Annotated in this window: 186 protein-coding genes, 4 tRNA genes and 2 pseudogenes (2 of these 192 only partly in view); 81 read left to right on the forward strand and 111 right to left on the reverse strand. The window is 52.3% G+C overall.

What is annotated here, in order from left to right; all coding sequences use genetic code 11:
- On the forward strand, window positions 1-711 hold the 3' portion of the coding sequence (gene lipA, locus EZJ44_RS00540) for a lipoyl synthase (RefSeq protein WP_131279070.1). 312 nt of this gene lie to the left of the window's left edge; 711 of the gene's 1023 nt are visible here — the last part of the coding sequence; the start codon falls outside the window, past its left edge; the stop codon is at window positions 709-711.
- An 87-nt stretch (window positions 712-798) separates the two neighbouring features.
- On the opposite strand, the gene EZJ44_RS00545 is transcribed toward lipA, so the two are convergent.
- The 4 genes from EZJ44_RS00545 to EZJ44_RS00560 form a co-directional block, all read right to left on the reverse strand.
- Window positions 799-2574, reverse strand: a complete 1776-nt coding sequence (locus EZJ44_RS00545; RefSeq protein WP_131279072.1) for a class I adenylate-forming enzyme family protein — start codon at window positions 2572-2574, stop codon at window positions 799-801.
- A complete protein-coding gene (locus EZJ44_RS00550; RefSeq protein ID WP_131279074.1) occupies window positions 2567-3889 on the reverse strand; it encodes a M18 family aminopeptidase in 1323 nt (440 codons plus the stop codon). Before EZJ44_RS00550 ends, EZJ44_RS00545 begins: the two co-directional genes overlap by 8 nt.
- Before the next feature lie 46 nt (window positions 3890-3935).
- Window positions 3936-4706, reverse strand: a complete 771-nt coding sequence (locus tag EZJ44_RS00555) for an alpha/beta hydrolase family protein (protein WP_131279076.1) — start codon at window positions 4704-4706, stop codon at window positions 3936-3938.
- A gap of 349 nt (window positions 4707-5055) precedes the next feature.
- Complete coding sequence (locus EZJ44_RS00560; protein WP_165496051.1) at window positions 5056-5502, reverse strand: protein-tyrosine phosphatase family protein; 447 nt, start codon at window positions 5500-5502, stop codon at window positions 5056-5058.
- Between the two features lie 232 nt (window positions 5503-5734).
- Between EZJ44_RS00560 and EZJ44_RS00565 the strand changes: the two genes are divergently transcribed.
- Window positions 5735-7954, forward strand: a complete 2220-nt coding sequence (locus EZJ44_RS00565) for an NADP-dependent isocitrate dehydrogenase (RefSeq protein WP_131279080.1) — start codon at window positions 5735-5737, stop codon at window positions 7952-7954.
- A 112-nt stretch (window positions 7955-8066) separates the two neighbouring features.
- Here the strand turns inward: EZJ44_RS00565 and EZJ44_RS00570 are convergent, their stop codons facing one another.
- Window positions 8067-9122, reverse strand: coding sequence for an MDR family oxidoreductase (locus EZJ44_RS00570; RefSeq protein ID WP_131279082.1), 1056 nt, complete (start codon window positions 9120-9122; stop codon window positions 8067-8069).
- 189 nt (window positions 9123-9311) lie between these two features.
- Here EZJ44_RS00570 and EZJ44_RS00575 point away from each other — a divergent pair, with 189 nt between their 5' ends.
- Window positions 9312-10757 (forward strand): GuaB1 family IMP dehydrogenase-related protein, encoded by a 1446-nt coding sequence (locus EZJ44_RS00575; protein WP_131279084.1) that lies wholly within the window; start codon window positions 9312-9314, stop codon window positions 10755-10757.
- A gap of 214 nt (window positions 10758-10971) precedes the next feature.
- On the opposite strand, the gene EZJ44_RS00580 is transcribed toward EZJ44_RS00575, so the two are convergent.
- The 3 genes from EZJ44_RS00580 to EZJ44_RS00585 form a co-directional block, all read right to left on the reverse strand.
- Window positions 10972-12225, reverse strand: coding sequence for a lipase family protein (locus EZJ44_RS00580; protein WP_165496052.1), 1254 nt, complete (start codon window positions 12223-12225; stop codon window positions 10972-10974).
- 216 nt (window positions 12226-12441) lie between these two features.
- Window positions 12442-12570, reverse strand: coding sequence for a hypothetical protein (locus EZJ44_RS08935; RefSeq protein WP_277751381.1), 129 nt, complete (start codon window positions 12568-12570; stop codon window positions 12442-12444).
- Window positions 12571-12742: 172 nt separating this feature from the next.
- On the reverse strand, window positions 12743-14062 hold the full coding sequence (locus tag EZJ44_RS00585) for a lipase family protein (protein WP_206661821.1): 1320 nt from the start codon (window positions 14060-14062) through the stop codon (window positions 12743-12745).
- A 315-nt stretch (window positions 14063-14377) separates the two neighbouring features.
- Here EZJ44_RS00585 and EZJ44_RS00590 point away from each other — a divergent pair, with 315 nt between their 5' ends.
- A complete protein-coding gene (locus EZJ44_RS00590; RefSeq protein ID WP_131279088.1) occupies window positions 14378-14854 on the forward strand; it encodes a hypothetical protein in 477 nt (158 codons plus the stop codon).
- Between the two features lie 84 nt (window positions 14855-14938).
- Here EZJ44_RS00590 and EZJ44_RS00595 read toward each other — a convergent pair whose 3' ends face one another.
- From EZJ44_RS00595 to EZJ44_RS00610, 6 genes are all read right to left on the reverse strand, one after another.
- Window positions 14939-15544 carry a mismatch-specific DNA-glycosylase gene (locus tag EZJ44_RS00595; RefSeq protein WP_131279090.1) on the reverse strand — a complete coding sequence of 202 codons (606 nt, stop codon included), beginning with the start codon at window positions 15542-15544 and terminating at the stop codon, window positions 14939-14941.
- Between the two features lie 461 nt (window positions 15545-16005).
- Window positions 16006-17070, reverse strand: a complete 1065-nt coding sequence (locus tag EZJ44_RS00600) for an acyltransferase family protein (protein WP_165496053.1) — start codon at window positions 17068-17070, stop codon at window positions 16006-16008.
- A gap of 18 nt (window positions 17071-17088) precedes the next feature.
- Complete coding sequence (locus EZJ44_RS08660; protein ID WP_165496054.1) at window positions 17089-17256, reverse strand: hypothetical protein; 168 nt, start codon at window positions 17254-17256, stop codon at window positions 17089-17091.
- Window positions 17257-17422: 166 nt separating this feature from the next.
- Entirely contained in the window at window positions 17423-19189 is a 1767-nt protein-coding gene (locus tag EZJ44_RS00605; RefSeq protein WP_131279094.1) for an alpha/beta hydrolase, read from the reverse strand.
- Between the two features lie 10 nt (window positions 19190-19199).
- Window positions 19200-19352: a hypothetical protein gene (locus EZJ44_RS08810; protein WP_206661822.1), complete on the reverse strand. Its 153-nt coding sequence runs from the start codon at window positions 19350-19352 to the stop codon at window positions 19200-19202.
- Window positions 19336-19662: a GNAT family N-acetyltransferase gene (locus tag EZJ44_RS00610; protein ID WP_206661823.1), complete on the reverse strand. Its 327-nt coding sequence runs from the start codon at window positions 19660-19662 to the stop codon at window positions 19336-19338. Before EZJ44_RS00610 ends, EZJ44_RS08810 begins: the two co-directional genes overlap by 17 nt.
- A gap of 517 nt (window positions 19663-20179) precedes the next feature.
- Here EZJ44_RS00610 and EZJ44_RS00615 point away from each other — a divergent pair.
- From EZJ44_RS00615 to EZJ44_RS00630, 4 genes are all read left to right on the forward strand, one after another.
- Window positions 20180-20911, forward strand: a complete 732-nt coding sequence (locus EZJ44_RS00615) for a CPBP family intramembrane glutamic endopeptidase (protein WP_131279096.1) — start codon at window positions 20180-20182, stop codon at window positions 20909-20911.
- Entirely contained in the window at window positions 20905-22404 is a 1500-nt protein-coding gene (locus EZJ44_RS00620) for a tryptophan-rich sensory protein (RefSeq protein WP_131279098.1), read from the forward strand. The genes EZJ44_RS00615 and EZJ44_RS00620 overlap by 7 nt, the downstream gene beginning before the upstream one ends.
- 610 nt (window positions 22405-23014) lie before the next feature.
- The gene (locus EZJ44_RS00625) at window positions 23015-24646 is read left to right on the forward strand and encodes an FAD/NAD(P)-binding protein (RefSeq protein ID WP_131279100.1); all 1632 of its coding nucleotides are present in this window, start codon (window positions 23015-23017) and stop codon (window positions 24644-24646) included.
- A 67-nt stretch (window positions 24647-24713) separates the two neighbouring features.
- The gene (locus EZJ44_RS00630; RefSeq protein WP_131279102.1) at window positions 24714-25391 is read left to right on the forward strand and encodes a DUF6928 family protein; all 678 of its coding nucleotides are present in this window, start codon (window positions 24714-24716) and stop codon (window positions 25389-25391) included.
- A 119-nt stretch (window positions 25392-25510) separates the two neighbouring features.
- On the opposite strand, the gene EZJ44_RS00635 is transcribed toward EZJ44_RS00630, so the two are convergent.
- Window positions 25511-26047 carry a GNAT family N-acetyltransferase gene (locus EZJ44_RS00635; RefSeq protein ID WP_131279104.1) on the reverse strand — a complete coding sequence of 179 codons (537 nt, stop codon included), beginning with the start codon at window positions 26045-26047 and terminating at the stop codon, window positions 25511-25513.
- 185 nt (window positions 26048-26232) lie between these two features.
- On the opposite strand from EZJ44_RS00635, the gene EZJ44_RS00640 reads away from it, so the two are divergent.
- From EZJ44_RS00640 to EZJ44_RS00660, 5 genes are all read left to right on the forward strand, one after another.
- Window positions 26233-26514, forward strand: coding sequence for a hypothetical protein (locus EZJ44_RS00640; RefSeq protein WP_131279106.1), 282 nt, complete (start codon window positions 26233-26235; stop codon window positions 26512-26514).
- A gap of 109 nt (window positions 26515-26623) precedes the next feature.
- The gene (locus tag EZJ44_RS00645; protein ID WP_131279108.1) at window positions 26624-27655 is read left to right on the forward strand and encodes a hypothetical protein; all 1032 of its coding nucleotides are present in this window, start codon (window positions 26624-26626) and stop codon (window positions 27653-27655) included.
- Window positions 27656-27922: 267 nt separating this feature from the next.
- Window positions 27923-29032 (forward strand): CE1758 family FMN-dependent luciferase-like monooxygenase, encoded by a 1110-nt coding sequence (locus EZJ44_RS00650; RefSeq protein WP_131279110.1) that lies wholly within the window; start codon window positions 27923-27925, stop codon window positions 29030-29032.
- Window positions 29029-29652 (forward strand): CE1759 family FMN reductase, encoded by a 624-nt coding sequence (locus EZJ44_RS00655; protein WP_131279112.1) that lies wholly within the window; start codon window positions 29029-29031, stop codon window positions 29650-29652. The genes EZJ44_RS00650 and EZJ44_RS00655 overlap by 4 nt, the downstream gene beginning before the upstream one ends.
- 527 nt (window positions 29653-30179) lie before the next feature.
- The gene (locus tag EZJ44_RS00660; RefSeq protein ID WP_131279114.1) at window positions 30180-30575 is read left to right on the forward strand and encodes a VOC family protein; all 396 of its coding nucleotides are present in this window, start codon (window positions 30180-30182) and stop codon (window positions 30573-30575) included.
- Window positions 30576-30754: 179 nt separating this feature from the next.
- Here the strand turns inward: EZJ44_RS00660 and ychF are convergent, their stop codons facing one another.
- Window positions 30755-31834, reverse strand: coding sequence for a redox-regulated ATPase YchF (gene ychF / locus EZJ44_RS00665; protein WP_131279116.1), 1080 nt, complete (start codon window positions 31832-31834; stop codon window positions 30755-30757).
- 163 nt (window positions 31835-31997) lie between these two features.
- Between ychF and EZJ44_RS00670 the strand changes: the two genes are divergently transcribed.
- Entirely contained in the window at window positions 31998-33218 is a 1221-nt protein-coding gene (locus EZJ44_RS00670; RefSeq protein ID WP_131279118.1) for a DNA recombination protein RmuC, read from the forward strand.
- 99 nt (window positions 33219-33317) lie between these two features.
- On the opposite strand, the gene EZJ44_RS00675 is transcribed toward EZJ44_RS00670, so the two are convergent.
- Window positions 33318-34097, reverse strand: coding sequence for a DNA alkylation repair protein (locus EZJ44_RS00675; RefSeq protein WP_241658537.1), 780 nt, complete (start codon window positions 34095-34097; stop codon window positions 33318-33320).
- 7 nt (window positions 34098-34104) lie between these two features.
- Window positions 34105-35181 carry a 4-hydroxy-3-methylbut-2-enyl diphosphate reductase gene (locus EZJ44_RS00680; protein ID WP_191088397.1) on the reverse strand — a complete coding sequence of 359 codons (1077 nt, stop codon included), beginning with the start codon at window positions 35179-35181 and terminating at the stop codon, window positions 34105-34107.
- A gap of 501 nt (window positions 35182-35682) precedes the next feature.
- On the opposite strand from EZJ44_RS00680, the gene xseA reads away from it, so the two are divergent.
- From xseA to EZJ44_RS00695, 3 genes are read left to right on the forward strand one after another with little or no spacing between them, the layout of a single operon-like run.
- Window positions 35683-37020 carry an exodeoxyribonuclease VII large subunit gene (xseA, locus tag EZJ44_RS00685; RefSeq protein ID WP_131279120.1) on the forward strand — a complete coding sequence of 446 codons (1338 nt, stop codon included), beginning with the start codon at window positions 35683-35685 and terminating at the stop codon, window positions 37018-37020.
- Window positions 37017-37328, forward strand: coding sequence for an exodeoxyribonuclease VII small subunit (locus EZJ44_RS00690; protein ID WP_131279122.1), 312 nt, complete (start codon window positions 37017-37019; stop codon window positions 37326-37328). The genes xseA and EZJ44_RS00690 overlap by 4 nt, the downstream gene beginning before the upstream one ends.
- Window positions 37325-38293 carry a carbohydrate kinase family protein gene (locus EZJ44_RS00695; RefSeq protein WP_131279124.1) on the forward strand — a complete coding sequence of 323 codons (969 nt, stop codon included), beginning with the start codon at window positions 37325-37327 and terminating at the stop codon, window positions 38291-38293. Before EZJ44_RS00690 ends, EZJ44_RS00695 begins: the two co-directional genes overlap by 4 nt.
- A 59-nt stretch (window positions 38294-38352) precedes the next feature.
- On the opposite strand, the gene EZJ44_RS00700 is transcribed toward EZJ44_RS00695, so the two are convergent.
- Entirely contained in the window at window positions 38353-39114 is a 762-nt protein-coding gene (locus EZJ44_RS00700; protein ID WP_131279126.1) for an isoprenyl transferase, read from the reverse strand.
- Between the two features lie 142 nt (window positions 39115-39256).
- Here EZJ44_RS00700 and trhA point away from each other — a divergent pair, with 142 nt between their 5' ends.
- Together trhA and EZJ44_RS00710 are read left to right on the forward strand one after the other, a co-directional pair.
- Window positions 39257-39910, forward strand: coding sequence for a PAQR family membrane homeostasis protein TrhA (gene trhA, locus EZJ44_RS00705; RefSeq protein ID WP_131279128.1), 654 nt, complete (start codon window positions 39257-39259; stop codon window positions 39908-39910).
- 144 nt (window positions 39911-40054) lie between these two features.
- Entirely contained in the window at window positions 40055-41284 is a 1230-nt protein-coding gene (locus EZJ44_RS00710) for a PPK2 family polyphosphate kinase (protein WP_131279130.1), read from the forward strand.
- Window positions 41285-41367: 83 nt separating this feature from the next.
- On the opposite strand, the gene mca is transcribed toward EZJ44_RS00710, so the two are convergent.
- Window positions 41368-42249 carry a mycothiol conjugate amidase Mca gene (gene mca, locus EZJ44_RS00715; RefSeq protein WP_206661824.1) on the reverse strand — a complete coding sequence of 294 codons (882 nt, stop codon included), beginning with the start codon at window positions 42247-42249 and terminating at the stop codon, window positions 41368-41370.
- 196 nt (window positions 42250-42445) lie between these two features.
- On the opposite strand from mca, the gene greA reads away from it, so the two are divergent.
- The 3 genes from greA (at window position 42446) to EZJ44_RS00730 (ending at window position 44396) form a co-directional block, all read left to right on the forward strand.
- The gene (greA, locus tag EZJ44_RS00720; protein ID WP_131279132.1) at window positions 42446-42919 is read left to right on the forward strand and encodes a transcription elongation factor GreA; all 474 of its coding nucleotides are present in this window, start codon (window positions 42446-42448) and stop codon (window positions 42917-42919) included.
- A 234-nt stretch (window positions 42920-43153) separates the two neighbouring features.
- A complete protein-coding gene (msrA, locus tag EZJ44_RS00725) occupies window positions 43154-43897 on the forward strand; it encodes a peptide-methionine (S)-S-oxide reductase MsrA (RefSeq protein ID WP_376988869.1) in 744 nt (247 codons plus the stop codon).
- A 91-nt stretch (window positions 43898-43988) separates the two neighbouring features.
- Complete coding sequence (locus tag EZJ44_RS00730) at window positions 43989-44396, forward strand: FKBP-type peptidyl-prolyl cis-trans isomerase (protein WP_131279136.1); 408 nt, start codon at window positions 43989-43991, stop codon at window positions 44394-44396.
- 128 nt (window positions 44397-44524) lie between these two features.
- Here the strand turns inward: EZJ44_RS00730 and EZJ44_RS00735 are convergent, their stop codons facing one another.
- Window positions 44525-45373 (reverse strand): Bax inhibitor-1/YccA family protein, encoded by an 849-nt coding sequence (locus EZJ44_RS00735; protein WP_131279138.1) that lies wholly within the window; start codon window positions 45371-45373, stop codon window positions 44525-44527.
- Window positions 45374-45784: 411 nt separating this feature from the next.
- Here EZJ44_RS00735 and EZJ44_RS00740 point away from each other — a divergent pair, with 411 nt between their 5' ends.
- The 4 genes from EZJ44_RS00740 (at window position 45785) to EZJ44_RS00755 (ending at window position 49213) form a co-directional block, all read left to right on the forward strand.
- A complete protein-coding gene (locus EZJ44_RS00740) occupies window positions 45785-46855 on the forward strand; it encodes an ABC transporter ATP-binding protein (RefSeq protein ID WP_131279140.1) in 1071 nt (356 codons plus the stop codon).
- A gap of 2 nt (window positions 46856-46857) precedes the next feature.
- Window positions 46858-47646, forward strand: coding sequence for an ABC transporter permease subunit (locus EZJ44_RS00745; RefSeq protein WP_131279142.1), 789 nt, complete (start codon window positions 46858-46860; stop codon window positions 47644-47646).
- 259 nt (window positions 47647-47905) lie between these two features.
- Complete coding sequence (locus EZJ44_RS00750; protein WP_131279144.1) at window positions 47906-48406, forward strand: DUF456 domain-containing protein; 501 nt, start codon at window positions 47906-47908, stop codon at window positions 48404-48406.
- A gap of 108 nt (window positions 48407-48514) precedes the next feature.
- Complete coding sequence (locus EZJ44_RS00755; RefSeq protein WP_131279146.1) at window positions 48515-49213, forward strand: DUF4126 domain-containing protein; 699 nt, start codon at window positions 48515-48517, stop codon at window positions 49211-49213.
- A 55-nt stretch (window positions 49214-49268) separates the two neighbouring features.
- Here EZJ44_RS00755 and EZJ44_RS00760 read toward each other — a convergent pair.
- Window positions 49269-49342 (reverse strand) — tRNA-Leu (locus EZJ44_RS00760).
- Between the two features lie 232 nt (window positions 49343-49574).
- On the opposite strand from EZJ44_RS00760, the gene nhaA reads away from it, so the two are divergent.
- Entirely contained in the window at window positions 49575-50822 is a 1248-nt protein-coding gene (gene nhaA / locus EZJ44_RS00765; protein WP_241658538.1) for a Na+/H+ antiporter NhaA, read from the forward strand.
- 12 nt (window positions 50823-50834) lie between these two features.
- Here the strand turns inward: nhaA and EZJ44_RS00770 are convergent, their stop codons facing one another.
- The 11 genes from EZJ44_RS00770 to EZJ44_RS00820 form a co-directional block, all read right to left on the reverse strand.
- Window positions 50835-51821, reverse strand: coding sequence for a Ppx/GppA phosphatase family protein (locus EZJ44_RS00770; protein WP_131279148.1), 987 nt, complete (start codon window positions 51819-51821; stop codon window positions 50835-50837).
- 80 nt (window positions 51822-51901) lie between these two features.
- Window positions 51902-52465: a DUF501 domain-containing protein gene (locus tag EZJ44_RS00775; RefSeq protein ID WP_131279151.1), complete on the reverse strand. Its 564-nt coding sequence runs from the start codon at window positions 52463-52465 to the stop codon at window positions 51902-51904.
- A gap of 45 nt (window positions 52466-52510) precedes the next feature.
- On the reverse strand, window positions 52511-53497 hold the full coding sequence (locus EZJ44_RS00780) for a septum formation initiator family protein (RefSeq protein ID WP_131279153.1): 987 nt from the start codon (window positions 53495-53497) through the stop codon (window positions 52511-52513).
- Window positions 53498-53867: 370 nt separating this feature from the next.
- Entirely contained in the window at window positions 53868-55148 is a 1281-nt protein-coding gene (gene eno, locus EZJ44_RS00785; RefSeq protein WP_131279155.1) for a phosphopyruvate hydratase, read from the reverse strand.
- A gap of 176 nt (window positions 55149-55324) precedes the next feature.
- Entirely contained in the window at window positions 55325-58846 is a 3522-nt protein-coding gene (mfd, locus tag EZJ44_RS00790) for a transcription-repair coupling factor (protein WP_131279157.1), read from the reverse strand.
- 70 nt (window positions 58847-58916) lie between these two features.
- On the reverse strand, window positions 58917-59501 hold the full coding sequence (gene pth / locus EZJ44_RS00795) for an aminoacyl-tRNA hydrolase (protein WP_131279159.1): 585 nt from the start codon (window positions 59499-59501) through the stop codon (window positions 58917-58919).
- Window positions 59502-59652: 151 nt separating this feature from the next.
- Window positions 59653-60255 (reverse strand): 50S ribosomal protein L25/general stress protein Ctc, encoded by a 603-nt coding sequence (locus EZJ44_RS00800; protein ID WP_131279161.1) that lies wholly within the window; start codon window positions 60253-60255, stop codon window positions 59653-59655.
- Window positions 60256-60622: 367 nt separating this feature from the next.
- On the reverse strand, window positions 60623-60919 hold the full coding sequence (locus tag EZJ44_RS00805; protein ID WP_131279163.1) for a ferredoxin family protein: 297 nt from the start codon (window positions 60917-60919) through the stop codon (window positions 60623-60625).
- The gene (locus EZJ44_RS00810; protein WP_131279165.1) at window positions 60919-62217 is read right to left on the reverse strand and encodes an FAD-dependent oxidoreductase; all 1299 of its coding nucleotides are present in this window, start codon (window positions 62215-62217) and stop codon (window positions 60919-60921) included. Before EZJ44_RS00810 ends, EZJ44_RS00805 begins: the two co-directional genes overlap by 1 nt.
- Before the next feature lie 5 nt (window positions 62218-62222).
- Entirely contained in the window at window positions 62223-63092 is an 870-nt protein-coding gene (locus EZJ44_RS00815) for an electron transfer flavoprotein subunit alpha/FixB family protein (RefSeq protein ID WP_131279167.1), read from the reverse strand.
- Between the two features lie 18 nt (window positions 63093-63110).
- A complete protein-coding gene (locus EZJ44_RS00820) occupies window positions 63111-63872 on the reverse strand; it encodes an electron transfer flavoprotein subunit beta/FixA family protein (protein ID WP_131279170.1) in 762 nt (253 codons plus the stop codon).
- A gap of 158 nt (window positions 63873-64030) precedes the next feature.
- Between EZJ44_RS00820 and EZJ44_RS00825 the strand changes: the two genes are divergently transcribed.
- Window positions 64031-64672, forward strand: a complete 642-nt coding sequence (locus EZJ44_RS00825) for a TetR/AcrR family transcriptional regulator (RefSeq protein WP_131279172.1) — start codon at window positions 64031-64033, stop codon at window positions 64670-64672.
- A gap of 8 nt (window positions 64673-64680) precedes the next feature.
- On the opposite strand, the gene EZJ44_RS00830 is transcribed toward EZJ44_RS00825, so the two are convergent.
- The 11 genes and pseudogenes from EZJ44_RS00830 to EZJ44_RS00880 form a co-directional block, all read right to left on the reverse strand.
- Complete coding sequence (locus tag EZJ44_RS00830; protein ID WP_131279174.1) at window positions 64681-65379, reverse strand: MBL fold metallo-hydrolase; 699 nt, start codon at window positions 65377-65379, stop codon at window positions 64681-64683.
- Window positions 65380-65381: 2 nt separating this feature from the next.
- Window positions 65382-66725 (reverse strand): MFS transporter, encoded by a 1344-nt coding sequence (locus tag EZJ44_RS00835; RefSeq protein ID WP_131279176.1) that lies wholly within the window; start codon window positions 66723-66725, stop codon window positions 65382-65384.
- Between the two features lie 11 nt (window positions 66726-66736).
- Window positions 66737-67612 (reverse strand): MaoC/PaaZ C-terminal domain-containing protein, encoded by an 876-nt coding sequence (locus EZJ44_RS00840; protein WP_131279178.1) that lies wholly within the window; start codon window positions 67610-67612, stop codon window positions 66737-66739.
- 16 nt (window positions 67613-67628) lie between these two features.
- The gene (locus tag EZJ44_RS00845) at window positions 67629-69212 is read right to left on the reverse strand and encodes an AMP-binding protein (RefSeq protein WP_131279180.1); all 1584 of its coding nucleotides are present in this window, start codon (window positions 69210-69212) and stop codon (window positions 67629-67631) included.
- 17 nt (window positions 69213-69229) lie between these two features.
- A pseudogene (gene caiB / locus EZJ44_RS00850) lies at window positions 69230-70374 on the reverse strand (L-carnitine CoA-transferase).
- A gap of 76 nt (window positions 70375-70450) precedes the next feature.
- Window positions 70451-71584 (reverse strand): crotonobetainyl-CoA dehydrogenase, encoded by a 1134-nt coding sequence (gene caiA, locus EZJ44_RS00855; protein ID WP_131279182.1) that lies wholly within the window; start codon window positions 71582-71584, stop codon window positions 70451-70453.
- 39 nt (window positions 71585-71623) lie between these two features.
- Window positions 71624-72601 (reverse strand): alpha/beta hydrolase fold domain-containing protein, encoded by a 978-nt coding sequence (locus EZJ44_RS00860; protein WP_131279184.1) that lies wholly within the window; start codon window positions 72599-72601, stop codon window positions 71624-71626.
- Between the two features lie 5 nt (window positions 72602-72606).
- The gene (locus tag EZJ44_RS00865) at window positions 72607-73923 is read right to left on the reverse strand and encodes an MFS transporter (RefSeq protein ID WP_131279186.1); all 1317 of its coding nucleotides are present in this window, start codon (window positions 73921-73923) and stop codon (window positions 72607-72609) included.
- A 599-nt stretch (window positions 73924-74522) separates the two neighbouring features.
- Complete coding sequence (locus tag EZJ44_RS00870) at window positions 74523-75503, reverse strand: ribose-phosphate diphosphokinase (protein WP_131279188.1); 981 nt, start codon at window positions 75501-75503, stop codon at window positions 74523-74525.
- A gap of 75 nt (window positions 75504-75578) precedes the next feature.
- Window positions 75579-76649, reverse strand: coding sequence for an NTP transferase domain-containing protein (locus tag EZJ44_RS00875; protein WP_241658539.1), 1071 nt, complete (start codon window positions 76647-76649; stop codon window positions 75579-75581).
- 49 nt (window positions 76650-76698) lie between these two features.
- A tRNA-Gln gene (locus EZJ44_RS00880) sits at window positions 76699-76769 on the reverse strand.
- Window positions 76770-76952: 183 nt separating this feature from the next.
- Here EZJ44_RS00880 and EZJ44_RS00885 point away from each other — a divergent pair.
- A complete protein-coding gene (locus EZJ44_RS00885; protein ID WP_241658540.1) occupies window positions 76953-77918 on the forward strand; it encodes an ABC transporter ATP-binding protein in 966 nt (321 codons plus the stop codon).
- A 2-nt stretch (window positions 77919-77920) separates the two neighbouring features.
- Window positions 77921-79138: an ABC transporter permease gene (locus EZJ44_RS00890; protein ID WP_131279190.1), complete on the forward strand. Its 1218-nt coding sequence runs from the start codon at window positions 77921-77923 to the stop codon at window positions 79136-79138.
- A 125-nt stretch (window positions 79139-79263) separates the two neighbouring features.
- Here the strand turns inward: EZJ44_RS00890 and EZJ44_RS00895 are convergent, their stop codons facing one another.
- The 11 genes from EZJ44_RS00895 to metG all read right to left on the reverse strand — a co-directional run bounded on the left by EZJ44_RS00895 (window position 79264) and on the right by metG (window position 93398).
- Entirely contained in the window at window positions 79264-79494 is a 231-nt protein-coding gene (locus EZJ44_RS00895) for a hypothetical protein (protein WP_131279192.1), read from the reverse strand.
- 61 nt (window positions 79495-79555) lie between these two features.
- Window positions 79556-82480, reverse strand: a complete 2925-nt coding sequence (locus tag EZJ44_RS00900; RefSeq protein WP_131279194.1) for a DEAD/DEAH box helicase — start codon at window positions 82478-82480, stop codon at window positions 79556-79558.
- On the reverse strand, window positions 82480-82914 hold the full coding sequence (locus EZJ44_RS00905) for a (deoxy)nucleoside triphosphate pyrophosphohydrolase (RefSeq protein ID WP_131279196.1): 435 nt from the start codon (window positions 82912-82914) through the stop codon (window positions 82480-82482). The genes EZJ44_RS00900 and EZJ44_RS00905 overlap by 1 nt, the downstream gene beginning before the upstream one ends.
- A gap of 164 nt (window positions 82915-83078) precedes the next feature.
- Window positions 83079-83603, reverse strand: a complete 525-nt coding sequence (locus EZJ44_RS00910) for a MarR family winged helix-turn-helix transcriptional regulator (protein WP_131279198.1) — start codon at window positions 83601-83603, stop codon at window positions 83079-83081.
- A 20-nt stretch (window positions 83604-83623) separates the two neighbouring features.
- Entirely contained in the window at window positions 83624-85549 is a 1926-nt protein-coding gene (locus EZJ44_RS00915) for an ABC-F family ATP-binding cassette domain-containing protein (protein ID WP_131279200.1), read from the reverse strand.
- Window positions 85550-85562: 13 nt separating this feature from the next.
- Window positions 85563-86462 (reverse strand): 4-(cytidine 5'-diphospho)-2-C-methyl-D-erythritol kinase, encoded by a 900-nt coding sequence (locus EZJ44_RS00920; protein WP_131279202.1) that lies wholly within the window; start codon window positions 86460-86462, stop codon window positions 85563-85565.
- 10 nt (window positions 86463-86472) lie between these two features.
- Window positions 86473-87447, reverse strand: coding sequence for a 16S rRNA (adenine(1518)-N(6)/adenine(1519)-N(6))-dimethyltransferase RsmA (gene rsmA / locus EZJ44_RS00925; RefSeq protein WP_131279204.1), 975 nt, complete (start codon window positions 87445-87447; stop codon window positions 86473-86475).
- A 72-nt stretch (window positions 87448-87519) separates the two neighbouring features.
- Window positions 87520-88707: an aggregation-promoting factor C-terminal-like domain-containing protein gene (locus tag EZJ44_RS00930; protein ID WP_131279206.1), complete on the reverse strand. Its 1188-nt coding sequence runs from the start codon at window positions 88705-88707 to the stop codon at window positions 87520-87522.
- 318 nt (window positions 88708-89025) lie between these two features.
- Window positions 89026-90360 carry a hypothetical protein gene (locus EZJ44_RS00935; RefSeq protein ID WP_131279208.1) on the reverse strand — a complete coding sequence of 445 codons (1335 nt, stop codon included), beginning with the start codon at window positions 90358-90360 and terminating at the stop codon, window positions 89026-89028.
- A 133-nt stretch (window positions 90361-90493) separates the two neighbouring features.
- On the reverse strand, window positions 90494-91453 hold the full coding sequence (locus tag EZJ44_RS00940; protein ID WP_131279210.1) for a TatD family hydrolase: 960 nt from the start codon (window positions 91451-91453) through the stop codon (window positions 90494-90496).
- 139 nt (window positions 91454-91592) lie between these two features.
- Entirely contained in the window at window positions 91593-93398 is a 1806-nt protein-coding gene (gene metG, locus EZJ44_RS00945; RefSeq protein ID WP_131279212.1) for a methionine--tRNA ligase, read from the reverse strand.
- A gap of 302 nt (window positions 93399-93700) precedes the next feature.
- On the opposite strand from metG, the pseudogene EZJ44_RS08985 reads away from it, so the two are divergent.
- Window positions 93701-94282, forward strand: a pseudogene (locus tag EZJ44_RS08985) (isochorismatase family protein); the annotation flags it as partial.
- A gap of 546 nt (window positions 94283-94828) precedes the next feature.
- On the opposite strand, the gene EZJ44_RS00955 reads toward EZJ44_RS08985, so the two are convergent.
- From EZJ44_RS00955 to EZJ44_RS00985, 7 genes are all read right to left on the reverse strand, one after another.
- Window positions 94829-95794 (reverse strand): class C sortase, encoded by a 966-nt coding sequence (locus tag EZJ44_RS00955; protein ID WP_131279216.1) that lies wholly within the window; start codon window positions 95792-95794, stop codon window positions 94829-94831.
- A gap of 77 nt (window positions 95795-95871) precedes the next feature.
- Complete coding sequence (locus tag EZJ44_RS00960; RefSeq protein WP_131279218.1) at window positions 95872-97455, reverse strand: SpaH/EbpB family LPXTG-anchored major pilin; 1584 nt, start codon at window positions 97453-97455, stop codon at window positions 95872-95874.
- A gap of 110 nt (window positions 97456-97565) precedes the next feature.
- Window positions 97566-100442: an LPXTG cell wall anchor domain-containing protein gene (locus tag EZJ44_RS00965; protein WP_131279220.1), complete on the reverse strand. Its 2877-nt coding sequence runs from the start codon at window positions 100440-100442 to the stop codon at window positions 97566-97568.
- Between the two features lie 171 nt (window positions 100443-100613).
- A complete protein-coding gene (locus tag EZJ44_RS00970) occupies window positions 100614-102845 on the reverse strand; it encodes an MMPL family transporter (protein ID WP_206661825.1) in 2232 nt (743 codons plus the stop codon).
- A complete protein-coding gene (gene rsmI / locus EZJ44_RS00975; protein ID WP_131279222.1) occupies window positions 102838-103668 on the reverse strand; it encodes a 16S rRNA (cytidine(1402)-2'-O)-methyltransferase in 831 nt (276 codons plus the stop codon). The genes EZJ44_RS00970 and rsmI overlap by 8 nt, the downstream gene beginning before the upstream one ends.
- A 119-nt stretch (window positions 103669-103787) precedes the next feature.
- Window positions 103788-104636, reverse strand: a complete 849-nt coding sequence (locus tag EZJ44_RS00980) for an SDR family oxidoreductase (RefSeq protein ID WP_131279224.1) — start codon at window positions 104634-104636, stop codon at window positions 103788-103790.
- A 10-nt stretch (window positions 104637-104646) separates the two neighbouring features.
- Window positions 104647-106257, reverse strand: a complete 1611-nt coding sequence (locus EZJ44_RS00985) for a succinic semialdehyde dehydrogenase (RefSeq protein WP_131279227.1) — start codon at window positions 106255-106257, stop codon at window positions 104647-104649.
- A 199-nt stretch (window positions 106258-106456) separates the two neighbouring features.
- Here EZJ44_RS00985 and EZJ44_RS00990 point away from each other — a divergent pair, with 199 nt between their 5' ends.
- The 9 genes from EZJ44_RS00990 to EZJ44_RS01025 all read left to right on the forward strand — a co-directional run bounded on the left by EZJ44_RS00990 (window position 106457) and on the right by EZJ44_RS01025 (window position 117217).
- Window positions 106457-106801 carry a DsrE family protein gene (locus EZJ44_RS00990; protein ID WP_131279229.1) on the forward strand — a complete coding sequence of 115 codons (345 nt, stop codon included), beginning with the start codon at window positions 106457-106459 and terminating at the stop codon, window positions 106799-106801.
- Between the two features lie 63 nt (window positions 106802-106864).
- Window positions 106865-109525 (forward strand): DEAD/DEAH box helicase, encoded by a 2661-nt coding sequence (locus tag EZJ44_RS00995; RefSeq protein ID WP_131279231.1) that lies wholly within the window; start codon window positions 106865-106867, stop codon window positions 109523-109525.
- A gap of 199 nt (window positions 109526-109724) precedes the next feature.
- Window positions 109725-111134 (forward strand): L,D-transpeptidase family protein, encoded by a 1410-nt coding sequence (locus tag EZJ44_RS01000; RefSeq protein ID WP_131279233.1) that lies wholly within the window; start codon window positions 109725-109727, stop codon window positions 111132-111134.
- Window positions 111135-111258: 124 nt separating this feature from the next.
- Window positions 111259-112200, forward strand: a complete 942-nt coding sequence (locus tag EZJ44_RS01005) for an alpha/beta fold hydrolase (protein ID WP_131279235.1) — start codon at window positions 111259-111261, stop codon at window positions 112198-112200.
- Between the two features lie 45 nt (window positions 112201-112245).
- Complete coding sequence (gene rarD / locus EZJ44_RS01010) at window positions 112246-112938, forward strand: EamA family transporter RarD (RefSeq protein ID WP_241658541.1); 693 nt, start codon at window positions 112246-112248, stop codon at window positions 112936-112938.
- Entirely contained in the window at window positions 112922-113224 is a 303-nt protein-coding gene (locus tag EZJ44_RS08880) for an EamA family transporter (protein WP_241658542.1), read from the forward strand. The genes rarD and EZJ44_RS08880 overlap by 17 nt, the downstream gene beginning before the upstream one ends.
- An 81-nt stretch (window positions 113225-113305) precedes the next feature.
- Window positions 113306-114223: a Gfo/Idh/MocA family protein gene (locus EZJ44_RS01015; protein ID WP_131279237.1), complete on the forward strand. Its 918-nt coding sequence runs from the start codon at window positions 113306-113308 to the stop codon at window positions 114221-114223.
- A 182-nt stretch (window positions 114224-114405) separates the two neighbouring features.
- Complete coding sequence (locus EZJ44_RS01020; RefSeq protein ID WP_131279239.1) at window positions 114406-115674, forward strand: AGE family epimerase/isomerase; 1269 nt, start codon at window positions 114406-114408, stop codon at window positions 115672-115674.
- Between the two features lie 49 nt (window positions 115675-115723).
- Window positions 115724-117217 (forward strand): DUF1846 domain-containing protein, encoded by a 1494-nt coding sequence (locus tag EZJ44_RS01025; protein ID WP_206661826.1) that lies wholly within the window; start codon window positions 115724-115726, stop codon window positions 117215-117217.
- A 105-nt stretch (window positions 117218-117322) separates the two neighbouring features.
- Here EZJ44_RS01025 and EZJ44_RS01030 read toward each other — a convergent pair whose 3' ends face one another.
- Together EZJ44_RS01030 and EZJ44_RS01035 are read right to left on the reverse strand one after the other, a co-directional pair.
- A complete protein-coding gene (locus EZJ44_RS01030; protein WP_165496056.1) occupies window positions 117323-118510 on the reverse strand; it encodes a class I SAM-dependent methyltransferase in 1188 nt (395 codons plus the stop codon).
- 10 nt (window positions 118511-118520) lie between these two features.
- Window positions 118521-119597 (reverse strand): aldo/keto reductase, encoded by a 1077-nt coding sequence (locus tag EZJ44_RS01035; RefSeq protein WP_131279243.1) that lies wholly within the window; start codon window positions 119595-119597, stop codon window positions 118521-118523.
- 74 nt (window positions 119598-119671) lie between these two features.
- Between EZJ44_RS01035 and EZJ44_RS01040 the strand changes: the two genes are divergently transcribed.
- A complete protein-coding gene (locus EZJ44_RS01040) occupies window positions 119672-121150 on the forward strand; it encodes a Na+/H+ antiporter family protein (RefSeq protein WP_131279245.1) in 1479 nt (492 codons plus the stop codon).
- A gap of 137 nt (window positions 121151-121287) precedes the next feature.
- Here EZJ44_RS01040 and EZJ44_RS01045 read toward each other — a convergent pair whose 3' ends face one another.
- A complete protein-coding gene (locus EZJ44_RS01045) occupies window positions 121288-121722 on the reverse strand; it encodes a pyrimidine dimer DNA glycosylase/endonuclease V (RefSeq protein ID WP_131279247.1) in 435 nt (144 codons plus the stop codon).
- Window positions 121723-122150: 428 nt separating this feature from the next.
- On the opposite strand from EZJ44_RS01045, the gene EZJ44_RS01050 reads away from it, so the two are divergent.
- The 19 genes from EZJ44_RS01050 to EZJ44_RS01140 all read left to right on the forward strand — a co-directional run bounded on the left by EZJ44_RS01050 (window position 122151) and on the right by EZJ44_RS01140 (window position 143611).
- The gene (locus EZJ44_RS01050; protein ID WP_131279249.1) at window positions 122151-124166 is read left to right on the forward strand and encodes an OPT family oligopeptide transporter; all 2016 of its coding nucleotides are present in this window, start codon (window positions 122151-122153) and stop codon (window positions 124164-124166) included.
- Window positions 124167-124487: 321 nt separating this feature from the next.
- Complete coding sequence (locus EZJ44_RS01055) at window positions 124488-126851, forward strand: carbon starvation CstA family protein (protein WP_131279251.1); 2364 nt, start codon at window positions 124488-124490, stop codon at window positions 126849-126851.
- Window positions 126852-127067: 216 nt separating this feature from the next.
- Window positions 127068-127283: a YbdD/YjiX family protein gene (locus EZJ44_RS01060; RefSeq protein WP_131279253.1), complete on the forward strand. Its 216-nt coding sequence runs from the start codon at window positions 127068-127070 to the stop codon at window positions 127281-127283.
- Window positions 127284-127434: 151 nt separating this feature from the next.
- Complete coding sequence (locus EZJ44_RS01065) at window positions 127435-127761, forward strand: SemiSWEET family sugar transporter (RefSeq protein WP_131279255.1); 327 nt, start codon at window positions 127435-127437, stop codon at window positions 127759-127761.
- On the forward strand, window positions 127758-128816 hold the full coding sequence (locus EZJ44_RS01070; RefSeq protein ID WP_131279257.1) for an ABC transporter ATP-binding protein: 1059 nt from the start codon (window positions 127758-127760) through the stop codon (window positions 128814-128816). Before EZJ44_RS01065 ends, EZJ44_RS01070 begins: the two co-directional genes overlap by 4 nt.
- Window positions 128816-130399 carry an ABC transporter permease gene (locus tag EZJ44_RS01075; protein WP_131279259.1) on the forward strand — a complete coding sequence of 528 codons (1584 nt, stop codon included), beginning with the start codon at window positions 128816-128818 and terminating at the stop codon, window positions 130397-130399. Before EZJ44_RS01070 ends, EZJ44_RS01075 begins: the two co-directional genes overlap by 1 nt.
- Window positions 130400-130565: 166 nt before the next feature.
- Complete coding sequence (locus EZJ44_RS01080; protein ID WP_131279261.1) at window positions 130566-131030, forward strand: type III secretion system chaperone family protein; 465 nt, start codon at window positions 130566-130568, stop codon at window positions 131028-131030.
- Entirely contained in the window at window positions 131027-133015 is a 1989-nt protein-coding gene (locus EZJ44_RS01085; RefSeq protein WP_131279263.1) for an HSP90 family protein, read from the forward strand. Before EZJ44_RS01080 ends, EZJ44_RS01085 begins: the two co-directional genes overlap by 4 nt.
- A gap of 5 nt (window positions 133016-133020) precedes the next feature.
- The gene (locus EZJ44_RS01090; RefSeq protein ID WP_131279265.1) at window positions 133021-135297 is read left to right on the forward strand and encodes a hypothetical protein; all 2277 of its coding nucleotides are present in this window, start codon (window positions 133021-133023) and stop codon (window positions 135295-135297) included.
- A gap of 213 nt (window positions 135298-135510) precedes the next feature.
- Window positions 135511-136344 carry an ABC transporter ATP-binding protein gene (locus EZJ44_RS01095; protein ID WP_131279267.1) on the forward strand — a complete coding sequence of 278 codons (834 nt, stop codon included), beginning with the start codon at window positions 135511-135513 and terminating at the stop codon, window positions 136342-136344.
- The gene (locus tag EZJ44_RS01100) at window positions 136341-137096 is read left to right on the forward strand and encodes an ABC transporter permease (protein ID WP_131279269.1); all 756 of its coding nucleotides are present in this window, start codon (window positions 136341-136343) and stop codon (window positions 137094-137096) included. Before EZJ44_RS01095 ends, EZJ44_RS01100 begins: the two co-directional genes overlap by 4 nt.
- 9 nt (window positions 137097-137105) lie before the next feature.
- Complete coding sequence (locus EZJ44_RS01105; RefSeq protein WP_131279272.1) at window positions 137106-138560, forward strand: sensor histidine kinase; 1455 nt, start codon at window positions 137106-137108, stop codon at window positions 138558-138560.
- A 16-nt stretch (window positions 138561-138576) separates the two neighbouring features.
- Window positions 138577-139284, forward strand: a complete 708-nt coding sequence (locus EZJ44_RS01110) for a response regulator transcription factor (RefSeq protein ID WP_131279274.1) — start codon at window positions 138577-138579, stop codon at window positions 139282-139284.
- Between the two features lie 71 nt (window positions 139285-139355).
- Window positions 139356-139655, forward strand: coding sequence for an ArsR/SmtB family transcription factor (locus EZJ44_RS01115; protein ID WP_131279276.1), 300 nt, complete (start codon window positions 139356-139358; stop codon window positions 139653-139655).
- Entirely contained in the window at window positions 139648-139944 is a 297-nt protein-coding gene (locus tag EZJ44_RS01120) for a hypothetical protein (RefSeq protein ID WP_131279278.1), read from the forward strand. Before EZJ44_RS01115 ends, EZJ44_RS01120 begins: the two co-directional genes overlap by 8 nt.
- 537 nt (window positions 139945-140481) lie before the next feature.
- The gene (ahpC, locus tag EZJ44_RS01125) at window positions 140482-141045 is read left to right on the forward strand and encodes an alkyl hydroperoxide reductase subunit C (RefSeq protein ID WP_131279280.1); all 564 of its coding nucleotides are present in this window, start codon (window positions 140482-140484) and stop codon (window positions 141043-141045) included.
- A complete protein-coding gene (gene ahpF / locus EZJ44_RS01130) occupies window positions 141045-142589 on the forward strand; it encodes an alkyl hydroperoxide reductase subunit F (protein ID WP_131279282.1) in 1545 nt (514 codons plus the stop codon). Before ahpC ends, ahpF begins: the two co-directional genes overlap by 1 nt.
- A gap of 165 nt (window positions 142590-142754) precedes the next feature.
- Complete coding sequence (locus EZJ44_RS01135) at window positions 142755-143255, forward strand: TetR/AcrR family transcriptional regulator (protein WP_131279284.1); 501 nt, start codon at window positions 142755-142757, stop codon at window positions 143253-143255.
- Complete coding sequence (locus EZJ44_RS01140) at window positions 143252-143611, forward strand: hypothetical protein (RefSeq protein ID WP_131279286.1); 360 nt, start codon at window positions 143252-143254, stop codon at window positions 143609-143611. The genes EZJ44_RS01135 and EZJ44_RS01140 overlap by 4 nt, the downstream gene beginning before the upstream one ends.
- Window positions 143612-143764: 153 nt before the next feature.
- Here EZJ44_RS01140 and EZJ44_RS01145 read toward each other — a convergent pair whose 3' ends face one another.
- Window positions 143765-144007, reverse strand: coding sequence for an antitoxin (locus EZJ44_RS01145; RefSeq protein WP_338324609.1), 243 nt, complete (start codon window positions 144005-144007; stop codon window positions 143765-143767).
- A 211-nt stretch (window positions 144008-144218) separates the two neighbouring features.
- On the reverse strand, window positions 144219-145085 hold the full coding sequence (locus EZJ44_RS01150; RefSeq protein ID WP_165496057.1) for an Abi family protein: 867 nt from the start codon (window positions 145083-145085) through the stop codon (window positions 144219-144221).
- A gap of 371 nt (window positions 145086-145456) precedes the next feature.
- On the opposite strand from EZJ44_RS01150, the gene EZJ44_RS01155 reads away from it, so the two are divergent.
- Window positions 145457-145702, forward strand: coding sequence for a hypothetical protein (locus tag EZJ44_RS01155; RefSeq protein WP_131279290.1), 246 nt, complete (start codon window positions 145457-145459; stop codon window positions 145700-145702).
- 41 nt (window positions 145703-145743) lie between these two features.
- On the opposite strand, the gene EZJ44_RS01160 is transcribed toward EZJ44_RS01155, so the two are convergent.
- The 3 genes from EZJ44_RS01160 to EZJ44_RS01170 form a co-directional block, all read right to left on the reverse strand.
- Window positions 145744-146583, reverse strand: a complete 840-nt coding sequence (locus EZJ44_RS01160) for a helix-turn-helix transcriptional regulator (RefSeq protein ID WP_131279292.1) — start codon at window positions 146581-146583, stop codon at window positions 145744-145746.
- 233 nt (window positions 146584-146816) lie between these two features.
- Window positions 146817-147974, reverse strand: a complete 1158-nt coding sequence (locus tag EZJ44_RS01165) for an ADP-ribosylglycohydrolase family protein (protein WP_131279294.1) — start codon at window positions 147972-147974, stop codon at window positions 146817-146819.
- A 240-nt stretch (window positions 147975-148214) separates the two neighbouring features.
- Window positions 148215-148952, reverse strand: coding sequence for a hypothetical protein (locus EZJ44_RS01170; RefSeq protein WP_131279296.1), 738 nt, complete (start codon window positions 148950-148952; stop codon window positions 148215-148217).
- Window positions 148953-149269: 317 nt separating this feature from the next.
- Here EZJ44_RS01170 and EZJ44_RS01175 point away from each other — a divergent pair, with 317 nt between their 5' ends.
- The 7 genes from EZJ44_RS01175 to EZJ44_RS01205 all read left to right on the forward strand — a co-directional run bounded on the left by EZJ44_RS01175 (window position 149270) and on the right by EZJ44_RS01205 (window position 162387).
- Window positions 149270-152155 (forward strand): SNF2-related protein, encoded by a 2886-nt coding sequence (locus EZJ44_RS01175; protein ID WP_241658543.1) that lies wholly within the window; start codon window positions 149270-149272, stop codon window positions 152153-152155.
- A 41-nt stretch (window positions 152156-152196) separates the two neighbouring features.
- The gene (locus tag EZJ44_RS01180; protein ID WP_131279298.1) at window positions 152197-154188 is read left to right on the forward strand and encodes a site-specific DNA-methyltransferase; all 1992 of its coding nucleotides are present in this window, start codon (window positions 152197-152199) and stop codon (window positions 154186-154188) included.
- Window positions 154189-154196: 8 nt separating this feature from the next.
- Window positions 154197-157163, forward strand: a complete 2967-nt coding sequence (locus EZJ44_RS01185) for a restriction endonuclease (protein WP_131279300.1) — start codon at window positions 154197-154199, stop codon at window positions 157161-157163.
- A gap of 40 nt (window positions 157164-157203) precedes the next feature.
- Window positions 157204-158826, forward strand: a complete 1623-nt coding sequence (locus tag EZJ44_RS01190; RefSeq protein WP_131279302.1) for an RNA-directed DNA polymerase — start codon at window positions 157204-157206, stop codon at window positions 158824-158826.
- Between the two features lie 154 nt (window positions 158827-158980).
- Window positions 158981-160177: a hypothetical protein gene (locus EZJ44_RS01195; protein ID WP_131279304.1), complete on the forward strand. Its 1197-nt coding sequence runs from the start codon at window positions 158981-158983 to the stop codon at window positions 160175-160177.
- Window positions 160167-160610, forward strand: coding sequence for a hypothetical protein (locus EZJ44_RS01200; RefSeq protein WP_131279306.1), 444 nt, complete (start codon window positions 160167-160169; stop codon window positions 160608-160610). Before EZJ44_RS01195 ends, EZJ44_RS01200 begins: the two co-directional genes overlap by 11 nt.
- Before the next feature lie 862 nt (window positions 160611-161472).
- Window positions 161473-162387, forward strand: a complete 915-nt coding sequence (locus EZJ44_RS01205; protein ID WP_131279308.1) for a GIY-YIG nuclease family protein — start codon at window positions 161473-161475, stop codon at window positions 162385-162387.
- A gap of 115 nt (window positions 162388-162502) precedes the next feature.
- Here the strand turns inward: EZJ44_RS01205 and EZJ44_RS01210 are convergent, their stop codons facing one another.
- The 3 genes from EZJ44_RS01210 to EZJ44_RS01220 all read right to left on the reverse strand — a co-directional run bounded on the left by EZJ44_RS01210 (window position 162503) and on the right by EZJ44_RS01220 (window position 167687).
- Entirely contained in the window at window positions 162503-162844 is a 342-nt protein-coding gene (locus EZJ44_RS01210) for a hypothetical protein (RefSeq protein WP_131279310.1), read from the reverse strand.
- Window positions 162845-162996: 152 nt separating this feature from the next.
- On the reverse strand, window positions 162997-164595 hold the full coding sequence (locus EZJ44_RS01215) for an ATP-binding protein (protein WP_131279312.1): 1599 nt from the start codon (window positions 164593-164595) through the stop codon (window positions 162997-162999).
- A gap of 296 nt (window positions 164596-164891) precedes the next feature.
- Window positions 164892-167687 carry a TIGR03773 family transporter-associated surface protein gene (locus EZJ44_RS01220; RefSeq protein WP_165496058.1) on the reverse strand — a complete coding sequence of 932 codons (2796 nt, stop codon included), beginning with the start codon at window positions 167685-167687 and terminating at the stop codon, window positions 164892-164894.
- A gap of 184 nt (window positions 167688-167871) precedes the next feature.
- Between EZJ44_RS01220 and EZJ44_RS01225 the strand changes: the two genes are divergently transcribed.
- Window positions 167872-169107: a S66 family peptidase gene (locus EZJ44_RS01225; protein ID WP_131279316.1), complete on the forward strand. Its 1236-nt coding sequence runs from the start codon at window positions 167872-167874 to the stop codon at window positions 169105-169107.
- Between the two features lie 228 nt (window positions 169108-169335).
- On the opposite strand, the gene EZJ44_RS01230 is transcribed toward EZJ44_RS01225, so the two are convergent.
- From EZJ44_RS01230 to EZJ44_RS01265, 8 genes are all read right to left on the reverse strand, one after another.
- Window positions 169336-169884, reverse strand: coding sequence for a YagU family protein (locus tag EZJ44_RS01230; protein ID WP_376988819.1), 549 nt, complete (start codon window positions 169882-169884; stop codon window positions 169336-169338).
- A 150-nt stretch (window positions 169885-170034) separates the two neighbouring features.
- On the reverse strand, window positions 170035-170907 hold the full coding sequence (locus EZJ44_RS01235; protein WP_165496059.1) for a patatin-like phospholipase family protein: 873 nt from the start codon (window positions 170905-170907) through the stop codon (window positions 170035-170037).
- A 186-nt stretch (window positions 170908-171093) separates the two neighbouring features.
- Window positions 171094-176211 carry a DUF7507 domain-containing protein gene (locus EZJ44_RS01240; protein ID WP_131279323.1) on the reverse strand — a complete coding sequence of 1706 codons (5118 nt, stop codon included), beginning with the start codon at window positions 176209-176211 and terminating at the stop codon, window positions 171094-171096.
- A gap of 469 nt (window positions 176212-176680) precedes the next feature.
- On the reverse strand, window positions 176681-177157 hold the full coding sequence (locus tag EZJ44_RS01245; RefSeq protein ID WP_165496060.1) for a trypsin-like serine protease: 477 nt from the start codon (window positions 177155-177157) through the stop codon (window positions 176681-176683).
- Complete coding sequence (locus tag EZJ44_RS08945; protein ID WP_131279328.1) at window positions 177151-177420, reverse strand: trypsin-like serine protease; 270 nt, start codon at window positions 177418-177420, stop codon at window positions 177151-177153. The genes EZJ44_RS01245 and EZJ44_RS08945 overlap by 7 nt, the downstream gene beginning before the upstream one ends.
- Before the next feature lie 55 nt (window positions 177421-177475).
- Window positions 177476-178255, reverse strand: coding sequence for an N-acetylmuramoyl-L-alanine amidase (locus tag EZJ44_RS01255; RefSeq protein ID WP_131279330.1), 780 nt, complete (start codon window positions 178253-178255; stop codon window positions 177476-177478).
- Window positions 178256-178292: 37 nt separating this feature from the next.
- Window positions 178293-179615, reverse strand: coding sequence for an anaerobic C4-dicarboxylate transporter family protein (locus tag EZJ44_RS01260; protein ID WP_165496061.1), 1323 nt, complete (start codon window positions 179613-179615; stop codon window positions 178293-178295).
- Between the two features lie 470 nt (window positions 179616-180085).
- A complete protein-coding gene (locus EZJ44_RS01265) occupies window positions 180086-180577 on the reverse strand; it encodes a hypothetical protein (protein ID WP_131279334.1) in 492 nt (163 codons plus the stop codon).
- A gap of 130 nt (window positions 180578-180707) precedes the next feature.
- On the opposite strand from EZJ44_RS01265, the gene EZJ44_RS08665 reads away from it, so the two are divergent.
- Window positions 180708-180845: a hypothetical protein gene (locus EZJ44_RS08665; protein ID WP_165496062.1), complete on the forward strand. Its 138-nt coding sequence runs from the start codon at window positions 180708-180710 to the stop codon at window positions 180843-180845.
- Between the two features lie 245 nt (window positions 180846-181090).
- Here the strand turns inward: EZJ44_RS08665 and EZJ44_RS01275 are convergent, their stop codons facing one another.
- The 4 genes from EZJ44_RS01275 to EZJ44_RS01290 all read right to left on the reverse strand — a co-directional run bounded on the left by EZJ44_RS01275 (window position 181091) and on the right by EZJ44_RS01290 (window position 184981).
- A complete protein-coding gene (locus tag EZJ44_RS01275) occupies window positions 181091-181879 on the reverse strand; it encodes a hypothetical protein (RefSeq protein ID WP_131279336.1) in 789 nt (262 codons plus the stop codon).
- 284 nt (window positions 181880-182163) lie between these two features.
- Window positions 182164-182239, reverse strand: a tRNA-Ala gene (locus EZJ44_RS01280).
- Window positions 182240-182312: 73 nt separating this feature from the next.
- Window positions 182313-183584, reverse strand: a complete 1272-nt coding sequence (locus EZJ44_RS01285; protein ID WP_131279338.1) for a DUF6667 domain-containing protein — start codon at window positions 183582-183584, stop codon at window positions 182313-182315.
- A gap of 185 nt (window positions 183585-183769) precedes the next feature.
- Window positions 183770-184981 (reverse strand): molybdopterin molybdotransferase MoeA, encoded by a 1212-nt coding sequence (locus EZJ44_RS01290; protein ID WP_131279340.1) that lies wholly within the window; start codon window positions 184979-184981, stop codon window positions 183770-183772.
- 96 nt (window positions 184982-185077) lie between these two features.
- Here EZJ44_RS01290 and EZJ44_RS01295 point away from each other — a divergent pair, with 96 nt between their 5' ends.
- The 3 genes from EZJ44_RS01295 to mscL all read left to right on the forward strand — a co-directional run bounded on the left by EZJ44_RS01295 (window position 185078) and on the right by mscL (window position 187176).
- On the forward strand, window positions 185078-185707 hold the full coding sequence (locus tag EZJ44_RS01295; protein WP_131279342.1) for a 5-formyltetrahydrofolate cyclo-ligase: 630 nt from the start codon (window positions 185078-185080) through the stop codon (window positions 185705-185707).
- Window positions 185708-186089: 382 nt separating this feature from the next.
- Window positions 186090-186632, forward strand: coding sequence for an SAF domain-containing protein (locus EZJ44_RS01300; RefSeq protein WP_165496063.1), 543 nt, complete (start codon window positions 186090-186092; stop codon window positions 186630-186632).
- Window positions 186633-186768: 136 nt separating this feature from the next.
- On the forward strand, window positions 186769-187176 hold the full coding sequence (gene mscL, locus EZJ44_RS01305) for a large conductance mechanosensitive channel protein MscL (protein ID WP_131279346.1): 408 nt from the start codon (window positions 186769-186771) through the stop codon (window positions 187174-187176).
- A 55-nt stretch (window positions 187177-187231) separates the two neighbouring features.
- Here the strand turns inward: mscL and EZJ44_RS01310 are convergent, their stop codons facing one another.
- From EZJ44_RS01310 to EZJ44_RS01340, 7 genes are all read right to left on the reverse strand, one after another.
- The gene (locus tag EZJ44_RS01310; RefSeq protein WP_131279348.1) at window positions 187232-187462 is read right to left on the reverse strand and encodes a hypothetical protein; all 231 of its coding nucleotides are present in this window, start codon (window positions 187460-187462) and stop codon (window positions 187232-187234) included.
- Window positions 187463-187475: 13 nt separating this feature from the next.
- A complete protein-coding gene (locus tag EZJ44_RS01315; RefSeq protein WP_131279350.1) occupies window positions 187476-192176 on the reverse strand; it encodes a hypothetical protein in 4701 nt (1566 codons plus the stop codon).
- A 144-nt stretch (window positions 192177-192320) separates the two neighbouring features.
- Window positions 192321-193589: an ATP-binding protein gene (locus tag EZJ44_RS01320; RefSeq protein WP_131279352.1), complete on the reverse strand. Its 1269-nt coding sequence runs from the start codon at window positions 193587-193589 to the stop codon at window positions 192321-192323.
- Window positions 193590-193812: 223 nt separating this feature from the next.
- A tRNA-Arg gene (locus EZJ44_RS01325) sits at window positions 193813-193885 on the reverse strand.
- A 102-nt stretch (window positions 193886-193987) separates the two neighbouring features.
- Window positions 193988-194908 (reverse strand): universal stress protein, encoded by a 921-nt coding sequence (locus EZJ44_RS01330; RefSeq protein WP_131279354.1) that lies wholly within the window; start codon window positions 194906-194908, stop codon window positions 193988-193990.
- A 235-nt stretch (window positions 194909-195143) separates the two neighbouring features.
- Window positions 195144-195896, reverse strand: coding sequence for a C40 family peptidase (locus tag EZJ44_RS01335; protein ID WP_131279356.1), 753 nt, complete (start codon window positions 195894-195896; stop codon window positions 195144-195146).
- A 456-nt stretch (window positions 195897-196352) separates the two neighbouring features.
- Window positions 196353-197039: a metal-dependent transcriptional regulator gene (locus tag EZJ44_RS01340; protein ID WP_131279358.1), complete on the reverse strand. Its 687-nt coding sequence runs from the start codon at window positions 197037-197039 to the stop codon at window positions 196353-196355.
- A 242-nt stretch (window positions 197040-197281) separates the two neighbouring features.
- Here EZJ44_RS01340 and serC point away from each other — a divergent pair, with 242 nt between their 5' ends.
- A complete protein-coding gene (gene serC, locus EZJ44_RS01345) occupies window positions 197282-198382 on the forward strand; it encodes a phosphoserine transaminase (RefSeq protein WP_131279360.1) in 1101 nt (366 codons plus the stop codon).
- Between the two features lie 205 nt (window positions 198383-198587).
- On the opposite strand, the gene EZJ44_RS01350 is transcribed toward serC, so the two are convergent.
- From EZJ44_RS01350 to EZJ44_RS01365, 4 genes are all read right to left on the reverse strand, one after another.
- Window positions 198588-200081, reverse strand: coding sequence for an NCS2 family permease (locus EZJ44_RS01350; protein WP_131279362.1), 1494 nt, complete (start codon window positions 200079-200081; stop codon window positions 198588-198590).
- A 130-nt stretch (window positions 200082-200211) separates the two neighbouring features.
- Window positions 200212-201486 carry a mannose-6-phosphate isomerase, class I gene (gene manA / locus EZJ44_RS01355; RefSeq protein ID WP_131279364.1) on the reverse strand — a complete coding sequence of 425 codons (1275 nt, stop codon included), beginning with the start codon at window positions 201484-201486 and terminating at the stop codon, window positions 200212-200214.
- Between the two features lie 51 nt (window positions 201487-201537).
- On the reverse strand, window positions 201538-202329 hold the full coding sequence (locus tag EZJ44_RS01360; RefSeq protein ID WP_131279366.1) for a DUF3027 domain-containing protein: 792 nt from the start codon (window positions 202327-202329) through the stop codon (window positions 201538-201540).
- On the reverse strand, window positions 202322-202696 hold the full coding sequence (locus tag EZJ44_RS01365; RefSeq protein ID WP_165496064.1) for a cold-shock protein: 375 nt from the start codon (window positions 202694-202696) through the stop codon (window positions 202322-202324). The genes EZJ44_RS01360 and EZJ44_RS01365 overlap by 8 nt, the downstream gene beginning before the upstream one ends.
- 254 nt (window positions 202697-202950) lie before the next feature.
- Here EZJ44_RS01365 and EZJ44_RS08950 point away from each other — a divergent pair, with 254 nt between their 5' ends.
- From EZJ44_RS08950 to EZJ44_RS01390, 5 genes are all read left to right on the forward strand, one after another.
- Entirely contained in the window at window positions 202951-204921 is a 1971-nt protein-coding gene (locus tag EZJ44_RS08950; protein ID WP_131279370.1) for a TPM domain-containing protein, read from the forward strand.
- A 119-nt stretch (window positions 204922-205040) separates the two neighbouring features.
- A complete protein-coding gene (locus EZJ44_RS01375; RefSeq protein ID WP_131279372.1) occupies window positions 205041-205796 on the forward strand; it encodes a PspA/IM30 family protein in 756 nt (251 codons plus the stop codon).
- A gap of 82 nt (window positions 205797-205878) precedes the next feature.
- Complete coding sequence (locus EZJ44_RS09005) at window positions 205879-206688, forward strand: NYN domain-containing protein (protein ID WP_191088394.1); 810 nt, start codon at window positions 205879-205881, stop codon at window positions 206686-206688.
- A gap of 122 nt (window positions 206689-206810) precedes the next feature.
- On the forward strand, window positions 206811-207551 hold the full coding sequence (locus EZJ44_RS01385) for a response regulator transcription factor (RefSeq protein ID WP_131279374.1): 741 nt from the start codon (window positions 206811-206813) through the stop codon (window positions 207549-207551).
- 48 nt (window positions 207552-207599) lie between these two features.
- Window positions 207600-209072 (forward strand): sensor histidine kinase, encoded by a 1473-nt coding sequence (locus EZJ44_RS01390; protein ID WP_131279375.1) that lies wholly within the window; start codon window positions 207600-207602, stop codon window positions 209070-209072.
- A gap of 62 nt (window positions 209073-209134) precedes the next feature.
- Here EZJ44_RS01390 and EZJ44_RS01395 read toward each other — a convergent pair whose 3' ends face one another.
- The 5 genes from EZJ44_RS01395 to EZJ44_RS01415 all read right to left on the reverse strand — a co-directional run bounded on the left by EZJ44_RS01395 (window position 209135) and on the right by EZJ44_RS01415 (window position 213709).
- Entirely contained in the window at window positions 209135-209848 is a 714-nt protein-coding gene (locus EZJ44_RS01395) for a lysophospholipid acyltransferase family protein (protein WP_131279377.1), read from the reverse strand.
- The gene (locus tag EZJ44_RS01400; protein ID WP_131279379.1) at window positions 209845-210660 is read right to left on the reverse strand and encodes an SDR family NAD(P)-dependent oxidoreductase; all 816 of its coding nucleotides are present in this window, start codon (window positions 210658-210660) and stop codon (window positions 209845-209847) included. Before EZJ44_RS01400 ends, EZJ44_RS01395 begins: the two co-directional genes overlap by 4 nt.
- Before the next feature lie 136 nt (window positions 210661-210796).
- Window positions 210797-212422 (reverse strand): chaperonin GroEL, encoded by a 1626-nt coding sequence (gene groL, locus EZJ44_RS01405; RefSeq protein ID WP_131279381.1) that lies wholly within the window; start codon window positions 212420-212422, stop codon window positions 210797-210799.
- A gap of 263 nt (window positions 212423-212685) precedes the next feature.
- Window positions 212686-213357: a LytR C-terminal domain-containing protein gene (locus EZJ44_RS01410; RefSeq protein ID WP_131279383.1), complete on the reverse strand. Its 672-nt coding sequence runs from the start codon at window positions 213355-213357 to the stop codon at window positions 212686-212688.
- Window positions 213350-213709, reverse strand: a complete 360-nt coding sequence (locus EZJ44_RS01415; protein ID WP_131279385.1) for a DUF3263 domain-containing protein — start codon at window positions 213707-213709, stop codon at window positions 213350-213352. The genes EZJ44_RS01410 and EZJ44_RS01415 overlap by 8 nt, the downstream gene beginning before the upstream one ends.
- A gap of 59 nt (window positions 213710-213768) precedes the next feature.
- Between EZJ44_RS01415 and EZJ44_RS01420 the strand changes: the two genes are divergently transcribed.
- On the forward strand, window positions 213769-214443 hold the full coding sequence (locus tag EZJ44_RS01420; protein ID WP_131279387.1) for a uracil-DNA glycosylase: 675 nt from the start codon (window positions 213769-213771) through the stop codon (window positions 214441-214443).
- Between the two features lie 85 nt (window positions 214444-214528).
- On the opposite strand, the gene EZJ44_RS01425 is transcribed toward EZJ44_RS01420, so the two are convergent.
- Together EZJ44_RS01425 and EZJ44_RS01430 are read right to left on the reverse strand one after the other, a co-directional pair.
- On the reverse strand, window positions 214529-215968 hold the full coding sequence (locus EZJ44_RS01425; protein ID WP_131279389.1) for an alanine/glycine:cation symporter family protein: 1440 nt from the start codon (window positions 215966-215968) through the stop codon (window positions 214529-214531).
- Window positions 215969-216200: 232 nt separating this feature from the next.
- Complete coding sequence (locus EZJ44_RS01430; RefSeq protein WP_165496065.1) at window positions 216201-218645, reverse strand: YhgE/Pip domain-containing protein; 2445 nt, start codon at window positions 218643-218645, stop codon at window positions 216201-216203.
- A gap of 746 nt (window positions 218646-219391) precedes the next feature.
- Between EZJ44_RS01430 and EZJ44_RS01435 the strand changes: the two genes are divergently transcribed.
- A complete protein-coding gene (locus EZJ44_RS01435) occupies window positions 219392-220846 on the forward strand; it encodes a dicarboxylate/amino acid:cation symporter (RefSeq protein WP_131279393.1) in 1455 nt (484 codons plus the stop codon).
- Between the two features lie 11 nt (window positions 220847-220857).
- Here the strand turns inward: EZJ44_RS01435 and EZJ44_RS01440 are convergent, their stop codons facing one another.
- From EZJ44_RS01440 to EZJ44_RS01475, 8 genes are all read right to left on the reverse strand, one after another.
- Window positions 220858-221859, reverse strand: a complete 1002-nt coding sequence (locus EZJ44_RS01440; protein WP_131279395.1) for an alpha/beta hydrolase fold domain-containing protein — start codon at window positions 221857-221859, stop codon at window positions 220858-220860.
- 57 nt (window positions 221860-221916) lie between these two features.
- Window positions 221917-222666: an ABC transporter permease gene (locus tag EZJ44_RS01445; protein WP_131279397.1), complete on the reverse strand. Its 750-nt coding sequence runs from the start codon at window positions 222664-222666 to the stop codon at window positions 221917-221919.
- Between the two features lie 309 nt (window positions 222667-222975).
- The gene (locus EZJ44_RS01450) at window positions 222976-226074 is read right to left on the reverse strand and encodes a choice-of-anchor M domain-containing protein (RefSeq protein ID WP_131279399.1); all 3099 of its coding nucleotides are present in this window, start codon (window positions 226072-226074) and stop codon (window positions 222976-222978) included.
- On the reverse strand, window positions 226071-226949 hold the full coding sequence (locus tag EZJ44_RS01455) for an anchored repeat-type ABC transporter permease subunit (protein ID WP_131279401.1): 879 nt from the start codon (window positions 226947-226949) through the stop codon (window positions 226071-226073). Before EZJ44_RS01455 ends, EZJ44_RS01450 begins: the two co-directional genes overlap by 4 nt.
- Complete coding sequence (locus EZJ44_RS01460; protein WP_131279403.1) at window positions 226946-227683, reverse strand: anchored repeat-type ABC transporter ATP-binding subunit; 738 nt, start codon at window positions 227681-227683, stop codon at window positions 226946-226948. Before EZJ44_RS01460 ends, EZJ44_RS01455 begins: the two co-directional genes overlap by 4 nt.
- Complete coding sequence (locus EZJ44_RS01465; protein WP_131279405.1) at window positions 227680-228753, reverse strand: choice-of-anchor M domain-containing protein; 1074 nt, start codon at window positions 228751-228753, stop codon at window positions 227680-227682. The genes EZJ44_RS01460 and EZJ44_RS01465 overlap by 4 nt, the downstream gene beginning before the upstream one ends.
- Complete coding sequence (locus EZJ44_RS01470; RefSeq protein ID WP_241658544.1) at window positions 228750-230309, reverse strand: anchored repeat ABC transporter, substrate-binding protein; 1560 nt, start codon at window positions 230307-230309, stop codon at window positions 228750-228752. Before EZJ44_RS01470 ends, EZJ44_RS01465 begins: the two co-directional genes overlap by 4 nt.
- Window positions 230306-230686 carry the end of a choice-of-anchor M domain-containing protein gene (locus EZJ44_RS01475; RefSeq protein WP_206661827.1) on the reverse strand. It continues 1452 nt past the right edge of the window, so 381 of the gene's 1833 nt are visible here — the last part of the coding sequence; its start codon lies off the right edge, out of view; its stop codon occupies window positions 230306-230308. Before EZJ44_RS01475 ends, EZJ44_RS01470 begins: the two co-directional genes overlap by 4 nt.

Raw genomic sequence — 230686 nt, forward strand, 5'->3', positions numbered from 1 at the left:
GACGAACCGCGCCGGGTAGCCGAAAAAGTGCGCGAAATGGATCTGAACTACACCACGATCACTGGCGTGACGCGCGACGATCTCGAAGACGGCGCAGCCTGGCTTTACGCCGAAACGTGCCGTCTCATTCATGAAACTAGCCCTAATACCGGCGTTGAGCTGCTCATCGACGATATGCGTGGGGGCGCTCCTGCACTCAAGCAAGTTTTCGATTCTCGCCCGGAAGTGCTGGCACACAACCTCGAGACTGTGCCACGCATTTTCAAGAAGATTCGCCCGGCTTTCCGTTACGAGCGCTCACTTGATCTCATCACATTCGCATCGGAGAGCGGCTTGATTACGAAGTCGAATCTGATCTTGGGTATGGGCGAAACGCACGACGAAGTCTTAGAAACTATGCAAGATCTGCGCGATGCTGGCTGCGATATTCTTACGATCACACAGTATTTGCGGCCCTCGCCAGTGCATCACCCAATTGACCGTTGGGTCAAACCTCAAGAATTCGTGGAGCTGAGCAAGGCTGGATACGAAATGGGCTTTGCTGGAATTATGGCTGGTCCGCTGGTGCGCTCCTCATACCGTTCGGGTACTTTGTGGGCGCGGGCAATGCGCGCTAAAGGTTGGGAAATCCCAGCTAATTTGCGCGCAATCGGCAACGATGAGGCCACCCCACGCCAAGAGGCTAGCTCGGTGTTGGCAAGATTCCAATAAACTCTTGTCCCTAACTTAGGCGCTGGCTTAAGCATCGCGCTGTATACGCGCGATGAACAAAAGATCGCCTAAGTTAGGGCACAAAAATCAAGCAATCCCTGCCGATTTCAGCAATTCCACAAGTTTCGCGCGGTCCACTTTTCCATTTGCCGTGGTGGGGAAAGCGTCTACCACTAGCAAGTGTTTAGGCAGCTTGTATCGAGCAAGCTTGTGAGCAGCAAATTCCTGGATTTGCTCCAGTGTGGGAGCTTCCATCCCCTGCTTGATAATCACCGCTGCTGCAATAGCTTCGCCCCAAATTGGGTGCGAAACCCCCACAACAGCACAGTCTGAGATCGTCTCGTGCGCACCGACCACTGCCATCACTTCTTCGGGTGAAACTTTCTCCCCGCCGGTGTTGATCAAGTGATGCAAGCGGCCTTTGACCCACAAAAATCCATCGTCATCGCAGCTCACGAGGTCGCCAGTATGCAACCAGCCATCGCGAATTCCAGCTTCGGTAGCAGCGCTATCACACCAATATTCTTCAACCACATTCGGCCCGCGCAATACTAGCTCCCCCACAGTACCAGCATCGCAATCAGCACCTGATTCTGGATCAACGATGCGCGCTTCCACGTGCGCAAATGGCCGCCCAATAGACCCAGCCGCATGATCCAAGTGCTCAGCCGTAAGGCAACAACCCGAAGCAGACGTTTCCGTCATTCCCCACACGTTGAGCGCCGGCAAGCCGGCCTCCTGCATACGTCGCAGCAACGCCGGCGAACACACAGCTCCTCCGATGAGCGGCAAGCGGAAAGCGCTCAAATCTGTGTGCGCGAATCGCGGATGGTTCATGAGAGCTGCGTAGATAGTCGGCACGCCAAACATCATGGCTACTCGGTGCTTTTCAAGACGATACAGCACGTCAGCAGGATCAAATTCCCGCACAACTACCACAGTTCCACCATGGCTAAACAGATCTACCGTAGTTCCGTTGAACCCGCCAATATGAGTGAGCGGCGCAACCACCAGCTCAACATCGAGATTCGAGTACTCAAACCCCTCTCGGAAATTGCGCGAACCCCACCACAGATTTTCGTGGCTCAGGCCAACTGGCTTCGGCTTCCCCGTCGATCCTGACGTAAAAAGAATCGCTCCCAAACCTTCGAAGTAGCGCACAGAATTGAGCGCAGTATCTGTTTCGTTTTCGACGCCGGTGGTAAGGAAAGCGCCGTCATATTTCTTTGCGTCCGTGATCGCTTGGTATCCGCGCGGGAGGAACGGCTGGTGCCCCCGCGTATGGACTGGCTGAGAGTCGCGCGGAAGAATCCCTTGTTCTCCCTCTACACCGACGACGCCGGCCACAGTAGCTGGTAAACCAGCCTCGGCAGCTGACAAACCAGCATCGGAAGCTAACAAAGGAGCGTGCGGATCGTCGTCGATAACAAAATGCGCCATCGGCGTGCTCTCTGCCTTTTCGGAAAATCCTTCGGCTTGCCCAGACACTCTCTCTGCCTGCTCAAACACTCCTTCGGCAGCTGTTTCCGGATCGGCAACAACTACAACCGGCTTGGCAATTGCCAACAATTGCGCAAGCTCAGGCCGGGAAAGCCGATAGGAAATAGGCACGAATACTGCACCAATTCGGGCACATGCCACGTGAAGCAGCAGGTGATAGGGAGAATTTCGGGCAATGATACACACCCGATCCCCCTCTTTCACTCCCTGTGCCACCAAAAGTTGTGCGAGCTGACGCGTATATATTGCGGCTGCATGAACCGTATATTCCTGCTCGCCATAGTATAAGGAAACTCGGTTCGGATGCGCTTTCGCGGCGCGATCAAGGCTATGGGCAGGATTATAAAATGCTCGATTAGGCACCGCGGAAATATCCTTCCAAAACGAGCGAGAGATCAACCAAATCACGTGGGCAAGAAACTTCACGAATGGAATGCATAGACAGCAAAGGCACTCCTACGTCCACCGTGATAATTCCCAACCTTTGCGTGGTAAGCGGACCAATAGTGGTGCCACAAGGAACGTCGTTATTCGACACAAATTCTTGGCAAGCAACACCAGCATAATCGCAAGCTCGCAACCACAGCGCCGTACCCTCAGCTTCGGTGGCATAGCGCTGATTTCCATTAATTTTCAGCAGGGGACCACTACCCAGCACCGGATGATGGTCCGGATCGTGCTTTTCTGGCCGATTAGGGTTGATGGAGTGACCGGCATCCGCCGAAACGCAGGAAGAATTTGCCAGCATACGGTGGAAACCTTCGTCGCCTTGCGCAACGCCCTCGCCGAGCCCAGCATGAAGACGCCGCAACATAGCTTCCAAGAAAGGTCCACTTGCGCCGGTGAAGGTTGTAGAACCAACTTCTTCATGGTCGAATGCCACCATAATCTGCACATCTTCACAGCTAGAATCATCGGCGGCGAGGAAAGCTCGCAAAGAGGCATACACGGAGCTGAGGTTATCTTGACGACCGGCAGCAAAGAAATCGTCCCCCTCTCCTCCAAAGACGGCGGGAGCAGCGGCGTCGTAGGCATAAAGATCCATACCTGCGATGCGCTCAGGATCGACGCCCGCGCACTGAGCAATTTGCACGAAGATAGACGCTTCACCAATCGCCCAAATCGGATGATAATCACGCTGCGCCGAAAGCTCGAGATGTGTGTTCACCGAACGGTCAAGATGCGGGGCAAGCTGAGGAATCATCATGATGGGCGGAGTTTTTGCCAGATGTACGTCACCGTCAATCGTGACGACCTGCCCTGCGAGTCCTAAATCCCGATTCAACCATGAGTTGAGGAGTGGCCCGCCATATACTTCGACATTGACCTGCGAAAACCCGTGTTGGAACGAGTCCGGATTGGGCTTGACCTTAAACGACGGCGAATCGGTATGAGAACCCACAATTCGGAATCCGACGTCGGAGGATACGCTTTGGGGAAGGCGCCAGGCGAGAATTGCACCAGACCTACGTACGAAGCCACGCTGGTAGCTTTGCCAAGCCTCGTGTTCGTCTTGTTGCGTATAGCCTGCATCGCTCAAAACTCGCGCACATTCTTCGGCCGCGTGGTACGACGACGGTGAGTTGAGGATGAAGTCTGCGTAATCAGAAATATATGAATATACTGCTTGTTGGTTATCGGACGTGTGGGGATCGATGCCGTTCTCATTTTGCGCCATACTTCCAGTGTATTGCTCAGCGCAAAATTACCCAAGCTCACCGAGATTAACCAAGCGCTCCCAAGAGCAACAACCACGCATCGTGACCTGGGCGAATAACGTCATTATGGTTTGCTTCTGGCACGATGGCAATATTAAAAGGTTCACTGGCGAGATCTCGTGTGCGCTGCACCGGAATCGTGGCATCGTCGGCGCCGTGGATAATATCGAGGCGATATCCAGCACCGGTAAAGCCATCAGCACCGAGTTGTGCGTAGCGAACTGCCGGATCGAATTCTTTGTAAACGTCTGGGATTTCCGCTGGTGTTCCACCCAACCAATGAATCGTTGCGGCAGATGAGATACTGGGCGTTTCTTCGGCGTCGCGCCGCAGATCAAAAATTGGTGCCAGCACAACGCCGTGCGCAGGCTTTAAGTCGGTGTTAAAGAGAACATTGAGCACATTGAGCGATCCGGCTGAATGCCCGAGCCACGTTGCTTCGGCCAGTAGCGGGTGGCGAGCCAAAGTTGCCATATCTTCCAAGGACACAGCCGGATTACCAGGCACGCGCCTAAATTCAGGAAGTGCGATGCGATATCCTGCCTCACCGAGAGATAAGGCCGAGGGACGCAAATAACGCAAAGTCCCGTCCTCATGGAAAAATCCGCCGTGAATAAAGCAGATTACCTTTCCGTCTTCTGGACCGTACCATTCAATATATTGATCTGGATGAACGCCGTAGCGCTCGATTTCTTCGCTGGCAACATCAAGAGCAAGCAGGTTCTCAAGAACTTGCTTCTCTGGTGTTGTTTCCACCTCGGCAGCGAATGAATCCATAATCCTATTTTCTCTCGGTTACATATACAGCCGAAACTCAAAGCATCGGGCAATACATCCAAGGGCAAGCCTTGCGACCACCAGCCCCTTGCGAATATATCGCATATACTCCCAGCTCAGCATGCTCACAATGAAGCAATATTGCTTCCACAAGCACGCCGGTAAGTATAGCGACATTGCCTAGTGGACGCACCTAGCCACTGCCGCTGTTACCCTTTTGCAATCTTATTTACGCAGGTAGTCACAGTACTAATAGCCGATTTGCGAGAAGCACCACGAGTGTACGCAACGATTCAATAACAACTCAATAACAACAATACACCGAAAAATCAACGAAAAATGATGATTTTTATTCTTCGGTGTCGAAATCCCGCAAAAAGCCTCGCTGAGCATGTTCACTCACTGAGCCAGGATTGTATTTCTCCTGCACGAAGTCGATGGCATCGGCCGCCGTCATTCCTTCAAAAATTGCTAGAATCGCGAGCGCCGTTCCGGTACGGCCTACCCCACCCGAGCAGGTAATTTCGAGGAGTTCGTGCTCGGCACGTTCCCAGACCTCACGCAACACCTGAATCGCTTGCGCCGGACGCCGTGGCAGACGGTAGTCTGGCCAGTCAATAGTGATCGTTTCACCTGCGCCGATAATGCCATTATTGGAAAATTCTTTGCCAGAAGCGGTAGTTAAAACCACAGAAATATCAGCATCTTCACTTACTGATGCTCGCCAAGAACGACCACGTACCTGACGCCCGGATGGAAACTCCACCACGCCGTCGGTATCATGCCACTGTTTCATATTTCCGCCTAACCGTCTCTGGTTCATGCGATTCTAAACACGAGTGACCACTCCGGCACAAACAAAATATCTCTGATTGGCTATTTCTAGACAGATTTCACATTATTTGAGAACATTTTTACATAGGACGTATTTCCCATGAGAGAAATTTCGTCCATTGAGAGCGTTTCTGAACTATGCTGGTAACTAGGTAAGAAACAACCTATTACACAACCCGAGGGAGAGTTGAAACATGGCACGGATTATATATACACACACCGACGAAGCCCCTATGCTCGCAACCGCGTCATTCCTTCCCATTGTGAAGGCATTTGCTTCACAAGCAGGTGTGGCAGTAGAAGAACGTGACATTTCGCTATCAGGACGTATCCTTGCCGCATTGTCCGACTATCTCCCACAGTCACAGCGCACTTCTGACGCCCTCGCCGAGCTTGGCGAACTCGCCAAGACTCCCGAAGCTAATATCATCAAGCTGCCTAATATCTCAGCTTCGCTCCCCCAGCTCCTCGCGGCTATCAAGGAACTCCAAGCACACGGATACGAGTTGCCTGAGTATCCATCCGATCCTCGTACCGACCAAGAACGCGACATTCGCGCCCGTTACGACGCTGTGAAAGGTTCTGCCGTCAACCCGGTTCTGCGCGAAGGAAACTCCGACCGCCGCGCCCCACAAGCTGTGAAGAACTACGCCAAAGCTCATCCACACAAGATGGGCGCATGGGATCCAGAGTCGAAGACGACGGTGGCAACGATGCGTCACGGCGACTTCCGTTCCAACGAGCAGGCCGTCGTCATCGAAAAGGACGACGCCGTGTCGATCGTTCACATCGACGAAAACGGTAACGAAACGGTATTGCGAGCAGATATTCCTGTACTCGCTGGCGAGATCTTCGATTCGACCAAGATGGAAGCCCGCGCGCTCGACGCTTTCCTCACTGAGCAGGTACGTTTCGCGAAAAAGCAGGGGGTGCTCTTCTCGGCCCACCTCAAAGCCACCATGATGAAAGTATCTGATCCGGTTATTTTCGGTCATGTGGTGCGCGCATTCTTCCCAGAGACTTTTGCCCAGTATGGCGAGGTGCTTGAGGCGGCCGGCTTGCTCGCTTCGAATGGCTTGGGTTCCATTCTCGATGGCTTGCCAGCACTTAGCAACGGTGAGGAAATCCGCGCATCCTTTGAAGAAGAAATGGTCAATGGGCCGGCGCTTGCCATGGTCAATTCAGACAAGGGCATCACCAGCTTGCACGTACCGTCCGATGTAATTATTGATGCGTCGATGCCTGCCATGATCCGCAATTCGGGGCAAATGTGGGGAGCGGACGGCAGCCCCGCAGACACACTGGCAGTTATTCCTGATTCCACCTACGCAGGCGTTTATCGCGTGGTGGTAGAAGATTGCAAGAAGAATGGCGCTTTTGATCCAACAACGATGGGCACTGTACCGAACGTCGGATTGATGGCACAAAAGGCTGAAGAATACGGTTCGCACGATAAAACGTTTGTGATCGATGCCGATGGCACAGTGGAAGTGCGCTTGAGCGATGGACGCGTTGTGATGAAACAAAGCGTGAAAGTGGGCGATATTTACCGCAGCTGCCAGGCAAAAGATGCTCCTATCCGCGACTGGGTACAGTTGGCAGTACGCCGCGCACGCATCTCCGGCATGCCTGCCGTGTTCTGGCTTGATCCTGAGCGAGCTCATGACCGGGCACTGCGAGCTAAAGTCGAAGCTTATTTGGCAGATGAGGATACTCACGGGCTCGATATTCGCATTATGAGCCCTGCAGAGGCCACCCAGTTCTCGGTGGATCGTATTCGCCGCGGTGAGGACACGATTTCGGTAACCGGCAATGTGCTGCGCGATTACCTCACCGATTTGTTCCCGATCATGGAGTTGGGAACATCAGCAAAGATGTTGTCGGTGGTGCCGCTCATGGCTGGCGGCGGACTTTTTGAAACTGGCGCTGGCGGTTCGGCTCCAAAGCACGTGCAGCAGCTCATTGACGAAAATTACCTGCGTTGGGATTCTCTCGGCGAGTTCTTAGCTTTGGCTGAAAGTTTGCGCCAACTTGCTCGGTTTGCTGGCAATACGCAGGCGAGCGTACTTGCGGATGCACTCGACCGCGCCACCGAACGCCTCCTCAATGAAAATAAATCACCCTCGCGCCGTCTTGGTGGAATTGACAATCGCGGCTCGCATGCGTGGATCGCTATCTGGTGGGCCGATGAGCTTGCAAAACAGAACGACGACGCCGAGCTCGCCGCAGCGTTCGCACCATTCGCTGGCCGTTTGGCAAACGAAGCGCACGATATTGAGCGAGAACTCATTGACGCCCAAGGTACGAGCGTGGATATCGGTGGCTATTACCATCCAGATCGCTCGAAACTTGCCGACGCGATGCGCCCATCGGCCACCCTCAATGAGATTATTTCTGAGCTCGACAAAAACTAGTTTTCAGTAACTCAGGTATTCGGCAGTTAAGATATTCGGCTTCGTATGGCTGGGCGAGTGCCCGATCATACGAAGCCGAATATCTTATAACACTTAGCAGGCACCCTTTCGCTCAGCTTACATGCACCACAGTGCGACCAGTGCCATTACCAGCCAAAAGTTCGCGCGTAACCGACCGCACGTCGGCTAGCTCTACCTCGGAGGTGACGGCATCCAGAAGAGAAGTATCCAGAGCACGTCCAAGCAACTCCCAAGCGGCGAGGCGGCGCTCATAATCCACGAGCACTGAGTTCACACCGAGCAAATTAACGCCGCGCAAAATAAATGGCATTACGGTACATGAAAGCTGTGCTCCGCCTGCCAGACCGCAGGCTGCCACAGCACCGTTGTGTTCAATAGCTGCCAATACGCTCGCGAGGATGTCTCCACCAACGGTATCGACGGCACCAGCCCAGCGTTGCTTCACCAAAGGCTTCCCATTGGTATTCACTTCTTCGCGGGAGAGAATCTGGCTCGCACCGAGCATGGTGAGCTGCGGGGTTAGGGTCTCTTTCCGACCCGTCACCGCATGTACCTCATAACCGTGCCCTGCGAGGAGCGCAACCGCGATCGAACCCACGCCACCGCCTGCACCGGTAACGAGGATCGGGCCTTTGTCTTTATCTATTCCTGCATCTTGTAAAGCCATCACACACAAAGCAGCAGTGTAACCGGCTGTGCCGATAGCTGCTGCTTGCTTGGCAGAAAATACTTCTGGCAAGGCAATAAGCGCATCTGTGCTCACGCATGCCAGCTCAGATAGACCACCATGTTTTTCTTCGCCGATTCCCGCACCAGTGAGCACCACAGTCACACCTGGCTTCCAGTGCGAATCCGAAGATTCAACCACTTCACCTACGAGATCAATACCAGGAATCAATGGATACTGGCGAATAATTCCGGGTTTTCCTTCGAGAGCAAGAGCGTCCTTGTAGTTAATACTCGAGTATTTAACGCGTAGGACGACGCGCGGTTCCGTTCCTCCAAGCAGGCGCGATACGGCGTCGTCGCCCTTATTAACGCAAGGCGAGCCCGCGAGAAGGAAACTTTCATCGAAACTTTCGAACGAGGCTTGGGCGTGACCTGCATCTTTACGGACGATCCACGCTTTGAAAGTTGAGTGCTGCATACACGGCTCTTTCTTGTGAGGTTCCTTGTAACCAGTACGGTTAACACCTGCAATTATACTCTTTCGTTATCCAAACCGTGGCGAAGCGAGAGTCTGATCAAAAACACCTACAGTCCACATACTGATACAACAGGCATCACTATGATGAACACTCTTTCAATATTCAGTGAAATTCGCTAGGCTTTTCCAGTGAAATTCTTAAATGACCTTAAACCAATCATGGATCTGACCTACGACGACGTTTTCATGGTTCCTTCGCGTTCTGCAGTTGGCTCCCGAAACAGCGTTGATCTACGCACCTCGGACGGATCAGGTACAACGATTCCGCTCGTCGTCGCCAATATGACGGCAATTTCTGGAAAACGAATGGCGGAGACGGTAGCGCGCCGCGGCGGCATCGCAATCATTCCCCAAGATATTCCAGTTGACGTGGTGGTGGAAAATATTCGCGAAGTGAAGTCGCGCCACCTCGTTTATGACACTCCTGTGACCATCAAGCCTCACCACACCTGCGGATATGCGCTTGGCTTGTTGCCAAAGCGCTCACATCGCGCAGCAATCGTGGTAAATCCTGAAACCAATATTCCGGTGGGAATCGTTGAAGAATCAGACATAACGGGCGTTGATCGTTTCACTCAAGTGCGTGAAGTAATGAGTACCGAGCTGTTCACAATCAAAGAGGGGACCGACGCGCAAGAAGCGTTTGCCACGCTCAAAGCAGCGCATCATGATCTCGCTCCGGTAGTGAACGAATCGGGGGCGCTCGTCGGTATTCTCACTCGCTCTGGCGCCGTCCGCTCCACGATCTACCAGCCGGCAGTCGATGCCAACAACCAGCTGCGCATCGGTGCGGCAATCGGAATGAATGGCGATCCGGCAAGTAAAGCGGCGCAGCTGGTTGAAGCCGGAGTTGATATTATCGTGGTGGATACCGCTCATGGGCATCAAGAAAAGATGATCGACGCAGTCAAGGCAGTTCGTTCCGTAGTGCCGGACGGTTTCCCAGTGGTTGCCGGAAATGTGGTTGCCGCAGCCGGAGTGCGCGACTTGGTGGAGGCTGGCGCCTCTATCGTCAAAGTAGGTGTGGGACCAGGCGCAATGTGCACCACCCGAATGCAAACAGGCGTGGGGCGTCCGCAGTTTTCGGCCGTGCTTGAGTGCGCCACCGAAGCAGCAAAATATGGTGCTCATGTGTGGGCCGACGGCGGTGTGCGCCATCCACGCGACGTCGCCTTAGCTCTTGCCGCGGGTGCATCCAATGTGATGATCGGTTCATGGTTTGCTGGCACGTACGAATCACCTGGAGATTTGCATTATGACGCGAACGGACGTCCGTACAAGGAATCGTTCGGTATGGCATCAAAGCGAGCAGTGCGGCGTCGAACCGCGGGTGAGTCTGATTTCGATAGGGCACGAAAAGCATTATTTGAAGAGGGAATTTCTGTAGCGCGTATGTTTATCGATCCTGAACGACCAGGCGTGGAGGACTTGATCGACCAGATCATCTCCGGTGTACGTTCCTCGTTCACCTATGCAGGAGCCCGCACAATTGAGGAGTTCTACGAACGGGCGATTGTGGGGATTCAGTCGGCATCTGGCTATCGTGAGGGTGCTCCGGTGCCGCAGTCGTGGTGAGATTGATGGTGACCGTGGTTGATGCGGTGGTGGGTCGTTTGCTTTGCTGAGCTCGCCGTCATAGATACATCAACTCAGCGTAGCAGTGTGGGGAGCGCGAACGATTATCGCACTCCCCACACTATGTTTATCCAGCGGCCGGCGAAAGTCAACAAGCGATCACTCAGACAGAGTTCGCAGTTGCACCTGCTAGGCGGACAATATCACCGCTAGATTAGTGTCCAAACACCTTTTCAAACTGTTGAACAGCAATCCTCGCGTGAGTGATTGATCCGAATGCATGCGCACCGGAGGTATGCGGGACGAATGTGATATTTCCTCCACTAGCCGACCACTCTTTCGCCAGTTTTTCACCAACGTGGAATGGAATGACATCGTCGCCCTTGCTGTGAGTTAGGGTTACCGGCATAGACGGCGCGCGGTATCCGATATGTTGATCAGAAAGCATGCTCTTATATGGCTCTTTGTTGATGAACTGTTGCACTGTAGTTCCATCAATCGTGAGCTTTTCGAGTTTCTTCCCAATGAATGGAATCAAATCTTGCGTACACGCGTTGGCAGCACGTAGCATGACGTCTTTACCCTCTTTGTTAAGATCCGCAGTGAAATCAATTCCATAGCTGTGGCTGATTCCCATAAACGCGAACGCCTCAAATAGGAAGTACAAGGTTCCGTCAAGAGTCGGTGGAAGCAAAGTTAAATCAGCGGGAGCGGCGCCGATTGCGGCCACCTTGAATTTCAGCTCTGGAGCGTACTCGTCAGCCTGTTCAACTGCGCTCGCTGATGCTCCACCTCCTTGGGAATAACCGTCGATTCCCAGTGGATTATCGACACTTAGATCCCATCCGACAAGCTGACGAGCAGCACGAACACTGTCAAGAACTGCGTGTCCTTGCGACACGCGATCCATGTAGGTATGCATACCTGGTGTACCGAGGCCTTCATAGTCGGTTATGACTACGGCGTAGCCTTTCTTGAGTAAAGGTTCAAAGAACACTTGTTCGTAATCACCGATTCCGTCGGCGAGTTGCCGAGACGGTGCGCATTTATCGGCTACACCTTGTGTACCAGGCGCGAAAGCGATGAGTGGTCGTTTTCCATTACCTTTCCATGGCTCTTTTGATTCGATGACGATTCCGCTCACGGGTATCAGTTTTCCCGTGCGGTTTTTCGAAACATAGAGTATACGCGTTGCCTTGTATGGACCATTGTCTTTAAGTCCCAAAGGGTTTTGCGGATTGTTTACGTGTTCAGATCGGATCAAAGTGCCCGGATTTTTATCAGACAATGACGGAACGTCATAATAGAAAGGTCGATATTCATCGCCCTGAGGATTCAGTGTACCGTTGACTTGCATGTGAACAGAGGATTGTGGCTGGTTTACGTCCGCTGTTGCCGACGGCGCAAGACCGACGGACAACAAGGATGACAGAGCCAGGCACGAAAGTATCGTCGTATTTTTACGCACGATGAACTCCAATCGGTGAGAGTTGATAGTTGGATATGGCACGAGAAACCGCACCATAACCGGAAGATGTGTTGCTTGTGATCAACACGTTTCACAGATTATCGACACAATATATCCCAAAACAAGCGTTTTGCCTGATTTTTCCAATTTGTTCACTTTGTAGCAACCGCAATTTTTCCGGGCTGTCGATTTGATAACCCAACCACACCACAATAGTTACTGACCTGTAATACGGCTACCGGCTGAAACATCAGCAAATGCTGCACGAACCGTATAGGCATCCGATCTAAACTGCACAGCGTTAGTGCCGCAGCATACGGCAATACCTACCAGACCACGCGTCACAACAAAACCTAGAGCCAAATCAGCAAAAGCTAAAAATACAGCCTTATAAAGGGCTAATAAGGAGGGGTGGGAAGTGTGAACGATTATCGCACTTCCCACCCTTAGTTCACGTCAACAGGCAAATCTAGATTCAGATCAATGCCCAATTCTCAGTCGTACAAAATTCGAGAGTTTAACGCCCGAACACATTGGCAAGCTGTTGCATAGCGATCTTGAGATGAGCAACTGTGCCAGTTACATGCATTCCGGCACTCATTGGAACGAACGTTACATCCGCACCACGAGCACGCCATTGAGATACGAGCTTTTCGCCTACATAGTAAGGGATGATATCGTCCCCTCGACTGTGTGTAACCACTACCGGCATTGAGGGGGCATCATAACCGATGTGCTGTTCCTTGAGCATCGACTTGTAAGGCTCTGCGGCAACCAAATCCTGCACCGTGGAACCGTCAGTCGTGAGCTGATCCAGTTTGACTCCCACGAATGGCACGAAATCCGTGATACAGGAATTTGCTGCCAGAGTCATCATTTTCTTGCCTTTTTCGTTGAGTTTGCTCATGAAATCTACTCCATAGCTCTTGCCGAGGCCCAAAATCGCGTAGGCTTCAGCCAAGAAATACACTGTGCCATCGTATTGTTGGGGTATGAGGGAAATATCAGCGGGGACAGCTCCAGCAATTGCGATCTTGAAATGGAGTTCGGGAGCGTAGTCGTCGGCAAGTTCAGCAGCACTCGCCACAGCACCACCACCTTGGGAATACCCATTCATGGCAAGTGGCGTTTGTGCCGATAAATCCCAACCATCAAGGTTCAAGGCTGCACGAACACTATCGAGTACCGTATGCCCTTGAGATATCCGATCCATGTAGGTATGCATTCCTGGAGTGCCAAGTCCTTCATAGTCCGTCACCACTACTGCGTAGCCGCGCTTCAACATCGACGTGAAAAACCATTGTTCATAATCTCCCACGCCATCAGCTATTTTTCGCGATGGAGCACATTTGTCTCCGACGCCCTGCGTACCGGGAGCGAAAGCCACCAAAGGACGTGACCCTTTGCCTTTCCATGGTGCTTTTGGCTCTATCACCACACCGCTAACCGGAATTTTCTTGCCAGTGCGGTTGATTGAGGTATAGAGGATTCGCACGCCTTTATATGGGCCATTTTCGCTGATACCGAGTGTATTCCAAGGATTATTTACCTCTTGGGTGCGAATGATCGCACCCGGTCTCATCCCAGATATATCAGGAATGTCGTGATAAAAAGAAAGGTACTGATCACCTTCTGGATCAGTACCTTTGACGCCCTGCCAAGCACGGCGATGATCGCGTATTTGCCTAGAGTTCGTTTGATACAAAGAGGTTGACGGTGTAGATGCCATCACGTTTGATTTCTCGGAGAGTTTCGATGCCGACGCCGCCGACACACTTCCCACTGCTAGTACAGTTGAAAGAGCAACGCTCGTTAGCATTTTGAGTTTCTTGGACACAATTTTCTCCAATCGGTGAGAATTGAATTCTGGAAAATAGGCAACAATAGCCTATTACCAGCGAAAATACTGTTGCAGTTATAACTTGCTCCAGCACTTTTCAGCTTAGCCACACAGCAAGCTATTGCCAAGCGATTTGCGTGTTATTTCGGTTATGTACGATATTCACACAGATGTTCAGCACCATATTTCATCGGTTGCCATGAGTGCATAATTACACTAGTGGTGCGGGGAATAATCTGCGCCGCACCACTGTCGAGAGCTGCTTGACGAAACTGCTTTACAAGGAAGTCGCTCGGTCAATAGCATGGTTACATGAGTGGTCACGACGTTTTTTCATCGCAACGCAAAGACAACGCACCGGCGCGACGCACCTATACACGGGACAACCCAAAAATACTAGTGAGTGCCGGTGAAGGCTGGTTATACATAGTTTGGGCAGGAATAACAGCACTTCATTTCACGATGCTGTTGAACCGCACCGCAATACCCTATGGCGGGATTGTGCTGTGGGTATCAACTATGGTGTTCTTACTTGCTTGCGCTATTTTGTCGGCCAAGACTTCTCAGCGCCGAACCCCACGACCACGCGGATTTCACAAACGCCTCTATTATGCATTTGCATTGCCGTGCGGGTTTGCAGTTCTCGGAGTAATTCTTGAAGCAATGCACGCAACGCCTGAGCTTCCGTTGCCAATCGCTATGCTACTGGCAGCGCTAATCGTGATGCCAATGTTTTTCCTCGGAGTTTCCATCATCAGAGCAGCAGCCGAGCAAGGCAAGGACTTGTAACAAACACAAGGCCGCAAGGAATACGAGCTATACCTAGCAGCGCTCGATACTTTGGGGCGAAGCTTCGCCCATTAGGCGCTACGTCTAGCTGCGACGTCGTCTCGCAGCTACTTGTTGCCACCAATCCACCAACACCGGCATAGTGGCGTGGGCGTTGAGCCCACTCGGCTGCGGAAGCACCCACAATTCGCCATCTCCAAGCGAAACTGGACGATCGCCGTCATCGTATTGCCTCCCCAATTGCGCTTTTGGCTTCCCGAACGCCTCACGATACGCCGTGATACCGAGAATCGCAACGACGTCAGGCTGAAGCTCCTGCGCAAGGTGCGCCAAACGTCGTCCACCCGCTTCAAGCTCGTCTCGGCGAAGCTCAGCAGCTTTCGCCGTCGCCCGATTTACCAAGTTAGTGAGCGCGATCCCCCGCTCCTGCATCGCCAGTTCGTCCTCAGGCTTCAGACCAGCAGTAGCATCCACGAGATTCGGCAAAAGACCTGCATTGTAGAGGCTCGGCCAGAAGCGGTTCGATGGCGCGGCAAAAGGCGCGTTGACCGCCGCAGTCCACAGACCAGGGTTGATGCCGACGATGAGCAGCCACGGATGCGGGCAGAGGATGTCGTCGACTGTGCCGTTGACATATTGCGGCAGTTCCGAGCGGAGCGGACGGCGGTTGCCGAGCGGAGAAATACGCATGTGATCACCTGAATATCGAATAGTCTGCTTATATGCTACTGCTAAAGAAAGTGACGATTGGGAACTGGGTGTAAGTTGCGGAGCTAGTAAGTTTACGTTGCACAGTTAGTAGGCAAATACGGCAGATTGCGCACATGACGGGTATGTCAGCAACCTTGTCGCGGTTGTACCCGCCGGGATTTGGTGTGGATTTTGCATGATCTCGATATATGTGGAGATGTTTGCGAAATCGCACCAAAAAGTGCGGGGTAAAGGGGTTAAAGGCTCGATTGTGTGTCTGAATTGGGCGTGCCGGGGCCTTGTTTTAGCGTGTCAGGGCCTTGTTTGAGGGCTTGTAGTGTCCGGCTACCCGGCTATGTGGTCGCGGAACTGATGACTACACCAAAGCAGCTTTCAGCTTTCAGTGAGCGTTCGTCGCCTGCACGGGCGGAAGCCCTGGTGGCGTCGCTGTGTGAGCGTCATCAGTGAGCGTTCTTCGCGCACACGGCCGGAAGACCGTTTGTTTCATCCGTACCGATAGGCGCAATGAATCTATTAGTGGCTTTCGTCAGCGGAATCTCAATAAACCGATAGAACAGATGTGAAACAAACACGATGATCATCAGCGACAAAACCAGCGCGATCAACACACTCAGCTTATAGCTTCCCACTTGACCATAAACACCTTGGAAAATAGCGATCGTGACTGTACACAAGATAGGAATATGCAGCAAATAAAGTGAGTAGCTGAGGTCACCTAAAAAGAGGAATACTTTGTGCTCAAGTATTCGCTGTATCCATGCGAGTTTATGTATGCCATAAAGCAAAGCCACTGCGCCAAACACGTGCGCGCTCACAGCTTTGCCTGAGCCAAAATCGAGCACAGGCAGATAGTGATAAATATTGGTTGGGTGTTCCACGCCCGTCGGGTAACCGCCATACAATAAGCCGACTAGCACGATAGTTACGTTAAGCAAGGTTTGAGATCGCGAAGGCGCCTTGCCGTTGCGATTCTTTGACGTGGCAAAATAATAAGCTAATGCTGTTCCGAGCGGAAAACACGCTAAATAGGTTTGGTACTGCTTTAAACAGAGCAGGCCAACAGCCAGCGCAATCCACACCCACACAATCCTAGAATTCCTGCCCCACACCATCATGGCGCAAAACATTGCTAGGAAAGACCCGTAAAATGCAACGCTCAGCATCCAAAAAGCTGTTGAAAAGAAGTTGGTTCCAACAAACCACATCGAAATTAGCGACGTCGTGAGAAAATCTTTAACCGACGGCGCATCCCAGTTGTAGATATTGTGTAGCCACGAGGAGCCCGTTATGCCAGAAATTTCTTGATTTTTCAGAAGATCGAAAATCATCAAAACGTATACGAGTGCACAAACCACAACCGCAGGAGCAACTAAGCGAAAATACCTTTTTAATGCGATAGAGGAAAGCTTCGGAGCTGCCTTATCCGGATCGAATAAAGACCAAGACAGTACCAAACCAGATACAACAAGAAAGATACAAACAAAGAAATTTCCGTTCGTAATCACGCTCAGCGGCGATTGTGCTTACCAATCCTGCCAGCGAGTTACGCCGTGCGTTCCTTCATAAGATCCGAGATAAAATGCGAGCAAGAAATGGTGAACGAAGATCACAACGCATGCAATCCCCTTGAGCCCCGACAACCAATTGATCCTCGGCGCTCCGGCAGAAGTAGGCACCGCAACGTTAGTCATATCAAACCTTCACACTCATTAAATTTTATACTTATCCAGTTTACGGCGAAGTGTCTGCCCAGCAAAACCAGCAAAAAGATGGAAAATTGGCACCCGAATGAACCCGATCAACAATTTCAGCAGAAAACAGTCCCCAGCACGGCCTACTCAGCTCTACACCTTATTTTCATTGTGCCAAGATCCGGTGTTGAATAAAACGAGCGATATTGTGCTGATTTTGCTCCCAGATCACGCTTCCAGGAATCGACAGGCCACCGTGTACACTGCCGGCGCACATCCACAGCTCGGTCTCCACACCCGCGTCTGTTAAACGGGTGGCAAGGTTGATGCCTTCGTCGCGCAACGGATCAGCAGAATTGACGACGACGCACATCGGCGGCACCTCACAAGCCTCAGGCAACCGATAAACGCTGCGCTCCGCGACTTGCGAGTCTACCATTGGCACATCGGCGCTTTGTGCACTGCGAACGCTCAAAAAGTGCGCCCATGCTCCCTCGCTCGCTTGGCGATCCCACACTGGCCCGTTTCGATACGTCACCCACGAAAGCGAATTCATATACGGTTCAAGACACGGCTCCATCGCCACAAAACACTTCACGCGAGTGCGCACATCCACCGGAATATCTTGTGTGAACATCTGCAAACCGGTACCAGCGCCTGCCGAATCACCATAAACAATGAGCTGCGCATCTGGGTACTTTTGTGCCAGGTAAACCAGGGTCGCCGCGGCGTCTTGCGCATTAGCAGGATACGGATGCTCCGGGGCGAGCCGGTAATCGGGCGAAGCTATGAGCACTTTCGCAACGTGACCTGCGGCGTCGGGCCATTCCAGGTCGGAAACTAAACGCAACAAATCGACGTGACGCTCGTCGTCGAACTGCGGACGCCCTGAAACATAGCCGCCGCCATGCAAAGACAAAATGACGACGCGCGGTTCGTCACTATTGCTAACGATACGAACCTTTCGCCCTACAACGTCCGTTTCAGACAGATTTATGCCTTCCGGCCAGGCAATTGAGGAACTGAACATTGTGTCAGCGCGGGCGCGCAGTTTTAGCACATCACGCATATCTTGAGCAGGCGTATTAGCCACCACGTCGGCCATGTCTGGGCGAATATACGGCGTCGGTACCTGCGATTCAGCCGAGACTAGCCCATCGAGAAAATCCTCAACCGCCGCAAAGAACGTCTGTGGTTGGTCGCGGCGCACCGTGTGGCTCGCCTGCGCAATACGCACCATTTTCAGGTGCGGATTCGTCAAGGAATCCGTGCGGGCGGCATCGAGGAGGATGTCATCGCCGTCGCCCGAGACGACGAGGGCGGGCACAACAAGGCGATCAAGCGCAGCAATATCAGACAAACCCACAACTCCCGTTTCCACAAAGGAGCGATCTACCTGCGCTTTTGCCTGCGCCCACGCGGTACATTCTGGTTGCGTCCAGCGCGGATATTCGGCTCTGAGCTCAGCAATCGCTTTAGTTGGGTTCTCGCTTACGTATTGCGTTTGCTCAACGAGGTGTGGCGCGTTTTCTAAATAGCGTTGCTGCTGTTCAGGCGTCAGTAACGCCGGATCTTCAAGGACGACGCCGTGGAACCACTGCGGATGACGAACGGCCAGTTGCGTGGTGATCGCGCCGCCCATCGAGTGCCCAAGCGCAACCACTTTGTGATGCAAAGAACTTTCAAGGATATGGGAAACCGTGGCCTCAGCAGCTGCCACGGCGGCCGCAAAAGGATTAGAAAGCTCATCTTTTGTGAAACGAGGCGATATGCCGTGCCCAAGAGAGTCAATGAGCACGACGCGCCAGCGAGAACCGAAACGAGTGGCGATGTCTACAAGCGAAGCGGCATTATCCGTAACCCCGTGAAATGCAATAATCGTGCCGTTAACTTGATTGCCTGATTCGTAATAGGCGAGACGATGGTTAGGCATATGACGCTCCTTACTTAGCGACGCGATCAACTTTGAGTCGCGTATAGTAATGATCTTCCGTTTCGTGATGGATATAAGCACCCACGTTGAGCTGCACTTTTAGCGAGGAAGGATTCGACTTGTAGCAGGAGAAATAGATTTCATCGTCATTGAAATCCGGCATTTTCACTAGCTCTTGCACAGCGAGCTTGAGACCCGCCGTCGCGAAGAAAATCGGTGAGAAAGTGCCGCACCTTAAACAGGCCGGCGACGCGGTCGTCGTCCCACAAGAAAAAATAGGTGTCGGGCACGTAACCTTGCGGAAGATTTCTTCCCTTGGAGGCGTCGAGCCTGCTAGGAATGGCTTTCTGCACAAAATCCTCGTACGAATATTCCTCATAAGAATTCTCAAAGCCGTCGGCGCTCGGGCACGCGACGAGGAATTCGTACTGCTGGCGGGCGTCCGCAGCATTAAGGGGTTTGAGAGTGAGCATGGGCCTCCTCGCCGATTAGCAGAACTTCTGTTATCGAGTTTACGCAGGCGCGCGTGGAAGGTACGAATTTGCACGTAATTTTTACCTAATTTGCACCAAATTTGCTCTCGAATCGGGGGATCATCTAAATTCTCTTGTTGCTAATTCAGTGCGTTCCAGAGCCTAGCAACGCAATCGCTTAGAGATGATGGTCAGAGGTGCGGGCAGGCGTGGCTAGATGCCGAGAAGCTAATTCCCCAGACCACGCCCTAGTTAAAGCTATGCCGGTTGCCGAGATTGAACCGACTACACGAATCTTAGGAAACCTGCAGAAGCTTGATTCCAGCTACTTAATCAACAAGGCAGTCCTGTACCCGCTCAGGATCGGAGCATATAGTTTGTCGGTCATAGTACACCTCAGCGATAGTCCTCGATGATCACGTTCTTAGGACCAGCGTTACTTTCCAGTCACCCTCTCACTTTACGCTAGTGAGAGAAACCATTGACTCACTGAAACGGATGCGGAACACTTAGGGTTATGCAGATATTTGGCGAGATAGAGGCTTTCTTTCGAGCTGCGCTCGTCGATCCGGTCGCTACCGATCATGCTACAACCGCACTCCAATTACGCCAGCGCCGCATCGTCGTCATTATAACCATGATGCTCGGAACAGGAGCGCTCGGTTGGGCGCTCGCTATCAAACCTGGCAACCCAATTTTCTATCTCGCCACCCTCTCTGTTGCAGCAATCTGGGCTATTGGTTCCTTTATATCCGGTCCCCTGTATCTTGGACGCTCACATACCCGCAAAGGTGCCACCAACGGCCGGGCGATTCTCCAAGGTATCATCTTGGGCGGAGTTCTACTCATTATTTTCCTACTCGGCGCCATGGTAGCGGGTCAAGTCTCAGCACTGCGCCATCCTGTGGACGAACTTCTCGCCCACGCAATCATTGGCAGCCTAGCCCTAACCGCTGTTATCACTGCAGTCACTGGCATCTGCGAAGAGTTGTTTTTTCGCGGCGCTGTCTACGCCGCTCTACCTCGCCGTTGGGCAACCGTTGGCTCAGCACTCCTATATACCGGTTCAACAATACTTTCGGGAGTACTACTGCTCAGTTTTGCAGCTTTCATACTCGGCATCCTCACAGGTGCTCAACGCCGCGTTACTGGCGGTATCGCCGGACCTATTGCAGCCCATTTGACTTGGTCAATGGGTATGCTTTTCCTTTTACCGCACGCCCTAAACTTAGGAGATCTTCTATGGTAAACACACCCAAACTTGCCCTTGTCACCGGAGCTACTGGTTTCATCGGTTCCCAGCTCGTTCCTGCACTCTTAGATGCGGGCTGGTCTGTACGAGTCTTAGTGCGTAGTCCCGAAAAGCTGGATAAAGCCTGGGTTGACCGCGTGGAAGTTACGCAAGGCGATGCCACTAAGACATCGGACCTCGATGCGTCACTGACCGACGTTAATATTGCCTACTATCTGTTACATTCGATGGATGGCGACGGCGATTTCGTTGAACGCGACCGAAATATTGCCCGTAACTTTGCCGAGGCATCCAAGAAGGCCAAGATCAATCGCATCATATACATGTCTGGCCTGCATGACGACACCTCAGATATGGCGAACCATATGGGCTCGCGCGCCGAAGTCGGTAACATTCTGGAATCCAGCGGTATCCCCACCACAACGATGCAAGCCGGAATCGTGCTCGGTACTGGCTCGGCGTCATATCAAATGTTGCGCCATCTCACCGAACGTCTACCGATTGCGGTTGCCCCAAAATGGGTGGCTAACCACGTCCAACCCATCGATATCGACGACGCAATCCACTTCCTTGTACGCGCAGCCGATCTTCCTGCCAATGATTCCGGACCGCTCGATATGGGCATGGACGAAATCTTTAGCTATCGCGAAATGATGTACGAATACGCCAAGGTTACTGGCATCGGTCCGCGTTGGTTCGGCAAAGTTCCATTTCTCACGCCTCAACTAGCAAGCCATTGGGTCGGATTAGTGACTCCAGTTGGTGCAGGAATTGCGAAACCGCTTGTGGGAAGCCTAATTGACGACGCCGTAAAAGGCATGGGTAGCGCACGCGATGCTTCCAAGGTACTCGGGAATCCGAAAAATGGTTTGACGAATTTCGCTGAATCAATCCGTAAGCACTCCAAAGATTACGATCCAAAACTATTCGGGCGCGTGGCGCGACGTGTGGTTGCAAGTGTTGTGGCAACCGGCGTCGTAGGAGCGATTGGATCGCAGCCGTCGAGCGCTAGTTATCGCGCTTTGCGCAAGCCTTCGTGGCAGCCACCCAATATAGTATTTCCCGTGGTGTGGACGGCGCTGTATGCCCTAATTGCTGCTGGTTCAACTATGACTATCGCAGAGTTAGCTGAAGCGGACGCCAAGAAAGAAGGTAACGAGGATGGCTCCGGTAGTGCAGCAAGAGATTATGGTGCGGCATTGGCGGTAAATCTAGGTCTCAACGCGTTGTGGCCCTGGCTGGAATTCCGTGCAAATACAACCAAAACGAGCGCGGTAGGTGCCGGCTTATTGGCAATCTCGAGTGCCGACTTGGTACGGCGGGCGCGAATGACTCGCAAGGAAAATGCAGCACTACTCACTCCCTACGCAGCGTGGACGGCGTTCGCAACGATACTGAGCACCGAGATCGCACGCTTGAATCAGCCCAAAAACGGACTTCGTGGAGCGATTGCATATTCTGCAAAAAAGCTTGCGCGGAGGTTTAAGTAGTTTACGTGAGAGTGGATTCGTCACTACACGTGGCTATCGCCAGTCTAAAACCCGGGGCATGAGTGCCCGCCGGCTGCCTGACACCGTGTTATTAGAACGCATCAACAAGGTTCACGAAGGAAATTACGGATTTGATTCACCACTCGGATCACGGTTCGTAGTACGTCAGCATCGTCTACAACGAGAAACTTGCTGATTAAGGATTGCAGCGTCAACTGGATCTGTTAGCGATTCTTGAACAATGCGTTCGCAGAAAATGTAATTGGATCGTACAAAAATGAGCTCATTCATAATCGAACCTGGGCCGATATGGTGGAGAATGCCGAGGAACAAAACCCGGAGCACTTCAAAGCCCGCTCGGCTGAGGAAGCACCCACAGACCCCTGTACCTAGATGACGCAGCGAAATTCTGGAAATCACCTAAATAGTCTAAATCATTCCGTTTAGACTATTAGCGATGCAGAAGTCGCAAACACAAGTGCTGGAAAACGAAAGCGGCTGCTATGGACACAAGGAATCTGACGAATAGGGCCATAAGCCCAGCACAGAGTGAGCACTTCCAACTAGACTTATAGGTGTCTGGCAAAACTATTTACGTTAGAGGAATCAGATGCTTTCAATCGCAATCGTTGGTGCAGGTCCGCGCGGTACTGCTGCACTTTCGGCTTTAGCTGCAAAAGTGACGCAACCCGTCACCGTTCATTTGTTCGGGATTTTCAACGGCAACGGTGTCAACGTAGCTGGTCAAGGCACGCCCTTTGACGTAACACAACCCGAATACTCGCGGTTTAATGCGCGAACGGCGATCGTTGATCAGTTCGGGCCGTATCGTGCCAATCAAGTTCCTGTTTCAGACGCTAATCCCTCCAATGATCCAGCTGAATTTCATAAAAAGCTCGAAGATAGCGTCGCTTCACTTGACACCGCACCAGACTTTGACACGTGGGCAAAGAAAAACTATCCGCAGTACGTCAACGATTTCCCTCCTCGTAAGGTCATTGGCGAGTATCTGGTCTATTGCTATGAGTACGTGAAGAAGGCTCTGCCCAAGAATATTGAACTGGTTGAACACGGCTGGGCGTCGAAAGTATCGGGCATGCCCGGTTCTTGGCGCGTTACCACGGGAAAGCAAACTTTTACCGTTGATGAACTCTTGCTCACTGTTGGGCATTCGTTGAATCCTCCGAAACCCGTTTCGCTCGAGGATTTCGGTGGTAAAACAAGGGCTTATATTCCTTTCGCCTACCCACTTAGCATTTTGGATGACATCGACGCCGATGCCGTGGTAGCGGTGCGTGGTGCGGGACTGACGTTTATCGACATCGCCCTTGCACTAACCGAAGGGCGTGGCGGAAAGTTCTCTGAGGACGGAAGCCAGTACGTTTCAAGCAAAAAACAGGTGAAGAAGATTTTACCGCTCGGGCTAGAAGGAATCTTCCTGGACATCAAGCCAAACATTGACGTGGTAGCGGATCTCATTGGCAAGCGCACGCTCAATGCTACGAACAAGAAAATTCGAGAGTCTGAGTCGCTCTCTGAAATCTTGGATCTCATTCGAGGCTTGACGCTGGATGTGCTTAAAAAGCTTGATTACCCTTATCCGGAGGCGATTTTCGACGGCGTTGTGGCAGGCTCGGCACCGAGCGAAGGTAATTCGCGTGGCACACTTGCAGACTCGATTGCGGCGTACGACGGCAAACGAAAGCTCGGTGCGAAAGCCGTGTTCGCCGGCGTCTTCCTATTACTTGCAGATGCGATTTTAGACGTACTACCAGGGAAAGAATGGCCAAATGACGAGTGGGAAACTTTCCGTACGTGGAACTCGCTAGTGGATATTTATGGATTTGGTCCGCCGCCAATCAATGCACGCAAAATATTAACGCTCATCGATGCCGGAGTGATCGATACATCGTGGCTGGATAAGGGCGTTGATGCACTCGAGCTCCCCGAAGCGGTTGACGTGGTGGTTGATGGCGTACTTGCACCGGGAGGTTACTGGCCTGGCGCTTTCCCAGAGCTTGCCGAAATCGAAGATTACCTGCTCGTATGGAATGAAGATCGCAAGGGGGTAAGAATTAGTGCTGATGCTTCTGTTTTGGACAGTGATTTGAAGCCAGTTAAAGGTTTAGCGGCATTTGGTCGAATTACTGAAGAATGGGAACTTGGAATGGACACGCTCAATTCGAGTCTGCATGGGCAGTTGCCGCTGTGGGCTGAGCGTATTCAGAATGAGGGCGTTTAACGGCGGCAACTTTACTGGTTCTCAATCAAACCGCCCCTAGCTACAGATTATCTAGTATGATTTGCTCATGGGATTTAAATGCACAATGCTTTCATACTCGCCGACTATCCCGCGCGAGAACATCACTACCAAGCCAGAGGGCGGCGTTGAAGCCGCATCGGAGCAGATCACAAAGTATTTCGAAGGTGAATGGCGCTTTGACCGAACCGGCGATCTTGACGAGGCTTTCAACCCCACGGACGAAAGCCTCTGGGTAGGAACCTGGGGAGACACCGTCGTCTTTACCGGCGAAGAAACTTTAGGCTACCTCGTTGATGAGCCCGCCGATAATACGTGGTTCTTATTTACTCACAGCATGATGGATGCTTGCTCGTATCGGACGCCACCGAATCACCGTGGTCGCGTAGTAGATCTGGACGATTCTGCTACAGCTGAGGATAAAGTCGCAGCACTCGAGGGCGATCTGCTTCCCTTTGAGGAACCGTTTGCGCGTGGTGACCACAATTACGACGACGATCCAGAGTACGGGTATCATCCGCTTGAATTGGCGGAATCTGCCGTGTTGTGGATGTTTGGAACCGAAGGTGAAGGCGCCGCTGAAGACGACGTAAGTGCCACAATGACACCGATCGATCCGGGAGAAATAATTCTTCACAGGTTTGTTCCAGCTGGTACGCCGGAGCGTTCTGAATCTGAAGGCGATAAGGAGAAGGGTTTCTTTAGCCGATTGTTTGGTGGGAAGTAATCGTTCTTAATTGGTGGATGTGCGTCGGAGAAATCCGGCGCACATCTGTATGTTTGAAATCTTCACCTTTATACTGGAGTGGTTAACCAGTATAAGGCATCTTTCATCAATACAGATGATTATGGAACGACACTTAAATGCTTTAGCTGATCTACTTTTAGCCGAGTGTAGTAGTGGTCGTCAGTCTCGTGGTGGATATATGCGCCCACATTTAGCTGCACTTTAAGTGAGGCTGGATTCGACTTATAGCAGGCGAAATAGATTTCATCGTCGTCGAAATCAGGCAACTGCACCAATTCTTGCACCGCAAGCTTGAGACCTTCCGTAGCATATCCGCGCCCGCGAAAATCTGGATGGATTGCATAACCGATGTGCCCACCGCCGTCGCGAAGAAAATCGGTGAGAAAGTGCCTCACCTTAAATACGCCGACGACGCGATCGTCGTCCCACAGGAAAAAGTAGGTATCTGGTACGTAACCTTGCGGAAGATTCTGCCCCTCGGACGCATCAATCCTGCTAGGAATCGCCTCGCGGACAAACTCCTCGTAGGAATAATCCGCGTAAGGATTCTCAAATCCATGAGAACTCGGGCAGGCAGTGAGGAACTCATACTGCTGGCGGGCGTCCGCGGTGTTAAGCACTTTGAGGTAGAGCATCGGTCTCCTTCTCCTGCCTATTAGGGAAACTTTTGTTGTCGAGTCTACGCAGACGCGTGCGGAAGGTGCGAATTTGTTCTTAATTTGCAACAAATTTGAAACTAATTTGTACTTCGCTTGCGCATAACTTACACCTAGCTTGAACCAAATTTGCTCTCGAATCGGGGATCGTCTAAATTCTCTACATGAATTCATTTTCCTCGCGACGACGCGAGCGATTCATTGTGGGCGATGTTTCAATCCACGATGACCCTCCAGCTAGTTTGATGTATTTCTCCTATGGTCTCGCGCCTGTGGTGCTTTGTCTCTTGCCGGTAGCCGTCAGACTTTTCTGCGCGCCAGAAAACTATGTGCGCACCCTTATGATTCTCATCCCTGTACTGAGCTTCATGTTAAGTTTCGTCAATGCGATGCTCGCAGGTACATCACTACAATTCTTGCTCTATCCCGCAGTCGTTTTAAGGTGACCTGTTCATATTTTTATAGCGATCCATCTTGGATATATATGTTTGAAGTGCTCCTAGCAACAATCTTTGGAGACCTAGTATGTAACATCTTCGACGCAAGGAGATTACTGTGGAAATTTGGTCTCTGAAGCTACCTCCGATAGGGGCGATTCGGGTTGAGCACGGCTATGATCACGAATTCCAGCGCAAGTACTCGAATTGGCCGTTTCGGGAAAAGAAATCCGACAAGACGACACGCGTTGGTCAAGGGGATACGTTCAGCGACGGCGTCGATCGCCTGCTCAATCCGAGCGTCAAGAATTTCACCGTGGTAGATCGCTTTAGACGAGGCATGAAACGAGCCGATTCAAAGCTCAATATATATGTGGTTGGGAACCGAAATCACCTCGTCAATCGGGTTACATCTGGAACTTTCGCTTTAACTGACGAGTTCTTGAACAGCACCGATTCAACGGAATTTAAGTCAACAGTGTCCGGATCTCGCATGCGCTATATCCGCAATAAAGAACGAGAGGCCGAGCCATTGCTGCTTGAGATTAAGAAAAATTTGTTTAATGAGATCGTCTATGTTGCTGCCATTGATCCTGTAAATGGGCGTAGAGTATTCTTCACTCCGCAACCTCATAGTGCAAGCAGCAAGTACATATTGAACATATTCCACCATCGATTCCGCAGACTACTGCGGCCATTGGCAATGTCGTTTTTGACACTGCTTGCTGTCATCAGTCCGTTCATAGCTATGACCTATGCAGATGAGGGATTTGGCGATCCACATACTCAAGCTACGAGCGCTTCTGCTTTTAAGTTTGAGCTTCCTATTCCACCTTTTCTCGAAGACTTGGCCACGCAATTCGCTCCAAAGAAATCCCATAGTTCTGAGTCCGGCAGTCACAACGAAGGGAGAGCCTCCAACGACACGGACGCAGGTAGCACTTCCAATGACGGGAACGCGGCTAGCACTTCCAACCAAGATAATGAAGACGACGAAGACGTTTGGGACACTATCGGGCTGATCATCGGCTTAGGTGCAATTGCTTCTATAGTGATTATCCCTATGGTTAAACAGTACAACAGGGATAGAAAATTCCGACGCGATTTTCTTGCTTCCCAAGATTTCAAAATACGCCGTGGAATCTCTTAGGGGTGTTGGTTAGAGGCTCAATTGCAGCCAGCTGATCTGCAATGCGCCCCTGCGCCAGCTCAAGAGCATTGCAACTCTGTAAGTTGAGCCAGAATTGCCGTTCAACACCAAAATAACGCCCGAAGCGAAGCGCCATATCCACAGCGATCGCACGCTTACTATCACCAGCACGCTTACTATCGCACGCTTACCATGGGCGATCTCACTATTGGCACCGCCTCACCTTATGGTAAAATAGTTTAATATTCAACTACTTTAGGAGAAGTTATGGATTTTGGTATTTTTACAGTCGGCGATGTTACTACTGATCCCGTCAACGGAACGACGCCTAGCGAGCATGAACGCATCAAGAACACGGTAGCTATTGCCAAGCATGCCGAAGCAGCGGGTCTTGATGTTTTTGCTACTGGCCAGCATCACAATCCACCCTTTGCTGCGCCGGCAAATCCTCCAGTCCTTTTGGCATATCTAGCAGCACAAACATCAAAGATTAAACTCTCAACGTCAACCACTCTGATCACCACCACAGATCCTGTGCGCATTGCTGAAGATTACTCCTATCTTCAGCACCTAGCCGGCGGTCGTATCGATCTGATGATGGGTCGCGGCAACACTGGCCCCGTCTACCCGTGGTTTGGCAAAGACATCCGAAACGGCATAAACCTCGCCATCGAAAACTACAACCTCCTTCACCGTTTATGGCGTGAAGAGAACGTGGATTGGGAAGGAAAATTCCGCACTCCACTCCAAGGTTTTACAGCAACGCCGCGTCCGCTCGACGACGTCGCCCCGTTCGTATGGCACGGTTCAATTCGATCCCCCGAAATTGCGGAGCAAGCGGCATACTATGGGGACGGCTTCTTCCACAACAACATCTTCTGGCCAACTTCGCACACCAAGAGATTGGTTAATCTCTACCGCCAGCGGTACGAAAAATACGGGCACGGCAAAGCACACCAAGCATTCGTTGGCCTTGGCGGTCAGGTGTTCATTCGCAAAAATTCTCAAGATGCCATCAATGAATTCCGTCCATACTTCGACATCGCGCCGGTCTACGGCCACGGACCATCATTGGAAGAGTTCATGGAGCAAACGCCGCTAACCGTTGGATCTCCAGATCAAATTATTGAACGATACCTGTCGTTCCACGACTGGGCTGGTGACTATCAGCGGCAATTATTCCTCATCGATCACGCAGGTCTGCCGCTCAAAACGGTTTTGGAGCAGATCGATATTTTGGCTGAAGAAGTGGTTCCCGTTCTTCGTCGCGAATACGCTGCGCGCAAGTCGCCCGATGTGCCCGACGCACCGAACCACGAGTGGCTCCTCGAGCGCCACCGCGCTGGAAACGACCCAATACCTGGAGGACGCCAATGAAAATCGTTGCCGTATGGACGGGACTTAGCGAAGAATCAGCCACTACCCGCCTTGCCGAACGCATGATCAAGAGCGCTACTGAGCGTTTTACTGCAGCCGGTAAGGATGTGCAGGTAACGCGAATCAATGTTCGCGAAATTGCCGCTTCACTGACTAAAATGACGCTCGCACCAGCTCCATATCCCGATGTTGAAGCCGCTTTCGCCGCCGTCAAAGAAGCTGACGCAGTGATTACCGTAACGCCGATTTACAAGGCTGCTCCCGTAGCGCTCCACACCCTGTTCTGGCAGTTGATTGACGACGCCGCACTTGCCGGAACGCCTGTAGCTATCGGCGCAACGGGTGGCACCGCGCGTCATAGTCTTGCCGTGGATACGACCTTGCGCCCGATTCTTTCTTATCTCAAAGCAAGCGTTACGCCCACATCCATCTTTGCCGCAACCGCTGACTGGGGATCGACTGATTCGAATAGGCGACTTGCTGCGCGTATCGAATCGGTTATTGATGAACTTTTGCCGAATATGGCGCGCGTATCACGCCAAGAACGCCAGGCAGAACGGATAGCAGACGAATACGACCCCGACGGCGTCGTACCTTTTGCTCAACTGCTTGCTCAATAACGTGACCTTGGCGTTTACGAGACGCGGATACGTCAACCAAAGTCTCGTAAACTTAAGCCAAGTGCTCCCCACGAGTACCTCATTCGGCCGAACAGCACAATGAGTCCATTAAAATCTCGCCCGGATGGATCGGGGCGTAAAGTTTGTTAGTCATAGTGCACCTCAATGATAGTCCTCGATAATCACATTCTCAGGCCCAGCGTCGGTCCACTTTCACACCGTGTCACCGCTAGTGAAGCAGTTGATCACCTCTCCAATTTAACACACATGACGCAATGCGTTAATAACGCTACGCGTTAAACCTGAACTCGACCACATTTATGCACGCACATTCATGTGTGCAAGCACTTCTCGCTTTGCCACTTCTAAACCCAACAAATAATTCTAGACACCCAAAAACAAGGTAACTTGCGACCCGCATCGAAAATCATGAGTCCACACCAGGCAACAAGCTTGATCTTGACGCAGTTCATCAACATCAGCACGCCGCCAGTGCCCAAGAGACGCATCGGCGATAGACTCACAATATGAAAAATCCAGTTCACCACATTGAGCTGTGGACCAACGATCTTGAGACAACATCTGCGTCGTTCGACTGGCTTCTCCCCCTTCTCGGGTGGGAGGCACAGCATGATCCAAGCTGGCCACAGGGGCGAATCTGGCACCATTCAAGCGGATTATACATCGTGCTTGAGAAATCCCCTGCCGTGTCGGGTCTACAGGACCGTATGAGGGCTGGGCTCAATCATCTTGCGCTTCGCGCATCCGATCACGAGCAACTAGATCAGCTACGCGCCGACTGCGTCGCGTATGGCTGGACTGAATTGTTTGCGGATGACTATCCGTATGCGGGCGGTCCGGACCACACAGCACTGTACATCGAGAATGCTGAGGGTTTCGAGCTGGAGATTGTCGTCGATTGAACATCGAAAATAGCGCGAATCTCCCCGTTGCTTCGCGCGCCCGAGATCGCCTCACTACCTAACGAATACCTCAATAGCCATCCCGAAACACCTCAATGAGATCCCACACCGGGAAGAGAAAAGCGATCCATCGTCTCTATCGAAGATAGTGGATCGCTTTCCTAGAGTTTTAGTGAAAACTAAACGTTAAACCTAAACTCGACCACATCGCCGTCGTGCATGACGTAATCCTTGCCCTCCATACGCAACTTTCCGTGCGCACGTGCCTCGGCAATCGACCCAAACTCGACCAAATCCTCGAACGAAACAACCTCAGCTTTGATGAAGCCTCGCTCAAAATCGGTATGAATCACGCCCGCCGCCTGCGGCGCAGTCCAGCCCTTACGAATCGTCCACGCACGCGCTTCCTTCGGACCCGCCGTCAGATACGTCTGCAAGCCGAGCGTCTCGAAACCAACGCGAGCCAACTGATCGAGCCCAGATTCTTCCTGGCCCGACTCAAGGAGCATCGCACGCGCTTCGTCTTCCTCCAGCTCAACTAGCTCAGATTCAAACTTCGCATCCAAGAAAATCGCTTCCGCAGGCGCAACAAGCTCACGCAACTTCGCCTGCATGTCTTTGTCTGCCAGCCCGTCGTCGTCGGTATTAAAAACGTAAATGAAAGGCTTGGATGTCATGAGCTGGAACGACTTGAGAATGTCCTGGTCAAGCTCAGTACCAGCAGACGACAGCGTCTTACCCTGCTCGAGAATCGCGAGCGCCGCCTGCGCCGTCTCCACCACTTCCTTGTCGATCTTCTTGCCCGTAAGCTCCTTCTGCAAACGCGGGAGCTGCTTTTCGAGCGTCTGAATGTCGGCGAGCACGAGTTCCGTGGTGATCGTTTCGATGTCCGACGCCGGATCCACGCGTCCGTCCACGTGCGTCACGTCTGGATCGGCAAAAGCACGAGTGACCTGGCAAATCGCATCGGCTTCGCGGATATTGGCGAGGAACTGGTTTCCAAGACCTTCACCCTCCGAAGCTCCACGCACAATACCTGCAATATCAACGAAAGACACGGTTGCGGGAAGAATTTTCTGGCTGTTAAAGATCTCCGCCAGTTTGTTAAGACGCTCATCAGGGAGCGGAACAATTCCCACATTCGGCTCAATCGTGGCAAACGGATAGTTTGCTGCGAGCACGGTTGCGCGGGTAAGAGCGTTGAATAGTGTTGATTTGCCGACGTTGGGCAGTCCTGCGATTCCAATTGTTAAAGCCACACGAACAGTCTAGTTGGGATCGCGGCTTTCTGGGTAATTCAAAACGTGTCGATAAAATCGAAAAAATCGACACGTTTATACGACGTGTCGAAAGAATCGACATATCATCGACACATCCAACCGGACATCATTTTTGGCAGGAGGCACAAACTAGACTGAAACCATGACGATCAACATTCCTGTTCTTATGCTACTTTTACTGCTCACAGCTATAGCTGGCGGGCTCGGCGGATATAGCTTCGCGCACAGTCGGGCACGAAGTCGCGAGTCGGAGCTGTCCCAGCAGCTCTCGGCTTCACGCGAGCAACTCCTCATCACTTCCGGCAAGCTCGAGCGATTAGAAACCGAAAATACTGAACTCATCGAACGTTTTGGTGAAGATTCTTCGATCTTGCAGGTGCTCTCCCCTATCGTGAAGCAACTTGACGATGTAAACCAGCAAGTCCAGCGCCTAGATCAACGCACGATTGCGCACAACACACAAGTGCTCACTCATCTTCAGAACGACGCGCGGGTGCAAGCTGAGCTTTCACACACCACGGCTTCTCTCAATGCGGCTTTACGTTCAACGTCTGCCCGGGGAAACTGGGGCGAAGTGCAGCTAAAGCGGCTCGTTGAAGCTGCTGGAATGCTTGAACGCGTCGATTTTGACGTGCAGACCACCTCAGCGAAATTCGCTTTCCCTGCATCAAGCAGTGCAACTGCGGCTCCGGCAGAAAAATCTCGACTGCGCCCAGATGCCATCATTCATCTTCCTGGAGGTGGGCATATCGCTATCGACGCAAAAACGCCCATGGATGCGTTTTTACGCGCACAAGAAATCGATGCATCACAACTAGCAGGAGCACAAGAGCGCAATGAACTGCTCAAAAAGCACGCAAAGGCAGTGCAAAGTCATATACAAGCCCTGGTAAAACGCAATTATCCCGGCGATTTTCCCGATTCTCCGCAAATCACTGTCATGTTTTTACCATCCGAAGGTCTCCTGGCCGAAGCACTCGAAGCAGACGCAGCTTTGCTTGAATCTGCGCTGCGTACGGGTATCGTCCCCACCTCGCCTAGTTCACTACTGGCATTGCTCCGCGCTGTAGCTTCCGTGTGGTCATCCGCTGCGGCATCCGAAGAAGCACGTGAGATAGTCAATCTGGGCCGCACGCTCGTAGAACGACTCAATACCGTGGTCAAACACCTGGGATCACTTGGGAAGTCACTCGGAAGCTCGGTCGATAGCTACAACAAAGCTATAGCTTCACTCGAATCGCGCGTGCTGGTCACGGCTCGTAAATTCGATTCACTTGATACCCAAGCCCTTGAAATAGCGCCACCACCAGCACAATTAGCTACAAGTGAAACCACAATCCGCCTCCCGAAAGAGCTTGCGTGAATTACAAAAGCTTCCCAGCTCACGAACACCTTGCGAATCACAAAAGCTTTGCGGCTCACAAGATCTTTCGTGAATCACAAGTACAAGATCTTTCGTGAATCACAAGTACTTGCTCGCTTCGCGGCGCGTGAGCGCCGCGGCCGAGTGCTTATCTAAGAATGCAGCTACCCAGCTCGGATTAGTCTTGGAGTATTCGCGCAGCGACCAGCCGATTGCTTTTTGGATAAAGAACTCATCACCAAATTCTGTACCCGGCAAATTCTTCACCAAAATCTGTTCAAACAGTTCAGTATCGGTATCCTCCCGAAAATGCAGCTGGTGATCAATCGCAATTCGACGAGTCCAGAAATTCGAATCCTCAGCCCAAGCGAGCATTACGTCTTTGGCCTGCGCATCCTTGCGCACAATGTCACCAACAGTTCGATGCAAAGCATCAACAGTATCCCACCAGGATTTCGATTCAACCAGCGTCTTTATCCGTGGCAAATCAGCCAGCCCCAACAGATGCGACACCTGGCGCAAATAATCAGCAGCCACGTACTGGAATTCGCGTTGCGGCAAAGCCCAGCACATCGAAATAAAACTCCAGTCCGCATGAGGATCGCGCCGTGCCACTTTGAAAAATGGCTTCGAGATAGCCTTGCGCTCAGGAGTTTTCACACCAAGAAAAGCGAACTGGTCACGCATATATTTCTGCATACCAATCGCATTTTCACGATCTGCAGCAGCCATCAACTGCGCAACTAGAAGCGCACCGTCCATCGAGGTATCAAACGCCTCACCAGCGAAAACCGGATCAATCGGCGTCTGTGCCACCACGCCGTCTAGCGCATCAAGAGGTGAACTAAGCGCACCAGCACGCAAATCATCCATACTCATACCACCATCACATCGAGCGATTAGCTCGAGCATTCGAAATCTTTGCGTTCTTATCGCGCGCTTTGTGAGGGCGATCCACCTCAGCGCCAGTCGCTTTCAAATCAGCCCGCAGATTCTTCGGCAACGAGAAACGAACATCCTCCTGCGCAGTCGCTACATTTTCAACTTCAGTAAACCCAGCAGATTTCAACACGGCAACAACGTCACGCACCAAAATCTCCGGAACTGACGCCCCCGATGTCACCCCAACCGTCTTTGCATTCGCAAACCAATCGGCACACACTTCACTCGCCTTGTCAACGCGATAAGCAGCGCCAGCTCCAGCTTCCAAAGCAACTTCCACCAAGCGCACCGAATTCGAAGAATTCGCCGAACCCACCACAATCACCACATCAGACTGCGGCGCCATCGCTTTCACAGCCCCCTGCCGGTTCTGCGTCGCGTAACAAATATCGTCCGAGGGTGGATCGATCAGATTCGGGAAACGCTCACGAAGCAACTCCACAGTTTTCAGCGTCTCGTCCACCGAAAGCGTCGTCTGTGAAATCCACACCACACGATTCGGATCACGCACCTGAACTGCAGCAACGTCCTCCGGTCCGTTTACTACCTGGATATGCTCAGGAGCTTCGCCCTGAGTTCCCTCAACTTCCTCGTGTCCCTCATGCCCAATGAGCAAAATGTCGAAATCTTCATCAGCAAAACGCACCGCCTGCTTGTGAACCTTTGTAACGAGTGGGCACGTAGCATCAATCGTGATAAGCGAGCGCTGAGCAGCCTGTTCATGTACTGCCGGCGACACCCCATGCGCCGAAAAAACTACACGAGCACCTTCGGGAACCTCATCGGTGTCGTGCACGAAAATCGCTCCCCGCTCAGTGAGAGTTTCCACCACGAATTTGTTGTGCACGATCTCTTTACGCACATATACAGGCGCGCCATACAGTTCAAGCGCTTTTTCCACCGCGTCAACCGCGCGATCAACGCCAGCACAGTAGCCCCGCGGCGTTGCGAGGAGAATTTTCTTTCCCTCCGACGACGGTTCCGAAGGCACATCCGCCGGAAAGGCAGACGCACCTGCCAACGAAACTGCACGTCGTTCAGCAGCTACCTCGGCCACCTCACTAGTTTCCGTATTAGACGCGTTGTTCGCCTTCGTCGTCACAATTCCCTCATCTCTTGCTACCGATACATAATTCGTACAAATGCGCGTTACGAGCACTCCTGCTACGAGTACCCCGAACGCTGCGAGAAACGTAAGCGCCCAAACGCCACAAATACCGCCACTGCCACAATCACACCAATACTTCACATAGCGGTTGCGCTCGGGGCACACGTTGTTCGTAGCGCCAGTTACTCTCTCCATTTTAGATCGTAGTTCATATGCTCTCAGTTCTGCACGATCAAATCCGAACACGCGCTTAGCCCACGCAGCTTGGCGTTCAGCCTAGTAGCCCACACTCTCAGCCCGAACATCCCCATGCTCAATCAAACCTCCCCATGCTCAGCCCAGGCACCCTTACACTTACCCACAAATTTTCCCAATTCCACTGCCAAACTACCTCATAACGTGCAAAACTAGAGTGTGCCCACAAATAATTCTCAAGCGAATCACTCCCAAAGCGCTATCCCGCCACATTTACCGCAACTAGCAGCGCAAACCACGCCGGACCACCCGTGGCCGCTCCGTCTCCTATCAGCAAAAATAGCAGAATACGTGCAGAAGATGTCTCGCCTGTGGGTCGAGGGCGAAATCATTACGCTCGTACGCCGCCCCAACGCCAAGCTTCAGTACTTCACCCTCGCCGACCTCGAAGAAAAAGTCTCGATCAACGTCAAAATCTTCACCCACAATCTTCCCGAAGGTATCGATCAAGGCTCGCGGGTAATTATCTGTGCCAAACCGGACTTTTGGACAGGAAACGGATCACTCACGCTTCATGCCGACGAAGTACGCGCAGTGGGCATTGGCGACATTCTGGCACGAATCGAGCAATTGAAGAATCGTCTCGCGGCCGAAGGCCTCTTTTCCCCACAAAACAAAAAGCCGCTCCCCTTTCTACCTAGAAAAATCGGTCTGATCTGTGGCCGCAATACCAAGGCGAAGCACGACGTCGTCGTCAACGCAACTGCACGCTGGGCAGACGTCAACTTTGAAATCAGAGAAGTGCAAGTCCAGGGCAACGGCTCAGTAGAGGCTATGATTCCCGCCCTCGCAGAGCTCGATTCACTGCCCGACGTCGATGTGATCGTTTTCGCACGAGGTGGCGGTTCGGTTGAAGACCTCTTGCCATTTTCCGATGAGAGACTTATCCGCGCCGTCGCCGCAGCTCAAACACCCGTCGTCTCTGCAATAGGTCATGAAACGGACAATCCGCTGCTCGATTACGTTGCTGACTTCCGCGCGTCCACGCCAACTGATGCGGCGCGAAAAATCGTGCCCGACGTCGTCGAAGAAAGAAATGGGCTACGCGAAGCAGTGCGACGCGGCCGCCTACACCTCGATAACCAGCTTCATTTCGCAAATGAGCAGCTCACACAACTACGCAACAGTCCTGCTTTCGCACACCCCCAACGCATACTTGAGGTGCGGGCAGAGGAATTGCAAAACCTTGTCAATCTCAAAAACGTATATTTTGAACGCGAGATTTCCAAAAAACGCGCCGATTTAGATGCCACAATCGCGCGTTTGCGGACTTTATCCCCACAATCTACCCTAAAACGCGGATACACTATTCTTCTAAAGTCCGATGGTTCATTGGTGCGTCACACCACCGATGCCCCACTGCAAACGCGACTCGACGCTCGGTTAGCCGACGGCACGATTCACCTTGTGGTCACCGACGGCAAAACGAGCAAAACCGACACCCTGCCTCACCAGCAGCCAAACCCTGAAAATTCAGAGATAGGAGAAGCAAAATGACTGAGCTCAGCCCAGCTGAACTAGACAAAAAAGTCGCAACGCTCTCCTATGAAGAAGCGCGCTCGAAATTGGTGGACATCGTAGCCCGCCTTGAGCAGGGAAATATTCCGCTGGAGGAGTCACTCACGCTGTGGGAGCTCGGCGAAGCTCTCGCCCGCCGCTGTGAAGCCTGGCTTGATGGAGCTCGTGCCCGCTTGGCGCGCGCCCAAGAACTTACTCGCAAAGCCCAATTGGCTGCCAACCCATCATCTGATTCACCATCCGATGAATCAGCAGCTAATTCCCGAGATTCGGAGAACGAACAATGACGATCCTCGTAATTGGTGAAGCCCTCATCGACATTTTCTACAATCAAGAAGGCACAGAAATCGATCGTCGCCCTGGCGGATCGCCGATGAACGTGGCGATTGGTTTGGCACGCTTGGGTCGCGACACCTCACTCCTCACCCGCGTTGGCGACGACGCCGCAGGCGATTCGATCGTTGAACACTGCGCTGCGGATCGCGTGCGTTTGGTAAATGGCTCGGTGACGTCGGAGCCCACGTCACTCGCACACGCCCACCTTGGCGCGGACGGATCGGCTAGCTATACATTCGAGCTCCACTCGGATTACCCAATGCCACCAAGCGATGAGCATGAGCGTGCTGACCTCCTTGATTGCGCTCCTCGATTGGTACACATTGGCTCAATCGGCGCTCACCTAGAGCCAGGCGCGGCAGCAGTCAAAGAGTGGATCAAGTTCTATCGCCAAAAGTCCACGATTTCTTACGATCCAAACGTGCGGCTTGACGTAGTGGGTCCCGCTGAGAAGTTGCGCGGCGAAGTCGAAGCCATGCTCGAATATGTGGACGTTTTCAAGGCAAGCAAAGAGGATCTTGAGTTCCTCTACGAAGATCTTGACCTCGACATCGCCGTAGATGCGGTGCTCAACGCAGGCGTCGCCTTGGTTGTGATTACCGACGGCGGTGCAGGACTTCACCTCTACACCAAAGAACATCGTGTAACGGTTCCAGCTGTGAAAGTGGACGTCGTGGATACCGTGGGAGCTGGGGATTCGCTAATGTCGGCACTCATCGACGGTCTTGGTCGACTGTCGGTGCTCGGCCGTGAGGAAGTCGATGCGATTCGCGGTCTTTCAAAGACTATGCTCACGACTCTCGGCTACTATGCGGCAACCGCAGCTAGCATTACCGTCACTCGCCGCGGAGCGAATCCTCCAAATCGCCAGGAGATTTCTGCACAATCGGAGAAGTACTCTCTCGCCGGGCTTTAGGATTCTAGGAGCACCAGCCCTCTGTTCTACGAGTGATCAATCACTTTGCGTGCGTAAAACTATTTTCCTCGGCGGCGCTCGCGCCGGGAGAAATCACGCAAAGCGCGCAAGAAGTCAGTGCGGCGGAAGTCTGGCCAATACGTCTCGCAAAAGAAAAACTCGGTATGCACGGTTTGCCAGAGCATAAACCCGCTCATGCGCTGTTCGCCTGAGGTGCGAATGATCAGGTCAGGATCGGGTTGCCCGCGCGTATACATATGATTCGTAATATCTGCCGTCGTGAGGTTTTGAGCAACCTCGCTCAACGTCGCGCCACGTAATTCACATTCAAGCAGGTAATCACGCATTGCTTGAGTAATTTCTTGGCGTCCACCGTAGCCAATTGCCACATTCACAGTCACGCCATCAACGTTTGCACTGCGTTCTGCAGCTTGTAAGATACGCGAGGCAGCGGCGTCGGGAAGAAGGCTCATATCTCCGATCACCCGCAGTTTCCAACGCTTCGTTTGTGCCAAACTTTCCACTAAACGCACGATGATGTCCAACAAATCGTCAAGTTCTTCTTGAGCACGCGCCAAGTTTTCAGTCGAAAGCATCCATAGCGTGACGATGCCGATGCCGGATTCTTCGCACCATCCCAGTACTTCGCTGACGTGGTCGGCACCTCGTTTGTGCCCACTAGCAGCTGCTACACCGAGCGCTTTAGCCCAACGACGATTTCCATCCAAGATAATTCCCACATGGTGCGGTATCTGTGCGTCTGAAAGCTGCTTGCGCAAACGCCTTTCGTAGAGCGCATAGAGAAAACTGGGAATCCGCATTGAGCCTCCTTGCGATTCTCACATCAGGTGTACTCAAGCATACCTTGCGAATTGAAAGGAAACATCACGCGTCACTGCGGTAGTGTTAAAAGAAAGAGGATATAAACCTCTGATATTTTTCTTTTACCTGCTGAGGAGCTTTATGAGTCGAAACGATATGATCCAGAAAACTCGCGCTCGCGGGTGGATCCATTTATGCACTGCTCCGCTCGCAGTGGCAAACTCGATCGTTTTGCTGTGTTTTTCTCCCAATACCGCTGTAGCCACGTCGATTATTGTTTATGGCCTGGCAGCTTTGGCTCTTTTTGGCGGCTCAGCGCTCTATCATATCGGCAACTGGCAACCGAAAACGAAAGCCATCTTGCGCCGCATGGATCACGCCAATATTTTCCTGCTCATTGCCGGCACTTATACCCCGCTATCGGGCATGCTCCTTGAGCCTGGCCGTGCGAAACTCATGCTTTCAATTGTGTGGATTGGCTCAGCGCTAGGCATTCTCATGCACATCTTCTGGCTAAATGCTCCGCGCTGGCTTTACGTGCTGCTATATATCCTGCTCGGCTGGGTGGCAGTGTGGTTCTTACCTGATTTTTGGAATTCTGGCGGCCCGGCAATCGTGTGGCTGCTTCTCGCAGGCGGACTTGCCTATACGATAGGCGCAATCTGTTATGCATTCCGCTGGCCCAATCCTTGGCCGTTGCATTTTGGTTTTCACGAATTTTTCCACTTGGGCACTGTTGCTGGATACGCCTGCCATGCGGTTGCCGTGTGGCTCGCGCTCAGCACAGTTTGGTGAGGCACCATCTACTGTGGGGTGACGCGCTGCCGACTGCGTGGTGACGCACCGCCGTCCTGCCGCTTCATTTCTTCATTCCTTTCGTTTCTTGTGCTGCACGTCTCACTCCCCTGTGATAGCTTTTAGCTAACGAAGGGAGCATTTATGGCTAATAAGGGCGGAAAAACGAAGTCTTCATCCCCACGCTGGGATGAATCACCTCGCCAAACACTTGTGGCTGGCGCAGACTTCAAGCTAGCTGACTTTGATCGATCCTCTACACCAGGCTGGCAGCTAGGCAAGGACGCCGCAGAGGAGTTCTTACTTGAACGAGGAGCACTACTCTCAGAGCTGCAAGAACGGCTTTTCGCAGCAGGCAAGTTTGCCGATCCGCGGCGCGTGCTACTTGTGGTACAAGGGCTGGACACTGCAGGAAAAGGCGGAATTGCTCGCCACGTGCTCGGGATGGTGGATCCACAAGGCGTTGCGCTCGCCTCCTTTGGCGTGCCCACGAAAGAAGAAGCCTCCCATCACTTCTTGTGGAGAATTCGCCGCGCGCTACCAAAGCCTGGCAGAATCGGACTTTTCGACCGCTCGCATTACGAAGATGTGCTCGTCCAGCGCGTTGAGAAGATCGTTGAGGAACCGGTTTGGCGCAAGCGCTACGGCGAGATCAACCGCTTCGAGAAGAAATTGGTGGACGACGGCGTCACGATTATCAAAGTTGCGCTCATGGTTTCGCACGAAGAGCAGGCAGTTCGCCTCGCAGAGCGCATTGTGCGCCCCGACAAAAAGTGGAAGTACAATCCGGGCGACATTGATACGCGGCAAAAATGGGACGAATACCAGCAGGCTTACCAGGATGTATTCACCGAAACGTCCACCGATTACGCGCCTTGGCACGTGATTCCGGCCGACAACAAGTGGTATGCCCGCCTTGCCATAACGGAGCTGCTGGTGCAGGCTCTGATCGATATGGATCTCGATTGGCCGAAGCCTCGTTGGGTTGAGGACGTGCAGTTACGCCGTCTGAGTGAAACGATGGACGACGCCGAAAACGAGCGCGTCACCGAAGCTCTCGATGGTTTGGTGTCCGAGGTATCAGAGGATCTCGCGGAGTTTTCCGTTGAGGTAGAAGCTGCCGATGACGACGCTGCGGCAGGCAACACCAGCGCGAAGCCTGGCGACGCTGTTAGGGATGACGCCGCTGCCGCGGGTGATAGCGCTACTTCCAGCGCAAATACGCCTACGCCGGACAAGAAGAGTAAAAAGTCGAAGTCGGAGAAGTCGGAAAAAGCCGATAAAAAGAAGCCGGATCGCAAAGGGAACAAAGCCGGCAAGAACAAGAAAAAGAAGAAAGACGGCAAGTCCAAAAAGGGCAAGAAAAGTGAGTAAATAGCTCAGTGAGTAAATAGCTCCCTGAACAGCGATATTGGCTAAGTTTGAAAACATCAAACTTAGCCAATATCAATATGTTCTCAAACTAAAGGCTCAACGTCCGGAACGCGGGCGAAAAGATCCGCTTCGATGTCGTCCGACTCCCCGACCATACTGAATCCAAGCGCAAACTCTTCCCAAGGCCATACTTGCGCCTCGAGATCGCGCGGCATTGCGAAAAAGAAGCCCTGCGGATCGATCTGTGTAGCGTGTGCGAGGAGTGCGGCGTCGCGCTGCGGGAAAAACTCATCCACACGAATCCGTGCGTCGATACGTTTTTCGGGTTGCTGAGAACGCCGCTCTATCCACGCAGCGAATGGGCTCTCAATGCCGTTTTCAAGCATAGCTTCGTGAAAGCGAGTCAATCGCTGCAACGTGAAGGTCACGTCGTAATAAACCTTTGCCACCTGCCACGACTGCCCGAGTTCAGGGTGAAAATTTGGATCAGCGGCGGCTTTAACAGCCTCCATCGTCACTTCATGGGCGCGGATATGATCTGGATGTGGGTAGCCACCAGTTTCGTCATAAGTTGTGACCACTTGCGGACGAAATGAACGGATTTGTTCCGCAAGACGCCGCACAGGTTCGTCGATATCAATGGCGGCAAAGCTCCCCTCAGGCAGGGGCGGAAGCGGATCACCCTCAGGCAGGCCAGAATCAATAAAACCAAGCCACACGTGCTCTACTCCCAAAGCCTGAGCGGCGGCGCGCATCTCGCTCCGACGCACGTCACCAATATTTGCTTCAATATCTTCGCGGCCAAGCAACTGCGGATTGAGGATGTCTCCTCGTTCGCCACCAGTTAAAGTCACAACCCGCACGCGGCCTGCAGTGGCGTATTTTGCCATCATGCCTGCACCTTTCGATGATTCATCGTCCGGGTGCGCGTGAACTGCCATGAGTCGGCGTTCTGTAGTAGGCATGTTTTCCTCTCGGGTAGATGGGCATGCCCAGATTAGCACATAGTTGAATATTAAATTCTAGAATGACGCTTTGTTCACACGTGGGCTTGGTGGTAACGTATGCCTTTGACACCTCACATGCCGCTGGGCATGTTTTTTGTTAGTCGTTGCAAATTCTCACCGGCTAACAGTCACTAAGAGAAGTAGGAGAACTCACATGGCTGATGCAACATGGCTTTCCCAAGAAAGCTTTGATCGTTTGTCTGCTGAGCTTGAGAGACTCAAGACCACCGGACGCACTGAAATCGCCGAGCGCATCGAAGCTGCTCGCTCGGAAGGCGATCTTCGCGAGAATGGTGGATACCAGGCTGCGCGTGAGGAACAGTCCAAGATGGAAGGTCGAATCCAAGAATTGACCTACCTGCTTGAGAACGCCGAAGTGGGCGAAGCGCCCTCTTCGCTAGAGGCAGTAGCTCCTGGGCTCGTTATCACGGCAAAGGTGAACGACGCCGAGAAGCACTTCCTTTTAGGTTCACGTGAAGCTGCACCAGATCTCGATATCGACGTATATCCAGAATCTGCACCGCTTGGCTCTGCGATTATGGGTCTTAAAGTTGGCGACGAAACTTCATACGTAGCTCCAAATGGCAAGGAGTTCACAGTGAAAGTGCTCAAGATCGAAACACTTTAAGGATTGCTGATTTCTCAGCTGCGGGCGTATTCCGAGTGCCGGAATACGCCCGTTTTTCCGTTTTCCGGCACACTAGATTGCACAAGATTGATCGCGCCAAGCTTTACCCTGTTTCGTTGTCAGCATCACTGCCGGCAAGATTGACGAGGTTGCGCCAAAATGTGCGCGAAAGATTGAGACATATCGAGATTAGTTGAGGAGAGAGCCGTGTTTATATTTCGCCCTGAGCCCACGATGGTAGCCCCGGAGGATGCACTTCCTGGCCGTAGCGTACCAGTATTGCCCGCCCCAAAACCGCATCTCGTTTTAGGCACTGATCTGCTCGCCGAACCAGCGCCGTCGCAATCATTGATCTACCTCGCGGCCGGTTGCTATTGGGGCGTGGAGGAAATCTTTTGGAATGTGCCGGGGGTTGTGAGCACCAGTGTGGGATTTATGGGAGGTTACACCCCAAACCCGACTTACCAAGAGGTGTGCACGGGCCAAACTGGCCACACCGAAACCGTGCGCGTGGTGTTCGACGAAAGCCGCGTGAGCACGGCGCAAATTCTTAAAACTTTCTTTGAATGCCACGATCCCACCAGCTTAAACCGGCAAGGGAACGACGTCGGCACGCAGTATCGTTCCGCGATTTTCACGACGACGCCGCAGCAGCACGAGCTCGCGCAGGCGATGCTTGCGTCGTATGAAGCTGTGTTGAGGGAAGCTACGCATGGAAATGGCGTTGGCGTTGGAAAAGCTAGTGCTGATGGCGTTGGAAAGACGAGCGGCAAGGACACAGCGGGGCGTGAAGACGTCAAAATCGTTACCGAGATTATGGATTCGCACGGTCTCAGCTTCTATCTAGCCGAAGACGATCACCAGCAATACTTATTCAAGAACCCGCACGGGTATCGTTGCCATGTGAAATCTGGAATGGCATGCCCGCTACCAGGCAGTGGACCTTTGGCGGAAAGCTCTGAGGAAGGGCAAGCATAGCGAATGCGTAAAGAAGGGCAGTGACTCCTCTTTTTCGTTGATGCCTCCCAACCAGTAGACTAGAGATGAATTTTTCACGAAAGGTATGCGAATGAACGTTATTCTTCCTAGTGTGTCCGGTTCCTTTGGAGAAACTCCAGAGCTGACTTTCCCAGCGGACGTCGAAGCACCAAAAGGTTTGCGCGTTGAAGTGCTCGAACAAGGCAATGGTCCGGTTGTTACGGCCGGTCAAGAGATTGAAGTAAATTATCACGGCCAGATTTGGAATGGCGATATCTTCGATTCATCTTATTTCCGTGGCGAGCCGACTCGATTCCCTATCGGTGTTGGAATGGTTATTCAGGGCTGGGATCAGGCAATTGTTGGTAAGCAGGTAGGCTCTCGTTTGCTGATCTCGGTTCCACCAGTCAAGGGATATGGCAAGAACGGAAATCCACGCGCCGGTATTTCCGGTACGGATGTTCTGGTGTTTGTGGTGGACATCTTGGGCGCACACTGATTTTATACGTACGTGAAACGGCTGTGGGTGGCTTGGACATCAGTCCAAGCCACCCACAAGTCTTTTAGCCATCGCAGAATTTGGCTTTTATGCCAACTTACCTGCGGCCCAATCAAAGATAATTAGCTCTATCGATCAGCTAAAATAGCAACGATTCGCAGAACTTCTACATAGATCCACAGGATCGTCATAACGATACCAATAGCGCAAGTCCATGCAAACTGTGCAGGAGCACCGTTATTGATCGCGTCTTGCACTGCCTCGAAGTCAGCAATAAGGAAGTATGCAGCTACGAACAGCATAACTACTCCAATGATGACACCAAGCGGCATTCCACCAAATGCAACGTCAGTGCGGAGATTCGTCCGAGTGAAGAGCATAAGACCCATATTGATGAACCCGAAAAGAATTCCGCCAAGCGCAACGATCAAAACAATCTTGCGTCCACGCGGCGTCGTACGAATTGCGCCAGAGTAATGCAAGCCAAGCGTCACAGCCACAATCACTGCCGTGGCCAAAATTGCTTGGAGCGCAACACCTGGCAAGAAGTAGTCTAGGTATCGAGTAATGGAACCTAGCGCTACGCCTTCAATTGCGGCATAAGCAATCGCCATACCAGGCTTCACCATCGGCTGGAAGGCAATAAACATGCCAATTCCAAAAGCCACTAAGGATCCACCGATGGCGAGCATCGGCATCGCGGCAATCGGGAAGAAAAGAATTGCCAGCACACCAGCAAAAATCGTTGTGCCAAGCAAGAGAGCAGTCTTGTTCATCGCGTCCGCATAAGTCATTCGATCTGCGCCAGCGTAAGGCGAATAGCTCTGCGCTTGCGCATCAACATAACCTTGCGGGGAATACTGCTGCGAATAGTCCTCGGCGTATTGCGTCGTCTGCTGATACTGATTTGGGAATTGATTCGGGCGCTGCGCCGACTGCTTGAAGTATGGATTCCGATCCATTACCGGATTACTCAAGGTAGACCTCCTAGTATTTATAAAGACTGTCTATCAAGGACCGTCTCTTTGGCGAACGCCCTCGATTTCTATACTTATTCTATCCGTAGTAGCGCACTAAACTCGACTCCGCATGTATCCACCCTGAGTGAACATTCCATGCCCAATTCCTTGTACTTCCGCAGCTCTCAGGGGAAAACCCTGAGAATATTCACCGAAAACTCAGGAAGTGCACAAAGAAATTCATCCCTGAGTAGTACACCCTCCAGCATTCAACCACGTCTAGAATGAATTGTAGGCAGAGGGCTCGCTACTCGCGGTCTAAACAGCTCATGGAAGGGCCCCGCGCATCGCGAGTCTTCTGCCCGGGCACTCACCACATAAAGTTCTGATGTCCTTTCATAACGCATATTTCCAGTTCAGGAGCATACTGTGATAACAGTTGAACACCTATCAAAAACGTACGGACAGAAAAAAGCAGTCGATGATCTTTCATTCACTGTGCGCTCAGGAAGTGTAACGGGATTCCTTGGCCCTAATGGTTCAGGAAAATCAACCACCATGCGTTGCATGCTCGGTCTTGATCGCCCAACAGAGGGCACTGCACTTTTTAATGGCACTGAATATGCCAAACTCTCTTCTCCACTTGCCACCGTTGGCGCTCTATTGGACGGAAAAGCTTTCCACCCAGGTCTTTCAGCACGTCAGCACCTTACAATCATCGCCAAAACACATGGCATCTCGCAGGCGCGAGTCAATGAAGTTCTCGAGCTCACCGGCATCGAATCAGTAGCGAAAAAGAAGCTCAAGGGCTTCTCCTTGGGTATGGGACAACGCCTCGGAATCGCCGTCGCCCTCCTCGCCGACCCAGAATTTCTCATCCTCGACGAACCCGTCAACGGTCTTGATCCCGACGGCGTACGCTGGATTCGCCAGCTCATGCGCAATTTTGCAGCAGAGGGGCGCACAGTATTGGTATCGTCCCACCTCATGAGCGAAATGGCGCTCACCGCCGACGAACTCGTGATCATCGGCCGCGGCAAATTGATCGCTTCGGGCCCGATCCAAAACTTCACCGAAGCCTCGTCCAAGCGCACGATTCACCTATCTGGTCCAGATCTGCCCGCTATCCTCGAAGCTCTCAAAACGGCACATATTGCCCACATGTTAAGCGAGAACGCTTCGCAGGCTTCAGCACCAACCGTAGAAATCACTGGCTGTGACCGCGCACAAATCGGCCACCTCATGTACCAAAACAATATCGAGGTGCATGAGCTGTCCGAAACATACTCGTCACTAGAGGACATCTTCATGGAACTCACCGAAAGCGAGGGCGAGTACCGCGTCGATAACGCACACATACCAGCTGGTAGAGCAGGCAACGATCCACACCACGGCACAACGCAAGCTGCTGGACAAAGCGCGACGCCGGCGTCGTCGCCATCCCCCACATCCACCGCAACGTCCGCCACGCCGTCCGCCCCATTCCAGATGGAGAAATAATCATGACTTCTACTGCACAAATAACACGAACCACAGCAACGCAGCCGGTGAGCCTGATGCGATCGGTCAACTCAGAGTTCTACAAGCTGTGGTCCGCCAAACTGACCAAGATAACCTCGCTACTGCTGCTCATCTTGGGCTGCGCGCCAGTCATCGCAATCGTCCGTTTAGCGAAGATTCCGCTTGACTCAAAGGTCATCTTCGGAACTTGGGGCTTGAGCTCGATATTTTTCCTCGTAATCGCGGTGGCAGCGGTGTCGGCCGAGTATTCACACAACACGATGCGCACCACCGTGCTTTCCGATCCGCGCCGCCCACGCGCATTTTTCGCGAAATTTCTTGCCAACGTTGTCTACTCGTTCCTGCTCGCAGTCGTTTTGGTTGGCTTGCTCATAGCATGTACATTCCTGAGCAAGACGCCGATCAGCTACTCCGCACAAGATTTCGGCCCTATCAGCGCATTTGTTGGGCTGTTTGTGGGCGTAGCGATTATGGGACTCGGATTTGGCTACCTGCTTCGCTCAACTGCCGGCGGCATCACAGCCGGCGTGATCTTACTGCAGTTCCTCGGTCTGCTCGTCCTCATCCCCGTCGACTTCTTCCAAAAGACGCTCGTTTACTACTTGCCTGCTAATCTGGCACAATATGCCACGAATGGGTCGATTGCCGTGCCGGGAGTAACTGAAGCAAGCGTGCCGTACAACCAAGCAGGGGCATTAGGCATCTTCGTGCTCTACTCACTGGTAATTTTGGTTCTTGGCATGGTCCGTTTCCTAAAATCGGACGTGTAGTTATCGCCTCACCAGCGATTTACCGCACAGAACGCAAGAGCGGCCGGCGTCGTGCTCAACACTACTGAGTACGACGCCGTTTGCTTGCGTTTCAGACGGACGACGACAGCAGCTTGCGTACGTTAGGACACACGCGACGGCGAGAACCAGAGTTACGTACGACGCCGCGCACCGACGTCGTTCCTCCCTCCTTATACAAGCGTTTCGCCCGTAGCGGGCAAGCGACCTCTGAATAAATAGCTCGTGATAGATTGGCGCAATGTACACAGAAATCATCACCACAATTTTGGTGGTCATCGCCTACGCCGTGGCGATAGCTGGAATCATCGTTCCCGTACTGCCCGGCACCATTCTGATCGTGGCATCCACTTTTGTGTGGGCGCTCGTTGTGGGCGGGAATACCGGCTGGATTACCTTTGGTCTCGTGACGGTGTTCAGCGCAATTGGTATCACCGCGAGCTATGTTTTAACAGGTAAACGGCTCAAAGATGCGCAAGTTCCAAACTCTTCTATTCTCTGGGGCGGCGCTGGCGCAGCAATCGGCTTCTTCGCAATTCCAGTTCTTGGAATATTTATCGGTTTCACTGTGGGACTGTTCCTAGCGGAAATGAGGCGGCAAAAAGACGGCATGAGCGCGGCGGCGTCCACATGGTTGGCGCTCAAATCGCTCGGAATCGGAATCCTCATTGAACTCGCCATGGCATTTACCTCAGCAATCACATTCGCTATCTCCTGCCTGATCTATTTCTTCGGAAGCTAGCTCGACTCGGGAACAACGAACGTGACTTCGTGACAACTGGGTCCACAGCAGCGCAACGCAGCAGCACAAACGATTAATATAACGCCAAACCATACGTAGAGGAAAAATATGTTCGCTTTATTAACAAGCGCTGGGCTTTCAGCGGCGGCAGGACTCAACGCATACATACCTTTTCTGATTGTGGCGCTGATTTCGCGTTACACCGACGTGCTCACGCTCCCCTCGCAATTCGCATGGATCGAGTCGCCGTGGGCAATTGGTATCGGTGTGCTATTTCTGCTGCTAGAAACGGTGCTCGACAAAATACCTGCCGTTGATTTCCTCAACGACATCGCCGGAACCGTGATTCGACCAACCACGGGCGCACTCGTTTTTGCCGCCACTACTGCTGCACAAGAAGCTGAGCAAAACTCGACTTTTCTTGCCAACAATCCGTGGGTCGGAGTACTGCTCGGCGGACTCACTGCCGCCGTGGTACACACTGGAAAGATGCTCGGCAGGCCTATCGTGAACGTGTCTACCCTCGGTATTGGTGCGCCGGTAGTTTCGACTGTGGAGGACGGCACGTCGTTCACGATGTCGCTTATCGCGATTTTCTTGCCCGCATTGATGCTGGTTATTCTCGCGGTGCTACTGTTCGCTTTGTGGAAGATTATCCGTTTTGCAGCGCGACGACGCAGGGCTGGGTCTACCCGCTCGCGTACGACCAATCCGCGCACTTCCGATCCGCACGTTATTGACGGCGAAACTGTGATTCACGACGACACAGTTCACGGCGAAATTCTTGAAGGCGAAATCGAGGATTAGCGCCAGTCTTAGAAGTGAGCAGCCTAAACCTATGAGCTAGGAACATAAATAAAAGTGCCCCCGGTGGGACTCGAACCCACACTGAACAGATTTTAAGTCTGCTGCCTCTGCCGATTGGGCTACGGGGGCGTGTAATTTACACTGTACTAGCATACTCACGAAGTCCTTGCTGAGAGAAATCGAGAAATCGCAAAATATTCGCATTTCGTCTCATTCGTTAGCGAACTTACAAGTTTGCGGCAAAAAATACTAGAGTAAGTTTTAGGTTGAGTATGGAAATATTAAATTTCACTTTACTATTCCCGTTATTTTCTCAGCACGCACAAGCAAGCCCGCTATCAAAACGGAAGTGAGACATAAGGTGTCTAAACGACCAACCCTTATCGGACGATACCGCAGAGCCCTTCACAGTGAGACATTCGCAGGACTCATGCTGATTTTAGCTGCAGTCATTGCGCTCATTTGGGCAAATTTCCCTAATAGCGCGGCACGCGAAGCATACGCGACGATCTCGGAAACTACCGTTGGAATCTCAGCAATTCACCTCAATCTCAGCCTAGCAGAATGGGCAGCGGACGGGCTCTTGGCGATCTTTTTCTTCGTCGTCGGCCTCGAACTCAAAGAAGAATTCACAACTGGATCATTACGCGACGTGCGCCGCGCCCTCGTACCGATCCTCGCCGCCGTCTGCGGAATGATCGGACCAATCCTCGTTTATGTGCTTATCCAGGTTATTTCTGGTTCGGGTAATTATGGCGGTTGGGCTGTGCCGGTGGCCACCGATATTGCATTTGCGCTCGCAGTGCTCGGACTTTTTGGCAAGGGTCTGCCACCAGCAATTCGCACATTCTTAATGACGCTCGCCGTGGTTGACGACCTTCTAGGCATCGTGCTCATTGCCGTATTCTTTGCCGGAAGCTTGAATTTTATTGCCTTGGCGCTTGCCGTGGCAGTTATTGCACTATTTGGATTTCTCGTTCAAAAACGCATTACCAAGGCATATTTCCTCTGGCCGCTCGGCATACTTGCCTGGTATCTCATGCACCTTTCCGGTGTGCATGCAACCATTGCGGGCGTGGCATTAGGTATGGTTGTGCCTGCTATCCAGCGCAAATCTGAGCGCGAATCACTCACCCACCACTTCGCCTCAAAAATCGATTTTTACTCAGCGGGATTCATCCTACCTATCTTCGCTTTCTTCGCATCTGGTGTGAATGTGGTGGATACCGGCGGTTTCCGAGAGATGATCGTTGATCCAGTGGCAATGGGAATTTACCTTGGTTTGCCGCTCGGAAAGATGCTCGGCATCAGCGGCGGCGTATTTATCATGGTGAAATTGTTCAAGCTCAAGCTTGGGCGTGGTATCAACATGCTTGACATCATTCCCGTGTCGCTCGTGGCAGGAATTGGTTTTACAGTTTCGCTGCTCATCGCCACGCTTTCATTCCCTGCCAGCGACCCCCACGAGCCACATTCGCGTATCGCCGTGCTTGTAGGCACGCTTCTCTCGGCTATCGTCGGTGGCGCGGTGCTCGCGGCGCGTTCGAAGTGGCGTAACCGGTATGCCGTGCGCACTGAAATTCATACGTCGATGAGTCCGAGCGACTAAGAATCGGTAAAATCACTCACCGATACGTGGTTTATTAGGGTCACGTGCAGCCCACAGTGCCAAGCCATCGAGAATATCGTGCTCTGAGGTGGTCACATGCTCAAGAACATGCCCTGCTTCATCCATACGTTGAGCAATCCTCCGCACAACCTCTTGCCAAACCAAGGCTCCCGCATTGATCACATCCACCCTGCCAGGGTGCATAAAACCAAGTTTTTCACGCTCTTGCGCAGTAGACCGGATGAACCATTCACAAGCACGATCAGTTTCTTCAAGCGTTAAAGCCGTCCCGTGAATTCGCTTCGGATCATATTCATCAAGGCCAAGAGCCAACGCCGTAATCGTGGTAACACTACCAGCCAAGCCAATCACAGCTCGTGCTTGACCTAAATCAACCACTTCTTCGGCGCGATCAAGCCAATCACGAACATCAATACGCGCCGCCTGGATCTGTTGCTCCTGAACCGGATCACTTTGCAAATGCCGTTCGTGCATACGCACGCACCCGACGTCCATCGAAAATGCGGAAATAATCTTTCCATCAGCAGTCCCCAAGGCAATCTCAGTAGAGCCACCGCCCAGATCGACCGCAATCAAGGGTGACGCCGATTCACTTCCGCGAGCCGAAATCGCCCCCGCAAAACTGGTAGTTGCTTCCTCTTGCCCCGATAGCACCTGTGGCTCCACACCAAGAAGCGCCACGACGCCGTCGATAAACTCATCGCGGTTACGAGCGTCGCGAGTGGCCGATGTAGCAGCAAAACGAATCGATTCCACGCCATGCTCGGCACACAACTGCGCGTACTCACTCACCGCGTCTAACGTGCGCGCCAAAGCTGTAGCGTCAAATTCACCGGTACGATCAACTCCAGCACCGAGCCGCACAACCTTCATCGTGCGTACCACATCTGTTAATTCACCTGCGTGAGACTGTGTACCAGTATCCGCAATCAGCAAACGAATCGAATTCGTTCCGCAATCAATTCCAGCAACTCTCATAACCACTACTTTGCCATGCGCCTCCCGCCAAAAATCGTGGCGAGTGCCGCTACCCTCAAATTCCTCGACTAAAGCGAGACTTACTCGTCGTCAGCTACTTCTTTGCAGCGGCAAACCTCGGGATCCCAACCCGCCATATCTAGCGCTTCGTCACCAATCGGACACACGCCGCGTCCTACCGCCAACGCATACCCCGCCAACGCATGCAGACACTTCACACGATCAGGCATACCACCAGCAGATTTACCCCCGAGTTCTGGAATAACCTCAAGCAGATCGCGACGCTCCACATAGCTGTGGTGCGCTTTTTCATGGGAGGCGAGTAGATCGGCGTCGTCGTGCAAACGCTGGTTGAAAGGAGCCATACCGCCTGCGCTTTCGATGCGCGAAATCTCCTTCACCAGCGACGGAAGCGAAAGATAAAACAAGGTCGGGAATGGGCTACCGTCGGGCAGACGCGGAAAAGTAATCGTCACAGCAGGTGCGCCGCATGCACAACGCGCGCCGATGCCAACCAGCCCACGTGGGTCACGGCCAAGCTGCTCAGTGAGGATTTCCCGATCGTTGTGGCCAACGAGCGAAGCATTGCACGCAATCTGGCGCAACACGTCAAGACTAATATTTCTTGCATCCAAAACAGTCATTTGATCTCCATTTATGGCATTAGCTCAGGGCGATTGAGCAAAATGCTACTTAGTTTTGTCGATAACAGGTACGTTCGAGGGGTTATCTACCTTGCCAGATTGACCAGCAATGGAGATCGAATCCCACATCGTCATATAGAAAGGCGTGGCGGCACGGCGCTCTTTGTTAAGCTCAGCGAGCTGTTCCTGCTCCTTCGGCTGGGCACCAGCTATCGCCTGCGGATCCACCGTATAAAGGGTCTGACCAGGAAGAACGTAGCCGAGCCGCTGTCGCGCTTGGGACTGAATATACTGCGGGTCGTTCCAAAGTGCGAGCTGCTGCTCCAGCTCTTGCACTCGCTCTTTTCGATGGTCGAGCGTCGAGAGTAGCTCACGCTTTTCTTCCTGCTGAGCGATGTAACCACGCAACGGCGAAGAAACAATGAAGACGCCGATCATCACGGCTGCGATCACAAGGGCAAGACGCACGGAAAACTGGCGCGTGCGCTCCGAGCCTGAAAGAACCACATTCCAGTCACGACCGGATCGACGGCGTTTCGCTGCGGATGTAGTTGCAGCGCTAGTTTCGGGCATGGTTTCTAGGGTGCGAGCGCGTTCCGTTTGTGCTGTGCGAGCGCGTACCGTTTGTGCTGTGCGGGAGCTTGCGTCTGGGTCATTATTTCCGCGAGTTGGTGTACGTCCATTATTCGCTGCTCGTGCCGGCTGCTTGCTACGTACCGGACGTTCGGCGCGTACCGGACGACCTCCACTCATTGGGCTTTCGCCGCGACCAGGACGCACAGCGCGCACCGGACGCGCCCCCTGAACTTGGCTTTCGCCGCGGCGAGTTCTAGTATCGCGCGTAGCTTGATTATCGCGCGGCGGCTGCTTACCGCGCGTCGTTTCCTTGCCACGAGCCCCTGCCGCAAGTTTGCCTCCCTCAGCCGGTGCAGCTTCTGTACCGCGGACTGGTCGAGTAATTCGCTGATTGCGCGCAGAAGGATCGTTCCCCGATTGCGAAGAACGACGTGGTGCAGGTGGGCGCGAACTCATAGGACTAGTCTAAAGGTCTATTGGCGCACGTGGTGTATTCAAACCTGGTGAGCCGGCAAACATTCTCGAAATTAACTAAGTAGTGGCATGCCGATACCACATAAAGCGTGCCCTAACTTAGGCGATCCTTTATGTATCGCGCGTATATAGCGCGATGAACAAGCCCGCGCCTAAGTTAGGGCAACAAAGACTCGAGAAGGGATAAAGAAAAGAGAAGAGAGCCAAAGAAAGAGGGGCAGGTCAGAGTAGCAATTGAAATGCTCCCCAGAAGAAATAACCGAATTAACCAGTCCAACTTCCGGGGAGCATTTCACAAAAGAGGGCGGGAATTCCCGCCCTCTTTCTTAGGTTATAAACCTAGTTCAAAGCATCACTTCTTGAAGCGAGGAAATGCCGAACGACCAGCGTATACTGCTGCATCATCAAGCTCGTCCTCAATGCGAAGAAGCTGGTTGTACTTGTTCACACGCTCGCCACGTGCAGGAGCGCCAGTCTTGATCTGACCAGAGTTGGTTGCAACTGCAAGATCAGCAATTGTAACGTCCTCGGTTTCGCCCGAACGGTGCGAGGTCATCGACTTGTAGCCAGCGCGGTGTGCGGTCTCAACAGCTTCGAGGGTCTCGGTCAAGGTACCAATCTGGTTCACCTTAACGAGCAGTGCGTTAGCAGCACCCATCTCGATGCCCTTAGCAAGACGCTCTGGGTTGGTCACAAAGAGATCGTCGCCCACGAGCTGTACGCGATCACCGATCTGAGCAGTGAGAGCTACCCAAGCATCCCACTCATCTTCGGAGAGTGGATCCTCAATGGAAACGAGTGGGTAATCAGCCACGAGCTTCTCGTAGTAAGCAACCATCTCGTCGGTGGACTTGATGCCACCTTCGAACTGGTAGCCACCATCCTTGAAGAACTCGGTGGAAGCAACGTCAAGAGCAAGTGCTACATCAGCGCCTGGAGCCAAGCCAGCCTTCTCGATTGCCTCGATGATAAGGTCGAGAGCTGCAGCGTTGGACTCGAGGTTTGGTGCGAAACCGCCCTCGTCACCAAGGCCGGTGGACAAACCGCGCTGCTTGAGCACGGACTTCAGAGCGTGGTAAACCTCAGCACCCCAGCGCAGCGACTCTTTGAAAGTTGGAGCGCCGATAGGAGCAATCATGAACTCCTGGATATCAACGTTGGAATCAGCGTGCGATCCACCGTTGAGGATGTTCATCATTGGAACTGGGAGGGTGTGAGCATTTGGTCCACCCAAGTATGCGTACAGTGGAAGACCTGCCGATTCAGCAGCAGCCTTAGCAACAGCAAGGGAGACGCCGAGGATAGCGTTTGCACCAATCTTGCCCTTGTTTGCAGTACCGTCAAGGTCGATGAGGGTCTGATCGAGCAGACGCTGATCGTTAGCTGCAAAGCCGATGATCTCTGGTTCAATAATTTCCGTAACAGCTTCTACGGCATCCTGAACACCCTTACCGAGGTAACGGGAGTCATCGCCGTCACGACGCTCAACAGCTTCGAACGCACCTGTGGAAGCGCCTGAAGGAACTGCGGCGCGGGCAAATGTGCCGTCGTCGAGCAGAACTTCAACCTCAACGGTTGGGTTTCCACGGGAATCGAGAATTTCACGGGAGGCTACGGCCTCAATATTTGCCACAAGGACTCCTTCTATAAGGTGGATACATGACAACTTGTATTCTACCGCGATTGCCGCGAGAGAACTCGGACGTTTGACCCGCATAAGCGCGCCCATCCACTTTCTATTGTCCTACAAGTGGCGGGTTTTTCCCACCGTTCAACACATCTGGCAAAGAAATTCACCCGTAGGGGAAATCAGCCCGCCACAAACACCGCGTGGATCAAGGTCTCCACAAAGTCCATAATTTCGTCGTTGTCCAGCGGTTTTTCGGCTCCAAGCATGCGCCCGCCGTCGGCATCTGGCACGGGAACGAGCAGGGCACGCACAGCAGGCTTAACCACGGCGCGCGGATACAAACGCTTCAATCGCGCCTGCCGCGAATCCGGCAACTGCACCGGCGCAAAACGAATATTTCGCCCTTGCATGGTGATTTCCTCGATCCCCACGCCCCGCGCCTGTTCGCGCAAACGCGCCAAGCGGAAGAGTCGCTCCACCTCAATCGGAATGTTTCCATAACGATCCACCAGCTCATTGGCGACGTCGGAGCGTTCCGTTTCATTCGTCGTCTGCGCGATCTTGGTGTAGATTTCCAGACGCAAGCGCTCCGAACTCACCCAATTTTGTGGAACGAACGCATCAAGCGGCAGTTCAATGCGCACGTCCGCGTGCTTCTCCTCCTCAGATCGGCTATCTTGCCCGGTAAGCTGGGCAACCGCTTCCGACACCATACGAAGATACAGGTCAAAGCCCACACCAGCGATATGCCCAGATTGTTCGCCGCCAAGCAAATTACCGGCACCGCGAATCTCCAAATCCTTGAGCGCCACCTGGATGCCCGCACCCAACTCAGTATGTGAAGCGATCGTACGCAAGCGCTCAATCGCCGTCTCCGTCATCGCTTTCTCCGGCGGATACAAGAAATACGCATAAGCGCGCTCGCGACCACGCCCCACGCGCCCGCGCAACTGGTGCAACTGCGATAGCCCCAGCTTCTGCGCGTCTTCAACAATCAACGTATTCGCATTCGAGATGTCCAAGCCCGTTTCCACAATCGTGGTACATACGAGCACGTCAATCTCTTTGTCCCAGAACTGCTGAATCACGCTCTCGAGTTGATACTCGCTCATCTTTCCGTGGGCGACGCCGATGCGCGCTTCGGGCACGAGCTCGCCGAGTTGCATTGCCACCTTATCGATACTTTCCGTGCGATTGTGCACGTAAAATACCTGACCATCTCGCAAAAGCTCCCGCTTGATTGCTGCCGATACCTGCTTTAATTCATGAGCACCCACATAGGTGAGGATTGGATGGCGTTCCTCCGGCGGCGTGGCCAGCGTAGACATCTGCCGAATTCCCGTCACCGCCATTTCGAGCGTGCGTGGAATCGGCGTCGCACTCATGGCCAGCACATCCACAGTTGGATACAACTGCTTGAGTGTTTCTTTGTGTTCCACGCCAAAGCGCTGCTCTTCGTCGATAATCACCAAGCCGAGGTTCTTGAATCGCACATCGCCTGTGATGAGTTTGTGAGTACCGATCACTACATCGACTTTGCCAGCAGAAATACCCTTTTTCACGGCGTCGGTTTCTTTCGCCGTCTGAAAACGCGAGAGAATCTCAACGTTAACTGGGAAGCCGGCGTAACGCTCCTTAAAGGTTTCAACGTGCTGCTGTGCCAGCAGCGTGGTAGGCACGAGTACCGCCACCTGCATACCGTCCTGAACAGCCTTAAATGCTGCTCGCACGGCAATTTCCGTCTTTCCGTAGCCAACATCGCCGGAAATCAGGCGATCCATTGGCTCAAGCGATTCCATATCCCGCTTGACTTCCTCAATCGTGGAGAGCTGATCGGGCGTCTCCACAAATTCGAAAGCATCCTCGAGTTCACGCTGCCAGGGCGTATCGGGCGCAAATGCGTGCCCGCGCGTCGCCCTGCGCTGCGCATAGAGACGGATGAGTTCCTTGGCGATCTGACGCACTGCCGCACGCGCTTTCGCTTTCGTCTTTGCCCAGTCTGCGCCACCCATTTTATTGAGCGACGGCGCATCGCCGCCCGAGTATTTGCTCACCTGATCGAGCTGATCGGTAGGAACCCAGAGCTGATCGCGTGGCCCACCCCGTTTCGACGCCGAGTACTCCAGCACCACGTATTCGCGTTGTGTACCACCTGGGCCACCCAACGAACGTTTTGCCAATTTTACAAACTGAGCCACACCGTGCCGCTCATGTACCACGTAATCGCCAGGTTTAAGCGCGAGCGGATCCACGGTTTTCTTCCGGCGCTTTGGCATATTGCGCTGGTCACGTAAAGTGCCACGCACACGCGACATCAAATCACGAGCCGAAAATACCCCAAATTTCGCGTCCTCGCACACGAATCCCGTTGCGAGCTGTGCCGTTACGATATTGACGACGCCGGGTTGCAGCTCGCCGTCGAACCGCTCCACGATTCGCGCCGGCACGTCCAAGTCCGAGAACTGCTCAAATAAGCGCCGTCCAAGGCCAGCGCCTTCAACGGCAACCACAATTCGCCAGCCCTCGCGAGCGCGCTTGCCCAAATCCGCAAGCGCTTCCTCAACCTTGCCAGAGTAATTCTGCGGTTCACTCCATCCAAAAGAAATTACCGTTTCCCCTGCAAAAGCACCTAAAGACCACCAGTCAAGGCCGAATTCCACGGCCGCAGCGCGAGTCTGGCTCAGGCTTGCAAACGATGCCGAATCAACGTTAACCGGCACTTTTCCACCTGCCGCAGCGCTTGACCATGCCGCCGCCAAAAATTCTTCCGTTGTAGCCATGAGCGACTCTGCATGAGTGCGAATCCGTTCAGGCTCCACGAGTACGATGCGTGAGCCAGCTGGGAACTCCCCTACCAGCGGCACCATTTTCTCAACCAAGATCGGAGTCAATGACTCCATTCCCTCCACGGCAATTCCTTGGGCAATTTTGTCGAGCATATCGACTGCGCCTGGGAACTGCGGCAATGCTGCTGCGGCACGCGAGCGAACGTCTTCGGAAAGCAAAATTTCGCGGCAAGCAGGTGCATATACCTCGGAAACCTCGTCCAAGGAGCGCTGATCTGCCACTGAAAACTGCCGGATTTCTTCTATTTCGTCGCCAAAAAACTCGACTCGGAGCGGATGCGGTTCCGTTGGAGGGAAAATGTCGATGATCCCGCCACGAACAGCAAATTCCCCACGGTTTTCCACCATATCTACGTGCGCGTAGGCCGCGTTAACGAGGTCCTCTTGCAGCTCAGCGAGGTCGCGAATATCGCCTACTCGCAAACGCACAGGTCGTAACTCGCCAAGGCCTGCAACGATGGGCTGCAGGAGTGCGCGAGCGGACACCACTAACACTTTTAGCTCGGGAAACTCTTCCGGATGCGCTAAACAACGCAGCACTTTGAGCCGTTGCGCCACAGTATCCGAACGCGGCGACAGCCGCTCGTGAGGCAAGGTCTCCCACGACGGAAAGATTTCAACCGAATCCGCAGGTAGGAACATCGCAAGTTCCGCAGCGAGTTGCTCGGCGTCGCGATCCGAAGCCGTGACCGCCACCTGCAAGGGCCGCACTGCGCCGTCCTGAGCTCCTGCAAGAAGGGCGAGCATCGGCGCCGTCGCACCACGTGGCACGTCAATGTCCACGAAACGCTCCGCGTCCAAAGTGTCGATGCGCGTCTGTTGCGAAATGAAATCGAGAATAGGATGAAGATCCATGAGCCTGTCCGTTAAGTTTGTGGAGATATATTAGGCGATTTGTTGGGCACTGCGGTATTTTGCTGCATGTTTACGCTGTGTGTAGGCGCATTTGCGCAGTTTCTAAACCGCGTTCGAGGATATCGACGACGGCGTCTGCAGCGTCCGAAATCAGGAACGGCATTTCTTTGCGTTCCGTTGCGGAAAACTCACCGAGCACAAAGTCTGCGGGATCCTGCCGGCCAGGCGGACGCCCAACCCCAAAACGCAAGCGGATGTAATCTTTTGTGCCCAATGACTGCGAAATGGATTTCAGACCGTTATGCCCGCCTTCTCCCCCACCGCGTTTGAGCTTCAACGTTCCAAAAGGGAGATCAAGTTCGTCGTGCACAACAATAAGGCCCTCAACTGGCGCGTTGAAATAATTCATGAGCGCTTTTACTGGGCCGCCAGAGGTGTTCATATAGGACTTCGACACAGCAAGAATCACCTGCTCACCAGGCGCTCCAGGAGCTACCCCGAGGCGCGCTGAGGCGGCGCGGGTATTGGACTGCTTATGGTCGGAGAGCTTCGTACCAATGCGGTTCACGAGCTCGTCAATCACCATGTGTCCCACATTGTGCCGCGTCTTTTCGTATCGCGGACCCGGATTACCTAAACCAATGATGGTGTACACGCTCTCTCCTTCACGCTCTGGTAACGTATCAATTTTCGCTCATATGGCGGGAAAATGCATGGAGACCTACCCAAAGATAGGTAGGCCTCCATTGAAGTTTACTTCATCGAGTTTAGCCACACACGGGGCGTGACCAGCTCAAATGCTAGCTTCACTCAGCTTCAGTAGCCTCAGCTTCTTCTGCTTCTTCGCCAGCTTCAGTTTCTTCTTCGAGCTCAACAACTGGGATCGACACCGCGATCACTGGAGCTTCTGGATCAACCGAGGTCTCAACGTCTTCTGGGAGTTCGAGGTCAGCCACGCGGATCGTGGTTCCGTCCTCAACGCCTTCCACCGACACTGTGATCTGCTCTGGAATTGCGTTTGCAGGAGCGAGCACAGGGAGTGTGAGCAGCTCAACTGCTGCAACGGCGCCAGCAAATGGCTCACCTTCGGTGACGATTGGAACTTCAACGTCCACCTTCTGGTTTGCCTTTACGCGGAGCAAATCCACGTGCTCGATGATGCGCGAAAGTGGATTGCGCTGCACGTCCTTGACTAGTGCGAGCTGCTTCTTGCCATCGAGTTCGATGGTGAGAAGAGCGTTTGCATTTCCACGCACAGCCATGAAAATCTCATGTGCATCAAACGAAAGGTGTAGTGGATCTGCATCGAAGCCGTAAAGAACGGCTGGGGTGCGGTTTTCGCGGCGAAGCTGGCGGGATGCACCCTTACCAAAGCTCTCGCGCTTCTCAGCTTTAATGACGTCTGCCATGTCTATCTCCTTTTTGTTTTGACCGGCCTCAGTACGGAGGCTACGCAGGAGCATAGACACCGCGTCGATAACGGAACATGAACGCCGTCTTACAGACGCTCATTTGCTCAACGTATTTCCCAGACCGCGATTCGTAACGCGGTTTGTTATAGCGACGACGCAACCCGCGGTAGCTTACCAGCTACGACTATCAGCCACATCGCACCAATATTGGCAATACAGAGCTATTCCCTCGCCGAGGCAACTGTATAAGTGTATCGTTTTTGCACGAAGAGAAAAACTGAGTGTGCGAAAGTCACATTCACACACTCAGTTTTCTCAATACGTCGCTCGCGTAACCGAGCTCAGCTCACGCGCCGAGTCCAGCTCAGCCCTCGCGGAACACAATTCCCATTGAGCTTTGCGGGTAATGCCATTTGAGCACGCCCGGTGGCGCTACTGCCAAGCAGGTTCCGCACTCCAAGCACGCAGCATATTCAACTGAAATCGAGCCGTCAGCTTCTTGCGCATACACACGAGCCGGGCACACCTGAACAAGCACCTTGCCTGCTCCGGTTACCTTTGCCAGCTCTTGATTTACTTCGATGTGCGAATATTCTTCGTCAGTCTCATACACGTTGGAGCCCAAACGAGCCGCAACTGTTCCTGGTTCATACTTAGTCATCACATCGCCCTAACTGCATCGATTGCTATCTTTGCCACCCGGAACACAGACAGCTTTGACTTCTTGAACGCGCCCAGAGCAGAACTCAGAATTCGTTTGCGTGGCGTCAAGTCATGGTTATACATGCCGTAGAAAGTATCGGCGAGCAGTTTACCTACGTCGCCATACATTTCCTTCGTGTTCTCTAAGAAGTGCGGTGCCCGTTTGAAGGTATCCATGTCCTTGCCGAGCCAGCTTTCCTCGTACTGAGTCAAGTAGGCTTCCAGAGCTGGTTGCGAGTAATCGCCCGCTTTGAGTGCCTGCGAAATTGCTTTCGCGGCGCAACGAGCACTTTCAGCCGCTAAGTCCATGCCGCGCACGGTGAGGCCAGTATTCAAGGTGAAGCCTGCGGCGTCGCCAATCACCACCAAACCGTTGCGCACCAAATCGTGCTGCATCGCTTTGCCACCCTCGGCAACCAAATGGCAACCGTATTCGAGCAACTCACCGTCTTCGAGGAACGGAGCGATGAACGGATGCGTCACAAAATGATCGTGAATATCGGCAGAAGCCAAACCACTCTTTTGTAGATCCTCAAGCATCATCACCACACCAATAGAGATCGAATCCTTATTGGTGTACATGAAGCCACCGCCCGCAACACCTTGCGTACAATCACCAACGACGGCGTATGCAGCACCTTCGTTGTCGGTAAGGTTGAAGCGTTCTTTGATTTTTTCTTCGCCGATGCGAATCACCGATTTAACGCCCACTCCGAAATGCGCAGCAGGTTCTTTGGCGCGCACCCCAGCGTACTGCGACAAAAACGAGTTGACGCCGTCGGCCGCCACTACAACGCGAGCACGCAAGGAATCTTCACCAGCGCGAACACCAACGAAAACGCCGTCTTCGCAGATCAGCTCGTCTACCTTAATGCCTGGCATCACGGTGACACCGAGCTCTTCACACTGCTCAGTCAGCCACGGATCAAGCTTCGCGCGCAAGACGCTCACAGCATTAACCGGCTGCGCCAACCGCTTGTCCCAGTAGTCCACATTTACAACGGACTCTTCGTTCATGAAGCTCAGCGTATTGCGAGTAATCACTCGTTCAACAGGGGCTTCATCAACGAACGTCGGGAAAATCTGCTCCATCACGCGGCTGTAGAAGATGCCGCCCGAGAGGTTTTTTGAGCCCGGTTCCACACCGCGCTCTATGAGGAGCACCTCGTGCCCTTCCTGCGCCAAGAGATAGGAGCACACGGATCCGGCTACACCGCCACCAACGACGATTACGTCGAAATCGTATTCTTCTGCCATGACTCCTACTTTAATGCTTGTGCGAGTTCAGGGAGAACTGTGTAGAGATCTCCTACGATTCCATAATCGGCTTTCTCGAAGATAACCGCCTTATCGTCGCTGTTAATCGCAATAACCGTCTTAGAATCAACCATTCCAGCAGTGTGTTGAATCTGACCAGAAATACCCACTGCAACGTAGATGTCCGGAGCAACGTGCTGACCAGAAATACCCACATAAGCGTCGCGCTCTAGCCAACCAGCACCTTCAGCGAGTGGCCGCGAGCAGCCAAGTTCGGCATCGAGAGTCTGGGCGAGTTCGCGAGCCAACTCCAAATCTTCAGCCTTGGCAAAGCCACGGCCAGCAGCAACAATACGACGCGCGGCTGCGAGGTTTACTTTCTTCGCTTCCGAAGCATTCGAGCTGGTTACAGTTGCAGCGTAAACATCGCCAGCAGCTTCATCAGCTTCTTGAGCCCCATCAGCAAGAGCTCCGATTCCTTCCATCACTACTACGACGGCAGAATCAAAACTCACGTTCTGTGCAGAGATACCTCCAAAACGCAGCAAATTAGCTGAGCCGGACGCAATCTCTTTAACTCCGTTGAGCACTGGCGCATCCAACTTGGCAGCCACAGCACCAGCAAAAACACGTCCGGCAGCTGAATTAGCTGCAATAACGACGTCTCCCGCTTGCGCAACGACGGCGTTCGCAACTGCACCTGCCAGCGCTTCGGCGGGAACGGCGTCGGGCACAGCGATACGAATAACGCGATCAACACCCGAAATCTGAGCGTCACCAACAACCACAACGTTCACGACGCCGGTGGCCTGCTGTGCCACGCTGACGAGGTTTGCGATCTGGGAATCTGTACAAATAATCCACGAATTAGCCATGTTTTTCTCCTTCAACTCTTAAAGAATTCCGTCTGCACGCAAAGCTGCAACAGCATCGGCAACAGCAGTTTCGCCGGCAAAAATAATGCTCTTACGCTCTTTGAACTCCGGTTTAGCATGGGAAAGTACCGTCACTTTCGCCTCCGACAGATCGACGTCGGCCGCCGGAACTACCTCAACAGGTTTCTTTCCAGCTGCCAAGATTTCTTTCATCGACGGCACTTTGGGCGTCAAGGCATCAGATGCAGCCGAAACTACTACCGAGCCGGACACTTCGACGGTGCGAGTTCCGCCATTGACCTGCTGTACGAGCGTGTAGCCAGCATCGGTCTTGTCGATTGACACCACATCTTGGAAACATGCCCAGCCAAGGAAGCCCGCCACCAGCGCGGACATCATACGTGCACCTTCATCAACTGAGGAATCACCGGTAATCACAATGTCTGCATCTGCTACTCGCTCCACGAGGGCCGCCAATGCACGGGCGGTACGAGTGGAGTTCCACTCTGCCGTAGCGTCATCGGCAACCACTACACCCTTGTCGAATCCGCGTGACATCGCAGCTTTAGTGGCCTTCGATGTCGCCACTTCGGCGGTTCCCACGCTGATTCCGATCAGTTCCACGCCTTGCGCATCAGCAAGGTTACGTCCGAGCGAAATCGCTACCGGATCATACTCGCTCACGCCAGCCTTGGCTCGCGACCAATCCACCACGCCGTCTTGACCAACAGCAGCATCCTGCGGATTAGCTGCATATTTATACGCTACAATAACCGACATTTCATTCCTTTCATCAGTATTTCACCGGCGTCTCCCCTTTGGATGACGGCGATCAAATCCGTTTATTTTTCTAATGTGACCACGACTTTCGTCCGGTCACGATATGATTGAATTGTGATTCACTTGAATCAAGACTCGAATCGAAAGTAGGGATTTATATGAATCTCACCTCCGTGCCTTCACAGCATTTCCACCCACGCCGAGTGGAAACAGATAACAAGATTTTGGATGCCACACTGCGCTTGTATGGCGAATGCGGATGGTCGAGTTTCAACCTCACGAACGTGGTTGCCGAAGCCAAAATCGGCAAATCGGCATTGTACTCGCGCTGGCCCAGCAAAGATGTGCTCTTACCGGCAGCTTTCCTAAACAAGATTAGAGTGCCGGAAGTGAAACCTGTCGATGTGCGCACCATGCTGATCGACGAAGCCGAGTACCGCCTTAACCTGTACTTTGGCGAGTACGGTAAGGCTGTGCGGCGCGTACAAATCGACGCATTCTCATCACAAGCACCCGCCCTGGCTACAGTGAATGAATACTTATTCGGGCAGCGCAACCGCGCATTACGTGAGGAACTGTGGGAGTTGAAACTCAGCGGCAAGATTCCGACCGAGATATCAGCTACCCGATTGCTCGATGCCATCGCTGGTTCTGTGCTCATCCGCTCCATTGAACTGGCACAAGATAACGTAGAGTGTTTCATCGGGAAACTCCCCCGCTATGCTGCAGAAATCGTGGACGACCAACTAACTGTGTTGCACCACGATAGCCACGAGCGCATGCTACGAATCGTGTCATAATCATTCCATCATTCCTGCGGCAGTTTCACGGGCACACTCTGTTGCGGAGTATCGGATGCTTCGAGCCACTTGAGTTGATCCGATTGCTCGGACTTCACCAAAAGTGGATTGCGCCCAAACTCAGCCGCAAGAATTGTGCTTGGCCCGTGTCCTGGCAAAATATGAATGTTTGGGGCAAATCCAGCCAATCTGCTAAGGCTCTGGCGCATTTGGTGTATGTTGCCGGTGGCAAAATCGGTACGACCATACCCATAGGAGAAGAGCGTATCGCCTGTAAACATTCGATTCGCAGCTGGCTCCCAAAGACAGATCGAGCCCACCGTGTGCCCAGGTGTCTCGACGACGATCAGTTCGTCGTCGCCCAACGTGATCCGATCGCCGTCGTGCAACGCAACCTCCACGCCTTCAACGCGATAGTCACTACCTTCGTCGGCGAATCCTGAAACCCGTGGATCGGCCGCCCCCGCAATGTCCGCAGCTCCCATATACACCGGAGCACCCGTATCTTCTCGCAGCTGATTAACAGCACCAATATGGTCAGAATGACAGTGCGTGAGAATTATTCCCTGCACGTTCAATTCGGAAATAATCGCGCGCAACACCTGTGGTTCAGCTCCTGGATCGATGAGAAAAACGCCCTCACGATTGCTTAGCACATAGCAATTCGCTCGGTAATCTCCCACCGGCAGTGAAGATACGTCGAACATAACTACTTCTTCTTTCTTCCGGTAAAATCTGCTGCGGATGTCTCAGTGAGCGTTAGACCCTTGGTTTCTGGAGCCCACCCCATCGAAACGAGCAAGCCCAAGAGCGAAATCACGGCTCCTGCCAGCATCGTGGCCGAGAGTCCGTATTTTTCAAGCGCCGTTGGGAGCACGTAAATCGACACCACAGTTGCAACGCGCGAAAGAGACATAGCCACGCCCATCGCCGTCGCCCGCACACTCGTTGGGAAAAGCTCGTTTGGGTAGAGCCACTGGAGATTTCCTGGCCCACCGGAAGCAAGGGCATACATCACGAAGCACAAAATTACTCCCGCCATCGCTCCAGCAGGTAGGAAGCCGAGAATTGCCATGGTCAGCGTCATGATCACGAAGCTCCAAATCACCACTGGGCGGCGTCCCCAGTGCTCAGTGAGCAACATTGCAGGGATCGTGCCAAGCAAGAAGAACATGCCGATCACTATTTCACCGATAAATGCCGCTTTTCCGTCACCTAAACCAAATTGATTGATGATCTGCGGGCCATACGTGTAGATCGCGAACATCGGAATGGCTTGGCAAAGCCAAATCACCGCTACGAAGATAACTCGCCACAAATAGTTACGGCGGAAAATCGTAGAGAGCTTCGTTTTTTCGGCAACTTCATCGTCGATGATTACTGGGCGGCCAAATACTGAGCGCATGATCGCCTCAGCTTCCTCCGTACGCCCTTTGGAATGCAACCAACGTGGAGACTCTGGAATTGACCAGCGACCAAGCAAAATGATCACGCATGGAACGATCGAGCTCGCCAGCATCCAACGCCACCCATGAGCGAGATCAATCATGAAATAGCCAACGAGGTAAGCGACATTCGCACCCAGATACCACACCGCAGCAATACTTCCCATCGAAATTGCCCGATACCGGCGAGGTGTAAATTCGGCGATCATCGATGTGGCAATCGGATAATCGGCTCCGATTGCCACACCGATCAAGAATCTCAGCAAGAACACTTGAAATGGCGAAGTAAGAAAGAAACACAGCAAAGAGAGCAGCGCAATAGCCAATACATCGAGCACAAACATTTTCTTTCTGCCCAAAATATCGGTAATCCACCCACCTAAAAACGCACCCAAAAAGAGTCCGAGCAGTGCAGCAACACCGATAAGCCCACTCCAATGCGCGTCGATACGCAACTCTTTGCCCATGGGCACGAGCGCTACACCCACGATAGCCAGCACATATCCTTCAAGGAATGGCCCGCCACTCGAATATGCCGTGACTCGCTTCAAAAATCGTGTCATGGGCAAATCGTCTAGCTTTACTGGTCTTTCTACCTCGTTATTCATGAACGTTCTCCCTAGTCGAACTCAATAATTCCCCAGTTGAGGTGTGGCTTTGCTCCAGTTTCTTCCGCATCAGAGTCAACGAGCATGAAGCGCAATTCTCCCTCGCCCACTTTCCACAACTTGGTGGTCAGAGTGGTTCCGGGAAGAACTGGCGAGGTGATGCGAGTTTTAAAGCGCTTGATTCGCTCTGGCTCACCTGGCACAAAAGCATTGATCGCGTGGCGCATCACTACGCCAGCGTAGGAAATCGCATGCAAAATCGGCCGTGGCTGATCGTTTCCTGCTGCGTAATCCCAATCGATATGCTGTGGGTGGTAGTCTCCCGAAAGTCGGTAAATCAATGCCTGATTTTCCGGAATTCGCTCTGATACTTCCACGTCAGCAGGCCGTTCGGGCATATCGACGATATCCTTAGGCGGCTTTGGTCCGCCCCATCCGCCGTCGTAAATCAAACAATCCCACGACTCATTCGTAAATAGCAGATTGCCGTCTGAATCATAGGAATCGCCAATGTGCTGCGCTAATAGTCCACGTCCTTCGCCGCGATCATACAAACCTTCAAGCTTGACGTGAGTCTCGATATGATCGGCCATCTTCGTGATCGGTTGATGGAATTTGATATCAAATCCCCAGTGCAAAGATCCTGCATAGTTGTATCCGTAGTCGATAGTACGTGTGACGGCGGAGTCAACAATTAGCATCGCACCGTACATTGGGAGTACCTTGAGTTGCGGATTGCGCTCGTCGCCTTCGTTGAGGTATTCAAGACCGTCTTTTCCATCAATTCCCGCACCACAGCCGAGTGCGAAAAGCTCAAGATCGCGGAATGTGTAGTCGTGTGGGAACGGTCCAAAAGTCTGTCCCACCATTTCAGTGTTGATAGCCATTGTTTTCCTTTCGTAGTTATTTCAATAGTTTCCGTTGAACTTTCCCGTACTGACCGCGCGGGAGTTCATCAACAAAAGTGACCACCGTTGGCACTTTGAAGTACGAGAGTTGCTTGCTAGCAAACTCGATCACATCTTGGCTGCTGAGCATTGCATCGGCGTCTTTGACCACCACTGCTTTCACAGCTTCATCGCGGATCGGATCGGGGACGCCGACCACACACACTTCGTTCACACCCGGGCACTGTGCCAGCACCCGTTCTACTTCCAAAGCAGAAATGTTCTCACCAGCGCGTTTGATAAGTTCAGAGCGGCGCCCGAGGTAATAGAACCAGCCACGCGAATCAACGCGAGCCAAATCCCCAGAGTTATACCAGCAATCCGCCATCACTTGTGCGGTTGCCCGCGGATCGTTCCAGTATCCAGCCATGAGCGTCTTTCCTGGTTCGCCATGAATCCACAGCGTGCCGCATTCCCCCTCGGGCACAGCCACACCGGAGTCGTTGCGAATCTCGACTTGGTATCCAGGGCCAGGTTTCCCAATTGACGGCCAATTCCGATCACCTTGCGGATAATCGGTAATCACACCAACGAGCGACTCAGTAGAGCCGTAATTGTTGAGAAGCTGCACACCAAAGCGCTGTTCAAACGCCGTTTTTTCGTGATCTTGCAACGGGAGGAAATAGTGGACTTCACGCACGCAGTGCATGCTTTCGTCCTTGTCCAATGGCTGGCGCAACATGGTTCGCACCATCATTGCCATTGACTGAACCAATGTTGCACGATGCCTGCGCACGCTACCCCAGAACGACTTCGCTGAATACCGTTTGATTAGCACGAGTGTGCAACCTGCGGTAATTACCGGAAGCAATGCCGAGAGCTGGAAATTCACATGTGATACAGCCATAGCCGTTGCATATCTATCCCTGCTCGTCATCGCCAATTCCCAATTGACGTACCGCCCTGAGAATACATAGTTGTGCTGCGTGAGCATTACACCTTTTGGTTCGGACGTCGTCCCCGACGTCATCATGATTTCGGCTAGTTCCTCATGGGCAGGAACACTCTCCAGCTCACCAACCGCAGATTCCATCCCCAAAGGTGACGACGCCGTCGTGCCCTTATCTTGGTACGTTTCGGGTGCGGCATAAACATCACCTTGCTCGTCGACACTGAGCAGAAGAGCTCGCTCCAAACAGCTGTGCAGCACAGGGAAATCACTGCTCATATCGCCTAAAGCTTGTTTGAGCTCAGCGATAGTAACCAACAATTTCGGGCGTGTAAGCTCCACACAGTGCGCAAGCTCTGCCGCTGAGGACGTCTCATTCATGGGCACCAGGACGGCGCCAATTTTGCCAAGCGCGAGGTGCATTGCCACAAACTCCACCGAGTTTCCTAGCAATACGAGCACACGATCGGCAAAATTGACACCGCATTTCCTGAGTGTGTGGCTAAGTCGGCTGGTTATGACGTCAAATTGTGCATAGGTATACGTGAGAACTTGGCCGGTATCTGGATCCTCGAAAACGAGGAATTCCTTCCCGGAGTAGCTGGCACACTGGTGCGCCCACACCTCACGCATCGTCATATTTTCAGTCATAATCACACCTAAAGCACTCAGTTCTCGTTAGTTTTAACGGTTCCTTCGGCAATGAGCTTGTCGATCTCGTCAATCGGCAATCCTGCCCGCATGAGCACGTCACGTGTGTCTTGCCCTAGCTGAGGCATGGGACGCCAGAATCCACCTGGATTGCGAGAGAACTTCGGGAAAGTGTTCAACCCTTTGACAGGCGTGCCGTCCTCCTTCAGCCATTCGATGTAGCATTCGCGTTGTTTCACGTGGTCAGCTGCGAGGATATCGTCGAACTCATTCACTACCTGCGCGGCAATACGATGGTCAACAAAATCGCGCTGAACGTCAAATTTGGATCTTTCTTTGAGGTATGCTTCTAGCTTTTCCTCAATAAGCTGCGCCTTTGGACCATCTAGCCACAAGGCCGAGGTGTCTTCTGGATACTCTTCCGTACCCCACAGCTCACCCAAGCCAATTTGCTCAAGCAAATACTTGTTTTGAGGTACTCCGTAGAGGCACAGCCCGATGAATCCATCTTTACACTCGTAGATCCCGATGCCGCACAAATTCTGGTGACGTACACCCGGCCGCGGATAACGCTTCCCCTCATTGAGATAGTCCATCATGTAATAGGTGCCCACTCGCAAGAGTGTTTCATACATGGCTAAATCGATGCTCTCACCTTCACCCGTCTTCTCAGCGCGGTGCAAAGCCGCGAGCGCCGACGATACGATCATCAAAGAGTTGATGTAATCGCCGAGGTAAGGAGAGATATTCGTAGGCTGTTCTGGCGTACCGTTTTGGGCAATAATTCCGGCATATGCCGCTACGGTAAGATCATATGCAGCGGAATTGATTTGGACGTCGTCGCCCCACTGCCCGAAACCAGACACGTGCACAATGACGAGCTTAGGATTGATTTCCACAGGTACTCATCGGTGATGCCTTTGCGCGCATATACAGGGCCTTTAGAAGATTCGATGAAGATATCGGCGTCTTTGACCAATGCACGCAACACTTCTTTACCGTCGTCGGTAAATGGATTGAGGGAAATCGAACGCATATTGCGCCGTTCCATCTCCTTGGTCCAGGTGGTATCGCGCATGGAGTCTCCGGTCCACACGTTTTCCACCCAAGTGACATCGGCACCCCATTCAGCCATAAGCGCCGCAGCCGTAGGAGCAGCAATTTCAACTGCAGAATACACAACCTTGACGTCGTCAAGTACGCCAAAGGATGGTTTGTTCATTTCCATGTTTCACTCCTTATCGGTAATCACGCAGTGCAGCGCGTCCGGCGGTGAGGATCATCATTTCGTCCGTTCCACCAGATACACGGTCTACACGCAGGTCGCGGAAGAAGCGCTGGACGCGGTGTTCGCCAGTAATTCCGACGCCGGAAAGTACCTGTAGCGCGTCGTCCACCACTGCAAATGCGGCATTTGCACAGTAGTACTTCGCCATTGAGCAGTCACCACGGCCGAGCTCACCGTTTTCGTGCTTCCACGCAATTTCGTAGAGCATATTGCGCATATTGGTGAGGCGAATCTTCATCTCAGCAAATTTGAGCTGAATGAGCTGGTAACGGGCGATAGCCTCGCCACCTTGCACGCGCAAGTTTGCATATCGAGCTGCATCTTCGAAAGCGCAGTATGCCTGACCATAGTTTGTGAGAGCCACCAAGAAACGCTCTAGGTCGAAGTCTTCGACGCCTCGGCGGAAAGCGTTTCCTTCAGTGCCGAAGAAGTCTTTTTCTTCGAGTTCCACGTTATTGAAGTACACCTCGGCGCATGAATCCATGCGCAGACCAAGCTTATGCAGAGGCTCGCGGGTAATACCCTCTTTGCTCATGTCCACGAAGAATTCAGAGTAGACGTCCATATTGTCGGCGTCGCGAGCCATTACCACAAGGTAAGGAACTTTCATGGCGGAGGTTTGGAAGGTCTTGTGTCCGTTGAGAATGATCTTTCCGTCCACACGACGGTAGGTGGTGCGCATGTCTGACCACGATGAACCAGCGCTCGGCTCGGTCATGGCATAGTTGAGCACCTGCTTTCCAGTGCCGAGGTAGGAGAAAATAGCATCTTGCTGTTCCTTGCTACCTTCGCGTAGCACAGTTCCCAATCCTGGGAGCTGGTAAAGCACATAGGTTGGGGCACCGGCGCGACCAAGTGCTTCGTAGACGGCGGTCAACGAGATCCAGCCTTGCTCGAAGCCATCGAGTTCTTCCGGGAGAAGGATTCGATCAAATCCCAGTTCACAGATCGCCTTTACCCATTTTTCCGGATACTCAGAATTTTCTTCACACTCGCGGAAATAGTTCTCCCAGTTCTCTGTTTCCATGAGCTCAGTGAAACCTTCCACCATGAGCTGCTGTTCTTCATTCAACGAAAAATCCATAATCGTTCTCTTTCTTTAACTATTCCAATTAGTGTTTTGTTATTTTGTAGCAGTATGACGCCGCTGGAAACGGGCCGCATGCGCGAGCGCTTCGGTAGCAGCATCAACCATTTTCGAGTAGTGCAAAAAGGCGTGGATCACGCCAGGTACGACGTCGAATTTCACCAGTTTGTTATTGGCTTCCAGCATCGCCACTAGGGCTTTTGAATCGTCAATGAGCGGATCCAGTTCAGCTGCCATCACATATGCGGGCGGCATTGCTTGAGCCATATCGTTGCTCAGCAAGTCGATATACGGTTTCCCATACTCATGTTCGCCAGCAATCGCCAGATTCTTGTAGTACTGGAAATCTTCACGCGTGAGTCCATCCCACCAGCCTCCCATGAGGCGTGCCGAAGCCGAGTCTTGTAGCCCATACCAACCGTAAAACAGCAGGAGAGAACGGATACCCGAAACGTCTACACCGGCGTCGCGCAGCATGAAATAGCTCGCTAACGCGATATGCGCTCCACCCGAATCTCCAGCTAGAGAGATATCTGTGCTACACAGGTTCCACTGTTGCGCATTGGCTTGAAGGAAACGAATAACATCTACAGTCTCCTCAACAGGCTGCGGATACTTGGCTTCGGGAGCCAAAGTGTAATCCACAGATGCGAGTACCGCACCGGATTCCTTCGCCAAAATGCGCGTCATTCGGTCATGAGTGTCAGGGTTTCCCAGTACCCACCCACCACCGTGCGTGAACACGATCAATGGTTGTGGCTGCACACGAGCTGTGGCAGTTGGGAAATAGAGGCGGACCGGAATCTCGCCATGCCGAGTCGGAATCACAGTATTGACTGTGCGTTCCATCTCCGGCCCGCCTTCATTCCAAAACACGCGTTCTTGACAATAGGCAGCGCGCAGCTCTTCGTAGCTTTGATCCGTTGAGTATGCTCCTTCAGAATTCTGTTGGGCAGTTTTCACAGCTTCGTTGATCTGGCTCGTCCACAGTTTCGGAACGTCGAGTTTGTTCATAATAGTTACTCTCCAGCGATTGCTTCTGCCTGCACTGCAGCTTCTTCAGCTTCGAGCTTCTTTGCATTTCGCTTAACGTATACAAGCAAAGCCAATGCAAGTACGCCAGCCATAGCAGCTGATCCAGCAAGGATCATGAAGATTTGTGGGTAGGCATCTTTTCCGCTTGCGTCGATCATCGATCCGAACCACGTGGAGGAGAAAGTATCTGGCAAGAAGCCCACAACCGAGAGGATTCCAGTAGCGGAGCCGAACACGGACAGCGGCACTTTACCTTCGGTAAGCTGCGATGACACGATTCCAAACACGCCGTTTGCGAGGAAGCCAAGTAGTACTACAACCACTGCTGCGAGGATCGCCATTGCCGACGTCGTCGGAAGCACAGTGAAAGCCATGATGAGGCCCGCCGTCACGATTGATCCCACGGCGATTACCTTCGACGGCGATCCCACGGCCTTCGCTACGAAACCAAAAACTGGTCCCGACAGCAACGTGACACCATAGGTACGTAGCACTGATACGAAAGTGACCACACCGAGCGAGGCTCCCATTACATCGGAAAGGTAAGGCGTGGTGTAGTTGACTCCGGTGTAGTAGAAGTACACGAAGAACATGCAGCCCGCTGAAAGCCATACGACGGGGTTACGCAATGCCAGAAGTGCAGATTTAAGGTTGAATGCCGATTCTCCGGTGGCAATTTCACCTTCGAATTTAGGGATAAAGAAGTAGGAGAGCACTCCCAAGATAAGAATGAGGGTGGCAAGTACGCCGATCATGAACTGTACGCCAAATCCGATGTTATCTACCCAGATTTTTACGACGGCGATCTGGAGGAATCCGATTGCAAGGCCAGCTGCGCCATAGATTCCGTAGGAAATTCCGATATTTCGTGAATAGGATTCTTCTTCCGAAATGAGACGCACGAGCTTAAAGCGGATGCCCCACCAGATCAAGATAGTGGTGATGCCCATGCCCACGAATACAAACATAAGCGTGGTGATGCTGGGTAGCATTGCATAAACGTAGGTCAATACGGCTGTGGTTGTAAAACCAACCCAAGCGAGCGTGCGAACGCGTACCTTATCTGCAACCACGCCAGAGGGCAGGTAGCAGATGGTGGCGGTGAGTGCGTAGGCAGAGAGCATCATGCCCAGATCAGCATTGCTCGCATCGAGCGAACGCATGAGCGGGTCGTAAAACACATTCTTGAGGTATGCAGGCGAATAGATAATCGAGCTTCCCATCGACACGAGGATCAAGAGGAAGATCCGGTGTCCGTTGCTCAGATCGCTAGGTTTAACCTCACGACGCAATGAAATCATACTGGTGCCTTTCTCGGCAGGTGAAAGAGATGATTGTTTGCTGCCACAATGAAGGAAGGTATAGCTGTGCATACAGCTATACCTAGGGATTCCTTGGAAAATAGACAGCGCAAATAACCACTCGAAATTGACGTGGAGATTGTGAAAAAGTTCGGACGGTTTCCGTCCGTTTTCAACTTCGGAGCCTGCGTTTTCCCGCTCAATCGGCGGTGAAAACCACCCGAAACCAAATTCCATCCTTGGATATTGTTCGGTGGCATAAGAGTATGCCAGCTCACATCGATACCGTAACACAGGCAAAATGTTGGGGTTAGGACCTTTGGGACCAACTGGCGAAATATTCAACAAAACTGCACGTAAATAGCCTCAGCTAATAACCTGCAAATACTTGACGGCAATGATCCCAGCACATTGCGTGGTGTAATAAGCGGAGGGGTTGCTACGTACATGTCAGTACGTAGCAACCCCTCCGCTACACCAAGAACTTTATGAGCAACGCTCGCAAGCGGTTTATTAGATCAGCCGAATAAAGCTGTTATCCGAGCCTTCGGGAAAATCCTCTCAGTTCGCCCGAGCTGATTTACCACTGCACCATTGCATCAGAACGCGCCGTCGAAAAGCGAGGTTACCGAGCCGTCGTTGAAGACTTCCTCAATAGCATTGGCCAGCACCGGCGCAATCGGCAAAATCGTAAGTTGCGGGAAGCGCTTTTCTGGGCCGATTGGGAGTGTATCGGTTACGATAAGTTCCCGCAAACCGCACTCTGCCAGGCGCTGAGCAGCAGGATCAGAAAGCACACCGTGAGTGGCAGCTACAATAACATCCTTGGCACCGGCGTCGAGAACCACGCGCACCGCACCAGAAATCGTACCTGCGGTATCGATCAGATCGTCAACGATCACCGCCGTCTTACCTGCCACATCACCTACAACGCGATTTGCCACGGCCTTGTTGGGCTGCGAAATATCGCGTGTCTTGTGAACGAACGCAAGTGGCACGCCACCGAGGCGCTCGCCCCACTGTTCGGCCACCTTAATACGCCCAGCATCAGGGGAAACAAGCACCGTATTATTCACATCAATACGAGTACGCACATATTCAACGAGAGTTGGCATCGCCCACAGGTGGTCAACCGGACCGTCAAAGAAACCCTGCGTCTGCGAAGCGTGCAAATCAACCGACATGATTCGATCCGCACCCGCCGTCTTAAATAAATCGGACATCAGACGTGCCGAAATAGGTTCACGACCCTTGTGTTTCTTGTCCTGACGCGCATACGGATACGAGGGCAGCACCACGGTGATACGCTTTGCCGATGCACGCTTGGCAGCGTCACACATGATGAGCGCTTCCATGATCCACTTATTCACCGGATGGGTAATGGACTGCATGATGAACACGTCGGTGCCACGCACGGATTCGTCAAATCGCACATACGTTTCTGAATTAGCGAACTCGTATGCCGTTACCGGCACGAGATCGATCCCCAGTTCATCCGCGACTGCCTTCGCGAGTTCTGGATGTGCTCGCCCAGAGGCTAAAACAAGGTGCTTTTCACCGCTGGTGTGAATTCCCGTCATCGTGCGTCCCATTCCTTTGTGCTTGGTGATTCAAGGGTTACTCACTCGAATGCCGCACGAAGCGGCGTTTCAAGCCTACTCCGTTTTATTAACCGTGACTGTAAATGCCGCCAGTTGTTTGTCCGCTGGAACTTCAGTTCCAACAAGTACTGAGTGTGGCACCACTGCTCGCTGGCCCACATGCACATCGCGTAGTTCGGTATTTGGTCCGACGACGGCGAAGGCACCGATATGCGTATTGCCCCGTAGAATTGTGCCCGGTTCGATCACAGCGTCTGGTTCGAGCGTTACGTCCACATCAATCGTTGTGGTGAGTGGATCGATAATGGCGACGCCGCTACGCATCCACGCTTCCAAGGTACGTCTGTTCTTTTCGGTGCGGAGCGTTGCCAGTTGCACAAGATCGTTAACGCCTTCGGCCTGAATTGAATCGGCCAACACATAGGAGCCAACTCCCGCTTCAAGCGAGGCTGCCCGCGCGATTACGTCCGTGAGGTACATTTCGCCTTGGGCGTTGTCCGTTCCCAAAGTTTCGAGAGATTCGCGCAAAAACTGCGCATCGAAAATATACGTTGAAGTACCGATTTCGTCGATTTGCCGTTCTAAATCAGAAGCGTCTTTTTCCTCAACAATGCCAATAATGCTTCCGGTAGCAGCCGGCGTACCTGCTACTTCGGTAGAGCCAGGTGTTGCAGCTCGGAGAATGCGTCCATACCCACGTGGATCTGCAACTTTAGTGGACAGCACAGTTACGGCGTTACCATCGTGCGCAGCGAGCAGATCAGCCAGAGCCTGCGGAGTAAACATTGGCGAATCGCCTGCTAGGACAAGTACAGGACCTTCAAGATCGGCTGGCAAAACCTGCATTCCACACCAAGCGGCACGACCCGTACCTTTAATATCATCTTGGTCGGCGATGAGAGCCTGCGGGTTGATAGCTTCGAGGTGACGCACAACTTGTTCTCGCTCGTGACGCACAACAAAAACAGTGAATTGTGGTTCGAGTGCAGATACGGCGTCGTTCGCGTGACCCACTAAGGTGCGACCACACATTTCGAGCAAAACTTTCGGGGTTTGCGACTTGATACGGGTGCCTTTACCAGCTGCAAGGATTATCGCAGCAGCTAAACCATTACCCTGAGTCACGTTTCCTCCTGGTTTTCGTTGCCAAACACCCTGCACACAGGCATTTTCGCTCCGCCACTAGGATTCGAACCTAGACTAAGGGTTCCAAAGACCCGTGTGCTGCCTTTACACCATGGCGGATTACGCAATTAATTGTGCCAGTTTAGGCACATTGATTTCCAATCAGATTCTAAATTGTGGGATGCGAAACGTTCACGAAGTGTTAACCTTTGCGGCATAGTGTCCGAAATGTACGTTCCACCATCTCGAATCTGCGATATGCTTGAAATGGTATATACAATCACTACTGCTAAAGGAGCAACGTTGACTATACAAATCAACGATTTGCACAAGGCATTCGGCTCAACTAAAGCACTCAACGGAATGACGTTCTCGGTTAAACCGAGCGAACTTTTCGGTTTTGTGGGTTCGAATGGCGCAGGCAAAACCACCACCATGCGCATCATTCTCGGAGTGCTGCAAAGCGACTCAGGAGAAGTGCTGCTTAACGGCAATCCCCTGACCTTCGCAGATCGCCAACACTTCGGTTATATGCCTGAAGAACGCGGCCTTTACCCGCGCATGAAGGTGGGCGAACAGCTCGAATACCTTGCTATTTTGCAAGGCCTGAGCCCTGCCGATGCTCATAAAGCGATGGAGTACTGGACGGAACGCCTTGGGGTTGCGGCTCGGCGCAAGGATCAGGTGCAGGCGCTATCTCTCGGCAACCAGCAGCGTGTACAGCTCGCGGCAGCATTGATTCACAATCCGCAGTTCTTGGTGCTCGACGAGCCTTTCTCTGGTCTTGATCCTCTGGCAGTGAACGCGATGAGCGAGGTACTGAAAGAAAAAATTGCCGACGGCGCCACCGTCGTCTTCTCCTCTCATCAGCTTGACCTCGTGGAACGTTTGTGCGACCGCGTGGGCATCTGCTCGCAGGGACGTATCGTTTCCGAGGGCGCGATTGACGAGCTCCGTCGCACCGACCAGCGTCTTTACACCATTTCTTCCGACGCCGACGCCGGAGTTCTTCAGCAGGCTTTGCTTCCGCTGGGGGTTACCGTACAGACATTGACGAATGACACCTTGCGGGTTTCCTTGCCTCAGGGTGTGGACGATCAAACAGTTCTTCGGGCAGCACTTGAGCTTGCGCCAGTGCGCGAGTTCTCAGTGTATCGCCCACACTTGAATGAACTGTTTTCGAACGTTGTGAACGTTCCTAACGCTCCGGAGTATGTGGAAGAACCGAAGAAGAAACGTGGTCTCGCTGCGCTGGTAGGGAAGAAGTGAAGATGCTAAAGCACATTATCAAACGTGAATTCAGAGTACTTGTCGGGGCAAAAGCGCAGATCATCGGCACCATTGTTACGGTGGTTATCATTTTGGCTGCCGGCATTGTGGGCAGCATCGTCAAGGATAAATTCCAAAATGAGGCCGCCAATACAAATTCTTCGGTGACGTTCACTGTTGCTGTAACTGAGCAGATGGAAGCATATCAAGGCGCGCTGGAAGGCACAGGCGCTGTGAAGGTGGAAGCTGTGAAGGCGGATCAAGCCAAGGAATGGCTCAAAAAGCAGGTAGATTCCAAATCTGCTCCTACCAGCGCAGTGCTCGCCGGCACGCCTGCTGAACCTGAAATTATTCAAAGCAAAGACCAAGATAAAGCGAGCAATCAAGCGATTGCACAACTGATTTCGCAGGTAGCGGTACTTAAAGCTGCCGATCGCACTGCTGGCCCACTTTCGGTTGATGCACAAGAGCAGATCAGCAAGGCTTTTACCCCTAAGATCACCACTATTGAGGGTGAGAAAAAGAACCTCGTTGAGAGCAATCCTGCTGGCTACGTCACTGGTTTGGCTACGCAAATGCTGTTGTTCTTCGCTGTAATGATGGGATTGTCGACGATCAGTATCGGCATTGTGGAAGAGAAATCTTCGCGAGTGGTTGAGATTTTGCTATCTGCCGTGCGCCCGCGCACGCTACTCCTAGGTAAGATTTTGGGAATTGGTTCCTTCATTCTGGTGCAGATGGCGATATACCTTGCCGCTGTTGTAGTTTCCCTCAATATCGCAGGAATGTGGACGAGCATCAACATTGGTGCAGCGATTGGCTGGCTTTTCGTGTGGCTAATCATTGGCTTCTTCACGTTTACCACCATCGCTGGCGCGCTAGCGTCTACCGTTTCTCGCCAAGAGGATTTGGGGGCAATTACTGGGCCGTTCACATTCTTCATGCTGGTGCCGTTCTACCTTGGAATCTTCCTTGTTCCAGCACAGCCAAGCTCCCTGCTCACGCAGGTGCTCTCCTTTATTCCTGGATTCAGCCCGTTCATTATGCCAATCCGCCAAGCCTATGGCGTGGTAGGAACCGGCGAGGCCTTGGCTGCGGCTGCGGTCGGACTCGTGGCAGTGTACCTGCTCTCGCTGCTGGCAGGGCGGATTTACTCGAATTCCATACTCCACATGGGCAAGCGCCTCAAACTCAGCGAAGCCTTGCGCGGCAAGAAGTAAGACTCCGGCGAAGCTGGCTAGTGGGGGGGCTCTCAGATTTATGCAAATCTGAGAGCCCTTCGCTTAGCTGGTTATTCGTGATTGCTCAGAATGGTTATTGCTTGTTGAGCGTTCCTTAACACAACTCAATTGAGCACGGCACGATCCCATAACTGCGTTTCGGCCACGTAATCAGCCATCACTTGATCCGAACTTGCTTGAACTTTGTTGACCATATCCTCAACGACAAGCTTCCTGCGATAGTCCGCCACCAAGTTCTCAAGGAACTGGTTGATTGTTAACCCGGCGTCTTGGGAAAGGATCCGCAACTCGTCCCACAACTCGGGAGCGATCTCTACGGTAGTCATATCAGCCATATCGAAAGTATACCTATGTTCGATCTATTGTTTCCCAGACACTTTGAGAAACTACCTGCCGTCAAATCACGGAAGAAGAAGTGAAATCGACCGTTGTGGCCGACATATTCAAGTAGTCATAAAGTTGTAAATCTACTGGTGATTCAAGACGCAGATCCATCGCAACAACGGGAATTTGTTCGTTACGGTCATTTACCATTGTCCGTTGTTCTTCATTGCTTGGAGCTACTTTACCTAAGTAATAGAAATTATTCCCTTCGGCGTCATCCTTTTTGACAAACAGACGCATATCATATTCGCGACTGAGGATACGGCGTACTTCGGCCGAAGCTAATGTACGTTTCGACCGTGTAAACCATGACATCGTTTGTACATCAATAAATTGGTCCTCGTAATTAACTGAGCCTGCGATGTCATCGGCCTTGTGGTAGGTGACGAAAATAGGACACGTCATCGAGACTTGGTCCACTTTATACCCATATACCGTTGATTCTTGATTACTCTCAAAATTCAGCATCCGACACACTTCACGACGTGAGTACATGTTTCCAACCTTCATTTCAGCCGACCATGACTCCCGAGTCCTAGCAATCAGCTCACCGGTCTCAATTACATCGTGTACGTGTGCGCTGAAAGTCTGATCTTGTAACTCACGTGCAAAATCTGGACCGATCCGGTAACGATCGCCGTCACGCACGATAAGTCCGTGTTCACCGAAACGTCCTTTCTTATAAAATTCAAAAGAAAGAACACGTTCAACGGACGACAATGTCGCGTCCGTAGTACCAGAAACTTCTTCATCAATGAGAACGCGAATGAATTCTGTTTCAGATAAACTCCTTCGATTAATTAGTTCACGCAACAACAATAATTCGTGTGGGCGCTTACCCGGCAATAACTCAGAGCTTAAAAAATTCAAGAACTTTCGTTGAGCGTCACTAGGACCAGCATCGACAAATTTCGCCTTGTGTAACAGATCCCAGTAGTTGCGGTTATCTTTATTTGCAAGCAAAACTGGATCAGCCGTGTCTGACTCAAGAAAATCTTTCAGCTTCGGAATTCTCCCTAACCGATTAAATAAGAGGGAAATATCTGCTTTCAGTTGTCCTAAAGAATCAATCGTTACTTGTGCTAACGAATCCAAAATTCTCTGTTGCGAAATTTCATCAAAACTTATCGACGAAAGCCCCGAAATCGTTTTTCCTGTTCCTCCAGTGCGGATTGACCGCCGAATACTATCCTTATCGCGCGAGTGATTACCAAAAAGAGCAACTGGAATGAGGTAGTTGTTTTTATAGTCTCCAATGAAATCGATAACCCGCAAATGGTCCTTGCCTGCATTTTTACGTAGCCCTCGCCCAAGCTGCTGAGTGAAAACAATCGCCGACTGAGTATTGCGAAGTAAAACTACTTGGTTAACAGCAGGAATATCGATTCCTTCATTGAAAATATCGACAGTAAGTAAATAGTCGAGCTCACCCCGTTCAAGTTGTTCAACTGCCCGTTCACGCTCTTCTATTGGGGTATTTCCCGAAAGTGCCTTGGTGCGCAAACATTTTCCATGAACAGTCTTTGTATTGAGAATCCGTGATAGTTCAGCAGCTTCCTCATTACGCGAGCAAAACATCAGCCCCTTGACATCTCGAGTGAACCCATAACATTCGAGCATTTCCACAATATATTTTACCCGCTCAGGTAGCAGAAGCTTGCCTAAGCTAGCCGTCTCATCTACGGTGGTGTTATTTGCATCCACATAGTCGGTGACGCCGTAATAATGGAAAGGCACTAGCATTTTTGCTTCGAGAGCTGCTTTAAGTCGAATCTCGTATGCGATGTTGTGATCAAAGAGCTCAAAGATGTTGAATCCGTCGGTGCGCTCCGGCGTTGCAGTCAAACCAAGGAGCAAATTTGGCTCAAAATGGTCAATTACACGAGTATACGAATCTGCTGCTGCACGATGGACTTCATCGATCACGATGAAATCGAAAGCACGATGGTCGATATTCCGAAGCGTCTCCTCGCGAGCCAACGACTGAATAGTTGCGAATACATATCGAGCATTAATGTCACGCTTTCCTCCAGCAAAGAGACCATACTCGGCGTCATCACCGCCTAAAACACGCTGAAACTCTTGGCACGCCTTCGCCAAGATCTGTTCACGATGCACGATAAACAACATCCGCTTAGGTTTCGCTTGACGAACGGCTAGGGCAGCCAAAATAGTTTTTCCCGTTCCTGTGGCGGAAATAATCAATGCACGCTGAGCACCGTCGTCATAGATCACCCGTAAGCGTTCAAGAGCTTCTGCCTGCATATCGTTAGGCACGATTTTTCCGTCAAGAAGCACTGTGTTATCCGCATCAGGTAACACCACAATTTTTGCGTTCTTACGTCGGAGTTCATAATCGCGAATCCACGGATAATTCAGCTCTATTGCTTCGCTTTGCTGGCGTTTTACCACTTCTTCAAGTTCGTCAACAATATGCCCATCGGGAGCAGCCGAAAACTTCAAATTCCATTCGTGGTTAACTGTAAGAGCTCTGTCTGTCAGATTCGAGGAACCAACAATCGCGGTAACTGAATCCTTCCGGTAGAAGATATAGCCTTTGGCATGGAACCCAATATCGGAATCATCGTGTACGAAAACCCGAAACTTCTTGTTATTCTGCGAAAGGTTCAAGAGTTCTTCAAATACCTTAGGTTCGTTAAACCCTAAGTAAGTTGAGGTGATAAAAGTTCCTTCGCCATCAAAATCAAGGAGAACTTGCTTGAGCATCGCGAGCGCAGATGATGTCAGAAAAGCCACCGAGAATGTAAAACGCTGTGCATGTTTAAGCTCTCCACTGATCGCTTGCAGCATCGATAACTCATCGCTGTTCCAGATTAAGGCGGGATTAAATATCTCTTCCGAGTAAGGTGCGCGTCGATCAAGAAAACCAAAGGCGACGGATTCTTTTAACGCTTGAATAACCGATGAGTTCTCCATCAACGATCCTTACACTTTCCCAATAACTCTCGCAGGCGCCCAATAACTGGAACGTCTGCAGGAGCCCAAGTAACATCATTGAGTTCAGACGGCGCAAGCCACCGAACATCGGAATGCTCCGTTAGTGTAGGTTCTGCCCCAGTTAGCTCACAAAAATACGTATCTAGATGAACAGTGCCGAATTCATAATCGTGGTGAACAAGCAATACCTGATCTCCCACGATAACGTCCGTCTGCAGCTCTTCCTTAAGCTCCCGAGTTAGCGCCTGTTGCGGCGTCTCACCTTCTTCAATTTTGCCACCTGGGAATTCCCAAAAACCAGCGAGCGATCTCCCCGGCCCTCGTTGTGCGGCAAAAATCTTGCCATTACGCATCAGCACGGCACCCACAACGAAAATGTTTTTCTTCGGCGTCTCGTACGCGGTTTTATCCATACATCCAGGATAGCAGTCTTGACTGATTACAAGGATTCGGCCAACACGTCCCACTGGCAACTAACAACTAGCTAAATTGTCAGCCACCTGCCAAGTCCTGCAAACAACTCACCAGCAGCTCACCAAACAACCAGTCAAACCAAACAACCGCTCAACCAGCTATTTTAGCGCTTTTCTCCAGAGTCCATCCGCTCCAAGATCGTGCGCAGCACGCTCACCGCTTCATCGCGCTGGCTACCCGCAATACCTTCCAGTAACTGATGCTCCACAATAAGCAAGGCTTCCATGGCGCCGTCTACCGCCTCAATACCGCGCTCAGTAGCCACAACGTACACCACCCGCTTGTCGGCAGGATCAGACATCCGCTTCACGAAACCATGATCAACCATCCGATCAATACGGTTGGTAATCGTACCTGAGGAAACCAGCGTTTCCTGCATAAGCTGGCCTGCCGTGAGCTGGAAAGGCTCCCCCTGCCTACGCAGCGCCGAGAGCATCTCAAATTCCCAGGTTTCCAAGCCAAAATCGGCAAAAGTGGCACGCCGAAGCCGATCTAAATGCCGCCCCAGCCGCAATAATCGCGAAAACAGCGCCAAGGGTTGAGCGTCAAAATCTGGCCGCTGACCTTGCCAAGCAGCAACAATATGATCTACTTCGTCGGAAGCGGGTAAGTGTTGTTCGGGGTTCACACTCTCAACTTTACTTGACGTCAAGATGTTACGTCTACGGAGGCTTCTAACCACTCTTCTTCACGTTGCTCGACTTGCTCTTGCAGGGCCGCAATCTCTTTTCCAACGCGCGCTAACTGCTCGTAGTCACCGCTCATCGCAAATTCAGTCTGCTGAACACCGAGCGCATCGATCTGCTGCTGCAACTTTGCAATCTGCCGCTCCAAGCGATCCATCGTCTTCTTAGCCTGACGCTCCCGCGCAGCCGCACTCACACCGTCTGCGCCAGCACCAGCATGACTACCAACGCTAGCCCCCGCACCTGCCGCAACAGTTCCAGAGCCACCACTAGAGCCACCACTAGAGCCACCACCAGCACTGCCTGCACCAGCGCCACTCGCTCGCTCCCCAGCCTGCGCCGACAGCTCCAAATACTGCTCCACGCCGCCAGGCAGTCCACGAACAGTGCCATCAATAACAGCCACTTGATGATCGGTCACTCGCTCCAACAGGTATCGATCATGCGAGACAACCACCAAAGTACCTGGCCACGAATCCAGCAAATCTTCCACGGCCGCGAGCGTATCGGTGTCGAGATCGTTGGTAGGCTCGTCAAGCAGCAGCACATTCGGTTCGCCCACCATGAGTCGCAACAATTGCAGACGACGTCGCTCGCCGCCAGATAACTCCGAAACCGGAGTCCACGCCCGCTCACGAGTGAATCCTAACCGCTCTACCAGCTGCGACGCACTCATTTCTTTCTTTCCGACCGTCACATGGGTAGCAATCTCGTGCACGGCTTCCACCACGCGACGATCAGCGACGGCGTCCAGCTCGCGAGTCTCTTGCGAAAGCGTTGCGAGCACAACGGTTTTTCCGTGCTTGACACGCCCCGCCGTCGGACGTAATGACTTGTTAATCAGACCGAGCAGCGATGATTTTCCCGCACCGTTTCGACCCAAAATTCCAATGCGCTCACCAGGCGCGAGTCGCAGCGTCACGTTGCTAAGCACGTTCCCTTGCTCGCCCGGCTCTGCATTTTCCCAGGCAAAATCGACGTCGATCAGGTCAACGACTTCTTTACCTAACCGCGTGGTGGCCATTTTCGCAAGCTCCACCGAATCTCGTGGCGGCGGTTCGTCGGCGATAAGCTCATTAGCTGCTTCAATGCGGAAGCGTGGCTTCGAGGTGCGCGCTGGAGCGCCGCGTCGTAACCACGCCAACTCTTTGCGCAGCAAATTATTGCGCTTTTGCGCAGCTTGTTGCGCAATTCTCGCACGCTCTGCGCGCTGCAAAATATACGCGGCGTATCCGCCCTCATAAACTTCAACGTGACCTGGCCGCGGGTTACGTCCGCCCGCGCCGTCGTCACCAGGCACAACTTCCCACAAACGTTCGCACACGGCGTCGAGAAACCAGCGGTCGTGTGTGACGACGACGAGCGCTCCCGTTCCACGCGAAAATCGCCTGTTCAAGTAGTCAGCGAGAAAGGTGACGCCCTCAATGTCGAGGTGATTTGTTGGCTCATCGAGAATCACAACCTCAGCCTCTTGGCATAACGCAGCTGCTAGCGCCACCCGTCGGCGCTGTCCGCCCGAAAGAGCGGTAACGCTCCGATCGAGATCCACATCCGGGATCAGCCCGCGGTGGATTTCGCGGATATGCGCGTCGGAGGCCCACTCAAATTCCGAGGTGCCGCTGTGAATCGCCTGGCGCACTGTGAGCGCTGGATCGAGGGAATCCGCTTGGGTGAGGAAAGCAAATCGGGTGCCGTTCACCATCGTCACTCGCCCGTCGTCTGGGCTGAGCTCGCGAATCATTAGTTTGAACAGCGTGGATTTACCGCCGCCGTTTGGCCCGACGATTCCGATGCGCGAACCGTCCTCAAGCGAAAGGCTGACGTCGCCCAAGATGGGGCGAGAGCCGAGCGCCACAGAAACATTTTCAAGATTGAGAATATGTGCCACGAGTTTACTGCCTCTAGTTCTGCTGCCGGATATGCGCACCTGCGGTTGGTCCCACCGCGCTCACCACCGAAAGCTCAGGGAATGCGTTGGCAAGTTCAGCGCTCAGACTCTCTAGCTGGGAAATCTTGCAAAGCACAGCGATAGTAGGGCCAGAACCAGATAGCACCACACCGTGCCCCACAGTTTGTAGCGCCACAATTATTTCGGCAAGATCTGGGCGCAAGGCAAAGGCGGGAGCTTCCAGATCGTTAGCCAAGAGTTGCCCGATTTTCGCCAAGTCATCGCCTTCCACAGCACGACACAGATCTTGGGTGCTGGTTGGCTCACCCACATCGGGAGAAAGATCGTCAAATTTTCGGAAGACGGCGGGGGTGGAGAGTCCCACTGGGTTAGTGAGCAGCACCCAGCCATGCATCGCGCCAGGCTTAATAGCCTCAAGTGCTTCGCCACGCGAGGTCCCCCGCGCAACCGACCCCTGGAGGGCAAATGGCACATCTGATCCGAGCTGCGCCCCAAGCTCCATGAGTTCCTCAGTACTCAAACCCAGCTCCCATAACGCATTGAGCGCAACCAAGGTGGCTGCGGCGTCGGCTGAACCTCCTGCCATTCCGCCTGCAACGGGAATTCGCTTCGTTACGCTCAGGTGAGCACCGCGCGTCGTACCTGTTACACGTTGTAGCAGCTGAGCAGCTTGCAACACGAGATTTGTATGGTCACAGGGCAAGTCCGCACCGATGCCGGTGATCTCCATGCTCAGTTCGGCGGCGGGAGTGGCGGTGACATCGTCAAACAGATCCAGTGCCTCAAAAACCGTATCGAGCGGATGGAATCCGTCTTGCCGAATACCGCCCACGCGCAGGGCAAGATTTACTTTTGCCGGCGCTGATGCAATCACGCGCTCTAGTTTTACCACTTTGACCTCGTCACTTTCGCATGAGAAGAGAATCGATCTCTTCGCGGCTCAGCACAGCCGGGAGCGCCTGCGCGATACGGATAAAATCGTCGATTGTCAGGCGTTCACCGCGCAATTGGAAGTCAATTCCAGCGTGCGTGAGAATTTCTTCTGCCTGAGCTGGAGAGCCAATCCAAGCGCCCAAAGCTGCCCGAAGAGTTTTCCGTCGTTGCGCAAAGGCCGCATCGACGACGCCGAACACCAGCTCGCGTTGTGCCTCACGTGGCACTTTATGGGCTTTCATGTGTACAAGTGCTGAATCGACGTTTGGCACCGGCCAAAATACATTGCGAGAAATTTTTGCTCCACGCCATGTTTGCGCATACCAAGCTGCCTTTACGGACGGCACTCCATACGTGCGCGAACCTGGTTCGGCAGCTAGTCGGTCTGCCACTTCCGACTGCACCATCACCGTTACCGTTTCTAAGCTCGGCAGATTTTCGAGCAAAATAATCAGAATCGGCACAGCCACATTGTAAGGCAGGTTTGCAACCAGGTGTTTCGGAGCAAAAGGCTGACCAGGGTGAGCCGATGCCCAGGCAGACGGGCAGGCTAAGTCTTGAGGCGCCGCAATTTTCATTGCATCTTGGTTGAGAACTGCAAAATTCGCAGCGGCATCAGGGAGGAATTGCGCAACCGTATGCGGCAATTGTGCAGCTAGCGGGGGATCAATTTCGATAGCTGAAACGAGTGCTCCCACTTCCAAGATTGCGAGCGTGAGTGAGCCCAGGCCCGGCCCAACTTCTACTACTGCATCGCCGGGCTGAACATTGGCATCGCGCACAATCCGGCGCACAGTACCAGCATCGTGTACGAAATTTTGCCCAAGCGTCTTTGTGGGTCGAATACCCAGAGTCTTGGCCAGTTCTCGCACTTGTACTGGCCCTAATAAAGTGCCGGGAAGCGGCGAATGCTCGCCGCTTCCCGGAAAAGTTTCACTCGTCATAAGTGTTAATACTACCTAGTTTGGGATATTAATAGTACCTTGCCGACGCAATCGTGACAGGCACAATCCTGTTTAGTACCAACCTGTGCTCTTGGAGTGCGCCCATGCAGCTTGTGGTGAACCATATCGGCCCTTGATGTAGCCAAGACCCCAACGAATTTGGGTAGCAGGGTTCGTTTGCCAATCAGCTCCTGCCGATGCCATCTTCCGGCCAGGCAGAGCTTGTGGAATACCGTAAGCTCCCGAGCTTCTATTGGCCGCATTTTGGTTCCAGCCAGATTCCTTTTGCCACAGAGCATCTAGATACGGGAATTGGTCTGCTCCCCAACCAAATGAAGCGAGCATCGCTTGAGCGATTTCACGGTTCGATCCAGGGCTAACCGGGCCAGATGCAGGAGCGGCTGCACCAGCGCCAGCTTGTTGCGCTTGACCTTTTTGCGCTTCTTGCGCCGTAGCCGCTACGCCAGTGCCGACCTTCACCACTTCATCAACGCGATTTTGCGTGATTGCTTCGGCAATCACCTCACGCTTCACTTCCTGCCCATCGCGGTACGTAATCAACAATGAACGCGTACCTTGACCATCTACACCCTGCGTAACAACCTGGCGCTGCCCTTTAGGTAGGTTCGGATCTTGCTGCTCAGAGCTTGTGTGCTTATCCGTGAACTGCTCAGTAACGCTATCGCGCTTTACGCGCACAATCGTGATCACATCGCCATCGTCCACAAGAGTGTCAAGAGCTTGGGAAATTTCGTCAAGAGAGCCAAGCTTGATACCAGCTGTATCCAAAACGCGGGCTACGTCGGCACCGGTGAGTGCATCGATGTCGTACGTCTTACCGTCGGCGATCACCGAAAGGTTCATTTTCTTGACGACGGGTGCCGACGTTTCAGACAACGAAGCTGTTGCTTGTGCGCTGAGCTCCGGGTGAGACGAGGAGTACGACGTCGCTCCCGCGGCTACGCTCAGACTCGAGCTCACAGCTACCAGCGCAACCACTGCGGCGCGTGACTTCGAGAAAATCCGTGGTGCACGCCGTGGAGTACGCACAAAAATCTCCTCCGAGGACACGAGATTCTTATTCATGTTCTCGGCGTAAATTTCCTGGGCAAATTCCGCTGGTGAGAGCACGGCGTCTTGAGCGGAACGCTCTTGTGCACGCAGAGCTTGGCGCATGGCGCGCCGTGAACCAGGTTTTACTGGCTTGTGGACGTCGATGATATTCAACGACGCATCGCCGGTGGCAGTGTGTCTACCCAAGGTGTCTCCAAAGTCGAACCTACAGCAAGGAATCTAGCAAAGAGCTCGCTGCTCGTGTATCCCTCACGAAAGCCCATTGTTAGCATCTTCCCTACAAGACGCTCGTTCAGCAGTCACCTGAGCAATTCCTTCGTGCATTTTGCAAAGCACTGGGCGCTTCGCATTACACTTTGCTTGCAACAAACCGAACGTTCGTAACAATTTCTATATTGATTGTAACCAAATTGTTATTTCATGCAAGCTAAAGTGATTTGCCCAACCCTAAATTCGGCAAATTCTGCTTAGAGCATGTACTACTCACCACATCATGCATAACCTTTATGCTGGGTTGATGTTAGCCTCAATCGCACGATGTTTATTGGGATCGCGGCGATAGATGTGAACAATTGCGCGTGAGTACAAAACAATAAATTGCCCGAGATAAACCACAAAGGTCACTCCTAAATAGAGTGAAGAACCTTCAGCCGGATCAATATTATTTTCAACAGTGATTTGTTTCCAGAACCCAGCTACATAGCGCCAATCCTTGTTGAATATATCCAAAATCTGTTTATCCGTCATCGAATCTGCGTGGGCAAAAGCACTGATGAAATCTTCTGTGGTTCCTGCCTTCACGATTTCATGAATAAACGTATGCGGGTTAATACCAAAGCCATAACTAAGAAATGCCATCATCACGAAACAGATTCCGGGCAAAAACAGCCACACGTATAGCGGCGCTTCCCCACGGAAAGCGTAGAGTGGGCAGCTCAACACCGCGATAATCGCGCCAAATAGCGCTCCCGCAGCGGTAAATTCGATCACCGCAGTAGGCGAAACCAGCACATGAATCTCTTGCGAAACACCAGGTATTTGCAAAATGAGTAGTGCAGGCGATATACAAGCGACGAGAAAGCCAATTGCCACTCCCACACTGGCCCACTCAGCAATGAACCGCATGAGACGTTTCGTATCAAACGTAATGTCTTGATCCGAGAACCATTTCCCTACCACGACGGCGAAAACCCCGAACGACACCATCACGCCGGCAATCCACGAGTAGGCAAAGCTATTGGTATAAGTAGCAACTAAAAAGCGCAGCAAGGCAGACATCGCACTGTCTTTATCTCCGAGCACGTTATAAGCACGCCCGCTGAGAATCACGATGCTAAAAATGAGAATGACGACGGACGCCAAGATGAAAAATTTCTTTTCCGAAGAGGCCACTCGCCTCGTCGAAAATTGGAACGGTGTCTCAATTTCGTCAATAACGACTGGATCTTTTATATGCTCAACTGCATATTTCAGTGCAGGTTTGATCGCGCTGGGTGAGGCGCGGATTCGATGACAAAACAGCCTGATCATGTACCGAATCAGCTTTGTTCCGCTCTCATCAACCCGAGTTAAATAACGGTTAAGCTTTCCTCGGAAAAGTAGTTCAAACAGCACTAATACGTACGTCGTTATCTTGAAGCCAGCCATGAGCGGATAATCGTTCCACGCAGCTACCAAAGTCAATACGAAACAGCTGGCCAACACCGAATCAAAAACTATCAATACACGCCGCCACATGCGCGTACGTGAACGCGGAATGCCCCGCCACTGCTTTCCCTGCAATACCAAGAACACTAAGAAACATAAGCACACGGCTAGGCTCAGTATTTTCGCCGTCACAACAACTCCCCTCGATGCGCAGCGCGCAAGTCGATGCGTTCCTCAGCTCACATCACTGCCACGCAGGATGTTCAACGAGCGCAATACGCAAGGCCGTATTCGAGGCACACATCAAAGCACACCGTATCAAGAATTAAATTCCATACACATTGAGGGTATTGTAATTGAGTTGTTCACACCAAGAAACTAAAGGCAAATCACGCAATTGCGCTTGGAAACTCGCCGTATATGCAGCTCCCCACACCACGTTTGGATGTCCACGGTACGGCACCGGCGTGAGATACGGAGCGTCCGTCTCCACCAGCACTAGCTCCGGCGGCATTTGCACAAACGCCTCACGCAAATAGTCATTTGCCGGATATGTGATAGGCCCAGCAAACGACGCATACCATCCGTTTTGCGCACAAATCTCTGCAAGTTCCCGATCTCCCGAAAAGCAATGGAACACAGTTGCTTCCGGAGCCCCATCGCGCAACAATATCTCGACGACGTCGGCATGAGCGTCACGATCGTGGATCTGAAGCGGCTTTCCAAGCTCCTTTGCAAGGGCAATATGCGCACGGAAGGTCGCTTTCTGCGCCGATACTCCCGCCTCACCCGTGCGGAAATAATCGAGGCCTGTCTCTCCAACTGCAACCACGGCGTCGTCTGCACATAGCTGTGCCACCTGCGCAATTGCTTCATCGAGCGAAAACTGTTGATGATGCGCAAGCGGATCGTGCGCGAGACCATCAGCAGACTCTTCGCGCACTCCCGCATGCATGGCGGCTTCATTGGGGTGAATAGCAAGAGCAGCCCAAATCTGTGCATGCTCACGCGCAATACGCACCGAAAACTCAAGTTCAGGCAGCTCGCAACCAGACGTGATCGCCGCTCGAATACCACCCTCGCTCATTCCTGCTAGTAGCGTATCGAGCAAAATCGGAGGTTTGAGCCCGCCCTCGTCCGTGTGCGCTTGCACGAGCGGGAGGACGACGCCGGATTCGTCAGTTACAGCCTGTGGATCAGGTGCGATATGAGTGTGGTTGTCGACGATGGGAACAGGTAAAAAGTCTGGAACGTCAGGAACATTCCGTTTCTTATTTTTTGCCATCTCTACCTCTCAACAATTGGCATTGACCCGAGCGACAGTCTAAAGGGCTTAAACCAAAGCAGCAGGCTTAGCCGCGACAGCAGGCTTTTGCCTTAACCGTCGGCTTTAACACCACAACCGTCGGCTTAATCTGCGCGCATCACGCAAGATTTAGCCGTGCGAGCTCCTCTTCCACTACCGAGTCGTCGAGTTTCTGGAATGCCGGCTTAGGCTTGGAAATCGGCGTTCCAGGCACCACATCGCGCGGCGCCCAAGCACGCACGTCGCTGTAGTCGCCAGTGATAATTGGGAACGGATGCCCATTATCAAGATCGACCGTCTCTACGAGCTGCGGCATCGGCGCAATCGCGCCATCACCACCAAGAATTTCATCGATAGCATTCGACGAATGCGGCAAGAACACACTCATCATCGTATTGAGATCGGAAACTGCCTGGATCAGCGTATTGAGCACAGTGCCGAGACGTCCACGCAAAGATTCGTCTTTCATCTTGAAAGGTTCCGTGCGCGAAACGTAGCCATTAGCTTCACCAACGAGCCGCATAATCTCCCCCAAAGCTGCACGTTGCTGGTGATTGGCAATCAAATCGCCCACAGTGTCAAAGCCAGCACGGATCGAGTTCAAAAGCTCATCATCAATCGCTTCTCGCTCACCGACCGGCGGAATTTCACCAAAATTCTTGGCAATCATCGCGGCGGTTCGGTTCACCAAGTTACCCCAACCAGCAACCAGCTCTGAGTTGTTACGCCGCACGAACTCTTCCCACGTGAAATCAGAATCTGAGGTTTCTGGTCCAGCTATGGAAATGAAATAGCGTAGCGCATCCGGCTGATAGCGTGAAAGCACGTCACGCACATAGATCACCACAGATTTTGACGACGAGAACTTCTTGCCTTCCATGGTCAAGAACTCCGAAGCAACCACCTGGGTTGGAAGATTGAGCTTGCCTAGCTCATGCTCAGCACCACCGCGCGCACCTTCGCCGTTATATGCAAGCAGTTCCGCTGGCCAAATCTGCGAGTGGAAAACGATATTGTCTTTGCCCATGAAGTAGTAAGACAGTGCCTCGGGATTAGTCCACCATTCCCGCCAATCTTCAGCAGTTCCCTCACCTGCGGCAGCTCGGCGTCGTGCCCATTCGATTGATGCCGAAAGGTAACCAATCACGGCGTCGAACCACACGTAAAGACGCTTGTTGAGCTGATCCTCCCAACCTGGGATTGGAATACCCCAAGAGATATCGCGGCTCATCGCACGCGGACGCACGTCGTCAAGCAAATGCTTCGAGAAGGAAATGACGTTCGGACGCCACTTGCCCGACTCTTCCACTTGGTCGAGCCAGTCCCCTAGCGCACCCGCCAACGCAGGCAAATCGAGGAAGTAGTGCTCCGTCGTCTTGAATTCGGGGGTGAGCCCAGAAATCTTCGATACCGGGTTGATCAAATCCTGCGGGTCAAGCTGGTTTCCGCAGTTATCGCACTGATCGCCACGCGCACCTTCAGCACCGCACAGCGGGCAGGTGCCCTCAATATAACGATCAGGGAGCGTATTGCCCGTTTTCGGGTCAATCGCTACTGCCGATTCTTGCACGATCATGTAGCCGTTATCGCGGCAACCTGTGAACAACTGCTGCACCACGCGCTCATGATTTCCAGTGGTAGTGCGGGTAAACAAATCGTAGGAAAGCCCAAGGTTCACGAGATCCTCGGCGATAATACGGTTGTTTTTGTCGGCGAGCTCCTGCGGCGTCATGCCCTCTTGGTCTGCAGCCACCATAATTGGGGTGCCGTGCTCGTCAGTGCCCGAAACCATGAGCACCTCATGACCCGCCATTCGCATATAGCGAGAGAACACATCGGACGGCACGCCGAAACCAGCCACATGACCGATGTGGCGCGGACCGTTCGCATACGGCCAAGCAACTGCAGAGAGGATTTTTGACATACTTTAAGATTACGGCTAAATGCCAGTGCACGTAAAACTTGGGAGCACACTTGTGGATAACTCACGACAAGTTCACACATTGCGTTTTGTTGGCGCACGAAACGACACCGGCAGGTGGGTAAATTACCTCGCACGTAGGTGGGCGAATACCTCGCCTGTTGGCACACGAATTTCCTTCCCGTAGTGCGCGCTTCGGTTAGTGCGCAGTTCTAGTAGTACGTAGTGCGCAGTTCTAGTAGTACATGGCGACGTGTTCCCCGTACACTGGTTTAATAGAAACACTCATTTTGCAGGGAGGAATCATGGAGGCAGAAAACCGCGCACTGCTCATCGTTGATGTTCAGCCAACGTTCACAGAAGGTGGCGAGCTCGGAGTTGTTGGTGGCACTGCTGTGGCCACTCGAATCGCTGATTTCGTGACCGAGAATGCCGATGAATATTCCCTGATCGTCACCACCCAAGACTGGCATATCGACCCAGGCGAGCACTTTTCGGACACTCCTGATTTCGTCGACTCTTGGCCACCGCATGGCGTAGCAGGCACTGCCAACGCCGAGCTACACGAAGAAATCGCCGGTCTGCCATTCCATTTTTCAGTGAAAAAGGGGCAATACGCTGCGGCATATTCTGGGTTCGAAGGCACCACAGAAAGCGGCGAGACTCTCGAGGATGTGCTGCGTTCTCATGGCATCGAGAGCGTGGATATTGTAGGACTTGCTGAGTCACACTGTGTGAAATGGACGGCTCTCGATTCGCTCCGCCTAGGCTGGCCCACACGCGTATTTTCAGACCTTACAGTTCCTGTTTCCCCTGATCAGGGCGAAGCTGCCCGCCGCGAAATGGATGAGGCCGGCGTCGAACAGCTCGCTTCCACCGAGGCTTTCGGTTTCTACGTCGAACAGGACGACGCCCCTATCCCAGGCGATAACGCTGGTGCACGAGATACGGTGGCGAACGACGTCGCCGCTGCCGCTGTTGCGCCGACAAGCTTTGGACGTGCAGATTCGTGGGGCGACGCCGATTCTTGGGCTGATGATGACGCTTGGGGCGGGACTGGCGCAGACGATTTTGGCGATTCGGATGATTTTTCCGACGACGAGTGGTCGGATACCGATTGGGATAAAGACGAAGCGGGAGCCGCTGATTTCCTTGCCGACGAGTTCCTCGCTGCACACGAACCCGGCACGGAAGCCGTGAACAACGCCGATAATTATGACGACGACGCCGACCCCGAGCTTACGTCCGACGGCGAAGATGAAGAGTTGGATACGATCAAGAACCTTGCAGAGGTTGAAGACCTCTCTGACCTCGATCTTTCCGAGTTTGGTATCGACGAGGGCGCCTTTGATCTAGACGATGAGGGTTTCGATTTTTCGGGCGATGCCGACGACGAAGACTTCGACTTTTCGGATATTGACTTCAAGCCGTGATTAATCAGGTTTGATCGAGATCTGTCGCGTCCCGCTACTCCACACATACCACGTGATTACCGACAAAGCCACGGAGAGATAGACAATCCACCACGGGAAACCAGGTATATCGGGTTTCTTACCTTGCTCTTGGGCCACGTCCGCAGGTGTGGGCGTGACTCGCTCCGCCGTCACCAGAATTCGCTGCGTGTTAATACCCAACGGCGTGCAGGTAATAAGCGAAATAAGATCACGGTTCGGATCGGCTTTGATGTTCTGCGTGGCATCAGGGTCAATGATCTGAATATCCACCACGCGATAATCGAGTACTTCTCCGAATACTTCAATCACGATCTCGTCGTTTTTCTTGACTTTATCTAAGTTCGTGAAAAGGGTGGCTTCGGCCAAGCCCCGGTGAGCAGTAAGAACAGCTCGCGTACCGATTCCACCAACTGGTAACGACGTTCCTTTGAGATGCCCGACGCCGACGCGTAGCGTTTCGTCGGAGGTGCCGTGATATACCGGCAGATCAACGTCAATGGCATCAACTTTTACACGTGCCATTACTGCGCTCTGTGGCGTATGGAGCATATCCTCATACTTGAGACTTGCTGTTGAGTCAGCGCCTGCATTTGAGCCAGTGCCAACAGCCTTGTTTGCGCCACTTTCGATGATCGCGCCTGAGCGCAGCGCTTCGTTGTATTTATGTGCGAGCTGAATTTGTTGGTCTTTGCTTGGCTGAGCGTTATCAAGCGCGCGGGAGTAGTCACGCACGAGGGCTGATTGGTTCACTTGGCTCACCCATGAGGCCGCCATTGGATACAGCAAAATCACCACACCAATCAGCGCGATAAATGCGGGAATTAACGAAAATTTGTTGAGCTTCCAGCGAGTTCTTCGGATTTTTCTCAAGGCAACCTCAGATTCAAGCAAAGCGGCTGAGCTGAATGATAAGTGGCTGAGCAGCAGTATTGGCTGCTCAGCCACTTGACCATTGCTAACTATCTCTTAAGCAAGAGCGAAGAACCGTAGCCGCATGTGCACCTAACGGCTCCGCACATCACTCACTCTTCAGGTTGAGCGTTAGCTGCTGTCTTGCGACGCTTGCCATACATTGCGAATCCAACGCCAGAAGCCACAAGCAAGGTTCCCACAACGATCATCAGCACGGTTCCTTGGCTACCAGTCAGCGGAAGCCCTGGAATGAATTCCTGCTCGTTGGTGATATTCAACACTACCGGTTGATTCACGGTATTGGTAGTATCCAAGATGATAGATCGTACTGTCGGATCTAGTACATAACCCACTGGAGCTTGAAGCTCTTTTACAAAGAAGGTGCGCGAGGCTGGCGTGTTGCCATTAATGTCCGACTGACCAATGTACAAAATTGCAACAATGTTTCCTTGTGCATCTGTTGTGTAAGTGCCGATAGCGTTAGTGTTATTTGCAGCGTCAAAGTCCGAAGGGTAGATGCCAAATTGCGCACCAGAGAGTGCTAGAGCATTATTTTTGGCATCAACTTTGACGATTTTCAACGTTCCCATAAACACGACTGGAACACTCGGATTTGGATTATCAGGATTATTCGGATCAGTTGGCGACAACTCGAACGCTGAGTTGTTTATATACGACGTAGCCGTGTTTGGAATAGCACCCGCACCGCTGACGATTGTTCCAAAGTCAATTACGAGACGACCACCGGAAACCATCTTAGACAAACCTGACGACGTGAGATCCACCGTAAGCGTTTGCCCACTAATATTGGCCGTGAAATCACCTGCAGAAAGCGCATTGCGTGTGCCACCTGCATCAATAACAGCCACCTGCACCGTTCCGTCAACGTAGGTCAAACGTGGATCGAGTTGATCAACAACCTGAGCCTTGTTGTAGGAGGCCGAAGCTGGAATTGGAGAATCGATCGTCCAGGTAACTTGCGGACCATTTGCTGTGGCAACTGGTTCGGACACTACCTTTGTAATTTCTTTGCCAAGAGTGTTCTTCGGGTAGACGTGCACGTCATAGTTCCAAGAAGTGCCGTTACCGAGTGGTAGCGTTACCAAGAATGGCTGCACTGGCGCAGTGATGTTGTTGTTGCCCGGTGCAATTTCTTCAACAAGGTAAAGACCAAAATTTTGGTTGGCGAGTGAAGCAACACCTTGAACATCAGTCGTTACCACTGAAGATGAACCCAACACATACGGCGCAGCTTTAACGGTGGAAACTGCCGTTGCTACCGGCATACCGTTGAGTTCGCGGATCGCATCCCAACCTGCATTGGTGGCGAGATCGATTGGGGTGCCGCTCTTGCTGTCAACTCGGGTTACCCGGAACTGCACGCCCTGTAATGGTTTTCCTAGCGTACTAGGATCGCCAATCTGCGCACCAGTTCCTGGCTGGCCTTGAGCCGGATTTGCAGAATCGGCCGCGTATTTGTGGATGGTTAACGACGACGTTCCATTGCGGCTATTGTCGATAGCTGCAGTGGTCGTTGTGGCTGATGTAGTATCGGTAGGCTGCGCAAATATGGTGCGAGCATTTTGGATATTAGCTGCGTTCGCTTCGGCTGTACTCACGCCGACCAGCGATGCCGCGCCAACGGCAACTATGCCTAGCACAGCAGCGAGCCGCGCTTTGAAGTTCATTTTCATGAGCTGTCTTTCTATTGAAGTTAATTGAATTAATAATTTTTTGAAAGTTATGGGTTTATTTGCTGCGGAAATTCATTCGCGAATGCGCGAAAAGGGGCAGCCAACGCTTGTTAACTGATTACTTTTCGGCGCCTCCAAACAATAAATATGAGGCTAAGTCCGAGCAGAGATAGACCTGTGATTGTGAACGATACCGCTGATCGACCGCCCGTAAACGGAAGCTGTGGGATATAGGGAACAGTGTCTGAAACTAGACTCGTGGCAAAATCGAACTGCTGAGCACCAACGATATCGGTGCGGGTAAAGCTCGGGCCTGCAGTCCAATCGCCCCACGAATAGCCTGCAGGAGGATCAGGCCTCGTCAACGTAGCGGTACACGTATCATGCTCCCATAACGCCGCAACCACCGACGTCACAGCAGAAACACCATTAACCACACTCAACGTAAACGGAAAAGACCCCTGATTCTGGCACACCAAAGTGCCAGCCATCGAACCAGACCAACCACCAGCAGGACCACCAGACACAGTCACCTTCGCCGTCACCGGAGACTGCACATTCGAATAAGCAAACGTAGCATTCGACTCATTCAACGTACCAACAGTAGGAATTGTGTCGTTGGCCGCAGGAGCGGTGCTCGTGATTTTATACGAGGCAGTAGTAGGTGGAATAACTCCCGCAGTTCCGAGCAGGCTCAACACTACGTTTCCACCAGCAGGAATAGAACCTACAGTTCCAAGAATCGAATTCGTTGCCGCATCAAACCGCAGATCGGCTGGGCAGGTAGCACCACCCGAAGCCGTGCAGGTAGGCGTAGCAGGCTGCGGGGCTAAAAATCCATTCTCTGGCAACTTGACAGTTACCGGAACATTCGTAGCCGTGTGGCAGGAGTTAGAAATAGTAGACGTGGTCGTCAAAGCACCAAGAGGCTTCGGATTGGGATTCGATATCGCCGTGATGGTTGAAACGTCGACGATCTTAGACGTGTCAATTGTGCCACTTACAGTAGCTACTTCGTTATTAGTAACGTTTCCACCAGCATTTTTGACCGTCACACCATAAGGGAAATTATATAGAGAAGCCTGATTAACAACATTCACACTAGCTTGTGTGGAACAAGCTAAGTTCTCAGTAATTACCACCGTGAACTGCAACGACGAACCAGCAGGCAAATCAACCGTTACCGCATTAGAAGGATCGTAAACATAGTAAGGATAAAAATACAATCCGGTAGTGCTTGTGTACGGCAAAGGTCTTATAACATTCGGGCACACAGCTGCCCCATTAGCCGAACATGAGATCGAATCAAGAGAAATCGACGCAGAACCCGTTCCACGCACATAAAAATCTCCAAGTTTTACGCCACGCAAATCTGTCGGTCCATCATTACGGTACGTGATCGTATACTTACGCGCTTCACCAGACGTGATAGTAGCTTTATCCTGGGTTTTTAACACGGATACCGTAGCTGTCGGACAGGCAGGTAGACCTGAGATCGTTCCAGTCACGATAGCTACATCATTAGTGACGACGGTCCCACTTAAGTTTTTCACCGTCACGTTATTAGAGAAGTTATACAACGATGCATGATTGGCAACATTAAGTGTAGGTTGCACAGAACACTGCACAACCTCAGTTATGGTCATTGTAAACGTTAACGACGAACCAGCAGGTAAATCAACGGTTATCCTATTGAAAGGGCTGTATGCGTAATAGGGATAAAAATACGATCCGGTAGTATTTGTATACGGTAACGACCGGGTCAAAGTCGGACACACTGCCGCTCCGGTTGCCAAGCATGAGATTGAATCAAGAGAAATCGATGTAGATCCTGTTGCACGCGAATAAACATCATCAACATAAACACCACGCAGATCGGTAGGTCCATCATTACGGTATGTGACCGTATATTTACGCGCCTCGCCAGACGCAACACTCAACTTATCTTGAGTCTTCGAAACTGCAACCGTAGCGACAGGACAGGAAGGCACCCCCGTGAACGTCCCAGTTACAGTAGCCGTTTCAGTACTAGTGACGACCGTCCCACTACTGTTTCTAACCGTCAATCCAGATGGAAAATTTTGCATAGAAACTTGATTCAAAGTATCGAGCGTGGTCTGAGTCGTACACGGAATAATTTCAGTGATTGCCATCGTAAACGTCAACGACGAACCGGCAGGCAAATTAACTGTTAGACCACTCGAAGGGCCGAAAGCGTAATGAGGATAGAAATAATTGCCGCTTACTGCTCTATATGGCAACGAACTTGACAAAGTTGGGCACACCGCTCCACCAGTAGCAGAACATAAGAACGAATCTAGGGACGTCGATGTCGAACCCATCGCACGCACATAAACATCATTAAGCATCACACCATTCATGTCCGCAGGTCCATCGTTACGATAAGTCACCGTATACGTACGAGCCTCACCAGAAGCAACACTCGCTTTATCCTGCGTCTTTGTTACAGATACAATTGCATCACCAGACAACGCCGTCTGCTGTGAAACGTTATTTGAAGCAGGGTTTGTGTCAGTAGAACCAGAAGGAGGATTCACAGAAAGTGTTGCAGTAGCACTCGAACCATAACCATAATAGCCAGTTACAGTGAGATGAATCTGTCCACCAGCAGGAAAAGTACCTACCGTGCCGGTGGCATTCAAACCCGACACTGCAAGGTTCGTAGGACACACAGCTCCGCTCGTAGCACTGGAGCACACAATCTTTACCCCTGTCGAACCACTACCAGCTATGAAAGTAAAGGTAGAGCCACTAGCGTCGGTAGCACCCACATTCGAGACAGTAAGGTCATACGTAAAAGGTTTGCCTTTATACTCACTGGACTTACCCACCAACTGCGCAGCAATATCAACGGTTGGATCAGCAGCAAAAGCGCTCGGCGCAGTTACAAATCCCCGAAAGCCGACCACGGTCATAACCAAAACGATCACAGCCAAAGCCAGGCTCGCATCACGCAACCTCCTCATCCGACCAACCCCACTCCGATATAGCCATAGCTATGGCTATTAAATAAATAAAATCTTCTTGAATCCTAATTGAATAATCAAAGAAATAGCAAACATTATTTACATAGTTAACGGGGGGGCGGCTCGAGGCGAGCCGCCCCCCGTTAAAACCAACCACAGCGTGACAACGTTTTACCGCATATTATCGCTCGCCCGCTCGTTGAGCTTCGACGGCCACCACACCCGATCGCCAAATTCCAACACCACACCAGGCACCAGCAACGACCGCACAATGAACGTGTCGATCACGATACCCAAAGCCACGATCACGGCCAGCTGCACCATAAAGAGCAAAGGCACTACAACCAGCGCCGCAAAAGTAGCAGCCAACACCACGCCAGCTGAGGTAATCACTCCACCGGTCACAGCCACACCATGACGCACGCCCACTTCAGTGCCATAACGGCGAGATTCTTCGCGCACCCGTGACATCAGGAATATCGTATAGTCGATGCCCAAGGCCACAAGGAACACGAAAGCGTAGATCGGCACCGACGCATCCGAACCAGGGAATCCAAAAACATGGTTAAACAGCAACGCACACAAGCCCATAGCACTTGCAAACGATACGATATTCGCCACCAAAATTAACACCGGCGCAACCACCGCACGCAAAAGCAACATGAGCATAAGGAGAATAACCACTAGCACCACTGGCACAATTTTGACGAAATCAGCACGCGCCGTCGTCTGCGTATCGAGCGTTTGAGCAGCAGGTCCACCCACTAGCGCCTGCGCATCGATGCCATGCACTTCGGAACGTATCTTTTCGACGACGACGGCAGCACCGGCGTCTTCCGCAGGCATCGTGGTTGTGACGTTGAGTAGCACACGTGCGTCAACCACAGTCGGCACGATATTTGGCGCAGCTGGTCTGCCTGGTTGGGTTGGAGTGTCTGACTGTGGAACAACGCCAGAAACACCCTCAATCGCCGAGATGCGTTCAATCGCTTCCTTATATTTAGCTTCCTTGACCACCACAGTCGTAGGTTGGCTCGAGCCGAGCGCAAATTTATCCTCCAGCACCTTAAAGCCTTCAACTGATTCAGTTTTGTTCATGAAGGTATCAAAGGCAGAGACTCCATTTGCTTTGAACGACGGCGCAAAAGCCGCGAATGCCAGCAAGAATGCCAGAGAGCCGATCCAAACGATCCTCCCGTGGCGACTCACGAACACCGAGATCTTGTGCCAGAACGGATGATTCGCAGCCACAACACCGTCGGCATCCGCCAATGTATGCTCGGTGATCACGGATGAGCTGGCAGAATGTTTGATCTTTGCCGGCCAGAACATCACCCGCGCATGCTTACCCGGCAACAATAAAATTCCCGGAAGCAAGGTTAACGCAGCAAGCATCGCAAATACGATGCCAATTGAGGCAATTGGCCCGAGCGACGACGTTGACGACAAATCCGACAATAGTAACGTAAGCAAGCCAGCGATCACCGTGCCGCCAGAAGCGAGAATTGGCTCCCACGTGCCACGAATAGCGGCACCAATAGCCTCCCGAGGCAACTCACGTACGCCCAGCTCTTCGCGGTATCGCGCAATCAACAAGAGGCAGTAATCAGTGGTAGCTCCCACCACCAAAATCGCCAAAATGCCCTGAGTTTGTCCATTCACCGTGAAAACGTCAGCTTTCGCCAGTTGGTAAACCACCAGTACAGCACCACACAGCGCAGTAATTGCAGTGAACAACACGGCGACAGGTAGCAAAAGCGACCGATAAACCACGAGCAGAATCACGAACACCAAAGTCAACGCCACCAGCAGCAACGTTAGATCGATTCCCGCGAATGCACTACCGATATCGGAAGCAATTCCCGCCGGACCAGTCACATAGAAATCAAGGCTGAGATCGTTCCCAGTGATCTCAAAATGCTTGCGCAGATTATTGACCACTTCGCCGAGCTTCATCTTTCCGGCATCGTTGAGCTGGCTAACCTTCGTTTTATCCAAAAGAACCGGCAGGAGCACGGCGTCCTGCTTTGGGTTCGGGATCGCTACGATCGCGCCCTCGCTCAGGTCCGCTAAAGTCTGGGATCCAGTAACCTTCAAGTCGCCCAATTTTTGAGCTTCGGTGCGCACCTGCGCGAAGCTCTCGGGTGAAATTTTCTCGTCAGACTTGTTCACAGCCACAATGAGCAGCGGCACCGACTCCTCTTTAAGAAAATCTTTCGCCGCTTTCGCCGCCAATGTGGACTCTGCTGAGAGCGGAAGGAACGTAGCTTGATCGTTGGTAGTCACAGTTGAAATCTTGCCCTGCGCCATGCCACCAAATGCGAAAATCATCAGCCAAAATACGAGGAAAGCAGCCCTTAATGGCCATGCTTTCTTCGATCCAAAAATATCTAATTTACTCATGCTTCCCTAATCTAATTGCCAATCGGTAGAGCTCATTCTTACGCAATTTCTCACGCTCTGCCACATGAGCCGCTGCGTCTTTCAAGCGCAAGCCACGCTCAGCCAAGGCAAGCACCTCATCGACATGCTGCGCTGCCACATCACTGCCATCATTCGCGATACCCTCAATCACCAGGCAAATCTCTCCGAGTACTCCGCCCTTCGCCCATTCCGCAAGCTCACCCAAAGTCCCGCGCCGCACTTCTTCATGCACCTTCGTGAGTTCTCGGCAAACAGCAGCTTTTCGATCCGCACCGAATACCTCACACATCGCGCATAGCGTCTGCCCCAGACGCCGCGGCGATTCAAAGAAAACCATTGTTCGCTGCTCACGAGCCAGGTCTTGCAGAATTGCCTTCCGCTCGCCGTCCTTGCGCGGCACAAACCCCTCAAAAGTAAAACGATCCGACGCAAGCCCAGATACGGCCAAGGCGGTGAGCACGGCAGAAGGCCCTGGCACCACGGTAACCGGCATACCGGCGTCTGCCGCCATCGAAACGAGACGATAACCCGGATCGGACACAGACGGCATACCTGCATCCGAAACCATCACCACAGTTTTCCCAGCTTGAGCCGCTGCAATCAGATCGGGAGCTTTTTGCGCTTCATTATGGTCGTGATAAGGCACAACGGGCGCGTGGATCGCCACACCGAGTCGCCCCACTAGGTTTAACAGACGCCGCGTGTCCTCAGCAGCAATAAGATCAGCGCTTTCGAGGCTCTCACGCAAACGCGGCGAAGCGTCGCCGTCGTTACCAAGAGGAGTACCAGCCAAAATAATCATCAATGCCGCCTTAGAACCTTGAATCAAAAGGAAAGTGCTTGGATTTCAGCATACGCGAAATCCAAGCACCCCAATAAAGCACTCCCGATAAACTCGGGAAAACTAGCGAAAAACGCTCGTCAGGCTGGCCGCGGCTTCTTGCCCTTGAACTCGTCCATCGTGGAGTTAATGCCGAAGAATTGGAGAACTTCGTCCACAAACGGAACCGGGAAAGGTTGCATGAGCTGCACCAGCCGCACGATAGGCGGAGCAACTTTCATCTGGGTTCCAGCTTCGATTGCATCAAGCACTTGCTTTGCCACTTTCTCCGGCCTGAGGATCGGCAGGAGCAGTGGAAACTTCGTCTTTACCCCGTCAAACATTCCGGTTGAAATGTAATACGGGCAGTACAACAGGGTGTGTACATTCGACTTCTTGTAGCGCAATTCAGCGCGCAGCGACTGCGCAAAACCAACCGCACCAAACTTCGAGGCGTTGTAATCAGACTGTTTTGACACGCCAACTAATCCTGCCGCCGATGCAACCGTCACGATTGAACCGCGATCACGCTCGAGCATTCTTGGCAAGAACTCGCGCACCGTCTTGAAGTGCGAAATCGTGTTCACTTCGAGAGTGCGCTGCACTTCGTCGTCGGTAATGTCAAGGAAATCCTTGCCGGTCACGATACCAGCATTGTTGATGAGAATATCAACCCTGCCCTGCTCCGCGAGTGATGCAGCCGCAACTTCCTTCACACGCTGTGAGTCAGTAACATCCACCGAAAAAGCACTGACCGTGACGAGCGGATACAGAGCCTTTATCTCTTGTGCTACCGCCTGTGCATCGCGCTCTTTATGCGCCCACACAACAACGCCCTTGGCTCCACGTTCGGCTGCACCGCGTGCCATCAGACGCCCGATTCCAGATCCCGCACCAGTAATGAGCACTACCGCACCTTTGATCGGTACTTTAGTTGGCCTGCTAAACATTTCTTTCTCCTTAGAGATCAAACCTTTGCTGCACCTTGAGGTAGCTATGCAGGAGGTTTGCCCACACTTTCTCCCCAAGTAACTTGGGCGCACCGATGGGCATGAGACGCTGTGTGGCAACCGTCTGCACGTCCGTGTACTTGACGATGCCTTCCTCTCCGTGGCGATGGCTCAGACCGGAATCTTTGAAGCCACCACTCGGTGCATGGATTGACCCCCACGCTGCGGCGTACCCATCATTAATATTAACGGTACCGGCTTCTACACGTAATGCCATTGACTGAGCAATCTTCACATCGCCAGACCAAATTGCCGAATTGAGTCCGTAATTAGTGTCATTTACGAGACTTAAGGCCTGTTCGTCAGTATCAAACTTATACAAAGACACCAAAGGCCCAAACGTCTCCTCACCGAAAACTTGCATATCGGGCGTAACACCTTCTAATACCGTAGGCAAGAATGCACGTTTGGAAACTTCCGGAACCAAACGGCCACCTGCCAGCACTTTCGCACCCTTGGCAACGGCGTCGTTGATATGCTCCGTAACTTTCTCCACCTGAGAATCGTTGATAAGCGGTCCAATATCAGCTTTCCAATCCATCGAGGCGTCGAGGTTCATTTTCTTCACTTGCGCCACAAACTTCGGCACGAACTCATCCCAAATATCACGATGCACAAACAGGCGCTCTATCGAGATACAAAGCTGCCCCGACGACGAAAAACACGCTTTCACCGCACCAGCGACGGCGCGGTCAATCGGCGCGTCCGCCCGAATAATCATGGCATTCTTGCCACCCAACTCCGCCGAACATCCGATCAAATTCTTACCAGCACGCTCAGCAATCGAACGTCCAGTTGCCGAGGAACCAGTGAACATCATGTAGTTCGACAACTCAATCATCGGCGTGCCCAGCTCACGACCAGCGCCAATCACCACCTGGAAAAGGTCCTTCGGCAACCCAGCCCGCTCCATCAGCGACTTCACCACCAACGCGGAAAACGGCGTCTGCGAATCAGGTTTGAGCACGATGGCATTTCCAGCCATGATTGCCGCGATTGCGTCAGATGCAGCGAGGTTAAACGGGTAATTCCACGGCGAAATAATGCCTACTACTCCTTTAGGAATGTAGTTGATCTGCGTATGCGTCAATCCCGGCATCGCACCTGGTACACGCTTTGATCGAAGCATTTTCGCTGCGTGTTTCGCGTAGAAACGAGAGTTCAGTACGACGTCGTACACTTCTTCGAACGCCGAGCCGCGGCTTTTCCCGTTCTCCCATTGGATCACGTCGAGGATAGCGTCGCGATTCGCCAAGACGGTATCGACGAAGGCGAGCACCAATCGCTTGCGCTCACGAATATCGGTAGCAACCCAGGCTTTGGCAACTTTGCGGGCGCGCGAAAATACCGATTCAAGATCTTCACCTTTGATAACCGGAAGTTCGGCAATCACCGAATCAGTCAATGCGGAGGTTTTGGCTTCCATCACGGGCACGGATTCAGGATTGACAGAGCAAAGCTCTTGAAGGCGCGGAGCAAGAGATTCAAGGGCTCGACGACCGCGCTCATCGAGCTTCAAAAACTTCGCAGCGGAGTTTTTAGAACTTATGGTTTCAGTCATAAGTCCTATTGTGCACTCTTTTTCATTCTGGCGGGCAATGTTTGAGAAAATTCCTCTAATCGCGTGAATCTTTATCTCATATAGTGACCAAGGTCCCGAAAAAGAGTATCCTTTATTCCAGACGCATTCGCGCCGCGGTTTACAGCTCAGCAATGACGTGTGAGCCACAAACAACCGCAAGATATAAGGAGTACTTCGAATGTCTGATCTCAAAATCGTCTTTCACGTGAACGAAAACGACCGCTGGCCGTTCACGATCCGCTCGGTGCGCAATCTTGTACGCTCCACCCAAGGCGGAAAAGCCGTGGTGGTAGCCAATGGCGGAGCAATTCGCTCATTCTCTCAGCTCGATTCAGATCCAATGCGTTTCGCCAAAATCAAAGAGCTTCACGACGAAGGCGTACGTTTCGTGATCTGCGAAATCGCTATGAACGAGCGGCAAGTCAAGGCAGAACTTATCCCCGACTACGTGGAAATCGTGCCTGCCGGAATCGTGGAAATCGCCAAGCTCCAACAAGAGGGATACGGCTACATTAAGGCTTAACGTTTCCCTTGCCACAAATTCCAAGTTCCCCCTCTTGACCGATTTACGATTAAACTAGTCAAGATGGCTAGTTTCGATTTTGCGCAATTCCAAAGCTGCCGATCTGCAGTTGGAACATGGATCAGTACGCTGCAACAGCAGCGCAATTTGCTTGCCCAAATTCTGCGCGAGCACCGAATCGCAGGCCGAAAGCTGCTCAACACCGCCATTAATATCCCCTATTCTGAGCCGCGCTGGACGCTCCTCCCCTTGCCGGAATCGGTAAATCCACTGCTCGGAGTGCGCGAACGCTACAGCACTACCGAATTTCCCAGCATGGAACATCAGAATTTTGGGCGTCTTGTGCTCGACTCTGGCGTGCGCGCACACCGAGATTCAGCACCTCTCGATTCTGATTCTCCAGGTATTCTCAATCCGCGCATGCGCACCCAAGCTGAGAAAGCCGCCCAATTCTTAATTGATCTCTATGCCAAAGGCGTGGAAATTGGCTTCGATACTTCACTCGAACACACCCAAGAGCTGCGCACAGCAGCTCCAAATGCTTCGCTAGCTGACGCTCTCGATCCAAAATATGCACTGCGCGAACTGCTCACTCTCGACGAAGAAAATGTGGCAGAACTCGACGTCATCAATCTCGACCAAAGCGAGTTCGCTGATCTCTCTGCAATAGTGAACAAACTGGATGCCCTAGCGCGCGATCTCAACCAACTGCGCACCACCAGCCTCAAAATCTCGCATGAACTACGCGAAACTGCTGCTATCGACCGCGTCCGCAGCCTCGGCATTGAATACCTCAAAGATGTTAGCCGCGAACGCCTCAAGATTTCTGTGCTCAAAGAAAATGCGCTTACCACGGTTGGCCAGCTCATGGATCTGCGCTGGAAAGTCGGCGAGGTTCAAGGCATTGGCGAGGCAACGGCGTCGAACATCGTGAGCGCAACGCGCGCACTCAACACCGCGATTCTCGAAGAAACTCCCGTGCGCATCGACGTCGCCAATCGCACCGAGGCACAAACGAATCTTCTGCGCTCTATTTACACCTGGCAAGCAGCTCACGAATCCATCGGGCATAAGCAGGCGCTGAGTTTCGCCGCTGCTATAAAAGCGCGCGCTTACCACGTGTCTGGTAACGCGTCTCAGCTCATCGTGGTAGGGCGCGGCCGTCCTGCCACCGATTTCGTGGGTCTCGTGCGCGAGTGCCGAGAGCTGGCAGCGCAATATACAGGCCTAGGTGAGCTGCCCGAATTTTCCGACGACGACGTGTGGGCACGTTTCGCCCGCCAACCTGCGCAAACCTACGCACTCATGGCTGAACTGGGCATTCTCACCTCTGATTCCAAAAAGATTCGCGGTGAACTTCCCGAAGAGATCGTTATGAAGGTGCAAGAGACACAAATTGACACCGATTTGCTCACTGCTAACCTGCGTGGATATCAGAAATTTGGAGCGCGTTTTGCGCTCTCGCAAGGGAAAGTAGTGCTGGGCGATGAAATGGGCTTGGGTAAAACTCTCGAAGCCCTAGCAGTGCTCGCCCACCTATATGCGCAGGGTAAACGTCATTCGATTGTGGTGTGTCCAGCAGCCGTCGTCACCAACTGGTTGCGCGAAATCGAGGCGAAAACTGAGCTGCGCGGATACCGAATCCACGGAGCGGACAAACGTGACGAAGCGCTGCTGTGGCGCGAACATGGCGGCGTGGCTGTGACGACATTCGAAACACTGTCATGGTTTGAGGGATTCGTGCGCGATAGGAACACCGATGTTATTTGCACTGTGGTAGACGAAGCACATTACATCAAGAACCCAGAGGCCAAGCGCTCCCAACGCACCGCACGCCTAGTGGCACAGGCACGATACGCTGTGCTTCTCACCGGCACCCCGATGGAAAATCGGATCGACGAATTTAGAAATCTGATCCGCTATATTCGCCCTGACCTCGCCGTTCAATCTTCCGTATTGCCAAAGCGCTTCCGTAAGCAAGTTGCTCCTGCCTATTTGCGCCGCAATCAAGAGGACGTTTTGAGTGAACTTCCCGAGCTCGTTGAGATAGAGGACTGGTTGCCGTTGAGCAAAGGTGACCGCGAGATCTATGAAAATGCTGTTCGCGACGGTAACTTCATGGCGATGCGGCAAGCGGCGATGTTGAGCTCGGATTCCACGAAAGTTGAGCGTTTACGCCAGATCGTCGAGGAAGCTAAGGAAAACGGACATCGCGTAATTATCTACTCGTACTTCTTAACTGCGATGAATCGCCTACGCGAGGAGTTTCCGCAGGCTTTTGGGCCACTTACCGGCTCAGTTTCTTCCATGAAGCGCCAAGAAATGGTGGACGATTTCTCGAATGCCGAGCCGGGCGCAGTGCTCTTGGCACAGATCATGGCAGGTGGCGTTGGGCTCAATATCCAAAGTGCCTCGGTGGTAATTATCTGCGAGCCGCAGCTCAAACCAACTACCGAATGGCAAGCTATCGCGCGTGCACATCGCATGGGGCAGCTAGAATCAGTGCAGGTCCACCGACTTATCACCGAAGAAGGAGTGGACGAGCGTCTCTTCGCAGTACTTCACCGCAAATCAGAGCTTTTTGAAAGCTTTGCGAAAGTATCTTTGCTGGCACAGAGCTCAAGCGAAGCTCTCGAGTCTGAAGCTGTGGTTGCCCCACCGAGCGAAGCGCAACTCGCCCACTCGATTATTGAACGCGAACAAGAACGACTCTTTGGCGTCTAACTCTCAGACAGCGTTAAGACTCCGAAGACCTCTAACCGCCCGATACACCCAGTGCAATACGCCCGAAAACGCCAAGCATCGTGCGATAATTGTGCAGTGCACCCCATTACAGAAAATGTGAATTTTTAACACGCTAATTTCTGCGATTGGGTTTATGATTCAACTCGATAGTTATTTTGAGACATAGGATCCGTTGTAAATGTCAAAGAAGCGTTTAATCACTTGGAGTGTTGTTGGTGTTTTTGCGGCGATAGCGCTCGCTATTGGCATATATATTGCATACTTTGCGGCAGGGCACAAAGCGCTTCCAGGCACCAAAGTGGGCGACGTGTCGGTTACGGGCATGACGGCCGAACAGATCGCTTCACAGCTCAACACTGTGGCAAAAGAGGAATCCCTGAGTCTCATGGGATCTGACATCAATCCTCGCAAAGCCAACTTGCACGATCTGGGCATAACTATCGACGCACAAGGAACTGCTGATGCCGCTCTAGCCGCTAATTCCTCGTGGAAGAGCTACTTCACCGCTCCTTTTTCCACCACCACGATTGAACCCAAAGTTTCAACCAATGAATCCACTCTCGCTACGTTCGCGCACTCCCTGACGGAGGGGAAGACGACGGCGAAAGCACCAGTTGAGCCGAGCGTCGTCGCCTCGGGCGATCACTTTGAAGTCAAGCCGGGCGTAAAAGGAACTGGCGTGAATCCGGCAGACCTCAAAAAAGGCGCATTGGACATGATCCGTGCACAAAAAGGTATGCAACTTTCTTTGAAGCTGGCAGATGTAGCGCCTGCTGTATCAGACGAATCACTCAAGCCGCTAGCTGATGCCGCACAAACACTGGCTAAAACCGATGTCACGGTCAACACCGGCAAAGAAACCATCGCGGTTCCTATGGAAACCAAAGTGACCTGGGTTGATGTGACCTCTGGTCAGGCAAAAATCAATCCCGACGCCGTTAAGGCTTGGGTAACACAGGCAGCCGCTCCGCTAGCGAAAGACGGCGTGAAAGGTCTGCGTTATCTCAACACTCGCGGCGAAGTAACGATCGTGCGCCGCCAAGCAGTTGCAGCTACGACGGTCGGAAATATTGACGCGATTGCCAATGCTATTACCGCGAATATGAGCAAGAACGCGCCCACCAACGAAACCTTCCAGGTGGCAACTGCTGAACTTAAATGGGAAGACAAGATCGTTGATGCCGCAGGTAATCCGCTTGCCTACACCCCTACGGGTAATGAGAAGTGGATCGACGTAAACCTCTCAACTCACACCATGACGGCTTACGAAGGAACGGTAGCCGTGCGCGGACCAATTCCAATCGTCAATGGCGCATCAGCGACTCCTACGGTGGTCGGCACTTTTGCTATCGACCGTAAATACCCAAGTAAAACAATGAGGGGTGAGAACGTTGATGGCACGAAGTACGAAACTCCAGATGTCGAATGGGTGATGTTCTTCAAAGGTCCATACGCTATTCACGCAGCATATTGGCGTTCTCGCTTTGGCTATGCCGATTCACACGGCTGTGTAAACACGCCAACTAGCCATGCGAAGTGGCTATACGATTGGGCACCGCTGGGCACGGTAGTGGTCACACACGGATAATTACCGATTGCGTAACTAATTACGTAATGACGCGCGAGAGATTGCGCGGATTACCTCGCCACAGTGGCGGCGCTAATAATCAGGTATCATATGGGCAACTGGATGCAAAGCAAAGGAAGCCTCAATGAGTACACCTGCAATGAGTAAACCACTAGTTATCGATGGCGCAACGCTTGCCTTTTATCACTGGCCCGTTAGCGACGCATCGGCTTCGGCGTCCCCTCAGCCCACCCCTCGGGCAGTGGTACAAATTTCGCACGGCATGGCGGAATACTTGCAACGTTATGATGCCCTGGCAAAGTTCCTCAATACGCATGGAATTACAGTAGTTGGCGCAGATCATCGTGGCCATGGCTATTCACGGTCAGATTCGGATACCCTCGGCTACTTTGGCGACGGCGCTACGTGGGATACCGTCGTCGACGATCTTCACAGCGTTCGTCACTACGCACAAACCATCTATCCCGATCTTCCCTATTTTTTCATTGGACATTCGATGGGCTCGCTTCTCTTGCGCTCCTACCTGGCAAAATATGCCGATGGTCTGGCAGGAGCAGCAATCATTGGCACAGGTCTGTGGCCAAAAGGCATTGGCGACGCCGGTTTCGCCCTCGCGCGGGTGCTCGGTAAAACTCTGCCGATGCGAGAAGCTAAGCTGCTCAGCACGGCGTCTTTCGGCCCGTACAACCGTGGCTTCGGGCATCGCACGCCATTTGAATGGCTCTCACGCGATTCTCGCGAGGTAGATGCGTACGTCGCCGATCCGCTCTGTGGCTATACGCCGCCGAATATCTTTTTCACACAGATTTTGGGAGCGCTCAAAGCCGTGAATACCGACGCCGCGTTCGAACTACCTGCGCAGGTGCCGTTGTACATTGCCTCGGGTGAGGTTGACCCTTTCGGTGGTGCACAAGCAGTGCGTACCATCGCACGGCTATACACTCGGCATGGACAACGCGATATTGAAACGCATATCTACGCGGATGCCCGCCACGAGATATTTAACGAGCTCAATAAAGCCGAAGTCTTTGCAGATCTGGAAAGCTGGCTATCTCGCCACATTTAAGGTTCGGATTCTTGCTCGCCAGTGCGGCGTCGATACGATGGCATTGTGGCGGATTTTCAGGGACACGAACGTAGTAACGAACTCGGCAGTGAACGTAGCAATGAACTTGGCTCGGCTCAGGCATGGGCAAGCGGCGTAGGTGCGTATTTTCTCTGGGGACTATTTCCGCTCTATTTCAGCTTATTAGCACCCGCAAATTCGCTCGAAGTTATTGTGCATCGCGCGGTATGGGGAATGTGCACCTGTCTCGTAGCCATTATTATTGCTGGTCAGTGGCAGAATTTGCGAGCAGCAATTCGTGATCGGGCAGTACTTGGGCGCTTGTGTATCTCTGGGCTGCTCATCGTCGTGAACTGGACGAGTTATATTTTCGCTGTGCAGTCGGGGCGCACGGTGGACGCCGCGCTCGGGTACTTCATCAATCCGCTGCTTACGGTGGCACTCGGCGTCGTCGTACTCAAAGAGACGCTGAGTCGGATGCAGAAAATTGCCGTTACGCTCGGAGCCCTCGCGGTGATTTATATGCTCGTAGCAATGCAGAGCTTTCCGTGGCTCGCGCTGGCTATGGCAGGTAGCTTCGGTGCGTATTCGCTGGTGAAAAAGCGTGTTGCCAACCGAGTAAAGCCGCTGGTAGGTATGGCAGTTGAAACATCTGCCGTGGTACCGCTGTTGTTGATTTATTACAGCACGCTGGTGTTTCGCTCTGATACGTTTCCACACGTTGTCACAGCACAATGAGCCGTGGATTGGGCATTTCTTGCTTCTGGTGGGCGCGGGAATTCTTACCGTGATCCCGCTGCTCTTGTTTGCACAAGCCTCGCGTGGCCTCTCGCTGGGGATTCTCGGTTTACTGCAATACCTCAGCCCAATCGGTCAGCTGCTGATCGCCGTCTTCGTATTTCACGAAACGATGCCTACCGAACGCTGGGTGGGCACAGCAATCGTCTGGTTGGCACTGATTTTTCTTTCTGTCGACGGCGTCCGCGCGGTGTCGCGGTATCGCGGCAAGCCCCTTGGTGGTTGAGTATTCTTTTCCTGATTGCCAATAGCATCACGCCGCGAGACTCGGGTAGAATCTAGTTGTTCTTTGACTGGAGGAAAATCGATGACGATTAAGGTTGGGCTTGTTGGTGCAGGCTGGTGGGCACATGACGTGCACGCACCGCTACACCAGAGCGGCGAGGGTACCGAACTCGTGGGCGTCTGGGCGCGCGATAGCCACAAGGCAGCTAGTTTCGCAGCCGAATTTGGCGTCAAAGCATTCGAGAGTTTTGCCGAGCTTCTGAGCTGTTGTGATGCAGTGGATTTTGCAGTCCCACCGCATGTGCAAGCTCCGCTCGCTATTGAGGCAGCGCAGGCCGGAAAGGCACTGATCCTCGAAAAACCGCTCGCACCTGACCTTGCATCAGCGCTGCGCATGGTGGAAGCCATTGAGGAAAACCACACCCCACATATCGTATGCTTCACCCGCCGTTACAATCACGAAACAGTAGATTTTCTGGACGACGTAGCAGCTCTTGCAGTCAACGGAGATATTTTGGGCATGCAAGGTCACTACGTTCATGGTGGCTTGCTTGAGGGAGGTATTTTGCCGCCGTCGGGCACTTGGCGCCACGATTTCCACGGGATTTTGATGGATTTGGGGCCACATGCACTGAATCTAGCTGCGGCAGCGCTTGGAAAAGTGACGAAAGTTCGCGCCCAATCTGGCCGATTCGTAACCATCACCGCCGAACACGAATCCGGCGTATGTAGCCAGATTGCATTGTCTGGCTCAGTAGATGTGAATGCCGATGATTTCACCGAAACAGTATTTGCCGATTCAGGCATCGCGCATTTCGATGTGCGCGGGCAAGACCACGCCGAGTGCTGGACAAATATTCACGAAGAATTTGTCAATGCAGTTCACAATGGCACACCAGTCACCGTAGACGCCCGCGAAGCTCTCCATCTCCAAGCAATACTTGAAGCTGCGCGCGATTCGCACGAATCGGGCGTAACAGAATTAGTGGCGCATTATTGAGCGAAAAAGCAGGGCACGAGCTCACCATGACGCTAGCCGCAGCGGTGGAAACTTGAGTTTGCACCATCGCAACGCTGCCGCAACCCAACCGCATCGCAACGCTACTGCGCACAGCAAGTCAAAACGGCGTCGTCGCACGTCATAAACACAAATAACCAACACTAAGGAATTGGAAATCAGCAATGTTCGTAACCGAAGAAACCAAAGAATGGCTCAATGCCGAAACCTCGGCTCTTGTAGATTTCGCTCGTAAATCGCGGGTGGACGTAGGATTTGGAACGCTCGATGCCGACGGCGGTATCGACGCCGCTGCTGGCGCGCAGCTATGGATCAACTGCCGTATGACGCACGTCTTCTGTTTGGCGTATATGCGCGGCGACGACTCGGCTCGCGACTATGCTAAACACGGTATTCGTTCTTTGCTTACCAATTTCCGCGATTCGGAATACGACGGCTTCTTCTCAACAATTTCGCTTGAGTCAGGCGATCCGCTGGGCGAACGCGGTAGCCAAAAAGAAGCTTACGCTCATGCGTTTGTGCTGTTGGCGGCGTCGTCGGGCATCCAGGCGGGAATCGAAGGGGCTGAGGAACTCTTCGCCGCAGCAAAAGACGTACACGAAAAATACTTCTGGGAGAGCGTTGGGCTGGCGTGCGAATCGTGGGATCGTGCATTCACGGAAAACGAGCCGTACCGCGGCGTAAACGCCAATATGCACACCGTTGAGGCTTCACTTGCAGCTTGGGAGGCCACTGGCGATCTCGTCTGGCTCGGCAAGGCATACTCGATCCTGCACTTCGTGCTCGGCGAGGCAAAGGGCTTGGGCTGGCGCATTCCTGAGCATTTCGACACGCAGTGGAATTTGCTGCCTGACTTCAACATCGATCAACCGGCAGATCCGTTCCGCCCATACGGTATAACCCCTGGTCACGGGATCGAGTGGTCGCGATTGGCGCTCCAGTTCTGGGTTACGGCACAAAACATTAGCGCCGATCAGTTGCGTGAAATTCAGGCCGACGACGCATGGCTTGCGGAAATTCCGCAGGTAGCAGTGGCGTTGTACGATCAGGCACTCGCTGATGGCTGGGACGTGGACGGCGCCCCGGGAATTGTGTACACGACGTCGTACACCGGCGAACCCGTGGTACACGAGCGTATGCACTGGACGGTGTGTGAAGGCATTGCCGCAGCTGCCGCCTTTGCAACTTACGGTGAGAGTACCGGCGACTCCGAGCTGGTGAGCCGCATGAACGAACGCTTTGAGGAGCTACTTGACTTCGCTCTGGCCAAGATTATCGAAGCTCCTGGCCGCTGGACTCATGAGCTTGATCGAAACAATGTGCCATCGGGAATTACCTGGCCAGGAAAGCCTGACGTTTACCACGCCTACCAGTGCTTGTTGATGCCAATTATCCCATTGACGGCAAGCTTCGCGCAGGCAGTGAAGCGCTGAGGCGCACGCAGATTCTCATTTTGACAACACACATTTAACGGAAGGACTCGTGTTGGTTGCTATCGGTTTTGATAGAGAAAAGTACATCGCCTTGCAGTCGGAGCACATCGCGGCGCGGCGCGAAGAGATAGGTGGAAAACTCTATCTGGAAATGGGCGGCAAGCTCTTTGACGATATGCACGCCTCGCGCGTACTGCCTGGTTTCACGCCTGACAACAAGATTGTGATGCTTGAGCAGCTAAAAGACGAGCTCGAAATTATTGTGGTTGTGAATGCGATGGATTTGGAGCGGCAAAAGATTCGCGCCGACCTTGGCATTTCTTATGAAGACGACGTTTTGCGCCTTGTGGACGTGTTCCGTGAACGCGGTTTCTTGGTGAATAACGTCGTTCTCACCAGGGCGGATGAGGAAGGCAAGATCGCACAGGAATTTACTCGGAAGCTTGAGCGCCTTGGACTCACGGTATCGCAGCACTATACGATCGCAGGTTACCCAACCGAATCGACCCGGGTGGTATCGGACGAAGGTTTTGGCAAAAATGACTACGTACAAACCAGCCGCGATCTTATCGTAGTGACGGCGCCCGGGCCAGGATCGGGCAAACTCGCCACCTGTCTTTCGCAGGTCTATCACGACTATAAACGGGGTATTAAAGCAGGTTATGCGAAGTTTGAGACTTTTCCGATCTGGAATATGGCGCTCGATCATCCAGTGAATGTTGCTTACGAAGCGGCTACTGCTGATTTGGACGACGTGAACTTGATTGATCCGTTCCACCTTGCGGCATACGGCAAGCAAGTTGTGAGCTACAACCGCGATGTTGAAGTCTTTCCGCTGTTAGCGACGCTGCTTATTGAGATGTCTGGATCGTCGCCGTATCGCTCCCCCACCGATATGGGAGTAAATATGGCCGGATTGTGCATTTGCGATGATGAAGTTACCCGCGAGGCTTCACGCCAAGAGATTATTCGCCGGTATTACAAGGCGCTCGTTGATGAGAAGATCGAGAACGCGAAGCCAGTGGTTTCGCAGCGTATCAGCCTTATTATGAGCAAACTTGGGCTGAGTACTGCTGATCGGCGAGTGGTGAAAGCTGCAGTTGATTTGGCTGAGGAAACTGGCTCTCCTGCTTCGGCGATTGAGCTGGGTGATGGGAAGATTGTCACGGGAAAGACTTCGCCATTACTAGGCTGTTCAGCTGCAATGCTGCTCAATGCTTTGAAAGTTCTCGCTGGTATTGACGATTCCGTGAAGTTGCTATCGCCGCAGTCAATCAAGCCGATTCAGGCGTTGAAGACGGAACATCTCGGGTCTCGTAACCCACGACTTCATACGGATGAAGTGCTCATTGCTTTGTCGGTTTCCGCTGGTAGTTCAGAAGATGCTCGACGAGCTCTTGCCGAATTGCCTAATTTGCGTGGGTGCGACGTGCACACAAGCACGATTCTAGGCTCGGTGGATGAAGGAATCTTCCGAAATCTCGGCGTTTTGGTAACTTCCGAGCCAAAGTTCCTGCGAAAAGGACTCTACTGGAAACGCTGATCTGACACTGGTGCTCTAACTCAGGCGATGGTTGGGGTATCGCGTTATATAAGCGCGATACCCCAACCATCGCCTAAATTACGTCCGAAAAATCAAGAAGTTCGGCTATTTACGCGCTTGCAACACAGTAAACTTCGCATTTCGGTCGAGTTCTCGCACCTTGCTAAAACGCCGTTCAACTTCGGGTCGGTAACGCAAATACGAGTTGTGCACCAAGTACAAATCTCCACCTGACCGTAGCACTCGCCAACTGGCATCAAGCAGATCTTGAATCATCGTGGCATCTACCCGGGTACCAGCATGAAATGGCGGATTGAGCAGCACAAAATCAGCCCACTCAGCAGGAATTTCACTTCCAGCATCGTCCCACGTAACCTGCACATTCCCTGCTTCAATCGACTTGTGCAAAGTGAGCTGCGCTGATGCGCACGCATCAGCGCTGATATCAGTGGCATAGATTAATGCAGTGGGCAGCTGGCTCAACACCTGTAAAGAAACCGAAGCGTTCCCGCAGCCCAAATCCACAATTTGCGGCGGCGTATCAAAACCACGGCGCGGATCAGCAACTATTCGCTGCATATCCTCAGCTGCACGGCTGGCAAGGAACTCTCCACCAAAGTCGATCTTTGGCCCACCAAAAGCGCCGCCAACTCCGAAAATTTCGCCGTAATCGCTCACACTGCTGGGCACTTGATAAGCCAGATCAGCCCGATTCCCCACAGCGGCACTCACCAAGCACCGAAATTTGCCCACACCCAGCGTAGCTCGGCATTCACCAAGCACCTTTTCCAGCACCTGGTTTTGGCTCTTGCTCATGTGCTTTGTGTTCGCACCGGCAACGAACTGCACCCGCCCGCCAAAAAGCGCGAGCGCCGTCGCCATATATTCAAGTTCCGCCAGGGCTTTCGGCAAATGAGACATCGCCAGCACGCTCATGCCAGCGCCAAGCTCTTCAGTTTCGCAATTACTCTCGCTATCGCCCTCGCCGTCACCCACACTCGAGCGCAGCGCCGCCAGCCCAGCAAAGAACTCATCAAGCCGCATCGAGCCATCGATGCCGCTGATATGCACACGCTGGCGCACCAAAAGCTCATCAGCTAAGTCCGCACACGCTTTGGCCTGCGTGATCGTGCGCGATCCCACCACTAGATGCCGCTTGCGATCCTGCGTAATCTCATCAAGCGCTACGGCAAAAAGATCGCCGTAGGGATCATCAAACACAACAATGTAATCTGCCGTAGATAACCCCACCTCGCGTGCGTTATCAACGATCAGTTCATCAATTTTATTCATTAACCAGCTTTCAGGCGCGAGATTGCGTGGCATCCCACCAGAGGTTGATTCCCGAATCAACCGCGTGCACGTCAATAGCCTGCAGTTCTTCGGCGGAAAAGTCAAGATTACCCAAGGCTCCGGCTGAGTCTTCCATCTGCGCTACCGACGACGCTCCCACCAGCGCCGTTGTAACAGTGCGTGGTCCTTGATCGCGCAAAATCCATGCAATCGCCATCTGCGCAAGCGTCTGGCCACGCTGCTGTGCGATCTTATTGAGTTCGCGCACGTGGTCAAGAATATTGTTATTGAAGAACTCCTTGTTCATCTTTCCAGCACCGATGCGCGAATCGGCTGGAATTCCATCAAGATAGCGGTTCGTGAGCAAGCCCTGAGCTAAAGGAGTAAAGGCAATCGTGCCCATATTCTGCTCGGCTGTGACGTCGAGCAGGGATGGCTCACCCTCTTCGATCCACCTATTGAGCATCGAATACGAGGGCTGGTGAATCACTAAAGGCGTACCCAACTCACGCATAATCTGCGCCGCTTCCTGCGTGGCAGCTGCCGAATAACTCGAAATACCTGCGTAGAGCGCCTTACCAGACTTCACCGCATCATGCAGCGCCATCATCGATTCCTCAATTGAGGTATTGGCATCTGGGCGGTGGTGATAGAAAATATCCACGTAATCCAAGCCCATGCGCTGCAAGGACTCATCGAGCGAATTGAGCAAGTACTTGCGCGAGCCGCCAAAGCCATTCGGCCCTTCCCACATATCCCAGCCCGCCTTGCTGGAAATAATAAGCTCATGGCGGTGCTTGGCCAAATCTTTAGCGAGAATCCTGCCAAAATTCTCTTCTGCTGAACCGAAAGGCGGACCATAGTTATTCGCCAAGTCGAAGTGGAAGATGCCTAAATCGAAAGCTCTGCGAATAATCTCACGTTGAGTCTGGAATGGGCGATCATCACCAAAGTTGTGCCACAGTCCCAAAGCGATGCGCGGCAGCTGTAAACCAGTATTTCCACAGCGTGCGACAACTGTGTGACTGTAGCGATCGGCATCGGCTACATATGGTTCGCCGGTGGGAAGAAAGTTCAATTTGCTCATAAAACCATTGTGCCAAGTGTTCACTATGTACACCACCGGAACGCGGTAGTGACCTGATAGCTTAATATGCGAGTATGAATTCCGTTTTGATCTCCGTGATTGTGATGCTCGCACTCGCTCTTTTGCGCGTCCACGTGGTACTTTCCCTGTTCATTGGCGCGCTGGTGGGCGGGCTATTAGGCGGCCTCGGCTTCGACGGCACAATGCTCGCCTTCCAAGATGGCCTTTCGGGTGGCGCAAAAATTGCGCTGAGTTACGCCTTGCTCGGCGCATTTGCCATGGCAGTTGCCAGTTCCGGCCTGCCCGAAGCTCTCGCTCAATGGCTGATTGGCAAGATCAACAAGGAAGCCCACGCATCCACCACGGAGTCGCATGAGCAACACACACATGCTCTCAACCGCGCCACGCTGATCACGAAATGGGGCATGATCGCAGGTATTTTGGCAATGGCGATTATGAGTCAGAACCTGATCCCGGTACACATCGCGTTCATTCCGCTGCTTATCCCGCCTCTGCTTCCGATTTTCGACCAGCTCCGCATCGACCGCAGACTCATAGCCTGCGTAATCACCTTTGGTCTGGTTACCACCTACATGTTCTTACCAGTTGGTTTCGGCGCAATCTTCCTCAATGGTATTCTGCTCAAAAACATCAATTCAGCTGGTCTTAATACCGACGGCGTGAACGTCATGCACGCTATGGGCATACCCGCGATTGGCATGATTATCGGCCTGCTCATCGCCGTCTTCTTTACATACCGCAAGCCACGCAATTACGCCGCAGCTTCCGCCACCCCCACACACGTTACCGCCGCCGGTGCAACCAGCGCACCCGCTGCGAATAGCACGACGCCGCCGTCCACCGTTTCGCAGCAGCACACCACCTCGCAACAGCCTGACGACGCTACCCCAGTTTCGCGTTACCGGATCATTGTTGCACTGGTTGCGATTATTGCAACTTTTGCAATTCAGCTGATCATGATGAGCTTCGGCTTTAAGTCAGATTCCTTGCTCGTGGGAGCCTTGGTGGGATTGTCCGTCTTTATGGTGACGGGCGCCGTGAAATGGAACGAGGCGGACGACGTCTTCACTCAAGGCATGAAGATGATGGCCATGATCGGTTTCATCATGATTTCCGCACAGGGTTTCGCAGCCGTTATGAACGCAACTGGAGACGTAACGTCGCTGGTGGAGACGGCGTCGTCGCTGTTTTCTGGCAACAAGGCCGCCGCAGCTTTCGCGATGCTCCTAGTAGGACTCATCGTGACGATGGGTATCGGCTCCTCGTTCTCGACCCTGCCGATCATCACCACGATTTACGTGCCGTTATGTGTGAGTCTGGGCTTTTCGCCGCTCGCTACCGTGTCGATTATCGGCACTGCTGGTGCGCTGGGCGACGCCGGATCGCCTGCCTCTGATTCGACGCTCGGCCCCACGTCTGGCCTGAATATTGACGGCCAGCACGATCATATCCGCGATTCAGTTATCCCAACCTTTTTACATTACAACATTCCGCTGCTCATTGCAGGTTGGATTGCGGCGATGGTGCTATAAGCTGCGCTAATGTTGCCGCAGCACTGTCAACAGCGCCGAGGCACTACTACAAAGCTATCGGGAGCAATGCCGCGGAAATACTACGGTACTGCGGAAAAACTACAGTACTGCCGCCGTATCAGCGAGCTCGGCAGACACTACCGCTGCACGACCTCCCATGGCTCAATATCGCCTTCAACGAGATAGAAGCTCGGATGGAGTGCCGGCATACCGGATGGGAAATCCGTAGCTAACTCAGGGCTTCTACGCTGCAATTTTGCAAATAGATGCTCACGCTCGTACAAAACCTGCCCACGCGTAACTGGGAGAGCAGTTGTGTAGCGGGGAACGTCGTCGATCCTGGTTGGATCATAGTTATAACCGCGACGCACGGCGTCGTGATAGACGGCTTCGAGGTAGTGCGCGATAGCGCCGCGTGGATCAGGGCAGTTTTGAAAACGGTTGAGCTGCGGATGCTTGGTGTAACCGCGAGTTCTACCTGCTAACACCGCCTGCGCCAACAAAGCTTCGCGCCATAACGCCGTTAATCCTTGCCGATCAAGCAGCGAAGGGTGAAGTGACCACAGCCGCATTTCTACCTCTATTCGTTGGTCAAGTATTCGTTAGTGCCGAGCTTGCGTATGACGCAATGCTAGCCCACTTTGTGTGGTCACTTCATTGCAGGAGGACGTGCGCGGGAATTGTCCGCCTATGCGGGCAATTGTTGTCAGGCTATGCGTGCAACTATTATCCGTTTGCTAGAACAGATGCCTCACACAGTAAGAACTGCACATTATCGCATATTTATACAACAATACGATAAGATTTACACCCAATTTCTGTGACAAACCACCGAAAATTGAGCATTTTCAAGTAATTAGTATTAGGCTGTGCATGTATATATCCATCAGAGATACATGCTTTAGAGATCGCGCTATCAGTTCGTAAAGTTCGCACATACGATTTAGTTCGCATATACGACTTTTCGCACAATGTGGCGCAAACCGAGAAAGGATTTGCTGTGTCATCCAGTAATAGACCAGCTTCACGCACCGGAGCTGTATCAAGCTCTACATCCATCCGCGAGCTCACTCTTCGTGCCATCATCATCGGTGGACTCATCACGCTCGTATTCACCGCCGCCAACGTCTACCTTGGCCTCAAAGTGGGCTTGACGTTCGCAACTTCCATTCCAGCAGCAGTTATTTCGATGGCGATTCTTCGCAGATTTGCTGGTCATACCATCCAAGAAAACAATATTGTACAAACGATCGCGTCCGCGGCGGGTACGCTTTCTGCAATCATCTTCGTGCTTCCCGGCCTCGTAATGGTCGGCTGGTGGAGTGGTTTCCCATACTGGACCACTGCCGCTGTCTGTGCATTTGGTGGAATTTTGGGCGTCATGTACTCCATTCCACTGCGTCGCGCCCTCGTTACCGGCTCTGACCTTCCCTATCCAGAAGGCGTTGCCGCAGCTGAAGTACTCAAAGTTGGTTCCGACACCGAAAACGTTGAAAACACCGAAGAGAACAAGAAGGGCCTCGCCGTCATCATCTGGGGTTCAATCGCTTCCGCAGGTTATGCACTCCTCGCTGCTATGAAAGGCGTGGCAGGCTCGATTTCGGCAGCATTCCGCCTCGGTTCCGGCGGCACAATGATCGGCTCCAGCCTGTCCCTCGCCCTGATCGGCGTTGGACATCTTGTTGGAGTTTCGGTTGGTATTGCAATGATCGTGGGTCTGTTGATTTCCTACGGAGCGTTGTTGCCGTACTTCTCTGCGCAGGTTCTCCCCAAGGGCGGGGAACTGGCCGACGTCGTTTCCTCGACTTTCTCCCACGACGTGCGTTTCGTTGGCGCAGGTGCGATGGCTGTTGCCGCTGTGTGGACGCTCATCAAGATCATCGGCCCGATTGTGCGTGGAATCAAGGATTCACTCGCCTCGTCGCGCAGCCGTAAGAGCGGTGAAGAGCTTCCTATCACCGAACGCGATATTCCATTCAACATCGTGCTCGGCGTTATTTTGGCCTCTATGCTGCCAATTGGCGCACTGCTTTACCTGTTTATCCACGTCTCAGAGATCTCGAATCACACTGTGACGCTCGTGATCCTTTCGATCCTGTTCGTACTGCTCATTGGCCTTATCGTGGCTTCAGTGTGTGGCTACATGGCCGGTTTGATTGGCGCATCAAATTCACCAATTTCTGGTGTAGGTATCATCGTGGTGCTCACATCAGCACTGCTCATCAAGGTAGTAACAGGCAATGAATCCGCTTCTAACGCTCCGGCTCTCGTGGCATACACACTGTTTACCTCGGCAGTAGTTTTCGGAATTGCAACGATTTCAAACGACAACCTCCAAGATCTCAAGACTGGCCAGCTCGTTTCCGCAACTCCGTGGAAACAGCAGGTAGCACTGGTTATCGGTGTGGTATTCGGTTCGCTGATTATTCCACCAGTCCTCCAGCTCATGCTCGATGGCTTTGGTTTCGCCGGCGCTCCTGGCGCGGGTGAAAATGCACTTGCCGCTCCACAGGCTGCGCTTCTTTCCTCGGTTGCCAATGGTATCTTCGGCAACTCGCTCGACTGGAGCCGCATCGGACTCGGTGCCGCGATCGGCGTCGTCATCATCATTGTGGACGAAGTTCTCAAGCGCACCAAGAAAGGCATGAGCCTTCCGCCACTCGCAGTGGGCATGGGCATGTACCTGCCAATTTCGCTCACCCTGATGATTCCACTCGGTGCTTTCATCGGCCGTGCATACGACCGCTGGGCAGAACGCCGCACCAATTCTGAATCGATCAAGCGACTCGGCATTTTGCTCGCTACCGGCCTGATTGTGGGCGAATCGCTCTTTGGCGTAGTGCTCGCTGGCATCATCGGGGCAACCTCGAATGAGGAAGCACTCGCTGTATTCAACTATGGCGAGATCCCAACGCAGGTAGTTGGCGTGATCGTCTTCGCCGCAGTGGTTTACGTGCTCTACCGTTGGGTGCAGAAGCTCGCTATTGCTCCTGCAAAAGCGGAAGCTGAGAAGTAAATCAGGTACTAAATCACTTAATGTGAGTTTTCAATGAGTTTTTTGTGAAGCTTCACGGGGAACTCCATGGGGAAACACACCAAAATATCTATTCCTCGTACTGTTAGATCGCTCTGGCAGTACGAGGAATTTTTATCCCTGCAAGAGATTTTCGCCTTGCAATTAATGCTCATACGTGTTCAAATCTTACGCGAATAGTTTTACACTAATTACACAAATCACTAATATCGCCGCACGTCAAATACGTGAAAGGCGAGCTCCCACGGCTCGCAATTCATGTAGCAGTGCAGATATTCAATATTTCGAGCAATGGAGATCGATATGGCAAAACACGCTGCCGCCGACCTACCGACTTACACTCCGGAAGAGGAAAAGTGGGTCATTAGAAATAAAGACGGTATCCCAATTGGAACGAAACCTCATACCAAATGGACGTGGTGGAGAATCGCAATTTGGGTAGGAATCGCACTACTGGGCGCAATTGGCTGGACGATGCTCGCCATCATCCGCGGCGAAAATGTTAACGCTATTTGGTTCGTTATCTCAGCTGTCTGCACCTACGCAATTGGTTACCGCTTCTACGCACTTTATATTCAGAAGAAGATCATGCGCCCCGATGATCGCAACGCAACCCCTGCTGAGCGAATCAACAATGGCAAAGACTTCGATCCTACCAACCGCGTAGTGCTCTACGGCCACCACTTCGCCGCCATCGCTGGCGCTGGCCCGCTTGTTGGCCCAGTATTGGCAGCTCAAATGGGTTATCTGCCCAGCACGCTGTGGATCATTTTCGGCGTTCTCGTAGCTGGTGCGGTACAGGACATGCTCGTGCTGTTCTTCTCGATGCGCCGCGGCGGACGCTCGCTCGGCCAAATGGCACGCGATGAAATCGGCAAATTCGGCGGTACGCTGGCCACGATCATTGTGTTTATCATGCTCATGATCGTATTGGCCGTGCTCGCTATGGTTTGTGTTAATGCACTTGCCGAAAGTGCATGGGGCGTTTTCGCAGTTGGTTGTACCTTGCCAATCGCTATCGGCATGGGTCTGTGGTTGCGCTACGTACAGCCAGGAAAAGTCACGCAGGTGTCGATTGCTGGATTTGCCCTGCTCGTCTTCGCAATTATCGGCGGCCGCTGGGTTGCTGAAAGCTCCTTCGGCACATACCTCCACCTCTCCCCAACCACGCTGGTTTGGGCAATGGTTATCTACGGTTTCTTTGCAGCAGTTCTTCCAGTCTGGCTTCTCCTCACGCCACGTGACTACCTCTCAACCTTCATGAAGGTTGGCACGATTGTGCTGCTCGCTTTGGGCATCGTTGTTGTGCGCCCTGTGCTGGAAATGCCAGCAGTAACCGAATTCGCCACCAATACCGCAGGTCCGGTATTTGCTGGCACACTGTTCCCGTTCTTGTTCATCACAGTTGCTTGTGGAGCGCTTTCGGGCATGCATGCCATGGTTTCCTCTGGTACCACTCCAAAGATGGTGCAAAAGGAAACACAGGTTCGCATGATCGGCTATGGCGGCATGCTCATGGAGTCCTTCGTGGCAATTATGGCTCTAGCTGCGGCAACAAGCCTTTCACAGGGCATCTACTTCTCGATGAACACCTCGGCAGCTTCGCTTCAAAAGATCGCCGGACCGGACGTCGTCGCCACCTCGAAATCTCCTGAGGAACTTGCCGCAACGTCAATCAAGAAGATGGGCGTCACCGACGTGGCAGGCAAAGAAATCGAAGCTCACTGGACGTCTCAGGACGACGCCGGAAACACCGTCACCTACTACGGTGCAGATGCGCTCAAGAAAGTTGCCGAAGATGTGGGCGAGAAGTCGATCGTCTCGCGTACTGGCGGCGCACCTACACTAGCTGTGTCGATGTCGAATATTATGCGCCAGTGGATCGGCGGAAATTCGATGGCAGGCTTCTGGTATCACTTCGCGATTATGTTCGAGGCGCTGTTCATTCTCTCGGCTGTGGACGCCGTCACCCGCGTGGCGCGCTTCCAGCTCTCCGATGCCCTCGGTAACTGGATTCCAAAGTTCAAAGATCCATCGTGGAAGGTCGGCGCATGGCTTGCCACCGGCGTCGTGGTAGCTTCGTGGGGATCGCTGCTACTCATGGGCGTTACCGATCCACGCGGTGGCATCCAAACTCTCTACCCGCTCTTCGGTATCGCAAACCAGCTGATCGCAGCCGTTGCACTGATGGTTGTCACGGTAATGGTGGCGCGTAAGGGTTACAAGAAGTACATCTGGATTCCGGCGTTGCCGCTGGTATTCGATACGGCGACGACGTTCACCGCTTCGTACCAGAAGATTTTCTCCCCTGATCCTGCCCTCGGTTATTGGACGCAGCACGCCAAGGCGAAGGAACTGCTTGCTTCGGGCAAGCTCGACGCCGCTAATACTGAGATTCAGCAGGCTGTGGCACGTAATACCTTCATCCAAGGCACACTGTCGATCCTGTTCGTTGTGGTAGTAGCGCTCGTGTTTATTGCCGCGATTATTGAGATCGTCAAAGCATTCAAGCGAACCGAGCCAATTACCTCGGAAGATCCGTTTGTTGAGTCGAAGTACTACGCTCCAAGCCAGATGTTCCCAACGTCGCTCGAGCGCAAGTTGGAGAAGGAATACGAAGTGGTGGGCGATCCCGCACTCGTTCCTTCAAAGCATTCCGGGCACTGAGCTTGGGGAACTAATCCCTGGGCACTGAGCTCTGCGAACTGAGCTCAGGTTCTAAGCTCTAGACCCTGAGCTGCAAATAAGTAGCCAATAAGCAATAGGTGGTGATCAGCGCCGTGTGTCGAACAAGGTTCTTGCACGCGTTGATCACCACCCAAGCAAAAAGCTGAGCACTACACCTGAAAACCACACCTGATCACCACAAAAACAACGGCGGTAATGATGAGTAAAATCGGCAAGTTTGGCAAGATGTTGCGCCATATTGCTTCGGAAATTCGCTGGTACACCCGAGAATTTTTTGGGGATACGGCTTACGAACGATATGTGGCACGGCATCGAATTGAACACCCAGACCATCCACCGATGTGCGAGCGAGATTTTTGGCGAATGCGAGATCGCGACGCCGAAGATCAGGTGCAGACGGGGTGTTGCTAGTACCACTGCTGCTCGCGTTACTTGACCACATGCTCTAACTCAGGCGATTTTGTGGCTATCATGCTTCTAGAGAGGCGATAGCTACAAAATCGCCTGTTTTACATCCCAATAATGTATAGTCAAGTTGAATTATCAACCACTTGGGGGATTCATGCTCACCGCTCTGTCGATTATCACCACATTCTGGGGTGTGATTATGTCTATCGCGCCCATTTTCCAAATTCGGGTGATCCTCAAAACCAAAGACTCTTCTGGAATCTCCGCCGCATGGGTAACAGTACTGTTCATTGGCTATATTCTGTGGTTTAGCCTCGGTGCAGCCACCGGCTCCCTCCCCCTGATGATCGCTAACGGCGTTGCCCTTGCAACTGGTTCCGTCCTACTCTGGGCTGTTTACAAATACCACTCGCCGGCAGCGGAAGATACACCAAGTACAGGAACAATCCACCCAGCATCAGAAACTAATTCACGCCCATGAACAGCGCAGAACTTGTAATCAACATCGAGGGCTTGGTCAAAAATTTTGGCAAATTTACTGCACTCAATGAACTAAATCTCCAGATCAAAGCGGGTGAGGTCCACGGCTTCCTCGGCCCTAATGGCTCGGGAAAATCAACTACCATTCGAGTTCTGCTCGGTTTGCTTAAAGCCGACGCCGGTGAGGTTACGGTGTTTGGGAAAGATCCGTGGCGTGATGTGGTTGAGTTGCATAAACGCCTCGCTTACGTGCCCGGCGATGTTTCGCTGTGGCACAATCTTTCCGGCGGTGAAGCGATTGATCTGCTCGGTAACCTGCGGGGCGGACTCGATTCCCGGCGTCGTCAAGATCTCATAGAACGCTTCGGACTAGATCCCACCAAACGCGGGCGCCAGTACTCGAAGGGAAATCGCCAGAAAGTGGCTATTATTGCTGCTCTCGCCTCTAACGCAGACTTACTCATTCTCGATGAGCCTACGTCTGGTCTCGATCCACTCATGGAAGCCATTTTCCAAGATGAAATCGCTAGGGAGAAGGACGCCGGAAAAACAGTGCTGCTCTCGAGCCATATTCTCAGTGAGGTCGAGGCGCTTGCCGATCAAGTGAGCATTATTCGGCGCGGAAAAATCATCACCTCTGGCAGCATCGAGGATCTGCGCGGACGTGCAAAGATGACTATTTCTGCCACACTGAGCAGGTTGCCAGAATCTTTCCAAAGGTCGGATATTTTCCAAAATGTACATCTCGACCGCGGCAATCACTTTACGGCACAGATCGACGCAAACCACGTAAATACGGCACTTGCTGAGCTTCTTCATTTTGGCGTCGCCAACCTCACGGTTACGCCAGCATCACTCGAAGAACTCTTCCTCACCCAGTATGAAGACTCGCAGGGTGACGAATCGGCGCAGCGCACAAAGCCGTCTGTTGCGGAAAGCGAGAAAAGCAGTAGCGAGCATACCAAGCCGTCTGCCCAGGCAAACCAGCCCGATACCCAGCCGAACAGTTCATCGCACGACTGTGCCCCGAAACCGGCGAATGAGCAGGCGCAATAATGCACGCATTCACCGGTACCGCGCAGCTTTACCGAGCAGGAATGAGGTACGACCTCAAAAAGATTTTGCCGTGGGTGCTGCTCATTTCTTTACTCTCGGTCTCCTCAGTGCTCGCCTACGATGTGGCCTTTCCCGATCTTGCCGAACGGCAGAAAATGGCACTCGCCATGCAGTCGAACCCCTCGTTATCGATTATCTTCGGTCCGGCAAAAGACTTGCTTACGAGCGATGGCTTTAATGCCTGGCGCGCTGGTCAGCTCGGTTGTTTCTTCGCAGCTCTCATGGCGATCTTGCTCGTCACGCGAAATACTCGCGCCCAGGAAGACTCGGGGCAAGGCGAACTGATTGCATCCGGCGTCGTCACCCGCACGGCGCGGCTTATCGCGCCGGTACTGATGGGCGTTACCGCAGCTTGCCTGCTCGGAATCGTCTGCTTCTTGGGAACGTGGGCGTCCGGTGGCACTCCCATGGCGACGGCGGTAATCGCGGGAGGCTACACGGCGGCGGCACTGATGTTTACCGCCGTCAGCGCTCTCACCAGTCAACTTGGATCAAACGCGCGCATTGCCAATACGCTCGCGATTGGCTCTGCCGCATTTTTCTACGTGCTACGTGGCTACTTCGATTCAAGTGCGGCGGCGGAGTGGACGCTTTGGCTCACACCGTTCGGATGGATTGAAAGAACGAATCCTGCCATCAGCAACGAGTTTCTCCCCTTCGTAGCTTGTGGAGTATTTTTCGTCATCGTGCTGGCAATAGCCCTGATACTCGATGCGAACCGCGATTTCGGATTTGGATTCATTGCACAACGGCCAGGCCGCGAGCGCGCTCCCCGCCTTGGAATTTTTGGCTTCGCCTGGAAAACTAACCGCGGCACGCTCCTGAGCTGGTGGTTCGCCTTTGCATTCTTGGGCATAATGTTTGGCACGCTCTCCACTTCCATCGTTTCCGTGTTCAAAGACAACCCAGAACTGCTGAAAATGATGGCGGGTAAGGCCGCTGAATCGAACCTTATTTATGCTTTCATCAGCTCAATTTTGCAAACTATCGCAATCATGGCGGCCATTCTCGGCGCACAGCTCATGATGCGCTTTTACGGTGAGGAAACGGGTCTGCGTGCCGAACCGCTGCTAGCAGGCCCGCTTTCGCGGTGGCGCTATCTGCTGAGCAGCGTAGTTTGGGTGTACTTCGGCACGGCAGTTGCAATGGCAATTTCAGGGCTCGCAATCGGATTTGCCGCCACGTATGGTAGCGATACAGTTTCGGTGTTGCACGTATTTAAGCAGGCTATAGTTACGATTCCGCCAGTTTGGTTGCTCAGTGCGGTCGCGATTGTGACGGTTGGCGCGATTCCAAAGTTACGTGCGCTGAGCTGGATTGCGATTTTGGCGACCTTCAGCATCACCATGCTCGGGCCGTCGTTCAAAGCTTCCGACGACGTTTTGCGCCTGAGTCCGCTCCATCACGTGCCAAATCTCGACGCCGCATCGCCACAATGGTCTGGCATATATGTGCTCCTCGTGGCTACGACGCTGCTGACTGCCACCGCTTTTCTTGGATACCGACGCCGCAATATCGCCTGAAACGAATCTGACATCAACCGCGCTCTCGCAGGCAAATTTTTCGCTTTTCAGGCTAGAATAAAATTGTTAATAATCGGCGTCACTGAGCAAGTTGGGTTACCTAGCAAGTTGGCAAGGCACAGATTCCCAGCACTTGCGCGTGTTTACCAAACAGACAGGATCTAGCATGGGATTTTTTGATAACGCTACGCCCACCGGAGGCTTGCAGCCCATCAGTCGCGAGCGCATTAAGCAGATTCTCGATTCGCTTGAGTGGAACTACCAGGTGGACGACGACGGCGACGTGCTCGGCGGCTGGGAACACGGCTATTTCCTCTTTGGAATCACGGGAAACAATGCCGAGGTGTTGATCGTGCGCGGCACTTGGTACGGCACATTGCCAGGAGCTAAGTTGGACGACGTCAACCAGTTTGTTATGAACTGGAACCGCGAAACCATCTGGCCAAAAGCCTATTCTTTCTACAACGAGGAAGAAGACGCCGTGCGCGTGAATTGCGAGCATTCGGTGGATTATGAATTCGGTTTGACCGACGATCAGCTCCGCCAGCATCTACTGTGTGCAGTAACCACTGGCTCGTCGCTGTTTGAAAAGCTTGCCGAAACCTTCCCCGAAGGAATGCCAACCGAGTGACTTCCGAAAGATTCAAAGTTGATCTTGGAGGCCTTGTTGAGCTGCTTTCCAAAAACCTCTACTCTGGCCCTCAAGTTTACGTGCGTGAGCTGCTCCAAAATGCAGTTGATGCAATCACGGCTCGGCGTGAAATCGAACCGGATGCACCGGCGTCGGTAAAAATCGAACCGTGGGAAGATGGCTCAGGCGTAACGGTAACCGATACCGGAATCGGCTTAACCAAAGCTCAGACTGCCGAATTCCTCGCCACAATTGGGCGCACCTCCAAACGCGACGAGTTACTTGGCGCTGGGCGGGCGGAATTCCTCGGGCAATTCGGCATCGGCATGCTTGCGGCTTTCTTGATCGCCGACGAAATCGAGGTGATCTCGCGCTCTGCCCTGCCAGATTCCACGCCAGTTCGTTGGCTTGGAAAAGCCGACGGCACATTCCAAGTTTTCGACGTGGACGGCGATATTCCCGTAGGTAGCCAGGTGCGGCTGCGCGCTCGGCCCGACACGCGCAACTGGGTTGCCGAAGAAACTGTGGTATCGCTCAGCCGAGATTATGGCTCTTTGTTGCCGTTTAACGTGCAGGTTCGCCTGCGGGTTGGCGCGGAGTTCAAATGGCAGCGCATCACGGCTGGTATGCTTCCGTGGCAGGAGACTTACGAGAGCGACGCACGGCGTAATCAGGCACTTCGCAGTTATGCCGAATCAGTGTTTGGCTTTACCCCGCTGGCAATGATTGATCTCAATGTGCCGCTGGCAGGCGTGAGCGGAGTGGCATTCGTACTTCCGCAAGCAGTGGCACCAGGCTCGGGCCGACATCGCGTGTACGTAAAGAATATGCTGGTAGGTTCGCGGATTGACTCCATCCTGCCGGACTGGTCGTTCTTCGTGCGCGCCGTCGTCAATGCCGATGCGCTCGCGCCGACCGCCTCTCGCGAACAGCTACGCGACGACGAAATCCTCCTGCTCGTGCGCGAAGCGCTCGGCGATCAGATCATCAACTGGATCACTGCCACCATTGATGGCGATTCCACGCAAAAGGCACAATTCATATCTACGCATCATCTTGCACTTCGGGCGATGGCTCTCCAAAGTGACGCGATGCTTGAAGTGGTCACCAAAGCGGTGCCTTTTGAAACCACACAAGGAATGCTCACCCTTGAGCAAGTGCGAGAGATTTCGGCGAGCCCTGAGTCGGCAGAATTTGCTGCTCATTCGCGGCGGAATGGGACTGAGGCAGGTGCGCTGCTCTATGCGGCAACTGTGGAATCCTATAAACGCATTGCGCCGGTGGCGCGAGCCGAAGGCTTGCTGGTAGTCAATGCCGGCTATGTGTACGACCTCGATCTCATATCTCGGCTGCAACAAAAACCGACGTGGCAGGTCAAAGAGCTGAGTCCGCGTGATGTGACGGCGGTGCTCGAACTAATTTCGCCAGATCGGATCGATGCCGTTGCTGCTGCACGCGAACGTGCTCAGGAGATTCTGGCGAGTCATGACTGCGCCGTTGACGTGCGCTCTTTCCAGCCCGACGACGTTCCAGCAATTCTCTTGCACGATGTAGACGCTGAGCGCCAGCGCAGTTTCGATGAGGAAGTAGAAGCCGCAGGTGATCTGTGGGACGGTCTGCTTGCCTCGTTCACTTTGGATGGTATCGACGACATAACCAGCGGCGATACTGCAGGCAACGGTAACGATGAAAGCGGTATTGGTGCTGGTTCTGGCGCTGGGATTGGCTCGGGTATGGGTGCTGGTAACGGCGCAGGCTTTTCGGCAAATGCAAAGCACTACACGCGCACCGTCGTCTTCAACGACGCGAACGCAACCGTGCGTCGTCTTTTCACCGAACCTCAACACGAAGCCTTCGCATCCGGCGTCTTTGCGCTGTACCTGACGGCGGTAATGCAGTCGGGCGAGGGGCTGAATGGAATTGAAACCTCCCTGCTCAACGACTCGCTCAATATTTTGCTCGACTCGGCACTTAAAGAAAGATAACGAATATGTGGACTGAGGAAGAAGCCGCACGGCGGCTGTGGCAAGTGCGTCAGCTCCCCTACGGTCTTGCCCGCACCACGGCAACTGAGTGGATTGTACGCACGCTGTCGACCGATGGACCGGAACAGAAGTTGCCGTGGGCATTGCTCGAGCTCGTGGAAGCATACACTTTCGGCCCGGCTTCACACCACGGTTTCGCGTCATTTTCACAGCTATTGCGGATGTGGGATGAGCACCCAGAATACTTTGATGAGCAGGATCAACAAAATCTGTTTTGGGAGTTTAAGTGGATCGCCGAGGCCTTGACCTCCTATCCACAAATCTCGAAAGCGCAAGCACGGGCGATGCTCGACGATATGCGCAGGCGTTTTGCGCTGGCTGGTCATAGTAGCGTTGCCGTGGACAAGGCAGAATTTGGTTGGGCGAACCATATTGGCGACGACGCCGCAGCTGAGCGTTGGCGTAGCGCTTGGCTGGCACACGGTGAGGATCCGATGGATTGTGCTGCGTGCAGGTATGGCAGCTTGGTTGCCCATTTGGTGAATCGCGGCAAGTTCCGCGAGGCAATTGAGGTGGGCGTTCCTCAGAGCGTGGGTTGTAACCGCGAGCCGGCTACTACCATGCGTTACCGTGCGCTGGCGTTTTTGGAATTGGGCGACGGCGCGCAAGCCGCGCTACACCTGCTGCATGCGCAAGCTAATCGCGATAATACGGTGTTGGATTGTTACGATGTTGGCCCTGAATTTGAAATTCTTGCCCGTGGTGGCGCGCTCGAGCGAGCACTGCGACTGCTGCGAGACCGTGGGCGGCCGGCATTTGCTGGGCAGATCGATCCTGGTACGCGCTTCGACTGGTTGATTTCTGTGATTAAGGGCTTGTCCGCCAATATGGATCAGGCTCAAACGCCAACCTCGATTCGTGAAGGCAAAACCGTTGGCGAGCTGCTCACATGGGCAATCGACCAAGCGACGCCACTTGCGCAGGCTTTTGATCGACGTGCAGAAAACACTCGTTTCACTGAGATTCTCGAGCGGGCGCAGACTGCTAAACAAGCCGCTAAACTGGACTTTTCTACTGAGCGGCTCGAACAGGCAGCTGCTGAGGCGGCGAAAGCAGCTGCAGGTGCAGAAACGAATGCTGCAGGTGCAGCGAGAGACGCGGCGGGCGCAGCGACGACAAAGACTGCTGGTTCAGATGTTGGTGCTGGTAGTGACGGCGTTGGTGCTGCTGGCGCTGCATCCACTGAAGCAGGTGTTAGTGGCGACACAACCGGCGTCGGTGCAGGTGTTGGCACAGCTGATGACGGTACTGGTGACGGTGGCGGTGCTAGTGATACCGCAGGAACCGACTCGGGCAAAACGGCAAGCTCAACGGCTGGCACTGACGAAACTGCTACAGACAACGAAAACGCCGATGCCGTCTACACCAAGGCCGACAGACTGGCTTCGCGCAAAGAGTACGACTTGGCAGCCAAAACCTACCTTCGCGCAGCTACGCTGCGCGAAGAAGCTGGGGATTTAGCCGGAGCCGGCATTGCTTATGCCGATTGCGCCCAGTGCAATACCTTGATTCAGGAGTTTTCCCAGGCGTGTGACTTATTTGACCGCGCATGGCCGCTGCTTTTGGTGGGAGATATTCCAAGCGCGGCGCTAATCGATATTCTTGCTGCTTGGTGTGCCTGTGCTGAGAAAATCAATGCTGTACATCAGCTCACGAGTGCAGCTGCTAATATCGAGAAGCGTCTCACCGAGCCAGACACTGCCGAGATGATTGGCGATTACGCCGAGCGCGCTAGCAAAGAATACGCCTGGAACAAGGCTCGACTCATTGATCTTAACGCCCGAATTTGTGCAGCTGTTGCAGCCGAAGCTGAACATGCTGGTAATGGCGCTGAACAGGAGATGAGCGAGGATCTCGCCCCAGTTGGTCAGCTTGGCGAGGTTGATGAGCACAGTATATTTGGGAAGTCGGGCAATTGCGCTCAGCACAAAGAAAACGACTTGCTTAACCGAGCGATTGAGCTGGCACTTGCCGCAGCTAGAGCATTTTCCGAGGCAGGAGATACGAATTCTGCCGGATCGTCGCAAGCTTTGGCAGCACAACTGTGTACGTCAACTGATTCTCAGGCATCTCAACGTCATTACGAAGCAGCTCTAGAAACATTCACCAGTACTCGCAATTCCAAGGCTTTCGAAACCCTCATTGATGAGTACGTGACGTACCTGCACTCTATCGGCCTAGACAACAAGGCTACCGAGCTGATGGCACGCCTATTTTCATAGTTATGAGCCAGCGTGCCGCTAACCTTTGTCCTAACTTAGGCGCCGACTTATCTATCGCGCTTATATAGCGCGATACCCCAAAGATCGCCTAAGTTACGGAAGTCCCCCGCTCCCGTCACCCACTTCTCCTCACTCGAGGCATGACATCTGTCATGCCCATATCCTTACACCTCACACTTCCAGCGATCTGCGCAGCCCCACCATAATTGGGGTATGAGCATAAAACTGACCAATGTGGTGAAAACTTTTGGTATCGGAGCAAAGGTAACAGCCGTTGCCGGCATCAATCTCAGTATTTTACCAGGCGAAGTGGTAGCACTCCTTGGTCCCAATGGCGCAGGTAAAACTACCACAATTGATATGATTCTCGGATTAACGAAGCCGAGCGAAGGACAAATCGAAGTCTTGGGCGCGAGCCCACGCACCGCCGTCATCGAAGGAAAGATAAGCGCCCTGCTCCAAACGGGCGGCCTCCTGCGTGACATGCGCGTTGGCGAAACTGTGGATTATATCGCGGCCACGTACAATAAGCCGACTCTCGGACGCGCGGCACTTGAGCGCGCCGGCATCTCCCACCTTGCCAATCGCAAGATTTCAAAGTGCTCCGGCGGCGAGCAACAGCGCCTCAAATTCGCTCTTGCTCTTCTTCCCAATCCCGAGCTGCTGATTCTCGACGAGCCAACTACCGGCATGGATGTGAGCGGGCGTCGAGATTTTTGGACCACTATGCGCGAGGAAGCCACCGCAGGACGCACCGTCATTTTCGCCACCCATTATCTCGAAGAGGCACAAGATTTCGCTGATCGTATCGTATTGATGAACCGCGGCAAGATCGTTTCGGACGGTTCGGTGAGCGAAATACGCAATATCACTGGTCAGCGGCGCGTCAATTGGATTCAAGACGGCGAAAGCCACACAGCACTGAGTGCCGATTCAGATAATTTCGCGCGAGAGTTACTCGCAACCCCAGGCGTCCACAGCCTCGAAATCGCAACTCCTTCGCTCGACGACGCATTCGTTTCACTCACCTCGGAGAACGCCTTATGAAAATTCCAACCCTTATTTCCATCGATTTCAAACGCGCGCTACGCGATTCTGGCACTATCTTTGTGCTGGGAATTCCGCTGCTCATGTTTATTATTTTCGGAACTACTACGTCGTATGCGGAGTTTCCATTCGGCAACGGGAACGTCGCGATGATGACGATGATCAATATGGCTCTGTACGGCGCTACGTCGGTGACCGTAGCACTAGCTTCCAACGCCGCGGTTGAGCGCATGCAGGGCTGGGGACGGCAGATCGCGCTCACTCCCCTGCGCGATTCGCAATATGTATTAGTAAAAGTAGTGGTAGCTGGCTTGTTTGCACTCCTGCCCATGCTCGCAATTTACCTCACTGGGTTTGTGACCACGTCCGAAGCTCCGGCGCGGGTGTGGGCGCTGAGCTTCGTGCTTATCCTCGCAGGTGCACTAGTGATGGCGTTGTACGGTCTGTTTTTCGGTCTGGCACTGAAATCGGACAGCGGCACTACAATTGCCACCGGCACGCTCGTGGTGCTGAGCTTTTTGGGCAATCTTTTCGTTCCACTTTCTGGCACGATGCTCACGATTTCCAAGTTCACGCCGCTGTATGGCTTTGGAGTTATCGCCCGTTGGCCGCTGGCCGAAGGTGCGAATGTGGGTATGGACGGAAATGCCGTACAAGAATCGCTTCAACTTGCCGTTGCCAACTTTGCGGTTTGGGCGCTCGTGCTGGCTGCGGCGTCACTCTGGGCATTCAAACGTTCACGCTCGCGTTAATATGGAGTCATGAGCTCACATAAGTTCGAACGTTCTGTAGTGCCACACGTCGAACCGGCGGCATTACCTGCGGCGTCGCACGCAGATCTGCCTGCCGATTCGGCGTTGACGGCGTGCGATTTCGTTACGGAACACCATACAGGCGACGGCGCTGATGGACGTTCGTACGGCACTAACGTCCATGAGCACGACGGCGCAGCTCACCGCGGTAGCGAGCCACGCAACGAGGTGGGCAGCGTTGTTCCTAGGCGAGCGGCGTCGTCCCTCCCCGAGCAAACGCCGTCGCCCACACCCACGCCCACGCCCACGCCCACGCCCACGAGAACTCAATCTGCCATTCCTTCCAATATCTCTACAGGCCCACATATAACTATGCACGCTAAACCTCATTCTCCCGCCGACGACATCGAACGGCACGGCACGCTCGCCGGATACATCTCCGGTCTCGTGTGGCTCGGCTTTCTGTTCTACCCTGTTTACGCAGCACTACACTACGAGCCGCTCATCAAATACGCAGCTCTAAGCTTCACAGGCCTGTTTATTCTCACTTACTGCGCATCGCTCGCTGTGGCGTTCAAAAATGAAATTTTTCTTCGTGGGCAGTTTATGCCGCAGGCTATTGCGCTGATTTTGGCGGCAATCGGCATCACAGCAATAGAGTTTTTCCTGCTAGGAGATATCGCCGTTACGTACGTCGTGTACCTAGTGCCGATCTGTATATTTTTGTTACCTATGCCGTGGAATTTCTATATTTCCGGTTTGCCAGTGATCTACACCTTCATTCTCGCGTTTACACGGGACTTTGGAATTCTATCGATTGCGATTGGTTCCATCGGAACTTATATCGCGGTGACTGCCTCGGTGTTCTTCCAGATCCTCGGCAACAAAAAGACGGCGCTCGTCACTCAAATGGCAACTCTTGAAGAACGCGAACGAGTGGCGCGAGACGTGCACGACGTGCTCGGGCACTCACTCACCGCTATCGCCCTCAAATCGGAGCTAGCCCGTGAGCTGGTGGAGCGCGATCCGCAGCGGGCACGTGCTGAGATCGACGCTATCTACAACCTCTCCCGTCAGGCGATTGGCGAGGTAAGGTCCACGGTTTCGGGCTTGCGTGTGCGCCAGTTGGTGCATGAGCTGGACGCTGTGCGCACCATCGTAAGCGACGCCAATATCGAATTTTCGCTGGTAGGAAGCCCCGATGAGGTTACGCCCAGTGCACGCATACTGTTCGCTTGGGCGTTGCGCGAAGCCGTCACCAATACGGTGAGACATGCAAAAGCCCAGCATATTTGGGTTACCTTGCGAGAAACTTCGATTTCTATTCGCGACGACGGCGTTGGGATGGGTTCGCACAGTTTCGGTAACGGTTTGTCTGGTTTGCGGCATCGGGCGGAAGACGCCGGTGCCAAGCTGAGCGTTTCGAGCCCCGATCCAGGTACTGAGGTTAAAATTGAGCTATGAATCGAGTGATCAGAGCATGATTAAGGTGTTACTCGCAGACGACCAAGCGATGATCCGCGGCGCGCTCTCGGCGCTACTTTCACTAGAAGGCGATATTGACGTCGTGGCAGAGGTAGGCACTGGTGATGCGGTGATTCCCGCCCTGGATCGAGCCTTTGGAGGATGCGATGGCGCTGATGGGCACGATGGTGCTGGTGCGAACGAAAGTGCTAGTTCCTACGAAAGTACTGGTGCGCACGAGAGCACTCGTGGAACCGGCGTCGACGTCGCTATTTTGGATATTGAAATGCCGGGCTGCTCCGGAATTGAAGCTGCGAAACTCGTACACGAAAAGTATCCGCAGGTGAAATGCCTCGTCTTGACCACATTTGGGCGGCCTGGCTATATGCGACGTGCACTCGATGCGGGCGCGCTCGGATTTATGGTCAAAGAGACTCCTGCGCGCGAGCTCGCCACCGCGATCCGTCGTCTCAATCAAGGAGAACGCGTTATTGATCCCAGCCTGGCTGCGGCGGCACTGGTTGAGGGCGCGAATCCACTGAGCGAACGGGAGCGTGAGCTATTGCGACTGACGCTCAGTGGGGATCGGATTTCAGATATTGCGCGGCGAGTTTTCCTCTCGGAGGGCACCGTTCGTAATCATTTAAGCGCGGCGATGGCCAAGACTCACACCGAAACACGGATGCAAGCTGCACTATTAGCCGAAGATAACGGCTGGCTTTAGACTCTTATTGAGAACAGATGTCGTTGCATAAACATATTGCAATATCTTTATATGTATGATTGGATGGAGTCATGAGAACGTTGGACGGCCAAGCCGAGGTTGCGAGAATCTTCAAGGCGCTCGGAAACGAAGGGCGACTGGTCGTACTATGGGCTCTCAGTCAAAATGACTGCACAGTTAGCGAGTTAGCAGCGACTACGGAACTATCCCAACCGCTCGTCTCGCAACACTTGCGGTCACTAAAACAGGTGAAACTCGTGAACGGCACCCGCCAAGGCAAAGAAGTTATTTACTCCCTTGCCGACCACCACGTTGCACACATCGTGGAGGATGCGTTCATTCACGTTACCGAAGGAGATAATCATGACTAACACCGACATTCACGCAGAGCACACAGTCTCCGAGCACGAGCACGGCGAAAACTGCGGACACGAAGCAGTACAGCACGGCGATCACATCGACTACGTACACGGCACACACCACCATGCTCTTCATGGCGACCACTACGACGAGCACGAAGCGGTTGCAGAGCACACCGTTGCCGAGCACGCACACGGCGAAGATTGCGGCCACGAGGCTGTTGAGCACGGAGATCACGTTGATTACATTCACGATGGTCACCGCCACGCAGCACACGGCGAGCACTACGACGAGCACTGAGTTTAGCTCAATACCCGTACTCTAAATAGGCGATTTTGCAGGCAATTCGCACAGTGGGTTTCTCGGCAGGTTTTTGATTCCTCCGCAGATTCTCATAGACGCGCGGAGCTTGTGAAGTCGCCTATTTGAGTTTTCGAGGAGCCAGTTGCGGCTTTGGATTGTCGGTCAACACTAGAGACGTAATCACCCAAGACAAAGGTGCTCGAATCCAAGAAATCTCCCGATGCACTCCACGATTCACGGACCGCGAACAAACAATAGCACTGCACACCTTGGCAATTTCCGCACGCCACGGTAGAGTAATACATGCTATCTGGAACTATTCCAGTTTGGAAGAGTTGGAGAGTTGACGCAACGCAGAAACAACACGAGGCGAGTGCGCACGCAAGGCGGATCCGGCGACGTCGGTATAAAACACCGGAAAAACTGGACAAGCCTACGCAAACCAACAGTCAACAGCGCATAACCAGCAAAACGCAAGCACCTCCCCCAAGCCAATAGCAACACAAAATCCAATACTCAACTAAGGAGAATGAGATGTCGCTTATCAACACCAAGGCAGCCGAATGGGCAGGAACCGCATACCACAACGGCGATTTCGTGGATCTTTCCAGCGAAGACCACAAGGGATCGTGGGCAATTCTTTTCTTCTACCCTGCCGATTTCACCTTCGTTTGCCCAACCGAGCTTGAGGACATGGCCGATCACTACGCAGAGTTCGAGAAGATGGGCGTGAAGGTTTACGCATTCTCGACCGACAAGCACTTCTCACACAAGGCTTGGCACGATTCCTCCGAGCGCATTGGCAAGATCACTTTCCCAATGGTGGGCGATCCTACCTGCAAGATTGCAGAGGATTTCGAAACTCTCCGCCCAGGCGAAGGCGCAGCAGACCGCTCCACCATCGTCATCGATCCAGACGGCGTTATTCAGTACGTTGAGACCACTTCCGAGGGTGTTGGCCGCAACGCCGCCGAACTCCTGCGCAAGGTAAAGGCAGCTCAGTACATCTACAACCACCCAGGCGAAGTTTGCCCAGCTAAGTGGGAAGAAGGCGAAGAAACGCTCGCTCCTTCATTCGACCTTTCCGGAAAGCTCTGATGTTTCTCGACGACAACACAATCAACCAGCTCAAAAGCTTAGTTACCAATATTAAGCTGCCGATTCGCTTCGAGGCTTCGCTCGACGATTCAAAGCGCTCCCAGCAGATGCGTGAGATGCTCAACCAAGTTGCGCAACTGTCGGATCTCATCGAGTTTACTGAGGTAGCTCACGAGCGCACGCCGTCGTTCGCCATCTCCCGGGTGAACTCAGACGTGTCTGTGCGAATCGCTGGCTTGCCAATGGGCGAGGAATTCTCAAGCTTCGTATTGGCGATGGTGCAGGTTGGCGGGCACCCTGTGCGTGCGGATGAGGACGTTATTGAGGCGATCAAGGCCATCGACGAGCCCCATGAGTTTGTCACGTATATGTCTCTCACCTGCCAAAACTGCCCGACCGTGGTGCAGTCGCTCAACTCGATCTCGATCCTCAATCCGCTGATCAAGCACACCGCAGTTGAGGGCGGCGCTTTCCAAGACGAAGTGAACGCGCGCGGCATCAAAGCGGTGCCCGCCGTCTTCATGGACGGAGAGCCGTTTGGCCAGGGACGCATGGGCTTCCAGGAGATTCTCGCGAAACTCGACACCGGATCGCATACCAAGCGCGCCGAGAGGCTCAACGCTTCCGAACCGTTCGACGTGCTCATCGTTGGTGGCGGACCGGCGGGTGCGACGGCGGCCGTCTACGCTGCTCGAAAAGGCCTGCGTGTTGGAGTGGCCACAGAAAATGTGGGTGGTCAGGTACTCGATACGGCCTCGATTGAAAACCTCACGGTGATCGACAAGATCGGCGGCACAGCGCTCGGCAGCGAGCTTGAGCAGTCGATGCGCAGCTACGGCGTGGAGATCATGACCGGCCTGCTCGCCGAGAAGCTGCACAACAAGGACGACGCCGGGTTGTTCGCGATCGATTTTTCCGGCGGCGTTACGCTGCGCGGCAAGAGCGTGATCGTCACGACGGGCGCGCGTTTCCGCACTACAGGCGTACCGGGCGAAAGCGAGTACCGCAATAACGGCGTAAGTTTCTGCCCGCATTGCGACGGACCGCTGTTCAAGGGCAAGCCGCTCGCTGTAATTGGTGGAGGCAACTCCGCGATTGAGGCAGCGATCGACTTGGCTGGGATTGCCGAGCACGTGACCGTTGTGGAGCTAATGCCCGAGCTCAAGGCAGACGATGTGCTGCTGAAGAAGCTCGATTCGCTGAGCAATACCAGCGTGATTACGTCCGCTGCGTTGCAAAGCGTTGAGGGGGACGAATCCGGCGTAACCGGAATAACCTACAAGGACGCCGATGGCGAGCTACACGAAGTGCCCGTTAACGGTATCTTTGTACAGATCGGTCTAATTCCGAATGCCGAGTGGCTCGATGGCACGCTTGAGCTCAAGCGCGGCGCCGTGGTGGTTGACGGGCGAAATGCCACTTCAATGGCCGGTGTTTTCGCAGCTGGTGACGTTACCGACATCCCGTACAAGCAAGTAGTGATCTCGCTTGGAGCTGGCGCAAATGCTTCGCTCGGAGCGTTCGATTACTTGATCCGGCAGTGAGCTAGCGCCGCTTAGGCGGGCGTCGCGCGGGTTAGCCGGGCGAAGCGCAGATTCTTGGGGCGATAGACGCAACTTCTTGAAATATATTCAGATGTTGCGTTTATCGCCCCAACTTTTTGCCAAATTATTCTTGACTATTCATTCTTGAATGATTATTCTTAAAACATGGGTAGAAATAGATCATTCGATACGGCGCAAGCGCTGGCAGCGAGCGCACGCTTGTTTCGTACCAAAGGCTATGAAGCGACGTCGATTGACGACGTCGTCGCAGCCACCGGCATACACCGCGGCAGCTTGTACAACACGTTCGGCAGCAAACACGGGCTGTTCATGCAGGTATTAGAAAACGCCCTGCTCAGTCTCAGCAACAGCGAGAATCTTGAGATCTTGCTGGTAGCACTATTTGACATCGCACCAGAAAATCCAAGCGTACGAGATGCTATTAGCGGCGCGATCAACGACGCCATCGGCGATTCCACTGGTAACAGCGCGAACCAACAAGGTGCAGAAAATATCGAAGCTGTGCTTGGCCGAGCACTGTTGAAACGCGCAGGCATTGCAGCTAACGATTCCATCAACGAAACCGCCGACAAAACCACCTACGAAACCGTCACCAAAGACGCAACCACAGCGGCGTCGTCCACACAGAGAAACGAGGAAAAATGACTACCACCAAAATCTTCGTCACGCCTACCGAGCTGGTCGTACGCCCGTGCGGAATCAACAAATTGTGGAGCTTGAAAAACGAAGTGCGAGTGCCACTGCGTAACGTACGCGGAGCCACGCACGATCCAGGCATGCGCCATGAGCCAAAAGGGATGCGCGCACCTGGTTTGCGCTGCGGCAATAAACTTGCAGGCACCTTCCATATTGACGGCATGCGCAACTTCTGGAACGTGAGCGGCTATGAGAATGCCATCGTGATTCAGCTAGCGCCCGGCGAACACTTCAATCAGCTTATCGTGAGCGTGGATCACCCCAGCGAGAGCGTGGATCTCATTAATAACGCCGTGGCGAAATAAGCCGCGATAAGTCGCGCGATAGGCGGCACAACAGGCGCTACAACGCGCGGCGCAGCGAACGACCCAGTAAATTGCGCAAAAACTTGCCCGGCAAGCAGCACAGTAAGTAGCGCAGTAAGGTACCCAGTAGCTTACCTGGTGAGAAGTGGATGCTTATTCTGAACCGAGTTTGTCGTCGGCTGCGTCGCGTGCAGAATCAAGCTTGTCGGTGAATTTGCCACCGGTGAGCTTGTCTGTAGCGTCGTGAATTGCGTCGAGCGCCTGATCAGTTTTCTCTTCGTCGTTCTTGATGTTGTCTAATGCTTCGGCAGCTTTATTTTTAAGATCGTCGAAATTCATGGCTTTCCCTTCCGTGTGAGTATCGGAGAACATAGCCTGACCTGCCGCGCTAGTCATGCCTCACGACTAGCGTGCCGGCAGGGCAAACCGAGCAATGTTCACTATATGCACGTCACGGTCAAAACATGCACATTTAGCACACACGTTCCAACCGCCAGCACACATTTATTCTATATTTTTTGTTCGGGAGATTCAGGGCGAAAACGGGGGCGCGAGCCTCTCAATATTGCACTAACTGCTTGACACCACAATAGTGACCCGTAGGAGGTCACTTCATTCGCGGCGTTAGGATGCCCTGTTGATATAGCACGTTGCTATTGAGCAGATTTTCTACCTCTTCGAACCACGACTCACAGATATTGAGAGCTTTCAGCCATCGTCTAATTACTAAGATACCGCCGTAACTTCCTGGATGTGAAAACGGTGGTGCACAACGTTTTTCTTTTCCTTGCACTTTGAAGGCAATATCAAATGAACGATTCCATAGTTGACCATAATGAGCACAACGATTTCGAAGGCTTAAAAAGGCATGCAAAGTATCGGAAAAACTTTGTCGAGTAATCGAAAGCGAATCAGCTGTATCCAAAACTACTTGTGGTTTCGCAATGTATTGGCATATTCTCACCAAAGATCCAAAACTCATGGTCTCTACCGCAACCCAGATAGGGAGGGCCGAGTAGTCACCATTGGGGGCATAACGCTCAACTGTAGGCTGATTTTTCCGAGAGAGCTGATGTTCAAGCTTTGAAATAAATTTTTCAAGATCTTGTGTCTGAGATACATACTCTGACGGATTTAAGTAGAAAGCTTGGTTTCCATAGACTTTCCCTGCTTGATAAGCAAAAGCAGACCTTACGGATATTTCGATATACTCTAAAGCTTGAAGCAGTAAACGGCGCAGTTGCCTGTCGCATTCCATTAACTCTTGAATTTTTTCAAAAGACACACCGTCAACAAATTTGTTATCGCCATTTCGGGGATCCTCTTGGAACTCCCTCGCATATCCCGAGAATCGATAGTAGTTATTGGTCTTCAAAAAACTCTTCGCACTTTCAGGCGTTGTGACAAGCAGCCCTCGATCTTGCAGCAGTTTGAGCTGGTCATCTAACGAAAGAAACGGTTTTTCTCCAGGCATGATTCCCCAAAAGGTACAGATTGGCCCTCCGCATTTTAGGAAGACCAAAATATTTCTGGTCAGTAACCTTGGGAGGGCGCTGATAGATTCAGTATACATACTTTTCTTCATTAGGTGGATATTTAAGTCGAACTATGAATACCGGCACAGAACCAGGACACCGGATATTGGATTGAGGTACGTCGCAGGTTTCTTCACGAGACGACGACGGAGCGACTCACTTACCCCAGAGACATCCGTATCACATAACGTCAACGAAAACGCTACGATGTATAGCGACTTTGGTATCCGCGTCGTCGCTTGCTGGTGATGACATTCGTACGACGGCTTGTGGGCTTTCCGTATCCGCACACTCCCCTAGGCGCAGTTATATGGCTTCCACCACTGAATATCTTGACTATGTGCTTGACCTTCTGCGTGAAGTCCTAGAAGCACTTTCATACGACACACCACTCAAGGTGCACGACATCTCCATCGCAACCCAACGCACTGCGAATGCATTACGTCCTATCCTTCGCGAGTTGATTGAAATGGGACTTGTCAAGGCTACAGCTCCTGCACAAAGTCGTCGCCGCGCCTATTTACGCTCTCAATCTCCACACGATACGACAAACTAAGCACGTTTCCGACGATATTCGAAACGGGATCCACAACGCTCCTACTCCGTTTCGACGACGGCGTCCTCCACAACGATTGCGGAGATGATGCGATCGAGCCGGAAGTGACGCAGACTTTCACGCAGGTAGCAGTGTGAATACACAAGAATTCCGGTTTGGGTGGGAATAAAGCGAAATGGACGAATCGTGCGCACAGTGAGCCGCGAATCTTCGCTCATGTACACAATTTTTACCGCGCGAAATTCGGTCATGGCAGTGCGGATGATTTTGTAGATGATCCGAACGCGGCGCTGGTCAGAATCGAGCGGGCCAGACGGCGACTTTAACCATGGGCGAATATAGTCCGGTATGGCGGCGAAAAGCTTTTCTCCTAGGTTGGTGGCCTGCTTTGGATCGATGAATCCGGAGGCACCAGCACTGGCTACGTATTCGTAGAGACCACATAGCTCGTCAAATGTGAGTTCTAGATTACCCACGATCGTATTGCGGTCGATGACGAGATCGTCGGCAAATTCGGCGTCAAGCTTAGTAGCGTCGTCATGAGGAAGACGGCGGAGAGACTCGCGATGGTCTGCGGCGTCGTCGCCCTCGAAATCTTCACCGTCCTCGGCATTCAATGCGGCGAAATATATACTCGGAAAATGATCTGGATCGCGTAAGACCATCGCGTTGAGAGCGGAAAGGCGCTGGTCACGCTCAGCAACGGTAACTTCACCCTGCTCATTCGTGGTAAAAGTAATCTCAGTGCGGGCAGGGAGCGGGCGGAAGAGCATGAAAATTTGGTGGCTGCGCATGTTAAACTCCGAGGCCAGAGCGCTGATTTTCACTCCTTCGGCACCGGCGGCTACCACGCGCGCCATAATGTTATCGATGAGATCCATAAGGTTATTGTCGCATTTCGGGCGAAGAATGGTTGATATTTACAAGAGAAAAATACTTGTCGACTGTTTCTTAGATTCTGTCTTCTATAGAAAATAGGGATGAGCCGGCAGTCAGTGGCACTCCACATCAATAACTTTTGCCCGCTTGCGCGGGAACACGGTTGTGTCGAACAGTTAGACTTTCATTCCTGTGTGCTTTAATCCCACTTTGTCAAGATCCGGGAACGCGTGCCTCAGATCCCTTCCACAGCGGCAAAGCGCTTCGCCAGTTCTTCTAGGTAGTCACGGCGTTTGACGGCGTCGAGCCAGTTGCGTGGGATCGATTCGGCGCCATACGCAATGCCCGCGGCCGCGCCCACGATCGCCGCGTAGGTATCGGTGTCGCCACCGAAGCGGACGGCGGTGCGGATAGCTTCGGGGTACGACGTCGTATGCAACAGCGAGTACAACGCGATTTCGAGGGTATCGACCACGTACGCCGACGCCGTGAAGTCCGCAGGAGTAAGCGAAACAAACTCGGGACTGAAGATTTTTGAATGTGCCGCGAGCGCCTCCTGCCATTGTGGATCGTCTGGGCGCCAGTCGCTGTATGGGAGGGCGACGGCGCGCTGGTACGCCCGCGTAACGTCAAGACCAGCGAGGATTCCCCAGAGAAACTCGCAGAAAATAATGCACGAGAGCTGGGAGATCGCGTGTCCGTGCGTAATTTGCGAAGCTTGGGAGACGACGTTCCATCTGTGTTCGCGGGAATGAGGTGGCTCATGGGAAAGGATTTGTTCGCGAGAGGGGTTGGACGCGGTGACTTCGCTGCACACGCTCGTTGGCACATGTTCACCTGTTGCTGTGTGCCCACAGCTTGCCCCGTAGCCACCGGCAGATGCATGCCCACCGGCTGCCAGGTGAAGAGCGATCGGGAAAATGCGCATCAGGGCGCCGTTGCCGTTGTCGCGCACACGTGTTGCGCCGGATTCAAGGGCGGGCGTGCCTCCTTGGAAGCGTCCGAGCGCCATCATCACCGTCATTCCCAATCCAAATGGACGCTCGATGGAGCAGTATTTTATTTCCTCCCACCAGGCTAAGAATTGGCGCATGACGTCGGTGAGGTCGAGGCGGCCCTGGTGGGAAATAATCGATTCCATTGTGGCGACGGCCATGGAGGTGTCGTCACTCCAGGCGCCAGCAGGTATCGCGCGGCACGGCCGGGAATTGGCTGAGTCAACGTCACTCGCAGCATACATGGCGTCGAGTGGGTGTTGGGCGACTTGATCCGCGTTTAGAAACTCGAACGGAACGCCAAAGGCATCACCGACTGCCGCACCGAGCAGGGCAGACGTTACCTGGGAAGCAGTGAGTGACCCGACGCCGGACGCGCTGGTGATGTTGATACCCATAAGAACCTGCTTTCAGTGGACTAGTTGCGCTAGGACGATGAAATGACGCTGCCAAGGCCATTATATGTGCGAGGGTTCAGAAGCTGGGGAATATGTTTGGAGGTTTATGACCTGGCGAAGGAGAGCCATTCGTTAGGAAACGTTAGCTAATTTCTGATGCTACCTCGCAATAAGAAAAATCCTTTATATTGATGAAAAGTCCTAGTTCTAATTAGCCCACTCAAGCTGGGCAAGCTTTCGTCAGTATATGGTATCTCCCTCGACTTGACGCTCTGCTAATTTGAGATCACAGCCCAAGGTTTTTGCACGATCTCCCAATACTCCTTGTTTTGCCGCAACTGCAATCAACTCGCGCCAAGTCTCCAAACTTTCAGCTATTTTGGCGGTCAGAGTTTGGATATACTCCTCACGACGACACTCACGCGAGATGTACCGATGTAAGAGATCCTGCAAACTTGGATCCATTTCTATCACCTTATTCTCAACCTTCTCCCAATAGTCTTTCGGACTTTCCTGTGTTTGAGGGTTGTCACCAAGCGCATCAAGATAATAAAAACGTCCAGATTTCCCATAACGGTCAAGCGTGTCGAGAATCAAGGGCCACAAAGGATCCCTTTCGAGCTCGTGTAAGGCATCTTTAACGTACTGAGGATGCGTTGCTTTGTTTATCCCTTCCTCAATTACTCGTCGTAGTGCGGCATCCATCTTTTTTAGATCATGACCATAATCTTTTTTGAGAATTTTGGCAGGTATCCATTCACGATTCTTATCCAGATAGACATAACCAAGCGCCAACTTCAATAATTTTTCAACACCTATCGAGAGCAACGTCAGTACAGGCTCACGCGTAGTGTCAATAAATACAGCCGATCCGAGCGTATGCATGCCGTACTGCAATAAGCGTTTCGCAGAATCCAGTTCTTCGGACAGATAAAACGCCTGTTGCCCTGTCAATTTGTCGTTGTATTGATTGTTCATAGCCGCACCGCCTACCATCGCTAATATTTCAAAATCCGAAACTCTAGTCCGGATCGTTATTAAATCTTGCGTTTATTTCTTGATCTCATCCTACTTATCGATTGCAAAATATCGAACCACGTAATATTTTCGCTTTCCTTCACCTGTGGCCCTTCGAGGAATTCTTCAAAAACCGAGATTCGTCAATGAACCTCAACATTCGCATACACTTAATACAACAATATTAATGATTACGTTTTCTTTTTGATCAAGAAAGAAATGTACGTGCTTGAATATGTATAATTTTCAGTACGCCGTAGCACAACGAAGGAGCATCTGTGGGCAACGATGCCAGCGCCACTTCCCTGAATGATTATCAGGCAAAATATTTCGCTCACCAACTGGAACGTTCATATTCCAATGAACATGTTGGGAAACTTGCCGGCCTGCTCTTTGATGCACAAGTAGAACCAAAACCACACCAAATCGACGCTGCCCTTTTTGCTCTGCAAACGCCATATATGAAGGGAATTATCCTAGCCGACGAAGTTGGCCTTGGTAAGACTATCGAAGCAGGAATTGTTATCAGCCAATTCTGGGCTGAACGTAAACGTCGAATATTGATTATTGCCCCCGCCAGCCTCCGCCAACAGTGGAAGCAGGAGCTGTGGGAAAAATTCATGCTTCCCGCTGAACTCATCGATCACAAAACGAAAGATAAGCTTCACAAACACGGCCCGTCAGCGGAGCCCACGGTATTGATCGTTTCGTACGAGTTCGCGAAATCAAACCAAGAAGCATTATTGCGTCAGTGGGATATTATCGTTGCAGACGAAGCACACCGTCTGCGTAACTACTGGTCAGGTAACGCGAAGACGGCGAACGCAATCTCTCACGTTTTCCGTCAAGCTAGCAAAGTTGTATTACTTACCGCTACACCTCTCCAGAATCGCCTTGAGGAGCTTTACGGATTAGTTTCTACATTCGATACCTATTTTTTCCATTCGCTTGACGCTTTTCGCGAGCGGTATATCAAAAACCGCTCACTAGTGGGCGGCGATGATCTTGCCGAACGAGTGCGCACCATCGCGAAACGAACACTTCGCCGTGACGCTGAAAAGTATATCCGTTTCACCCAGCGTATCCCTATGACAGTAGAGTTTGAACCATCAGACGATGAAAAACGCCTCTATGACCTTGTAGATGCCTACCTCCAACGCGACGATCTTTACGCATTCGCGAGTTCTCAACGATTCCTTTCTGCGACGATCATTCGCAAACGTCTCGGGTCATCAACCTACGCTGTTGCACACACCCTGGAGAATATTGCGAACCGTTTACAATCAGAGCTAGAGGCTGGGCAACTTCGCAACCGGCGTGGCAACTTATTCGAAGATGAACAGTTCGATTTAACAAGTGACGAACTCGAAGAACTGGAAAACATCAACGCGCAACATAACCCGATTTCTGATCGTAACGTTCAGGAAGAAATCGAAGCAGAAATCAATGAGCTCCGTAGCTACGCAGCACTGGCTCGCTCCATCACTGTCAACCAAAAAGCAGTGCATGTACGCGACGCCCTTGAGCAGGGTTTCGCCAAACTTCGTGAAATCGGTGCTCCAGAAAAAGCGATTATCTTTACCGATTCAACGGTCACTCAAGCTTATTTGGAACGCCATCTTACTGACATTGGTTATGGCGATGGCCTCGTGCTTTTCAACGGTACAAATAACTCTCCGCGAGCTAACCAGATTTACCGCGACTGGCTTGAGGCGAATGCCGATACCGATCTCATTACTGGAAATCCTTCAGCTGATCGCCGTAAAGCTCTTGTGGATTACTTCCGTGATCACGGAAAAATTATGATCGCTACCGAGGCAGCGTCCGAAGGTGTGAACTTGCAGTTCGCTTCAATGCTCATCAACTACGATTTGCCGTGGAATCCTCAGCGAGTTGAACAGCGTATCGGCCGTATCCACCGATTCGGACAAAGGTTCAATGTGGTGATTGCAAACTTCCTCAACAAAGAGAATGTTGCAGAGCAGCGAATCCTTGAGCTTCTTACTGAAAAGTTCCAACTGTTCAGCTCAGTATTCGGAGCTTCCGATGAGATCCTCGGTAGTATTGAAGACGGCTTAGATATGGAACGAAAAGTTGCCGCTATTCTTGCCGAATTTAAGACGGCGGAAGAGATCAGTGCCGCGTTCGACCAGCTGGAAGCAGAATATGCAAGCGAAATTGACGCAGAGATGAAGAAGGCGAAGACGAAAGTCTTCGATCACCTCGATCCACACGTGCAAGATCGTTTGAAGAATTACGACAAGCAGTCAGACCAAGTTCTCAACCAATTTGAACGCTTGCTGATGAGTCTCACGCGCTACGAACTTGCCGATTACGCGACATTTGATTCTGATACACACAATTTCCACCTCAACCGAGCACCAGCTGAAGAAGTAAAGGTTGGCCAGTATTTCTTCAAATCCAGCCCACTTCCACATGCTCACCAGTATCGTTACGCGAGCCCGCTCGCTCGATACGTCATTGACTCAGCTTTGCAGAGCCATACCCCAGAGGTGGAGATTGAGTTCAGTATTAGCAAGTCTCCTCGCGCTACCAAGTCCGTGCGCGAGCTTGCTGGCCAATCGGGAATCTTGACGGTTCGGAAACTAACCTTTTCGATATTCGCCCAAGGTCAAGATCTATCTGAGTCGTACCTTATTTCCGCTGGCCGAACTACCCACGGGAAGAAACTCGACAGTGAATACGTGGATGACATCTTAAATCTAACTCCAGTTCAGACCACAGCCACCAGTAACGTCGATATAGCCCCTTTAAGCGAAGCACTGGAAGCACAAGCCGAATCCCTCAATAAAGAAGTCAAGCATCGCAATTCGCGTTATTACTCTGAGCAAGAAGACGTCACCTATCGCAATCTACAAGACCGCAAAGCCGAGCATGAGAAGCTCATGCGAGAGCTCGAAGCCAAAATTAAGCAGTTACGCAAGGAAGCAAAAAATACCGACGACGCACTAGAGAGCTTGAAGCTCAAACGGAAAGCAGATCGTCTTGAAGATCAGATTGACGACGCCGAAGATACGTTTCGCGAGCAAAGGCGACAACTCCGCAAGGAATCGAGAAACTACCTTGATTCTGTGGAAGACTCGTTGAAGGGTAGCGAAACACAGGAAGAACTGTTTACGATCCGTTGGCGAATCGTAAAGTAAATTTTATTTAGAACTTGAACATTGGTAACAGGAGATTAACTATGACAGACGGTTTTGGCGTTGTAGAAGAAACTGGCGACATTCACGAGATTTCACCCGCTTCGCCAGATTTTCGCACCGAACTTGCAGAACAAATTGCCGATCTCGCTCCTGAAGCAGTAGCGGACGGAAAAATCGACTTCGAAAAGTTAAAAGAACTTCTCAGCGACGACGTATCTAGTTCTCCTGAACGCTTCGGCCTATTCTGGCCAGGCAAGAAACAAGCAATTCGCACGGCTCAGTCTCCTACTACTGCCACGCTTCAGCCCGACTTCGAGAACTCCAAGAATTGGGATACCACTCAGAATGTGTTTATCGAGGGTGACAATCTCGAAGTGCTCAAAGTTCTACAGAACCATTACTATGGCAAGATCAAGATGATCTATATTGATCCGCCATACAACACAGGTAAAGATTTCGTTTACAAAGACGATTTCCGTGATGGCATGAAGAATTATCTTGAGTGGACTGAGCAGGTAAACGGCGAAGGGAAGAAGGCATCCAGCAACTCAGAATCTGAGGGACGTTACCATTCTAATTGGCTCAACATGATGTATCCGCGCCTTAAACTTGCGCGAAATCTGCTCACTGACGACGGTGCCATCGTTATTTCCATTAACGAAAAAGAACAATCGCACCTTAAAGACCTCTGCGATGAAGTATTCGGCGAAAATAATCTTATCGCCCAATTTATATGGCGAAACGAAGGAAATGTGGATCAGCAAAGCAAAGTTAAAGGCGTTCATGAGTATATTCTCGCCTATGCACGCCAAGCTGATCGCTTTGCAAAACCTACAGTTATCGACCCGAATATTTCAGAAAACAGTAAGCTTTTCAAAAAGGAAATTGAGAACTCAATAACTAAAAATGGACCAGCGAACCCACCTTCATCCGTATTCCTACCCAAAGGCTTTCCAGCGAATTTCGACTCAGGAATAATCAGAAAACGAACCGATCTATATCCTTATTATGAAAATGACATTCAAGTTGAATCTGGAAAAACTCGGAACCCAGGAAATGTATATAGCGGTTGGAGCTCTCGCAATCTTTTAGAACTTTTTATCAAAAATGGATTTACCCCCATAGTAGACTCTGAGGACAGAGAAACTCGATTTGAACTCCGAGAAACCGGAGCAATATACATGGTAAAACTCCGCAAGGACGACCAAGGACATGTGATCTCAGTTCTTAGTAATTTTGGGACTACTAAGAAAAACAGCTCGCTGCTCGGAGATATGGGCATCTTTTTTAGTTTTCCCAAGCCTATATTGCTTATCCAATACCTAATCAGTATCTTCACTGCAACCTCTTCAGGAGATCAAATTCTCGATTTCTTCGCAGGATCTGCAACTACGGCTCATGCCGTGATGCAGTTGAATGCTGAGGACGGTGGGAACCGGAATTTTATTATGGTTCAGCTTCCTGAGCCAACAGACGAAAAGTCTGAAGCTCGCCAAGCTGGTTATTACACTATTCCTGAAATCTCTCGTGAGCGCATTCGCCGCGCAGGCGAAAAGATTCTCGCAGAAGAAAAATCCAAGCTTGACGGCCGTACAGATCTCGATACCGGCTTCCGCGCATACAAGCTCACTGACACGAACTTTACAAAGTGGAACGTTGGAAGTGACGTTACGGAAACTATACTACAGGGCGAACTACTCTCAACGGTAGATTCTGCCTCAGATGGATCACGCATCGATGATCTCTTCACAGAGCTTCTCCTAAAACAGGGTATGTCCCTTACGGAAAAAGTAGACAATATCGAGATTTCTGGCGTCAGCCTTCGCGCCGTTCATGATAATGAAGGCGGGCTAGCCGTGCTGGCCTACCTTGATGAGCATCAGTCCCCAACTTTGGAGCAACTTCGCGCGTTTATCGATACAAAGCCAGCACGCTTTGTCATCCTTGAAGATGCCTTCAAAGGCAACGATGAGCTAAAAACGAACCTAGTGCAGATGTGCAAAATCAATCACGTTGAACTCTGGACTGCGTGAGGCAAACAATGAAACTGAAATTCGACGAGAATTACGGCTACCAGCTTGACGCAATCAACACAGTGGTAGACCTTTTCGATGGTCAGCCATACGATTCTGGGCAATTGACTGAGGCCCTCTTAGGGCTACATTCACTTCCCATCGTTCTTGGACAAAGCAGGCTACCTGGAGCCGATGAACAGTTTGGAGTAAACACAGATTCAGAGATACAGCAAGAAATCGGAGCTATCGGCAATAATCTCGTGCTGGGCGAAGCAACGATCCTTGACAACCTCAAACGACGCCAAGAACATAACGGTTTACCCGAGTCTGCATCGCTCGTTGACGGTCTCCAATTCGATATTGAAATGGAGACAGGCACAGGAAAAACCTACGTGTATCTGCGCACTATCTTTGAGCTAGCGAAGAGATACAACTTTACGAAGTTTGTGATTCTCGTGCCGTCAGTACCTATTCGCGAGGGTGTGAATTCGAGCATTCACTTGATGAAAGATCATTTCAAGAAGCTCTACCCTACCTTAAATTTCAACCACTTCGTGTATTCCGGAAAGAACGCAGAACAAGTTCAGAGCTTTGCGACATCTACCGCTATCCAAATTATGGTGATGACGGTAGATGCAATTAAAGGCGATGCCAAAAACCGTATTCTCCATCAGCACCGTGACCGTCTCAATGGTCTTCGTCCTGTGGATTTCCTCCGCGCCGTCAAACCAATTGTAATCATGGACGAACCACAGAATATGGAATCAGATCTTTCCAAATCTTCGGTAAAGGAGCTCCGTCCCGCTTTCACACTACGTTATTCAGCGACCCATAAGAAGAATCGCAACCTCGTATACCAGCTCGATCCAGTAGCAGCCCACAACCTTGAGCTGGTGAAAGGCATCGCAATTGCGGAAACTCTCCAAAGCGGAACCAACACTACTCCTTATATCAAGCTATTGGAGGTGCGCCACGGGCCAAAAAAGTGGGAAGCGAAACTTGAGCTCAATATTCGAAAGAAAGACGGAACCGTTTCCCGCTCCTCAAAGTGGGTAGCACAAGGAGTCGACCTCGCTCGTGCTACAGACAACGATACTTACTCAGGAAACTGGCGAATTAACGAAGTAAGCATCGAACCACCGTACATTGAGCTTTCAAAGCATGGGTTGTTGCAGATTGGCGAACAAATTGGCGGTAGCCAAGACGCCGTATACCGCGAGATGATTCGCGAAACAATCCGCGAACATTTCCGCAAAGAAACAATGCTTCGTCCACGCGGAATCAAAGTACTGAGCTTATTCTTCGTCGACAGAGTAGCGAGCTATCTAGGCGACGGTAGCTCAAATGAAGAAGCCAACGGGAAATTTGTGCAATACTTCGACCAAATTTTTGAAGAAGAACGCGAACGTAATCCGCGAGTACTAGAGCTGCTTCCGGAGCGACCCATTGACTATCGCCGTGCGTACTTTTCAAAAACTAAAGGTAGGTACTACGATCCGAAGACAGGAACTGCTAAGGATGACGACTCCTACGATCTGATTATGAAAGACAAGGAACGCTTGCTCTCTGAGGAAGAACCAGTAAGATTCATCTTCAGCCACTCTGCTCTTCGTGAAGGTTGGGATAATCCCAACGTGTTCCAAATCTGTACACTCCGTGAAATAGGAAGCGAAACCGAACGCCGTCAAACAATCGGCCGCGGCTTGCGCCTCCCCGTCAACGCAGCTGGTGAACGCGTATCGGATCGAGCGGTGGCGCAACTGACCATCGTCGCCGATGAAAGTTACAAAGAATTCGCTAACGCCCTGCAAAACGAATACGAAAAAGCGGGCGTAAAGATCGGCGTAGTGCGCGAAAACGAGTTTACGGATCTTCCATGGCACAACGGTGACGAAGTCATCAACCTCGGATTTACCCGTTCCAAAGAAATCTGGAATCAGCTCAAAGACAACAAAATCATTGACGCTAAAGGGCATCTCACGGAAAAATTTGCGCCGGAGGTACCTGATTTCAGTCTGAACTTATCCGCTGAATTTTCACCCATTGAGCAGCTCATCATTGAACGGCTAAAGGATCTCAAAATCGAGCGAATCGTGAAATCGACACGACATCGAGTGACGAGAAAACTCAACAAACAGATTTATGATTCACCCGAATTCGAAGCATTTTGGGCAGCGATTAGTGCGAAGACAACATACAGTGTGCGGTTTGATAGCGACGAGTTGATCGCCAATGCAATTAAGCGGATTAAGAAGATCGAGTATATTGAACCGCTACGTATTCAAGTGACGAAAGCACAGTTGCGTATTGAGCGCGGCGGGGCGCATGCGGATGAAACTTCGCAACGCTCTGCTGATCTCCGCAGTAGTTATCCGCTTCCCGACATTGTGAAACAGCTTCAGGAGGCTACATCCCTCACACGCAAAACAATCGTAGATATTCTTATTGGATCTGGCAGACTTAATGAATTCATCGGTAACCCCAACGACTTCATCAAGCTGGTGACTGAAGCTATCCAGGACGAACTGGCTGAGGTTGTAAGCGAAGGCATCCAGTATGAGCGAATCGGCGGCAGCGTGTATTCATTGCGTGAGCTTCAGCAAGATGGTGAAAAAGAAAAAGCATACTTCTTAGATAATCTCTACAAGGTCAAGAACGAGCAAAAGACCGATTTCGACTATGTGGTATTCGATTCCGACACTGAAAAGAAGTTTGCTGAGATTCTCGACGGTCGCGAGGATATAAAACTCTTTACCAAGCTGCCGCCTAAGTTTAAGATCGATACCCCAGTTGGGCCGTACAATCCCGACTGGGCGATTGTTAAACACGTAGACGGTGAAGACCGAATTTACATGGTGCGCGAAACGAAGAGCACAGCTAATGCGGCTTTACTACGTCCGAAGGAACAAGCGAAGATTGACGCTGCAAAGAAGCACTTTGAAGCGCTTGGAATTGACTACAAGAAATCGAGCCCTGAAGGGTGGAATTTGTAGCGGATGACGTTGCAACCGATTTTATACGTAAAAGGTTTTTATGAAGAAAAGTTTGTACGCTCGGCAGCTTAATGCGATATCCAAGACTGCATTAATGGAGGGCTTATTCGTGCATGGAATGTTTTCTGACAAGTTACCTCCGATTTTTCAGAGCCATCTTTTTGCCGAATGGAGGAAAGCTTACAAACCTTGCACACAAACGGGCACGTGGCGCGGACACATCGAATTTTGGCAACATCGCGATAACGGTAAACGAAGGAAAATTGATATTCCTGAACCATTTTCATATTACGACCTTTGCAACGCAATCGCTGAACATTGGTCTAGCGACTTGGTGCCACACTTTGAACGGATGACCGAAGACGATCAACATAAAGTGAGCAGACTCCATGTCAGAAGGCTTCGTGATACGAAGTCAATTTTTAAGATGACATATAAAAATTTCAAAATAGATGGTTCTGACGAAATCCAGATGAGCACGAATAACCGGTATGTTGTTAGAACCGATATTTCATCCTGTTTTCCATCAATTTACACTCATGCTTTTTCCTGGGCCGCGATAGGAAAAAATGAAACCAAAAAACAAGTGAAGAATAACGAACATAAGACTGTGTGGGACACACTCGATACACTCACTCAAGCGCATATGAATGGTGAGACCCATGGTGTCCCAATCGGTCCTATAGCCTCACACGTTCTCGCGGAAATAATTTTGACAGCTGTCGATAAGGATATAAAAGAGGCAGGTTTTCGATTATTTTATCGCAATATTGACGACTACACCTTTTACGGAAAAACAATTGATGAATGTGAACGCTTTATAGCACAATTTACAAGATCACTTAGCATGTTTGGGCTAACGCCAAATACAGAAAAGACTATGATCGAGGAATTACCCCAGTCAGCAACATCGGCTTGGGTAAGAAAGGTTCGTAATCATATTGTTGTTTCGAAACGCTTGAATAGAAAGAAGAATCAAGCGAAGGGTTTACTCAAATTCCCACAAATCAATGATTTTCTTGATGATGTTCTGGAAATCGTTCATAACGATGGAAACAAAGCAACGTCAATGAAATATGCCTTTAGTATGCTCAAGAAATACAAGCTAACTACGAATGCAAAAAAGGCATTAATTTCACGAGCCGTTAATATGTGCTACATATTTCCGTACATAACACCTTTGCTCTGGGAGGGCATTATTGAACCGCATGACCTTGTTTTTTATACGCGAACCAATATGCTTAATTCACTGAAAGATCTTTATCAAAATAGGCTTTCAATGAATGACTACTCAAGTTGTGCTTGGATAATTTATCTATATGACAAGCTCGACGTCCACGACGAAACCTTTGATGTAAAGTTCGACAATAAACTAATAGAGGATGGAGTTCTCCTTGCTACTTATTATTTCTATTGCCTTCGTAGCAATAATGTTAACAAACTTGTCGATCTCCGCAAAGAAGCAGACAAGATTCTAGACACAATTATCGAACAAGCTCAAAAGGATAAATCCAAAGCACTCCCATATTTTGATGAAAATTGGTTGTTTCTATACGAAGCATGCAGCAAAAAGAAACTTAACGCGCTTAACCAACATTATGGACAAATGAGAAAAAACGGAGTTACTTTCTTCGTGGATTCCGCTAACGATAAGGCCAGTTAAATCCAAAAACCTGCAGCAAACAATACCCTAATAGTAATATTAAGATCACTACTCTAAGCTGTTTGACAAACTTACGGTCAACTTCAATTACTACTACTTTCACGCAACAATCAAAGCACCAAACAATTTTCACCTAATACTATAGGACAAACATATGGCACTCGATAAAGAAACAATCATTATAGCCATAAAGCATGAGAAATGCGCAATAAGCCGATCGGTGTTCGAGATGCTACTTGAGAATTCGATTGCTTACAGTGATTCTAATTTTCTTGATGCACTAGAACACGGTCGAGTTCAGTTTGCAACACTTCGACAGCTCGCCGAGAAAACACGTGTACCTTTACCACTATTCTTTGCTCCTGAGGATTTCGTAAAATCACAAATCAAACAACAAAACGATATTTTGATTGCAAATTATACCAACCAGACCATCTATATGAATTCGCGTAATTCATTGGATGTACGAGATATCCAGCTTATAGTCAAAGATTTAATCCAAAAACGCGAGACAATCAAAAGGCTGTATAAACCAATTCCAGATAACAACATTACTGGCAGCCTCAAACGACGTGGGCTCTCAATTCAGGATGATGCAACAAAACTATCGAAATTATTAGGTTTTCACATAGAGCATTTTCGGAGTTATCGAGAGAAAGAAGACGCATTCAGATATATAGTGGAACTCGCCGAGCAATCCCGCATTTACGTTTCTCGGACACAACAGCACGTAATGCCTCAACGAATAACCAAGCCATCATTCAGTGGTTTTCTTCTAAAAGATAGAAAAATCCCCTACATATTTTTGGCAAATAACAGCAATGGAGAATTTGAAGAAGTTGCAGGGCGCAGAATCTTCACACTTTTATTGCTAATCGTCATGCTAGCACGGGGCATATACCAACCTGTTGCTTTGTCTGACGTTGAAAATGAATCAAGTGATTCATACGAGTATGATCTCGTCGGAGAAATTTTGCTTCCCAAAGAAGATTTAATCAAAGCAGACCCCGTTGGACTTGAAGAGATGAAAACACTCGCTTCAGAGTGCAAAGTAACTCCGAGCATGGTCGTGGTCAGATGCCAGCGTGTTGGATTGATTTCCAAAGAAGCAAGAATGCAGCTCCTAGACGAACTTCGGGAAGAGTGGGAAAACTCTACGAGTCATTATAGGCGAAATCCATCACGATGGAATCAAGTGCTACGGTATAGCGGCCACGAGTTTACACGACAGATGTTTAGTGCGCTGGAGAAAGGAAAGATCAGCCGTCCAGACTTCCTTCGCATTGCTACCCTGAACAAGTTGACTAGTAAGCAGATTTCTTCACTTCAGGAAGCCGCATATGGACATTGATACGCACTACTTTTTGGATACCAACGCGCTCACACGGCTACATCCAAAGGAACGCACCGGTAACTTCTTCATGAAAAATTGCCATATTCCATCATCAGTCTTAAACGAAGTTGGAGACCCCATTGACAAAGGCAAACTTTCAACTTTGGAATATCCAATAAATGCTAAAATCCTTGAAATCGTGAAACGAATCATGGAAAAGCTGGACATCCACGATACCTCTCTCGTCAATTTATACTCTAATAAGGGAACAGCCGATCCATTTCTTGTTGCCACTGCAATCTACGCTCGTGATCTAGAAGCTACAAAATTATTCTCAACGTTATACATAGTCGTTTCTAATGATAAAGCTGTCCGTAAAATTTGTGACTGTTTTGATGTTGAGACGATTGATTCGACTACTTTCCTAACAATTCTTAAGGACAACACATAGTAACAACATTTATCTACCGAGCAAACACAAAACAGCAACTTCAGACCAACGCATTAGATGCCTCGAACACATTCTAAATAAACTTAAGCAATTCCACCTGAGAGGACTCAGCTATGGATACACTGGCAGACATCGCGACGGTAATCACCGCAGTCCCTGTGTTAATTGCAACTCTTATATTAATCGGCAAAACGGTTCCTTCGTGGTTTCTATACCCAGAAGGCTTGGAGATCATACCTGACCTAGCAAGGGGAGACCTTGGCTACACAGTTAAAGTTACAAATCGAAGCAACATCAATAAAGAAATATTAATAGTTGGGGTCGTACGAGGTTCATTTCTGCCGCTTATGATACACCTTACTAGGCGGCTTAACTCCAGCATAGCTCTCGAGGGAAGCTTGTTTTCTTGTACTATTCCACGGAATGTAAACGACTCACTTAAGACCGGAGATTTCAGCTATTTCCTCGTTCCCAAACCTGCATCTCCAGCCGATAATTACTGGAAACATAATACTTACGTGGATTTATGCGAACGTTTCAAAGATTGGATGCAAACATCAGAGAAAAATGACCGCATTTTCGCCTATGTACTCCTGAAAGATGGAAAATTTCTATTAGGAAAATCGATCCCAATCAGTTTCTCTTCAGCTCCACCGATGCCACCGATATGCAAATGTGGTCACTCAATTGCTTTACATCGCATGAAAGAGCCCAAGCGTCTATCTGCAAATATGACATATTTTGGCCGTTGCAAAGACTGTTTATGCTGGCGGTTTAGAAATGACCACTTTCTTCACCGATAAACTCAATAGTATTCCAAAAAGAGCAGTTGATAAATACTGAGTAAAGGACTCCCCACCCCATGTCCACGCCAAAAACAATCGAATTATTCCTTCTGGACGGTACCGCTGCGGGACGTAAGAAAGCATCGCTCAGCAACTGGACCGGCGTCGTCTTCCTGTTGCCCCGCACCACAATCGAAACCTCTCGAGACCGCGACGATCTTCGCCAGACCGGCGTCTACTTCCTCTTTGGCACCGACGATTCCGACAAAACAAAGGTATACATTGGCCAAGCCTGCGAACGCAAGAACGGCCAAGGTGTACTCGCCAGAATCATCGAACATCGCGAGGAAAAACTTGACTACTGGACCCACGCGATCGCTCTGATCACTTCCAACGACTCGTTCGGCCCCACCGAGATCAGCTACCTCGAACACCGGTTCACACAGATGGCACGCGATGCGGGACGCTACGACGTCGCCAACGGGAACGATCCTTCAATCGGCAAAGTGACAGAAGAAAAGCGCGCAGAGCTGGACGAATTCATCACCAACGCTAAGCTACTAATCGGAGTGCTTGGCTATCGCGTCTTCGATCCGATCAACGAGGCACGTAGCGTCACGCCAGAGGCTCCCCACGAGCTCACCAACGCCGATGCCGGAGCCACTGCCACCGTCGAACCGTTACTACAACTCACCTGGGGAAGCGCTCAGGCCACTGGCCGGCAAACCTCTGACGGATTCGCCGTGCTCGCCGGCTCAAAACTCCGCCCGGAAACGGAATTCACCAACACGGTTCCTGGTTCTGCACTCAAACAACGCGAGCGCTACCGCGACGCTATCGACTCTTCAACCTCTACCCTGGTCAAAGACGTGTTGCTCGCTAGTCCCTCGGGTGCGGCGGCATTCGTCGTTGGCGCTTCGGCCAACGGTATGACAGCATGGAAAACTGAAGACGGCGTCACGCTTGCGGAACTTGAGAGGCGGGAAGAATAGTGTTACCCATGCTCTTCTCGATACTTTCCAACCAAGTTGTCCCCTCGGTCTCTGGCTCTCCGATTCTGTATTCCGTCTATGAATACAGCCAGTTCATATCATCTGTTGTCTCCCTTTAATGCACAGTCTTGCAATCATCCAGAACCACCCGCACGAGCTCCTCAAGATCCTCTTCACTCAACGGAAGCTCAAACGCCGTCGGCGCCTGCTCTACCAATGGATCGCGTGGCGTCGCACGCTTGCCACCCAGATTCACCTCCACACTTATCCGATCTACCAGCGCGTGTACATCCCCAGAATTCGGATCCTTGTCAAGCGACTGCAAATTCACCAGCACCTGCACATCGTCCCGCCATGCCTCAACCCATTGCCAGCCGGTGAGGTCAAACGGAGGATCCAGCCGCCGCCCACTTCCATCTTCGCGACAAGATTCCCATCCCCACAACAAGACTTTCACAGTGCAAAAATTACACTTACAGTCCAAGTATTTTTACACTCTGAAAAAAAGTTACACTCTCGAGTCGATATTTACACTCTTCGCTCCGAAGTGCAGTTTTGCACCAAAGAGAGCAACTCCCTGCGTCACTTTTTCACTCTCGAATTAGCAATCTACTTATTCCAAAGCCCCTCGCGCGCCCAGGGTTCCACGCTGTACTTGGTTGTTTTGACTCCCCACCCTCCGTCACGTTGCACTATTCCTACAGCAAGCAGTTTGTTCAATACATACCGCACTTGCCCAACGGACAATCCCGAAGATTCAACAAGCTCAGAAACCGACATGCCGTCAGGTGCATTTCGGAATGCTGCAAGTAACGCGTATGCATTCTTTCTAATTGCACGCCCAAAATTTTCTAGTAATACAACTTCCGGCACTCTCTCAGCAGACGGCAAGGTCGCGCTTTCCAAAGTAAGTTTCGATGTTTCCTCGCGTTCTAAGGCTTCAACACCCGATTCGGAACCACGCTTAAAATTTGATTTTGATGCGTATAAAATCACCGTAAATTGCACACCTGTATCTTGAAACGAAGGTTCCGGTAATCCCGCATCGCGTACCTGTTTGAATACTTCTCGAACTCCTGCACCTTCACCTTCAATAACATTGTTACCCGAGGCTGAAGTTACATGTTTAGCCATATCGTACAGCCGTGGATTGACTGCGTTTTTCGTCAAAGTTGCACTCTTCAACTGTTCAGTAGACACGCCACGCAATCCACCTGGATTTACGATCACCAAGCGATCAGCACGCACACGTACCTCAACCCACTTGCCCTCAGTGTTTGGGCTCAAATCTCGATGCACCAATGCGTTAGCTAAAAGTTCCCGCACTGCAGGCAATGGATACACACTCTCTTCTCGCATATTTCCATCACTTAAATAACGATTCTGGCGAGGAGTGTTCTCCTTTACCCATGCGAGTACGTCTTCCAACAGGTCAGGCAACGGCCCATCAAAATCTTTTCTATTTCTAGTCCGAATACCTTGAGCATTGGCAGGATTCTCCACTGCGGCGGTAATGCGCAATTGCGGAGCTTTCGCCTGCGGATAGTAACCAAGGGCATATAGTCCAGCTAATGTTAACTGTCCATCTTCAGTTTGAATGTTGCATGTGCGGAGCAATACGTCGTCATCCTCTATTTGCGCTAGGCGCTTACTCTTCGCACGCACGTCTTTGAGATATCTATCGACAAGTCCCTGATCGAGATCATCTACTGCCGAATTCGTCACCGGCACAACGTCAAATCTATATTGTTCTGTATGCGATGCTTTCTGAATTTCAATAAGCGCATAATCAGAATCATTCATCACATAATCGCCATCCGACTGGCGCAAATATGCTTTCCCACCGTAACGCGCCGGGCGTTGTGACAATGGTAGCGGAATTACTTCAATAACGAGCACGCTTTTACCGTCAATATCAAAAATCTCATGCATAAGCTGCGGAGCAGGAACCACAGCATTACGAATCTGACTCACTACCTCGTTAAACATCTTATTAGGATCATCAAGACCTATAACAGCAAAGTTGTACTCTTCTGCGACTCCCAGAATGATCGTTCCACCTTCAGGCATGTTCGCGAAAGCACACACGGTTTCCGGCAGATTCTTCGGCAAATGCGATGCGCGTTTCACCTCAATACCAGTTGCGTCACGCCCAATCTCGCGAAAATCAGCGAGGCGTTGAAGTATCGCTTCTTTAGTCCACGTCATATTTAGAGTGTAAAAACTTTCACTCTAGAGTGCAAATATTTTTACACTCTACATCTAGATTTACACTCTTTAAAAAGTTTCACTCATACCGATGTTTGATCCACACAAGTCAAACTTGCCTTTGCACTTGATACCAATCAAAACGACGACGGACGCGCACCACACCTTAAAGTGTAACCACACGTCCGTCGTCATCCGGTTTCATTTACGAATCCCTGGGATCACACAGCCCCAAAGCTCGCTAGGGCTATGTCACTGGGAGCGACCCTATCCAGCCCTCCAGGGCAACCCGATCCCTAAGCCATCCGGCGCATCTGAACCAGTCGCATCGCCTGTAGCACCGTATTTGCCAGCAACAACACCACACCAGAGCCGATCAGCGTATTGGTGGTCGTCCACCCGCCTGAGCCTGAGCCTGCACCGTCGGAACTCACCATAGCGTCGCCCAAACCGGTGCCGCTCAGCGACTTCACGCTGGCATTCTCGCCACCCGCAACGCCATCGCCCAAGCCAGTACCATCAGCCAAGCTCGCATCGCCGCCCGCAAGTGCATCGTTAAGCGAACCCAGCACATTCGTGGCCACCGTGCCTCGGCCTACGCCGCCACCTGCACCGCCGCGTCCAGCACCAGTTCCAGCAGAACCGGCGAGCGCTTGACCAATCGCTGCTCCGAAATCGAAATGACCGCTGGTCACGCCGTCGCCCGAACCAACATTAAACACCAAAGTGCCGTGGTTCGACACCGTCTTCCCATTCTTGAGCGTCGCCGTGGTGGTAATTCCTACCCGATACGTGCCCGCCTTGGTAAACACCCAGTTCGGATGGGCGTGCACGTTCGGATTGAGCACGATCGAGCCGCCTACCGACCCGTTCACACCCGAGAAAATCCGCTGGCCCGCGCCTCCAAAGTTATTCGAATAAAACACTTCCATCGCGCCCGGCCCCGAGAACGACGTAAGCGCCAGCTTCAAATGACCAGTCGTCTTCGCAAGGAGTGTGGGGTGTTGGGAGTTGATACCCAGCCACGGCACGCCCGCCACCTGGCTACTCGAGATCATCCACACCGCGCTACCAGCTGGAATACGCCCGATATTCTCCGACGTCGTCGCGCGCCCAGCGTCGCCAATCGCAAACGCGAGCGAACCCGGATTCACCCACTTCGCAGGTTGTGAGCGGTCATCTTTAATCATCGGCAAAATCGCGTCAACGTATTGCGGTTGATTCACCGCCGGAACCACAGTGGCGATGCCGCTACCATGCGTCGGAGTTCCAGGCGCATTGCCCGACGCCGGTTGCGGGCTTAGTTGCGAACCAGGCTGTGGGCCGGGGGCAGGTTGCGAACCAGGCTGCGGCTGCGCGTTTCCTGTATCTGTACCCGATCCGCCTGGCACGCCGTCATTCGGCAGCCCATCGTTCGCACCCGGCATCGGCTGCACGTCACCTGGCGATGGCTGCACCTCGCTCGGATCGCCCTTGTAGGTGCCGTCAATCAGCTCTTTTGGCACATCATTGCCCACGTACCAAATATAAGTTGCCTCGTTCGACACGGTAGACGCACCCGCGCGCGCATCCTTCGCCCGCATCTTCATCGTGTAGACGCCGGGCTTTGTGAAAACCCAGTTAGTGTGCACGTGCGCAGGATATGCTTGATGAATCTTGTCGCCCGTTTGCAACTCAAAATGACCCGAGGCCAGGGGTGATGCGGGACCGTTGAAACCACCAATTTGATAAGTAAATACTTTTCCTGGCCCCTTGACCTCGAGAAACTCTAAATCAATCGCGTCAAAATCAGGGCGCACCGCACCGGTATCCCAACCGGGGAATGGTAGCACTCCCTGTTTATCACCACTTTGGCCAAGGAAGTAACCTGCCGGCACTCCAAATTTGCTTGCGAACTGCGCGGGAAACTTCGTAATGGCCGCCTCCCCCACGTGCACAATAATATCCTCGGCCCTGCGCTCAACCGGGCTCGACCCCGTGTCGTCCTTGGCATTCAGAACGAGTTTTCCGTCCTTCGCAATCACGTGGAAAAGGTCGATATGTCCTTTACTCAGCACCAAGCGGGGTGACGACGCCGTTCCAGGAGTTCCAGGAACAGGCGAGTTTGTCTCGGGGGACGTTCCGTCCGTGTTTCCGGTGCCAGGCTGCGTTTCGCCAGGCTGAGTTGGTGACGGCGTATCCGCGCCGTCGTTTGCGTCGTCGTTCGCACCGTCATCAGCATTTCCTGGATCGGTATTGCCGCTACCGGGCTGTACAGTGCCAGTATCGCCAGAACCTGGATTTGCTGGTGACGGAGCAGCAGGAAGCTCGGCAGTATCTGGGATTTCAGACAGCACCTTCGCGGCCGGAGCAGGTCGCTCATCGAGACCATTCTTCAGCACGTTGAAAGTGAGCGTGAAAGAATCGGAGGCTACTTGCGAACCATCCTTCTTAATGACGATCGCACGGCCGGTTAACGTGTACTTTCCAGCATGCTCGAAGTACCAGTGTCCATGCTGGTGGCCCGGAATAGGCAGCACATCGCCCGCTTGGATATACAGGTTCTTACTTTCCATGAACGGCACGATAGCATCGGAACCATCGTCAGCCACCGACATCTCGTTGTTGTTGAAGAAGCTGATCTTGCCTGGACCGGTGACCTTCGTGAACTTGATCTTCACTTTCGCGCCGAGGTCGTCTTGACCAGGGGCGCTCATGCCCGGCTCGGCACCAGAAGCACCACAAGCACTGTAGTATCCGTCTTTGCTCGACTCTCCAAGTTGCGGGTAGTAGCCGTTGTCGAAGAGTTCGAACACTTCAGCACACTTCTCAGTTTTGATGTAAGCGGAGTTCGCAATCTGAATCTCAGTGGAATCCATATTATAGAGGTTGTTATTTATGCCGTTGCGAATCATCACCTTGGGATTATCGCCGGTGATGTCCACATAGAATGCGTCGGTATGATTACGGTCAATAACCGTCTGTCCAAAGGCTTTTGCCGTCAGTGGGGCGAATACAAGCGCGAATGCTGCCACGAACGCGAAGATGATCTTTACTCCGAGACCATTTCGGTGTAGCCGCGGCTCGTGTGCCTGCGGGTTTGAGATGCTCATCTGAATCTTCCTAGTATTTCCTGTACTCATTCAGTGATAATGGCTATCACTAATATAGGTATTGACAATACTACTTTGTTTAGAATCTTTCTCAAGAGCAAAGGGTGTGACACATCTTGCTTATTGAGTTCCGTTCTCATTGAGATATCGTTTCCCGGCTGCGTTATCCATTAGAATTCTTGGTATGGCCCCAGACTTTTCCCACGACCACCGCAATTCTCACGGTCACCCAGACGCGCGAACATCTACCAGCTCCACACCCGCTATACCGTTCAACAACACAGCTTCTCCAGCTACTCCGGCACCCATCACGCCTGAGCGCACTACGCCTGTAGCTACCACGCCGCCCGTTGGTGCGCACACGCCTATCGCACCCCTCCCCGCGAAACCGGGCGACGCCGTCGCCCTCCTCTCGCCCGCATGGGCAGCACCGGGCTACTTCCCACACATTCACGAGCAGGCGATACGCCGTCTTGAAGAACGGCTCGGCATCAAAATCGTCGAATATCCTACCACCCGCAAGCTCAATGCGAGCCCCGAGGAGCGCGCCGCAGACCTCCAATCTGCGATGAGTGATCCGGCAATTCGCGCGATTTTCACGTCCGTCGGTGGCGACGACGAAATTCGGGTAATTCCCCACCTCGACCCCGCCGCAATCCAAGCCGACCCGAAACCCGTGTTTGGCTACAGCGACAATACCAACCTACTGAACTGGCTGTGGTGCAACGGCGTCGGTTCATACCACGGCGGCGCTACGATGGTGCACTGGGGTGCTGCTGGCGATCCTGCACCTGAACACCTATCCACATTGCGCGCTGCCCTTTTCGGCGCGGGTTCGATCAAACTTCCACTACCCGCTACCAGCCAAGACTTCGGTTTTGATTGGTCTGATCCGCGGGCACGTTCAGAAGAATCTTCTTATGATCCCGCACTTGAACTGGAGTTTTATGGTGCGAGTGACGATCCAGTGCGTGGTATTACGTGGGGAGGTTGCCTTGAGGTGCTTGACCAGCTCGCATGGGCAGGCCGTTTACCCGATGCCACTGCTCTCGAGGGTGCAGTATTGATTTTTGAAACCTCGGAAGTAATTCCGCCACCAGATTACGTGGGACGATGGATTCGCGCACTGGGCGAACGCGGTTACCTCGAAGCTGCTGGGGCATTGGCTTTTGCGCGCCCCGTCGTCGCCAATCGCGATGCTCCCGCCACTCCCGAAGTACTGCACGCGCGCCGCGAAGCATACACCGACTACCTCTTGGCAAATATCGCCCACTATCGCAACGATCTTTTGGTGTGCCTTAACCTTCCGTTCGGGCACACAAAACCGCAGCTCATTTTGCCGTACGGTGGCGAAGTCACGATAGACCCAGCCCGCGAATGCGTGATCGCGCACTATCCTACAACGGAATGCGTGCCCTAACTTAGGCTCTGACTTGTTCATCGCGCTATATACGCACGATACCTAAAGATTCGCCTAAATTAGGGCAAGCTTCGAGAACAAAGAACAGCACACAACCATAAAATAGCCAAACAAAAAGGGTGGAGCTCATTCAAGCTCCACCCTTTAGTTCCTAGTCTCGCTCAACTGTGCACACTCCAACCAGACCGCAACAATCATGAACACATTCGGTCACCTATCAAAGCACGGTCAAGCTACAGATAACTCGACCTCAGGATCAGGACGACCAGTAATACGATTACGCATATCACGCCTAAAGATTTCAATAACCCAGAGCCAAATTGCGTGTCCGAGAATTTCTGAGAAGTGCTCCTGCCATGGCTGATCCCAAGGTGCGGGAACAGTACCCATCAAAGGCATCAGCACAACATGGAACACAACCCAGATTCCCACACCAAAAGCAACCCCTTGCCAGAGTTTTATTTGCGGGAAACGCTCAGCTAAAACGCAATATAAAACCGCAAAGAAGATCGCGAACCCAAAATGAATCAAGAACGAGACCCAAGGTAAGCCTGCATTTCCATTAAACGTGTAGCTTAGGTGAGTAGTGTGATCTGAGAATCCTAATTGTTCAAGGAAAGCCTGCGGTGGGTTGGTGGCATTACGCTCGGGAGTGCGTGGTGGAAGTGGAACTTCCCAGCCAAACTTGATGATTGCTGAAACAATTCCAGCGATAATTCCTACGATTACTGCTACGCCGTACTCGCGGCGGTCTTTTGCTGTTTGTTGTATTTTCACACGACAACGATACATCTGATATATCACGATACATACGACATATAACTAGATGTGATATTTTAGGCGGTTTTGGCAGGTCGTTGCTTTGTACCGTCTCAGACTAACTGCTCACCGCGCCGTTTATCATATTCCGCCATCAAAATTCACTCGTTAAGCACAGGAAAAACTATCCTTCTGCATATGCTTTAGAGCTTGCTTGCCCTGCTCAATACCCATTTCTACCAGTTCTCGCAGCCTATCTGAACGGTACTCAAGCACCCCAACTTGCAATGGTTCTGGTGGAAAGATCAATACTGCTTCCCCACGTTCTTCTAACTGTAGATACCGACGTTTAGTGGCGTTATATCGTTCAACACGTCCACGTAATGCCTTAGCTACCTGCGGAAGAGCTTGTACTCCTTTTGTCCATTCGCGCGGAATATCCCCCTCAGTGAGCCACACATCCCGAGGCCTCGTAAATACCGCGACATGCCGCGAATACCCGTGAGCTTCTGCTACGTCTAAACTGAACCCTTCATAAACCGCGCCGTCCATATAGCGAACACCATTTATGTCAACTTCTTCACTCGTGCCCGGCATCGAGCACGACGCCGCCACCACAGGTACATATTCCGCCCACGTTTGGTCTTGGTTCAGCCCAATCCATGTATATTCGCCATATTCGCTGGTCAAACCCGAGTATATTTTACTCGGCACATCGGCGCTGGAGTCGCCCTCAACACCGAACTCCATGTCGATATGCAAGACCCTAGCCATCCATGGAAAAAATGCAGTGAGATCAGAAATGTCTAAACCTGTGGAAATACACCGTGAAACTTCCTGTGGAAGATCGTCAATCCGCTCAATGGTTCGCCGTATTTGCCGTGCTTGATAGAGGCAAGCACAGACCGCTCCAGCCGAAACGCCATACACCGTCGGAAATACTAACCCGTTATTTTCAAAAACAGACAGCACTCCCAAGGTGAAAAAGCAACGAGAGCCTCCACCTTCGAGATGCAAACAAGTAGTTTTTTTACTTTCCACATCTCTAAGGTATATCAATCCAAAACTGCTCGTACAGCAGCACACCTAGCTATTGCGTTCACGCACAAATGTCCACCGCAATTTATATCAATCAATGTAAGCCTATTTACATACGAAGGGAATGAGCGCGCAGCATTTAAATAGTATGCACACTCGAGGCGCCCAACAGCATGCAAGCCCTGACATTTAACGCGATTCTTTGCGCCGCAACGTCATTAACAAGCCAATAAACAGTGCCATCACAGATATGACGCTTGTGAGAACAATGCCAACCGAGCCAGTTTTAGCCAGAATTGGATTTGGCGGAATTGGTTCAGCAGATGCAGGCGGTGTGACAGCAGCAGGTGGGATCACCGGCTCCGGCGGCAGCGGCAAAATCACCACCGAATCCTTCGATTCAGCGGAGTTCACCTGCGTATCTTTTGGATCAATTCCCGAGGCAGTGGCTGTGTTATTAATCCGGCCGTTCCTTGCATCGGACTTGGTCACCAGATCATCACTGGCCACACAGGTAGTCGTATCGCCTGGCAACAGCTCCGTCTTTTCACAGGCAATCACAGCATCAGGCACTCGATCAAGCAGGATCTGATCATGGACTTCTACCCCATGTAGCGTCACATTCGACGTATTCGTTACCGTAAATCGCCATTGCACGCTCTGCCCGAATTGTGCTTCATCACTTGCCACGCCACTTACGAGGTGCGACTTCACAATTCCAATCGAGCCGCGCAACTCAAGCGGTTGCACAGCGTCGTCGCTCGGATCAGCAGGCGGCTCTGTGCCATCAACTGGCACGCCATGAACGCTCGCAGTATTTTGCATAGTACCAGCGAGAATATCGCTTTCCTTCACCACCGACGCCGCTTCACAATCCATCTTCTCGCCAACGGCGAGCGTCGTCTGCGGGCAACGAATGGTAGCCGCGTCCACGTTGGTATCAGTGATAGTCACGTCCTTAAGTGCCACATCACCCGAGTTTCCTACCGTAATCTTCCACGTCACAACGTCGCCTGGGTTGATTAGCGCCGGAGTGCTCTGCAAATCCTCGCTACCACCATTTCGCGTTACAGAAAGAACATCTTTAGCAATCGAAATGCCAGGAATCGACGGGCGAACCAGCACCTTTACGTCTGCCTTTAGTGAAGCTACCGGGGTACCACGATCATCGCCATGCGCGATAGCCGAGTTGTAACGATAGCCGGTGGCGGCATCGTCAAGTGTCAAAGCCGTGGTCACCGTAGCAGCACACGGCGTGCTCTCCCCTGGGTTGAGCGACGTCTTCTCGCAGGTGATCGTGCCAGTAAATTCTGGATCTTCTACCGTAATATTAGCTACTGGCACATTTCCGGTGTTGGTGACCTTAAAACGCCACAGCACCGCATCGCCAACACGATGTATCGAGCCGTCGTCAGCAACCCCATTCACATCGGCGGTTTTGACGATCGTCAGTACTGGACTCGCTCCCAGCGGTTGCACAGCGTCATCGCGCTGATCAGGTACCGATGGTAATCCCGGAGGCGACGTCACACTAGCCGCCGCCACATTCGTGTACTGACCAGCCAAAATATCAGCCACAGTCACGGTATGCGTGGCGGTGCAATCAACGCTTGCCCCCACAGCCAGCGGCGTCGTATCCGAAACACTCGGCGCGCAACTGAGGTTTTCGGCGTCGGCATCGGTAATGGTAACTGCCATCAATGGCACGTTGCCGGTGTTGGTCACCTTAATCGTGTAGTGAATAACGTCGCCCGCGAAAATCTTGTTCGGGGTGGAAGCCAAATCGGTCGGATCGCTGCCATGAGTCACCGAAGCAATATCTTTCGTGAGCGCAAATGCAGGCGCGCCAGTTACCGTCACGCTCGCAGTATCATTAGCGCTGACAGCGATGCCGTTGCCCGTGCCATTCACGGTCGCTTTATTTGTTAGCGCCGCATGCACATCAGGTGTCGAACACTCGAAGCTAGTCGATTCGCCCATCGCAAGATCTGCCAAATCCCGCTCGCAATTGACGCCTTGCGGATCGGTGATATGCAGTGCAGTCAACGTGGTTTCGCCGGTATTTTTCACCGTAATGCGCCACTTGGCAGCATTCCCCCAAATCACTGGCGCGTTCTTATACCATTGCCCATCCTGACCTTGCACTTCTTTCACAAGCGACACAGCTGGCACACGCTCTGCAAAACCAAAATTCACATTCGGCACCGTCTTGTCCATGCCCACAACTACGGCACTCGTCTTGTCAAGCGCAGTATTTACCGGAGCATTGTCGTAACGATACGTCGGGATTGCATCTGCCGGCACGCTATTTCGCTTGGCAACCTGCACATAATACGTGCCGGAATGGAGCTCATTAAATGCATACGTGCCATCCGCTTTCGTTGTAGTAGTGGCGACGACGTTACCAGCGTTATCCAAAAGGTTTAGTTCGACGCCGGCATAGTGACTTTCCGTGGCGCCCACCGTGGCATTGCGATCCACATCGTGCCACACCAAGCCGGAAATTTCTGACGCAACTACGCGCGTAGTAACTGGATCTGGCGACGGCACAACCACGCTAAATCCTTGCGCGCGTCCCACGCCTAGTCGGTTGATCAGCACATCGCCATCAAGGCCGCCGTTGACATAACCAAAAATTTGCACCGAATGTCCGGTATTCGCTTTCAAGCCAGAATCGACAAAACGTAAGGCCGTAACCTCACCAGCCGAGGCAGGGCACGTTCCGCCACTGAAACCTGCACACCAAACAGTTGCGCCGCCAGCCTGGTTGGACGCATCGGCAGGGTCATTGACGACGTTCACACCCGGCGTCTTCGTGTACTCCACGGTGACTCCAGCCGGCACTGCCACCTTGGTAAAACTCAATGTTCCATTGAGCTTGCTGCCTTGGGCATCACCGTTGTACGGAAGCACATCAATCCAGGTTGCCGCAGAAACATCAGTAGTTAGAGAGTTGCGCCAGGAGAGAGTCCACGAAATATCGGAATCACGTTCCAGCATCGCAAAATCAGCTGCCTTTTGCGCCGTTAATGCCGCCGTATATGTCATGTTGAAATTCCACGATCCAGGAACCAATGCGATGAGCGGCTTGTTCGGAAGAATTGGCGTGGTAGTCACCGTAATTTGTGGTTTCGTTATCAGCGGTGAGACCGCCATCGTGATGCGGAAGAATTTTGAAGGATCTGCACCCCATCCGCCAAAAACCACTTCCGCAGCTGTGAGTGTACGGGTCGGCGTGAAAGTGACGATGCCAGGAATATCATCCTCACAGCCGGGTCCTCCAGCCGCAGCACCAGGAGTTATTGTGTAGGTCCAGTCCGCGCTCGGAGTGCCAGCAGATAGCGGCGTGGTACATGGATCTACTTTATATTCCACTTTCAAACCATCAAGCGGAAGCGTGGAAGGCGAAACGTTCATATTCAAAGCGGCAGTTGCAGTGAAAGTACTACCGGGTACCAGCTGCACACTCGTGGGACCAGTGATTGATGTGCCATTTATCTGTCCGCTGTAGGAGATGAAGTTGAAATATGCTGCCGCAGTTGCATTCCACGCCGCACTATCCAAAGACACCGAGGCATAATCGTAGTTTGGCCCAGAAACTCCCCATTCATCAAAAGGAGTCATGGTGGTCACTGGCGTAAATTCTGCCGAAACATACATTCCATAATCGACCGCTACCGGGTTTTTAGACACAATTCGAACCGAATTAACAGCCGTGCGTCCACCAGGAACCTGCGCAGGATCCGTGTACCAGCCCGCAGTTTCGCTTGGACTCCCACAGCCAGTCTTTGGCTGTTGCGAGGAATATTCAATCTTGAAGTTCGCCGGTTTTATGTACTGACTAGGATCGAGACCGGTTGCCGCCCACTGCGCATCGGACATAGAGGTTACCGTAGTAATCGTAGGAATCATATTGGTTACCTGTTGTTTTGCAGGATCCCATGCGTCACAGATAACAACCGGTTTCAAGCCAACGTTCGGTTGCAGTGTGAAATAATCTCGGAAGTTATCGTTTCCTGACACCACGTTTGAATAGTTCTTAGGTACCCCAGTTGCGTTAGTCATCGTTTTGTACGTACCGCCGGCACTTTTGCTGAACAGCACGCCAGGTTGATTGAACACAACAGTTGCCAATGAGCAATCGTTATTCAAACTTGACGTGCGTGAGGGAACACCGCCGAGAGTCTTTGTGTCCGTTGTGCAAAGCGCTTCGGTTGTGCCAGGCTGCGGAGTTCCACCCCAGTTCGCGCTTCCATCGGCCGCCATAACCGCGGGAGTGCTTTGCGCGATGCGGTATCCAAGCTGCACTTGTGCGCCGGGCGCAACAGCGTCAACTGGCACCAAGATAGCGTTCACATTGTATAGGTCTATGTTGCTTCCATTGAACGCCGCTAGATAGTTACCCCCGTTCAAGGAGCGCGATGCGTTCACTGCGGTGCCATTTTCAAAAATTGATCCAGCAGGAGCATTGAGAAGCTCAAAATTCACCACCAGCGGATCCGTAATTGCCAAACGTCCATTCGCCGAATATGCCGCCTTGTTGTACGTCTTGGAGCCTATCGAGAGATCCGCCGGCACTCGGTAATACAGCTTGCCGTTTCGATACGTGGTAGCTGCTGAGGTTCCAACCGTGAGTGGTCGCGCAAGCAGGTCAACTTCAAGCTTCCCGATCACTGTGAAAGGTTGCGCAGTTGCTGCGGTTGTATACCCAGCACCGGTATCGACGAGGACGCGCGGTTGGCTCACAGTGCCTGTGCGCAACGACGTCATCAACGTCAAATTAGCATGATAAGCTGCATTAATATTCGGAGCAGGTGTAATCTGGCAGGCGTAGAACTGTTTGCCGTTTTCTATGTAATCGATAGCCTTGCCCGTCCAAACGCCGGGGTTATCTTTACAAATGTCGTAGACTCCCACGGTACTTTCTTTGAGCGGGAATTGGTAAGTGTTCGATCCATACGGGGCGTTTTGATCCCCCATTCCTAAAGGAAAAGCGATCTTAAAAGGAGTGGGCGTAGCATCGGATTTGATATTAATATCAACGCTAAAGCCAACCGTGTCGCCAGTACAGACGATATCGTCCGCGGCAGAATCATCGCCAGGCGTGATGCCGTTTGCGGAGTTAAGCACGCACGCCCACGACGTGCCGTGTTGGGTTCCGGTGTACGTGCGTACCAATTTGGCGGTCACTTCCGGCACTCCTGCATAGGAGCGAGTAATGGGCGCCACAATTCCCATGCCTACAAAAATCACCAGCACTATCGTCAAGATTGTGACTCTGTGATGTGCCCAAACACGTCTATTCATGCAATACCTCTACAATATGTGCACCCAGCCAAAGAAAGGGGGTACATTCTCTCAAAATTCTATTATAGAGAGAGCAAATATCAGAAAAATTAAACTATATGTATCTCGTATTTTTTACATTAGTTTCGAACAACGACGCCGGCGCACACGTTTTCGTTTCAGGTTTGGCGATATTTTTTTCATCAGTTTATAAACATATATGCACGTCACGAGAGCAAGCGATAGTCCACAATAATTACAGGCAACACACAGGGAGCCTGAAAATCTACTCACATCCAGGGGCATGTGATTTCACATACGCCACATATTTGTACGTTTTGCGATGATTGCTGTGCATAAATTTACATAATCTTGTATTTTTCAAGGCACTTTATCGAAACTGAGAAGGATGGGCACATAAAGGTGGGGTTTTGATGCCTACCAACAACCTATCGGCATCAAAACCCCATCACCGAGTTTGCGGGTACTCCTAAATTCCAGCTACGTCCTTAACCCATTGGCGGTAATGAGAAAGGTCAACCGCCTCTGAGGGAGCATACGGATCACACCAAGCCGCGTGAGAGCCAAGCACATTAACCCCAATAATTTCCCCAGCAGCATTTACTACTGGGCCACCCGAGTCACCATGGTTAGATGCGCCGGTTATGCCCTTCATTTTAAGAGTTTCGCCAGCAATGTAGGAGAAGTCTTGGCCAACAACTTTCAGTTGCGCTCGGCGCAAGCTCTTCACCTCCGCATCGTGCAGACCTTTTCCATACCCATACAAGGTAACGAGTTCGCCAACTCTGAATTGATGAGAATCTGAAAGCACCCCATATTTACTAAGCTTGTGCGGCTTCGAGAGACGCAGCAATGCCATGTCGGCTGATGGAGAGATCTGGTAACTGTCGATTGAATACGCCGGACCAGGATTTACTTTGCTATTCGAAAAGTGCACTTTTACCACGTGGGCGGGCACATTGGGATCAGTATGCTTTCCCCTTCCAAACAATGACCTGCAGTTAGGATCCATCGCTCAGAAATTGCCGTTCCTGTACATTTATGTGCTGTACCGTCAGGTTTGTCCCAGATTTTGACCTGCACCACCTCCGGAGCTTTCGCTTCTTCACCCAAGTTGATTGCCTGCGACATAGGCAACACTGCAAAGAACCCTAATACGAGAACCATCAAAAACAGTGCTGAACTGCGTACTTGCCGAGAAATCTGCATTCTCCCCCCTCTCTATTGATAATCGTTCTCTTTTATATTAGGGCCTATTCTCCCGCTATTGCGTAGGTGTGAAATACTTCTCTACCAGCGCATATAAGATAGCAGCAGTTTCACAATCCATCACGCCGTCGTACTTCTCTTGGCGAAAATGCAACTGAAACGCTTGCACAAGATCGTGGAATCCGGCGTCTGTAGCTGCGGCCGCAACACCATAACCGTAGGTAGCGAAATGAGCCAAAAACTCACTTCGATCCGGAAGCCCTCCCTTCTCGAACTGGCTCAGATACGTAGCTTTTGTATCGTCGTCATACCACGCACCGACACCTGCTTCATACAGTTCCTTCCAAGGGAAGGCCGCACCAGGATCCTTTTTGCGCCCCGGTGCCACATCCGAATGCCCCAGCACGTGCACTGGCTCAATATCTGGGTAACGCTGCATGACGTTGTGCGCCAATTCTTTAACTGCGTCAATCTGTGTGGAGTTGTACGGCGGAAACACGAGCTTTCCGTCTTTTTCGCTCGCAAGATTGACTATCTCCACACCGATTGAGGAGTCGTTAATATTGGTACGGCCCGCCCAGAAACTTACACCCGCATGCCAAGCCCGGTCGTTTTCATCAACAAGATTAAATATGCGCATATCCTTATATCCAGCGTCGATATAGGTCTGCTCAGTTGGATCAGGCACAAGATAATGTGCACTCACTTTCCCGTCACCAGCAAGCAACTTCGCAGATGTCACGAAATTTTCTGCCGTGTAGTGGAGAATTAAGAAACGAACGCGCTTACCGTAACCCTTGACCGAACGGTATGCGTTGTAATCGATCTGATACATAACAATCCTTTCAGTTTGCTGTTGTTTTCTTGACGCACTAGCCGATTAAGCGCCACAGTGCCACGCCAATTGCACACACACTTATCGTGGACACTAAACCGGCTGGCCAAGCGCGATATTTATTCGTCGTACCGGTAACGTCAATTTCTTCAGCGAAAAGTAAGGTCGGGAGCGCCGGAATCACGTACTGCACATTCACTGCCTGCACGAGCGCCGCTAGGAAACCAGCCGGTACGCCCACACTGAGAGCCAGCGGGAACATGATAGAAATTGTTGCAGTCTGCGACATCACAATCATTCCCAAAACCGCAATCAGCAGCGCCACCAGCCACGGCGCTTTCTCAACCAACGGCGCGAGGTTCTCTTTCAGCACACGCATGTTACCGGCGTCGCCAAAAATGGTGGAACCCAACAGACCCGGTCCCAACACCGACATCATCGCCGTCACGCAGGAGGTAAATACTTTCGCCTCGAAAATACTACGCACCGGAATTCGGGTAACAACTAACGTAAACACAGCAGACATATAGAGCATGAGCTGCACCATCATCGTCGCAGGCATCCACGTAACCTTGGACGTAACCGCATGATCCACAATCACGTCCCGCATCGCCCCCGGAATAAGCGCGTGCCCCAACGTGTCATAGTTGAGCCCCACAATCATCACGCAGACAATCGCCGATACGAAGCCAATTACTGCAGCGTATTGGGTACGCGAGAAACGTTGCGCCGCATCGTCATCACGCGTTTCTTTGACGACGCCGGTGCGTACGCGTTCCAGATACACCGGATCGCGATCGAGAGGCTTTCCCCAGAAATTCAAAAATAACGAGGTGAGCAGGGTGGACAGCAAAGCAGCTGGAATCACTATCGCCATATAGGAAGCCATCGAGAAGCCGTGACCGGAAAGAAAGCCGACGGCGGTGAGCGCGCTCGATGCCGCTGGGCTGGCAACTAAGGCAGTATTCGAGGCCAATACCGATGCAACAAGCGGTCGCTCGGGGCGCACCCGCGCACGTAACGCCGTTCGGGCAATAACTGGTTCAAGTGACATCACAATATTGCTCGTGCCTACGCCAAAGACGAATAAGAAAGTGATGAGGGGCGCTACGAACGTGATCGCGGCGGGATACTTTTTGATAGCCTGCGACGCCCAGTGAACAAGCAGGTCAAGACCGCCGGCGGCTTCGAGGATACCAGCACTGATCGCTATGGAGAAAATAATCATTATGGGAACGACGGGAATATTCCCGGGCGGCAACCGAAAAACGACCACCATAATGACCGTGCCCAACAGGCTAAATAGGCCAACTCCGATAGCTCCACCGAATTTTATACCGACGATGATCAATGCGATCATCACGGCCATCTCGCATAACAACAAAAACACCAGTAACCTCCAGACAAATGAGCTGCTAGCGCAGTTGCTGCGAGTGTTGACCATACGGCGCTAGGCGCGCGGCGTCAGGAGACGCGACGTGGCGGTGCGAGGGCGTTAGATCGTCGCTGTTGTGCCTACAGGCACACGATCTACTCGCACCTAGGTGGTGAGCAAGCTACGCCATTTAACAAGCTTAAAAGAAAGTCTGGCAAATGGGAACAATCCCGACATTTTCAACTATTTTTCGTGCCGATGTTCGGGAGCTTGTGCGGTGATGTGTTGAAACTTGGTGTGTTTTTGGCAAGATCTCGATATATTTCGAGATCTTGCCAAAAACACACCAACAAAAGGAACTTAATCATCGCTTAAGCCATCACGCAACGCCACACCACAGCTTTAGACGCAGATTATGATTGCTGAAATAACACAGACCACCTATGGTTTGTCCGCTATTTCCCATCTTGGAAAATTTCTCGGGCGGCTTTCAACGTATTCCGCTTCGCTTCAGCAACTTCTTCATCACTGAGACCGTCACGCCAAGAGCGCATGGCGATGGCTTCACAAACAGAAACGATCATTGTGCACCCGACAATCACTGCAGTTAGACGAGTAAGACCCGACATCGCGAGCGCAAGCGCTAAATATGCCACGCAACGAACGACGACGCCGGCAACCGTATTCGCTATCGAACCGACTGTGCTCCTCTTTCGCCGCCGCTCGAGCCGCCGGTCAAGCAACGTGATAAGAAACTGTGCCACAAATTCAGCTGTAGCTAAACAGGCGATAAATACGCCGAAGTTGGGCAGCTCTTGACCGAGTCCCCACACCCACGCCACAACACCGATTAGTACAGCAGTAATAGTGAGGGAGACACCGCCTGTGAGCAGGTGTCCAATGAGAGCGTATTTAAACGGAACTTGGATCCAATTTTGCGAATTCATGAGTCACATCTTCCTATTTGTCCATTTCGATCTTAACGCCAAACCCCAATGAAAAACAGACTCTGGCGATGAAGAAAATCGTATTGAACAAAATTCCCTCAGCAGGTACGGCGGAGACGAACTAATCGTCTTGCGCTCAGATTTCGCGACTGATGCCAATACTGGATCGATAGGACTCAATCCAAGCTCAGAATATTGGGGGTATGGTCATATTCTTGTACGCGAGCGCGGCGGCGAATGGCGCGTTTTAGACGGCGGATACCCGTAAAGACGACGTTTGGCTGGCTATCGCTTTTCCTCTGGCACGAACCAACCAGCAACTTACTGGCTCGGCTGTGCGCCCCGACCAGGACACCCACGCCCGCGCTTCTGCAACATTTCGACGTCGTACCCGTGTTCAGCTTCAAATACCCAATCCTGAGAATCTGAGCATCAATGGCTTGATTGCCTTCAATAGGCTCACGCACAAAAATAGCGTATTACAAAATACGCTCATATATGAGTGATGCTCAATTAAGGTTCTATCACAAGCGAGATAAGGCACGCTTCGTTATTTTCTAAGCGATACGCTGCAAACAGTATGTCTATTAACAGCCCAAGATCGGCACTCCGATTGTTTGGTAGTTGTGCAGAGAAGCTAACCGACTCGCACATGCGAGAGCGAAAAAAATTTATGCCATTGCTTTCTGTAACACACAAGTCATAACTTGGCGTACGTTTCTCCACATCTATTCTAACCCTGTCCTGCGTTAACTGAGAGCACGCCCTCTTAATATTCTCTATAAGATGTGGTCTCAGGCTACTGGCAGATCTTAGACTCAAGCCAACCGTATAGTATTCATCGTCCGATATAGAAAATTCGTCCCAGAGATAGCTTGCACGATACTGTAACGACCACTCATGGTGAGGCACCAATTCGGCAGGAATAAGCAAATCAGAGGCATTGATCGTCCAATCGCCCATCATTTCCATTGCAGCAGAAGCCGAATAGAGAATCTGGCTCAGTGCAAGTGGCGCGTTAGCTTCCGAGTGATCAACATGAAACTCTATATCGATTCCAGAAGTACACGATTTGTCGTCAAGAGGGTTGTCACTAAAAGTGAAGATTGCATCGTGCAGTTCAAGACCATTGACAGAATTCGCAACAGTTGACCCACTGCATAATGCGCTAATGGCCGAGTATTTGTTAAGAGCAAACTCTGGTGTAAATGTCCCATTTTGCAGCGAAATTTTCAAGGCTTGATTGGCAACTAGTGTTCCTGACAAACAAGCGAGGAGTGGTACGTTAGTTGTTGTGGACAATCTGCATCCTTCATCTTATTACAGGGTAAACAAACCAAGTGACACCAATATTGTCTAGAGCTCCTGATTCATCAGTTCCAAGCCAATCACACGACTGAAAATCTGGTACAGGAGTCCCATCCTTGAAATCTCTTTCACCCAACTCTACGTGGTTCGATATACAACACGTGGGTTACGAGGTCTTTCGCATTAATCGGTACTAAACCTACGCCCAAATACTAAGCGCTCATAACCGGAAGTCTAAAAGTAAAGACCCAAGAAGCAAGCTTTCAACACTTCCCCAATGGTGGAGCATAGGGGATTCGAACCCCTGACCTTTTCATTGCGAACGAAACGCGCTACCAACTGCGCCAATGCCCCAGACGTAAAGATATTAGCACTGCCCCGCGTCCAAAACAAACAATAACGGGACACGCACCTACTCTACGCGAGCTTACGCGCGACGGCGATCAAGCAAGTTGTCGAGCGCAGCGCCGCTTCCGAGCAAGTCTTGACGCAATTCCTCGTTACCAGTCATCTGCGGAGCCTCGTGAGCAGCCTCAACAGCACCATCTCCAAGTCGCTCGCCGAGAGTTGCAGGGCGATATGGCACAGCAGCTACCGCACTTTCCGGAGCAACGAACGGCTTAACTTTCCGCTTTTGAATACGCGGTTTCAAGGTGTAACCCGGCGTTGACGCGCCACTTATCTGCTTGCGAGCCTCGCCACTAACCGCGACATTTTGCGCATTTTCTACCGCACTGCCAGCACGTTCACGCGCAGCTGCAGATTTTCCGACCCCAGACTTTCCAGCCACAACCTTCGCAACGTTCAATCCAGCACCTGCCACAATACCAGCACTAGCGCCTGCCGAAACGCCAGCTCCAGAGTCCGCGACCACGCCCGCCTCAGATGCCACGCCATCAGCGTCATTATTCTTCGACGCCGCATTTCCACGCCGCATGGCCTGCTTATTTGCCACGCGCACAACATGGTCAACAGACATACCTTTTGCCTGCTTACCGGCCGCACCACTAAGCATAGCCTCGCCACGAGCTACGTCACCACGCTTTGCATCGCGCGAAGAATCGTCCGCATCGCGAACCGATCCAGCCTCACCACGAGCCACCTCAGCGTCAGCCAACTCCGCACGATCCTGCCGAGCAACAAATTCGCCGCTTCCAGCACCAGCCAAAATCGCATCGTAACGCTCAATACGGGCGCGATCAGCGGCGTCGTACTTTTGCCACACATTGATCATCATGGTCAATGCGCCAAGATAAACCGCGCCAACCGCCGTCGAAATACCTGCAACAACGCTCGAGAGCGAAACCGCTGCAACCAAAATCCAGAAAAGAACCGACAAACCTACCAAAGCGGTACCGGCAACCATGCCGCGAACATGATAGGAATAGCGCTTGGCGATCCGCGCTTTTGCCTGCGCACGTTTGCGGGCGACGGCGCGCACGTCAAGAGTCTTGGGCCGCCGTGCCGCCTTTGCTCTCGTGATAGGTTCCATATTGCGCTCCGTCGTAAAAATTGTTCCGCGTTCGGTGTGTGTTCTTGTAATTTTATGGGTGCGAGCTTGGATGATACGTAGCTCTTGTGCGTACTTTTCGTCAATTGGCGCTTCGTTCAAAACCGTTCGACGTCGGAACAAAGCAGGCAATACGTACAGCAGCAAGAGCAGTATCACTAACGCAATTGCAATACCATCTCCACCCACACTCTTACGGTATTAAATTCAACCACAACAGCGGCTCATTGAGCAGGGCGTGTTGTGATCAAATTTATGTGAAATGACAGGTCACAGTCACATGAGTAACACCTTTAACACCTGTCACGTTATTCGCACCTTTTGCCGACGACGCGCGCTCGCCATTCTCGTTGGCGAACCCCTCCGCCAAGAACTCAGCGGTCTAGCACAATACAATCCAGCGTATCGCCAACTGCCACAGATCGCTGCGCGGCAGGAACCACCGCCAAGCAGTTTGCCTCGGACAAGCCCGTAAGCAGGGGCTTTCCAGGCTCAGCCGTGGGCTCCACCTGATAACCACGAGTGGGATTGCCAAGCACTTTGGCGCGTACGAACTCCTCAACGCCTAGCGGCGACTCCCAACCACGAATCACGCTCGCCTTGATTGAGCGGCGATGAATATGCGTATGGCCAGCCATTTGGCGCAAGGCAGGTCGGATAAACACTTCAAAATTGGTGAGCGCTGAAACGGGCGAACCTGGCAAGCAGAAGATCGTCGTCTCCCCCAAACGCCCCACGCCCAACTGACGGCCAGGAGCCATCGCAATATTATCGAAACGCACAGAGCCCAGCGGCGAAAGCACCTCTTTCAAGGTGTCGCCGCCTCCATACGACAGCCCGCCCGTCGTAATGATGATGTCGGCACGAACGAGCTGGTCTTCGATCATTTCCCGCAGCTCGCGCTTGTCGTCCGAAACTTGACCGACTCGGTAAACTTCCCCGCCGGCGTCGGAAACCGCCATCGCGAGCGCATGCGAATTCGCGTCATAAATCTTTCCTTGACGCGCCGGTCTACCCGGTTCTTGCAGCTCATCGCCGATAGACATGATGACGACGCGCGGCTTCGGGTTCACCAACACGGTGGCGTGCCCGGCCGATGCCAAAAGTGCCACTTGACGTGAGCCAATACGCACGCCCTCTTTCAAAATTACCTCACCTGCGGCGAGGTCTTCGGCGCGGGGACGAACATTCGCGCCGTGCTCAACGGCAATTTTCAACGCAACTTCCGCGCGACCGCCGTCGGTAGCTTCGATCGGCACCACCGCATTTGCTTCGCGCGGCATCGGAGCGCCGGAAGAAATCTTCACCGCCGTGCCCGCAACTAGGGCAGATGCTTCTAGCGAGTCCGCGCGCACTTCTTCTACCACTGGTAACACAATCGGGTTGGTGGCCGAGGCACCAAATACATCTTCTACCCGCACCGCGTATCCGTCACGACCTGCCAAATCTGCTTGCGGAACATCCACTAAGGAGCGCACATCTTGTGCGAGCATGCAGCCCACGGCGCCGTCAATGGCAACGTTAAAAGGAGGCAGAGGGCTCGATACCGCCAAACACTCAGTTAAATGCTCAGCAACCGTTTTCATAATGCTCCTTTAGATTTCGTGGGATACACACCTAGCTTACATCTCTCTTGCAGCGTAATAGTACCTATCTTGCGCAACAAGTGGGATAATTGACGCATGCCTAATTTAGCTCTGGATCTTCCCAACGTCTCAAGCCTCGAGGACGAAGAGGCCAAAGACCTTCTTCGTTCTTACGTGCGTGAGCACCGCCAACAGCGCTCGGATCAAGCGCGTGCACACCTTGCGGAGCTTTGGAAAGATACAGTTCTTGAATTTATTGGGGATCGAAAGATCGTGGCCGGCTTCGTTTCGACGCACTTCGAGCCACCCACGCTTGAGCTGTGCAAAGTGATTGCCGACGCCGGAAAAACGCTTTTGCTTCCCAAGCTTGGGCCAGGTTTGACGCGCGCTTGGGGATATTTCAAAGGCGTTGACGATCTCGTCCAAATGGCGCCGGGTAGACCGCCAGAGCCATCTGGACCTGCATTTGATAACGAGATCTTGCTTGACGTGGACGTGATCGTCCTGCCTGCGCTTTTAATGTCGTATGCCGGTGAGCGGCTTGGTCAAGGCGGCGGTTGGTATGATCGCGCCTTAAAAGAAAAAGGCGAACAGACACTCGTAGGCGCGATGGTTTTCCCCGAAGAACTCGTTCATTCGCATATTCCACAAACTGAGTTCGACGTGCCAATTCCTTACGTACTCCGACCAGCAGAAATCGTGGAGACGACAGCCGCGCAGCAATAGCGCACCGAGTGATGATGTGCCTGTGGGCGTAGTTTTTGCCCAAGGGTGTAGTTTTTGCCCGTAGGCACAGTTGTACCCGCGGGCGCAGTTGTCCACATTTTCTCGTAACGACGACGCCGTCCACAGTTCGCGCCGAGCACGCCTATCTGTGTTGCTATTTTGCGATAGTAACCCTATGAAACGACGAACTGACCATCGTCGCAATCGAGCGGGTTCGCATTCCTTGCGAAGCAACTCGATGCGGACATCTCAAACACGATCCTCACAAGCCCATGTACAGGAGCGAAAGGTGGGAGTCGCCTCTCCGATTCGTGCCGTACTGTGGCGCTGGCGGTGGATGGCGTTTGCCCTCCTAATAGCAGGAGTTGTGCAAAGTATAATTGTGGCTCTTGAGTTCACTTCCGTTGCTATGGGTCAAGTATTAGTGGCGAAATCTGATCTCGCCACTGGCGATACACTCAGTTCGAGCAATGTGGAAGTGGTAGATATTCCGCAAAAAATCCTACCTGAGCATGCAGTTTCTACACTTGCTGAGGTAAAAGACGAAGTTATTGCCGCGCCACTGCCACGTGGCATGCCCGTGGTCAAGGAACAATTGCTTGATTCTTCCTTTTCGAAACGCGCACCCGCCAACACTGTAGTCACAACTATTACTCTGGCAGACGACGCCTCGTTGGCAATGCTTCAACCAGGTAACCGAATCGATCTGTACGCACCTCCACGCGAGAACACCAAAGATCTTGATGCGGAACTACTTGCGAGCAATGCAGTTGTACTCTCCACAGTGTCACAGCAGAACAAAGGAGGTATATTCAATGACTTTAGTAACAAATCGACCATCATGGTCGCCATACCAAGTGATGCAGCTAGGCTGGTAATTGGAATAGGAGCAAAGACACCCCTCCGTGTAGTTATTTCAAAATGATTACACGCCGCATTAATCCGTGGCTCTGCATTAATCCGCAGGGCAATGCGCGTCAGTGACGAGAAAAATCTCAATCTAACGGCGGAAATGCAACACGTCGAGCATCTATTCCATCCCTACCAGAAAAGGATCACTCATGCTCAAAGGTTTCAAAGAGTTTATTAGCCGTGGAAACGTCGTTGACCTCGCAGTTGGCGTTATTATCGGTGGCGCTTTCAGCCCGATCGTTGTTGCGCTCACTGATAAGGTTCTCATGCCACTAATCGCTGCGATTTTTGGCAAGCCAAATTTCGATCAGGTTGGTGCGTTCACACTCAACGGCGCGCAGATTATGCCGGGTACTGTGATTACAGCTCTGATTAACTTCCTCATTGTTGCAGCTGCCATCTACTTCTTCGTCGTTACACCAATGAACAAGCTCAACCGCAAGCGCGACGAAGAGCCAGAAGCTGTGGAAGACGTTCCAGCTGACGACGTCGCACTGCTCACCGAAATCCGCGATCTCTTGGCACAGAACGCCAATCGTCCACATAGTAGCCTCTGAGAATACTGGCTACTGAGCGCCGGATTTAGCTACTGAACAGCTGCTCAATCTGGCACTAAATCTTCCCAAAATGTGGAGGAAGATTTTCCAATAGCTCTCGTTCGTGCGGGCTGAGCGATTTATTCGCTTGGCCCGCACGGCCATATGTGCCCATGCCTTGGTTAGCGTCACGCTGAGCGGGAAACTCTGGGCGCACTGGCGGAGCGTCATGAATATGCAGAGCTTCTTCGGGAGTGGCGATCTCCCCGCGCATCAGTCGTTCCTGATCCACGCGAGATAATCTCACAACCCGCTTTGCCTTAGGCTTGCTCGTTTTGCCCATAATCCGGTTCATCTGAGATTTCGAGATTATCAACGGCTTGTTGATTAGGCATTTCACCATCAACAGTAGGTGTTTGCGTCTCGACACCGGCTGAATCAGCCACCGACACATCAGCCACTGAAGTTTCAGCCTTTGCGCTACTGCCGTCCGAATTTTCAGCGCCGTTTTCCGCACTATCTATAGCACTATCTTTCGCGCTCTCTGCAGCAACGAATTCCACATCAGCTTTCGCCAGACCAGAACGACGCACCACGTTATGCAATACAGCGTCATATTGGCCGCCCCGACGCACCAAGGCAAGTTCATCGCGCATTGCTTTAACAAGCTGGTCCGCCGTACGCGGCACAGCATCGGAAGCAATCCATTCAACTATTTCATCAAGCTGATCGTCGGTATATGCAGCCAGCTGCAAACCTGGAATTACATTCGGACGTGGTCCACGAGGAACAGGTGCCACAATCTTCTTTATCGCCTGCGTATCGCCAGCTAGAGTGCCTAGCTCTCCAGTTCCAGCACCAAATTCAGATTGAACATCAGCATCTTGCGATACCTCAATCCACTGACTATCCGAAATCTCTTGGAGGTTCGGCACGCTCAATGGAGAATCCGCCGGCTTACCGCGCAATTTTTCCAATTTGGCAATAATCGCATCAGCTTGACCAACCGGATCAATAAACAACGACGTCGAAAAAGTCTGGAACACGTCCCAGCCACGCGCCTCAAAGGCTTCGATCCGGTAACGATCACGACGCCGCAGCGAGGCTTGCGCAACGTAATCGTCGTCGTCGAGCAAAACAGCAACAGCCCACGTACCAGGGAAATCATGGTGTCCAGCAACCAGAGGAATCCGCACAGACCCCTCGAAACCGTAATTAAACTGCGCTTCCCACCCGGCAGCGCGCAAACGTTCAGCGAGATCATCCAGTAGCGGCGAATCCGTAGCATCTTCGCCACTCGCCTGTGAGACGACGTCGCCATTGGCATATTCGAGCAGGTCAGCAAGCAGCAATGGCCCCGGCGTAGAAACGCGCGACACATCAATATCGCCCGCCCCGAGTGAACTGATCACAGTCATACTCGAGCGAGGAGCCTCAATAGCATCCACCAAGCCAATCAGCCCCTGCGGCTGTGCGAGCTGGCCAAACGAATGCAAAACTCGTCCGTGCACCGTCTTACCAAAGCCAGGCGAGAAAATAATGTGATCGCGGCGCACACCACTCGCTTGCGAAATGTCAATAACGGTAAACGGCTCTGCGCTATCACGATTCATGAAACGGTCAAGCGCAATCGACGTGGTACGCATTTCCTGCAAAGAATCCCGCACTCGCTGCGCGTGAACTGGCGAAACGGTGATCACCGCCATGGAATCAGGATTCTGATCCAACGCATATTCGACGACGGCGTCCACCACCGCTTCGACCTCAAGTTTCGTTCCTTCAATCGCACCGTTTCCAGATGCACTCGGCACTCCGCGCCCGTCAACTACAACCAAACGCGAAGAACGCGCACTCGGCCGCACTGGAATTGGCTGGTACAGATCGGCATAGCCGTGGTTCATCAACGCACGAGTTGAAAGCTCGTCTTGGCGCACTCGGCAAGTCGGCAGCTCAATAACTGGCAGCACCCGGGAAAATGCATCAATCGCGCTGGAACCGAGCAAAGTGCCATCACTTGCCGTTGCAGTATCGCTCGCCGGTGCGGCGTCGTCATCATCATAACCATTCAGAAGCGAGGAACGGCGAGTATCGCCCACAATAACAGCTTGGCGTCCACGCAATACCGTGGATACCACGCCCGCAACGCTGGCGGAATCATTGGTATCGGCAATCACCACATCAGCCCACGGCATAGGCGGAATATAATCGGCAACGAGCACCGGTGGCACGATCCAAACTGGCCTTGCGACCTGCACTAAGCGGGCGTAAGTCGCAATCGCATCACGAAGAGCACCAATATCATATTGTGCAAGCACGGAGTCGAGCTTGAGGGTATCGTCGCGGTGAGCCCGCGCGACTTCACGCATCACGTTGATCGCTGCAAGCTGCACCGGTCCTGCCAGCGCCGCTACATGCTGCGAATCTAGTTCGCGCAACCGCACAAGAAGATTAGAAATATCGCGCGGTCCAAAAGCAGCCAGCACTTCTGATTTCGTAATCAAGCGTTCAAAAATTGAGGACGTATTGGCCAGATCAAGCTCGGCGTTAATCATTTCGCGAGCCACGGAACGGTTGCGCAAGTCCTCCACGAAACGGGCAAATCCCTGCTCATTGAGTCGCTGAGTTACCGCATTGCGCTCGGGCAAAGAATCCATATGCGGCGCATCAGTAACCAGCTCTTTGAGGCGAGCTTCGAGATCGCTAAATGGTAGCGCGACGAAATCCAGCCCGCCAACCTGGGCAGACAACACTTCGAGCTCCGCGCGTACTTCGTCACGAGTATTGCGAATCTGAGTCAATCCATCGGGAAGCGTAGGCCAACCGCCGTCATGCGTGTAGCGACGCCAAATTTCGCGTCGCTCCTGCACCAGCATAAGTGCCGAATGTAAATCACGTGGCGTTACGCCCGGGCGCACCAAACTCTCTGCCTCACGCTTAAGAGCACGGCGTTCTCCCGCCTTCATCGTGTGACCATGCCGCTCGCGCCACTCTTTCGTGGCCGTAGCAATAGCCATGTCCATCGGCGAAGTTTCAAATACGTGCGGCTTGAAAGTGTCCAGACTCTCGGAAATTCCCTCAAGCACACCGATCTGTTCGAACCATTCAGCGAGGTTATTCGCTTGACGCAAACCAGTTTCGCCTGCTGCGCGCGCTGCCTGCGAGATTGTGGCAGGCACGGTAATTGTGGAAAGACGACGGGCGCGTTCGAGCGCTTCTGCGCCTTCGACATCGTCCGAAATGGGAGACTTCGCCCATGCAGACGAGGCCATCACTGCGTCAAAAACGCCCAGCTCAGCGGCACGACCAAGATCGCGTTCCACGTCTTGATATCCGTCACCCTTGAGAGCTTCAATTGCCTTTTCGCCCAGGCGCACCCGTGTTTTAGGAGCGTTTGGCCCTGCGGTGAGCCGCGCCAGCTTTTCGAGCATATCGTGTACCGATACACCCCATTCGGGATCAATCGTGTGTAGATCATCCACAAAAGTGCTGAGCTTCGAGCGGGTATCAACGAGCTCTTCGCGCAGCTCAAGCAGAGCATCAGCATCGATTTCGGGCTTGTTCAGGCGCAGGCCGGTGCGCAACCGCAAAGGCACAGCTTCGAGGTTGGTAAAATCGAGGACTAGCTCACCCAAACCAATCTTTTCCAGCTCAGCGCGCAAGTTTTTTCCTGCTGAGGCACGCGACGGAATGTAGATCAGAGATTTGCCCGACGCTGCCGCATCAGCCGTAATGGACGCAATAACCCCGGCACGTTCAGTTCCAGGAGCAGCGTCAATAACCAAAGAACGGCCAGAAGCAACGGCCTCAACCACATCCAGTTCGGCAACGTCGTGATCGCCCGCGCCACGCTCAGCTTCGGGAAGACGGTCACCTTCAAGCCCAGCCGGCAGTGGAATGGAGGAACGACGCCGGCGCTCAGCGTCGCCCGCAACCGCAGCCATCACGCCTGAACTGCGCAGATATGGAGCCATCGCCTCAAAATCAGCGAGCATCGTCTGCGCAGGACTCGTGAAGAATCCGATGACTGCTTGATCTTCGAACGAGAATCCGGGCAGGTAGATACGCCCAAGCTCAATGAGGCGCGCAATAATTTCGTCTGCATTGCGCGAATGGCTCGCCATCTGCCGCAACTGCGCGACGTCCTCAGCTGGGATTCCGTTGCTACGGAAAGCTTTTTCCAAGCTTGGATCTATGCGCACTTGTGACGAAAGCTGCAGCTTTGCATCGCCGTCAGCAAGGAAATGCACCCGCATACGCTGCAACAATGCGGCTGAACGACATTCAGTAGCGACCCGCGGTTCGTTACTCGGTTGCTCGGCGGCATCACGTGCGTTGTTGGCAATGCGCATCTGCTGAGTAATTCGCGGCATATCACTAGGTGCCAAGCGAAGTTCGCCGGTGAGCTCGTAGGCATCAGTCCATTCCGAAGGCGATTCCTCCTGCTCAGGCAACTGCGTCCAAGACACGCGCCCAACACTGAGCGAAATTGGTGCATAACCGTGTTCTTCTTCGATTTTCGCCACGATGGTACGGAGCTGGGCAAGCCGCTTCTTAGCACGCTCCAACGCGTGCGGTTCACGGATTAAGCTGGAAAGACGCGTTTCCATTCCCGAATACAAGTTGGCTGATCCGGTTGGATGGGCGCGAGTTATGTCGATCTGGCCCGAGTCGCGAGCGTCGTCGGCCTCGCGGTCTGCTTCAAGCACTTTGGCTGTGAGCTCGTCCCGCCACGTTGAGCAGGCAATATCCATCAGTTCGTCACGGGACTGCGTTCTTCCTGACGGCGTTCCGTTCACTCCCGGTTCGCCAGCGATAGACGTGCGGACGACGCCGGCGTCGCCTTTCGCTATGCCGTCTGCGGTATTTTTCGCGCCAGTTGTCTCGAAAGCTTCCGACGTCGAATCGGACAGCGCAGAATCAGACTCTGCACCGGCTCCTAGGTTGCGGGCACTTTGCCGCTCCGCATCGCGCTCAGGTGCAGAATCGTGCTTTTTGGACTTACGACGAAAGAAAGGACTCACCCTTTTACCGTACTTTGTTTCAAGAAAATTCGGGAAACGCGCGCCGTAAAGATCAGTGAAATATTCACTATCAGGGAACTACGGTGCATTTGCGTGCGTAAATCTTGAGCAAGAAATGGTGTACGTTGCTCAACGTATAGTTAGTTAGTCACGCCCCAAGGCTAACAATGGGAATGTTTGCACCCCGTTCGGCAAGGTATAGGTCATTCCTGTTCCTGATATCACTGCGATAAAACTTGGTGGTTGATCAGCGTCAATTTGTTCGACTGCTTTGAGGAGACGCTCAGCACCAGACTCAATCTGACCTGATCCTAGTTTAACTTCTATCGCTCCCCAACGACCATCGCTCAGCTGGACAACTGCATCTATCTCATATCCGTTTGAATCCCGATAATGGTAGAGGTTTCCGCCTAGTGATTCGACGATAACGCGCAAATCATGTATTGCGGCAGATTCAAACAGGAATCCGGTGGTTTCAATGTCTGACCTTAACTGTTCGATTCCTGCTCGTAGGCCTGCCGCTGCCAATGCAGCATCTGCCAAGTGGTATTTTTTGCTGCGGCGCAACCGTGCTTTTGAACGCAACCTCGGCGTCCATGCAGGAACGGTTTCAATCACAAATAATCTTTCGAGAATTCCAACCAGATTCGCTACCGTAGCCTCGGTGATATTAGGAGCAATCGTCAGCAGATCTTGACGCAATGTCTTGAAAGTAACTTCGGAAGCACTGGATCGCGCCAAAGATTTTATAAGCCTATCCAGCACCTCAGGACCATACCGCACATCTGCGATTCGGGGTACATCAGTTCTCGTTATTTCTTGGAGATATGCACGTAAGGCTTGCTGGGCGCTTTCAATTGGCAGGTTTTTCTGGGCTGGGAATCCCGAGCTCAACAAAGCATGGAGATTTTCATTGAGTGTAAAAGTCTGCGGATCTGTTTTGACGTGGTTTCCGCTAAAAAGCGACGTTAGAGAAACTTGTTCGGTAGAGAACCCTTTTTCCGCCCATGTCATCGTACGTTCAGAGATGCGCATAAAACGGGCAGCTCCGCTATGGCGCGTAACGTCGTCGCTCGGAACAGACGAACCCGTCAAAATATAATGACCGAAGCCCTCAGTCCGATCTACACTCCTGCGAACTAAGTTCCAGATTGATTCATACAACTGCCACTCATCTATCAGATGAGGGCTTTCGCCTTGCAGCGGATAGCTAGGATCGACTTCAATTAGTCGTTGCACATCTGGATCGTCCAAAAAGATCGCCGAATTGGCATGCTGCGCCGCCGTCATTGTCTTACCACAGCCTCGTGGTCCCTCAATCAGAACAGCTCCGCTTATCTGTAGCAGATTACTCACCAAGGAATCTACGATTCGCGGCGAGTACTCTTTTCCCAATAATTCTCTAGTATCCACATTCACAGCATAGCACCTACACACATAAATGCAGACAACCTACACACATAAATGCAGACAACCTACACACATAAATGCAGACAACCTACACACATAAATGCAGAATTTTTGTGGCGCTACAAAGCCCACAATCTCAGCAAAAGAATCAATTCAGAAAGTTCAGCCACAAAAATCCAGCATGGAACATGCTTCGGCCAACGATACAAAGCTCGCACGGTTTCAGTGCCCCCGGGCAGAATCGAACTGCCGACACCCGCTTTAGGAGAGCGGTGCTCTATCCACTGAGCTACGAAGGCGGACTCCCCTATTCTAGCCGAATGGGAGCACACGCCATAATCTACAAGCGCACACTCCCAAACAGCAACATGATTTCAACAAGCTTGCACTCCTGCTGAAACTTACACTACAGCTGGCGAGTAAGCCGGACCGACGTCGTCACCTTCGCGAACGCGACGCGGCACAACCATCGTAGGACATGCCGAATGCTCGAGAATCGCCTGCGACGTCGATCCCAACAACAGCCCCTTGAATCCTCCGCGACCACGCGTGCCCAACACCAGCAAATCGGCCTCTTTCGAGAACTCGCTGAGGAGCACAACCGGATTTCCTTGCATAACATGCACTTCGACGTCGATATCGCGACCTTCATCAACTTCCGCGAGCTGCTCTTCCACATTAGCGGCGATTTCTTCATAGAAATCATCGTCGAGCGAGAACTGTGGCACCCAGCTTACGGCGTCCACATTCACCGAGCACACGATCGAGAGCTTCCCACCCCAACGATCAGCTTCCCAAACCGCCCTTTGCAGGGCTTTCTTCGCATGTTCGGATCCATCCACGCCTACTACCACGTGTTTTATCGGCAATGAACCACCTTCTGCCACGTGAGGAACGACGACGGTGGGGCAACATGCGTAGGATGGCACCGCCGTCGACACTGTGCGCAAGAGACGGTCGGCGATACGCCCCGAGCGCGACGACGTGCCACCCACCACGATGAGTGCCACCTTTTTAGACATTTCTACTAGGACTTCGGATGGGTCGCCATCAACAAGCTCCCAGCTCACTTTCACGCCTTGCCCTTCAACCGACTTCACCATCGACGTGATCATCTTCTCCGCGGCAGCATACAAGTGCTGCCCCTCCTCAGCGATGCGTCCGGTGGCAATAGTGTGCGCAGCATAAGACGGAAGTTCATAGACGCACACAAGGCGAAGTTCTGCGTCACGCTTGCGCGCCTGTTCAAGCGCCCACTTGAGCGCGGAAATTGACGGCTCGGAACCATCAACGCCAACTACAACAACATTGTCATGAGCCATAATAGCCTCCTTGGTAGGTAGCTCTATTATCGCACGTCACAACTAAGTTTTACACACCAGCAATAAATACATTCTCCCCAGCCATCAGTGCAAGGCAGATAAGGTAAGAGCCACCGAAAGAAAACCACCCACGTTCGGCAACACCTGCCCCCATCCCACCACCTAGCTCCCACGCCTATATAAAGAAAAACGTGAGCAGCATAGCTACTCACGTTTTCCCAAAAGAATTACTAAATCACGGAATGCGGATGAAGATTGGGCTTCCGTAGATCGGACGCTCTATCGTGTTTGTACGGTAGTCTTCAGCGCTTATATGCATGCCATTTCCAGTGTAGATACCTACATGACCTGGCCAGTAAACGAGGTCACCTGGCTGAGCTTCAGCGCGAGCAACGCGAATACCATAACTTGTCTGCGCGCCGGACTGATGCGGTAACGACACACCAAAATGTGCGAACACGTAAGATGTAAATCCAGAGCAATCCCAACCAGCCGGCGTTGAACCGCCTGCACGATATGGAGCGCCTGCAAACTGGCGAGCAAAAGCCACCACCGATGCGCCGCGCGATCCAGCGTCTGGAACATTTTCGTTAAAAACAGGAGCTTCTTCAGTAGCCTTAGCCTTTACGGAACGCGTTACTGGAGCTTCCTGCGTACGGACAACAGTTCTTGGTGCAACAACAGGAGCCTTTACATCAACCTGCACATCAGAAATAGACCAGTTACCAGCAGTTGTTCCACTTGTCGCGGTTTGAACTTCAACAGAAGGAATCTCAAAGCTTGGCTGCTCAGAATTGAGCGAAACAGTTGCAGCGACTGCAGTCTGTGCCGTATTTGTGGTAGTTTCAGCCTGCTGCGGTGCGGCAAATGCTGCAGGAGCTCCGATTCCAAGAAGCGTTCCTGCTGCGGAGGCGGTTACAAAACCCTTCACACCCTGCTTCCCTAAAAAGCCAGGAGTTGCCTCCACCATCAAGTGACGTCCAGCCATTAACTGTCTCCAATGTTTTTTGATTTGGGTTATGCCCTAACGAATACATAACTTCTTCAACATCATTTAGCATAACGACTTAGCAACGGATTGTCACAATTATGTAACAGTGGATTAGGTCACGGTTTTATAACGATTTTGTAACATTCAACTTTCGGCCGAAAATTGGGAATTTTCCACACTCTGAACTGGCAATTCACAAATTAGACAAAACGCAATACCAAACCAGCCCCAAGCCCTAGATAACAAAATGTAACGCAGATTACATCTTTTCTGTTACATTCTGTTTACCAAAGATTCACGACGACGTGCCGCACAGCGGCGAGCGTCGTACAAGAGCAATTCGATACGCACACTACGCTAAGCACCCGCAGGTGTCGCGAATAGCACGCGCCACATCGCACCCTTACCACGCGGTACGACATACTCAGCACCGCACCGCAGTAACAGGCTCAACTACGCCACAAATATTGACTGCGCAGCAAAAGACGAGAGCTCAAGCTCAAACGCGCCACTACGCACCAAAACATGACCGCCAACCGAAGTCCGAACATCAACCTCGGCACCTGGAACGACCCCCGCATCAATAAGCGCAGCAAGTTCATCAAAATCTGCTTGCACGTTTTCCGCAATCCGCTCCACAGTCACAGTGAGATGCTCGCCGTCACCCACTACCAATTCCGACAATCGGCGCAAACCTTTATTCGTCACTGAATTTCGCACCGGATCGAAAGCAGAGCTCGTGGGAATCGGATTACCAAAAGGATCTGTTTGTGGGTTAGTGAGCATTTCTTCGATACGATTCGCGACGTCGTCCGATACCACATGCTCCCAACGGCATGCTTCGTCGTGAACCTGTGCCCACGGGTGCATGATTACGTCACGCAACAAGCGCTCAACAAGACGGTGACGACGCATCACCTTAGCCGCGCGTCGCAGCCCTTCCTCGGTGAACCGTACGCGACGATCCACACCAACTTCCACAAGACCATCGCGCTCCATGCGCGCAACCGTCTCTGAAACCGTAGGCCCGGACTGCCCCAAACGCTCAACGATACGCGCACGCAGCGCCGGAATGCCCTCTTCTTCCAGTTCATAGACCGTTTTGAGGTACATCTCCGTGGTGTCGATAAGTTCGCTCACGTACCGCTCCTTGTTACCCCTGGGTGTGCTGGCGACTTCGTCGCTTAGCTACCTTGCACTAATACACTCCTACGGCCACGCAACGCCCAGAAATTCTAAAATTGAACGTCTCCATTCTAATCCAGATTCCGCCAATATTTCCTATTGAGATACCAGCAGAAATTCCCGTTTCATCGCCAAGGTTTCTTTCCACAGTTCGGGCGCCGCAGATTTACGCGCTGCTTTAGTGCCATGATGAAAACATGCTTGAGATTTCCCAACAGTTTCTTCCCAACGACGGTCGTTTCGGTTCCGGTCCTTCAAAGGTTCGCCTCTCCCAGGTAGAGGGGCTGTGTGCCGCTCCACTTGGCACTTCCCATCGGCAACAACCTGTCAAAACAATTGTTGGCGAGATTCGGCGTGCATTGTGCGAACTCTTCGAACTTCCGGACGGATACGAGGTAATCCTTGGCAACGGCGGCGCAAGCGCACTGTGGGATGCCATTCCTTTTAATCTCGTCCACTCCCATGCACAAGCTGCCGTGATCGGCGAATTTTCTGGCAAGGCTGCCCGCGCAGTTGAACGCGCCCCTTGGATCGCTGTTACTGAAAGGGTTGAAACGGAACCAGGAGACGTCGTCGTCAATCAAGAAAAAGCTGGGATCGATACCTACCTCTACGCACACAACGAAACGTCCACCGGCGCGACGAGTCCGCTGCGGCGTTATGGGGCAAGCGATCAAGCGCTAACTATCGTTGATGGAACCTCAATCGCGGGAGGTATCGAGATTGACCCACGCGCAGCGGATTTCTACTATTTCTCGCCGCAAAAGTGTTTTGGGGCCGACGGCGGGCTGTGGTTTGCGTTCGCGTCTCCAGCCGCAATTGAGCGCATTGAGCGTCTATGCAGCGAGCGATGGGTGCCCGACTTCCTCAACCTGAGCATGGCACTAGCTAATTCACGAAAAGATCAAACGCTCAATACACCAGCGATTTCAACGCTTGCACTGATGCAAAATCAGCTGGCTTGGATGCTTGAGCAGGGCGGACTTGCCGCGATGGCGAAACGCTGCAAGGATTCCTCAGGCTATTTATATCAGTGGGCCGAGAAGCACCCGCTCACGACTCCTTATATAAAGGAAGAAAAATATCGATCGCCAGTGGTGGTAACAATCGATTTTGCTGAGTCTGTGGACACCAAGGCCATTTCCCGCACACTGCGCGATCACGGCATCGTCGATATTGATCCATATCGCTCGTTGGGGCGTAACCAATTGCGAATCGCCACATTCCCCTCAATCGAAAAATCGGACATTGAGGGATTAGTAGGCTGTTTGGAGCTGGCTATCGAAGAAAGCGCCTAAAAACTCTGCCCTAACTTAGCCAATTTTTGAGGTATCGCGCGTATATGGCTCGATGAGCAAACCAGCGCCTAAGTTAAGGCAAGCGCTCATCTAACTCGGGGCTTGTGTCCAGAGAAAATAAAGGGTGGCAGTTCGATTTCGAACTGCCACCCCGTGCTGTAGGCCAAGGGGATGAAGCCCACAGCATTACCCAATTAAGCCTGATTTATGCAATGCCTAGCCAATGCTGAATTGGCCCCATCACGAAGTAGAGCACAAACAGCACTCCAACTACGTACATGAGCGGATGTACCTTGCGTGCACGGCCAGTCACTGCCTCCATAATGATGTAGGCAATGAAGCCGACGCCGATTCCCACGGTGATCGAGTAGCCGAACGGCATGAACACGATCGTCAAGAATGCAGGAATCGCAATTCCAAGATCCTTCCATTCAATGTCAGCTACTTGCTGCATCATCAAGACGCCTACTGCAACCAAAGCAGGGGCGGCAGCTTCACTTGGCACCAGCGAAACTAGCGGTGCAAGCAGCGTGGAAAGAATAAACAGCACGCCAGTAACCACAGAAGCAAAACCTGTGCGAGCGCCGTCGGCAACGCCCGAGGTCGATTCTACGAATGAGGTGTTCGAAGAAACGCCACCCATACCACCAGCTACAGCAGCAATGGAGTCGATGAGCAGGATCGAGCGCGTGCGTGGTGGGTTACCATCAGCATCAAGCAGGTGTGCTTCCGAACCTACAGCAACCATCGTGCCCATGGTGTCGAAGAAGTCGGCAAGCATAACCGTGAACGCGAGCACTACTACAGCGATAACACCGAGCTTTTGGAAAGGTCCGGTAATCGAGAACTGTCCAAGCGTTGAGAACTCAGGGATCTGCACGAGTGAACCGCCAAATGTTGGCACCGATCCGCCCCAGCCACCTGGGTTAGCAACTTTGCCGTCTGCGCCCATCATTGGCCCGAGATGTGCAACACCTTCAACCACGAACGCGAGAATTGTGGAAACCAAGATTCCCACCAAAATTGCACCAGGAATGCGGCGCACCATCAAAATAAACGTGATGAACAGACCAAGGATGAAGACGACGAGCGGCCAGGTATCGATCGAACCAAAGTTACCGAAGTTCAACAAAGTTGGTCCGGTTTTATTGCCCTTGACGAGACCAGCATTCGAGAAACCGATCAAAGCAATGAACATGCCGATGCCAACCGAGATCGCCACTCGCAAGAACTTTGGAATAGCGCGGAAAATTGCTTCACGCAAACCAGTGAGCACGAGCAGGATAATCACGAGACCTTCGATCACGATAATTCCCATGCCGTCTGCCCAGGTCATACCAGGAAGTTGCACCAAGGAGAATGCCACAACCGAGTTCAAGCCGAGGCCAGCGGCCAGTGCCATCGGGAAATTGGCAACCGCGCCCATGAGCAACGTCATCAGACCCGCAACCAGCGCTGTAGCAGCTGCAATTGCAGGAACGTTCGCCTGCGTACCACCACCGAGGAATCCGCCTGTGGAATCCGGACCGGAAAGGATAATTGGATTCAAAACGAGGATATAAACCATCGAAAGGAAGGTGACGAATCCACCTCGAACCTCGCTCCGAACTGACGATTTACGTGCGGAAATGTTGAAGTATGAGTCTAGCCAAGAACCGTTATTCTGCTTTGCGGGAGCAGCCCCTTGAGTCTTATTCACTCATTTATTCTCACGGCAAAACCCACAATCCCAAAAGCAATCCCAAAATGCGGGCTAATATAGTTCAGATAGCGATACTATCAGCAAAGCTGCGTTGTGTGCCACACGCAACCATATTCGTTGTCTGAGCCTAGGGCACGTCCGCCATAATTAGCCTGCCGTCGCCACGCACAGAAACACGACCGTCGTCGGCACCAATAAACACAGCTTGACCAGCACAAAGATCACAGCTTCCCGACGGCGTCCACAACGTAACCTCGCCGTCCAGACACAACATGATCCGTGGACCCACGCCGTGAAGTTGGTTCATCCCCTGCTCAGTGCGGGTTTCAATCACCGAAAGTTCAAAATCATCCACCGGCGCATAGAACGTGGACTGCACCGCATTCACGCGCTCCGGCGCAATGCGAATCGGCGGCGCTGCTACTGTATCCATCACATTAAGCAGCTCAGACGTATCGATATGTTTCGACGTCAAACCGGCACGTAGTACATTGTCCGAATTCGCCATCACTTCCACTCCGAAACCAGACAAATATGCATGTACGGTGCCAACTGGAATAAACAGGGCTTCACCAGGATGCAGATTAACCGGATTGAGTAGGAGGGATGCCACCACACCGGGATCCTCGGGATAGCTACGCGCGAGTCGCGCCACGATCGCATCTGCACGAGCCGACGGCGATTCTTCTGGACGACGACGCGCGCAAGCTGCCACAACATCAGCCACATCAGCAGGGCTGGGGCGAGTTTCTTCCCCTAACAGATACGAAAATGCCTGCCGCACACCCACAGAATTGGGATTATCCGAGATAAGTTTGAACAAATGCCGCGTAACCGGCGTACCCAGACCACTCAAAACACCCATGATGCGTCGCGGTGCACGAAAACCTACTAATGCCTCAAAATCCGTGAGCGCATAGACGAGTTCCGGTTTATGACGCCGATCGCGATAACTCCTATTGGGAGCAAAGCGCTCAATTCCAGCAGCATTTTCCCTGTCAAAGCCCGCAATTGCCTGCACCCGCGAAGGATGAACTTGCAAGGATAGCGGCTGCGCGGGCGCAATCAATTTCAGCAGAAACGGAAGGCGCTCTCCGAGCTGTCGCACGACGTCGTCGCCCAAATACTCCTGTGGATCACTAGCGATGTATTCGTTGAGGAACAGTTCCGACGTATGTTTCTGCGCAGCTTGTAGCGGCGCGGTGCCCTCACGAACGCGCATCTCGTCAACGACGACGCCGGGTGCGCCCGTATCGCGCGTAATCAGCGCGGGCGCGCCAACATGCGCACCCCACCACAGCTCAGCAATCGGTTTGCCAGCAGGTTCATATCCGAAAAACTCTGGAATGACCCGCGTTGATCCCCACGAGTAATCACGGATTCGCCCTTGTAACCGCTCCACTAATCCATCCGTTCAACTGCGCATATACCGGTTCAACCGACAAAGAAATCTCTATTGGTCAGTTTTTACTTCAATATCAAGCTCGTCAATAACGGGTTTTGGCTGATCCCACAACGACTGCGCCTTCTTCGTGTCAGTTTCGGAGTGTGCGCCGCATCCATGATCGAGCGACACTACACGCCCATCAAAAGGCGACCACTCGTTGGCGCAAACGCCGAAAAGTTGGCGAGCTGATCCGTCCATCTTCATAAAGAAACCGCACGAGGCACATTGCGCCTGTGCATCGCGAGTTCCCTGGTTGCGAGGTCCAGAATCAGAGCGATACCAGCGGCGGAATGCTGCGGCACGTCCGGCGTCAGACAAAACGCGAGCACGACCCAGTCCCACCTCCCACTGCACCGCCGCATCAGCATCGACGCCTGTTTCCTCGTAGCCCTGCATGAGATCGAAATCGTAGGCCTGCAAACGCGCGTCGTCCGGCTTGTACGGAAGCCGATCTGACGGCCCAATATCGGCAGGTGAGAGCCTATCTGCCCAAGGAATCCACTCCGGAGCTAAGAGTGCATCTTCGCCCGGACGAAGCGAAACTTCGCTGATCGTAATATCGTTTTTCCGAGGAGCACGCGAGAGCGTTACCGTCCAAAACCAGCCACGATACCCAGGCATGAGGCACACGAATGCGTGGGTAACAACCCGCTCACCTTCTTGCACAAGACCAGCGTGATCGCCGATGTGTTTTTCTTGTGTAATGTCGAAAAGAGCTTCCCGAGCTGCATCAATTGCCTGGGCGAGAATCTTTTCTTTTGTGAGCTTCTGGCGTGGATAGATACGGTTCTCAGACATCGAAATCCTCTGCTAAAGCACGCAAGGCCTGTGCAATACGTGGGCCTCCATCGGGGTAGCGTCCACGGTGCAATTGAGTCGAAGCGTGATCGAGAATTTTGATGAGATCCTCAATGAGCGGCACGATCTCTTCAGGCGAACGGCGATTCTTTTCGGCCAAAGACTCTTCTTTACGAATCACTGATACCTGCAATGCTGCAGCTCCACGGCGCGTTTCGCCGATTCCATACTCAACACGCATCCCTGGACGCAAACGCGTTCCCAAAGGAACTGAGGTTCCCGGGAGGTAAACTTCGTTTCCGTCGTCGCCCGTAATGAAACCAAAGCCCTTATTCTCGTCAAAGAACTTCACTTTTCCAGTAGGCACAGCAATTCTCCATTTTCTTGCAGTTAGACTGCTCATTCAATACATATCATTCACGTTTGGTCTGAACTACTCCCATTATGACACCTTTCGGTGCTAGACCCTAGCTATCAGACCAGTCTCACTAATGTACAGCATCTATGCAAAAAAGATAAGCCGGAAAGGCGAGGCGCACGCCGCAACGCCAAAATCGCTCTTAGCGTGAAGATTCAAGCATCGGCACGCATTTTTGGCGGCGGCGCTTGGTAGGATGAGAAATGAGTCAAACGCTCGATTTACTGCCCTATCAAGGATGTGACTTTTTGAAGCTATCACAGAAAATCACCGCCGTCGCTGGTCTGTGTTGTGCATTCCTCGCGATTCCCAACGCGGCTTATGCCGATGACCCATTGGCATTGGACTCGAATTTTCAAGACCTTGCTCAGGTGGCGAATAACGACGCCGATATTCTGAGCACGCTGAATAAAGTTCCTGGTAAAGACTTGTGGATTGTGGTTGTCAAGGACTTTTCAGGGATGGATGCTCAAGAGTGGGCTCATCAGACCTTCATAAAGTCCAAGCTGCAAAAATATGACTCTCTCATTGCTATTTCCGTGGGATCGTCTGAACTGGGAGCTTATTCGGGTGGAGCTGGGCTCACCAAAGCGCAGTTGAAAGAAGCAACTACTAAGTCTGTGCTTGCCAATTTCCACGAGGGCAAATGGGATGAAGGCCTGCAAGAGCTAGCAGATAATGGACTCACCTTGGCGAGTGGAAAATCGCTTGGAAATGGTGGCGTCTTAGGAACCGGAGCTTTGATAGGTGGCGCTCTCGTTGTGGGCGGAGGCATCTATGCCGTTTCACGGAGAAAGCGGAAGCAAACTGCCGCAGCTCAAGCTGAAGACCTCGCTAAACTCTCCCAGCGAGCGTCGGCTGAGCTGCTCAAAACGGACGACGACGTTCGGTCCGCAGCGGCCGAACTTGAGTTTGCTCGTGCCGAGTTTGGTACCGAAGCCACCAAAGACTTCGAGAGCGTATTGGTGCAGGCACAAGCTGCTATGCAGCGCGCATTTGCGATTCGTACCACCCTTGACGACCCAGATCCCGAAACTCCTGCCGAACAGTATGCAATGAATACGGAAATCTTGCAGCTGGTTGAGCAGGCACGAGCAAACCTTGATAGCCAAAAGCAGAGTTTTTCACAATTGCGTAATTTAGCAGCGCGAGTGGAAGAGAAATTGGCAGAGATCAACACCCGCGCCCAAGAAATTTCGGAACAACTCCCGCTGGTCAGAACCAAGCTCGATAATCTCGCTTTGAATTACAGTGCTTCCTTATTAACGGCGATGCGCACTTATCCCGAACAGATTACTACGCTCCTCGAGAGCGTATCTGAAACTGCGCAGCAAGCTCAGAGTCAGATCGCTGCAGGTAAGAAGAACTCCGCAGTTCCATACGTGCAACTTGCCGAAGCCACGGTGAATCAAGCGGCTGCGATGATAAAGCGGATTGACGATGCGCCTGCACTTCTTGGGCAAGCTCAAGAGCGTTTCCAGGCAAATATTAAGTCCTTGAGCTCCGATGTTTCGGATGCGGATCGGCTTGGCGGCGGCGATGCGCGTATTACTGCTGCCAAAGCAAAAGCTCAAGCGGTTTTAGCGAAGGCTCAAAGCGGTGGAAATCTCGACCTCCTTGCACTTAACGAAGAACTCCAAAGTGCTGAAGCAGAAATTGACCTTGCGCTCATGGAAGTGCGCGAAGCAGAGGAAAACCACAATCGATTAGCTGCTCACGTGGCTACGGTACGTGCACAAGCACAGGCTTCAATTGATGCAGCTGAGGACTTCATCAATATGTATCGAGCCGGAGTCGATCACACCGCACGCACCCATCTCGCTCGTGCAAAAGAGATCATGATTCAAAGCCAGAACAACAGCGAGCCTTTCGAGCAACAGCTTGCCGAACTTGAACAAGCGCGTGATCTGGCAACTCGCGCTTTGCAAGTGGCGCAAAACAGCGTGGAGTCTTTCAATGGCGGCGGATTTGGACCAGACGGATTTGGCGGCGGACGCTCGATGGGCGGCGGAAATTTCCTTGCTGGCATGATTCTCGGTTCAATTCTCAACGGACACTCCAATAATGGCGGAGGGTTCGGTTCAGGCGGATTTGGTGGAGGAAACATCGACTTCGGAGGAGGGGGAGATTTCGATTTCGGAGGAGACGGCGGCGGTTTCCGCGAGGGCTTCTAATATCTGAATTACCCAATGACGGCGAGTCAAGCTAGGAGCATATTTGACCTGCCCGTGCACATACAAGCAATTAATATAAACATTAGGTACTCAAACGTACGCAGAGAAAGGTACATTCCATGGCGGAAAAACAATCGATCTTAGGGCGAATTAGCCAACTCGCAAAGGCAAATATCAATGCACTGCTTGATCGCGCCGAGGATCCACAAAAGATGCTAGACCAGATGGTTCGCGATTACACCAACTCCATCTCCGAAGCTGAAGATGCCGTGGCGGTAACTGTCGGAAACCTCCGTCTTGCACAAGCGGATTACAACGAAGACATCGAGTCCGCACGTGAGTGGGGGCAGAAGGCAGCTGCTGCAGTTGCTAAAGCAAAAGAAATGACCGCTGCCGGTAACACGGAAGGCGCAGTAAAATTCAATAATTTGGCGAAGGTTGCTCTTGAGCGTCAGATTCAGGCTGAGCAAGAAGCTCGTACCGCAGAGCCAATCATCGCTTCCCAAGAAGAGGTTGTTGCCAAGCTCAAAGACGGCTTGAACATGATGCGTTCGAAGCTTGACCAACTGAAGTCAAAGCGCGACCAGCTTGTTGCTCGCAAGAAGTCGGTTGACGCTCAGAATCAAGTGCACGATGCACTCGGATCAATCAACGTTCTCGATCCAACATCTGAACTTGGCCGCTTTGAGGATAAGATTCGCCGCGAAGAAGCCCTTGCTGCTGGCCGAGCTGAGGTATCGGCGTCTTCCCTCGAGGATCAATTCGCTGAGCTTGAAGATTTCTCGAATAGTGCTGAGATTGAAGCGCGTCTTGCCGCACTGCAATCAGGCAATGATGCTCCACAAATCGAAGGAAAAGAATTTACTAAGTACTAAACTTGAACAATTCTTGACCTCTTGGGGGCGTGCAGATGAGATCGGCACGCCCCCAAGCCAATTTAGCACTACACTAGTAGATATGAATCCAATTTATTTTCTTATTGATGGTGAAAATATTGATGCCACACTCGGCGTAAATATCCTTAAGCATTTTCCACGAGCCGATGAGCGCCCTCGCTGGGATCGCGTGCTTAAATTTCATCCGTGGGCTGGCCGAAACTGTCCAGCATTAGCTCAATGCCCCGCATTTGACGGATCTGACAACGAATCACAAGAATCTGATTCCCAGCAAAGCACCACCGAACGCTCCTGCTCCGGGGAAGGAACCTCGGCACAGGCTTCGGCTACTCGCCCAGTTCCACACCCAGGTACTTTCACTGCAACAAATGCTGGCGAACAGGCACATCACACCACTTCAACCGACGTAAATTCTGCCGATGCAGTTAATAACAGTGAAGAACAAACTGCCAAGACAAACGGCCTTTTCTTCCTCAATGCTTCACAGCGCACGGCCATGACCTTCGTACAAGCACTGCTTGCCATCGGCTGGAATCCAGTCCTACTCACCTCGGAAAATCCAGAGTTGAAGATTGTTGATATGGGAATCCAGCGCACTCTTGACGCCATTGCGCAAGATCGCCCTGGTGCCGACGTCGTACTTGCTTCGCACGACGTGGACTACCTGCCCCAAATCGAAAGACTCCTCGATCGTGGCCACCGCGTAGCAATTATCTGTTTCCGCGAATACTTGGCAACGTCACTTGCTGAACTCGAAGATCGCGGCCTAGAGATTATCGACCTTGAATATGACGTTCAAGCATTCAATGTTCCACTTTCGCGAGTTTCGCCAATCGAAATTGACGAATTTGATCCCTATCAATTCATCTAAATCGACATCGGGGTTAGGTGTGCCCGCCAAAACTAGCGGGCGCGCCCAACTCCACACCACACTCCCACACTTTTCCTTGAAACTCCCAGCGAACTTTCAGAAATGAAAGGGATACTACTACTATGACGGGAAATAAAGAACCTGAGGCACGTATCCTCGTTGTTGACGACGAACGCAATATCCGCGAGCTACTCTCGGTTTCCTTGCGCTTTGCAGGGTTTGCGGTGGAAGTTGCCCAAGACGGGCACGAAGCGCTAACGATTGAGTCCACTTTCGGAGCTGACCTCGTTGTTCTCGACATCATGTTGCCTGACATGGATGGCTTTGAAGTACTGCGCCGCCTACGCGAGCGCGAGCCCGATTTGCCCGTCTTATTCCTCACCGCAAAAGACGACGTACAAGACAAAATTCAAGGCCTCACAGTTGGCGGAGACGACTACATCACGAAACCTTTCTCCCTTGAAGAAGTCGTGGCTCGCATTCGCGCCGTCTTGCGCCGCACTCACCCAACGGATACTGGCGAGTCAATAATCCGCTACCTCGATCTTGAGCTCAATGAAGATTCCTACGAAGTTCGTAGAGCAGGGCATGATATCGAGCTATCGCCAACGGAATTCAAACTGCTGCGCTACTTGATGATTAACAAAGAGCGCGTCGTTTCAAAAATTCAGATCCTCGACCACGTGTGGGAATACGATTGGCAAGGCGAAGTTTCCATTGTGGAATCTTACATCTCCTACCTGCGCCGAAAGATTGATTCGGCAGAATCACTGGGCATTACAGATCCCGCTGAAGCCGAAAAACTCGTGCCACTTATCCACACGAAACGCGGAATTGGCTACGTGCTACGCGGCGGCAAATAACCGCTTATCCGCAACAAACCCGCAAAAACACAGAAGTAGTACCCGAACGTGCGCACCGAACAGAAACTCAGATTCTACAAGACGCTCTCTTGGCGTCTCGTTATCATATCTGTTGCGCTCATCAGCGCCGTCTTGGCAGCAGTGCTATTTCTCGTGGCAATGACGTTACGTGCTTACCTTATCGACGAAGTAGACAAATCCCTCGCGTCATCGGGCAAGCTTATTGCGAGTCAAACTGTTGAACAGCTCGTCAGCGGCTCACAAACACAAGTCCTTCCCTCGAACTTCTACATATACGTCAACCTCGATGGCTCAAGCCCTGTGGAAGTTATACACTCCCAAGTTCGCGATGATTCAGGCATTCCCGAACATCCAGAACAACTTGCAGCAAAAGCTAGCAATCAACCACGTACCGTGCACGGAACTCGCCACGATATTGAATGGCGCACGATAACTGTTGAATTGCGCTCGCAACTCACTTCGCAATCGGCGGGCACCGTCGTCATCGCGCATCCTCTTACCTCAGTGCACATGGCAGTGGACAACCTCATTCACATGATGACGTTGGTATCACTTGCCATTATTTTGCTCGGCGCACTACTTTCTTATCTGCTTGTGCAGCGCTCGCTGCGCCACCTACGCACAATTGAGCAGGCAACACACGCTGTTGCCGCTGGCGACCTCTCGACCCGTGTGCCGGATGCCTCCGAAGGAACCGAGATTGGCTTGCTGGGTGAATCGGTCAATGACATGCTCGGCAAAATCGAGCGCGCATTCAAGATCCAGCAAAAATCTGAACAAAATATGCGCCGTTTCGTTTCCGATGCCTCACATGAGCTGCGCACGCCGCTTGCCACGGTGCGTGGATATGCCGAGCTCTACCGGCTTGGCGGCGTACCGGAAGATGAAGTGGGCCGCGCTTTCGAACGAGTTGAATCTGAAGCAAGTCGCATGGGCGATCTGGTGGAAGACCTCCTCCAGCTAGCACGCCTTGACGAAGGCCGACCACTCAACCTCACAAAAGTCGAGCTTGCAAGTATTGCCGAAAATGCCATTAGTGATTTCCACGCCAGAGCTCCCGAGCGAAACGCGAGCGTCATTGGACTAGACGGAACCGACGTCGAACCAGTGGTGGTGCTCGCCGATCAGAACCGCATTATCCAAGTGATCGCCAATCTGCTGAGCAATGCGCTCACTCATACCCCTGACGGTACAGCTGTTGAAGTGGCAGTGGGGATTTCCAAAGATACCTCACACGCCATTATCGAAGTCCGTGATCATGGCGACGGCATTGACGAGGAAAATCGTGAGCGCATCTTCGAGCGTTTCTTCCGAATCGACGATTCTCGCTGCCGCGATTCGGGTGGTTCAGGGCTTGGCCTCGCCATTGTTTCTGCGATCACCCAAGCTCACGGCGGTACTGCCAGCGTACACGAAACACCTGGTGGTGGGCTTACTGTGCAAATTTGCCTTCCAAATGTGGACGACGACGCAACGGCTCGCGCTCGTCTCGACGGCTAGTTAGCTACGTCCTACGCTCTGTTTCGACAGCTAGTCAATCACGCCTTGTTTCGACGGCTAATCTAGCGAGTCATATCAGGATAAGCAGTACGTTGCTCGAGCATCGCTTCGATATAACAGCGCACCCGCCCAATGAAATCCTCAGCGCTTTCCTCTGGCTTCGCCTTCATCGGTTTGCCGATGTAGAGAGCGACATCCGGATGCCCCAAATGCGGAAGCACATTGCCCACTGGCATGGCTTCGTGACCGCCTTCGAGCGCAAGCGGCACAATTGGAACGTCCGTTTTTATTGCAAGCGCCGCAGCACCCGGCTTGAACTCGCCCAATTGCCCATCACGCGCGCGTGTTCCTTCGGGAAAAATCAGAATAGGGATGCCATCGCGCAACAAACGACCAGTCATTCCAGCAGCAGCGCCGGTGTGCGGCCCTGAAACTTTTCCTTTACGTTCAATCGGGTAAGTATTGAAAAATACCGAGGTGAGCTTAGAGATCATCCGACGGCGATAGAAGTAGTCGGCCGCCGCACCCGTCGCCAAGTTCTCGGTCATGTGTTTTGGCAACAAAGAAAAGACCATCGGCGCATCGAGATGCGAAGAATGATTTCCGACCACAATGTAGGCACCCGTAAGGCCATCGACATTGTCAAAGCCCTCCACGTGCGGCTTCACAAAAGCTTTCACCACTGGGCGGGTCACGGTTTTGCGCACAAAATTGCGCATCTTCCGCTTGCTGTCGTCATGATAATCGTCGAGCGGATGAAGATTATTTTCAGTCATCGACGACCCTTGTTCAGCTTTTTCACCGCTTTACGAACTGCTGCCTGCGGAGCGTGTTTGGCGAGAAACGAGATAACTTTGAATCGTTTCGACGGCGTGGCAGTCGTTTTTCCCGCCACCGCAGCGTCGAGTGCTTCTGCCACGACGGCATCGGCCTCCATCCACACCCAATTCGGCAGAGACTTGTTCGACACTCCCGTACGCTGGTGAAACTCAGTGTGTACCCAACCAGGCATGAATGTGACAACCTGTACACCACTGCCTTGTAGTTCTACCGAAAGCGAATCAGACCAAGTCTTGACCAGTGCTTTTATTGCGGAATATGCACCCATCGGCACCAATGCAGATACCGACACCGTGGTGAGAATGAGTCCGCTGCCGCGCTCTCTCATTACTGCTGCGGCGGCACCCCCGAGCTCCATTGGCGCCAGACCCATCACCTGCGCACCGCGCAAAATATCGGAATAATCAGTGCTTGCCAGCTTAGAATACAAACCTGATCCGGCATTGTTAATGAGGATATTAACTGGATCTGCATCTGCGATGAGTCGTTCTTTCACGTTTGCTACGCCCTGTGCGTTTGCGAGATCAGCAACTAAGGTTTGCACACCAATACCGAATCTCTCGGTAAGTTCTTGGGCTGTGCGCTCAAGCCGCTCGACATCTCGTGCTACGAGCACGAGATCAACGCCCTTGCTCGCCAGCGCTTTTGCAAAGGCCAATCCCATCCCCGATGTTCCACCAGTGACGAGTGCGCGACCCGTCAAAAGCTGTTCGTTTGCACCGTTATTATGTGAAAGATTCGTATGCACATATCTAACTTAGAACATTTCTGCGCATAACACGAAGATTTCAGCTTGTGATTTTTCGACGGAACTCAGATATGCCTTGGTACGACGAGGGCCGGCTGTTGTGCAGCCGGCCCTCGTCTATGAAGAAATCTCGGAATTAGTACATTCCGCCCATGTCTTCGCCTGCATGACCAGCAGCTGGGGCTGGTGGCTCAGGCTTATCTGCCACGATGGCCTCGGTGGTAAGGAAGAGACCAGCAATCGAAGCAGCATTCTGGAGAGCCGAACGGGTCACCTTCACTGGGTCATTAACACCAGCAGCGAGGAGATCTTCGTATTCGCCGGTTGCTGCATTCAGACCTTGACCAACCGGCAAGGAGCGAACCTTCTCAGCCACGACTCCACCCTCAAGACCAGCATTAATAGCGATCTGCTTGAGCGGTGCCGAAACTGCAACATGTACAATGTTTGCGCCGGTAGCTTCGTCACCCTCGAGGTTGAGACCTGCGAGCGCTTCGTCAGCTGCCTGAATCAGAGCAACGCCACCACCAGCAACGATACCTTCTTCAACTGCAGCCTTTGCATTGCGAACAGCGTCCTCAATGCGGTGCTTGCGCTCCTTGAGCTCAACTTCAGTTGCTGCACCAGACTTGATAACAGCAACACCGCCAGCAAGCTTTGCCAAGCGCTCTTGCAACTTCTCACGATCGTAGTCCGATGTGGACTTCTCGATCTGCGACTTGATCGTTGCCACGCGAGCAGCAATGTCCTCAGCAGCGCCAGCACCTTCAACGATGGTGGTCGAATCCTTGGTGAGCACAACCTTGCGAGCCTGACCGAGCAAGTCGATATCGGCAGTCTCGAGCTTGAGGCCAACAGTCTCGGAAATAACCTGTCCACCAGTGAGGATAGCCATATCCTGCAAGGTTTCCTTGCGACGATCGCCGAAGCCAGGAGCCTTCACAGCAGCCGACTTGAAGGTGCCACGAATCTTGTTCACAACTAGAGTTGCGAGTGCTTCACCCTCGACATCCTCAGCAATAATCACGAGTGGCTTGCCAGTCTGCATAACCTTCTCGAGAATTGGCAGCATATCCTTGACGTTCGAAATCTTCGACTCAACCAAGAGCACGTAAGCATCTTCCAGCACAGCTTCCTGACGCTCTGGATCGGTCACGAAGTATGGCGAGAGGTAGCCCTTGTCGAAGGACATACCTTCGGTGAGCTCAAGTTCAGTGCCGAAAGTGTTGGACTCTTCAACGGTCACAACGCCTTCCTTGCCAACCTTGTCAAGAGCCTCGGCGATGAGTTCACCAATTTCACGATCGCCAGCTGAAATAGCAGCAGTAGCAGCGATTTCGTCCTTGGTTTCGATTTCCTTAGCATTCTTGAGCAGCTGCTTAACAACTGCGTCAACTGCGATATCGATACCCTTGCGAAGCGCGATTGGGTTCGCACCTGCTACAACGTTACGCAGGCCTTCCTTAACAAGTGCCTGTGCGAGAACCGTAGCGGTGGTGGTGCCGTCGCCAGCGACGTCGTCCGTCTTCTTGGCAACTTCCTTAACGAGCTCAGCGCCAATCTTCTCGAATGGCTCTTCAAGATCGATCTCTTTTGCGATGGAAACGCCGTCGTTGGTGATAGTTGGGGCGCCCCACTTCTTTTCGAGCACAACGTTGCGGCCTTTAGGCCCGAGCGTAACCTTCACGGTGTTGGCGAGGGTGTCGAGTCCACGCTCCATGCCACGACGGGCTTCTTCGTCGAATGCAATAATCTTTGCCATTGGTAGTTTATTCCTCCCAATAATGGGTTTTAGTTCAGCCAATGCCCGCGACGGACGATCCGCACGCCAGCGTTCATTTCCCGTTGGCTTGCGCACCTCATCGGCTGTGAAACTGTCACTCTCGATAAACGAGTGCTAATACGATTCTGGCACTCTCACTCATCGAGTGCAAGACGGATGTACCGCGAAGTGGATATGTTCACCACAGGCAAATTCCGCACACAAACTTCGCCCGCAACCAAGAGTCAAAGATTTTGGCAGCTTTATCGCAGAACGACGACGATCTGGTTCGGTGCTTTCACAGCTTCGGGCGCCTTTAGCACCTGCGAAATTCCGAGCTTAGCAGCCACGTCCTTCGCAGTAACCTCAAGAGAATCATCCGCAAAATAAACTGTGGCTGTGCGTGGCGTCGACTTCGTGTAATTATCCGCAGCTACCGAGGAATATCCGCCGTCGGTAAGAATTTTCGCTTGGGAAGCTGCGTACCCCTTAGTTCCCTTGCCGTTGAGCACCTGAATCTTGGCAGCCATATTAGGTTGCGGCGTTGCAGGAGCTGCAGGCGTCACTGGAGCAGCCTGCTGAGCTGGTGGGTTAGCCGAATTGCCGCTATTCGCTGCAGCGCCCGAATCAGACGATGTCGCAGAGTCTTTTTGTGCATCCGTTCCAGATTTATCAGAATTCGATGCTCTGTCTTTACTCGCATCAGATGTAGAGCTATCACTCGTTGACGCACTACTCGACGTACTCTCCGAGCTGCTAGAACGGGTAGAAGCGTAGAGCTGACCCGCGCCAATACCAACAAGCGGCGCGAATACCAATACGGCGATCAGCGCAATCCACCAGCCACGATTCTTTCGCGGCACGCGGTGCGCACCGTGCGTCTCGCGTTCTTGAGCTAAACGGTCAAATTCATCTTCTGGATAATTTTCAGCCACGCTGTAAGTCTACTCCCTCAGTCAAGAAATCATCAGTACCGGTCTGCGTTTCGGGCACATCGGACGCTATTTCACTCACTTTTCGATCTGGAAGTTCACCACGCTCGGCCAGACGGCGATCACGCAAGCTGCGCAAACGGTCTACCAACACCGGATCAAGTTCCCAAAATTCTCGAGTGTCCAGCAGCTCAGAAAGCAACAGGTAATACCGCATCGGACTAATGCCAAGCACCACGTTGATCGCGTCTTCGCGCGTGCGTGCAATGGTCCACCAGCCCTTTTCGATACGTAACACGTCTCGATAAAGCTGCAGACCGGCGTCATCATCCTTTTCTTCTGCGTTCCCTTGCATATCTCTACCTTAACCTTTGCCTCTACACATCCGCACCACTAGCGCGTTACCCTTGTACCATGACCACACTTCCGCTCAATGAGTTAATGGCGCCCGATTGGGCTCAAGCAATGGCTTCGGTGGAACACAATATTCGCGCTATGGGAGATTTTCTGCGCACTGAGCTCCAAGCAGGACGCGGCTATCTTCCAGAGGGAGGGTCGGTATTTCGCGCTTTCACCTACCCTTTGCAGAATGTGAAAGTTCTCATCGTAGGTCAAGATCCTTATCCGACGCCAGGGCATCCGATGGGGTTGTCGTTTTCAGTTCACCCGCACGTACGTCCGCTACCACGGTCACTTTCCAATATCTACCGAGAGTTGCACGACGACGTCGGGGCGCCGATCCCGCAGCACGGCGACCTCAGTGCTTGGTGCGAAAACGGCGTCATGCTCCTCAACAGAGCACTGACGGTTGAACCGGGCAAACCGGCGTCGCACCGCGGAAAAGGTTGGGAAGCGATAACCGAACATGCGATAAAACAGCTTGTTGCGCGAAACGCTCCCCTCGTCGCAATTTTGTGGGGACGCCAAGCTCAGGAACTTAAACCGCTTCTGGGCAGTACGCCCACAATTGAATCTGTGCATCCATCGCCACTCTCAGCTTCGCGCGGATTTTTTGGATCTCGGCCGTTTTCGCGGGCGAATGACCTGCTCATTGCACAAGGCGCAGAACCGATCAACTGGGAACTATAGGGGCGTTTGAGAACACTTTAAGCGTGCGATTCTTCTGTGTGCTTTAAGCGTGCAGAAGGTTCATGTGCTCAAAGCGCGTAGAACGTCACGCCTGTAGAACGTCTTTGCGGTTCCACACACTCTCAGCTGGAAGCTGCGGAAGTCCATCACACTCCGAAGCCACGAACTGTGGCTCTGAGATCCCTGCCTTGCGCTGCTTCTCGTAGTCACGTAGCGCGGCAACGCCCCACTTCGAGAGCATAACGAGCGCAATAAGATTCGTGATGGTCATAACCGCCATTGCAATATCCACGGTTGCCCATACGATGTTGAGCGAAACAAGCGCGCCCAACACAATGGAAAATACCGATGCCACACGCACAATCCACGTGCCAATTTTCGAGCTAGTCACGAAGAACATATTCACTTCTGAATACACGTAGGCGCCAATAATTGAGGAAAATGCCAGCACAAAGATCATGATCGCCATCGGAATGATCGACCAATTTCCGAGTTCATGTGCCACGGCCAAGGTGGTGAGGTTGGCAGGGTTTACGCCCTCACCCATCCACACTTCTGGACCGGCGTCCAGAATAATAAAAGCGGTGGCAGTACACACCAGAATGGTGTCCACAAAAACGCCAAGCGATTGAATAAGACCTTGCGAAACCGGGTGAGCCACAGTTGCAGTAGCTGCAGCGTTAGGAGCAGTACCTTGACCCGCTTCGTTTGAGAAAAGCCCACGCTTCGTTCCATTAATGACGGCGGCGAGGATTCCTCCGCCAAGCCCGCCAACAAGAGGTTCAGGAGCAAAAGCAGAATTAATAATCGACCCGATAACATGCGGGAATTGCTTGATGTTGATCAGCACGATCGCAAAAGCCATGACGATGTACATCAACGCCATCACCGGTGCCATAATTTCAGTCACTCGGGCAACCGACCGAATACCACCGAAAATGATCGGCGCTCCCAACACGAACAAAATGACTGCCGTAACCGGTGCGCTTGTTTTAGCCGTGGCAGAAAGAGTTGAAGCAATGGCATTCGACTGCACAGACGTAATCACAACACCACAGGTAACCACAGTGATAATGGCAAAGACCGCGCCCATAATCTTGGAGTTCATGCCGTAACGCATATAGTAGGCTGGGCCACCACGAAAGGTGCCGTCACCGGCGTCGACCTTAAAAACCTGGGCAAGAACAGCTTCAAAGAACGCTGTAGCCATTCCTACCAGCGCAACCACCCACATCCAGAAGATCGCACCTGGGCCGCCCATGAGCAGAGCTGCCGCAACACCAAACACATTGCCGATGCCTACACGAGCTGCGAGCGAGATGGTAAATGCTTGGAATGAAGAAATTCCGTCCTTAGAGCCAGCACGAGAGCCGAGCACAACGTGCACCATGTGCCGAAAAAGTCGAAGTTGCACCGCACGAGTACGCCAAGTGAGGAACAAGCCCGTTCCAATGAGAATCCACATCGTTCCATAAACGGTGATGGCATTGGCTACTTGTTCAATTCCCTTAGCGATATCGTCCACAATTTCTCCCTTGCATGACATCGTGTATTACAACTTTTATTACAACAATGTTTGAAGCCTACCTTGCGCAAACATAATAATCCCAAACCGGTTCTTATTATGGGACGGATCCAATGATTCTCATATATTTTAAATGCCATATCAATGAAGAATAAGCAGAATAAAAGGAAGGCGGTAGAGGAATGAGCTCTACCGCCTTCCGGTTATGCACTAAGCGCACGTACTATATTGTTTATGCAGTTGCCGGTGAAGCGAGTGCCTTCCCTTTCAGGGAAAGTGCAAACGATCCACCCAAACCAATCAGCAAGAATACTGCTGCGCCGAGTGCCAATCCACCAATAGAGCCGCCGGAGAGAACAGCGCGGATCAGGTCGGATCCATTCTCTAATGGGGAAATTTTCCCGAGAGCCCGTAGCCACGGCGATGTGCCCTCGGTAATACCAATAACCAGCGTGAGAGCGAGCAAACCAATAGCGATTGCACGCCCAATATTGCCGAGCCAGCCTACCAGCGCATGCATGATGAACAGGAAGCTCGCTCCAAGCACTGCGCCAACGAGAATCAACGACACAACAGTTGCGCCACTGGCCTCCGCTGCGAATGCTCCAATACCGCCAAGCACTGCTCCCATCAGCACCGATACTGCACCGACCTTGGTGAGTCCAGCTGCCCAAGACTTGCTCGATGCAGCCCCCGCAACGGCGCGCCCTGCAAATGCCAAGAACGCGACTCCCCAGATAAGGCCAGCAATCAAAATGCCGATCATTGCAAAGGTTCCTGGTTGTACGATGTCCATCTTCATAACCGGAACAGCAGCGGCTTTAGACAACACTTCACGATCGCTCTTCGTGAACTTGGGCAAATCTCCTTGGCCTTTAACAAGCTCAGAGGTGAAAGTCTTTGTGCCTTGGTTCAACTGAACAGTGCCGTCGTTGATTTGCTTCAATCCGTCATTCAGTTCACCTGCACCGGAACGAGCTTCATCAATTCCAGCACTCAATTCACCAGCACCGGAGTTCAACTGCTTAGCTCCGGTCGCGAGTTCTCCAGCCCCCATCCTGACTTCCAGTGCACCAGAGTTGAGCTGGGAAACTCCCGCTACAAGCTGGCTTGCGCCACCCGCTAGTTGCGACGTGCCTTGAGCGAGCTCAGCAGCTCCGGAACTCACCTGCGACGTACCACCAGCAAGTTCATTCGCTCCTCCAGCCAGCGATTGCGCGCCTGCATCCACCTGCTGCACACCTGCGTCAAGCTGACCAGCACCGGTAGCAAGTTCGTTGGCATATCCCTGAACTTGCATTACACCCTGCTCAAGCTGCGTTGCTCCGGTATTCAATCCATCGTTGTTTGCAACAAGCTGGTTCAACCCCGCCTGCAGTTCATTCATACCGGTACTCATTGTTTGAATATCAGGTGCCGTGGCTCCAGCCAGCGCTTGCACGCCACCTATAAATGAGCCGGTGGCAATTTGCATTACCGCTTGGTCGCAACCTGCTGGACTTCCAAGTTGAGTACAAACCGCAGCGACTTGCTGATCAATCCCAGATGCTTGGAAACCTGCCACAAAATCGCTCATTGGCGGCGTAGCCGGATCTGCATTCGGATCTGCCAATACTTTCATAGTGGCAGAAAGCTGCGATAATCCGGCTGCGAGCTGATCAGCGCCCGGCTTTGCTTGTGCCACGCCCGCTGTATATTGAGCTACGCCGTCTTTTAGACTAGTGGCTCCCGCCTGAAGTTCTGGAATACCCGCAGCAAACTGTACTGCACCTGCTGCTAGTTCCGCAGATCCTGCCTTGAGTACAGTAGTTCCAGCTGCCAATTCACCAGCACCGCCTGCAACTTGCTGCGCCCCGGCGTCGAGACTAGATGCGCCCACAGCGAGATCATTTGCACCACTATTGAGCTGTGCTGCTCCTGCGCCAAGTTCATTCGCACCAGCAGATAATTCGCCGGTACCAGCGGAAAGCTGCCCAGCACCGTCGGAAAGCTGCTTCGCACCAAACGACAACTCGTTCGTGCCGGAGTAAAGCTCGTGACCGCCGTCGGCAAGTTGCCGCATGCCATCAACTAGCTCACCAGCGCCGCTACTGGCTTCAGACGTACCCGCTGCAAGCTCGGTGCTTCCCGACTCAATTTGGCGCGCGCCGTCTACGATCTGCACAAAGGAATTGCCAACTTGGTTGAATCCGTCCATCACGCCGTCCACATAACCGGTGGTGAGCGCTTGATTGACCGAATCAGTAGCAACGCTATTGACTATTTGCGCGATCAGACCATCGGCCAGCGTCGTGTTTTCGCTGACGTCGATCAGAAGCTTTGCATTGTTGACCTGGCTCGCTTTGTTGTTGGTAAACGAGCTGGCATTGGCGGTGAAATCTTTGGGGATTGTCACGGAAGCAGCATAAGTTCCGTCCTTTAGGCCTCGTTCAGCAGTAACAGCGTCTACCACTTCCCAAGCAATATTAGGATCGTCAATCATGCCCTTGGAAACTTCGTCGCCAAGTTTCATAGATTCGCCAGCTACCATTGCCGACTTATCGTTATTCACGATTGCGCCCTTCGGGGCTGACTTCGAGTTGGCGAGACCAAGAAATACTCCAAACACCATAAGTGGGAGCAAAACCATCGCAATGATGGTCCGCCAAGAAGCCGTCTTGATGTTACTCTCCGACATCAAATTACCTCTCATAGATATAGATACGCCTTTGCATCTTTTTCGAATATTTTGAGATATCTTCCTCTTCGTCGAGGAAGCGTGTGCGAGTGTGTTTGTACACGCATACATGCATGTACGTGAGCGATTTTCCGCGAAATTCTGCGAAAACTACTCTTGATAAAGTAGCGTAGCATTAATTTCTCGCAAATATCAGCGTTTTATGAAACTCATTTATATAGATACATTTTGTGAGTATTTTATTTTCGACGACGGTCGCGCCGCGGGCGTTATAAAACTGCGTTCTGGACGTCATCAAAACACGTTGTGATGTGTACAGGGAGACGACGATCACCTCTGTGCTCTTGAACTGTTAGGCACCGTTGTTTATGCTTCTTAAATCGGATATTACCGACTCAAGGAGATTCCATGTACCGCATCATTGCACCATACGCACCTGCTCACCGCCTTTCGTGCGGCTGTAGCTGCTGCGCGGCTGCGTGCAACGATCGCTGTTGTTGCATGGCATAACTTTTAGCGTTTGCAAGCACGTAGAGCCTTGCCCTAATTAATACGACGCAGTTGCACCATCGTTTTTCTGCTTGTGCAGCTCTATTATTTTCCGTTGCACAAGATCAGTCCACTATGCACCGGCTCGCCTTATTGTATCGTGCACGCCACAAGGTCTAGAAAAATTCTCGCCTTTCGACGAGACTGAAGGTAACGGCGTCGTCCCAAAAGATAACCCCATCAGAAAGGACAACCCTATGCAATCCGCAACCTCACCGCAAAACTCTAAAAAGAGGAAAATTCTTCCATCTTTCGGCACACAAATCCTGCTCAGCCTTATTATTGGCGGCCTACTTGGTTGGGTCGCTCTCCGAATGGGCGCTCCCGCACCCGACAAGCCCAATTGGCTCACGTTCACCCTCACTACCATCGGATCTTCTTTTATCACCCTACTGAAGGCAGTAGTTCCGGTACTCGTATTCACCGCAATCGTTGCGTCGATCGCTAATCTTCGCGGCGTTGCAAATGGCACACGGCTCGCCGTGAAAACTTTGCTCTGGTTTGCCATCACTGCGTTTATCGCCGTTTCGATCGGTATCGCGATTGGCTTGACCACCAATCCTGGCAAAAACGCCGCAATCTCTACCGCCACTAGCTCGAAACCTAGCCACACCGGCGATTGGCTCGATTTCCTCGTGGGGCTCATACCGTCGAATTTCCTTGGCATTCAAGCCAGTAGCACAGCAGACGCTGCGAACAATACGATCACAACATCGCTCAATTTCAACGTATTACAAATCATCGTCATTGCGCTGGTGGTGGGTGCAGCGGCACTTCGACAAGGTCAGAAAGCGGAAACTTTCCTCAGTTTCAACGCTTCGCTACTGTCAGTGGTTCAGCGAATTTTGTGGTGGATTATCCGACTTGCACCAATCGGCACAATCGGTTTGGTGGGTCGCGCAGTGGCCACCTACGGTTGGGCTTCAATCGCACAGCTCAGCGTGTTTGCGATATCGATCTATCTCGGGCTAGTGCTCGTACTATTCGTGGTTTACCCCATCATTCTTCGTACAAATGGACTGAGCATTCGGCAGTTCTTCCGCGGAGCCTGGCCCGCAATTCAACTGGCATTCGTCTCGCGTTCGTCAATCGGCACATTACCTGTTACTCAAGCCGTCACTGAAAAGAACCTTGGCGTGCCGTCGAGTTACGCCTCGTTTGCCGTACCCCTCGCCTCGACCACAAAAATGGACGGGTGCGCGTCGATTTATCCTGCTATTTCAGCAATTTTCGTGTCGCAGTTCTTCAATATGCCACTGCGCCCCGTCGATTATCTGCTGATTATTTTCGTTTCGGTGGTGGGTTCCGCCGCCACTGCAGGATTGACCGGCGCCACCGTAATGCTCACACTCATGCTCTCCACCTTGGGTTTACCCCTCGAAGGGGTAGGCCTGTTGCTAGCAATTGACCCTATTCTCGACATGGGTCGTACGGCTGTTAACGTTGCAGGTCAGATAGTTGTTGCATCGGTTGTAGCGAAACGCGAAGGCATTATCGACATGGATCAATACAATTCGGCAGTTGCGTCCGATTTATTTGATGATGACGACGTTGCCACAGCTTCTACAGCGGACGTTAGCGCTGCTCCTGTTCGTAAGGAACCGACGTCGGAACCATCGCTCTCGCCAGAAAGCGCATCGGCAACACGCTAAAGTACCGAGAACTATTCAGTGGCTGAATGAGGCTGCTCTTCGGCTTGCTGAACTGCTACGGAGTCGCCCACACTTTGCACAAAGCGCGCAGCTTGAGCGATGCTGTGGGCGGCTTCAGGCAACAATCTGATGTATTGCAAAAATGCGTGCAACACCCCTGGCGCCTCGTAATATTCAACCCGCGGCTGGTTCTCTTGAAGCCGGTCGAATAAAACCCGTGAATCATCACGAAGTGGATCAAATTCCGCACCGAGGATAAAACTGGGCGGAATTCCGAAACTAAGATCTAAATCAAGTACGTCATGATAGGGCGCCGCTTCCCCAGGGACGCGGTACGCAGCCTCATAAGCTGCGCAATCGGCGTCGTCCATACCATCCCAATAACCGCCCAAAGTCTGACGCGAGCGCGAATCGCGCAGACCGTAACCGCCGTAAAACAGCAGCAAACCGTGCAGAGAACGCAGTCTAAGCTGCCCAATTTCGCCTTGCGAATCGCGGATCCACAAAGCTGCACCCAAACTCAAGGTGGCACCCGCTGAGTCGCCCGCACACCACACTTGAGAAAAATGTTCCTGCGCCCAGCCCACACAGGCCAAAAATTCCACCAAGGCCTGCGGATATTTCGCCTCGGGCGAGAGCGTGTAATCAACGGCGAGAACGGCGGCGCGCGTGGCTACCGCAAGTTCCCTGCACAGGCGGTCGTGAGTGTTCAGATCACCAACGATCCAACCACCGCCGTGCGCATACACCACCACACGCTGCGAAATTATTGCTTCCGGTTCATAGAGTCGCACGTTCACCGAGCCATATGGAGTAGCTACACAAAATTCTCGGCAGATGGCGACCTCGGGGCCGCCGTAGTTCCAGTACTCGCGTTTTTTCGCATATCCGTACCGGATTTCAGCCAAGGTCGCGCGCGCGAGATTAAGGCTAGTGCGAATTTCCTCTTGTTTTTCCCATACAGCCTGCTGGTTTGCGCTCCAGAATTCGGGTACGTGAATCTTTTTCGTCATGAACGTTGCCTTGTGGAATTGGTGTCTGTTGCCATGTGCTGTTGTGGATTACCGCTGTTATTTCGCCGTTTCGGCATCAGCAACTATGACGGTTGCACGAGAAAGAATTTGGGTGGCCACAACCCCAACGATAGTTTGTGCGAGCATGATGCCCACAAGCACGACTACTTGAAAACGTGCTGCTTGGATCGGCGAAGCACCTCCAACTAACGCACCAACGAAGGCACCCGGCAGAGTAACAAGGCCAGTGTTCTTCGTTTGGTCGAGGTTTGGGATGAGCATTTCACGAATCGACGTGCGTGCTACCTCTGCAAAGGCTTGTTTCGGCTGAGCGCCCAAAGCGAACCAGCCCTCAATCTCGCCGCGTTGAGCACGCGAAGTACGCAGAAAATTGCGGCCAGCTAGGGTTGCCGCGCTCATTGAGTTCCCGATAATAATGCCGCCAACGGCGATGAGATTCGACACCGTAAATTCCATCATTCGGCAGGCAAAAACAATGGTCACGCACACGCTCGCAGCACAGAGAATAGAAACACATGCCGCTTTCGTCCCAAAAGGGAGTCCTGCCAGACGTTTCGATGCCGTGTAGATCGCGACTGTTGCCATAAGAAGAAGGAACACCGAAGCGGTTACGGGTTTTTTGAAAATTCCCTGCATCACTACAGCAATCGCAGCCAACTGCACGATTGCCCGCACTGCGGCCCAAACGGGTGCAAATCCTGCTTTCACACCAGAATTGAGCTGCAATAATAGAATCAGCCCAAGCATGAGTGCCAGACCAATTCCCGTAGTAATAAATTCGTTCATATCCCTACATTCAGTAGATGGCGGTGAGTGTTCACCTGCGTGATGTGGCGCGCGAACTTCCAAGCTACGGAGCACCGGATTTACACAATTTCCGAGCTGCGACGCACTGTATCCACTTTATTGCGTGGACACGAGCAACTCTAGTCTAGGTTATCTACCGAATGCGGGTGTAACTAAGGCGATTTTGGGGTTATCGCGCCGCCGGTAACGGCGTCGATAACCCCAAAATCGCCCCAGCTAAGGAGTACTTATTCAGTTATTGTTATGCACTTGATATGTGCGACACATCAAGTGCATAACAAGTAATGTTCACTTACGAATCGCAAAAACGTACGATCCTGCACCAATCATTGCCAACACACCAGTTCCGAGAAGTCCCCACTGCCAGAATGGCGTACCGCCACTACCCAAGGCTTTCGAGCCATTTGCTGGGTTCGTCAGTGAAGAAACGTGCTCGTCCGGAGCGTCAAGTGCCTGCACAGCATTCTCAGTGCCAGCAATGGCATTCGGATCAGCCTGAGCAGCATTCGGATCTGCCGGAGTTGGAGTTTGCATCAAAGCATTGGCCACTTGTCCGGCGTCACCGGATGAAGCTGCACCCACAGACGCCGCCGCTCCGCGACGCGCAGCCCGACCAGCACTACCAGTCTCTGCTCGCGAACTTGGCGTTACCGCAGAAGTCGTATCAGCAGGTGCACTACTTACCGGCACAGCCGCAGTAGCTGGTTGTGGTGCTGGCACACCTGATCCAGGCGCAGTATCGCGCCATACTGGGATGGCTTCGCCCTTGTTGAGGTGGGATACTACCTCGTTAACAGGTAGCGGCTGGCGGCCCGCTGGCCCTGGCTGAGCTGTGCTAGCTGGATCAGTCGGAGCTCCGGCATTTTCAAGATGTTCCTTGCCCGCAGTAACGGAAGTATCTCCCACCAAGAAACGCGCGGTGAGCACCTTCTCGACCTTCGATCCGTCAACTAGCTGCATGGTGTACACAAAATCCATGGTGTACGTGCCAGGTGCGGTGAAATAGAACGCCTGGTGATCGTGATTCGGCTTCGCATAGGTTACCGTGGCATCAGGAGTCTCGGTGTCGAGCAGCTTCGTAAAGGTACCAATGCCAGAATGACCCGTGATCATTCGACCTGGTCCGCGCACATTACGCAACGAAACCTTCACGCCTTCTTTGCCAACGCCGTCGTACTTGACGCTCAGCGTAGAAAATCCTACCCAAGGCAATCCATCTTCCTGAGCTTCAGGAAGCATCCATACACCCTGCGGAGCTGCCTTTTTCAATTCCGCATATTCTGGATTGTTCGGAATCACCTTCCACGCAGAATCAGGCACGGCGTAGGCAAAATTCCCTGATTGGTGCATCAATGGCTTGGAAGGTACGGCGGTGTCGTGCACAAATACTCGTGCGTCTTTACCGTCGTAGCTCAGCATTTGATCCATGTGTCCCTTGGTGATGAGCGCGCCAAGCACACCTGGCAACGAGGCATTCAACTGCGTGCGAGCCTCGGCCAGCGAAATTTTCGCTGGTGCAACCGGTGTAGTTGGTGTAGTGGTGGTGCCACCATTGTCACCTGTACCAGACGGCGGTGTAGGCGTCGTATTAATAACGCTTCCAGGTAGAAGCTGCGGCTGCGGCACACTGTTAGGATCGTCCGCGAGAGCCACAGCTTTCTCGTAGGCCATCTTCCGCATCACATTGATCGTGTCATTTCCAACAACGAAGTACACAGTGCGCGAATCGTAGGAGGAATTACCCTTTGCGTCTTTGGCTGTCACATCGTATTCGATCATGTACAGACCTGGCCGAGTAAACAGGTGCGATTCATCCAGCACTGCTCCCTCGTCGAGAATATCTCGAGGGGTTTCACTAGCGGTATCAAGCCGGATCTTGAGAATGTTATTGCTCATATTGCCACTGAGGTAGCGCGCTTCTTTTGGCATCTGCTTGTAGAAAACGCTGTACACAATTGGTTGGGAAACTTGGTCTTTGGTGATCGCCGAAAAATCGAAACCAAGTGAAGCATTTTTGTCGGTGTTTTTCTCCGGAAGATGCCACACGTTTCCGTTCAACGACGACTTATACAAGTCTCCTGCCTCTTGCGTTACCTTTTGACGCAAAGTATCTGGAACCTCAATTGCGAACGCTTTATCTTTATTCACATCTTGTTCTTTTCCGGGCACCGTAGCATCAACAAGTTTCATGTTGAGATAGTTGTTCTCGCTTGTTCCTGGCGCTGGATATGACCCTCTCAGCACATACTTGCCAGCAGAAACAACAGTATTCGGAATAAATTTTGGACTATACGTAACGCCTACGATCTGATCACGGATCGCCTTCTCGTAATCAGCTTGGTTTCCGTTGGACGACGGCGGTGGAGTCGTTCCACCGGTCGTTCCGCCGTTTGTACCACCCGTGGTATCACCTGGAGTCGTCGTGTCACCACCTGGCGCAGGTACCTTGCCAGCCAAAATATCTTCCGCCGAGAACTTGATCGGGTTCGAGCCCGTCGTGGTTCCCTTCGGAAGTTCCACGTCGTCATCGGTACCTACCAGCCACGTAATAGCGGAAGGCTGCGACACAATAGTTTGCTTCGCCAGATTCTGGTAGCTCGCTTCAAAGCCTAGCTGATACACACCCGCTTGGGAGAAGGTCCAGCTCCAGTGACCGTGACTTCCCACATTCAACTTCACTGGTGGCAGTGCAGGATCAGAGGAAAGTCCGCGGCGTGGAGGCTCAAATCCAACTGTACGCCAGACTTCAACCTTTCCTGGACCCGTAACCTTTGAAAGGCGGAGTTTTACTTCGTCGAGAAGAACGTCGGCTGGAAGCTTCACCTCGTGATGAGAATCAAAAGCTCCAAGTCCCGCCCAAACTGGACGCCAACCATCAATTTCTTGCTGTGGAGCATGCCAAAGAATTGTTTTCGGCGCCCCTAAAAACGAGTATCCAGCTGTATCAGGCACGATCATACGGGAAATCTCTTGCCCGTCTGAGCTGCGCGCATCTGGCGCAAGACGCACACAGACAGTGGAAGGATCTTTCACCACTTGCTGCCCGTCAACAACGGTTACGGTGAAGACGCCGTTTACGCGCGTCACATAACCAGCGTCAACATGCGCGTGGTGGAGAAGCTTCTTTCCAGCACAAATGTGCGGAACTTTGTTTTCGGCATCCGGTTTTGCACCCGGTAGCGCTGCTTTGCTACCAAACGGAACCTTGAGATCGGCCGGAACCATATCGCCATAACCAGGATCACCAGGCTTATGCTCAGTATCTGCTGTGCCCGCAGATCCAGAATCGGCTGCAAAAGCAGTCGAAGAACCAGAAACTCCTGGTAGAGCGCTGAGCAACAATCCGCAAGCGAGGATTGGCGCAGCAATCACTTTTTTAATTTTCACGGGGCGACCTTTCTAAGTCGTACCAATTTTGATAAAAATCCAGCAGCAATACCTCTGCGTGGAGCGAAGATCCATATGAGCACAAACAACGCTGATGAGCAGAGCACAATGGCGGCACCTGTTGGCAAATTCCACTGCCACGAGGCCCAAACGCCAATAAATGCAGCGATAGAACCGAGCACCGGGCCAATCACCATCATGGTCACAACGCGATCTGTGAGCATACGCGCGCTCGCCGCCGGAGCGATGAGCAGCGCAAGAATTAAAATATTGCCGATTGACTGCACAGATATAACTACTGTGGCAGCAATAGCAAGGTAAAGAACGAGATCCACGAGCATCGATTTGATACCGAGTGCACGGGCGTGATCGCGGTCAATGCTTACCAGTACGATGTACGGGTGAAGCAACGCTAAAATGGCCAGAATAAAGAATCCTGAAGCTGCTACCACGATTAAGTCTGTATTGGTTACGCCTGAGAGCGAACCAAAGAGGAACGACTCCAACGATCCCGTATAGCCTGGTATCCGCGACATAATCACCAAACCGAGCGCAAATGCTGCTGCAAAGAATATTCCGATGATGGAATCCTCACGCAACCTGCGGTTTTGGGAGAATGTGGTGATGAGAATGGCTACAACAAGACCCGCCACCGCGCCACCAAGCAAGATTGATCCTTGCAAAGCGAAGGCGATAGCGACGCCGGGAAACACGGCATGCGAGAGCGCGTCGCCAACGAACGAAAGCCCACGTAATACCACGTGTACACCCACAACTCCGCACACCACCGAGCTCATAATTGCAATCAAGAGCGCCCGCGGCAGGAAAGCCAACACTGGGTTCGTCAAATCATTTAAGAAATCAATCAGGCTCATCGCACTCCCATTCCTAGTGAACGCAATAATGCAGAATCGGCGCGCACCTGATACGTCTCCATCCATAAATCAGGAATGAGCAGATCTTGCGGTTTGCCAATTGCCCGAACTGTCCGATTAATCATGGCAAGGCGATCACAAATATCCACCGCTTGACTCAAATCATGAGTAGACATCACAATCGACACTCCGCTACGAGCCAGCTCAACGAAAAGATCGGAGAGCGCATCTTGATTGGGATGATCCAAACCAGAAAACGGCTCATCGAGAAGTAGCATGATCGGATTGGTAGCCAGAGCTCGTGCAATGAGCACGCGTTGTTTTTGCCCGCCTGAGAGCTCAGCAATTGTGCGCGCACGCAGCTCATACAATCCAACTTTGCGCAGTGCAGCGTAAACGCCAGCCCAGTGCTCTTTGCGTGGTCGCCTAAACATCCCAAGTTCAGCAAGATACGACGTCATAACCATGCCTTCGATGGAAATTGGGTACGTCCAGTCAATATCTTGACGTTGCGGTACGTATCCAATTTTCGCCGCGGATTCCTCGCTGTGGATTTTTCCCGAATCAAGCGGAATCAATCCCATAATTGAACGCATTAATGTGGTTTTACCAGCACCATTAGGGCCAATCAGCCCCAAAAGTTCTCCCGGATATACATCGAGATTAATGTCGCGGAGCACATGGCGTCCGCCTAGGCTCACATTGAGCCCGTCGATGTGTACTACTGGTTTCACTGAGTATCACCAGGAGTTTCTACCTCAGGCGCGCGATGCTTCGCCGGTTCCGAGTCCGACGCCGATGCTGCCTGTTCTGAGGTCACCCCCGACACCGGTTTCGAGTCCGGCGCTGACGCTGAGGCCGTCGTCGATACCGCCGCAGCAGCCTCGGCCTGGCGTTTCTTGGTAGCGCGGCGTCCCAAGAAGATTCCAAGAACCACCGCTACGGCAACCGCAAGCAATCCTAAACCGATAAGGAGCGGCAACGACGTGGACTTATCCACCGTGCTTGGTTCATCTACCTTCGCAGGTGCAGCAGGTTCGGTTTCCTTGTCCCACTTGGCACCTAGCGCTTGCTGCGCATTTGCTGCATCTCCCACGGCAAAGCGTAGAGTTTGTGTGTTTTCTACCGTGGTACCGTCTTTGAGCTGGGCTTGCGCTGTGATTCGCACGAGGTGAGTTCCTGGCTCAGTAAACACCCAGTTAGCGTGGGTGTGCGTATTGAGTTCAACGTGAATCGGCTGCGATTCTTCCGAGTCACCTTTCCACAGTTGTTGAGGGCCAGCAAAGTTTCCTGCCTGCAAAAACACATTGAAATGCCCTGGTCCTTGATGCCCACCAAAAATCAGCGAAACTCCGCCATTAACTTTCGATACCACATTAGGGTCTTGGGTATTCCATCCGAGCCAAACAACATTTGCGATTTCCTGCTGTGGAACTACCCAGACTTCCTTGTCCGCCCGGATAAACGAGTATTCTTTTCCGGCGGGAACAGCGATCTTGCCCTTGTCACGAACACGGAAGACGACGTCGTCGATATGCCTCCAGGTAGCAGGCTTGGACACGTCGTCGCGCGCCATCAAAGTCCAGGTACCATCAATGAACTTTGGCCCCATATCAACGTGACCAGCGGAAATCTCTACGGGTGTTCCACGTGGTGCCACTTTCTCATTGGCGTCCACAACTTGGGTGAGTGCTGGATCAGCAGGTACCGGCTTGGGAGAATCCTCCGCCACGGCAGCTGTAGGAACAGTAAATAGTGCTGCGCACACGAGCGCCACCGGCGCCAATACTCGCGATAATCTCATTTTTGTTCATCTTTCTTTGAGTGCCATGCACGATCCCAGGCCGGAAGCGACTCCGGATCCAGACAGGATTTAAGGGATTTTGCATTAAATTCCATAAGACCAATGTACGAATCGACACCTTCGACGAAGGTATCCGATTGCACTTCGCACAGCTGAACTTTCGCCTGATGAGCAAGATTGATGAGTTCAGCTGCATGTGTTCGATTTGCCGGCTCAATAAATACCGCGCGAGCTTTGGTATCGCGCAGAGTACGAGTGAGGTTGGCAAGAGTTTGCACCGACGGCTCCAAGCTGGGGTTCGGCGCAATAAATCCTGCAACGTCGAGACCATAAGCCTTGGCGAGGTAGCCGAAGCTGTCATGCGCAGTCACGAGTTTGCGCTGTGGTTTAGGGATTGATCCCAGCACCGACCGCATCCACTCATCGAGGTTACGCAGGTTGTCTATGTATTGCGCAGCTGCTTTCTGGTATTCACCAGCGTGCTGCGGATCAACTGAGGAGAGTTGATCGCGAATGACTTCCACATAGGCGATCGCGTTCTTAACGTCGTGCCATAAGTGCGGATCGATTTCGCCGTGCACGTGTCTGCCGAGCACTGCCTGGGCGAGTACCCAGGCTTCGTTTCCAGGAGCACCCAAGAATTTCCATTCGTTGGAGGGCACAGTCGTGGCGACGGCGTGTGGTACAGCTACCACCACATTCTTTGAGTCGTAGGTGGCTGCCGATCCGGTTTCGCCCGTGCCGTCAAGAGTTATTCCGCCAGCTAGATGAGCCGTAATATCCACATGTCCAGAATCGAGGATCGTCGGTGCCACGCCGTGCGGGTCTTGACCAACCATGAAGGTAATGGTGGTGGTGCCCAGTGCTTTGCTTGTACCGTCGTGGATTAGCTCGGCTTTTATAGTTAATTCATATTTGCCGGGCTTTGAGAAACCCCACGACATGTGTGTATGCGCATTCGTTGGGAGGGAAACGACATCTTTCTCGTCAATGCCGTCATAGCTCGCCATCCACGGGGTAGGGTTGCCAAAGGTACCTGTCGTAAATGCCGAAAGTTCCCCTGGGCCCGAGACTTTCACAGCGCTCATACGCACTTGATCCGTGCTCGAGCCTTGTCCGTCTACTCGAAATCCGAGCCAGATTGTTGCGAGCGAAGCATCTTCAACGAGCCGAATGTGCCGCGCCCCGTATGGTACAGCTGCCTGCCCCAACGCAACGTGGGGAGCGCCGTCGGGCAGATTCGCATCGATCGTTTTGATCAGCGAGGCTTCTTCGAACATGAGCTGATTCGAAAATGCGATCCGTGCATGGGTCACGTCGCGCAAGGTAGCGAGCGAAGGCTCATATGTATGCGGATCTGCACCCATTGGAACGAGACTCACTACATTCGCTTTTGGCGCAACATTGCGCACCAAATCGGCGATGATGGGAGTGCTCGCTACAACAGTGAGTGTATTTTCCGTACGTTGGGTAGGCGTGGCAGCAGCGGAGGAACACGCACCTACCGCTGCTACCAGACCGAGCGCCGCGAGGCGCTTCCAGTTCTTCTGCGTCACTTCGCGTCCGTTCGCGATGAAGACGATGAAGGCGGCGTCGCTGGTGCCGACGACGTGTGTGCCAACGTTGCACCCACAGCATTTCTACGACGGCGGTAAATCACCAGCGCGACACCGGCGAAGAGCACAATAGCGCAGGTTATTGCCGTTGTTACTAATGTTGAACCTGTTTTCGAGAGATTGCCTGGCATTGCCGAAGCAGCAACGTTTTTGCCCTCAGCGAGAAGAGCTGCAATTTGCTCTGGCGAGAGCTGGCAGTCTGCACCGGAGGCAGTTTTTCCAACATATTCAATGCGGTAGTACTGGCCACCCTCTTGTACAACGCCGCTAGGCATCTCGCTTGAGCTGGACGAACCACCGAACCAGTAGCGCCCTAC

Origin of the sequence: Arcanobacterium bovis (genome assembly GCF_004331995.1) — a bacterium.
Classification (GTDB): Bacteria; Actinomycetota; Actinomycetes; order Actinomycetales; family Actinomycetaceae; genus Arcanobacterium_A; species Arcanobacterium_A bovis.

Bases quoted from the DNA above. Each gene is read 5' to 3' on its own strand.
- EZJ44_RS00550 (WP_131279074.1), bottom strand. From the start codon at position 3,889: ATGGCGCAAAATGAGAACGGCATCGATCCCCACACGTCCGATAACCAA.
- EZJ44_RS00555 (WP_131279076.1), bottom strand. From the start codon at position 4,706: ATGGATTCATTCGCTGCCGAGGTGGAAACAACACCAGAGAAGCAAGTT.
- EZJ44_RS00560 (WP_165496051.1), bottom strand. From the start codon at position 5,502: ATGAAACAGTGGCATGATACCGACGGCGTGGTGGAGTTTCCATCCGGG.
- EZJ44_RS00565 (WP_131279080.1), top strand. From the start codon at position 5,735: ATGGCACGGATTATATATACACACACCGACGAAGCCCCTATGCTCGCA.
- EZJ44_RS00570 (WP_131279082.1), bottom strand. From the start codon at position 9,122: ATGCAGCACTCAACTTTCAAAGCGTGGATCGTCCGTAAAGATGCAGGT.
- EZJ44_RS00590 (WP_131279088.1), top strand. From the start codon at position 14,378: ATGAGTGGTCACGACGTTTTTTCATCGCAACGCAAAGACAACGCACCG.
- EZJ44_RS00595 (WP_131279090.1), bottom strand. From the start codon at position 15,544: ATGCGTATTTCTCCGCTCGGCAACCGCCGTCCGCTCCGCTCGGAACTG.
- EZJ44_RS08660 (WP_165496054.1), bottom strand. From the start codon at position 17,256: ATGACTAACGTTGCGGTGCCTACTTCTGCCGGAGCGCCGAGGATCAAT.
- EZJ44_RS00605 (WP_131279094.1), bottom strand. From the start codon at position 19,189: ATGCCTAACCATCGTCTCGCCTATTACGAATCAGGCAATCAAGTTAAC.
- EZJ44_RS08810 (WP_206661822.1), bottom strand. From the start codon at position 19,352: ATGCCGGATTTCAATGACGATGAAATCTATTTCTCCTGCTACAAGTCG.
- EZJ44_RS00610 (WP_206661823.1), bottom strand. From the start codon at position 19,662: ATGCTCACTCTCAAACCCCTTAATGCTGCGGACGCCCGCCAGCAGTAC.
- EZJ44_RS00615 (WP_131279096.1), top strand. From the start codon at position 20,180: ATGCAGATATTTGGCGAGATAGAGGCTTTCTTTCGAGCTGCGCTCGTC.
- EZJ44_RS00620 (WP_131279098.1), top strand. From the start codon at position 20,905: ATGGTAAACACACCCAAACTTGCCCTTGTCACCGGAGCTACTGGTTTC.
- EZJ44_RS00625 (WP_131279100.1), top strand. From the start codon at position 23,015: ATGCTTTCAATCGCAATCGTTGGTGCAGGTCCGCGCGGTACTGCTGCA.
- EZJ44_RS00630 (WP_131279102.1), top strand. From the start codon at position 24,714: ATGGGATTTAAATGCACAATGCTTTCATACTCGCCGACTATCCCGCGC.
- EZJ44_RS00635 (WP_131279104.1), bottom strand. From the start codon at position 26,047: ATGCTCTACCTCAAAGTGCTTAACACCGCGGACGCCCGCCAGCAGTAT.
- EZJ44_RS00640 (WP_131279106.1), top strand. From the start codon at position 26,233: ATGAATTCATTTTCCTCGCGACGACGCGAGCGATTCATTGTGGGCGAT.
- EZJ44_RS00650 (WP_131279110.1), top strand. From the start codon at position 27,923: ATGGATTTTGGTATTTTTACAGTCGGCGATGTTACTACTGATCCCGTC.
- EZJ44_RS00655 (WP_131279112.1), top strand. From the start codon at position 29,029: ATGAAAATCGTTGCCGTATGGACGGGACTTAGCGAAGAATCAGCCACT.
- EZJ44_RS00660 (WP_131279114.1), top strand. From the start codon at position 30,180: ATGAAAAATCCAGTTCACCACATTGAGCTGTGGACCAACGATCTTGAG.
- EZJ44_RS00670 (WP_131279118.1), top strand. From the start codon at position 31,998: ATGACGATCAACATTCCTGTTCTTATGCTACTTTTACTGCTCACAGCT.
- EZJ44_RS00675 (WP_241658537.1), bottom strand. From the start codon at position 34,097: ATGAGTATGGATGATTTGCGTGCTGGTGCGCTTAGTTCACCTCTTGAT.
- EZJ44_RS00690 (WP_131279122.1), top strand. From the start codon at position 37,017: ATGACTGAGCTCAGCCCAGCTGAACTAGACAAAAAAGTCGCAACGCTC.
- EZJ44_RS00695 (WP_131279124.1), top strand. From the start codon at position 37,325: ATGACGATCCTCGTAATTGGTGAAGCCCTCATCGACATTTTCTACAAT.
- EZJ44_RS00700 (WP_131279126.1), bottom strand. From the start codon at position 39,114: ATGCGGATTCCCAGTTTTCTCTATGCGCTCTACGAAAGGCGTTTGCGC.
- trhA (WP_131279128.1), top strand. From the start codon at position 39,257: ATGAGTCGAAACGATATGATCCAGAAAACTCGCGCTCGCGGGTGGATC.
- EZJ44_RS00710 (WP_131279130.1), top strand. From the start codon at position 40,055: ATGGCTAATAAGGGCGGAAAAACGAAGTCTTCATCCCCACGCTGGGAT.
- mca (WP_206661824.1), bottom strand. From the start codon at position 42,249: ATGCCTACTACAGAACGCCGACTCATGGCAGTTCACGCGCACCCGGAC.
- greA (WP_131279132.1), top strand. From the start codon at position 42,446: ATGGCTGATGCAACATGGCTTTCCCAAGAAAGCTTTGATCGTTTGTCT.
- msrA (WP_376988869.1), top strand. From the start codon at position 43,154: ATGGTAGCCCCGGAGGATGCACTTCCTGGCCGTAGCGTACCAGTATTG.
- EZJ44_RS00730 (WP_131279136.1), top strand. From the start codon at position 43,989: ATGAACGTTATTCTTCCTAGTGTGTCCGGTTCCTTTGGAGAAACTCCA.
- EZJ44_RS00745 (WP_131279142.1), top strand. From the start codon at position 46,858: ATGACTTCTACTGCACAAATAACACGAACCACAGCAACGCAGCCGGTG.
- EZJ44_RS00750 (WP_131279144.1), top strand. From the start codon at position 47,906: ATGTACACAGAAATCATCACCACAATTTTGGTGGTCATCGCCTACGCC.
- EZJ44_RS00755 (WP_131279146.1), top strand. From the start codon at position 48,515: ATGTTCGCTTTATTAACAAGCGCTGGGCTTTCAGCGGCGGCAGGACTC.
- EZJ44_RS00770 (WP_131279148.1), bottom strand. From the start codon at position 51,821: ATGAGAGTTGCTGGAATTGATTGCGGAACGAATTCGATTCGTTTGCTG.
- EZJ44_RS00775 (WP_131279151.1), bottom strand. From the start codon at position 52,465: ATGACTGTTTTGGATGCAAGAAATATTAGTCTTGACGTGTTGCGCCAG.
- EZJ44_RS00780 (WP_131279153.1), bottom strand. From the start codon at position 53,497: ATGAGTTCGCGCCCACCTGCACCACGTCGTTCTTCGCAATCGGGGAAC.
- mfd (WP_131279157.1), bottom strand. From the start codon at position 58,846: ATGGATCTTCATCCTATTCTCGATTTCATTTCGCAACAGACGCGCATC.
- EZJ44_RS00800 (WP_131279161.1), bottom strand. From the start codon at position 60,255: ATGGCAGACGTCATTAAAGCTGAGAAGCGCGAGAGCTTTGGTAAGGGT.
- EZJ44_RS00805 (WP_131279163.1), bottom strand. From the start codon at position 60,919: ATGACTAAGTATGAACCAGGAACAGTTGCGGCTCGTTTGGGCTCCAAC.
- EZJ44_RS00810 (WP_131279165.1), bottom strand. From the start codon at position 62,217: ATGGCAGAAGAATACGATTTCGACGTAATCGTCGTTGGTGGCGGTGTA.
- EZJ44_RS00815 (WP_131279167.1), bottom strand. From the start codon at position 63,092: ATGGCTAATTCGTGGATTATTTGTACAGATTCCCAGATCGCAAACCTC.
- EZJ44_RS00820 (WP_131279170.1), bottom strand. From the start codon at position 63,872: ATGTCGGTTATTGTAGCGTATAAATATGCAGCTAATCCGCAGGATGCT.
- EZJ44_RS00825 (WP_131279172.1), top strand. From the start codon at position 64,031: ATGAATCTCACCTCCGTGCCTTCACAGCATTTCCACCCACGCCGAGTG.
- EZJ44_RS00830 (WP_131279174.1), bottom strand. From the start codon at position 65,379: ATGTTCGACGTATCTTCACTGCCGGTGGGAGATTACCGAGCGAATTGC.
- EZJ44_RS00835 (WP_131279176.1), bottom strand. From the start codon at position 66,725: ATGAATAACGAGGTAGAAAGACCAGTAAAGCTAGACGATTTGCCCATG.
- EZJ44_RS00840 (WP_131279178.1), bottom strand. From the start codon at position 67,612: ATGGCTATCAACACTGAAATGGTGGGACAGACTTTTGGACCGTTCCCA.
- EZJ44_RS00845 (WP_131279180.1), bottom strand. From the start codon at position 69,212: ATGACTGAAAATATGACGATGCGTGAGGTGTGGGCGCACCAGTGTGCC.
- caiA (WP_131279182.1), bottom strand. From the start codon at position 71,584: ATGGATTTTTCGTTGAATGAAGAACAGCAGCTCATGGTGGAAGGTTTC.
- EZJ44_RS00860 (WP_131279184.1), bottom strand. From the start codon at position 72,601: ATGAACAAACTCGACGTTCCGAAACTGTGGACGAGCCAGATCAACGAA.
- EZJ44_RS00865 (WP_131279186.1), bottom strand. From the start codon at position 73,923: ATGATTTCATTGCGTCGTGAGGTTAAACCTAGCGATCTGAGCAACGGA.
- EZJ44_RS00870 (WP_131279188.1), bottom strand. From the start codon at position 75,503: ATGACGGGAATTCACACCAGCGGTGAAAAGCACCTTGTTTTAGCCTCT.
- EZJ44_RS00890 (WP_131279190.1), top strand. From the start codon at position 77,921: ATGCTAAAGCACATTATCAAACGTGAATTCAGAGTACTTGTCGGGGCA.
- EZJ44_RS00895 (WP_131279192.1), bottom strand. From the start codon at position 79,494: ATGGCTGATATGACTACCGTAGAGATCGCTCCCGAGTTGTGGGACGAG.
- EZJ44_RS00900 (WP_131279194.1), bottom strand. From the start codon at position 82,480: ATGGAGAACTCATCGGTTATTCAAGCGTTAAAAGAATCCGTCGCCTTT.
- EZJ44_RS00905 (WP_131279196.1), bottom strand. From the start codon at position 82,914: ATGGATAAAACCGCGTACGAGACGCCGAAGAAAAACATTTTCGTTGTG.
- rsmA (WP_131279204.1), bottom strand. From the start codon at position 87,447: ATGACGAGTGAAACTTTTCCGGGAAGCGGCGAGCATTCGCCGCTTCCC.
- EZJ44_RS00940 (WP_131279210.1), bottom strand. From the start codon at position 91,453: ATGGCAAAAAATAAGAAACGGAATGTTCCTGACGTTCCAGACTTTTTA.
- metG (WP_131279212.1), bottom strand. From the start codon at position 93,398: ATGTCAAAAATCCTCTCTGCAGTTGCTTGGCCGTATGCGAACGGTCCG.
- EZJ44_RS00960 (WP_131279218.1), bottom strand. From the start codon at position 97,455: ATGAAAATGAACTTCAAAGCGCGGCTCGCTGCTGTGCTAGGCATAGTT.
- EZJ44_RS00965 (WP_131279220.1), bottom strand. From the start codon at position 100,442: ATGAGGAGGTTGCGTGATGCGAGCCTGGCTTTGGCTGTGATCGTTTTG.
- EZJ44_RS00970 (WP_206661825.1), bottom strand. From the start codon at position 102,845: ATGAGTAAATTAGATATTTTTGGATCGAAGAAAGCATGGCCATTAAGG.
- rsmI (WP_131279222.1), bottom strand. From the start codon at position 103,668: ATGATTATTTTGGCTGGTACTCCTCTTGGTAACGACGGCGACGCTTCG.
- EZJ44_RS00980 (WP_131279224.1), bottom strand. From the start codon at position 104,636: ATGTTTAGCAGGCCAACTAAAGTACCGATCAAAGGTGCGGTAGTGCTC.
- EZJ44_RS00985 (WP_131279227.1), bottom strand. From the start codon at position 106,257: ATGACTGAAACCATAAGTTCTAAAAACTCCGCTGCGAAGTTTTTGAAG.
- EZJ44_RS00990 (WP_131279229.1), top strand. From the start codon at position 106,457: ATGTCTGATCTCAAAATCGTCTTTCACGTGAACGAAAACGACCGCTGG.
- EZJ44_RS00995 (WP_131279231.1), top strand. From the start codon at position 106,865: ATGGCTAGTTTCGATTTTGCGCAATTCCAAAGCTGCCGATCTGCAGTT.
- EZJ44_RS01000 (WP_131279233.1), top strand. From the start codon at position 109,725: ATGTCAAAGAAGCGTTTAATCACTTGGAGTGTTGTTGGTGTTTTTGCG.
- EZJ44_RS01005 (WP_131279235.1), top strand. From the start codon at position 111,259: ATGAGTACACCTGCAATGAGTAAACCACTAGTTATCGATGGCGCAACG.
- EZJ44_RS01015 (WP_131279237.1), top strand. From the start codon at position 113,306: ATGACGATTAAGGTTGGGCTTGTTGGTGCAGGCTGGTGGGCACATGAC.
- EZJ44_RS01020 (WP_131279239.1), top strand. From the start codon at position 114,406: ATGTTCGTAACCGAAGAAACCAAAGAATGGCTCAATGCCGAAACCTCG.
- EZJ44_RS01030 (WP_165496056.1), bottom strand. From the start codon at position 118,510: ATGAATAAAATTGATGAACTGATCGTTGATAACGCACGCGAGGTGGGG.
- EZJ44_RS01035 (WP_131279243.1), bottom strand. From the start codon at position 119,597: ATGAGCAAATTGAACTTTCTTCCCACCGGCGAACCATATGTAGCCGAT.
- EZJ44_RS01040 (WP_131279245.1), top strand. From the start codon at position 119,672: ATGAATTCCGTTTTGATCTCCGTGATTGTGATGCTCGCACTCGCTCTT.
- EZJ44_RS01045 (WP_131279247.1), bottom strand. From the start codon at position 121,722: ATGCGGCTGTGGTCACTTCACCCTTCGCTGCTTGATCGGCAAGGATTA.
- EZJ44_RS01055 (WP_131279251.1), top strand. From the start codon at position 124,488: ATGGCAAAACACGCTGCCGCCGACCTACCGACTTACACTCCGGAAGAG.
- EZJ44_RS01060 (WP_131279253.1), top strand. From the start codon at position 127,068: ATGATGAGTAAAATCGGCAAGTTTGGCAAGATGTTGCGCCATATTGCT.
- EZJ44_RS01065 (WP_131279255.1), top strand. From the start codon at position 127,435: ATGCTCACCGCTCTGTCGATTATCACCACATTCTGGGGTGTGATTATG.
- EZJ44_RS01070 (WP_131279257.1), top strand. From the start codon at position 127,758: ATGAACAGCGCAGAACTTGTAATCAACATCGAGGGCTTGGTCAAAAAT.
- EZJ44_RS01075 (WP_131279259.1), top strand. From the start codon at position 128,816: ATGCACGCATTCACCGGTACCGCGCAGCTTTACCGAGCAGGAATGAGG.
- EZJ44_RS01080 (WP_131279261.1), top strand. From the start codon at position 130,566: ATGGGATTTTTTGATAACGCTACGCCCACCGGAGGCTTGCAGCCCATC.
- EZJ44_RS01090 (WP_131279265.1), top strand. From the start codon at position 133,021: ATGTGGACTGAGGAAGAAGCCGCACGGCGGCTGTGGCAAGTGCGTCAG.
- EZJ44_RS01095 (WP_131279267.1), top strand. From the start codon at position 135,511: ATGAGCATAAAACTGACCAATGTGGTGAAAACTTTTGGTATCGGAGCA.
- EZJ44_RS01100 (WP_131279269.1), top strand. From the start codon at position 136,341: ATGAAAATTCCAACCCTTATTTCCATCGATTTCAAACGCGCGCTACGC.
- EZJ44_RS01105 (WP_131279272.1), top strand. From the start codon at position 137,106: ATGAGCTCACATAAGTTCGAACGTTCTGTAGTGCCACACGTCGAACCG.
- EZJ44_RS01110 (WP_131279274.1), top strand. From the start codon at position 138,577: ATGATTAAGGTGTTACTCGCAGACGACCAAGCGATGATCCGCGGCGCG.
- EZJ44_RS01115 (WP_131279276.1), top strand. From the start codon at position 139,356: ATGAGAACGTTGGACGGCCAAGCCGAGGTTGCGAGAATCTTCAAGGCG.
- EZJ44_RS01120 (WP_131279278.1), top strand. From the start codon at position 139,648: ATGACTAACACCGACATTCACGCAGAGCACACAGTCTCCGAGCACGAG.
- ahpC (WP_131279280.1), top strand. From the start codon at position 140,482: ATGTCGCTTATCAACACCAAGGCAGCCGAATGGGCAGGAACCGCATAC.
- ahpF (WP_131279282.1), top strand. From the start codon at position 141,045: ATGTTTCTCGACGACAACACAATCAACCAGCTCAAAAGCTTAGTTACC.
- EZJ44_RS01135 (WP_131279284.1), top strand. From the start codon at position 142,755: ATGGGTAGAAATAGATCATTCGATACGGCGCAAGCGCTGGCAGCGAGC.
- EZJ44_RS01140 (WP_131279286.1), top strand. From the start codon at position 143,252: ATGACTACCACCAAAATCTTCGTCACGCCTACCGAGCTGGTCGTACGC.
- EZJ44_RS01145 (WP_338324609.1), bottom strand. From the start codon at position 144,007: ATGACTAGCGCGGCAGGTCAGGCTATGTTCTCCGATACTCACACGGAA.
- EZJ44_RS01150 (WP_165496057.1), bottom strand. From the start codon at position 145,085: ATGCCTGGAGAAAAACCGTTTCTTTCGTTAGATGACCAGCTCAAACTG.
- EZJ44_RS01155 (WP_131279290.1), top strand. From the start codon at position 145,457: ATGGCTTCCACCACTGAATATCTTGACTATGTGCTTGACCTTCTGCGT.
- EZJ44_RS01160 (WP_131279292.1), bottom strand. From the start codon at position 146,583: ATGGATCTCATCGATAACATTATGGCGCGCGTGGTAGCCGCCGGTGCC.
- EZJ44_RS01165 (WP_131279294.1), bottom strand. From the start codon at position 147,974: ATGGGTATCAACATCACCAGCGCGTCCGGCGTCGGGTCACTCACTGCT.
- EZJ44_RS01170 (WP_131279296.1), bottom strand. From the start codon at position 148,952: ATGAACAATCAATACAACGACAAATTGACAGGGCAACAGGCGTTTTAT.
- EZJ44_RS01180 (WP_131279298.1), top strand. From the start codon at position 152,197: ATGACAGACGGTTTTGGCGTTGTAGAAGAAACTGGCGACATTCACGAG.
- EZJ44_RS01185 (WP_131279300.1), top strand. From the start codon at position 154,197: ATGAAACTGAAATTCGACGAGAATTACGGCTACCAGCTTGACGCAATC.
- EZJ44_RS01190 (WP_131279302.1), top strand. From the start codon at position 157,204: ATGAAGAAAAGTTTGTACGCTCGGCAGCTTAATGCGATATCCAAGACT.
- EZJ44_RS01195 (WP_131279304.1), top strand. From the start codon at position 158,981: ATGGCACTCGATAAAGAAACAATCATTATAGCCATAAAGCATGAGAAA.
- EZJ44_RS01200 (WP_131279306.1), top strand. From the start codon at position 160,167: ATGGACATTGATACGCACTACTTTTTGGATACCAACGCGCTCACACGG.
- EZJ44_RS01205 (WP_131279308.1), top strand. From the start codon at position 161,473: ATGTCCACGCCAAAAACAATCGAATTATTCCTTCTGGACGGTACCGCT.
- EZJ44_RS01215 (WP_131279312.1), bottom strand. From the start codon at position 164,595: ATGACGTGGACTAAAGAAGCGATACTTCAACGCCTCGCTGATTTTCGC.
- EZJ44_RS01220 (WP_165496058.1), bottom strand. From the start codon at position 167,687: ATGAGCATCTCAAACCCGCAGGCACACGAGCCGCGGCTACACCGAAAT.
- EZJ44_RS01225 (WP_131279316.1), top strand. From the start codon at position 167,872: ATGGCCCCAGACTTTTCCCACGACCACCGCAATTCTCACGGTCACCCA.
- EZJ44_RS01240 (WP_131279323.1), bottom strand. From the start codon at position 176,211: ATGAATAGACGTGTTTGGGCACATCACAGAGTCACAATCTTGACGATA.
- EZJ44_RS08945 (WP_131279328.1), bottom strand. From the start codon at position 177,420: ATGCAGATTTCTCGGCAAGTACGCAGTTCAGCACTGTTTTTGATGGTT.
- EZJ44_RS01255 (WP_131279330.1), bottom strand. From the start codon at position 178,255: ATGTATCAGATCGATTACAACGCATACCGTTCGGTCAAGGGTTACGGT.
- EZJ44_RS01260 (WP_165496061.1), bottom strand. From the start codon at position 179,615: ATGATCGCATTGATCATCGTCGGTATAAAATTCGGTGGAGCTATCGGA.
- EZJ44_RS01265 (WP_131279334.1), bottom strand. From the start codon at position 180,577: ATGAATTCGCAAAATTGGATCCAAGTTCCGTTTAAATACGCTCTCATT.
- EZJ44_RS01290 (WP_131279340.1), bottom strand. From the start codon at position 184,981: ATGAAAACGGTTGCTGAGCATTTAACTGAGTGTTTGGCGGTATCGAGC.
- EZJ44_RS01295 (WP_131279342.1), top strand. From the start codon at position 185,078: ATGCCTAATTTAGCTCTGGATCTTCCCAACGTCTCAAGCCTCGAGGAC.
- mscL (WP_131279346.1), top strand. From the start codon at position 186,769: ATGCTCAAAGGTTTCAAAGAGTTTATTAGCCGTGGAAACGTCGTTGAC.
- EZJ44_RS01330 (WP_131279354.1), bottom strand. From the start codon at position 194,908: ATGGCTCATGACAATGTTGTTGTAGTTGGCGTTGATGGTTCCGAGCCG.
- EZJ44_RS01335 (WP_131279356.1), bottom strand. From the start codon at position 195,896: ATGGCTGGACGTCACTTGATGGTGGAGGCAACTCCTGGCTTTTTAGGG.
- serC (WP_131279360.1), top strand. From the start codon at position 197,282: ATGCTTGAGATTTCCCAACAGTTTCTTCCCAACGACGGTCGTTTCGGT.
- EZJ44_RS01360 (WP_131279366.1), bottom strand. From the start codon at position 202,329: ATGTCTGAGAACCGTATCTATCCACGCCAGAAGCTCACAAAAGAAAAG.
- EZJ44_RS08950 (WP_131279370.1), top strand. From the start codon at position 202,951: ATGAGTCAAACGCTCGATTTACTGCCCTATCAAGGATGTGACTTTTTG.
- EZJ44_RS01375 (WP_131279372.1), top strand. From the start codon at position 205,041: ATGGCGGAAAAACAATCGATCTTAGGGCGAATTAGCCAACTCGCAAAG.
- EZJ44_RS09005 (WP_191088394.1), top strand. From the start codon at position 205,879: ATGAATCCAATTTATTTTCTTATTGATGGTGAAAATATTGATGCCACA.
- EZJ44_RS01385 (WP_131279374.1), top strand. From the start codon at position 206,811: ATGACGGGAAATAAAGAACCTGAGGCACGTATCCTCGTTGTTGACGAC.
- EZJ44_RS01395 (WP_131279377.1), bottom strand. From the start codon at position 209,848: ATGACTGAAAATAATCTTCATCCGCTCGACGATTATCATGACGACAGC.
- groL (WP_131279381.1), bottom strand. From the start codon at position 212,422: ATGGCAAAGATTATTGCATTCGACGAAGAAGCCCGTCGTGGCATGGAG.
- EZJ44_RS01415 (WP_131279385.1), bottom strand. From the start codon at position 213,709: ATGCAAGGGAACGCAGAAGAAAAGGATGATGACGCCGGTCTGCAGCTT.
- EZJ44_RS01420 (WP_131279387.1), top strand. From the start codon at position 213,769: ATGACCACACTTCCGCTCAATGAGTTAATGGCGCCCGATTGGGCTCAA.
- EZJ44_RS01430 (WP_165496065.1), bottom strand. From the start codon at position 218,645: ATGTCGGAGAGTAACATCAAGACGGCTTCTTGGCGGACCATCATTGCG.
- EZJ44_RS01435 (WP_131279393.1), top strand. From the start codon at position 219,392: ATGCAATCCGCAACCTCACCGCAAAACTCTAAAAAGAGGAAAATTCTT.
- EZJ44_RS01440 (WP_131279395.1), bottom strand. From the start codon at position 221,859: ATGACGAAAAAGATTCACGTACCCGAATTCTGGAGCGCAAACCAGCAG.
- EZJ44_RS01445 (WP_131279397.1), bottom strand. From the start codon at position 222,666: ATGAACGAATTTATTACTACGGGAATTGGTCTGGCACTCATGCTTGGG.
- EZJ44_RS01455 (WP_131279401.1), bottom strand. From the start codon at position 226,949: ATGAGCCTGATTGATTTCTTAAATGATTTGACGAACCCAGTGTTGGCT.
- EZJ44_RS01465 (WP_131279405.1), bottom strand. From the start codon at position 228,753: ATGAGATTATCGCGAGTATTGGCGCCGGTGGCGCTCGTGTGCGCAGCA.